Origin of the sequence: Kitasatospora sp. MAP5-34 (genome assembly GCF_029894335.1) — a bacterium.
Lineage (GTDB): Bacteria > Actinomycetota > Actinomycetes > Streptomycetales > Streptomycetaceae > Kitasatospora.
On sequence record NZ_JARXZC010000005.1, the window covers coordinates 1 to 230,686 of the forward strand.

Sequence of the window (230,686 nt, forward strand, 5' to 3'; positions counted from 1 at the left end):
CTGCGGCCGGAGCGGATCGGCGTGGTGCTGTCCGAGGAGTTCCAGCTGCACCCCGAGCAGTCCACCGACGCCATCGTCATCCACCACCCCGAAGCGAAGTACTTCAACGCCAGGTAACCGGAGCGCCGCGCCGCGTTCGTCTCATTCGGACGGACTGGGCGTATTCTGGATGATCCCTAACGGGCCGGTCCGCTGACCAGCGGGTCGGCCCGTGCCATCCCGGGGTGCGCTCGAACGGGAAGGACCCACCAGTATGACCACCATCTCGACTCCCTCCGGCAGCCTCGACCGTTCCGGGGGCGACGGCCTGCAGGCGGTGCTGCTCGACATGGACGGCACGCTGGTCGACACCGAGAACTTCTGGTGGCAGGCGGAGGTGACGCTCTTCGCCGAACTGGGCCACCAACTCACCGAGGCCGACCGCACCCATGTGGTCGGCGGCCCGATGAGCCGGGTCCTGGACTACCTGATCGCCACCACCGGGGTCACCCTCAGCCCGGCCGAGCTGACCGTCCTGATCAACCAGCGCTTCGTCGACCTACTGGCGGGCGGCGTGCCGCTGATGCCCGGTGCCGAGCGGCTGCTCAACACCCTCAACGCGCACGGCATCCCGGCGGCCCTGGTCTCGGCCTCGCACCGGCACATCATCGAGATCGTGCTGCAGAGCCTCGGCGCCCACCACTTCGCCTTCACGGTGGCCGGCGACGAGGTGCCCCGGACCAAGCCGCACCCGGACCCGTACCTGTACGCCGCCGCCCGGCTGGGCGCCGAGCCGGGCCGCTGCGTGGTGGTCGAGGACGCCCCGACCGGGGTGCTCGCCGCCGAGGCGGCCGGCTGCCCGGTCATCGTGGTGCCCTCCGTCGCCGCGATCGAGCCGGGCCCGGGACGCACCGTGCTGGCCTCGCTGGAGCAACTGGATCTCGACCTGCTGCACGCGGTGGTCGCCGCCCACGTGTGAGATTGGTCTCCTTCTCCCGGGTCGCCGAATCCGTACTGCGGCCTGACGACCACGGGTTGTGCATGGCATAGGGGAGAAATAGGGCATCGGCTGACAAGTCGTCGACCAGGTCGGCCCGACGGCTCGTCAGGCTCTCCCGACGGGTACGAATGGATGATTTTCGTCCGTGTCCGATGTGGCACGCTACATCCGATCAGTCCCCCACGGCTGCATTCGGCCCCTCGCACCGCCGCTCACCGCAGGGTGATTCCTCCGGTGCGCCCCGGCGATGCGGTCGTACGGACCCCGCAGGCGCCCGCCGTACCCCGGCGGCGTCTCGGCAGCCACCGGCCCCACCGCCGGCCCGCATGGAGAAGGAACGTATTCCGCATGACTTCAGCCAAGAGACTGGCCGTCCTCGGATGTGCCGCCATGGTCGCCAGCACGGCAGCGGGCTGCGCCTCCGCCACCAAGGCCGTCACCGGCGGTGGCTCCAGCAGCGCGATCACCATGGGAACGGTCAACGTGACCAGCGTGCTGGATCCGGCGGGCGCGTACGACGCGGGCTCCTGGCTGATCCTCAACAACACGTTCCAGTCGCTGCTGCAGATCCCCTCGGGGGCGACCGTGCCGCAGCCGGACGCCGCGCAGTCCTGCAGCTTCACCGGCGCCGACACGACCACGTACGACTGCACGCTGCGCAGCGGGCTGAAGTTCTCCAACGGGCACCCGCTCACCGCCGCCGACGTGGTGTTCTCGGTGCAGCGGATGCAGAAGATCAACGACCCCAGCGGCCCCGCCGCGCTGCTGTCGACCATCAAGTCGGTCGAGGCCAAGAGCGACCTCGAGGTGGTCTTCCACCTCAACACCCCGGACGCGGTGCTCCCGGCGAAGCTGGCCTCCGCCGCCGGCTCGATCGTGGACCACCAGGTCTTCCCGGCGGACAAGCTGCTCGCCAACGACAAGCTGGTCGGCTCGGGTCCGTACAAGATCGACTCGATCGACTACATGGCGGGCGGCGGCACGGCCCGCGTCCCCGGCAAGATCTCGCTCTCCGCCAACAGCCACTACCAGGGCGACGACAAGCTGCAGAACAGCAAGTACGTCGTGCGGTACTACAACACTCCCGCAGACGTGAAGGCCGCTCTGGACAAGGGCGACATCGACCTCGCGGACAACAACAGCCTGGATCCCGCCGTCACCACCCAGCTCAAGGACGACCAGATCGCGGGCAAGACCGACCTCAAGGTCTCCGAGGGTGAGAGCGCCGAGGTCAGCTTCGTCGTCTTCAACACCAACGACCCCGTCACCGGCAACCCGGCCGTCCGCAAGGCGGCGGCCGAGGTGGTGGACCGTCAGGTGCTCATCCGGAACGCGTTCGACCGCACCGTCCAGCCGCTCTACTCGGTCGTCCCGGCCGGGATCGCCGGTCACAACACCGCCTTCTTCGACAAGTACGGCGAGCCGGACGTCGCAAAGGCGAAGAAGACGCTGACCGACGCCAAGGTCTCCCTGCCGGTCAAGATGACGCTGACCTGGTCCCACGCGCGCGCCGGCGCGGCCGAGACGGCCGAGCTGAAGAAGCAGCTGGAGGCCAGCGGCCTGTTCCAGGTGACGGTCCAGGAGCAGACGGACAAGCAGGCCTTCCAGAAGGGCTGGGCGGACGGCATCTACCAGGCGTACGTGGCCCGCTGGATCCCGGACTACGTCGACGCCGACGACTACATCACCCCGCTGGTGGCCGGCGGCGGCGTCTACCACAACGGCTGGGACGACCCCCGGATCAGCCAGCAGCTGGTGCCTCAGAGCATCAAGGAGACCGACCGCACGGCCGGCGGCGCCTACGGGCAGATGCAGGACATAGTCGCGGACCAGGTGCCGCTGCTGCCGATCTACCAGAGCAAGGCGTTCTACGCCTCGCGCAGCAACATCACCGGCGTGGACTCCACCGTGGACAACTCCGGCGTCTTCCGCTTCTGGGAGATCGGCCGCCTCCAGAAGTGACCCGACGACGGACGGCCCGCGCTCTCCCCTCGCCGGGGAGGACGCGGGCCGTCCGTCGTTCGGTCATCCGTCGGGTTCTTGCCGGTCGGTCTTAGAGCGCCCCGGGGCGGACCAGGCCGCTCTCGTAGGCGTACACCGCGGCCTGGACGCGGTCGCGCAGCTGAAGTTTGGTCAGCACATGGCCGACGTGGGTCTTCACCGTCGTCTCGCTGACGAACAGTTCGCCGGCGATCTCCGCGTTGGAGAGGCCGCGGGCGACCAGCTTCAGCACCTCCAGCTCGCGTTCGGTCAGCGAGGCCAGCGCCGCCGGCGGTGTCTCGTCGCCCGAGGGGAGCTTGGTGGCGTACATGTCCAGCAGGCGGCGGGTGATGCTCGGGGCCAGCATCGCGGCGCCGTCCGCGACCACCCGGATCGCCTGCACCAGCTCCTCGGCCGGGACGTCCTTGAGCAGGAAGCCACTGGCCCCGGCCCGCAGCGCCTCGACCACGTACTCGTCCAGGTCGAAGGTGGTGAGCACCAGCACCTTGGCCGGGCCGTCCCGCCCGGGGCCGGCGATCCGGCGGGTGGCCTCGACGCCGTCCATCCGGGGCATCCGGATGTCCATCAGGACCACGTCCGGCTGCAGCGCCCGGACCTGCTCCAGCGCCTGTTGCCCGTCCCCGGCCTCGCCGACCACCACCAGGTCGTGCTCGGCCTCCAGGATCATCCGGAAACCGGTGCGCAGCAGTGGCTGGTCATCGACCAGCAGCACTCGGATCGTCACCTACGACTCCTCGTTCGTCAGCGTCAGCACGTTGTTCGTCAGCATCTCGACGTCTACCGGGCCGGACTGGACCGGCAACGGGTACGGCGGGGGAGTGCCGCCGAACTCCGGGCAGCTCGCCTGATGGTCGCACCAGTCGCAGAGCCGGTTCCGGGTGGCGGGGAAGTCCCCGGTGGCGACGGCCTCGGAGATCGTCTCCCAGAGGGCCCGAAGCTTACGCTCGGTGGCGAGCAGGTCGGCCTCGTCGGGGTCGTAGGCGACCACGTCGCCGCCCCCGCCGAGGTAGACCAGCTGGAGCCGCTTGGGGATCACGCCCTTCCAGCGCCACACCACCAGGGCGTAGAACTTCATCTGGAACATGGCCTTGCCCTCGAAGTCCCGCCTGGGCGCCCGGCCGGTCTTGTAGTCGACCAGCCGGACGTCGCCCGTCGGCGCGACGTCGACCCGGTCGATGTACCCGCGCAGCAGCAGGCCGGGTTCCACCACCGTCTCCACGTAGAGCTCGCGCTCCACGGGGTGCAGCCGGGTCGGGTCCTCCAGCCTGAACCACTGGTCGAGCAGCTTCTCCGCGTCCGCCAGCCAGCCGGCCAGCGCGCTGCCGTCGTCGTCGGCCGGGAAGAGCCCGCCGAGCTCGGGGCGCTCGCCGAGCAGCCGCTCCCACTGCGGGCGGAGCAGGCTCAGCGCGCGCTCGGGGGTGCGCTCGGCGGCCGGGCTGTCGAAGAGCCGCTCCAGCACGGCGTGGACCACCGTGCCGCGGGTCGCCGCCGCGCTGGGCGGCTCGGGCAGCCGGTCGATCACCCGCAGGCGGTAGAGCAACGGGCACGTCATGAAATCCCCCGCCCGCGAGGGGGACAGCCCCGTCGGCGCCGAGGCCGGCCGGGGCACGGCGATGGTCGGGCCGTTGTCGGTCTGGTGCATAGCCTGACCCTACTGGGTCAGGCTCGCTGTCCAGGGGCGTTGCGGGGGTGCGCGAGGTGGTACGGCGTAGGTGGGTGCCTGCCGGTTTTCGCGCAGTTCCCCGCGCCCCTTCAGAGCTGGTGCGGGCGTTGAGCGGGTATGAGACCAGGAGGGCCGCACGCGGATTTCAGCTGGAGATCACGTAGCGTGGGCGGCTCACGGGGACGGAACGAGCGAAGGGGCCACGGTGAGTGACACCAGGGGGCAGCAGACCTCCGAGCAACCACCTGCGGGCGGTGCGGCGACGCCCGGTGGTCCCGAGCGCCCGGAGCGGCCCGGCGGGATCCTGATGGGCCGCCCGTTCGGCGTGCCGATCTACGTCACCCCGTCCTGGTTCGTCATCGCGGCCTTGATCACCTGGATCTTCGGCGGCCAGCTCGCCGACGTCCTGCCCGAGCTGGGCGGCACCCGCTACCTGGTCTCGCTCTCGTTCGCGATCGCCTTCTACGGCTCCGTACTGGTCCACGAGCTCGCCCACACCCTGGTCGCGCTCCGCTACAAGCTCGGGGTGCGCCGGATCCAGCTGCAGTTCTTCGGCGGGGTCTCGGAGATCGACAAGGAGGCCGAGACCCCCGGCCGCGAGTTCTGGCTGGCCTTCGTCGGCCCGCTGCTCTCGCTGGTGCTCGGCGGGGTGTTCTACCTCGCCCTGCTCGCGGTCCGGCCCGACACCGTCCCGGGCGTGCTGCTGGCCGGGCTGATGATCTCCAACCTGGTGGTCGCCGCGTTCAACCTGCTGCCGGGCCTGCCGCTGGACGGCGGACGGATGCTGCGCGCCGTCGTCTGGGGCGTCACCGGCCGCCCGATGTCCGGCACCGTCGCCGCCGCCTGGGCGGGCAAGGCGCTGGCCATCGTGGTGCTCTTCGGCCTGCCGATGCTCTCGGCGGCCCGGGGCGGTGCGAGCCGCAGCAGCACCGACAGCCTGATCGACGGAGTGCTCTCGGCCGTCCTCGCGGTGATCATCTGGAACGGCGCGACCGGCAGCGTCCGCAACGCCCGGATGCGCGAGGCGCTGCCCATGCTGAACATCCGTGAGCTGTGCCGCCGCGCGGTGCAGGTCACCGCCGACACGCCCCTCGGCGAGGCGCTGCGGCGGGCCCGGGAGGCCGAGGCGGGGGCCATGGTGGTCGTCGACGGCCGGGGCGATCCCACCGGGCTGGTCAAGGAGGCGGCGGTCACCGCCGTGCCCGAGCACCGCCGCCCGTGGGTCGCGGTCGGCGCGCTCGCCCGCGATCTCGAACCGGGCCTGCGGCTGAGCCTCGACCTGACCGGCGAGGAGCTGCTCACCGCCCTGCGCCGCGCCCCCGCGACCGAGTACCTGGTGCAGCGGCCGGACGGGTCGGTGTACGGGGTGCTGGCCCTGATGGACATCGAGCGGCGACTCAGCACGGCCGTCAACGGGCGCTGACCACGGCCGGCAGAGCGGCGGAACGACCGGCAGCACGACCGGCGGAACGATCAACTGGTCGGCGGGACGTTCCGGTTCCCTTAGGATTGATCGCATGTCCGAACCGACCGGTGCCACCCGCCGACGCGGGCCCTTCCAGGTCGGGGACCAGGTCCAGCTGACCGACCCCAAGGGCCGCCACTACACGTTCACTCTCGAGGCCGGGAAGGCCTTTCACACCCACAAGGGTGCCTTCCCCCACGACGAGCTGATCGGCGCTCCTGAGGGCACTGTCGTGCGCACCACGGGTAACGTCCCGTATCTCGCGCTGCGCCCCCTGCTCCCCGACTACGTCCTGTCCATGCCGCGCGGTGCTGCCGTCATCTACCCCAAGGACGCGGGGCAGATCCTGGCGATGGCCGACATCTTCGCCGGCGCCCGCGTGGTCGAGGCCGGAGTCGGCTCCGGCGCCCTGAGCACGTACCTGCTGCGCGCTGTCGGTGACACCGGCATGCTCGCCTCGTACGAGCGCCGCCAGGACTTCGCCGATATCGCCCAGGGCAATGTCGAGCGCTACTTCGGCGGCCCGCACCCGGCCTGGAAGCTCACCGTCGGTGACCTCCAGGACAACCTGGTGGAGACCGACGTCGACCGCGTCATCCTCGACATGCTCGCCCCCTGGGAGTGCCTGGACATCGCCTCCAAGGCGCTCGTCCCCGGCGGCCTGATCTGCTGCTACGTGGCGACCACCACGCAGCTGTCGCGCACCGTGGAGGCCCTGCGCGAGCACGGCACCTTCACCGAGCCGCAGTCCTGGGAGACCATGGTCCGCACCTGGCACGTCGAGGGCCTCGCCGTCCGCCCGGACCACCGCATGATCGGCCACACCGGCTTCCTGCTCACCTCCCGCCGGCTCGCGGACGGCGTCGAGCCGCCGCTGCGGCGTCGCCGCCCGGCGAAGGGCTCGTACGGCGAGGACTACGAGAACTCGCCCGAGCGCAGCCTGGCGGAGCGTGCGGCGGCTCGCGCATCGGCGCGTGAGGACGCGCCGGAGCTCGACTAGGCACTCGGTCAGCCACCGAACAGGGGCGCGGGGGAGTGCGCGAAGCGGTAAGGCTTCGCGCAGTTCCCCGCGCCCCTCTCAGTGCTACCCCCGTGCTTCAGCACCCGTCGTGATGTGGGAAGATGCTGCCTCACACCACCCACCGTGGAGGGGACTGCCTGGTGGAAGCAGCGGTTGAGACGCCCGAGGGCGCGCGGCCTCCCGCACACGCCCGTCCCGCGCTCCGGCACTGGGCCCTGGTGGCCGCCGGATGTGGCACGGTGATCGCCGGCGCACTGGCCGCGAGCCCGGCAGCGGGCAGCACCGGCCCCGCCGGGCCGTCAGGGCCGGTCGTACGGGCCGTCGGTGACACCGATGCACCCGATCCGGCCAAGATCCGACTTCCGCTCGACTGCGGACCGTTCCCGGTCAAGCTCGCACTGCGCGTCAGCGCGAGCTTCGACGGCCGCCCGTTCACCGTGGCCGCCGCCCACTGCGCCGCCGACAACGGCACCCCGCCCGACGGCGCGTACCTGCTGGGCGCGGGCCCCGACGGCAGGCCGGTGATCCAGGGGGTGCTGGTCCGCCCCGAGGAGGGCCTCACCGTCACCGAGATACGGCTGCGCAGCGACGGCACGATAACCGGCCGCGCCAAGGGTTACTCCACCCCCGACATCCCGCACTGCTGCCCCGACCTGACGGTCACCCTGACCTGGACCCGACACGCCGGCCAGTGGACCCGCACCGAAACCAAAACCCCCACCGCCACCACCTGACGGGCAGCAACTCCCCAAGGTGACGGGGTTACCCCAGGGGCGCGAGGAACTGCGCGAAACCGGAAGGTACGGCGCCGCACCCTCGCACCCCGCGGAACACAAGAAGCCGACCGCAGGTCAGTCCGCGTCGGGCCCGAACACCTCGACCTGGTCGCGAACCCGCCGGACGTGGATGCAGTCGCCGGGGCACTCCTTCGCGGAGTCCACCACGTCCTGAAGCAGCGTCAGCGGTACCGGCGCGGTCTCGCCCGGCTGCTGGCGCAGCTCGTCCGAGCCGGACTCCTTCACGTACGCCAGCCCGTCGATGTCCAGCTCGAAGACCTCCGGCGCGTACTGCACACAGATGCCGTCGCCCGTGCAGAGGTCCTGGTCGATCCAGACTTCGAGCTCTTCGCCCGTCACGGTCTCGCCGGTTACCGACATGTCCCCTGCCGTTTCTGTCCCAGGATGCCCCGGATTGGGGGTATTCCTGCCATTCGTACAACGATCCGACCGGTATCCACGGTCACGATCAGGTATTTACCCGACCGACAATACAGCTGGTCCGCTTTGGGCGTTGTCCGGTGGGTATCTCCTTGGCAGAGGGGAAGCATGCGAGGGCGAAGATCGGACACGCCCGTTCCATCTTTCTGATCTAGGGGTTTACAGACCCCTGGGTCCAGGTAGGGTCTGGAAGCGTCCAGCTCCCCCCGGAGGAGGTGAGGACCGTGGCAGCCCACGATGACGACTACACCCGCAGCACCGGTAAGCCCGCTCGTGGTTCCGACGAGGCAGCACAGCTCTCGTACCTCGAGCAGGAGATCGCCGTCCTGCGCCGCAAGCTCGCCGACTCACCGCGCTCCTCGAGGGTTCTCGAGGAGCGAGTAGTCGAGCTCCAGACCAGTCTGGCCGGCGTGACGGCACAGAACGAACGGCTCGTCTCCACTCTTCGAGAGGCCCGCGACCAGATCGTGGCCCTCAAGGAGGAAGTGGACCGGCTCGCCCAGCCGCCGGCCGGATTCGGTACCTTCCTCAGCCAGAACGAGGACGGTACCGCCGACATCTTCACCGGTGGCCGCAAGCTCCGCGTCAACGTCAGCCCCGCCGTCGAACTCGACGAGCTGCGCCGCGGCCAGGAAGTGATGCTCAACGAGGCCCTCAACATCGTGGACGCGATGGCCTTCGAGAGCATCGGCGACATCGTCACCCTCAAGGAAGTCCTCGAGGACGGCGAACGCGCCCTGGTCACCGGGCACACCGACGAGGAGCGGGTGGTCCGGCTCGCCGAGCCTCTCCGCGACATCGCCCTTCGGGTCGGCGACGCGCTCCTGCTGGAGCCGCGTTCAGGCTACGTGTACGAGGTGGTGCCCAAGTCGGAGGTCGAGGACCTGGTCCTCGAGGAGGTACCGGACATCGACTACCGGCAGATCGGCGGTCTGGCGAACCAGATCGAGCAGATCCGCGACGCCGTCGAGCTCCCGTACCTGCACGCCGACCTGTTCAAGGAGTACGAGCTGCGCCCGCCCAAGGGCGTCCTGCTCTACGGCCCTCCCGGCTGCGGCAAGACGCTGATCGCCAAGGCGGTCGCCAACTCCCTGGCGAAGAAGGTGGCCGAGGTCACCGGGCGTCCGCAGGGGAAGAGCTACTTCCTGAACATCAAGGGCCCCGAGCTGCTCAACAAGTACGTCGGCGAGACCGAGCGGCAGATCCGCCTGGTCTTCCAGCGTGCGCGTGAGAAGGCCAGCGAGGGCACCCCCGTCATCGTCTTCTTCGACGAGATGGAGTCGCTCTTCCGCACCCGTGGTTCCGGTGTCAGCTCGGACGTGGAGAACACCATCGTCCCGCAGCTGCTCGCCGAGATCGACGGCGTGGAGGGGCTGGAGAACGTCATCGTCATCGGTGCCTCGAACCGTGAGGACATGATCGACCCGGCGATCCTGCGGCCCGGCCGCCTCGACGTGAAGATCAAGATCGAGCGCCCGGACGCCGAGGCGGCCAAGGACATCTTCTCCAAGTACCTGAAGAACTCGCTGCCCTTCCACCCGGACGACCTCAAGGAGCACGACGGCTCGGTGGACACCACCGTGGACGCCATGATCCAGGCGGTCGTCGAGCGGATGTACACCGAGACCGAGGAGAACCGCTTCCTGGAGGTCACCTACGCCAACGGTGACAAGGAGGTCCTGTACTTCAAGGACTTCAACTCCGGCGCGATGATCCAGAACATCGTCGACCGCGCGAAGAAGATGGCCATCAAGGACTTCCTCGACCACGGTCAGCGCGGTCTGCGCGTCTCCCACCTGCTCGCCGCCTGTGTGGACGAGTTCAAGGAGAACGAGGACCTGCCCAACACCACCAACCCGGACGACTGGGCCCGCATCTCCGGCAAGAAGGGCGAGCGGATCGTCTTCATCCGCACGCTCGTCACCGGCAAGCAGGGCGCCGAGTCCGGCCGCTCCATCGACACCGTCGCCAACACGGGGCAGTACCTGTAACCCAGTCCGTACGTAACCGTCCGGCTGCGGCGCCCACGGGCCCCGCAGCCGGACGGTGCGTCTCGGCTCCGGGGCGGCGCCCGGAGATCTAGGCTCGACCCGACGTCCGGCGGTACCGCCGCCCGGCGGCGGAGCTGTGAGCGGTACGTCAGTGCTCGGCCCGGTGGGGGCGGAGCGCAGGGCAAGGAGGGCCGCATGACCGTACGGCGCGTGATGGGGATCGAGACCGAGTACGGGATCTCCGTGCCAGGGCACCCGAACGCCAACGCCATGCTCACCTCGTCCCAGATCGTCAACGCCTACGCGGCGGCGATGCACCGGGCGCGGCGGGCTCGTTGGGACTTCGAGGAGGAGAACCCGCTGCGCGACGCCCGGGGCTTCGACCTCGCGCGGGACGTGGCGGACGCCAGCCAGCTCACCGACGAGGACATCGGCCTGGCCAACATCATCCTCACCAACGGCGCCCGCTTCTACGTGGACCACGCGCACCCCGAGTACAGCTCGCCCGAGGTCACCAACCCGCGCGACGCCGTGCTCTGGGACAAGGCCGGCGAGCGCGTCATGGCGGAGGCCGCCGCCCGCGCGTTCGAGCTGCCGAACGGGCAGAAGATCAACCTGTACAAGAACAACACGGACAACAAGGGCGCCTCCTACGGCACCCACGAGAACTACCTGATGAAGCGGGCGACACCGTTCGCCGACATCGTCCGCCACCTCACCCCGTTCTTCGTCTCCCGGCAGGTCGTCACCGGCGCGGGCCGGGTCGGGCTCGGCCAGGACGGTTCCGCCGACGGCTTCCAACTGAGCCAGCGCGCCGACTACTTCGAGGTCGAGGTCGGGCTCGAAACCACCCTCAAACGCCCGATCATCAACACCCGCGACGAACCGCACGCCGACGCCGAGAAGTACCGCCGGCTGCACGTGATCATCGGTGACGCCAACCTCTCCGAGATCTCCACCTACCTCAAGCTGGGCACCACCTCGCTGGTGCTGGCGATGATCGAGGAGTCCTTCATCGCGGTCGACCTGGCCGTCGACCAGCCCGTCCGCACCCTGCACCGGGTCTCCCACGACCCGTCGCTGCAACACCTGATCACGCTGCGCAGCGGCCGTAAACTCACCGCCGTCCAGTTGCAGATGGAGTACTGCGAGCTGGCCCGCAAGTACGTCGAGGACCGCTACGGGCAGGACGCCGACGAGCAGACGGTGGACATCCTGACCCGCTGGGAGGACGTCCTGGGCCGCCTGGAACGGGACCCGATGAGCCTGTCCAAGCAGCTCGACTGGGTCGCCAAGAAGGAGCTGCTGGAGGGCTACCGCCAGCGCGACGGCCTGGACTGGGACAACCCCCGGCTGCACCTGGTCGACCTCCAGTACAGCGACGTACGGCCCGACAAGGGGCTCTACAACCGGCTGGTGGCCCGTGGGCGCTTCGAGCGGCTGCTGACCGAGGACGAGGTCACCAGGGCCGTCCGCAAGCCCCCGGAGGACACCCGGGCGTACTTCCGGGGCCGCTGCCTGGAGCAGTACGCCGAGCATGTCGCGGCGGCCTCCTGGGACTCGGTGATCTTCGACCTCCCCGGCCGGGACTCGCTGCAGCGCGTCCCCACCCTGGAGCCGCTGCGGGGCACCCGGAAGCACGTCAAGGAGCTGCTGGACAGGTGTCGCACGGCAGAGGACCTCGTCCGGGTGCTGTCCGGACAGTGAGACCTCCGGTAACTTTTCGATCACTATGGGTGAACGCTCCCCGGATGGGAATCATTCGGGGGAGCGCGGAGCGTTGAAGTATCAGCGCCCGTACGAACCGGCGGCGAATTCCGCCTCCGGTGTATAGGGTCTGAGGAGCAGCGCAGACCGTACCGTGCCAGACGAGTCGAGCGGGGTGAGGAAAATGGCGAGCAAGGACACCGACGGCGGCCAGCAGCGGGCGAACCGCTCCTCCGAGAAGGCCGAGGAGGAGACTGCGGAAGCGCAGAACTCCGACGACCTCAAGGAGCGCCAGGAAAAGCTGAGCGATGACGTCGACGCGGTACTGGACGAAATCGACGACGTGCTGGAGTCGAATGCCGAGGACTTCGTGCGGCAGTTTGTCCAGAAGGGTGGACAGTAGCCTGAATGCCCGATAGGAAAATATATCGGGCAGCCAGCAGGTTTCGTTCGCGCGCAATGGGTCCTGGGGACTTGTTGCGCGCGAACGCGCAGTGATACGAACGCGCAGCGGTACGAACGTGCAGAGTACGAACGCGCAGAGTACGAACGCGCAGTGTTCGGGTCGCGGGTGAGCGGCTCGCGCGGAATCGGACGGGCCCGGCAGGTGGATCACGCCCTGGAACCGGGTAGGGTCCGGGCATCCTTGATGATCTACCTGGAAGGAATCGAGTGGAAGCCAACACTGGTGGCACCGGGCGTCTACCGGCCGCCTTCCTGACCCCCGGGTCCTCGTCGTTCATCGACTTCCTGGCCCAGCACTCGCCACAGCTGATCCCCGGCGGCCGAGCCCTCCCCGAGGGCCTGACGATCGAGGCGCCGCACGGCACCACCATCGTCTCGGCGGTCTTCGACGGCGGCGTGGTGATCGCCGGTGACCGCCGGGCGACCATGGGGAACGTGATCGCCCAGCGCGACATCGAGAAGGTCTTCCCGGCCGACGAGTACAGCGCGGTCGGCATCGCCGGCACGGCGGGCCTGGCGGTCGAGATGGTGCGCCTGTTCCAGCTGGAGCTGGAGCACTACGAGAAGATCGAGGGCACGGTGCTCTCCCTGGAGGGCAAGGCCAACCGCCTCACCACCATGATCCGGAACAACCTCGGCATGGCGATGCAGGGGCTGGCCGTGGTCCCGATGTTCGCCGGGTACGACCTGGACCTGAGCCGGGGCCGGATCTTCACCTACGACGTGACGGGCGGGCGCTCCGAGGAGCGCGGCTTCGCCGCCACCGGCTCGGGCTCGGTCTTCGCCCGGGGTTCGATGAAGAAGCTCTTCCGCGAGGGCCTGACGCCGGAGCAGGCCGCGATGCTGGTCGTCCAGGCGCTGTACGACGCCGCCGACGACGACTCGGCGACCGGTGGCCCGGACCTCGCCCGCAAGATCTTCCCGATCGTTTCGGTGATCACCGAGGACGGCTTCCGCAGGCTCACCGACGACGAGGTCTCCGAGATCGCCGTCTCCGTCACCGAAGCCCGCCGAGGCCACCCCAACGGTCCGCAGGCCCCGCTCATCTAATGGAGGGTCCGGCAGATGGTGGACGGCGTCGCGACGCCGGGGCACGCACCTCGCTATGTTGTCGTCAGTCACCGCAGCTCCGCTGCTGCTCCTTCCTCCGCCTGGCGATGCACGCACCCCAACGCCGCTCCTTCACCCGCCCACCATCTACCGGACCCTCCGTCCGCCGATACCTTCAGAAAAGGGGATGACCGCCGGTGTCCACACCCTTCTACGTCTCGCCTCAGCAGGCCATGGCGGACCGCGCGGAGTACGCCCGCAAGGGCATCGCGCGCGGCCGAAGCGTGGTCGTACTCACCTACGCCGACGGCATCGTCTTCGTCGCGGAGAACACCTCCCGCGCGCTGCACAAGGTCTCCGAGATCTACGACAAGATCGCCTTCGCGGCGGTCGGCCGCTACAACGAGTTCGAGAACCTGCGGATCGGCGGCGTGCGCTACGCCGACCTGCGCGGGTACTCCTACGACCGGGCCGACGTGACGGCCCGTGGCCTCGCCAACGTCTACGCCCAGACGCTCGGCACGATCTTCTCCTCGGTCGGCGAGAAGCCGTACGAGGTCGAGCTCGTGGTGGCCGAGGTCGGCAAGGCGCCCGAGGACGACCAGATCTACCGGCTGACGCCGGACGGTTCCGTGGTCGACGAGAAGAACTCCGTCGTGGTCGGCGGCAACGCCGACTCCATCGGCAACCACGTGGGCGAGCGCCACCGCGTGGGCCAGTCCCTCGCCGAGGCCCTCAAGGTCGCCGTGGACGCCCTCGCCAGGGACCCCAACGGCGGCACCCCGCGCACCCTCACCACCGAGCAGCTGGAAGTCGCCGTCCTGGACCGCAGGCGCCCGCAGAAGCGCAAGTTCAAGCGCATCCTGGGCACCGAGCTCGCCCGCCTGCTGGCGGGCGACGAGACGGCCGCCGACGAGCCTGCGGCCGTGGAGACGGCGGCTGCGGCTCCCGGCGACGCGAACGGCGCGACCGATGCGAACGGCGCGACCGACGACACCGACCCGGACGTCGGCGAGCTGCCCCCGCCCGCGGAGTAGCCCGCGCGCGTGAATCCCGTACGACGGCCACCGGCCGCCGTACGGGATTTCCGTGCGTCTGCGGGAGTTGGCGGCATAACGTGATGGGATCGGCATCTCGCAAAGGGGTTTCATCCGTCCCCGAAAAGAGAAAAGATGCCTCATGGACCGCCGAATTTTCGGGCTGGAGAACGAGTACGGTGTCACGTGTACGTTTCGGGGACAACGACGTCTGTCTCCTGACGAGGTGGCCAGGTACCTCTTCCGCCGCGTAGTTTCCTGGGGCCGGAGCAGCAACGTCTTCCTGAAGAACGGTGCCCGGCTGTACCTCGACGTCGGATCGCACCCCGAGTACGCCACGCCCGAGTGCGATGACGTCACGGAACTCGTGACGCACGACAAGGCGGGCGAACGCATCCTCGAGGGCCTCCTGGTGGACGCCGAACGGCGCCTGCACGAGGAGGGCATCGCCGGGGACGTCTACCTGTTCAAGAACAACACCGACTCGGCCGGCAACTCCTACGGCTGCCACGAGAACTATCTGGTGGCCCGGCACGGGGAGTTCTCCCGGCTCGCCGACGTGCTGATCCCCTTCCTGGTGACGCGTCAGCTGATCTGCGGCGCGGGCAAGGTGCTGCAGACCCCGCGCGGTGCGGTCTTCTGCGTCAGCCAGCGGGCCGAGCACATCTGGGAGGGCGTCAGCTCCGCGACCACCCGCTCCCGTCCGATCATCAACACCCGCGACGAGCCGCACGCCGACGCCGAGCGCTACCGCAGGCTGCACGTCATCGTCGGCGACTCCAACATGTCGGAGACCACCACCCTGCTCAAGGTCGGCGCCACCGACCTGGTGCTGCGCCTGATCGAGGCCGGCGTGGTGATGCGTGACCTCACCCTGGAGAACCCGATCCGGGCGATCCGCGAGGTCAGCCACGACCTGACCGGCACCCACCAGGTCCGCCTGGCCAACGGCCGGGAGGCCAGCGCGCTGGACATCCAGGAGGAGTACTACTCCAAGGCCCTGGAGTTCGCGGACCGCAAGGGCATCAATGAGGGCACCATCGGCCAGGTGCTCGACCTCTGGGGGCGCACCCTGGAGGCGGTCCGTACGGAGGACCTGGCCAAGGTCGACACCGAGATCGACTGGATCATGAAGTACCGGTTGATCGAGCGGTACCGCGCCAAGCACGAGATGAGCATGTCCAACCCCCGGGTGGCGCAGATCGACCTCGCGTACCACGACATCCACCGTCGGCGCGGGTTGTTCTACCTGCTGCAGAACAAGGGGCAGGCCAAGCGGGTCACCACCGACCTGAAGACCTTCGAGGCCAAGTCGGTGCCCCCGCAGACCACCCGGGCCCGGCTGCGCGGCGACTTCATCCGCCGGGCCCAGGAGCAGCGCCGGGACTTCACGGTCGACTGGGTGCACCTGAAGCTGAACGACCAGGCACAGCGGACGGTGCTCTGCAAGGACCCGTTCCGGTCGGTGGACGAGCGGGTGGAGAAGCTCATCGCAGGGATGTGACGCAGCTGGGTGTGACACCGCCGGGCAGGGAGGTGATCCTGCCGGACAGGGGTGGTGATCGGATGAATTGTCCGGTCACCACCCCTTTGCGTGTGGTTGTGCCTACCCGGCGGGGGACGAATCGGGTCATACGCTGACGGTCAAGACCGACCGACAGTTAGGAACGCCGTGCGTCGTCTCGCCGGGCTGCTCGTAGCGCTGCCTGTTGCCCTGCTCGCCGCGTGCAGCAGCGGGTCGCCCTCCTCGGCCGGGCCCTCGGCGTCCGCGCTGGCCTCGGCACCCGCCGTGCCGACGCCGGTCGCCTCGGCCTCGCCGATGCCGACGGTGGCGGGGGACTTCGGCACCAAGGCCACCATCACCATCCCCGCCGGGCAGAAGCCGGGCGGGCAGTTCGTGGTGCACACGGTGAGCGAGGGCGACGGCGCGACGGTCGCCAAGAACGACTGGGTGACGGTCAACTTCACCGCGAAGGACTGGACGAGCGGCAAGGATCTCTCCAGCTCGTACGACTCCGGGCAGAAGCCGCAGCTCTACCAGGCGGGCAGCGGCCAGCTGGTGCCCGCCTTCGACCAGGGTGTGGTGGGCAAGAAGGTCGGCAGCCGGCAGCTGGTGGTGGCGCCCCCGGCGGCGGCCTTCGGCAGCCAGGGCAACACCGCGCTGGGGGTCGGCGCGGCGGACACCGTGGTCTTCGTGCTGGACATCATGGAGGCCGTGCCGCAGGACTCCACCATCGCGGGCACGCTCACCCAGCCGCCGGCCGGTTCGCCGCAGGTCAAGGACAACGGCAAGGCCGCGCCGACGATCACCGTCCCGCCGGGTCCGCCCGCGCCGCCCACCGACCTGCAGAAGTTCGTGCTGGTCAAGGGGGACGGCAAGCAGGTCCAGTCGGGCCAGACCCTGGTGGTCCAGTACACCGGCGTGCTGTGGAGCAACGGTCAGCAGTTCGACTCCTCCTGGAGCCACGGCGGCGCGCAGGCGCTGCAGGTGGGGACGGGTTCGCTGATCAAGGGCTGGGACCAGGGGCTGGTCGGTCAGACCGTCGGCAGCCGGGTCGAGCTGGTGGTGCCGCCCGCGCTCGGGTACGGCGGTCAGGCGCAGGCCTCGGTGCCCGCGAACTCCACTCTGGTCTTTGTCATCGACATCCTGGAGGCTGTGTAGCCGCGTGCCGTGGCGCACCGGAAGCGTCCACCCTCATCATCACCTGACATACTGCTGCCCGTCCGCACTGTGGTATGCGTCGTCAGGCCCCCGGTGAGGGCCCGCACGGCTGGATGGATGGGGAGTCATGTCTGAGAAAGCGTCGAGCCCGGGCGAGGCCGGCACCGCGAACGGCGCCGCTGCCGGTGACCCGGCCGCCTCGCGGCCCGGCGGTCCGCTGCCGGGCGAGGGTGAGTCGATCGTCGTACCGCCGTCGATCCTGAAGCAGCAGGCGGGCTGGGGCCAGACCCCGGCGCAGCCGCGTACGGACACCGCGAAGGACGCCGAACCGCAGGTGTTCGCGTCCACCGTGCGCCGGAAGGACCTGTCCGAGGCGGGTTACAACGAGAACCCGCCCGGAGCGGGCAAGCTCGGCGTGATCCTCGGTACCGTGCTCGCCCTGCTGCTGGTCGGCAGTGGCATCACGCTGTACATGGTGAACCGGCCGGACTCCTCGAAGTCCAAGGCGGCGGACGCGGCGCCGACCACCGCCCCGCCCACGCCGACCGCCGACCCGGTGCCGCCGATCAAGGACAGCGCCAAGGTGCTGCCGACGGTGACCGGCGACTTCGGCAAGAAGCCGGTCATCGCGCTGCCCACGGAGAAGCCGGACGGCTCCTTCGTGGTCAAGCAGATCAGTGAGGGCGACGGCCCGAAGGTCGACAAGGGCAACTGGGTCACGGTCGACTTCGCGGCCAAGGACTGGGCGACCGGCAAGGACATCGCCGGTTCGTACGACAGCGGCAAGCCGCAGCTCTACCAGGCCGGTGCGGGCAAGCTCATCCCGGCCCTGGACGCGGCCGTGGCCGGGCACAAGGCGGGCAGCCGCCTCCTGGTGGTGGCTCCGCCGGCCGCCGGGTTCGGTGCGCAGGGCAACCCGCAGATGAGCGTCGGGGCGACCGACAACCTGGTCTTCGTGGTCGACATCAAGCAGGCCACCGCGCCGGACGCCACGCTCAGCGGCGACATGACCGCCCCGCCGGCCGGCATGCCGACGGTGAAGGACAACGGCAAGAAGGCCGCCGACATCACCCCCGTACCGGGCGTCGCGGACCCGACCGACCTGAAGTCGGCCGTGCTGATCCAGGGCAAGGGGCCCAAGGTCGAGTCGGGCGAGAAGGTCGTCGTCCAGTACACCGGCGTGCTGTACAAGGACGGCAAGAAGTTCGACTCCTCGCTGGACCACGGGCAGGCGTTCAGCTTCGTCACCGGTGGCGGCACCGTCATCCCGGGCTGGGACAAGGGCGTCGTCGGCCAGAACGTCGGCAGCCGGGTCGAACTGGTGATCCCGGCCTCGCTGGCCTACAAGGACCAGCCACCGTCCGCCGCGATCCCGCCGAATGCGACACTTGTGTTCGTGATCGACATTCTTGACGCGGGTGTCGGCGCACCGGACCAGTAGCCTTACCCAGACGTGCGGCGGACGCCCGTACCGTAGTGCTCGGACAGGCTGCGGGACGGGTGTCCGCCGCTCCGTCATGTACGTACCACCGAACGAGAAGAGTCTGTTGTGAGCATCGAGAAGCCTGAGATCGACTTCCCGGGCGGCGAGGCGCCGACCGAGCTCCAGATCCGTGACATCACCGTCGGCGACGGCGCCGAGGCCAAGTCCGGCGCGGTCGTCGAGGTCCACTACGTGGGCGTCGCGTTCAGCACCGGCGAGGAGTTCGACGCCTCCTGGAACCGTGGCCAGACCTTCCGCTTCCCGCTGGGCGGCGGCCGGGTCATCAAGGGCTGGGACCAGGGCGTCCAGGGCATGAAGGTCGGCGGCCGTCGTGAGCTGATCATCCCCGCGCGCCTCGCGTACGGGAACCAGTCGCCGACCCCGCTCATCAAGGCCGGCGAGACCCTGATCTTCGTCGTGGACCTGGTCAGCGTCTGACGACCGGTCGGTCGTTCCAAGTTCGGAGGGCCGTGCCCCGCTCAGGCGGGGTGCGGCCCTCGGCTTTCCCCCATGTGGCCCGTACCGGTACGGTCGGGTCGCCGGGTCCAGGATGCCCGGCGACGTACCTCGCGCGCGGCGCACCGTACCAGAAGGGTCAGCGATGGCGATCGCCAAGGCAGAGCGGCTGATGAACCTCGCCCTGTGCCTGATGAACACCAGACGTCCGCTCTCCAAGAAGGAGCTGCGGGAGTCCGTCGAGGCCTACCGGGAAGCCTGGCAGCAGGGCAGCGAGGACGCCTTCAACCGGATGTTCGAACGGGACAAGGACGACCTGCGCGAACTCGGCCTGGTCATCGACGTCGACGAGAACGCCCTGGACGGTGAGATCGGCTACCTCGCCCGCCGCGACCGCAACCGGCTGCCCGAGATCGCGCTCGACGCCGAGGAGGCGGCCGCGCTCACGCTGGCCGCCCGGGTCTGGCAGCAGGCGAAGATGTCCGGCGCGGCCAGCGGTGCGCTGCAGAAGCTCCGCGCGGCCGGTGTCCCGTTCAGCGAGGACGCCGAGCACAGCGCGCTGCAGCCCCGGATCCCGGCCCGCGAGGTCGCCTTCGAACCGCTGCTGGTCGCCGCCCGCGACCGACGGCCCGTCAGCTTCGAGTACCGCAAGGCCGGCGCCGCCGTCCCCGAGCAGCGCTCGGTCGAGCCCTGGGCGCTGGAGTGCTGGCGCGGCCACTGGTACCTGGCCGGCTGGGACCGCGACCGCGAGGCCGCCCGGGTCTTCCGGCTCGGCCGGATCACCGGCAAGGTCCGCTCCCGGGCCGGCCGGTTCACCGGCACGGTGCCCGAGCACGTCGACGTCCGCGCCGTGGTCGCCGCCTTCGCGGGCGAGGGAGCGACGGCGGTGGCGACCGTACGGGTCCGCCGGGACGCCGGATTCCCGCTGCGCACCAAGGCACTGAACACGCGTCGGGTGGACGAGGCCTGGGACGAGCTGGAGATCCCGTACGGCCACGGCCTCGGCGCCCAGCTCGCCGAGTTCGGGCCCGACCTGGTCGTCCTGGGACCGGACGACCTGCGGGCGGACGTCATCGACCGGCTGCGCGCGGTGGCCGGTCTCGCACCTGAGGGGCAGCCGGCATGAGCAACGCCATCGACCAGACCCGCCGGATGCTCTCCCTGGTCACGTACCTGAGGGAGCGCCCCGGGGCCGAGGTCGCCGAGGTGGCCCGCGCCTTCGGGATCACCGAGCGCGAGCTGATCAACGACCTGAACGTGCTGCCGATGTGCGGCACCAGCTTCCGTGGCGGCGACCTGCTGGACATCGACACCGACGGCGACCGGATCTGGTGGCACAACGTCGACGACGTCGCCGAGCCGCTGCGGCTGGCCGCCGACGAGGCGACGGCGCTGCTGGTCGCGGCCCGCGCGGTGGCCGGGCTGCCCGGCCTGCGCGAGCGGGACCGGCAGGCGCTCACCCGGGCCGTCACCAAGATCGAGGACGCGGCGGGCGAGAACGCCGAGGGCAGTGCCCGGGTCGGCGTCACCTTCGAGGCCGAGGGCCAGGTCTTCGCCGACATAGACCGCGCGCTCAGCGAGGGCCGGCTGATCTGGCTGCGCTACTACTCGCACGGGCGCGGCGGCATGACCGAGCGCGAGGTCGACCCGATCCGCCTGGTCACCGAGGGTCACACCTACCTGGAGGGGTGGTGCCGGGTCTCCGAGGACCGCCGGCTCTTCCGCCTCGACCGGGTTGCCGAGATCAAGGTGCTGGACGAGCCCGCCGACCCGCCCCGGCTGGAGCCGCGCGACCTCTCCGCCGGGCTGGTCAGCCCGGCCGCCGACGACCCCGAGGTGGTCGTCGAGGTCGGCCCCGGCGGGCGCTGGGTCGCCGAGTACTACACCCACGACTCGGCCGAGGAGCTGCCCGACGGGGGTCTGCGGATCACCCTGCGCAGCGCCGACCCGGCGGGTCTGCGCCCGCTGGCACTCCGGCTGGGCCGGGACGGGCGGATCGTCGCGCCCGCCGAGCTGGCCGACCAGGCCAGGGCGGCGGCGGTGGCCGCGCTCCAGGGCTACCAGCTCCAGGGTTACCAGGACGGGCGGGCCTGACGGTGGGGGACAGCACCAGATTCAAGGTCTACTGCTCCCAGTGCCGGGAGAAGGTCGAGCTGGCGGCGGCGGCGTTCCGGCTGGCGCTCGGCGCCACCCAGGAGCGCACCTTCTACAGCTTCACCTGCCCGTCGTGCGGTGCGGCGGTCCGCAAGCCGGCCGGTGAGAAGATCGTGGCGGCGCTGACCGGGGCCGGGGTCAGCACCATGCGCCTGCTGCCGGTCGAGGGGTGAGCGTCATGTCCTGGACCGTCATCGCCGCCGTACTGCTCTCCACCGCCGGGCTGCTGGTGCTCGGAGTACTGGCGAGCCGGCTGTGGCTGGACGTGCACCGGCTCGCCCGTGAGGTCGACTCGGCGTCCCGGGCGCTGGCCGAGGCGGCCGGCCAGCTCTACAAGTAGCCGGGGGTTTGTCCCGGCGACACCCCCACGGGCTACCATCGCGGGAGGTGGGGGAGCGCGTCCCCTGCGAGGAAGGACGTCGCACATGAGGTCTCCCACCGCGATCCTGGTGCTCGTGGTCTTCGCCATCGTGCTCTTCGGTGCCAAGAAGCTGCCCGAGCTGGCTCGCTCGCTGGGCAAGTCGGCGCGGATCCTCAGGAGTGAGGCCAAGGCGCTCCGTGAGGACGGCCAGGAGAGCGCCGGGCCGGTGGCCGAGGCGCCGAAGGCGGTCAAGGCCGCGCCCGGCGACCCCGCAGCGGCCGCCCGGCCGGTCCAGTAGCCCGAGAGCGGCCGGCGCGACCGAGCGCTCCGAACCGCAAGTAGCGGAGCCCGCCGCCCGGCGGGTTCCATCGCACGAGTTGAGGACCGGGGTTGAGCAAGTCTTCGAAACCGCCCAAGGACCCCGAGGGCCGGATGGCCCTCACCGAGCATCTCCGTGAGCTGCGGAGCCGCTTGGTCAAGTCGGTCCTGGCCATCGTGCTGATGATGATCGTGGCGGTGTTCTACCACCGGCAGATCGAGACGTTCCTGATGCAGCCGCTGCCGAAGTGCAACACCCCGGCCGAGATCGCCTCGTTCAAGGGCAAGTGCGCGCAGGTCTCGACGATCGGTCTGACCACCCCCTTCACCCTGACCCTGAAGGTCGCGCTCACGGCCGCCCTGGTCGCGACCGTGCCGGTCTGGCTGTACCAGCTGTGGGCGTTCATCACCCCCGGGCTGCACAAGCACGAGCGCCGGTACGCGCTCGGCTTCCTGACCGCCGGTGTGCCGCTCTTCCTCGCCGGTGTCGCCTGCGCCTACCTGCTGCTGCCGACGACCGTGCAGGTGCTGATCTCCTTCGCGCCGGACAACACGACCCCGATCCTGCCGCCGGAGAACTACATCAGCATCGCCACCCGGCTGGTGCTGCTCTTCGGCGCGGCCTTCGAGTTCCCGCTGCTGCTGGTGATGCTGAACTTCGGCGGGGTGCTCAGCGGCAAGCGGCTGCTCGGCTGGTGGCGCGGCATGATCATGGGGATCACCGTCTTCGCGGCGTTCGCCAGCCCGAGCGCCGACCCGGTCAGCATGCTCGCGCTCGCGGCGCCGATCTGGGTGCTGTACTTCGTCGCGGTCGGCATCTCGCTGCTGAACGACCGCCGCAGGGCGCGCCGCAACCCCGACGCCGGTCTCGACGACGAGGAGGCCTCGCACCTGGACCTCTCGGTCGAGCAGGTCGCCTCCGCCGAGCCGGTCGGTGCCTCGACGGCCCCCGCCGCTCCCGCTCCCGTACCGGCCGCCCGGCACGAGCAGATGGACGACATCACCTGAGCCGCCGCGCCTGCGCAGAGGCCCCGATCCGCCGTTCCCCGGCGGGTCGGGGCCTTTTCGCTGCTCGGCTCTTTGCATGCCCTTGGCAAGCTGACTGCAGTGTGACATATTACTGCCGTGTCCCAGAGATCTCCCCACGATGTCGTGGTGATCGGCGCCGGAGTCGTCGGCGCCGCCTGCGCCTACTACGCGAGCCTGGCCGGCCTCTCGGTCGCCGTCGTCGACCGAGGACCGGTCGCGGGCGGCACCACCGGCGCCGGTGAGGGCAACCTGCTGGTCTCCGACAAGGAGCCGGGCCCCGAGCTGGACCTCGCACTGCTCTCGGCCGGCCTCTGGCGCGAGCTGGCCGGGGAACTGGGCGAGCAGACGGAGTACGAACCCAAGGGCGGCCTGGTGGTCGCCTCCGACGAGGCCGGGCTGGACGCCCTGCGGGCCTTCGCCGCCCACCAGGGCACGGCGGGGGTGGAGTCGGTCGAGATCCCCGGCGCGCGGCTGCACGAGCTGGAGCCCCACCTCGCCCCCGGCCTGGCCGGCGGGTTCCACTACCCGCAGGACGCCCAGGTCCAACCCGCACTGGCCGCCGCCCACCTGCTGCGCGCGGCCCGCGTGGCCGGAGCCGAGGTGTACCTCGGTGAGGCCGTCACCGCCGTACGGACCGGGCCGGACGGCGCGATCCTCGGTGTCACCACCGACCGGCGCCGGATCGACACCCCGGCGGTGGTCAACGCCGCCGGTACCTGGGGCGGCGAGGTCGCCGGGCTGGCGGGCGTCCCGCTGCCGGTGCTGCCCAGGCGCGGCTTCGTGCTGGTCACCGAGCCGCTGCCGCGTATCGTCCGGCACAAGGTCTACGCCGCCGACTACGTCGCCGACGTGGCCAGCGGCTCGGCCGCCCTGCAGACCTCCGCTGTGGTCGAGGGCACGCCCGCCGGGCCGGTGCTGATCGGCGCCAGCCGGGAGCGGGTCGGCTTCGACCGCACCCTCTCGGTCGAAGTGCTGCGCCGCCTCGCCGCCCAGGCGGCCCAGCTCTTCCCGGTGCTTGCCGACGTCTCCGTCCAGCGCGCCTACCGGGGTTTCCGCCCGTACCTGCCGGACCACCTGCCCGCCATCGGCGCCGACCCCCGGGTGCCCGGGCTCTACCACGCCTGCGGCCACGAGGGGGCGGGCATCGGCCTGGCCCCGGCCACCGGGTTGCTGATCAGCCGACAGCTCACCGGCAAGCAGCCCGAGCTGGACCTGACCCCCTTCCGCGCCGACCGCTTCGCGGCGTCATGAGCAGCGACATCATGAACACGAGGAGGACCTCCGTGCGCCGCACTCCCGCGAGTCTGGTCGATGCGCAGCCCGGCCCCGCGCACACCATCGAGTTCGACGGCCGTGAGATCCCGGCCCTGTCCGGCCAGAGCATCGCCGCAGCCCTCTGGGCCGAAGGCGTCCTGGCCTGGCGCACCACCCGGGTCGAGGGCCGTCCGCGCGGCGCGTTCTGCGGGATCGGCGTCTGCTTCGACTGCCTCGCCACCGTCAACGGGCGGCCCAACCAGCGGACCTGTCTGCTGCCCGCCCGGCCCGGCGACACCGTCAGCACCCAGGAGGGACACGGCCGTGCCGACCTCGCCGTCTGAACCGTCCGATCCGTACGACCTCGCGGTCATCGGCGCCGGCCCCGCCGGGCTCGCTGCCGCCGTCACCGCCGCCGACCTCGGGCTGAGCTGCGCCCTGCTGGACGCCGGCCCCCGGCCGGGCGGCCAGTACTACCGCCACCCCGCTCCCGGCCTCGGCGCCGCCCACCCCGAGCGGCTGCATCACGGCTGGTCCGCGTTCGCCGCGCTCTCCCGCCGCCTCGATGCGCACACCCGCGCGGGCCGGATCCGCTATCTGACGGATCATCAGGTCTGGACGGCGGAGCGCGGCGAGGTCTGGACCCTGCACGCCACCCTCGGCCCGGCGGCGGACGACCGCGCGGTGGTCCGGGCGCGCGCCGTCCTGCTCGCCACCGGCGCGTACGAGCGGCAGCTGCCCTTCCCGGGGTGGACGCTGCCGGGGGTGGTCACGGCGGGTGGTGCGCAGGCGATGCTCAAGGCGGGCCTGGTGCTGCCGGGTCGCCGGATCGTGGTCGCGGGCAGTGGTCCGTTGCTGCTCGCCGCCGCGTCCTCGCTGGTCAGTGCCGGTGCCGAGGTCCCGGTGGTGGTCGAGGCGACCAGCTACCTCGGGTACGCCAAGGGCCTGGGCACGCTGGCCGCCAACCCGGCGAAGCTGGTCGAGGGCGCGCAGCACGGCGCGAAGCTGCTGCGGTACGGCGTGCGGCTGCGGCGCGGCAGCGCGGTCGTGGAGGCGCACGGCACCGACCGGGTTACCGGTGTGACGGTCGCCCGGCTGGACCGCGACTGGCGTCCCGTCCCGGGCACCGAGCGCCGGATCGCCTGCGATGCCGTCGCGATCGGCCACGGGCTGCTGCCGCAGATCGAGTTGGCCACCGAACTCGGCGCCGAGACCAGGGAGACCCCGGACGGCACGGTCGCGCTGCGGGTGGACGGCGGGCTGCGGACCAGCCTGCCCGGTCTCTGGGCGGCCGGCGAGACCTGTGGGGTCGGCGGCGCCGACCTGGCGATCGCGGAGGGCGAGCTGGCGGCCCGGACGATCGCCGGGAAGCCCGTGCCGGCCGCCCTGCGGGCTCGGCGCGACCGGCGCCGGGCCTTCGCCGAGCTGATGGCGGCGGCGCACCGGCCCGGCCCCGGCTGGACGGACTGGCTGCGGGCGGACACCGACGTGTGCCGCTGCGAGGAGGTCCCCGCCGGGCGGATCCGGGAGGCGGTGGAGGTTCTCGGCGCGGGTGACGCCCGTACCGTCAAGTTGCTCACCCGGGCCGGGATGGGGTGGTGCCAGGGCCGGATGTGCGGTCCGGCGGTGGCCTGTCTGGCCAAGGACGCCGTCCCCCGCGCCGACAGCCGGCCGCTGGCCTGTCCGGTCCCGCTCTCGCAGCTGGCGCGGGCGGACCTGACCGACTGACCGTCCCGTTCCGTTACTTGCGGGGTAGCCCTTGTGACTACCCTTTCCGTCTAATAAAATGTCACACCTCACAACTAGGGAGTTGTCCCCGTGTCTCTCGCTTCGCACGAGCCCACCCGCCCCTGGCGCGGCATCATGGTCGCCACCACTCTGCCGCTGCGCGCCGACCTCTCGGTGGACTACGACGCCTACGCCGAGCACGTCCGCTGGCTGATCGACTCCGGCTGCGACGGCGTGGTGCCCAACGGCTCGCTCGGCGAGTACCAGACGCTCACCGCCGAGGAGCGCGCCCGGGTCGTCACCACCGCCGTCGAGGCGGCCGGGGACGGCTCGCGGGTGATGCCCGGCGTCGCCGCGTACGGCAGCGCGGAGTCCCGCCGCTGGACGGAGCAGGCCGCCGAGGCCGGGGCCGGTTCGGTCCTGCTGCTCCCGCCGAACGCCTTCCGCGCCGACCACGAGTCGGTCCGGGCCCACTACGCCGAGGTGGCCAAGGCCGGGCTGCCGATCGTCGCCTACAACAACCCGTTCGACACCAGGACCGACCTCGTCCCCGGCCTGCTTGCCCAGCTGCACCGCGACGGCTCGATCGTGGCCGTCAAGGAGTTCAGCGGCGACGTCCGCCGGGCGTACGAGATCGCCGAACTGGCCCCCGGCCTGGACCTGCTGATCGGCGCCGACGACGTACTGCTGGAGCTGGCCCTGGCCGGCGCGGTCGGCTGGGTCGCCGGGTACCCGAACGCCCTGCCGGAGGCGACCGTCAGGCTCTACCGGGCCGCCGTCTCCGGCGACCTGGAGACCGCCCTGCCGCTCTACCGGGCCCTGCACTCGCTGCTGCGCTGGGACTCCAAGACCGAGTTCGTCCAGGCCATCAAGCTCTCGATGGACATCGCCGGACGCCCCGGCGGCCCGGTCCGCGCACCGCGCGGTCCGCTCTCGCCGGAGATCGAGGCGGCCGTCCGCGCCGCCACCGAGAAGGCGATTGCCGACGGGCTCGTCTGACGTTCCGTCCGAGGCCGGCTGCGGGGGCAGCCGGCCGGCCCCCGACAAGGAGAAGATATGCGCAGCCGTCACGTCTTCCATGCCGTCGACTCGCACACCGAGGGCATGCCCACCCGGGTGATCACCGGTGGGTTCGGCGTCATTCCCGGCGCCACCATGGCCGAGCGCCGGGTGCACTTCCAGCAGCACCTGGACCACTTCCGCACCCTGCTGATGTACGAGCCGCGCGGCCACGCCGCGATGAGCGGCGCGATCCTGCAGCCGCCCACCAGGCCGGACGCCGACTTCGGCGTGCTCTTCATCGAGGTCTCCGGGCTGCTGCCGATGTGCGGCCACGGCACCATCGGGGTCGCGACCGTGCTGGTCGAGACGGGCATGGTGGAGGTGGTCGAACCGGTCACCACCGTCCGCCTGGACACCCCGGCCGGGCTGGTGACCGCCGAGGTGCACGTCGAGGGCGGCGCCGCGAAGGCGGTGACGATCCGCAACGTGCCCTCGTACTCCGTCGCCCTGGACCGCAAGATCGACGTCCCCGGCCACGGCACGGTCACCTACGACCTGGCCTACGGTGGCAACTTCTACGCGATCCTCCCGCTGGCGGACCTCGGCCTCCCGTTCGAGCGCGAGCGCAAGCAGGAGATCCTGGAGGCCGGCCTGGCCCTGATGGACGCGATCAACGCTACTGACCGCCCGGTGCACCCGGAGGACCCGTCCTTCCACAGCTGCCACCACGTCCAGCTGCTCGCCCCCGGTTCGACCGCCGAGCACTCCCGGCACGCGATGGCGATCCACCCCGGCTGGTTCGACCGCTCCCCGTGCGGCACCGGCACCTCGGCCCGGATGGCCCAGCTGCACGCCCGGGGCGAACTGGCGATCGGTCAGGACTTCGTCAACGAGTCGTTCATCGGCACCAGCTTCACCGGACGCCTGGTCGAGGAGACCACCGTCGCGGGCCACCCGGCCGTCGTCCCGACCGTCACCGGCCGCGCCTGGATCACCGGCACCGCCCAGTACTTCCTCGACCCGACCGACCCGTTCCCGTCCGGTTTCCTGCTTTAGGCAACACAGCAGCCATGGCCCCTGCTGTGGTTGCTCCGAGCGCACACAGCTTCCCGGTGCCCCGCGTATTCGATCTCCCGGAGAGTCCCAGTGACCATCGCCTCGTACAACCCCGCCGACCCGTCCGACCTCGTGGTCTCCGTCGAGAGCCCGGGCGCGGCAGGCGTCACCGCCGCCGTCGAGCGGGCCCGCGCCGCCCAGGCGGGCTGGCAGGCGGCGGGTGCGGCCTTCCGTTCCGCCGCGCTCACCCGCGCCGCCGCCGCCGTGGAGGCCCATGCCGAGGAGCTCGCCGAGCTGGCGGTCCGTGAGGTGGGCAAGCCGCTCGCGGAGGCTCGCGGCGAGGTCGCCCGTACCGTCGCGATCTGGCGTTACTACGCGCAGGCGTCGTACGCGCCGGTGGGGGCCGTGCACGAGCCGGCCGCCGGCGAGGGTCTGCTGTTGACCAGGCGGCGCCCGTACGGGGTGGCCGGGTTGATCACCCCGTGGAACTTCCCGGTGGCGATCCCGACCTGGAAGGCCGCCCCGGCGCTGGCGGTCGGCAACACGGTGGTGCTCAAGCCCGCGCTGGAGGCCACCGCCTGTGCGCTGCGGCTGGCCGAGATCGTCGGTCTGCCCGAGGGCGTCCTCACCGTCCTGCCGGGTGGTGCGGAGGAGGGGAACGCGCTGGTCTCGGCGGCCGACGTGGTCTCCTTCACCGGCTCCACCGCCGTCGGCCAGGCCGTGATCGCCACCACCACCGCGCGCGGCATCCCGGTGCAGGCGGAGATGGGCGGCCTGAACGCGGCCATCGTCCTCCCCGACGCCGACCTCGCCCAGGCGGCCGCCCAGGTCGCCGCCGCCATCGCCGGGTTCGCCGGCCAGAAGTGCACCGCCACCGGCCAGGTGATCGCGGTCGGAGCCGCGTACGAGCCGTTCGCGGAGGCGCTCGCCAAGGCGCTGGCCGCCACCGACGACACCGTCTGCGGCCCGGTCATCAGCGAGGCGGCGCGCGAGCGGCTGACCGGCGCGATCGAGTCGGCGCGTGCCGCCGGGGCGACCGTCCTGACCGGTGGCGGCAGGCCCGCCCGCTCCGGCTGGTTCATCGAACCGACCCTGGTGGCGGACGTCCCCGCCGGGCACCCGCTGCTCTCCGAGGAGTTCTTCGGCCCGGTCGCCGTGCTGCTGCGCGCCGCGGACCTCGACGAGGCGGTGGCCCTCGCCAACAGCACCCGCCACACCCTCGCCGCCTCCGTGCACACCCGTGACCTGGACTCCGCGCTGGCCGCCGCCGACCGGCTCGACGCGGGCATGATCCGCGTCAACGCCCCGTCCAGCGGCGTCGACTTCCACCTGCCGTTCGGCGGCGCGAAGGCGGCCAGCCACGGCCCGCGCGAGCAGGGCCAGGCGGCGCTGGACTTCTACACCGCGAGCCGGACCGTCACCCTGCTGCCGGCGGGCCCCCGTTGATGGGCGCGGGCGTGGTGAAGGTGATCGAGACGGTCGACTACCACACGGCGGGCGAGCCCTTCCGGATCGTCACCGTCGGCCTGCCGCCCGTCCCGGGCGACACCGTCGCCGAGCGCCGGGCTGTCCTGCTGGGCCCGGGCGCCGGCGGCACGGCCACCGACCCGCGCCCGAGCGCCCTGGACGACGTCCGGCGGCTGCTCACCCGCGAGCCGCGCGGCCACGCCGGGATGTACGGTGGTTTCGTGGTGCCGCCGGACGACAGCGAGGCGCACCTCGGCGTGCTGTTCTGGCACAAGGACGGCTACTCGACCGCCTGCGGCCACGGCACCATCGCGCTCGGCGCCTGGGCCGTGGACTCCGGCCTCGTCCCGGCCCCCGAGGACGGCGTGGCGCGGGTGCGGATCGACGTGCCGTCCGGTCGGGTGACCGCCGCCGTGCACCGCAGCGCGGGCCGCACCACCGCCGTGACGTTCCGAAACGTCCCGACCCTGGTCAGCGCCCGCAAGCTGGCCGTCCGCACCTCGCGCGGCACGGTGGCCGTCGATCTCGCGCACTCGGGCGCCTGCTACGCCTCGGTGTCCGCCGCCTCGCTCGGCCTCACCGTCACTCCCGGGAACCTGCCCGAGCTGACGGCCGTCGGCCGCGAGATCCGTGCCGCGCTGGCCGACGAGCCCGCCACCCGGCACCCGTCGGACCCCCGGCTCTCGGGCGTCTACGGCGTGATCCTGTACGAGGAACTGCCCGACACCCCGTCAGGCCCGAGCCAGCGCAACGTCACCGTCTTCGCCGACGGCCAGCTCGACCGCTCGCCCTGCGGCTCCGGCACCTCCGCCCGCCTCGCCCTGCTGGCCGCCGACGGGCGGCTCGGCCCCGGTGACGAACTCCGCCACGAGTCGGTGATCGGTACGGTGTTCACCGGGCGGCTCGCCGGGCAGCACCGGGACGGCATCGTCACCGAGGTCACCGGCGCCGCCCACCGCACGGGCGAGCACCGCTTCGTGCTGGACCCGCACGACTCGCTCGGAACGGGATTTCTGCTCTGATGCACGATCAAATGCCTGCCCAGATCCTTGCCCAGTCCGCAATCGACCTCACCCCCGCCCAGGCGGTCGAGGCGCTGGAGCGCGTCCTGCTCGACGGGCTCGACCCCGAGGCGGGCCCGCCACGATCGAACCTGGCCGTGCCGGCGGGGGAGCTGCTGCTGATGCCGGCCGCCACGACGGCGTACGCGGGCGTGAAGATCGCCGGAGTCGCCCCGGCCAACCCGGCGCGCGGACTGCCCCGGATCACCGGCAGCTACCTGCTGCTGGACGGGCCGACGCTGCAGCCGCTCGCCCTGTTCGACGGCATCGCGCTGACCTCGCTGCGCACCCCGGCGGTGACCGCCGTCGCGCTGCGCCGGCTCGCGGTGCCCGAGGCCGCGCACCTGGTGCTGTTCGGTGCGGGTCCGCAGGCGTACGGGCACCTGGACGCGCTGCTCGCCGTCCGCCCGCTGACCCGGCTCACGGTGGTCGCCCGGCGCGCGGAGCCCGCTGCCGCGCTGGTCGAGTACGCCCGCAAGCTGGGCCTGGACGCGGTCGCCGGTACGCCCGAGGCCGTGGCCGGAGCGGACCTGGTGGTGTGCTGCACCACCGCCCGTACCCCGCTCTTCGACGGGCGGGCCGTGCCCGCGCACGCGGCGGTCGCGGCCGTGGGCTCGCACGAGCCGGCGGCCCGGGAGGTGGACAGCGCGCTGGTCGCCCGGTCGGCGCTCTACGTCGAGGCGCGGTCGGCGGCGCTGCGGGAGGCCGGTGATCTGCTGATCGCCCTTGCGGATGAAAGCATTGCCGAATCCACCCCGCTTGCTAACCTGTCAGAACTGGTCAACGGCAGGGTAGTTGTGCCGACGGACCGGCCGAGGTGCTTCAAGAGCGTCGGGATGGCCTGGCAGGATCTCGCGGTGGCGGCGGCTCAGTACGAGAGGTACGGGCATTCCGGGCCCTCCGGGCATTCCGAGCTTTACACAATGCAGTGAAATGTCTCATAATCAACGTAACGTGACATTGTACAATGGTGTCCTGTAGACCCACGGAGGAACACCATGGCCGACCTCAAGCCCCGCGCCCTCATCTCGGTACAGGAGCGGCTGCGCGACCAGGTCGCCCACGCGTTGCGAGCCGCGCTGATCTCCGGTGAGCTGCGGCCGGGTGTCGTCTACTCCGCCCCGGCGCTGGCCGCCGACTTCGGCGTCTCGGCCACCCCCGTCCGGGAGGCCATGCTCGACCTGGCCCGTGAGGGCCTGGTCGAGGCCGTCCGCAACAAGGGTTTCCGGGTCACCGAGCTGACCGAGCGCGACCTCGACGACTACACCGAGATCCGCGCCCTGATCGAGGTTCCGACCGTCGGCCGGGTCACCCGGATGGCCGTCCCGGAGCGGCTGGAGGCGCTCCGCCCGCAGGCGGAGGCCATCGTCGCGGCGGCCCGCAAGCACGACCTGATCGGCTACCTGGAGGCGGACCGCAAGTTCCACCTCGACCTGCTCAGCCTGGCCGGGAACTCCCGCCTGGTCGAGACCGTCGGCGACCTGCGCAAGCGTTCCCGCCTCTACGGCCTGAACCGCCTCGACCAGCGCGGCGAGCTGGCCTCCTCCGCGGAGGAGCACCTGCAGCTCCTCGACCTGATGATCTCCGGTGACGCGGAGGCCGCCGAGCAGTGCATGGCCGAACACCTCGGCCACGTCCGCTCCCTCTGGGCCGCCGGCGCGGACAGCGCGGCCGCGGAGCCCTCGGCCCTGCGCCTCGGGGCGCGCTGACCGGGTTCCCGTTCGGGTGAATCGTGGTAGCTGGACCACACCGGGGGCGCTCGTTCTACCATGACGGCCTCGACACAGGCAGCCAGGAGGAATTCCATGTCCGCCGCAGTAGTGGAGCAGCCTCACGAGCAGCCGACGCTGCTCGAAGCCGCTGACATCATCTCCAGTCAGCTGGTTGGTCACCGGGTCGAGATCATTGGGAGTCAGATCACAGTGACGCCACCTGCCAACGGCCCGCACAGCGAGTCGCTGACGGATGTCATGGTCGCGCTTCTCGCGGCCGGCCTCCATGGCAAGACGTCGAGGGTCCTCCAGGCGATCGGCCTCTGGTTGCCGACCGGACCGTCGGACTACGCGATCCCTGACCTGGTCCTGGTTGACGGGGATTACAAGGATCACCATGTCGAGTTCAACTGCTACGCCCCTTCGGCCTTCCGGCTGGTCCTGGAGGTCACCTCCTCCAACCACAGCGACGACGTGAAGCGGAAGCCCGCCGTCTATGCGAGCGCCGGTGTGCCGGTCTACGTGATCGTGGACCGGCGGAACCGCAAGATCATGGTGCTCACGGAGCCGAGCGACGGCGAGTACCGCGTTCACGCGATCCACCACCCCGGTCAGTCGTTCACCCTGCCCGAGTCGATCGGCGCGTCGGTGGCTCTCGACGTGGATACCGTCCTCGGCTCCGAGAAGTAAGGCCGAGTCAGGCCAGCCGCCCGTCGTGCATCTCCAGCACCCGGTCGACCCGGGTGAGGAGGTCGCGGTCGTGGGTGACCATGACGGTCGCGGTCCGGTGGGTGCGGGTGATGCCGGCCAGCAGGTCGACGATCTGGGTGCCGCGTTCGTGGTCGAGGGCCGAGGTCGGCTCGTCCACCAGCAGCACCGACGGGTTCCCGAAGAGTGCCCGGGCGATGTTCACCCGCTGGCGTTCGCCGCCGGAGAGCTGGTGCGGGCGGCGGCGCTGCTTGGAGCCGTCCAGGCCGACCGAGTCGAGCAGCTGCTCGGCGCGCTCCCGGGCCGCCCGTACCTTGCCGCCCCGGACGGACTCCAGGACCAGCAGCTGTTCGACCGCCGTGAGCGAGGCCAGCAGGTTGGACTGCTGGAAGACGATGCCGAGCCGGTCGCGCCGCAGTGCCGCCCGGGCCGCGTCGCCGAGGGTGCCCGCGTCCTGACCGTCTATCAGCACCTCACCGCTGTCCGGCCGCAGCAGCGTCGCGGCCACCGCCAGCAGGCTGGACTTGCCGGAGCCGGACGGCCCGGCGACGGCGGTGAACTCGCCCGGCGCGACCTCCAGCGTCACCCGGTCGAGGGCGGTGAGCCGGTGCTCGCCGTCCGGGTAGGTGAGGGTGACGTCCCGCAGGGTGAGTCCGGTCCGGGTCTGCAGGGTCTTCAGGGCGGTGGTCATCGGTTGCCTCCCAGGGCGGCCAGCGGGTCGACAGAGGTGATACGGCGGACGGCCAGCGCCGCCCCGACGAGGCCGAGCAGCACCATGGCCGTCACCGGGACGGCCACGCTGAGCACGCTCACGTCGAAGGGCACCGAGGAGGAGGCGATCAGCCCGCCGACCGCGCCGATCACACCGCCCAGCACCGCTCCGCCGAGCAGCACGGCGGCCGCCTGCGCGAGCGCGTCCCGGACCAGGTACGAGCTGCTCGCGCCGACCGCCTTGAGCACGGCGATGTCGGGCCTGCGCTGCACCGTCCAGACCGTGAAGAACGCCCCGACCACCAGCGCGCTCACCGCGAACAGGAAGCCCTGGATCATCTGCAGACTGCCCTGCTCGGCCGAGTAGCCGTTGATCCCGGCGAGCGCGTCGTCGAGCGTGACCGTCTCCGTGCCCTGGGCGCTGTCCAGCGCGCCGAGGTCTGCGCCGGAGCCGGTGGTGAGGGCCAGCGCGGTCGGCTGGTTCTGGCCGCTCAGCTGCTCCCAGGTGGGGATGGTGGTCCACACCGTGGGGGCGTGCGAGAGGGAGCGCTCGGCGGTGATGCCGGAGACGGTGAGCGTGCTCGGGCCGACCTTCACCCGGTCGCCCGCCGACAGGTGGTAGGTCGCGGCGGTGGCACTGCCCACGACGACCTGGCCGTCCGTCGGCGCGCTGCCGGAGCCCAGTGGTGGCAGCAGCCCGGCGGGCGAGCCGACCACGCTCACCGAGGCGGCGGCGTCGTCGGCGGTGAGCCGGGTCATCGAGATCCCCAGCGGCTGCGCGGACCGGACGCCGGGCGCGGCGGCGAAGGCGGCGGTCTGGGCGGGCGAGACGGAGCTGCTGCTGAACGAGACCGTCGGCGCGGCGCCCGCCGGGGCCCCGAAGACGATCCGGTCGGCCGGCAGACCGGCGACGGTGGACGAGGCGGCCGAGGCGAGGCCGCCCGTCAGGCCGTACAGGAACACGACCAGGGTGGTTATCAAGGTGACGACCGCGCCCATCAGGGCGAAGCGCCCCTTGGCGAAGCGGATGTCACGCAGTGCGACGAACACGGCGGCCTTCCTGGTGCAGGTTGCGGGATGCGGGATGCGAGATGCGAGCTATTGGGTACTCCCTCACTCTGTCGGCGCGGACCGCCCGTTCCATCAGGAGGAGGAACGGGAAGTGACCCGTGCGGGCGATGGACCCGAGAATCCATCGAACGGTTGATGCCGCACCGGACGGACGTGCCGCCCCGGGCCCGTACCCTCGGTAGGCGTGACCAGTACCGAACCCGAGCCACCCGCGCACGCCGCGAACACGCCCGCCCTGCGGCTGATGAACCTCGCCCTGCACGGGCTGTTCTTCGCGCTGCTGGCCGTCCTGGTGGCGCGCGGGCTGGCCGACGGCACGCTCGGCGCGGCCGGGCTGGTCACGGCCGGTGTGCTGGCCGGTGTGTACGCGGCGGGCGGGGTGGTGGAGCGGGTCCGGAGCACCCGGCTCCGGGCCGGGGTCTGGCTGGCCGCCGTGGTGCTGCTCTGGATCGGGCTGACGCTGTCCCACCCCGAGTACTGCTACCTGGCCTTCCCGCTGTACTTCGTCTGCCTGCACCTGATGCCCGTGCGCTGGGCCGTCCCGGCCGTCGTCGGGCTCACCGCCGTGGTGGTCGCCGCCCAGGCGGGCACCGACGGCGGGCTGACCACCCCCAAGGTGCTCGGCCCGGTCGTGGGCGCGGCCGTCGCGCTGCTCACCGCGTACGGGTACGCCGCGCTGTACCGGGAGAGCCGGGAGCGGCAGCGGCTGATCGACGACCTGGTCCGTACGCGGGACGCGCTCGCCGCCAGCCAGCGCGAGGCCGGGGTGCTCGCCGAGCGGCAGCGGCTGGCCCGGGAGATCCACGACACCCTGGCGCAGGGGCTGTCCAGCATCGTGCTGCTCGCCCGCTCGGCCGAATCCGCGCTGCCGGCCGATCCGGCGGCCGCGAGCGAGCGGATCCGCGAGGTCGGGCAGACCGCCTCGGCCAACCTGGCCGAGGCCCGCCGGTTCGTCCAGGCGCTCACCCCGCCGGCGCTGGACGACACCACGCTCACCGAGGCGCTGCGCCGCCTGGCGGCGGCCGCCGACGCCGTCTTCCTGCTCGACGGCGAGCCCTACCCGCTGCCGGTCGAGGCGGAGGTGGCGCTGCTGCGGCTGACCCAGGAGGCGTTGGCGAACGCCGTCCGGCACGCGCGGGCCCGGCGGATCGCGGTCAGCCTGACCTATCTCGACGACGAGGTGACCTTGGACGTGTTCGACGACGGCGTTGGTTTCGACCCGCTGTCCGCCCCCTCCGACAGTGATCGCCCGACCTTCGGACTGCACGGGATGCGCGAGCGGATCGCCGCGCTCGGGGGCAGCCTCACCGTCGAGTCGGCGCCCGGTGAGGGCACGGCGGTGGCGGTCTCGCTGCCGCTGCGGGTGCCGACCGGGGCCGGGGTCGGGGTCACAGTGGGAGCTGGAGCTGGAGCTGGAGCCGGGGCGGTGGCGCGGTGATCCGGGTGCTGCTGGTGGACGACCACCCGGTGGTCCGGCGCGGGCTGCGCGCGATGGTGGACGACCTGCCCGAGCTGGAGGCCGTCGGCGAGGCGGCGGACGGCGCCGAGGCGCTGCGGGTGCTGGCCGAACTGCCGGTGAAGCCCGACGTGGTGCTGATGGACCTTCAGATGGGCACCGGCATGCACGGTGTCGAGGCCACCCGGCGGATCACCGCCCTGCCCGACCCGCCCGCCGTGCTGATCCTCACCACCTACTCCACCGACGCGGACATCCTCGCGGCCGTGGAGGCCGGCGCGACCGGGTACCTGCTCAAGGACGCCCCGCCGGAGGAGGTCGCCGTCGCCGTCCGGGCCGCCTCGCGCGGTGAGACCGTACTCGCGCCGCCCGTCGCGGCCCGCCTGCTCGGGCGGGTCCGGGCCGGCCGCCCGACGCTCTCCCCGCGCGAGACGGAGATCCTCCAGTTGCTGGCGGAGGGCCTGGCGAACCGTCAGATCTCCAAGCGGCTCTTCATCAGCGAGGCCACCGTCAAGACCCACCTGGTCCACATCTACGACAAGCTCGGCGTCGACAGCCGTACCGCCGCGATCGCCTCCGGGCTGACCAGCGGGATGATCAGACCGGCGTGAGTGTGCAGTTGTTCCAGGGGGATGCCGGTCGGGCCCGGTCGGCTGCTGCCGGACCGGGCCCGCCGTACGGCTCAGGCGTTGATCAGCTTGGACGTTGATCAGTTCAGGCGTTGATCAGCCGTGGGTGACGCACTTGTTGGCGGCGTTGGACCACAGGCCCTGCAGGTCGAAGGTGCCGGTGGTCAGCTTGACGTAGGCGTCGAGCTGGACGCAGGCGTCGCCGATCTCGCCGCCGCCGCCGTTCCAGCCGATGCTGGGCCAGGTGTCGGTGACGGTCTCGGCGTACTCGTGGGTCTCGGTGGACTCGATGCCGGAGAGCATCCGTCCGTCGGTGAAGGTGGTGCAGGCGCCGGCGCCGCTGTCCGGGATGTACGGCAGGTTGGTGTAGGCGAGCTTGCCGTAGGAGGCGGACGCGGTGAAGTCGTGCCAGGCGCAGAAGCCCGAGTTGGGGAAGCCGTCCGGGTGGGTGCCGGTGGGCGAGACGACCACGTACTGGGAGTTCAGGTTCGACGTCTGGGTGGTGTTGCCGAAGTGCCCGGCGGCGTTGGTGGCCTCGGTCGCGATGTCGGCGGCGGCCGCGTTGGTCGGGGCGGCGGTGGAGTTGTCGAACCAGACACCGGCCAGGGGGGTGCTGGTCGGGTGCTTGACGTGGATGCCCTTGGTGCCGCAGGTGACGGTGCCCTTGGCGACGCCCTCGCAGTACTGGCTGAGGATGGTGCCCCAGGTGTCCGCAGTGCCGTAGAGGCCCTTGAACATGCTCTGCATGTCGGCGGCCACCCCGGCGGGATCGGACGACCACTGCGAACCCCAGAACACCAGGTAGACCTTGGGGGTGGGGGAGACCACGCCCTGGCTGGCGCTGGAGCCCACCCGGAGGGTGTTGGTGGAGGTCGCCGCAGGCTTCAACTGCCCGGCGTGGGCCATCGGCTTGGCACCGTAGTGGGCGGCGGCCGGTGCGGCCTGGGCCTGCGCGCCGGAGGCGAGCGAGGTGGTGGCGAACGCGGCCAGGGCCAGCGCCGTGAGGGTGTGGGCGGCGGCCTTGAGCGGGCGTATACGCACGATTTCCTCCCGAGTGAGGGTGTGGGGGTGAACTGCGTGCAGTGAAACGCGAGTTACCCAATCAGCTCGGGAGGGGGGCGTCTACGGTCCGGTCGTCGTGAATCGAAGATTTTGCTGTGTCTATGCCAAATCCGCGAAGAATCGGCGGTTTTGACCTCGTCTCGGGCTTCTGCTCGGGTCTCGCGGGGGCCCGCCGTTAGGCTGGGCGGGCCGTTCGGTGAAGTGAGTGGAAAGGGAGTGCGCATGACCGTCGATCTCGCCCAACTGGCAGTGCCGGTGGTGGCTGCACCGATGGCGGGTGGGTCCTCCACCCCGCAGCTGGCGGCGGCGGTGAACAGCGCGGGCGGGCTCGGGTTCCTGGCCGCCGGGTACCGCTCGGCCGCTGCGACGGCCGAACAGATCGCCGTGCTGCGCAGCCTGACGGACCGGCCGTTCGGGGTGAACCTCTTCGTCCCGGCCGCCCCCGCCGACCCGGCGGCGGTGTCCGCCTACCGGGCCCGGCTGCTCCCGGAGGCGGAGCGCCGGGGCGTCGAGCTGCCGGTCAGCGTCGCGCCGGACCGCGACGACTGGGACGCCAAGATCGCCGCCCTGCTGGCCGACCCCGTTCCGGTGGTCTCGTACACCTTCGGCCTGCCCTCGCCCGCCGAGGCCGCCGCGTTGCGCGCTGCGGGCAGCACCCAGATCGGTACGGTGACCAGCGCCGCCGAGGCGCTGGCGGCGGTCGCGGCCGGGATGGACGCGCTCTGCGTCCAGGGGCCGGAGGCGGGCGGTCACCGCGCCACCCACCGGGCCGACGCCACCCCCGGCAGTACGCCGCTGCTCGGCCTGCTCACCGAGATCCGCCGCGTCACGGACCTGCCGCTGATCGCCGCCGGCGGGCTCGGCGACGGCCCGGCCATCGCCGCCGCGCTGCGCGCGGGGGCCGTCGCCGTGCAGCTCGGCACCGCCTACCTGCGCTCCGACGAGTCCGGCGCCTCGCCCACCCACCAGGCCGCCCTGGTGGACGGCCGGTTCACCGAGACGGTGGTCACCAAGGTCTTCACCGGCCGCCCGGCGCGTGGCCTGCGCAACGCCTTCATCGACCGCTACCAGCCGTACGCCCCGACCGCCTACCCCGAGGTCCATCACCTCACCCAGCCGCTGCGCGCCGCCGCCGCCAAACGCGCCGACACCGACGCCATGCACCTCTGGGCCGGCACCGCCCACCCCCTCACCCGCACCGGCCCGGCAGCGGACATCACCCGCGCCCTCTGGCGGGAGGCCCGGGTCTGACCGAGGGCGCGCGAAGCCGCCGCTTCCGTCCCCCGTGGGAGTGGATACGGCGGGAACCAGCCGCTACGGTATAAGGGACAACTTAATGTGGCGGGCATGTGGGAGATCACACTGCTGGCGCCGGTGGAGGAGTGGTACTTGCGGATCTGCGAGGAGGATCCCAAGACCGCCAACGGCATTCTTGAAGCGTTGGACCTGCTCGCGGAGGAAGGTCCGACGTTGGGCCGTCCTACCGTCGACCGGATCCACCGAAGCCGACTGCACAACCTGAAGGAACTGCGACCAGGTTCCGGAGGGGGTACTGAGGTGCGGCTGCTTTTCGTCTTCGACGCGGAGCGTGAGGCGATCGTCCTGGTGGCCGGTGACAAGTCCGGGCGTTGGTCGCAGTGGTACGAGGAGTCCATCCCTCTGGCGGAGGCGCGTTTCGCGGACTACGTCGAGGAGCAGCGGAAGGGGCATGGCGCATGAAGGGACGGAGCTGGACCGAGGTGCGGGCGGAGGCGATGAGGCGCTTCCCGGCGCTGGCCACGCCCGAGGCCGAGGCTGACCGCGCTCGAATTCGCCAGGAGACCCTGGCCCGTATCCGGGGCCACGAGCTGGCCGAGCTGCGGCGGGTAGCCGGACTGACGCAGCGTGAGGTGGCCGAGCTGCTCGGGGTCAGCCAGGCGCGGGTGTCGCAGATCGAGCACGGTCAGGTGGACAGCCTCGACAATCTGCGGGCGTATGCCGCCGCGATCGGCGGCGAGGTCGATGTGACGGTCCGGCGCGGCGATCGGACGATCAAGGTCGCCTGAGGGTGGGCCCTGAGGGCCCACCCCCCAGGGACGGTTCAGCCGAGCAGGGTGCCCATCCACTCCTCGATCGCGGCGACGCTGCGCGGCAGGGCGCCGGACATCAGGCGGGCGCCGTCGGCGGTGATCACCAGGTCGTCCTCGACGCGGACGCCGAGGCCGCGCAGTTCGAGGGGCAGGGTCTCGTCGTCGGGCTGGAGGTAGAGGCCGGGTTCGACGGTGAGGACCTGGCCCTCCTCCAGGACGCCGTCCAGGTAGGTCTCGGCGCGGGCCTTCGCGCAGTCGTGGACGTCGAGGCCGAGCATGTGGCCGGTGCTGCAGAGGGTGTAGCGGCGGAACAGGCCGCTGTCCTGGTGCAGCGCCTCCTCGGCGGAGATCCTGAGCACGCCCCAGTCGGCCAGCCCCCCGGCGATCACCCGCATCGCGGCGCGGTGGAAGTCGCGGAAGCTGGCGCCTGGCCGCAGGGTGGCGATGCCCGCGTCCTGGGCGGCCAGCACCAGCTCGTACACCTGGCGCTGGACGGGGGAGAAGGTGCCGCCGAGCGGCAGGGTGCGGGTGATGTCGGCGGTGTAGAGGGTGTCGGTCTCGACGCCGGCGTCGAGCAGCAGCAGCTTGGACGGGTCGAGCGCGCCGTCGTTGCGGATCCAGTGCAGGACGCAGGCGTGCGCGCCGGAGGCGACGATGGTCTCGTAGCCGGTGCCGTTGCCCTCGGCGCGGGCGCGCTGGTTGAAGGTGCCCTCCAGCCAGCGTTCGCCGCGTGCGTGGCGCAGAGCGGTGGGCAGCGCGCGGACCACGTCGGCGAAGCCGGCCACGGTGAGGTCGACCGAGTGCTGCAACTGCTCGATCTCCCAGGCGTCCTTGACCAGGCGCAGTTCGGCGAGGACGGCGGCGAGCCGGGTGTCGCGGTCCGTGTCCTCGGCGCGGGGGCGTCCGGTGGCGGCGTCGAGGACGGGGTCGACGCCGGTCAGGACGCGGGTGGCGGGCTGATGGCCCGTCAGGAGCTTCTCCAGGTCGTCCAGGTGCTCGGTGCGCAGGCCCGTCAGCTGCGCGGCCTCGCCGAGGTCGGCCCGGCGGCCGACCCAGAACTCGCCGTAGCGGCGGTCGCGGTAGAACTCGGAGCCGTACGGACTGCCGCCGCCGCGCGGTGAACGCGGGCGGAGGTAGAGGACGGGCTCGCCGCTGGGCTCGACCACCAGGACGTGCCCCACCTGCTCCTCGCCGGTCAGCCCGGTGAGCCAGGCGTACGCGCTGTGCGGGCGGAAGCGGTAGTCGCAGTCGTTGCTGCGCACCTTCAACTGCCCTGCGGGGACTATCAGTCGCTCGCCGGGGAAGGCGGCGGCGAGCCTGGCGCGCCGGGCCGGCATCACCTCGTACCCCGCGACCCGGTCGTCCGCCGGGAGCGGGGTGGCGGCCCAGCGGGTGCCCATGAAGGCGTCGAGTGCGGGGGAGACCGGCAGGTCGTGACTGCCGATGTTGAGGGCGGGGATCTTGGGGGCGGTGGTCACTGCTGCGGCTCCTCTGCCGTCGTGGCGGGTGGGCGGAATGTCCAGCTCGGCCGGGCTGAGCTGCACCGATACTCCTTGCAGTGGAAGCGAGTTGACGTAGTGCCCGGACACAGCTCGGTAACGGACCGCCCCATCTCTTGCCAGTGCAATTTCACATTACTATGTTACGGGTCACACCCCAGCAGCGGCCAGACCCCATGTCGCCGCTCCCGAGGTGGACCCCGGATCAGCCCCGGGGTCCGAAACAAGGCCATAACTATGGCCCCCCACTGCGGAGTTGCACATGACCAGGCGTACCCACACCGCCCTCGCGGCGGCGATCGCGGCAGCACTCACCCTCGGCCTCGGGGCGTGTTCCAGCAACACGAGCAGCGACCCCGGTGCCGGCGACGGCAAGGGCATCACCACCGAGGGCAACGGGATCATCGGCGGTACGCCGGTCAAGGGCGGCACCCTCAACATCCTTTCCAACCAGGACTTCTCGCAGCTGGACCCGACCCGCAACTGGGTCGAGCCGGAGATGGACTTCGGCCTGCGGACCCTCTACCGCACGCTGACCACCTTCAAGGCCGCCCCTGGCGCCGAGGGCCTGCAGATCGTGCCGGACCTGGCCACCGACCTCGGCACCCCGAGCGACAACGCGAAGACCTGGACCTTCCACCTGAAGGACGGCCTCAAGTACGAGGACGGCTCGCCGATCGTCGCCGACGACATCAAGTACAACGTCGAGCGCTCCTTCTCGCCCGAGCTGCCGGGTGGCCCGGACTACGCCAAGCAGTACCTCAACGCCCCGAAGGGCTACGCCGGCCCGCTGAAGGGCGAGCGGCTGGGCAAGGAGGCCATCGAGGTCCCGGACGCCAAGACGATCATCTTCCATCTCAAGCGCCCGGTGGCCGAGTTCGGCTACACCGTCACCCTGCCGACCTTCGCGCCCGTCCCGATCGCGAAGGAGACCGGCGCCAACTACAGCAACCATCCGTTCTCCTCCGGCCCGTACAAGATCGAGTCGTACGACCGGGGCAAGCGCCTGGTGCTGGTCCGCAACACCAACTGGGACCCGAGCACGGACACCGTCCGCAAGGCGTACCCGGACAAGATCGTGGTGGACCAGACCCTCGACCGGGCGGGCATCGCCGACCGCCTGGTGGCCGACCAGACCGCTGACCAGAGTGCCATCGCCTACACCGAGTTGCTGCCGGCCAAGGTCTCCGACGTGATCACCAATCCATCGGTCAAGGCGCGCCTGGTGAGCCAGAGTGAGGGCTGCACCGCATTCCTGGAGATGAACACCAGCAAGGCGCCGTTCGACAACCCCAAGCTGCGTCTGGCGATGCAGTACGCAGTGGACAAGGAGCAGTTCCAGTCCGCCGTCGGTGGTCCGGCGCTCAGTGACATCGCCACCGACAACCTGCCCCCGGCGCTGACCGACGGCACCCCGGTCGACCACTTCAAGATCCCGGCCGCCGGTGATACGGACAAGGCCAAGCAGCTGATGGCCGAGGCAGGTTACCCGAACGGCTTCTCCACCGAGATCACCGTGGCCAGCGCCAACAGGCAGCAGGCGGAGGCGATCCAGGCGGGGCTGAAGCGGGTCAACGTCAACGTCGTGATCGACCCGATCGACGCCAGCGCGGTCAACTCCGTGCAGGGCGACAAGAACAAGCAGACCGGCCTGGGCATCGCGGGCTGGTGCCCCGACTACCCGTCGGCCGCCACCTTCCTGCCCATGATCTACGACGGCCGGACGGTCACCGACACCGGGAACCAGGGTGACAAGACCCGCTTCAACGACCCTGCCGTCAACGCGGAGTTCGACCGGATCGCGGGGCTGACGGACGTCAAGGCCGCCAACGACGCCTACCTCGCGCTGGACGGCAAGATCATGGACGAGTCGCCGGCCGTGCCGCTGAGCTGGCAGAAGAAGCCGCTGCTGGTCGGCTCCAACATCGCCGGGGCGTTCGCCAACTCGGTCTGGTCCGGTCAGCTCGACTACGCCGTCATCGGCCTCAAGTCCGTCAAGTAGAGCGGGAGTTCACACTATGACCGCCCCGCTCTCCACGGGCCTGCCCGGGGGAGCGGGGGCGGCGGCCAGCGATCCTGGCGACGCCGCTCCCGCCCCTGACCCGCAGGCCCCCGCCTCCCCCTGGCGGCTGACCTGGGACCGGCTGCGCCGTCGGCGGATCGCCCTGGTCGGCCTCGGCATCATCGCCTTCTTCGTGCTGACCGCCGCGCTCGCGCCCCTCATCACGGCCGTCAGCGGCCACGGCCCGACCGACACCGACAAGAAGGCCATCGACCCGTACCTCGGCGGCCTGCCACGCGGCACGCTCGGCGGGGTCAGCCCGAACCACTGGCTCGGCGTCGAGCCGATGCTCGGCCGGGACGTCTTCGCCCGGCTGCTCTACGGCGCCCAGATCAGCCTGCTGGTCGCGTTCAGCGCGGCCCTGATGATCACCGTGATCGGCGTGGTGCTGGGCATCACGGCCGGGTACTTCGGTGGCCGGGTCGACGCTGTGATCAGCCGGTTCATGGACGTCATGATGTCCTTCCCCAGCCTGATCTTCATGATGGCGCTGCTCTCGGTGGTCAAGGACGTCAACCGGGTCCTGCTGCTGATCGTCGTGATGAGCCTGTTCAGCTGGCCCTACATCGCCCGGGTGATCCGGGGTCAGACGATGTCGCTCAAGCACCGTGAGTACGTCGAGGCGGCCCGGGTCAGCGGCACCCCCAGCGTGCGGATCCTGCTCACCGAGATCCTGCCCAACCTGACCGGCACGATCATCGTCTACGTCACGCTGGCCATCCCCGGCCTGATCGGCACCGAAGCCGGCCTGACCTACCTGGGCGTCGGGGTCCGCCCGCCGACACCCAGTTGGGGCCAGATGATCGCCGACTCGGCGCTCTACTACAAGGTCGACCCGATGTTCTTCGTCCTCCCCAGCGCCTGCCTCTTCCTCGTGGTGCTGGGCTTCACCCTGCTCGGCGACGCGCTGCGAGACGCCCTGGACCCGAAGGGCAGCCGCGCATGACGGGCTTTCTGATCCGCCGCCTGCTCGGCATCGCGGCGACCCTGCTGGTGATCTGCGCCGTCACCTTCTGCATCTTCTACCTGCTGCCCAGCGACCCGGCCACCCAGTTCTGCGGCAAGGACTGCGCGCCGGACCAGATCGCCCTGGTCCGCAAGCAGATGGGTCTGGACGCGCCGCTGATCGTGCAGTTCGGCCACTACGTGCTCGCCATCTTCGCCGGCCGCACGATGGGCTCCGGCCAGTACGCCGTGCAGTGCAACTTCCCGTGCTTCGGGTACTCCTTCCAGAGCGGCCGCCCGGTCTGGGACCTGATGATGGACCGGTTCCCGACCAGCGCCTCGCTGGCCGTCGGCGCCGCCCTGCTCTGGGTGTTCTTCGGGCTCAGCGCCGGTGTGCTGTCCGCGCTGAAGAAGAACTCCTGGATCGACCGGACGGTCATGGTCGGTACGATCGGCGCCGCCGCGCTGCCGGTCTACTTCACCGCGATGATCCTGTTGTACGTGGTCGTCACCGTGCTCGGCCTGATCCCGTACCCGCGCTACATCGCCTTCTCCGAGGACCCGGTCGGCTGGCTGCGCAACCTGATCCTCCCGTGGATCACGCTGGCGCTCGCCTCCGCCGCCATCTACGCCCGGATGACCCGCAGTTCGGTGATCGAGACGCTCGCCGAACCGTACGTCCGGACCGCCCGCGCCAAGGGCCTGCCCGAGCGGCGGGTGGTCGCCAAGCACGGGCTGCGCCCGGCGCTCACCCCGGTCGTGACCATGCTCGGGATGGACCTGGGCAGCCTGCTGGCCGGCGCGATGATCACCGAGTCGCTGTTCGGACTCCCGGGCGTGGGCAAGCTGTTCGCCGACTCGCTCAGCAAGTCCGACCAGCCGGTGGTCATGGGCATCACGCTGCTGGCCTCCTTCTTCATCGTCAGTTCCAACCTGGTCGTGGACCTCGTCTACGCCTGGATCGACCCCAGGGCGAGGCTGTCATGACGCTGCTCGAAGTCAACGACCTCGCAGTCGAGTTCAATACCCCGGAGGGTTTCGTCCGGGCCGTCAAGGGCATCGGTTTCACCGTCGAACGCGGCCGGACGCTGGGGATCGTCGGGGAGTCCGGGTCGGGCAAGTCCGTCACCTCGCTGGCCGTGATGGGCCTGCACCGGGGCGCGGAGGTGACCGGTTCGGTCCGCTTCGAGGGGACGGAACTGCTCGGGGCGCCCGAGGAGACCGTACGCAAGCTGCGCGGCCGCCGGATGGCCATGATCTTCCAGGACGCGCTGACCTCGCTGCACCCGTACTTCACCATCGGCGACCAGATCGCCGAGGCGTACCGGGAGCACCACGGCGGCACCCGCAAGGCCGCTCTCGCTCGCGCGGTGGAGGTACTCGGCGACGTCGGCATCCCGGAGCCCGCCCGCCGGGCGCGGGAGCATCCGCACCAGTTCTCCGGCGGCATGCGCCAGCGTGCCATGATCGCGCTCGCGCTCTCCTGCGAGCCGGACCTGATCATCGCGGACGAGCCGACCACCGCGCTGGACGTCACCGTGCAGGCGCAGGTGCTGGAACTGCTGATGAAGATCCAGCAGGACCGGGGGCTCGGCATCATCATGATCACCCACGACCTGGGGGTGATCGCCCGGGTCGCCGACGACGTGCTGGTGATGTACGGCGGCTCGGCCGCCGAACAGGCCCCCGCCGACACGCTGTTCACCGCCCCACGGCACCCCTACACCCGCGGCCTGCTGGACTCGCTGCCCAGGCTCGACGCCGAGGACGGCGAGGCCCTGCGCTCGATCCCCGGCAGCCCGCCCTCCCTGCTGAACCCGCCGGCCGGCTGCGCCTTCCACCCGCGCTGCCCGGTCTACGCGGCCACGCCCTCCCCGCTCTGCACCGGCGAACGCCCGCTGCTGCGGCAGGTCGCGGCCGGACACCAGAGCGCCTGCCTGCTGGACGGGGTGACGGTATGACAGGAGGTGGCGTCATGAACGGAGTTGACCGTATGACAGTGGCTGACGGCGGGACTGCTGGGATTGCTGGGACGGCCCTGCTGACCGTCAGGGATCTCGGGATGACCTTCCCCGGTCCGCGCGGGACGCTGCGCCGCAAGGCCGGGATCAAGGCGGTGGACGGCGTCAGCTTCGACGTCCGGCCGGGGGAGACGCTCGGGTTGGTCGGCGAGTCCGGCTGCGGGAAGTCCACCACCGGGCGGATGCTGGTCCGGCTGCTCGACCCGACCGCCGGGCGGGTCGACTTCCGGGGCAAGGACATCACCCGGACCGGCCAGCGCGAACTGCGCCCGCTGCGCAGCAAGTTGCAGATGATCTTCCAGGACCCGTTCGCCTCGCTGAACCCCCGGCAGACCGTCCAGCAGATCATCGCCGCGCCGCTGCGCGCCCAGGGCGCCGCCCCCGCCGCGATCCGCCGCGAGGTGCGCGACCTGGTCGGGCTGGTCGGTCTCGCCCCCGAGCACCTGGAGCGCTACCCGCACCAGTTCTCCGGCGGCCAGGCCCAACGCATCGGCATCGCCCGCGCGTTGGCCACCCGGCCCGAACTGGTCGTCGCCGACGAACCGGTCTCCGCCCTCGACGTCTCCATCCAGGCCCAGATCGTCGGCCTGATGGAGCGGCTGCAACGCGAACTCGGCGTCGCGTACGTCTTCATCGCCCACGACCTGGCCGTGGTGAAGCACATCAGCCACCGCGTCGCCGTGATGTATCTCGGCCGGATCGTCGAGATCGGCGACAAGCACGAGGTGTACGGCAATCCCGCGCACCCGTACACCAAGGCCCTGCTCTCCGCCGTCCCGCTGCCGGACCCGGCCGCCGAACGCGTGCGGGAGCGGATCGTCCTGCTCGGCGACCCGCCGAGCCCGGCCAACCCGCCCGGCGGCTGCACCTTCCATCCCAGGTGCGCCAAGGCACAGGACATCTGCCGCACCGAACCACCGCTGCTGCAGATCACCACGGCGGGCGGTGGCCGGCAGGCCGCCTGCCACTTCCCGGAGGCCTGACCCGCGCTTCCCGGGCCCGCCCGCCGCCGTACCGCCGCGCTGTGACTCGCCCGCTCGCCTCCGGGCGCTCTGATCCGATCCCGACGCTCCTCCCTCCGGCACTTGCTCCGCTCGCTTATCGGTCGTCGCTCTCGGAATCGGCGCGCCCTTCGGCTCGGGGCGGGTTCCGCTCGGCGGTACGGCCCCGAGTGCGCCCGACCGGCGTGCCCGCGCACCGCACGGCACCACCTGGCACTGCCCCCACTCCTCCACCCCACCCGGAGCCAAAGTGTCAACTCCCCGCACCGCACGCAGAGTTCTCATGGCCACCGCACTGGCAGCCTCCCTCACACTGCCGGCCATCCAGAGCGCACAGGCGTTCGCGCCCGCCGCAGCCGTCACCTCCACGGTGACTCCCCGGGCGGCGACCCCCGCCCCGACCATCCCCGACCCGACCACCTACGACGACAGCGCCGACGTCGGCTCCGCCGCGATCACTCCGGGCGGTGTCGCCCCTGGCCCGGGCGGCGGGTCCAACAACAACGTCAACGGGATACCCGGCCTGATGCCCTCGCGCATCGGCGCCCCCGGCCCGATCGCCTCCGCAGCGGCCCCGAACGCCCCGGTCGCCGTCTCGGCCGCCGGCGTGCCCTGTACCGTCGACGCCCTCTCCGCACTCAACCCCCAGCAGCTGGTCACCTTCCTCGGCGACCCGGCGATCACCGTCGACGGCTGCCTGCGCAACGTCATCTGGAACTGGGACGCCCGGCTCGCCCCCGCCATGGACGCCGCGCACATCCAGGCCGTCGCGAACGCGATCGTCGCCCGCTCGGCGGCCGACGACGGCAGCGGCGGCCAGCACCTGTACGAGATGTGGACCTACCTCCAGGCCGTCGCCTACCTGGCCTGGGGCAATCCGGCGATCAGCGTGGACGCCCCGGCCACCCAGGCGGCCATCCAGCAGGCCGTCACCGCGTACGGCGGTAGCGCGCACGCCTTCGACCCGACCACGCTGGCGGGCAACACCATGCGTGAGCTGATGATCGCGGGCGGCATCACCGGTCTGCGGCAGAACCAGCTCCCGCTGATCAAGAAGGTCCTGGGCATGTTCGCCCCCGGCAGCGCCGTCACCGGCGACGCCGGCTGGGGCAACGCGGCCTTCGGCGCCCTGAACACCAACTACCTGGGCGTCAACAACAACGACCCCGCGTTCGAGGCCGCCGTCACGGCCGACCCCTCGTACGTCGCGGCCTTCCGGGCCTTCGCCGGTTACGGCCACCTCACGGGCACCAACAACGCTTGGATCGCCCGCGACACGATGGGCGAGTACGGCCGCTTCGCCCAGGTCCCCGCGCTCAAGAGCGCCGTAACGGCCGGCCTCGGCAACGTGTTCACCCAGGTCACCAGCGTCTTCGGCGCCTGGTCGGACCCGTGGGTCAAGCTGGCCGGCTGGCTCAACACGTACGGCCTCTGCCAGCAGTACAACGTCTGCACCTCGGACATCGAGGCCAAGCTCTTCCCGTACACCTACAAGTACGACAACGGCGCGGTCGAGGTGCACACCGCCCTCGACAAGGCCACCGTCGACCAGATGTACTACGCCAGCAAGCAGGTCAAGACCCAGTACTTCCGGGTGCTCGGCACCGATGTCCCGCTGACCGGTGACGTCAACACCACGCTGCACATCCACCTCTACGCCTCGCGCTCCGACTACGAGGTCTACCACCCGCTGCTCACCGGGATGAACACCAACAACGGTGGCATCTACATCGAGCGGGGCGCCACCTTCTACACCTACCAGCGCCGGGTGCCGCAGGACTCCACCCTGACGCTGGAGGAGCTGTTCCGCCACGAGTACACCCACTACCTCAACGGCCGCTGGGCGATCCCGGGTTACTTCGGCGACCCGCGCTGGTACGCCAACGACCTGGTGACCGCGATGGACGAGGGGACGGCCGAGTTCTTCGACGGCTCGAGCCGCGACCAGGGCATCCTGGTGCGCAAGTCGCTGGTCCAGAAGCTCGCCCAGGACGAGGCGAGCGGCCTGCCCCGGATGACCATCGGCGAGATCATGCACTCGCGGTACGCCGACACCCCCGCGTTCCACTTCTACAACTACGCCGGTACGTTCTTCGAGTTCCTGTGGCAGAGCCACCCCTCGATGATCCGCGAGATGTACGGCTACCAGCGCGCCGACGACCCGGCCGGCTTCGACGCCTGGCGTACCAGGGTCAGCAACGACGCGGGCCTGCAGGCCCAGTACTACGCCTTCCTGGACGCGCAGATCAAGAACGTCGCCAACCTGTATGTCCCGGACACCAGTTACACCGCCAACGCCGCGCTGCAGTACGCCTATCCGTCCGAGGTGCAGGCCGCCTTCGCCAAGGCGACCTACAACACGCCGAACTGCGTGGACAACGGCGACTGGAGCAACAAGCCGATGCGGTTCATCTGCACCGGCCAGATCACCGCGAACCTGTCCAACTCCGGTAGCACGGACCAGGTGTTCAAGGACATGTCGAGCACGGTCGACTACTTCATCCTGCAGCGGACGAAGGGCGTCGCCAACAACTTCGACGACATGAACTGCTACTTCGGCGCCGTCAACGTCTGGCCCAACGGCCAGGCCGGCTCCACCAACTACACCTGCGAGGGCCCCCTCCGCCGGTGATCCGACCCCCGGTCGGGCGTGGCGGGGAACCGTCATTCGCGGGCTGCGCCCGACCGGGCCCCACTTTTTCTCCTTCAGCCAGTTGCACTCTCCAGGGGCGCGGGGCTCTGTTTGATCAACTGCGTGCGCAAAAACCGGAAGGCACAGACCCGCAGCTTCCCCGTACCTCTTCAGTACCGCACCCGGCTCACTAAGAAAGGCTCAACCTCGTGCCCCAGACCCCCCTCAGTTGGGACGGCAGCGCCCCCTCGTCCGGCCGGACCGAGGCCACCCGCATCGTGGAGACCGGGCTCGACGTCCCCGGCCTGCGGGCCCGGGCCACGGCTGTCGGCGCCGACTCGGTCACCGTCACGGTGACTCCGCAGCGGGTGCCCGGGGTGGTGCTCGTGGAGGTCACCCCGGGCAGCCCGGACGACCAACTGCCCGTCCGGGCCCGGGTGGAGTGGCGGTTGCCGTGCACCGGGGCCACCGGTCTCTGGACCCCGAGCACCGACTCCCGCTGGCTGCCGCCGTCCTGGCGCGAACCCCGGACGGCCTCGCTGCCCAAGGGCGCGCCGGTCGGCAGCCTGGTCGGCAGCGGCGACGCGGCCCTGTGCACCTTCGCGGTGGGCGAGTTGGTGCTGCCCGTCAGCATCGGCGAGGGCGCGGTCGAGGAGACCGGCGAGTTCACCTGGTGGGTCGAGCACGAGGGCCCGTCGCTGCGCCTGCTGCTCGATCTGACGGGACGTCATTTCGCCGATACGGTGCGGGAGTGCGCCGGCTGGTGGGCCACCCTGTTGACGCCCGCGCCCGTGCCGCCCGCCGCCTTCGAGCCGGTCTTCTGCACCTGGTACGCGCTGCACCTGGCGATGACCTCCGCCGACGTGGAGCGGCTCGCCGCCCTCGCCGCGCCGCTCGGCTTCGGCGCGCTGATCGTCGACGACGGCTGGCAGACCGACGAGCGCTCCCGCTCCTACGCCACCACCGGGGACTGGCAGCCCGCACCGGTCGGCTTCCCGGACTTCGCCGCACACGTCGAGCGGGTGCAGAAGCTCGGCCTCAAGTACCTGCTCTGGCACGCCCTTCCGTTCGCCGGTGACCGCAGCGCCGCCGTCGCCGACCTCGCCGTGCACGCGCTGACCCGGCTGCCGCAGCTGGAGACGTACGTCCTGGACCCGCGCAGCGCCACCGTCCGCGCCCACCAGGTCGAGCGGCTGGCCGGTGCCGTCGAGAAGTACGGCGTGGACGGCCTGAAGATCGACTTCATCGACACCTTCGTCCGCGCCGAGGCCGCCACCGACGCCACCGCCTCGCCCGAGGCCGACTGCGCGACGGTCGCCGAGGGCGTCCGCAAGCTGCTCGCCGAGCTGGACGTACGGCTGCGCGCCGCCTGCCCCGAGCTGCTGGTCGAACACCGGCAGGACTACATGGGACCGGGCCTGTGGCCGTACGCGACCATGGTCCGCGCCACCGACTGCCCGCACAACGCCGCCGAGAACCGTACCCGGACGGCGGACCTGCGGCTCACCGCCGGGCCGCTCGCCGTCCACGCCGACCCGCTCACCTGGCACCCGTCGGAGAGCCCCGAGCAGATCGCGGTGCTGCTGCTGTCGGTGCTCTTCTCGACCCCGCAGGTCTCGGTCGACCTGGGCGTCCAACGTCCGGAGCAGCTGGCCGCGTTGCGGTTCTGGCTCACTGTCATGCGCGAGCACACCGCACTCCTGCAGCGCGGCGACCTCCGCCCGCACCGCCCCGAACTCGCCTACCCGCTGATCGAGGCCCGCCACGGGCGCAGCCTCGCCTTCGGCCGCTACGCCCCGCTGCCCGCGCCGGTCACCGGCGACTGGGACACCCTGCTGCTGGCCAACGCGGACCCGGACACCCTCGTCCGGCTCACCTTCGACGCCGCGCCCGGCCCGCTGACGGTCCTGGTGCAGGACTGCCTCGGCGCCACCGTCACGGAGGGAACGCCGACCGTGGACGGGCTGGAACTCGCGCTGCGGGTGCCGCTGGGTGGGTTGCTGACACTGCGCCGGTAGGAGGGGCGGCCGGAGCTCCGGCCGTCGGCGGCGATGAAGCAGGGTCAGGCGCCGCGGGCGGTGTACTGGAAGACGAAGCCGAAGACCGCTCCGGCCAGCAGGCCGAAGCCGATGAGTGCCAGCCATAGCCCGAACACCACGCCGAGTGCCAGCACGGTGAGGCCGAGCGCGGCGGTGGCCGGCCAGATGCTGCGTGGGGGGAAGAAGTCCAGGGGGCCGGCGGTGTCCGCGATCTCCGCCTCTCGCCGGTCCTGGGGGCGCAGGCCGCGCTTTCGGTACTGAACGTAGAAGAAGAACGCGACCAGTGAGGACATCAGGAAGCCGACCGCGAGCGCGGTGGTCCCGGCCGGTTCGGAGGAGAAGATCCAGTAGACCAGGCCGGTGACGCCGAAGTACAGCGCGATCCCGGCGAACAGCCTGCCTTCCACCTTCACGGAGTGTCCTCTCCGGCCGGGCGCGGCGCGGGGTTGGCGAAGGTGTCCTGTGCTTCGATCTCGGGGTGGTGCAGGTCGATCGCGGGAGACTCGGAGCGGATCCGGGGCAGCGCGAGGAAGTTGTGCCTCGGCGGCGGGCACGAGGTCGCCCACTCCAGCGACCGCCCGTACCCCCACGGATCGTCCTCGGTCACAAGTGGGGCGTTTCGCGCGGTCCACCACACGTTGTAGAGGAAGACCAGCGTCGAGGCACCCAGCACGAAGGCGCCGATCGAGGCGATGATGTTCAACGTGGTGAAGCCGTCGGAAGGGAGATAGTCGGCGATGCGGCGCGGCATGCCTTCCGCACCGAGCCAGTGCTGAACCAGGAAGGTGGTCTGGAAGCCGACGAAGAGCAGGCCGAAGTGAAGCCGGCCCAGTCGCTCGTCCAGCATCCGCCCGGTGATCTTGGGCCACCAGAAGTAGAAGCCGCCGAAGGTGGCGAAGACGACCGTACCGAACAGCACGTAGTGCATGTGGGCGACGACGAAGTAGCTGTCCGTCACATGGAAGTCGAGCGGCGGCGCGGCGAGCACGACACCCGTCAGGCCGCCGAACAGGAAGGTCACCAGGAATCCGGTCGCCCAGAGCATCGGGGTCTCGAAGGAGAGCGAGCCCCGCCACATGGTGCCGACCCAGTTGAACATCTTCACCCCGGTGGGCACGGCGATCAGGAACGACAGCAGCGAGAAGAACGGCAGCAGGACCTGGCCGGTGGCGAACATGTGGTGTGCCCAGACCGTCATCGACAGCGCGGTGATCGCGATGGTGGCGCCGATCAGACTGGCGTAGCCGAAGATCGGTTTGCGGCTGAAGACCGGGATGATCTCGCTGATGATGCCGAAGAACGGCAGCGCGACGATGTACACCTCCGGGTGGCCGAAGAACCAGAACAGGTGCTGCCACAGGATCGCGCCGCCGTTGGCCGCATCGAAGACGTGCGCGCCGAACTTCCGGTCCGCCTCCAGTGCGAGCAGCGCCGCCGTCAGGACCGGAAAGGCCATCAGCACCATGATCGAGGTGAAGAGCACGTTCCAGGTGAAGATGGGCATCCGGAACAGGGTCATCCCGGGGGCGCGCAGGCAGGTGATGGTGGTGATGAAGTTGACCGCGCCCAGGATCGTGCCCACGCCGGCCACCACCAGGCCCATCGTCCACAGGTCCCCGCCGGAGCCGGGGGAGAAGACCGGGCCGTTGAGCGGCGCGTAGGCGAACCAGCCGAAGGAGGCAGCGCCCTGCGGCGTGAGGAAGCTGCTCAGCACCATCAGGCCGCCGAGCAGGAAGAGCCAGTAGGTGAACGCGTTCAGCCGAGGGAAGGCCACGTCGGGTGAGCCGATCTGCAGCGGCATGACGGCGTTGGCGAAACCGACGAAGGTGGGGGTCGCGAAGAGCAGCAGCATGATCGTGCCGTGCATGGTGAACAGCTGGTTGTACTGCTCGTTGCTGACGAAGTGCAGGCCCGGGCGCATCAGCTCAGCCCGCATGATCATTGCCAGCGTGCCGCCCACCAGGAAGAACCCGAACGCGGTCGTCAGGTAGAGGTTTCCGATGACTTTGTGGTCGGTCGACGTCAGCCAGCGCAGGACGGTGCGGCCGTGTCCGATGCGCCTGTCGACAGCGCTCCGAGCGGTGTCCACGGCCGTCATGAGGGCTCCTCCCGGGGCTCGGTACCGGCGACCGTCAGCAGCTGGTCGTCACGCTGCTCCGAGTAGGCCGGGGGCGCGACGGCCCCGGTGATCCGGCGGCGCTGCGTGTCGGTGGCGGGCAGCTCCACCCGGTCCTGGTGGAACCACCTGCTGAGAGTGGCGCGCACCTGAGCCGCGCGCAGCAGCAATCTGGCGCCGCGCGAGCCGGCCTCCCCGGCGTCGAGCGGCGGCGGGGCCTCAAGCGGCTCCGGCACGTCCCGGATCAGCAGGACAGAGCGCTGATCAGCTGTCAGGGAGCCGTGGTCCTCCCCGTACCCGCCTTCGACCGACTGCACGAGATCTCCTGTCTCCTCACCTTCCAGCAGTCGCTCGCGGTCACGCGCCTGCAAGGCCAGGCAGACCCGTTTGGTCACCATGAAGCACAGGGGCGGCAGGAGGAACAGCGTGACGCGCAGCGTCCAGACGAGCGCGTTGACGGAGATGCGGAAGGAGTAGGCGATGACGTCATCGCCGCCGGCTACCAGCAGCACCGCGTAGAAGGCGACACCGGCCACGCCGAGCCCGGTGCGGGTGGGCTGGTTGCGCGGTCGGTCGCATAGGTGGTGCTCGCCCTTGCCCGGGGTGAGCCACCGCTCCAGGAACGGGTACAGGTAGAGGGCCGTGAAGATCGCGCCCGGCAGCAGCACCGCCGGCACGAGCACGTTCCAGGAGATGGTGTGGCCGAGGACCCGGGTCTCCACGGCGGGCATCAGGCGCAGTGTGCCCTCCAGGAAGCCGATGTACCAGTCGGGTTGGGAGCCCGTCGAGGCGTTGTCGGTTCGGTAGGGGCCGTAAGCCCAGATCGGGTTGATCTGTCCGAGGCCGGCGAGCAGCGCCAGCACGCCGAACAGGGCGAAGAGCAGGCCGAGGGTGCGGGTCAGGAACTGGGGGAACATCGGCATGCCGACGACGTTGCGGTTGGTCCTTCCCCGCCCGGCCCAGTGCGTGTGTTTGAGGGAGAACACGAGGGTGAGGTGGGCCCCGACGAGCGCCAGCAGCAGGCCGGGCACCAGCAGGATGTGCACCGAGTAGAGCCGGGGGATGATGTCGTGGCCCGGGTACTCGCCGCCGAAGGCGAAGAAGCTGATGTATGTCCCCACCAGTGGGATGGAGAGTATGACGCCTTCGGCGATCCGCAGGCCGGTGCCGGAGATCAGGTCGTCCGGGAGGGAGTATCCGCTGAAGCCCTCCAGCATGGCGAGCACGAAGAGGGTCACACCCAGCACCCAGTTCAGCTCCCGTGGCCGGCGGAATGCGCCGGTGAGGAAGACCCGGAGCATATGCACCGCGATCGCGGCGACGAACACCAGCGCTGCCCAGTGGTGGATCTGACGGATCAGCAGGCCGCCACGGACCTCGAAGCTGATGTGCAGGGCGGAGGCGTACGCCTCGGTCATGCGCTCCCCGTGCAGCGGCTGGTAGGCGCCCTGGTAGACGATCTCACCCATGCTCGGGTTGAAGAACATCGTGAGGTATACGCCCGTCAGGACCAGGACCACCAGGCTGTAGAGGGCCAACTCGCCCAGCAGGAACGACCAGTGGTCCGGGAACACCTTACGGACCAGCCCCTTGGCGCCGTCCAGCAGTGGCAGTCGCCCGTCGAGCGCGACTGCGGCCGCCTCCGCCCTCGGCGTCTCCCGTCCCCAGACGAGCTTTTTCGAGGTCACCGCCATGCACGCTCACCGTTCAGAATCGCCACGCAGCGCGCCTTCCGTCTCGGACCCGCCGCCCGATCCCTTCGGGTAGCCGACCAATCACTATCAGTCATGGACGATGGGCGTGTGAGGCACGCCGGAGGGCCGTGCTCGAAGGGGCTGATCCGGTGTCCGGAGGGTACCGGCGGATCAGCGCCCCAGCCCGGCCAGGTACGCGCGGACGGCCGCTGCGTCGTCCGCCCGGGCGGTCAGCGCGATGTGGTTGTCGGGGCGGACCAGGACGAGCGCAGCCCCGTCGACGCCGTACGCGCGGCGGGCGTGCCCGTCCACGTCGTCGAACGAGCCCGGGCCGGCGTCGATGGCGACGCTGCGGACCGCCGTTTCGAGCTCCGGCGCCGGGTGCCCGAACGAGAGCAGGGTGAAGTGCCCGCCCGCGTACAGGTCGAACAGCCGGGTGGGCGTGGCGTCCGGGCCGAGCAGCGGAGCGTCCGGCGCGCGGTCGCCGGCCCGGAGGGAGCCGCCGAGGCGGTCGTCGGAGAGTGAGCTGCGGCGGTAGCCGATGCCGAGCCCGGTCAGGTCGGGGGTGAACCCGGACTCGATGCCGACGCCGGGCGTCCGAATGCTCTCGTTCATGGTGCTGAGGGTGGCGCTCGTCAGGTTCAGCGTCCAGGCGGCGATCGGCAGCCGTTCCTCCTCGTAGGTGTCCAGCAGGCCGGGCTCGGCCTGCCCGGTGACCACATGCGCGAGCTTCCAGCCGAGGTTCCACGCGTCCTGGATGCCGGTGTTCATACCGAGCCCGCCCGCGATCGGGTGGACGTGCGCGGCGTCCCCCGCGATCAGTACCCGGCCGACCCGGTAGCGGTCCGCCATCCGGACGTTGACCCGCCAGGTGGAGAGCCAGGTCGCGTTACGCAGGCGGACGTCCGGCAGGCCCGCGCAGCGGTCGAAGATCCGCTGGAAGCTCTCCAGCGACGGTTCGACCTCGGCGCCCGAGGCCTCCCGCTCGGGGGACGCCTGGAACTGCCACTTTTCACTGCCCTCGAACGGGCAGAGCAGTACTGCGCCCTCGGGCCCGAACCACTGGTGCCACACCGTCCGGTCGAGCCCGTCGACCTCGACATCGCCGCAGACCATGGCCTGCTCCGGATCGCTCGACCCCTCGAAGCCGAGGCCGAGCCGCTTGCGGACGGGACTGCGCCCGCCGTCGCAGCCCACCAGGTAGTCGGCGGTGATCCGGCCGCCGTCCGCGAGGGTGACGGTGACGTGGTGCTCGTCCTGGCTGAAGTCGGCCAGTTCGACGCCGAGTTCGACCTTGACCCCGTAGGTGGCAAGCTGTTCGCGCAGCAGCTCCTCGACCCGGAACTGCGGCAGGAAGAGCCCGCCGGGGTACGGGGCGTCCGGGGTGGGCGCGGAGTCGAGGGAGAGGTCGGCGTCGGCGACGAACTCCCCGGCGAAGTACTTGCGGAAGGGCAGGCGAGTCCGCCCGGCGGCGAGCAGCCGGTCGCCGATGCCGAGGTCGGCGAGCACCTCCAGGCTGCGGGTGTTGAGCCCCTTGCCGCGTGAACTGGATTGGAACTCGGGGGACTTGTCGATGATCCGGACCTTCGCGCCCAGTCGGGCGAGGCCGCAGGCCAGCGTCAGCCCGGTCGGTCCGGCTCCCACGATCAGTACTGCAGCCATGGCGAGTCCCCTCGTCGTCGTTGGGTTCCATCGAACAGCAACTCGGTAAGTAGTGCAACCGAGTAACGAAAGTATCCGAGTTATGATTACCCTATGAATGAGCCCGAAGGTCTGCGGACCCTCAAGAAGGAGCGCACCCGCAAGGCCATCGCGGACGCGGCCATCGAACTCTTCCTGGCCGAGGGCTTCGACCGGGTGTCGGTGGCGGAGATCGCCGCCCGCGCGGAGGTGTCGAAGCCGACGCTCTTCCGGTACTTCGCCAGCAAGGAGGAGCTGGTGCTGCACCGGATCGCCGACCATCAGGGCGAGGCCGGGCGGGTGGTCCGCGACCGCCCGGCGGGCGTCTCGCCGCTGGCGGCGCTGCGGCAGCACTTCCTGGAGCGGTTGGCCGAGCACGACCCCGTGAGCGGGCTGAACGACCATCCGCAGGTGCTGGCCTTCTACCGGCTGGTCTTCGAGACGCCGAGCCTCTCCGCCCACCTGCTCGCCCACATCGGCGCCGACCTCGGCGCGCTGGCTGCAGCCCTCGACGGCTCGTCCGAGCTGACGGACCGGCTGCTGGCATCCCAGTTCATCGCCGTCCGGCAGGTCCTCACCCGCGACAACTGGGCCCGCCTCGCGGGCGGCCTGCCGATGCCCGACGCGCACCGGCAGGCCGTCGCCGACGCGGAGACGGCGTTCGCGCTGCTCGCCTCGGGGGCGGAGCAGTACGGCTACTGACTGTCCGTCATAATCTGACGAACAGTCAGGACAGCGCCGTCCGCAGGAAGGCGGACTCCGCCCGGGTGATCTGCTCGTTCACCCCGCCCGCCGTCAGGTGGCTGACGCCGGGCAGTGGCAGCACGCTGTGCGGGCGGCCGGCCCGGGTGAGGGCCTCGGAGAGCAGCAGTGTGTGCGAGGGGTGCACGTTGTCGTCCGCCAGGCCGTGGATCAGCAGCAACGGGCGGGTGAGCGCCGGAGCGTCGGGGATCAGGCAGTCCGCCTGATAGCCCTCGGGGTTGTCCTGCGGCAGGCCGAGGTAGCGCTCGGTGTACGCGGTGTCGTAGCGGCGGAAGTCGGTGGGCGCGGCGCCCGCGCAGGCCGCATGGAAGACGTCCGGTCGGCGCAGTACGGCCAGCGCCGCGAAGTAGCCGCCGTACGACCAGCCGCGTACGCCGACCCGGGACAGGTCGAGATCCGGGTCGGTGGCGGCGACCGCGTGCAGCGCGGCGACCTGGTCGTCCAGTGCGACCCGGGAGAACCGGCGGAAGATCGCCCGGGTGAACTCCGGTGACACGAAGGGCGTTCCCCGGTTGTCGGTGGTGACCACCGCGAAGCCCTGGTCGGCCCACCACTGGCGGAGCTGCCAGCGGCGCGGCTCGTTGGCGACGGCCTGGAAACCGGGCCCGCCGTACACGTCCAGCAGCACCGGCAGCCGGCGGCCGGCGACATGGCCGCGCGGGTACACCACGGCGGTGGGCAGGCCGAGTTCGGTCACCCGGGCGAGCTTCGGCCGCACCCGGTAGGGGAGCGGGACGCTGTGGTCAGGGAGGGTGAACTCACCGCCCTGGTGGTGCAGTCGGCGGCTGACGCCCTCGGGTGTGGCTGAGGTCAGCAGCAGGGTCTCGCCGCCCGCCAGCGCGGAGTGCACGCCGGGGCCCTCGCTCAGCCGCTGCGGCGCGCCGCCGTCCGGGTCCAGCAGGAAGACGTGCTGATCGGCCGGATCGCCCTCACCCGCCTCGACCAGCAGCCGGCCGCGCAGGCGGCCGACCACCCGGCGGACCTGGAGTCGCTCGTCGCTGAGGATCCGGCCGTCCAGGGCGATCCCGCGTGCCGAGCCGTCCGGGGTGTCGGCGGCGGTGAGCAGCCGTCCGTCCGGCAGTCGGGCCGGGGTGCCGGGCAGGTCGTCCACCCAGAACTTGTCGACGGTGCGGCTCAGTTCACGGGTCTCGCCGGTCGCCGGGTCGGCGCTGAGCAGCAGTACGGTCTGCTGCAGCCGGTCGGCGACGGTCAGCAGGATCTCCCCGTCGCCCTCCCAGCCGGCGGCGCAGAGGTACGGGAGGGCGACGGCGTCCCAGCGCAGCCGTACGCGCCGTCCGTCCAGGCCGAGCACCCAGAGCTGGACGTCGGCGTTGGGGCCGCCCGCCTGTGGGTAGGCGAAGCTCTCGGGTGCCCGCTCGGGGTGGGCCGGGTCGGCGAAGTGGCGTAGCGGGAGGGCGGATTCATCGATCCTGGTGGCGAGCAGCGCGGTGCCGTCCGGGGACCACCAGTGGCCCCGGGAGCGGCCGAGCTCCTCGGCGGCGGCGAACTCGGCGACACCCCAGACGGCGCCGTCGGGCGGGCTGAGCGGCCTGGCGGCTGCGCTGGCGGCTGGGCTGAGCGGCCCGTCGGCGGCGGTGACGTGCAGCGCGCCGTCCGCGACGTACCCGACGCGGCTGCCGTCCGGCGCCGGACGGGGGTCGAACGCGGGCCCGGCGACGGGGAGTTCGGCGGTCGTGCCGCTGGCGGTGTCGGCCTGGAAGAGCCGCCCGTCGAGTGCGAAGACGGCGGTGGCGCAGTCGGCGGTGGCCGCGTACGAGCCGATGCCGGGCGCCCACAGCCGGACCCGCTCGCGCAGGCGCCGCTCCAGCACGGGCAGCGCGGCCGGGTCACCGGTACGCCCCGGGACGAGCGCGGTGGGATCGGCGACCAGCTGCTCGCGGTGGGTGTCCAGGTCGAGCAGCCAGAGCCGTTCGACCGGGTCCTCGGGGCCGTTCGAGCGCAGGAACAGCAGTCGGGAGCCGTCGGCGGAGATGGTGACGGCGCGTGGGGAGCCGTAGCTGAAGCGGCCGGTCCGGGTGCTCAGCGCGAGGAAGGAGTCGGTGGAGGTCACGGCCCGATGGTTGCCGTGTGCGGGTGTTCTCGGCTAGAAGTATGCAGTGTGAAATGTCACACACCATCATGATTGAGGAGTCGGCATGCCAGTCGAATCGCCCCACCCGGTGCCGGGCGCCAACGGACTGTTCGCCCTGGACCCGAACGTGGCGCACCTCAACCACGGCTCGTACGGCGCCGTACCGCTGCCCGTCCAGCGCGTCCAGGCCCGGCTCCGCGCCGAGCAGGAGCAGGACCCGGACGGCTTCTTCGCCGACCTGCCCGACCGGATCGCGCAGGCCCGGGCCCGGATCGCCACCGCGCTCGGCGGACGGCCGGACCGGCTGGCGCTGCTCACCAACGTCACCGAGGGCATCGCGGTGGCCCTCGGCTCGATCCCGCTCGCCGAGGGCGACGAGATCCTGGTCACCGACCACGGCTACGGCGTGGTGAACCAGGCCGCCGAACGCCGGGCCGTGGAGTGCGGCGCCCGGGTGCGTACCGTCCGGCTGTCGCTGCACACCCCGGACCTGGACGCGGTACGCGAACAGGTGCTGGCCGCCGTCGGGGAGCGGACCAAGGTCGCGATCCTCGACCTGGTCACCTCGCCCACCGCCCGTGAGATCGCGGACGAGCGGCTGCTCGCCGACCTTACCGAGCGCGGTGTGACCACCGTGGTGGACGCCGCGCACGCCCCCGGCATGCTGCCGGTGGACCTCGGACAGGCGGCGGGCGGAGCCGACTTCTGGGTGGGCAACCTGCACAAGTGGGCCTTCGCCCCACGCGCGGGCGCGGTGCTCGCCGTCCGGGGCGCCTGGCGCTCGAGGGTCCGCCCGCTGACGCTCTCCTGGGAGCACGACCGGGGCTTCCCCGCCCGGGTCGAGTGGCGCGGCACCGCCGACTACACGCCCTGGCTCGCCGCCCCCGCCGGCTTCTCGCTGCTCGAACAGCTCGGCACCGAGCGCATCCGGGATCACAACGCGACGCTCGCCGCCTACGGCCAGCAGGAGTTGGTCGAGCGGACGGGCCTGCGGGCACTGCCCGCGATGCCGGGCCTGGCGATGCGCGCGGTCCGGCTGCCCCCGGGCGTCGCCGAGAGCGAGCACGCGGCGAAGGCGCTGATGGTGCAGGTCCGCCGGAAGCTGAACACCCGGATCGCCGTCCGGCCGTGGGCGGGCGGCGGGGCCCTGCGGATCAGCGCGCAGATCTACAACCGGGCGGAGGAGTACCAGAAGCTCGCGGCCGGCCTCGGCGAACTGCTCATGCGTTGACGTTGGCAACTGGGTAACCACAGCAGGGGCGCGGGGCTCGGTTGGATCAACTGCGTGCGCGATCAACCGTCAACGTACGTCGTGCCCTGGTCGCGTACGCAGTTGATCAAGCGGCGGCCCGCGCCCCTGAAGGACCCCAATCCCGTAGGGGTTACCCCGGCTCGCGGAGCTCCGCGAGAAGTGCCCCCTGGTCGGTGATCATCTCGGTCAGGATCCGGCGGGCCGCCCGGAGGAGGTCGGCGACGTCCCCGCCCGCGAGCGCGTACACCACCGTCGAGCCCTCCCGGGTGGCCGTCACCAGACCGTACCGCCGGAGCAGCGCGAGCTGCTGGGAGAGGCTGGACGGCTCCACGCCCAGCGCCACCACCAGCTCGCGGACCGGGGTCGGCCCGGCCTGCAGCAGTTCCAGCACCCTGATCCGGACCGGATGCCCGAGCATCCGGAAGAACTCCGCCTTCGCCTGGTACAGCTGTACCGGCACGCCCCCTGCCCCTTTCCGGTCGTCCGTCGGCGCCCGCCACGGGTCAGATCTCAAGCGTCGTCTCGATCCGCTTGAGCTGGTGCCTGGCCATCGCCAGGTTGGCGCGGCCGCGGGCCAGCGCCAGGTAGAGGAAGAGGCCCCGCCCGGTCTGCGTGGTCAGCGGCCTGATCAGGTGGTACTGGGTGGTGAGGCTGATCAGGATGTCCTCGATGTCGTTGTCGTGGAGGTTGAGCATCTCCATCGTGCGCATCTTGGCCCGGACCAGGTCGGTGTTGCCCGCCGCCGCCACGTTGAGGTCGATCTCGGCGCCGTCGCCCAGCGTTCCGAGGGCCATCCCGCTGCCGTAGTCGACCAGCGCGACGCCGATCGCGCCGTCGATGGCCATGGCTTCCTTGAGTGAGGTCTCCAGATTCGGCATCGCGATCCTCCTGTCGACGAGTCCACGCCAAGGTGGCGGGCTCGGTGGTCCGACTGTAGGGAGCGGGGTGTGCGGAGCGGCCGGATGACCGCAAGTGACCGACAGGGGCCGTAAGTTACGCCAATCATGGCTTTTTGCCGACCGTTTGAAGACATTTGCAACTGCGGATCTGATCCAGTCACCGATCACCGGCCGATCACCGGCCGAGCGCGGGGCCGGGGAGGCAGGTCGGCGCGGGGTAGGCCGGGAGCCCCGAAAAACGTTGCTATCGATGTCATCCCCGGCGGGTAACCTCAGGCTGAGATGCTCGATCACCACACGAAACACGTCCGCTGCGTCCCGGTCCCGGCCTTCGCCGCTCCGGCTCCGCAGCCGCAGGCGTCGCCGTCTGCAACCCCGTCCCGCCCGCACGGGCACCAGCCGTACGGGAAGCAACAGCCCCACGGGAAGAAGAGGTGACGCAGATGAACAGCGCCATGCCCGCCGAAGAACGCGATGCCGAACGCGACGCCGGACGCGACGCCGAGGAGCTCAGCCCTGCCGAGGCGTACGCGGCCTTCCGCCGCCGTGCCGCAGAACAGGCCACCGCGCTCTACGGCTTCCAGCAGCTGTACGACTTCCCGCTCGACGCCTTCCAGATCGAGGCCTGCCAGGCCCTGGAGGCCGGATCGGGAGTTCTGGTCGCCGCGCCGACCGGCTCGGGCAAGACCATCGTCGGCGAGTTCGCCGTGCACCTGGCCCTGCAGAGCGGCCGTAAGTGCTTCTACACCACGCCGATCAAGGCGCTGTCGAACCAGAAGTTCGGCGACTTCGTCAAGCGTTACGGCGCCGACAAGGTCGGCCTGCTGACGGGTGACAACACCGTCAACGGTGACGCGCCGATCGTGGTGATGACCACCGAGGTGCTGCGCAACATGCTCTACGCGGGCTCGCAGACTCTCGACGGCCTCGGGTACGTGGTGATGGACGAGGTGCACTACCTCGCCGACCGCTTCCGGGGCGCCGTCTGGGAAGAGGTGATCATCCACCTCCCCGAGTCCGTCACGCTGGCCTCGCTCTCCGCGACCGTCTCCAACGCCGAGGAGTTCGGCGACTGGCTGGACACCGTGCGCGGCGGCACCAAGGTGATCGTCTCCGAGCACCGCCCGGTGCCGCTCTGGCAGCACGTGATGGCCGGCAACCGGATGTACGACCTGTTCGCCAACCCGGACCGCGACGGCCGCCCCAAGGACGCGCCGCGCAACCCGGCCAAGGCCGTCAACCCCGAACTGGTCCGCCTCGCCCGCTCCGAGCAGGCCGCCAATCCGCGTGCGGGCAGCGACCGCTTCGGCAAGGGCCGGGGCCGCTCGATGCCCACCGGCCGCCCCAGCCGGATCTGGACCCCGGGCCGGGTCGATGTGATCGAGCGGCTGGACGCCGAGGGCCTGCTGCCCGCGATCACCTTCATCTTCAGCCGGGCCGGCTGCGAGGCCGCCGTGCAGCAGTGCCTCGGCTCCGGGCTGCGGCTCAACCGCGACAGCGACCGGGCGCTGGTCCGCTCGATCGTCGAGGAGCGCTGCGCCGACATCCCCGACGAGGACCTGCACGTCCTCGGCTACTTCGAGTGGCTGGACGGCCTGGAGCGTGGCATCGCCGCCCACCACGCCGGCATGCTGCCGAGGTTCAAGGAGGTCGTCGAGGAACTCTTCGTCAAGGGCCTGGTCAAGGCGGTCTTCGCCACCGAGACGCTGGCGCTGGGCATCAACATGCCCGCCCGCTCGGTGGTCATGGAGAAGCTGGTCAAGTGGAACGGCGAGGCCCACGCCGACGTCACCCCCGGCGAGTACACCCAGCTCACCGGCCGCGCCGGGCGGCGCGGCATCGACATCGAGGGCCACGCCGTCGTGCTCTGGCAGCGCGCCCTCGACCCGGAGGCGCTGGCCGGGCTGGCCGGCACCCGTACCTACCCGCTGAAGTCCTCGTTCCGCCCGTCCTACAACATGGCGGTCAACCTGGTCTCCCAGTTCGGGCGGCACCGCTCACGCGAACTCCTCGAGACCTCCTTCGCGCAGTTCCAGGCGGACCGTTCGGTGGTCGGGATCGCCAAGCAGGTCCAGCGCAACGAGGAGGGCCTCCAGGGCTACCGCGAGTCGATGACCTGTCACCTCGGCGACTTCCAGGAGTACATGACCCTGCGCCGGGACCTCAAGGACCGGGAGAACGACCTCGCCCGCGAGGGCAGCGGCCAGCGCCGGGCCGCCGCCGTCGAGGCGATCGAGCAGCTCAAGCCGGGGGACGTGATCCACGTGCCCACCGGCAAGTTCGCGGGCCTCGCCCTGGTCCTCGACCCGGGCCTGCCGCCGGTCAGCCGCTCCCCGCGCACCCACCGCCACCCGGACTACCAGGACGGCCCGCGCCCGGTGGTGCTCACCGCCGAGCGGCAGGTCAAGCGGCTCGCGATGATCGACTTCCCGCACCCGGTGACGGCCGTCGAGCGGGTGAAGATCCCCAAGTCCTTCAACCCGCGCAGCCCGCAGTCCCGCCGCGACCTCGCCTCCGCGCTCCGTACCAAGGCCGGCCACCTGGAGCCCGAGCGGTTCCACAAGGGCCGCGCGGCCGCCGCCGACGACCCGGAGATCACCCGGCTCCGCGCTGCGCTGCGCCAGCACCCGTGCCACGGCTGCGACGAGCGCGAGGACCACGCCCGCTGGTCCGAGCGCTACCACCGGCTCACCCGCGACACCGAGTTGCTCGAACGCAAGGTCAAGTCCCGTACCCACACCATCGCCCGCACCTTCGACCGGGTCTGCGGCCTGCTCACCGACCTCGGCTACCTCCAGGGTGACAACGTCACCCCGGACGGCAAGCGCCTCGGCCGGCTCTACGGCGAACTCGACCTGCTCGCCTCCGAGTGCATCCGCGAGGGCGTCTGGGACGGCCTCGCCGCCGCCGAACTCGCCGCCTGCGCCTCGGCGTTGGTGTACGAGGCCCGCCAGGCCGACGACGCGGCGGCCCCCCGGGTGCCGGAGGGCGGCGCCCAGGAGGCGCTCGCCAAGATGGTCCGGATCTGGGGCCACCTGGACGCCCTGGAGGAGCAGCACCGGATCAACACCGCCGAGGGCGTCGGCCAGCGCGAGCCGGACCTCGGCTTCGCCTGGATCGCGTACCGCTGGGCGCTCGGCCACAACCTGGACTCGGTCCTGCGCGACGCCGACATGCCGGCCGGCGACTTCGTCCGCTGGACCAAGCAGCTGATCGACGTACTCGGCCAGATCCAGGACGCGGCGGGCGACGACGTCAAGCTCCGCTCCACCGCGCGCAAGGCGGTGGACGCGCTGCGGCGCGGCATCATCGCGTACTCGTCGGTGGGGTAGTCCCCGAAAACGACGGAAACGGAAACGGGCAGGGGTGCGGATCTCCGCGTCCCTGCCCGTTCACCTGCTGCCTAGAACTGGAATGTGGCCTCGACCGGGTAGTGGTCGCTCGGGGCGTTGGTGTCGAGCTGCCCCTGGGTCCAACCGGCCTGCGGGTCGAAGTCGATGTTGACGGTCGGCAGGGCGAGCGGCACCGGGCGGCCCGGGGCGTTCAGGTAGCCGATGTAGTCGAGGTTGTCCCGGTAGTCGGTCGGGAAGGTCTCGATGCCCGCCATGTACTGGCACCAGGCGGAGACCGAGCAGTCCATGGTGGTGCGGGTCTCGTTCGGGTTGGTCGACGGGGTGCCCAGCACGCCGTTCACCGCCGCCTGGGAGTTGGCGTAGTCGCCGCGCGACTGGCCGTGGTAGTACTCGACGTTGAGGTCACCGCCGAGCAGTACGGGGGCGGAGGAGCCGACGATGCCGTTGACCCAGTTCTTGATCTCGCCGAGCTGGCCGAGGCGGGTGGCCTGGGTGGTGTCGGTCGACTTGTCGGACTCGTCGGCCTGCAGGTGGGTGCCGACCACCCAGGTGTTGACGCCGTTCTTGTTGACCTTGACCAGCGCGGCACCCTTGTCGGAGTGGTAGTCCCAGGTGCCGTAGGTGGAGTTGCTGAAGATGTGCGCGTACTGGGCGGCGATCGGGTACTTGGAGAGGATCATCGTGCCGCCGTTGATCACGAACGGGGAGCTGGAGCAGTTGCCGCTGATGCCGTTCCAGCCGCCGCCCGAGCAGGTCCCGCCGACCACCGGGGTGCGGTAGGGGTAGAGGTCGGCCAGGTTGCTGTTGATGTCGCTGATCGAGGAGTCGTTGAACAGCTCGTCCAGGACCACCACGTCGGCGCTGTGCTGGCGGACGATCGACTCGACCACCGGGGTGCGCTGCGCGGCCTGCTCGTTCTGCGACCAGTCGACCACCGAGGTGCCGAGGTCCACGTTGAAGGCGAAGACGGAGAGGGTCGAGGGGGCGGCGGCCTGGGCGGCGGTGGCCTGCACGGTGCCACCGAGCAGCATCGTGGTGGCGGCTATCGCGGTGAGGGCGGTGGCAGAGCGGCGAGCGAGCATGGCGTTCTCCTGATGGTGCGTCAGCCCTGTGGCCCGGCGCCGCTGGTCGCGGCCCCGGGCATGACAACGGAACAGTAGCTACTCGCCGGTACTTCGGGGAGAACTGCAACCGATCAAAATTGATCCATCTTGTGGCTGCAAGGTGTCTGTACAGGTTCGCCCGCGTTCACCTGCCGGCCGGCACGGACGGCAGCCGCTCCCGCGAGCTGGGTCACCCACGATGCCGGAGCACCGTTCCCGGGGTAGCAGTGATCAGGTAAGAAGCCCGTTCATGCATGATGATCGGATGAACCGTAGCGACCAGCGCTTCCACGTCATCGTGCTGTCGAACTTCGCGAAGGGATTCGACAAGTACGCGTTCGCTTACGGTAAGGAGGGGATTCCGGAGAGTACCTATCCCGACCGGTTCCACCTGCTGACCCGTGCGGAGTTGGGTATCGGCATCGGCAAGGCGCGACGCCTGCTGGACCGGCTGGCCATTCCGGGCGACCGGCTGTTGGTGCTGGAAACCACGGTGGACCCCGACAAGCTGGTGCCGAACGTGTCGACCGGCCTCGGCATGGAACTGCACGAGGCTCGCATCCGGTTGTCAGCCGTCCACGAGCTCGACCAGGTAGGCGACGAGTTCACGCTGCGCCCGACAACCGTCGAGGATGCGATGGCGGCTTCCCTGCACCTGCACCTGCACGGATCGGCACAGCGTCGCTACGCCGACCTGCGACCGCGCTCGGTTTCGCTTCTGCCGGTCGCCTCCGCCTGCCAGGCCCGGTGTTCGTTCTGCTTCTCCGCCGCTTCGATCTCCACCGACCAGGCGCCGGCCCGGGTCCCGTGGGACGCGGTCGCCCACTGGCTGGAGCGCGCCCGTGCGGCAGGTGCCGAGCGCGCGGTGATCACCGGTGGCGGGGAGCCCACGCTCATACCGTTCGACCAGCAGCTGCGGCTGGTGTCCGCCTGCTCGGCGGCCTTCCCGAAGGTCGTCCTGATCACCAACGCGCACACCCTGGCGAAGGGTCAGCACGCTGACCGGGCCGACCGACTGGCAGCCCTGAGCGCAGCAGGCCTGGGCGTGCTGGCGGTCTCCCGCCACCACCAGGACGACGCCGTCAGCGAGCGGCTGATGATGCTGCGCACGCCGGTGAGCTCTGTCGCCGACACCTGGCGCGTGGAACGTGACCGCTGGCCGGGGCTGCGGATGAGACTGATCTGCGTGCTCCAGCACGGCGGCGTGGCCGACGCGGCCGGCGTCGCCGACTACCTTTCGTGGGCTGCGGCTCTCGGTGTCGAGGAAGTCTGCTTCAAGGAGCTCTACGTCTCCACCAGTACCGAGTCGCTCTACTTCGACCGCACCGCCAACGTCTGGAGCCGGGAGCACCAGGTTTCGCTCTCCGTCGTCACCCGGTTCGCCGAGCAGCACGGCTTCGAACTCGCGAGCCGCCTGCCCTGGGGCGCGCCGGTCTACCACGGCACCTGGGACGGCCAGCCGATCCGGATCGCGGCTTACACCGAGCCCAGCCTGCTCTGGGAACGCACCAGCGGGATCGCCCGCAGCTGGAACGTCCTGGCCGACGGACGCTGCTACGCCTCCCTGGAGGACCGGGCCAGCGAGATCGTGCCGGAAGGTGCAGCGGCATGAGGTTCGACGAGTTCCAGGAATTCCGGCAGCGGCAACTCGGTGCTTCCTCGTCGCTTCTGGACGCCGCCGAGACCAACGTGTACCGGGCGCTCGCTCCGCTGCGGCCGGAACCGCCGGCCGATCTGAGCACGGTGCACCGGTGCGATCTCGCCCGTGCCTGGCTGCGGCGGTTCGAGCTGCCGGAAGAGTGGTCCGGGCGTGCCATGGTCTGTCGAGGGGTCCGTCACGGGCTCGGTGTGGTGTTCCACTGGCTGCACGCCGTGCAGGCGCGGCTGTGGTTGCCCAGCGACGTGTACCCGGTCTACTTCGAGCTGGCCCGCGCTGCCGGCCTGGCGCCGGCGTCCTACCCGACGCTGCCGGCACCGGCGCTGCCGAGCTCGCCGGCGGACGAGCGGCCCGAGTACCTGCTGCTCGCCAACCCCAGTAAGCCGCTCGGCCGGTACCTGTCCGATGCCGAGTGCGCTGCGGTGATTTCGTGGTTGCAGGAATCACCACGCCGCCACCTGCTGATCGACAGCGTCTACGACCTGGGCACCCCGTTCGCCGCCGGCACACGGCGGTTGCTGGACACCGGCCGTGCGGTCCTGCTGCATTCGGTCACCAAGGGCTGGCTGTGGCCACGCACGTTCGGCGTGGTCCTGCTGGGTCCGGCGCAAGCCGAACTGGCCGAGGCGTTCCGGGCGGATCCGCCGACGCCGGCTCAGCTGAGGCTCGCCGACCGTCTGCTGACCGAGCACAGCGACGTGCCCCAGCAGGTCGTCGGCGAACTGGCCGCACGGGCTGAGCGGTTGTTCGAACGGTTGCCGGACGAGGTACTCGGGGCGATTCCTACGGCGAGCCGGACTTGTCCCGGTAACTACTTCTTCCCGGTCGAGATCCCGGCGGAGACGCTCCAGCGCGAGTTCGGCCTGTTCGCCATGCCGGTCGGCGTGTTCGGGGAGAGCCGCTGGTCCGGCTCCATCCTGACCAGCCTCGCCGACGCTTTCGGCCCGACACCGGTGGTGGCGCGATGAAACTACTGGAGGACCTGGCCGGGTACGGCGATGCGGACTTCGATTGAACCGCTGCGGGCTTGGGTGGTGGTTCAGGTGAGGCGGCGGGTGATGGCGCGCAGGACGTAGTGGGTGCGGGCCCGCAGGAGTGGTGGTCCGGACGGGGGGACGTCGGCGAGTTGGGCGATGCGTTCGCGGTTCAGGGGAACCGGGGCAGGACGGGGGTGAAGCCTCAGGTGTTCGTTCCGTTCTGGGCGAGGGTGTCGAGGAGGCGGGTGAGGGAGGTGCCGAGGCCCCAGCGGGTGGCGAGGTCTTCGAGGGTCATCGGGTCGAGGGGTTCGCGGGGGAGGGTGGGGTCGAAGTCGGGGAGGGGGATGTCGGTGGCGACGCGCACGACGGTGGGGGCTACGTCGAGGTAGGGGGCGGCTTCGAGGATGTTCTTGCGACGGGCCGGGGTGAGTTTGGAGAAGGGGTCGGTGGCTGCGGCGCGGATGCCGGCGAGGTCGCCGTACTCGCGGATGAGTTGGGCGGCGGTCTTCTCGCCGATGCCCTTGACGCCGGGCAGGCCGTCGCTCGGGTCGCCGCGCAGGGCCGCCATGTCGGCGTACTCGGCGCCGGTGACGCCGTACTTCTCGCGCAGGGCGGCCTCGTTGATGATCTGGGCGGCGCCGACGCCCTTGATCGGGTAGATCACCTGGACACCGCGCACGTCGTCGACCAGCTGGAAGAGGTCTCTGTCGCCGGTGACGATCTGCACCGGGCCCTTGGCCCGGGCGGCGAGAGTCCCGATCACGTCGTCCGCCTCGTACTCCGGCACGCCGATCCGGGCGATGCCGAGGGCGTCGAGCACCTGCTCGATGACCGGCACCTGGGGGGAGAGGGTGTCCGGGATCTCCTCCTCGCCCTCGGTGGCGGCCTCGGCGACGCGGTGGGTCTTGTACGTCGGGATCAGGTCGACCCGCCACTGCGGGCGCCAGTCCGCGTCCATGCAGGCGACCAACTGGTCGGGGTGGTGGTCCTGGACGAGTCGGGAGATGAAGTCGAGCAGGCCGCGCACGGCGTTCACCGGCTGCCCGTCGGGGGACCTCACGGAGTCCGGCACGCCGAAGTAGGCCCGGAAGTAGAGGCTGGCGGAGTCGAGGAGCATCAGTCGCGGTGCGGTCACGCTCAGATCATGCCGTACGGGACGGACAGCGTCGTGGATCCCTGGCAGCTCGAACTCGCGCTCAGTGCTCGTGCGGCCCGCTGCGGTGGATCGGGCCGTGCGAGTCGGCGCAGTGGTCGGCGGTGGCTGCTCCGGCGGTGGGGGTGGTGATCTGCAGCAGTTCCTGCGGTTCGTCCTCGCCGAGGTGGTCGACCTGGAGGGTGGCGTGCGTGATCCGGTAGTCGTCACGCAGCTGCCGTTGCAGGTCGCGGCGGACGGCGTGGCAGTCGCCGCCGGGGGCGACCAGGATGTGCGCCGAGATGGCGGGTTGGCCCGAGGTGATCTCCCAGATGTGCAGGTCGTGGATCTCGACCACCTCGGGTGCGGAGACCAGCTGGTCGGCGACGGCGTCCGGGTCGATCCCGGCCGGTGCGGCCTCCAGGAAGATCCGCCCGGAGGCCCGGACCAGGCCGATCCCCGCTCGCAGCATCAGCGCCACCACGACCAGGGAGGCGATGGCGTCGGCACGCAGGAAGCCGGTGGCCAGCATGATCGCACCGGCGACGGCGGTCGCGATGAACGCGTAGAGGTCCGTCACCACGTGCTGGAAGGCGCCCTCGACGTTGAGCGACGTCCGGTTCGCCTTCGACATGCACCAGGCGGCGGCGAGGTTGACGACGATGCCGACCAGTGCGGTGATCAGCACCAGCGAGCCCCGTACGTCGGGCGGGCTGATCAGCCGCTGGATCGCCTCGTACGCGAGCCAGACCGAGAGGATCAGCAGGGTGACGCCGTTGGCCTGGGCGGAGAGGATCTCGGCCCGCTTGAGCCCGTAGGTGTAACCGCCCCGGGCCGGCCTGGCGGACAGCCGCATCGCGATCAGCGCCAGCACGATCGACGCCGCGTCGGTCAGCATGTGCGCGGCGTCCGAGATCAGGGCCAGCGACTGGGCGGCGTAGCCGACGATGACCTCGCCCGCCATGAAGACCACGATCAGCGTGAGCGCGCTGACCAGCCAGCGCCGGTCCGCGTCCGCCGCCACGCCGTGCGAGTGCCCGCCGTGCCCGCCGCCGTGGTTGTGGTTGTGGCTGTGGCCTGCGTGATCGTGATCGTGCTCGAAGTCGTGGCTGGACATCGCCGCCCTCTCATGGATGCTCGGAGGCCAGGGCTGGGCCGCCCCGCACCGGAAGTGAACCCCAGATCGTACGAAGATCCAAAGGCTGCACTGGTGACCGTTGTCGTTCCCGTCAGCGGCCCTCCCCATCACTCGGCCGACGGCTGATCGGCCGGTCGGCTGTCGGAGTGTCAGTGCCAGGACGTACCGTTCGCCGTAGTCGTTCTGTAGTCGTCCAGATGCGTTGAGTGATGGAGGAGGGCCAGCCTATGACGGAAGCTCAGGTCTGCCGGCGTCTGACCGGCCGGGTCGCGGTCGTGACCGGCGCCGGGAGCGGCATCGGTCTGGCCTCGGCCCGGCGGCTCGCCGCCGAGGGTGCCAAGGTGGTCTGCGCCGACCTGGACGAGGCCACCGGCCGGGCGGTCGCGCGCGAGGTCGGCGGGCTCTTCGTGCACACCGACGTCACCGATCCGTACATGGTCGAGGCGCTCTTCGACGAGGCGTACGAGACGTACGGCAGTGTCGACGTGGCGTTCAACAACGCGGGCATCTCGCCGCCGGAGGACGACTCCATCCTCACCACCGGGCTGGACACCTGGCGCCGGGTCCAGGAGGCCAACCTCACCTCGGTCTACCTCTGCTGCCGGTCGGCGCTGCCGTACATGCGGCGGCACGGGCGCGGCTCGATCATCAACACGGCGAGTTTCGTGGCGCGGATGGGCGCGGCGACCTCGCGGATCTCGTACACGGCGTCCAAAGGCGGCGTGCTGGCGATGTCGCGTGAACTGGGCGTCCAGTTCGCCAGGGAGGGCATTCGGGTCAACGCGCTCTGCCCGGGGCCGGTGGACACCGCGCTGCTCCGCGAGCTGTTCGCCGAGGACCCGGCTCGGGCAGCCCGCCGGCTGGTGCATATTCCGGTCGGCAGATTCGCCCGGCCGGAGGAGATCGCCGCCGCCGTGGCCTTCCTGGCCAGCGACGACTCCTCCTTCATCACGGCGAGCGAGTTCCTGGTGGACGGGGGGATCTCGGGGGCCTACGTGACGTCCCGGTAGCCTGGCGGACGCTTCTCACCTGAATCTCATCAGAAAAAGGGCAAATACACCGGCGCATTGATATCGCGCTTACCCGAATACGTTTACATTCAGTGCCGTGAGCGAGATTCCCGCCGGGTGGTACCCGGATCCGCAGGAGACCAACAGCGACCCCCGGCCGGAGCGCTGGTGGGACGGTACCGGCTGGACGGCCACCACCCGTCCCGCTCCCAGCGCCGCGCTGGAGGGTGAGGTCCTGGAGAACGGGCCGACCGTCCGCTACCCCGAGCTGCCCGAACTGGGCATGCCCGGCAGCGAGCAGCCCGTCACCAAGCGCCGCAGTCTCTCCCGCCCGGTGATCATCGCGGCGACGGTCGCGGCGCTGGCCGGTCTCGCGGTCGGCTCCGGGATCACCTACCTGGCGATGGACGGCAGGTCCACGGTCAAGGTCGTCCCGCGCGCGGCCGGTAAGCCCGGCTACCACTTCGGCGGCAGCGGCGGAAGCGGCAACGGCGCCGGCGGCGGTCTGGGCAACGGTGGTGGTCTGGGCAACGGCGGTGGCTTCGGCGGCCCGGGCGGTGGCCTCGGTAGCGGCGGAAGCGGTAGTGGCGGCAGCAGCGGTGGCTTGGGCGGTGGCTTGGGCGGCGGCCTGGGTGGCGGAGGTTCGCAGGGCGGCGGCAGCTCCACCGACGGCCAGGCTGTGGACGCCGTGAACGGGGTCAGCATCCCGATCCCGGCCGGTTGGACGGGCGGCACCACCGCCACCGGCTTCGCCTCGCTCGACACCGGCGACTACGCCTGCCCCGACGGCTCCAGCGGGTGCTCGCTCGGCGGTGTGGTGACGGCCGCCCTCAAGGGCACCGACCCGAAGGCAGCCGCCCAGCAGGACATCGCGGCGGCCGCCAAGGACTCGTACGGCGACATCAAGTCCCACACCGAGCTGAAGAACGAAGCGGTCACCGTGGACGGCCGCAACGGCTACCTCGTCCGCTGGAAGGTCGCCGCCTCGAAGGGCAACGACGGCTACGTGGAGACGGTGGTCTTCCCGAACGCCGACGGCTCCGCCCTGATCTCCGTGCACCTGGGCTTCGACGTCGCCCCGAAGGCGCCGGGCGTGGACCAGATGGACGCCATCGTGAAGAGCATCACGGACTTCAGCGGCCAGCCCGGCGGCGCCGCCTCCGCCGGCGGCTCGGGGGGCACGAAGACCTGACAGCGGAACGGCCTGACAGCGGAACGGCCTGACGCAGCATGACCTGACGTGCCGCGGGCTGACGCGCCGATATCCCGCTTCCCCCTCCCGGGTCATCGCCCGCCGGTAGGCTCGGCCGAGGGGGAGCAGGGGTCTTCTCCCGGCAGGTAGCGTGAGGAGACCTTGAGCCGATGCCCAGCGTGAGCGGCGGTAACTTCCACGGCACGGCCGTCCTTGCCGAGAGCATCGCCTCGCTGATGGTGCAGAGCCGCGAGACACCCCCGACCATCGTGCCGGGCACCCCGAAGCCACGTCTGCTGCCCGCCGTCGCCGCGCACTTCACCAACCGGGTCCGCGAGCTGGGCGCGCTCACCCGGGCGTGGGAGGAACGGGCGGACTCCCCGGCGCCCAAGGTGATCGCGCTGACCGGCATCGGCGGCATCGGCAAGACCTCCACCGTGCTGCGCTGGCTGGCCGACCTGGTCGGGCAGTTCCCGGACGGCCAGCTCTTCGTCTACCTGCGCGGTGGCTCAGCCGCTTCCGCGACCACGCCGGACGAGGCTCTGGCCGCCCTGCTCGGCCACCTCGGCGTCCACCCCGAGCACGTGCCGCCCACGCTGGAACGCAAGGCGGAGCTGTTCCGCACGCTGACCGCCGAGCGAAGGATCCTGCTGCTGCTGGACGACGCCCTCAACTACGCCCAGCTGCACCACCTGCTGCCCGCCTCGCCGCACTCGCTCACGGTGGTGACGGCCCGTCGGCTGCTGCCCGAGCTGGTCCGCGAGCGCGGTGCCGCCCACGTCCCGCTGGCTCCGCTGGACGAGGCGGCTTCGCTCGCCCTGCTCGCCCGCCTCGCCGGGCCGGAACGGGTGACCGGGCAGCGCGAGGACGCCGAAGTGGTGGCCGCGAGCTGCGGCGGCTCTCCGCTGGCACTGTGCACCGTCGGCTCCCGGCTCGCCGTCCGGAGCCATCTCACGTTGGCCGCCGTGGCTGCGGAGTTCGCGGCGGCGGATGCCACGGCGGACGCGGAGCAGCAGGGCGCGGAGGACCCGGTCCGGCAGAACCTGGACGCCGCCTACCGTGAGCTGAGTCCCGACGCCCAGCGCCTCCACCGCCTGCTGGCCCTGCACCCCGGCCCCGACTGTTCCGTCCCCGTCGCGGCCGCCGCCCTCGGTGAACACCCGGACGCGGCGGGGCTGCTGGCCGAACTCGCCGAGCTCCACCTGGTCGAGGAGACCGCCCTCGGCCGCTACCGCCAGCACGACCAGGTCCGCGCCCACGCCGCCCGGCTGGCCGCCGCCGAGGAGGGTCCGGCCCGCTCCGGCGCGGCCGTGCGGCGCATGATCAGCCGCTATCTCCGGCTGGCCGCAGCGGCCGATCTCGTGGTGATGCCGCTCCGCTGGCGCCTCGGCCCGGTCTACCGCTCGCTCGCCGCCGAGCCGCTGGTACAGGCTGCCGCGTCCGCCGAACAGGCGCTGGCCTTCCTCGAGCGCGAGCGGCCCAACCTGGCCGCCGCCGTCCGGGCCGCCGAGGAGTACGGCTTCAGCGAGTTGGTCTGGCAGCTCTGCGAGGCGCTCTGGAGCCTGTACTTCATGCGCGGCCACCACCAGGAGTGGGCCGAGACCCACCGCCTCGGCGCCCGCGCGGCCCTCGAGTGCGGGGAGGTGAGTGCGGAGGCCCGGATGCGCAACCAGCGCGGTTTCGCGCTGGTCGGCCTCGGCCTGTTCGGTGAGGCGGAGCAGGAGTACCGGGCCGCCGCCCGGCTGGACGCCGAGGCCGGCCACGTCCTCGGCCGGGCCAGCGCGATCGAGTCGCTGGGACTGATGATGCTGCGTCAGCAGCAGTACGACGAAGCCGCCGAGGCGTTCCGCGAGGCCGCCGAGGTACTCACCGGGTCCGGTGACCCGCGAGCCCTCGCGCTGCTGGCCCACCACCTGGGCCGGGCGATGGCGGGCCAGGGCCACTACCCGGCGGCGCTGGCCCAGCTGTCGGCCGCCCGGACCGCCCTCGCCGCCCTGCCGGACCCGTACAACGAGGCGCGGGCGCTGACCAGCATCGCGGAGGCGCACCTCGCGGCCGGCCGCCCGGCCGAGGCCCGGGAGCCGCTGACGGCCGCGCTGGCGATCATGACCGAGCGCGGTGCCAAGACCCAGGAGGCTTACGTGGCCGAGCTGTTGGCCGCCGTGGCGCGGGCCGAGGGCGACCGGACGGCGGAGGCCGACCGGCTGCGCCGGGCGCTCGCCGTCTACGCGGAGACCGGCGCCCCGGCGGCGGTCCTGATCACCGAGCGTCTGGCGGAGCTGGGCTGACGATCCGGGCCCGGTGCAGGGCGTGCCCGGTCCGGACGGTCAGTTCCGGTCCGGGTGGCTGCCCGTCGGCGAGCATCGCGTACAGGGCCGAGACGTACACCGCCGGGTCGGTCCGGTCGCGTCGGCCGTCCTCGCCGGGTAGCGGGGTCAGTTCGAGCGGCTTGCCGCCGTACGGCAGCGCGGTGACCCGGCCGTCCGGGTGGAGCAGGGCGGCCAGCCGGCAGCCCGGGTGGGCCGTGAGGGTCTCGGCGAGCAGTACGGCGGGCGGGTCCGGCTCGGGCTCGCGGTGCAGCAGTACGTCGGCGAGGTCGAGCTTCCCCAGATCCGGTTCGCGGACGTCCACCACCAGGTGGCCCGCCTCCCCGTCGGGGAAGGCCGCCGAGGCGGGCAGCCGGGTCACCGAGACCTCATCGGCGCCGACCCCGGTGGCCACCTGGACCGGGCCGGGCACTACCAGGGTGTCGACGTCGAACGGGCCGTGCGCCAGCGGCTCCAGCAGTGCTGGCTCCGGCGGTTCCGGTAGGCGCAGGTAGCGGTAGAACAGCGACCGCAGCAGGGCGGCCGAACGGCCGGGGTCGGAGGTCACCTCGGCCACCGCCGAGGCGTACGGGGGCGGGCCCGGGTCGGCGAGGGCGGCGGTCAGCTGCGGGCGCAGCGGTCGGGCCGGGTCGAGCCCGGGGGCGGCGGCGCAGAACCGGCCGACGGGGGAGCGCGGATCGAGGTCCGCAAGTGGGGCGGCAGCCAGCAGCACGGGCCGCCCGAGCGCCCCGGCGTAGTACGTCACCGAGCCGTGGTCGCCGATCACGCAGTCGGCGGCGACCACGGCCTGGCGCCAGCCGTCCAGCGGCGGCAGCACCAGCAGACCGGCCCGCCGGGCCCGGTTCAGCCAGCCGCGCACCTGGCCGGGGCCGTGGCCGTGCCAGACGTTCGGGTGGAGGGCGGCCGCGACCCGGTACTCGTCGATCGGGAGCTCCCGCAGCAGGGCGCTGAGCAGCTGGGGGAACAGGTCGTCCCGCTCGTCGCCCGCCAGCGAGCGCGGGCCCCAGGTGGAGGACAGCAGGACGAGGCGCTGACGCTCATTCAGGCCGAAGGCGCGCCGGTGGGCGGCCCGCCGCCGTTCCGCGTCGAGCACCCGGTCGTAGCACGGGTCACCCGCCAGGACGGCCGTCCCGGCGGCCGGCGGGCAGCCGTCGCGCAGGCGGTCGAGCTGCTCGGGGTGGGAGAGCACGGTGGCATCGGCGATCGGCCGGCCTTCGTGCAGCAGCCACTCCTCCGACAGCCCGAAGACCGGAGCCCCCGCCGGCGCAGCACCGCTGCCACTGCCGCCACGGTGTCCGGTGTCCGGTGTCCGGTGTCCGGTGTCCGGTGTCCGGTGTCCGGTGTCCGGTGTCCGGTGTTGCGAGCCTCTTATTGTATCCGGCCCCGTGCGACAACACCACCAACGGCGCCTCCAGCAGCGCGAGTTCACCGCCGTAGCTGGCCGAGACCGCCAGGTCGAAGTGCTCCGCCCGGGCCTGCGCCCAGGGCAGCACCGGCAGCCCCAGTGCGCCGAACAGTTCGGGTATCCCGCCGGCGAACGGTGACGAACCGGTCGAGCTGACGACCACCTGGACCCGGAAGTCGCCGGTCAGCAGCGGCAGTACGTCGAGCAGCCGGGTGGCGGAGGTGACGTTGTGCACCACCAGCAGCACCCGTCGGCAGCGCCCCCTGGTCGCCCAACGGCTCGCCTCCCGCCCGACCGGCACCCGCAGCCACCCCTCCGTCGGTGCGGCTGCGAGCGTCAGCCCGTCCGGCACCTCAGGAGCCCGGATTGATCGTCAGATCCCGGACGGACCCCGTCGCCACTACCGTCCCGTGGAAATTCCCGCCGTTGATGGTGACCGGGGACGAGCCCGGCGCTGTCGCCTTCGGCGCGAACTCCGCCAGCAGCGAACGCAGTTCGGCCGCCGTATCCGGGTCAGCCAGCAGTCGCCGCAGCCGGGGCGCCCACTCGGAGGCGGCCTCCTCCGGGGCGCCGCCCGCGAGCACCTCCCCGCGTACGATCTCCAGTTCCGCCGCCGTGTCCTCCGCCCGCGCGTGCCCGAACAGGGCGGCGAACCGGCCCCTGGCCTGCCCCCAGGCCTCCGTCACCATCAGCCCGACCAGCGTCGTCGCCCCAGATGTCGCCAGCTCCACCAGCTCCGCGTCCATGGCGTCCCCCTTCGTGTCCGACGTACCCAAGTGGCCGTCAGCCTAGGACAGCCGCCGACGCCGTGTCACAAGAACGTCTTCCCCTCACCCCGGTACGTCGGGACGGTCTGCACCACCTGGTCGCCCTCGATCAGGTGCAGCTCGGCGAAGCGTTCGCACAGCTCGCCCGCCTTGGCGTGCCGGAACCAGACCCGGTCGCCGATCAGCAGGTCGTCGGCGGCCGAGCCCAGCAGGGGGGTCTGTACCTCGCCCGCGCCCTCCTGCGGGTCGTACCTGAGCCCGGCCGGCAGGTACGGCACCGGCGAACGGTCCGCCCCCGCCGCGCCCGACGCCGGGTACCCGCCGCCGAGCACCGTGACCACCCCGACCCCCGGCCGGCGGACCACCGGCTGGGCGAACAGCGCGGCCGGACGGCCCTGGAACGAGCGGTAGTTGTCGAACAGGCGCGGGACGTACAGCCCGGACCCGGCCGCCACCTCCGTCACCGCGCGCTCGGCGACGGTCGACTCCACGCTGCCCGTCCCGCCGCCGTTGACGAACTCCAGGTCCGCCACCTGCCGCAGCCGCCGCACCACCGCGGCCCGGCGCTCGGCCAGTTCGGTACGCGCCCTGGCCTGCATCAGCTGGATCATGCGCGAGCGCACCGGACGGCCGGCGATCCGGTCCCCGACACCGGCGACATGCCCCTCGTACGCCATCAGCCCGACCACCCGGAAGCCCGGGCGGCACTGGACCAGCTCGGCGAACGCGCCGAGCGCCTCCGGCGTGCGCAGCGGCGAGCGGCGCGCGCCGACCCGTACGCGCCCGCCGAGCAGGTGCAGCGCGGTGTCCAGTTCCAGGCAGACCCGGACCTCCTCGTCGCCCTCCCGGGCCGCGTCGACCAGGTCCAGCTGCGCCGGGTCGTCGAGCAGCACGGTGACGGCCGCCGCCAGCTTCGGGTCGGCGGTCAGCTCGGCGAAGCCGGCGCGGTCGGCCGAGGGGTAGGCGAGCAGGATGTCGTCGAAGCCCGAGCGGGCCAACCAGATCGACTCGGCGAGAGTGAAACTCATCAGCCCTGAAAAGCCATCGACCGCCAGCACACGCTCCAGCAGCGCCCGGCAGCGCACCGACTTGCTCGCCACCCGGACCGGCTTGCCGGCCGCCCGGCGCACCAGATCGGCCGCGTTGGCGTCGAAGGCGGCCAGATCGACGACGGCCAGCGGCGCGTCGAGATGCGCGGTGGCCCGGTCGTAGCGGGCGCGGTCGGAGGCGGTACCGGGGGAGGCTACGAGGTTGGCCATGCGCGCACGATGCCACACCGCCGTACTCGTGGGTAGGGGTACGGCGCCGCCCGCTGTACGCCAGGTGGCATAGGCTCGCCAGGTGGACCGCAAGAACATCCCGAACCCCGGATTCGCCGCCGACGACGGCACCGCAGACCCGCGCCTGGCGCTGGCCCTGGACGCCTGGTCCAAGGACCGCACGGCCGAGCCCGAGCTACTCGCCGCCCTGACGCCCAGTCGGCTGATGGTCCCGATCGTCGCCCTGCTGGGCGAGGTGGAGACCGACGCGAAGGGGCTCAAGCACGAGAAGACCAGTGACATGGCGGTCCCCGTCATCGAGGCGCCCGACGGTCGCCGCGCGCTGCCCGCCTTCACGTCGCTCGAATCGCTGGCCCGCTGGCGCGCCGACGCCCGCCCCGCCCCGGTCGCCGCCCCGCAGGCGGTGCTGGCCGCCTACGCCGAGCAGGCCGGCTCGCTGCTGATCGACCCGGCGGGCCCGGTCACGTACGAGCTGACGGGCGCCCGGATGCGGGCCGTCGGCGAGAACCGCCCGTACCTCCCGCCGGCCGAGGACCCCGAGGTCCAGGCCGCGGTGGGCGCGCTGCTGGCCGCCGAACCGGCCGTACTCCGCGCCGAGTTCCGCCCGTCCGCCGAGACCGACGGCGTCCTGGCCCTCACCCTGACGGACGGCCTCCCGGAGGACACCGTCCGAGCCCTCGCCCAACGCCTCGCCACCGCCCTGGCGACCGACCCACTCCTCCGGATCCGCCTCACCAACGGCCTCGACCTGGCCTTGATGAAGGGGTGACCCGAGGCTGAAGGCGAAACCCAAGAGGGGCGCGGGGTGGACCCCCGCGCCCCTCTTGGTCGGTCGTCAGCTGTAGACGGGCCCGGTGAACTTCTCGCCCGGCCCGGAGCCGACCGCGTCCGGGATGAGGGAGGCCTCGCGGAAGGCGAGCTGCAGCGACTTCAGGCCGTCCCGCAGGGGCGCCGCGTGGAAGTTGCTGATCTCGGGAGCCCCGGCGGTGACCAGGCCGGCCAGGGCGGTGATCAGCTTGCGGGCCTCATCGAGGTCCTTGTCGGCATCGCCGCCCTCGGCGAGGCCGCACTTGACGGCGGCCGCGCTCATCAGGTGCACCGCGACGGTGGTGATCACCTCGACGGCCGGGACCTCCGCGATGTCACGGGTGAAGTCGTCGAAGCCGAGCTGGCCGTCGTCGCTGGGGTCGGTGGGCTGGGTGCTCAAGATGGCTCACTCCGTCGTGCCGGTGTACGTACACAGGGAGCGTACAAGGGGCCCGGAGTGAGCTGTCCGGCCTCCTGCCGGGAGACCGGCTGTCCACTGTCCTGTCTCCCCGCTTGTCTCCTGCCGGGAGACGAGCTGTCCACTGTCGGATGACAAGACTGGTATGCTTCAGAACTGACCGGCCAGGTACTCGTACGAGTCCCCGGCCAGCAAGTGGAGGCTCCACTCATGGAGGCCCGAGAGGGCAACCGCGAAAGTCTCCCACCCGATCGTGCCTCACGGTCGACGGGTCCCGGTCCGCGAGAGCAGCTCAGGCTGCCGATCGCCAGCAGCGCCCCTCGCAGGGTGCCGCCCCCGGTTGTGTGGAGCCCCGCTTGTACCGAGCGGGGCTTTTTTCGTGTCGCGGTGCAGGTAGCCGAGGCAGCGCAGCACGAATGAAGCCCCGCCCAGTGGTCGCGTCCAGTACCCACGGCCGCCGAACGGCCGTGGCGCAGAAGGTGCAACCAAGGAGGCCCCATCAGCACCGAGCCCCGCATCAACGACCGGATTCGCGTCCCCGAGGTGCGACTCGTCGGTCCCAGCGGCGAGCAGGTCGGCATTGTGCCGCTTGCCAAGGCGCTGGAGCTTGCGCAGGAGTACGACCTCGACCTGGTCGAGGTCGCGGCGACCGCCCGGCCGCCGGTGTGCAAGCTCATGGACTACGGCAAGTTCAAGTACGAGTCGGCCATGAAGGCCCGTGAGGCGCGCAAGAACCAGGCGCACACGGTCATCAAGGAGATGAAGCTCCGGCCGAAGATCGACCCGCACGACTATGACACCAAGAAGGGTCACGTCGTCCGGTTCCTCAAGCAGGGTGACAAGGTCAAGATCACGATCATGTTCCGTGGTCGCGAGCAGTCCCGCCCCGAGCTGGGTTTCCGACTGCTGCAGCGGCTCGCGAACGACGTCCAGGACCTGGGCTTCGTGGAGAGCTCGGCCAAGCAGGACGGCCGTAACATGATCATGGTGCTTGGCCCGCACAAGAAGAAGACCGAGGCCATGGCCGAGGCCCGTGCGATCGCCGACGCCCGCAAGGCCGAGCGTCAGGGCCGTAACGTCGGTCCGGACGACGCTCTGGACGCGGACGACGACGCCGCGCTCGAGGCCGAGAACGCCGCTGCCGAGGCAGAGGCCGACGCCGACGAGACCGATGAGGTCGACGAGGCGGACGAGGTCGAGGCCGCCGAGGTCGAGACCCCTGCCGCCGAGGCCGCCGCCGAGGTCGAGAAGCCGGCCGAGGCCACTCAGGACGCCTGAGCCCGCAAGGCTCGCGCAGTCCGAGTGGATCGGCCACCACGGTGCCGGGGCGTCCTGCCCCGGACACCGGAGATCCATTCCAGCTCCCGCCCACGCGGCAACGCGCGGGCAGGAGCGGACCGACGAGGAGATACGGCGATATGCCGAAGCAGAAGACTCACAGCGGCGCCAGCAAGCGCTTCAAGATCAGCGGTTCCGGCAAGGTGCTGCGCGAGCGGGCCGGCCGTCGCCACCTGCTCGAGCACAAGCCCTCGACGCTGACCCGCAAGCTTGCCGGCACCGTCGTGGTGGCCCCGGCTGACGCGAAGCGGATCAAGAAGCTTCTCGGCAAGTGATCGCCCTCCCGCCGCCCACGGCGGCGGGACAGTTGATCCTTCCCGACCCATTCGAATGACGGACCACGTGAAGTAGTCCGTGGTCCAATCCAAGGAGTAATGAAGTGGCACGCGTCAAGCGGGCAGTAAACGCCCACAAGAAGCGCCGGGTCATCCTCGAGCGAGCGAAGGGTTACCGCGGCCAGCGGTCGCGCCTGTACCGCAAGGCCAAGGAGCAGGTCACCCACTCGCTCGTTTACAACTACAACGACCGCAAGAAGCGCAAGGGCGACTTCCGTCAGCTCTGGATCCAGCGCATCAACGCTGCGGCCCGTGCCAACGGCATCACGTACAACCGCTTCGTGCAGGGCCTGAAGATCGCGAACGTCGAGATCGACCGCAAGATGCTGGCCGACCTCGCCGTCAACGACCCGGGCGTCTTCGCGTCGCTCGTCGAGGTTGCCCAGAAGGCGCTGCCGGCCGACGTCAACGCGCCGAAGGCCGCCGTCGCCGCCTGATTCTCCCTGGAGAACAGGTGCCCAGGCACCCGTAGTTGAGCTGTACTCGGACCCGCAGGCACTCGCGTCTGCGGGTCCGAGTGTTTTCCGGGGCCACCTCCAGCGGAGCCACCTCCACAGCCGAGCCACCTCCACAGCCGTTTCCCACAGAGAACGAGAGCATGCAGAGCACCGACACCCCCCTGCTCACCTCCCTGCGCTCGCCCCGCGTCATCGCCGCCCGCAAGCTGGCCCGGCGTAATCAGCGCAGCAAGGACCGCCGCTTCCTGGCCGAGGGTCCGCAGGCGGTCCGGGAGGCCGTCGCGTACGGGCGGCCTACGGGGTCGGACGAGCATGTGGTGGTCGAGATCTACCTGACCGTCGAGGCCGCCGAGCGGCACGCGGACCTTGTCGACGCGGCGTACGCGGCCGGGCTGCCGGTGCTCACCGCCACCGACGAGGTGATCGCCGAGATCTGCGACACCGTCACCCCGCAGGGCATCGTCGCGCTCTGCCGCTTCCTGGACACCCCGTTCGAGGAGATCCTGGCCGCCCGCCCGCAGCTGGTCGCCGTGCTGGCGGCCGTCCGCGACCCCGGCAACGCCGGGACGGTGCTGCGTACGGCCGACGCGGCCGGTGCCGACGCGGTGATCCTCACCGACGCCTCGGTGGACCCGTACAACCCGAAGGCCGTCCGGGCCTCCGTCGGCAGCCTGTTCCACCTGCCGTTCGCGGTCGGCGTCCCGGTCGAGGAGGCCGTCGGACGGCTCCGCGAGGCCGGCGTACGGGTGCTGGCGGCCGACGGCGCGGGGGAGCGGGATCTGGACCAGGAGCTGGACGAGGGCACCCTGGGCGCGCCCGGGGCCTGGGTCTTCGGCAACGAGGCGTGGGGGCTGCCGGAGGAGACCCGCGCACTCGCCGACGAGGTGGTGCGGGTGCCCATCCACGGCCACGCCGAGAGCCTCAACCTCGCCACGGCCGCCGCCGTCTGCCTCTACGCCTCCGCCCGCGCCCAGCGGTCGCCCGGAGGGTGTCGCGTACAGGGGTAGGGGCGCTAGGGTCGGACGGTGGGGGTACGTGCACGGTGGGTAGCCGGTCAGACGGTGGGTAACAGGGGAGGACGCCCATGCTCGGCAGCGGGTCCGGCAGTGGGTCCGGTGATGGGTCCGGCAGCGGGTCTGACAGCGGGTCCGGCGGTGACGGGGGTGCGGAGCCCGGGTTGAATCCGGACGACCTCCCGGACGGTCTGGTGATCGCCGACCAGTCCGGCCAGGTGGTCTGCTTCAACACGGCCGCCTGCCGGCTCACCGGCATCCGCTCCGGCACGGCGCTCGGCAGCCGGCTGGAGCACGCGCTACCGCTGGAGGACCTGGACGGGCGGCGCTGGTGGCAGCTGACCGACCCGTACGGCGGCCTCGCGACCAGGACCGGCCAACCCGAGCGGAACCTGCTGCTGCCGGGGGGGCGTGAGGTGCTGGTCTCCGCCAAGTACGTGCGTGCGCACGCGCAGGGCCCGGTGAGCCGGGTGGTGATCGCCCTGCGCGGCACCGAGGCCCGGCGCCGCACCGAGCGCAGCCACGCCGAACTGATCGCCACCGTCGCGCACGAGCTGCGCTCGCCGCTCACCAGCGTCAAGGGCTTCACCGCGACCCTGCTGGCCAAGTGGGAGCGGTTCACCGACGGCCAGAAGCGCTGGATGCTGGAGAGCGTCGACGCCGACGCGGACCGCGTCACCCGGCTGATCGCCGAGCTGCTGGACATCTCCCGGATCGACGCCGGCCGGCTGGAGATCCGCAGGCAGGTTGTTGACCTGGCCGCCGCCGTACGTCGGCACGTGGACGGCAAGGTCGCGGCGGGCATCCCCGCCGAGCGCTTCGACATCCGGGTCTCCGAGCCGCTCACCCAGCTCTGGGGCGATCCGGACAAGATCGACCAGGTGCTTGCCAACCTGCTGGAAAACGCGGTGCGGCACGGTGAGGGAACTGTCACCATCGAGGTGGCACCCGCCAAGGAGGTCGTCGAACCGGCCCCCTGGGAGCACACCCACACCCCGCCCCGAGTCCTGGAAGGCACCGCGGTCACCGTGAGCGACGAAGGCACCGGCATCCCCGAGGAGTCGATGCCGCGCGTCTTCACCCGCTTCTGGCGCGGCTCCAAGCGCGGCGGCACGGGCCTGGGCCTCTACATCGTCAAGGGCATCGTCGAGGCCCACGGCGGCACCATCAGGATCAGCCGCGCCCAGAGCGGCGGCGCGAGGTTCCGATTTATCCTGCCTGCGGGCGTCCCTGACTTCATGCTGTGAAACGGGCATGAACGACAAGCACAGCATGCTCTGAGTCCACGAGCACGGGCGTTCTGCAGGCTGCGACTACACTCGACCTTTGGCGTTGTGCGACGCCCTGCGCGGCGATGCCGCGGACGCCCTTCCTCCAGGTACGGAGATCGGTGGTCCGTGCCCTCGCCACGCAGTGCGTAACGCAGAGGCGAGCGAACCCCTTACCTGAGTCACACGAGCAGGAGCACGGGAAAGATAGAGATGTCGGCACCTAATAAGTCTTACGACCCGGTGGAGGTCGAGGCATTGAAGCCCGAAGAGGTCGAGCGAGCCCGGGACGAGGCCGTCGCGGCCTTCGCCGCCGCCGGCACGCTGGACGAGCTCAAGCAGGCCAAGGTTGCCCACACCGGCGACCGCTCGGCACTGTCGCTGGCCAACCGCGAGATCGGCGCGCTGCCCCCGCAGGCCAAGGCGGCGGCGGGCAAGCTGATCGGGCAGGCCCGTGGAGCCGTCAACAAGGCGCTGGCCAAGCGCCAGGTGGAGTTGGAGGCGGAGCGCGACGCCCGCGTGCTGGTCGAGGAGGCGGTGGACGTCACGCTGCCGTACGACCGCACCCCGCGCGGCGCCCGGCACCCGCTGACCACGCTCGCCGAGCGGATCGAGGACACCTTCGTGGCCATGGGCTACGAGGTCGCCGAGGGGCCCGAGGTCGAGGCGGAGTGGCTGAACTTCGACGCCCTCAACCTGGGCGAGGACCACCCGGCCCGCTCGATGCAGGACACCTTCTTCGTGCAGGCCCCGGACGGCTCGGCCGACTCCGGCGTGGTGCTGCGCACCCAGACCTCCCCGGTCCAGGCCCGTACGCTGCTCGACCGCGAGCCCCCCGTGTACGTGGTCTGCCCCGGCCGGGTCTACCGCACCGACGAGCTGGACGCGACGCACACCCCGGTCTTCCGGCAGGTCGAGGGCCTGGCGGTGGACGAGGGCATCACCTTCGCCGACCTCAAGGGCACCATCGAGCTGCTGGTCTCGAAGCTGATCGGTGACGGCTTGGAGCTGCGCTGGCGGCCCTCGTACTTCCCGTTCACCGAGCCGAGCGCCGAGATCGACCTGCAGTGCTTCGTCTGCCGTGGCGAGAGCGTCGGCAACCCGGACCGCCCCTGCCGCACCTGCTCCTCCGAGGGCTGGATCGAGCTCGGTGGCTGCGGCGTGGTCAACCCGCGCGTGCTGGTCGCCTGCGGCGTCGACCCGAGCCGCTACAGCGGGTTCGCCTTCGGCCTGGGCCTGGAGCGAATTCTGATGAACCGCCACAACGTCGCCGACATGCGCGACATGGTCGAGGGTGACGTCCGCTTCACCCTCCCGTTCGGGATGGAGATCTGATGCGCGTCCCGCTTTCCTGGCTGCGTGAGTACGTCGACCTGCCGGCCGGCGAGACCGGTCGCGACGTGGCGGCCCGGCTGGTCCGCGCCGGTCTCGAGGTCGAGACCGTCGAGCAGCTGAACGCCGACCTCAAGGGCCCGCTGGTCGTCGGCCAGGTGCTGTCGATCGAGGAGCTGTCCGGCTTCAAGAAGCCGATCCGGCACTGCTTCGTCAACGTCGGCGACGCCAACGGCACCGGCGAGCCGCAGGAGATCGTCTGCGGCGCGACCAACTTCGCCGTCGGTGACAAGGTCGTCGTGGTCCTCCCGGGCGCCGTCCTGCCCGGCCCGTTCCCGATCGCCGCGCGGCAGACCTACGGCCAGACCTCGGCCGGCATGATCTGCTCCGCCCGCGAACTGGGCATGGGCGACGATCACAACGGCATCATCGTGCTGGAGTCGCACCACGAGCCCGGCACCGACGCGATCGAGCTGCTCCAGCTGGTCGACGAGGTGCTCGACATCGCGGTCACCCCCGACCGTGGTTACTGCCTCTCGATGCGCGGCGTCGCGCGTGAGGCCGCCGCCGCGTACGGGCTGCCGCTGGCCGACCCGGCGCTGCTGGACGTGCCCCCGGCCAACTCGTACGGCTACCCGGTCAAGGTCGCCGATCCGGTCGGTTGCGACCGCTTCGTCGCCCGTACGGTCACCGGTGTGAACCCGGCCGCGCAGTCGCCGATCTGGCTGCAGCGCCGGCTGCAGAAGTCGGGCATCCGCCCGATCTCGCTGACCGTCGACATCACCAACTACGTGATGCTCGAGGTCGGCCAGCCGCTGCACGCGTACGACCGGAACCGGGTCGACGGCCCGATCCAGGTCCGCCGCGCGCAGGACGGCGAGACCATCACCACCCTGGACGGCGTGCAGCGCAAGCTGGCCGCCGAGGACCTGGTGATCTGCGACAACACCGGCCCGATCGGCATCGCCGGTGTGATGGGCGGTGCCTCGACCGAGATCCTCGACGCGGCGGCCGGTCCCGGCACCACCGAGGTGATCATCGAGGCCGCGCACTTCGAAGCCGTCACCGTCGCCCGCGCCGCCAAGCGCCACAAGCTGCCCTCCGAGGCGTCCAAGCGCTTCGAGCGCGGCGTCGACCCGGAGGCGGCCCGCGCCGCCGCCCAGCGCGCGGTGGACCTGCTGGTCCTCATCGCGGGCGGCACCGCCGAGGCCGGGGTCACCGACATCGCGGCCCCGCACCCGCTGCGGACCATCGCGATCGACGCGGACCTCCCCGACCGCGTCGCGGGCACCGAGTACGGCCGCGAGACCGTCACCCGGCGCCTGCAGGAGGTCGGCTGCACCGTCGCGGGCGCCGACATCGCCGGCGCGGACATCCTCCAGGTCACCCCGCCGACCTGGCGGCCCGACCTCACCGACCCGTACGACCTCGCGGAGGAGGTCATCCGCCTGGAGGGGTACGACAACGTCCCCGCCCGGATGCCCACCGTGCCGCCGGGCCGTGGCCTGACGGAGGCCCAGCGCTTCCACCGCCGGACGGGCGTCGCGCTGGCCGGTGCCGGCTACGTCGAGGTGAACAACTACCCGTTCGTCGGCGAGGCCGCGCTCGACGCGCTCGGCTTCGAGAAGGACGACGAGCGCCGCCGCACGGTCAAGCTCGTCAACCCGCTGAGCGACGAGGAGCCCGCGCTGCGCACCACGCTGCTGCCGGGCCTGCTCGGCGCGCTGCGGCGCAACATCGGCCGGGGCAACACCGACCTGGCGATCTTCGAGACCGGCACGGTCTTCCTCCCCAAGGAGGAGCTGAAGGTCGCCCCGCGCCTGCCCGTCGACCGCCGTCCGACGGCGGAGCAGCTGGCTTCGCTGGACGCCGCGCTGCCGGACCAGCCGCGTCGTGTGGCCGTCGCCCTGGCGGGCGAGCGGCTGCCGTCCGGCTGGTGGGGCAAGGGCGCGGGCGCGGGTTGGGCGGACGCCGTCGAGGCGGCCCGTACGGTCGCCCGCGCGGCGGGCGTCGAGCTGACGGTCCGTCAGGTCCAGCGTGCCCCTTGGCACCCGGGCCGCTGCGCCGAACTGCTGGTCGGCGAGCGGGTCGTCGGGTACGCCGGTGAGCTGCACCCGCGCGTCATCAAGGCGCTGCACCTGCCGGAGCGCACCAGCGCGATGGAGCTCGACCTCGACCTGCTGGTCGCCGACGGTACGCAGCGGGTCAGCGGCCCGGCCGTGTCCTCCTACCCGGTGGCCACCCAGGACGTCGCGCTGATCGTCGACTCCGCCGTCCCGGCCGCCGAGGTGGAGGCCGCGCTGCGTGACGGCGCGGGCGAACTCCTGGAGGCCATCCGGCTGTTCGACGTCTTCACCGGCGAGCAGGCGGGCGAGGGCAAGAAGTCGCTGGCGTACACCCTGCGCTTCCGCGCGACGGACCGCACGCTGACGGCCGACGAGGCCTCGGCCGCCCGCGAGACGGCGGTGGCCGCCGCCACTGCCCGTACGGGCGCGGTGCTGCGCGGCGCCTGAGGCGCGCTGTTCTGCTGAAGTACCTGTCTGTGGGGCCCTGTTCCGGATTCGTCCGGGGCGGGGCCCTTCGGCTTCGGTAGACAGCTCCGAGTATTGGACCAGTCTCCCCCTGGGCGGTCACCCAGGTGTTTCGTCGGAGCTGGTTTCGTCGGAACGGGTTTCGCCGAGCTGGTTGCGCCGGGCGATCAGGTAGGCGTGTTCTGTCCGGTTGTCGGTGAGCCGGGCTGCGGCGTCGAAGGCTTGCTGGGCCTCGCCGGTTCGCCCGAGGCGGGCGAGGAGGTCGCCGCGGATTGCGTGGAAGAGGTGGAAGGTTCCGAGGTCCAGGTCGTCCACCAGCCGAAGTGCCGCTGCGGGGCCATCGATCTCGGCGACGGCGACCGCGCGGTTGAGTGTGACCATCGGGCTGGGGTCGAGTCGCGCGAGTTGGTCGTAGAGCGCGAGGATCTGCGTCCAGTCGGTGACCGGGTCGGTGTGCACGGCGTTTATCGCGGCGAGCAACTGGTAGCGGCCGGGCTGGTTTCGGCGCAGGCAGGTGCGGACGATCGCTCTCCCCTGGGCGATCAAGTCGGCGTCCCACCGGGAGCGGTCCTGGTCGGCGAGCCGCACCAGAGCGCCGTCGGCGTCGGTGCGCGCGGGGCGGCGCGCCTCGGTCAGCAGCATCAGCCCGAGCAGTCCCGCCGCCTCCGGCTCGTCGGGCATCAGCTCGACCAGCAGGCGGGCCAGTCGGATCGCTTCGATGCACAGTTCGCCCCGGACGAGTTCTGCGCCGAAGGTGGCGACGTAGCCCTCGTTGAAGATCAGGTAGAGCACCGCGAGGACCGCGTCGAGGCGTTCGGGCAGCTCGGCCTCGTACGGCACCCGGTAGGGGATGCGTGCGTCGCGGATCTTCGCCTTCGCCCGCACGAGCCGCTGGGCCATCGTGGCTTCGGGCACGAGGAAGGCGTGGGCGATCTCGGGTGTGGTGAGCCCGCCGAGCAGGCGCAGGGTGAGCGCCACTTGAGCGGGGCGGGCCAAGGCCGGGTGGCAGCAGGTGAACACGAGCCGCAGACGGTCGTCCGGCACGGCACCCTCGTCGACGGATTCGGCCGGTGTGCTGATGAGTGCGGCCTCGGCGTGCTTGTGCGCGCGGACGGCTTCGCGGCGCAGGTGGTCGATGGCGCGGTTGCGGGCAGCGGTGATGATCCAGCCGGCCGGGCTGGGCGGGGGGCCGTCGACCGGCCACTTGACCAGCGCGGTCGCGAAGGCGTCGGCGACCGCGTCTTCGGCCAGGTCGATGTCGCCGAGCCCGCGCACGAGTACGGCGACGGCTCTGCCGTACTCGGCGCGGAAGACGGCTGCGATCTCCTGCGGCGTCATCGGGGTGGGTCTCAAAAGGGTTCGACGTCCTGGAACGGGCGGACCTCGATCGGCAGCGTCGTGGCGGCTGCCGCCTTGCGGCCCCAGGAGAGCGCCGCGTCCAGGTCGGGCGCGGTGATCACCCAGATACCGCCGATGCACTCCTTGCCCTCGACGTACGGACCGTCGGTGATCAGGCCGTCGGCCCGTACCACGGTGGCGGTGCCGGGCGCGTGCAGGCCGCCGGTGAATACCCACGAGCCGCTCTCGCGCAGTTCCTCGTTCAGCCGGTGCAGGTCGGCCGTGATCCGGGCCAGGGTCTCGGTGTCGGGCGGCGTGCCGTCCGGCTGGTAGATCGAGAGCAGGTACTGCGGCACGGGTCTCTCCCTCATCGGCGGGTGTAGCTCATCGGCGGGTGTAGCGGGCGATGATCACGCCCTTGGGGGTGGTGACGGAGTCGGTGAGCTCGAACTCGGTCAGCGGCGCGGGACCCTCGAAGAGGCGCGTGCCGCTGCCCAGGGTCAGCGGGTGGATCAGCAGCTGGTAGTGGTCGATCAGGCCGGCGGCGTGCAGGGCATGGATCAGCGAGGCACTGCCGATGATCGACAGGTCGTTGCCGGGGGTGCCCTTGAGGTCGGCCACCGTCTCGGCGGCCTCCCCACTCAGCAGGATCGAGTTCTGCCAGGCGTCGGTGTCCTTGAGGGTCCTGGACACGACGTACTTCGTGGCCGCGTTCATGTGCGTGGTGAACGGGTTGCCGTCGGTCGCTCCCGCCCACGCGCCGATGAAGTCCTGCCAGGTCCGGTGGCCGAAGAGCATGTCGCTGGGCTTGGACATGCTCTTGCCCATCTCCTGGCCCATGACCTGGTCGTTGTACTGCCCGCCCCAGCCTCCATGGGTGAATCCACCTCGGGTGTCCTCGTCCGGGCGGCCGAGGCCCTGGACAACTCCATCGAGGGTGACCGACATCGTCGCCGTGATCGACCGCATGATCTGCTCCTTGCCTGTGCGGACCGCTCTTCCGCGGCCCGGCTCACCCTCTACACGAACAGCGCCCGGCGAAATCGACAATTGCCATGGAACCAATGTCCCACCCAAGCCGCCTGGGGTTCGCCCGGCCTCCCTCGGTGATCGACGGGGCAGGGCCTGGTGAACAATCCGATCGACGTGGCATGGCAGCGGTGGGATGCTCGCCCGATGCTGCTAGAGACCGCCCGACTCCGCTTGCGCCGCTTCCAGCCGGAGGACGCGCCCGTTCTTGCCGCATACCGCTCGGATCCGGCGGTCGCCCGCTACCAGGGCTGGACGGCGCCGGTGCCGCCGGAGTCCGCCGCCGCTCTCGTCCGGGAGTTCGCCGATGGTGATCCAGGGCAGCCCGGGTGGTTCCAGTACGCGATCGAGCTGAAGGCCGACGGCTGCCTGGTGGGTGATCTGGGCGTGAATCTCGATGAGAACCGGATGCAGGCCGAGTTGGGGTTCACGCTGGCTGCGGGGCGGCAGGGGTGCGGGTATGCCACCGAGGCGGCGCGCGCCGTGCTGCGGGACCTGTTCGAGCTGCGCGGCCTGCACCGGGTGTCCGCCGAGTGCGACGCCCGCAACGTGGACTCCGTACGGCTCCTGAAGCGGGTGGGTTTCCAGCAGGAGGGGCACCGGCCAGCGAACACCTGGATCAAGGGCGAGTGGACCGATGATCTACTGTTCGGCCTGCTCGCCGAGCGGTGGGGCCAACTCGCTACCCCGTAAGGCTCGCTCGTAACGCTCAACATGCACGGGTCAAGGCTCTTGCGGCGGGAGGGCATGGGCGCTTCAATCAGTTAGGAAGGTTTCCTAACTCCTTTCAAGGGCACCCCCCGTGCCCATGACGGCAGATGGAGCGCCATATGTACTCGCAGACCCGTACCGCACGCCTCGCTCTCGCAGTCGTGCTCGCCGCGATTCCCGCCTCCCTCGCGACGGCCGGTATCGGCCACGCCGCGACCCCCATCGCCGCCGGCATCCGGGCGGGCGTCGGACTCGACGACGCCCACAAGAAGGAGATCGCGATGGAGCTCGTCTCCAGCGCCGAGAACTCCTCGCTCGACTGGAAGGCGCAGTACAAGTACATCGAGGACATCGGTGACGGCCGGGGCTACACCGCCGGCATCATCGGCTTCTGCTCCGGCACCGGCGACATGCTCGACCTCGTCCAGCACTACACGGACCTCAAGCCCGGCAACATCCTCGCCAAGTACCTGCCGGCGCTGCAGAAGGTCAACGGCAGCGCCTCGCACGCCGGCCTCGGCACCCCGTTCGTCAAGGACTGGGCGACCGCCGCCAAGGACACCGTCTTCCAGGCGGCGCAGAACGACGAGCGCGACCGCGTCTACTTCAACCCGTCCGTCAACCAGGCCAAGGCCGACGGCCTGCGCACGCTCGGCCAGTTCATCTACTACGACGCCATCGTGATGCACGGCCCGGGCAACGACCCGACCAGCTTCGGCGGCATCCGCAAGACGGCGATGAAGCACGCCAAGACCCCCGCCCAGGGCGGCAACGAGACCACCTACCTGAACGCCTTCCTGGACGCTCGCAAGGCTGCCATGCTCACCGAGGCCGCCCATGACGACACCAGCCGCGTCGACACCGAGCAGCGCCTCTTCGTGAAGGCCGGGAACCTCGACCTCAACCCGCCGCTCAAGTGGAAGACCTACGGCGACAGTTACAGCATCAACAGCTGAGTCGTCGTCATGATCTGCCGACGGGGTCCCCGGCTCGCCGGGGGCCCCGTCGGGCTTGGCGCCGCTGTTGCCGGTGGCCGGCTGGTGGGGGATCTCGGTCCAGACCGACTCGCTCCTGTAGGTCTTCCGATGTCCGTACCGGTCGCCATGGTTGAGCACGTTCAGGATCGCGATGGTGAGTGCGCTGTCGTTCACGGGCCCGATCGCGACCGTCACCCGGTGACCGTGGCCGGCTGCACGTGTGATCAGGGCCTGGTTCCCGGTCAGCCACTCCAGTGCGGTGGCGATCCGCCGGACCTTGGCCGGTGGCCGCCTCATCCGCGCGACGCCTGCCAGTCGTGGAGCCCGCCCGGAGCGTCGTCCGGCGGAATCAGCTCGCCGACCCGCAGGGCCTGCTCCCGCCCGCCGCGAAGCGGCCGGACGTACACATGACCCTCGCGAAAGTCCATCACCGTGACGGGGTCCCCGGTGGACCGCAGGTACGCGGTCTGCCCCGGCCGGGGCTCCCACCCGCCGCTCACCGAGGAATCTCCACCCGGACAGCGTGCGACCGTCCCGCCATCGCGAACGACAGCACCAGGCACCTGTCCCGCTCCAGGAACGTCCTCACCCGTTCCTCGGCACCGGCCGTGTCGAAGAAGTACCGGTACGCCTCGAACTGCGTCCACCCGAGCGGCAGCACCCGCAGCGACTCCCACAGGGCCGCGACGGCGTCCCCCAGATTCCTGAACTCCGCCGGGGCCATGACGCCTTCGATCTCCACGACGACTCCGCTGGTCATGCCGACACCCCCTCGGCGAGCGCAGCGGCCAAGGCCGCCGGGTACGGGGTGCTCCAGAGCCCGCCAAGGTGCGATGGTGGCTCCTTCGGCCCGCAGCACCAGCAGGCCCGGGCGTGGACCTGTTCCTTCGTCAGCTTCCTGTACTCCACTACACGGCCTCCGCCTCGCACGATCGCCCTTCAGGGGCTTGGAACGGCGTTCGGACTTGGCGGTTTGACCGCCACTCCACGAGATTTCGCTGGTCGGAGACACCACGAAGGGGAGCCCTCCATCTCTGCGACCTTCCGCCGCTTTCGGTAGCCATGAAGCTACTCGCAGTGTTTCTGCGGGTCAAGAAGTTCTGCTAGTCGCAGCTTTTCAGCGAGTCGTGCGACACTGGGTCCCAGCCTGGTAGAGGAGCTTTCTCATGGGATTTGGCCTTGTAGTGCGCTTCACTGCTCACGACGTGGCGTCGGCGCGCGCCTTCGACGAGCTCGCGGAGGAGGTATTGGAGGGCATCCGGGCGCTGGAGCCCGGAACCCTCTTGTACGTCAACCACGCGGTGGTTGATGAGCCGACCGTCCGGGTCTTCTACGAGCTCTATGCAGACCGTGACGCCTTCGAGGTGCACGAGCAGCAGGCGCACGTGCGCCGCTTCCTGGCGGAGCGCGCGCAGTACCTCGAGTCGTTCGAGGTCACCTTCCTCAACGAGCTGGCAGGTAAAGGCACTTCCGCTGACGAAGGGTCCCGATGACCTCGGAGGAGCGGCGTGCCTTCGGAGCCCGGGTCGCACAGCTCCGGAAGCAGCGCGGGATGAAGCAGGACGAGCTGGCCGTAGCCATCAACCGTACGGCGAGCTGGGTCTCGCAGGTGGAGCGCGGTGTTCAACCTGTCGTGCGGCTCGACGTACTCCAGCTCCTGGCTGACGGACTCGGCGTCTCGGTACAAGTACTCCATCCCGACGCTCCGCAGCCCGCGCCGCCTGCCCCTCCGGCAGCGGAAGAACCGAACGATCTGGACGGAACTCGGCTGCTGATCTCGGGGCATCCGGCCTTGGACGTGCTGCTCATTGAGCAATCGGCATCCGAGGCGCCTTCTTTGGCAGAGTTCAGCATCGCCGTTGATGAAGTCTGGGCGCTGACGCACGCTGCTCGGTTCTCCGAGCTCAACACTGCTCTCGGCCGTCTCCTGCCCCGACTTGAGCGGGCAGCACGGACCGCAGCCCTAGGCAGCCGGCCGGCGGTTCAGGTCCTGCTCAGCCAGACCTACCAGGCGCTGGCCGCTGCGTTCGTACGCCAGGACGAAGCCGATGCAGCGTGGGTCGCAGCCGACCGGGCCATCCGGGCTGCCGAACAGTCCGCCCGACCGCTGCTCGTCTTCGCAGGCATCTACCGCCTGGCGCAGGCGTTCCTGCGCCTCAAGCATCTCGACCAGGCCGACCACGTTGCCAGCAGCGCCGTAGCCGTCCTGAAGAAGTACACCTCCACGGGGGAACCTGAGCCGGAAGCAATCTCGGTTCTCGGCTCGCTGCACCTCATACTGGCGTTCGTTGCGGCTCGCGGCGGACAACGGGACCGGGCGCGGGACGAACTGAGCAAGGCGCGCACGGTGGCGGCACAGCTCGGCACGGACCGAAATGACTTCAACCTGGAGTTTGGGCCGACCAACGTTGAGATTCAGGCAGTCTCAACTGCGGTTGATCTGGGCGACGCCGGTGAGGCGCTGGACCTTGGCCAACGCATCGACGCCGGGCGACTCTCGCCGGAGCGCAGGTCACGACTGCTGATGGACCTGGGCAGGGCCCACGCTCAGCGTCGGCATCCGGGGGAAGCTCTGGAGTTCCTGCTGAGAGCAGAAGAGTTGGCACCCGAGACGGTCCGTACTCACGTGGCGGCCCGAGCGGTCATCCGCGAGCTCGCACTCCTTGCCGGCCGCAGTGCGTCACCCGAGCTGCTGGGGCTGGCAGAGCGCGTCGGCGCCCTGGAGTAGTCGCCTCCGGGCTCCAATGGGCGACCCGCTCGAAGAAGCCGACAGCTGGGTTGGCGACACCCACTCCGGAGACGTGGCGATACCCGGTAGATCCAGCAACTCGGCGAGAAGGTCGATCCGAAACGTCGCCAACTCGTGGGCGGCCGGGTCGTGCTGCTGAATCCACCCCCACTGGCCAGAGCGGATCAGCGCGGTGAGCAGTGGAAGACATACGGCGACGGCTACAGCATCAACAGTTGAGGTGCGCTGAACCAGGGCCTGCGGGTCAAGGCGCGCCACCCGCAGGCCCTCGCGTCCTCAGTGCCGTCGGCGACGCCGGTGACGAGAGCGGAGCCGACCGGAACGGAGTTCACCTCGTCAAGGCCCGCAGGGTGTCGGCGGTTGGCCCGGCTTCAATGGACCCCGCCCGGAGGTGTGCGGGGGAGTCGCGGGCCAACTCCGGGTGGGCTGAGGTCGGTTCAGTTCCAGGGGTTGGCCGGCTGGTCGTTGATCGCCACCCAGAATCGTGTGCCGAACGGGATCGCGCCGTTGGCCCAGAACGACCAGCCGCCGGAGTAGGCCAGGCCTGGGCCGTACCAGCCGTCGTGGTGCTCTCCCATTCGCCAGCCGGTGCCGAAGCTCCTCGCGCACAGTGCGTCCGCCGCCGCGCGGCTGGTCAGTGAAGTGCCGCTGACCGACGGGGTCAGCCCCACCCAGCCTTTCGACCAGCCGGCGTAGAAGCCGGGGGTGATGTCGGAGGGTGCCGCACTGCCCGTGATGTCCAGGCACAGGACGGGCAAGGAGGCGGTGGCGGGTGTGTCGCCCTGGTAGCCGTTGGTCTGACTGTCGTAGCTGACGTGGACCTCGCCGTTGGGGCGCTGCTCGGCAGTGCTCCACGTCATCCCGGCGTGGGTGGCTGCGGCGGCGCGCGGGGCGCCTGTGGAGTGGGCGGCGGACGGCTGGGCGTCGGCTGCGGGGATCGTGAAGGGGGTGGCTGTCGCGAGGATGGCGAGGCAGCTGAGGACGATTGACCGGCGTAGCTTCATGATGCTCTCCGTTCGACCCTGTTCGGGTGGCTCAGGGGTGCAGCGCGCGGTCTGCGGCTGTTGATGAGCGAGAGTTCGTTCGGTGCGCCTGCATCGTGCTGTCCCAGTTTGTGTGACCATGAGCGTCGCGGCTAAGGGAGAAAGTGGCCATGCTCTGTCAACTATCGTGGCTTATAAGGGTGTTGACGAACTTTTGGAGTAGTCGCGGGGCGGCGGGCGAATGGCAGCGGCCCGGCCCAGACCTCGCGGTCTGGATCCGGGCCCGCTCCCATTCTGACGTGGCGTCAGATTGCGAGCTGAGACCTGCGCTGCGCTGCTCAGGCGCTCGCGGTGTAGTCGTAGAAGCCACGGCCGGACTTGCGGCCGAGCAGGCCCGCGTCGACCATCCGGGAGAGCAGCGGGGGAGCGGCGAAGAGCGGCTCCTTGTATTCGTCGTACATCGACTCGGCGATCGAGACGATGGTGTCCAGGCCGATCAGGTCGCACAGGCGCAGCGGGCCCATCGGGTGGGCGCAGCCCGCCTCCATGCCCTTGTCGATGTCGGCGGCGGTGGCGACGCCCGACTCGAACATCCGGACCGCCGAGAGCAGGTACGGCACCAGCAGGGCGTTGACCACGAAGCCGGCCCGGTCGCGGGCCCGGATGGGCTCCTTGCCGAGTACCTGGACGGCGAAGGTCTCGGTGCGGGCGGTGGTCTCGGCGGAGGTGGTCAGGGTCGGAACGACCTCGACCAGCTTCTGGACCGGCGCCGGGTTGAAGAAGTGCAGGCCGATGATCTGCTCCGGGCGCGAGGTGGCGGCGGCCAGCTTCACGATCGGGATGGAGGAGGTGTTGGAGGCGAGGATGGCGTCCCGGCGCTTGACCACCTGGTCGAGCGTCTGGAAGATCTTGATCTTGATGTCCTCGCGCTCGGCCACCGCCTCGACCACCAGGTCACGGTCGGCGAAGTCGGCGAGGTCGGTGGTGAACGAGATCCGGCCGAGCGCCTCGTCGCGCTGCTCCTCCGTCAGCTTGCCCCGCCTGACCGCCGTCTCAAGGGAGTTGGTCAGCCTGGTCCGGCCGAGCTCCAGGGCTTCGCCGCTGGCCTCGGAGACCAGGACGTCCAGCCCGGAGCGGGCGAAGACCTCGGCGATGCCCGAACCCATGAGGCCGCAGCCGACTACTCCGACGCGCTCGATGTCAATCACTCGGTTGCCCTTCACGGTGGTGCTGGGCGGTGACCCAGCAGGGTGCTCTGCGGCGGGCGGAAGGCACCGGTCGTGCCTGTGCGTGCCGCCTGCACGACCGTACTACTCCGAGGCGAACGCTGGTTCACTCGGACCACGGATAGGCCGATCGGATGAGATGAGTCACGTCCGCTCCGTGCGGTCCCGGAGAGCCCGCGCCGGAACGCGGACAATCCGGAACGCGGGCAACGCCGTCAACGCGGGCAGCGCGGAAAGCGCGGACAAGGCCGTCAACGCGGAGCAGTCGAGACCGGGAGCAGCCGAGACCGGCAGTCAGGACAGGGAGCGCGGATGCCGACGGAGTCGCTGGTAGGACAGGTCGGGCTGATCACCGGCGCCGGGCGGGGGATCGGCCGGGAGATCGCCATCGGTTTGGCCGCCGAGGGCATGGCGGTCGGCCTGCTCGGCCGCAACCACGGCACCCTCACCGAGACCCTCCGGGAGTGCGCCCGGCGCGGCGCCAGGGGAGTGGCGGTGACCGCCGACGTCACCCGTCCTGGTGCCGTCCGGGAGGCGGTCCGCGCGGTGGAGCGCGACCTCGGACCGGTGGACTTCCTGGTCAACAACGCCGGCCAGGTCGACCAGACGGAGGCCCCGATCTGGGAGGCGGACGCCAACCAGTGGTGGCAGGTGGTGGAGACCAACCTCCGGGGGCCGTTCAACCTGATGCGCAGCGTGCTGCCGGGCATGGTGCAGCGCCGTCGCGGCCGGGTCCTCAACCTGAACTCGGGCTTCGCGTTCCGCCCGGACGGAAACTACACCGCGTACGCGACCTCCAAGGGCGCGCTGCTCCAGCTCTCCGACAACGTCGCCGACTCGCTCGCCGCCCACCACGTGGTGGTGCTCGACATCAGCCCGGGCGCGGTCGCCACCGACATGACCGCCGGGATGCCGATGTTCGCCGGGATGAAGGAGTGGGGCAGCATCCCGTACATGGTCGCCGTCACCGTGGACGCCGCGCGCGGCCGGTTCGACTGCCTGCACGGGCGTTTCATCCACGCCGGCCGGGACAACCTGGAGCAGCTGGTGTCCCAGGCCGACGCGATCCGCGACGCCGACGCGAGGACGCTGCGCCTTCGGCCGTACGGGCCGGACGACCCGCTGACCTGACCGCCCGAGGTCCGATCAGAGCGCCAGCAGCGTGTCCAGCTCCGCGTCCGACAGGCTCCCCGCCGCCCGTCCCGTCCGGGCGAACTCGTTGGCGAGCCGTTGCAGGGCCTCGTTGAGCGGCGTCGGTACACCGTGCAGCCGGCCCAGCAGGACGGCCTCGCCGTTCAGGTAGTCGGCCTCGATCGTGCCCGTGCCCCGGCTGAGGCTCTGCCAGGACGAGCCGCCGGCCCGTTCCTCGCCCTCCAGCGGCTGGACGGTGATGAGGTCGCCACGTACCGCGTGCTGCTCCTCGACGCCGGGGTAGGCGATGCCCGCCGCCGCCAGCACCGCGACGTACTCCGCCGTCACCCGGTGGTACAGCGCCATCCGTGGCTCGCCCTCGACCGGGCCGCCGACGGCCTCCAGCGCGTTGGCGACGTTGCCCAGCAGCTTGCCGTACTTCCAGGCCATCACGTCGGGCCGGACGGGTGCCAGGAACTTCGACTTCTCCAGGTCGGCGGAGATCTGCCGGACGGTCCCGTCGACGCCGTCCGGGTACCGACCCACGTGCAGGAAGCCGGTCAGCGGAGCGCCGTGGGCACTCACCCGGCCGGGCTCCGGATTGCTCGAGGGCAGCCAGACGCACATCCCGTAGACCCGGCGGAAGCGGCGCAGCGCCAGCCGCTCGCTCTCCACCCCGTTCTGCGCGCAGACCATCGGCAGCAGCTCGCCCGCCGTGCCCAGCGACACCCCGCCGTCATCCGCCCCGCCAGCACCCGCCCCGCCAGCACCCGTCCCGCCAGCACCCGTCCCGACCGGCCGGGCGGCCCACTCGGTGAGCAGGGCTTCGGCGTGCTGCGTCTTGACCGCGAGGATCAGTACGTCGTCGGTGCGCAGTTCCAGCGCCTGCGGCCCGTCCACCGCCGGGATCGGCAGCGTCCGGGTGCCGTCGGGGGTGCTGAGCCGCAGGCCGTCCGACCGCAGGGCCGCGAGGTGCGCCCCGCGTGCGACGAGGACCACCTCGTGCCCACTCTCGAACAGCCGACCGCCGATCGAGCCGCCGACCGCCCCCGCGCCGATGATGATGTATCGCATGGCCCGAGCATCGCATGTGGCGGCGCTGGGGCGGCAAGCCCTTACGCGCAGAGCTGACTGGCTGTCACCGCGCTGAGCCCGAGCTTCGCCAGCCCGTCCAGGATGCCGGGCAGCGCCTCAACGGTGCCCCGGTGCCCCATGTGCAGGGCCACCACCGAGCCGCCGCTGACGGCCTTGAGCAGTCGGCGCTGGAGGACGTCCGCCCCCGGGTCGGTGTAGTCGCGCGGGTCGACGTCGTAGGACAGGCAGTGCTGGTAGCCGACCAGCTTGGCCTGCTCACGCACCATCGGGGTGGCGTACTGGGCGGCGGACGGGCGGAACCAGCGTCCGATCGAGCCGGTGAGCTTCTGCAGCCGTTCGGCGCACTGGGTGATCTCGGCCTGCGCCTGGGCGGCGGTCATCGTGGAGATGTCCAGGTGGTTCTGGGTGTGGTTGCCGAGTTCGTGGCCGCCGTCCAGGATCCGCCGGGCCATCTGCGGCTGCTGGTCGAGCCAGCTGCCGACGGCCAGTACCGTCAGCCGGGCGCCGTGCTTTTCGGCGGCCGCGAGTAAGGCGGTGGCCAGCGCGGGATCACCCTGGCCGTGGAAGGTGAGGGCGACCTCGCGCCGGTCGCGCGGCCCGTTCACCACCTCGTCCGGGGTGTTGACGGCGAGCGGCGGCGCGGCGGTCGCACCGGCCGTCGCGGGCGCGGTCGGCGTCCTGGACGGCGCGGCGGGCAGCCCGGTGGCCGCCGGGCCCGCTGTGTTCAGGTGCGGGGGCTGCCCGGGGGCGGCGTACGAGGCCGGCCCGTGGGAGGTCTCGGAGGCGGAGTCGTCACAGGCGGCGATCAGCGCCCCGGTGGCGGTGAGTGCGGCCAGGCGGGCGGTGGATCGCAGCACGGTACGTCGGTCGACGGTCATCGTTGGACAGCCTAGACACTGCGGTATGCCTGTGCGATTCGGGAATCCCGGGGTCCGGTGGCCCGGGGAAGTTATGCTGCCCTGAAGATCGAATGAGGGGGCGGCGGAGTGACAGAGCACCGGAACACGGGTCACCGGCACGTAGGTCACAGGCACGGAGGTCACCGGGATGCAGATCACCGGAAGACCGAGCCCGGGCAGATCATCTTCCTGAACGGTACGTCGAGTTCGGGCAAGTCGAGTCTGGCCGCCGAGCTGCTCCGTACTCTCGACTCGAACTACTTCCACCTCTCCGTGGACGCGTTCAACGCGATGGGCGCCCGCCGCGCCGACCTGTTCCGCACCCCCGACGAGCTGGCCACGGCCCTCACCCGGATGCGGCAGGGGTTCCACCGCGCGATCGCCGGGATGGCGGCGGGCGGCAACAACGTCGTGGTCGACCACGTCTTCAGCGAGCGCTGGCGGCTGCTCGACTGCCTGGACGTGCTGGCCGGGTACGACGTGGTGCTGGTCGGCGTGCGCTGCTCCCTCGACGAGCTGCGCCGCCGTGAACTCGCCCGGGGCGACCGCTCGCCCGGCACGGCCGAGTACCAGTACGACCGGGTGCACTCGCACGGCGTCTACGACGTCGAGTGCGACACCGGCACCACCAGCACCGAGGACTGCGCCCGACTGGTCAGGGACTTCCTCGCCCGCCGGGACCGGACCGTGCCGACCGCCTTCGACCGGCTCCGTGAGCTGGACCTCGGCGTCCTCCTGGCGGAGAGCACACCCGCCTGACGGATCGTCAGGTCAGCTCGTCGGCCAGCAGATCCATCAGCAGGCCGTCGTGCCAACTGCCGTCGCTGCCACGCTCGTACGCCCGCATGACGCCGACCGGCCGGAAGCCGACCTTGGCGTAGCAGCGGATCGCGGCGGCGTTGTCGGCGGCGGGATCGATCACCAGCCGGTGGAACCCGTACTCGGTGATCAGCTGCCGGGCGAGGGTGCGGACGGCGTCCGTGCCGAGCCCCCGGCCGTGCACCGCCGGGTCGAGGAAGATGTCCAGGCCCGCGTGGCGGTAGTCCGGTGTGTTCTCGGCGTGCCACTGGATCGCGCCGACCACCCGTCCGCCGTACTCGATCGCCAGGACGGGCGTATCGGTGTCGGCGAGGTCCTCGGCGACCTCCGCCGCCAGGTCCGCACCGCCGCGCCAGCGCGCGTAAACCTCGGGCGTGGCCCGGATCGCCGCCAGCACCGGGACGTCGGCGGCGGTCGCCGGGCGCAGCGCGACACTCCTGCCGCACAGCGGGGTCTGCATGGCCGGACGCTATCAGCGCGACGTCGCGCCCGAGCGGAAGCGTTGCCGACATCTCGGCCGGATAGGGTGCCCCGATTGCCCGAAACCGATGTACGAGGAGCGAGTGATGAGTACCCCCGCCGCGCGGCCGACGGACAGCCCGGGCCCGGGGCTCGAGCGGCGGTTGGGTGTCCTCGACGCCGTGGTGATCGGCCTGGGCTCGATGGTGGGGGCGGGGATCTTCGCCGCGCTCGCGCCCGCCGCCGGTACCGCCGGATCCGGGCTGTTGATCGGGCTGGGGCTGGCGGCGGTGGTGGCGTACTGCAACGCGACCTCCTCGGCCCGGCTCGCCGCCCGCTACCCGGCCTCCGGCGGCACGTACGTGTACGGCCGCGAGCGGCTCGGTGAGTTCTGGGGCTACCTCGCGGGCTGGGGTTTCGTGGTCGGGAAGACCGCTTCGTGCGCGGCGATGGCGCTGACGGTCGGGTTCTACGTCTGGCCGCACCACGCCCGGCCGGTCGCGGTCGCCGCCGTGGTGGCGCTGACGGCGGTGAACTACGCGGGCGTGCAGAAGGCGGCCTGGCTGACCAGGTCGATCGTCGCGGGCGTGCTGGCGGTGCTGGCGGCCGTGGTCACCGCCTGCCTGACCGGCGGCACCGCCGAGACCGCCCGGCTCGGCATCGGTGCCGACGCCGGGCCGGGCGGGGTGCTGCAGGCCGCCGGGCTGCTGTTCTTCGCGTTCGCCGGGTACGCCCGGATCGCCACCCTCGGCGAGGAGGTCAAGGACCCCGAGCGCACCATCCCCAGGGCGATCCCGCTCGCCCTGGGGATCACGCTGGCCGTCTACGCGGCCGTCGCCGTCGCGGTCCTGGCCGTACTCGGCCCGGACCGGCTCGCCCACGCCTCCGCCCCGCTGGCGGACGCCGTACGCGCCGCCGGCGCCCCCGCCCTGGCCCCGCTGGTACGGGTCGGCGCGGCCGCCGCCGCGCTCGGCTCGCTGCTCGCGCTGATCCTCGGCGTCTCCCGGACCACCCTCGCGATGGCCCGCGACCGCCACCTGCCGCCCGCCCTGGCCGCCGTCCACCCGCGCTTCCACACACCGCACCACGCCGAACTCGCCGTCGGCGCGGTCGTCGCGCTGCTCGCCGCCACCACCGACCTGCGGGGGGCGATCGGCTTCTCCTCCTTCGGCGTCCTCGCCTACTACGCGGTCGCCAACGCCGCCGCCCTCACCCTCACCGCCGCCGAGCGCCGCCCGCCCCGCGTGGTGCCGGTCGCGGGCCTGGCCGGCTGCGCCGTCCTGGCCTTCGCCCTGCCGCTCGGCTCGGTGTTCTCCGGCGCGGCCGTCCTCGCGGTCGGCGCCGCCGTGTACGGGGTGCGTCGGGGCGGTCGTTAAAAGCGTCAGCTCAGCGGGACGCCCTGCGGGAAGCGGAACAGTCCCGTCGGGTCGTAGGTCCGCTTCACCGTCCGGAGCCGGGCCGCGTTCGCGCCGTAGTACGCCTGCTCCCAGCCGCTCAGCGTCGGGTCGAGGTAGTTCTGGTACGCCTGGCCGCTCGCCCAGGGGCGCATGGCGTCCCAGACCGAGTTCAGCCAGGTCCAGGAGCGGTCCGCGCCCGTGCCGCCGACCACGCCTGACGGGTAGTTGGCGGTGTACTGGGCCGTGAACAGGCCGTCGCGGTGGACGAAGGCCGTGTCGGCCGCCCCGACGCGGTTGATCGCGCCGCCGAGCGCGTCGAAGGCCACCCCCGCGCTGCCACCCTGCGGGCCCGTACGCGGGTAGCGTTCCACCGCCGCGACCAGGGCCGCGATCCCGGCATCGGTCAGCGGGCGGGTGAAGATGTCCGAGCGCGCGCCGTACGACTCGCGGGTGACCCGGCCGTCCGGGGTCCGGCCGGGCAGGCTGCCCGGCAGATGGGCCGCCGACTGCGCCCAGCCCGAGACGCCGCCCATCACCTGCATCGTCTCCAGGTACGAGCGGCTGTGCAGCGAGGTCGAGGCCGGGGCGGCGCCCAACCGGTCGATGAGATTGCCGAGTTCACCCTGCGGGCCGAGGTAGTTGACGGTGCTGCCGAGCTGCAGCCGGCCGTCCGCCCAGGTCAGCAGGTGCAGGTCGGCCCACATGCCGTCCGGGGCACCGGGCGCCCAGGCCTGCCAGGCCCGCACCACCTCGGCCGCGCGGGACCACGGCCAGGACAGGAAGGCGTAAGAGCAGTCGGCCGCCGGGTGGGTCCGGAAGGAGAGCGAGGTGACGACGCCGAAGTTGCCGCCGCCACCGCCGCGCAGCGCCCAGAACAGGTCGTCGTCGCTGCCGGGACCGACCTGGCGGATCTTCCCGTCGGCGGTGACGATCTCCGCCCCGGTGAGACTGTCGCAGGTCAGCCCGTACGCCCGCCCGGTGACGCCGATGCCGCCGCCGAGCGCGAGCCCGGTCACCCCCACGGTCGGGCACGACCCGGCCGGGATGGTGGCGCCCCGTCCGGCGAGCCCCGCGTACACGTCGATCAGCCGCGCGCCCGCGCCCACCACGGCCCCGCCCGAGTCGCCCGTCACCGAGTCGAGCTTCCCCACGTCCAGCACCAGCCCGCCGCCCGAGGACCAGCCCGCGTAGCTGTGCCCCCCGCTGCGGGCGGTCACGGGCACGCCGTACCGCTGGGCGAAGGCCAGACAGGTGGCCACGTCGTCGGCGCCGCCGACATAGGCCACCGCGCTGGGCCGGAGCGAGTCGAACTGCGGCTGGAACAGCTGGCTCGCGGTGTCGTACCGGCTGTCGCCGGGCCGGATCAGCAGCCCGCCGAGGTCCTTCGCGAGCGCCGCCCAGTCGGCGGGCCCAGCGGTGGCGGTGGGGGAGGCGGACGTGCCGGTGGCGCCCGGCGTGGCGGCGGACGTCGCGGGTGCCGCGCCCGTCGGCGAGGCACCGGAGGCCGGCGGCTGCCCGGGCCTCCGGTCGTCGGAGCACGCGGCGACGCCCCCCGCCGTGATCGCCGCCAGCGCGGCCGCTCGCAGGACGGTCCGCCGGGAAGGGCTCGCTTCGGTCATCCGGTCAGTCTCCTCGCACTCTCGACCGGCACAGCACCGGCACACACCACGGACCGCCCGCCACCCGCCGCCCACCACCCGCCACCCGCCGCCTGTCACTCGTCACCCGGAAGAATCCTCCGTCGCCGCTCGGCCCACCAGGTCCACCAAGGCGGCGGAGGTCCGTGGCGCTCCCCGGACTCGGCTAGCCTGAGGGGACGATGAACAGTTTGACGACGTCATGGGGCGAGTTCGCGCTCACCCGCTTCCCCGAAGACCCCCGCGACCTGCTCCGCGCCTGGGACGCCGCCGACGAGTACCTGCTGCGCCACCTCGCGGGCACCGACGGCGACCCGGCGGTCGACCTGTCGGGCACCGTCGCCGTGGTCGGCGACCGCTGGGGCGCCCTCGCCACGGCCCTCGCGAGCCACCGGCCCGTGCAGATCACCGACTCCTTCCTGGCCCAGGAGGCGACCCGGGCCAACCTGCGGCGCAGCGGGGCCGCGCCGGACGCGGTACGACTGCTCTCCACCCTCGACACCCCGCCGGACCGGATCGACGTCCTGCTGATCCGGGTACCCAAGAGCCTCGCGCTCCTGGAGGACCAGCTGCACCGGCTCGCGCCGCGCCTGCACGCGGGCACCGTCGTGGTCGGCACGGGCATGGTCACCGAGATCCACACCTCCACGCTCAAGCTGTTCGAGCGGATCGTCGGACCGACCCGGACCTCGCTCGCGGCGAAGAAGGCCCGGCTGATCTTCTGCACGCCGGACCCGAAGCTCGCCCGCACGGGCAGCCCGTGGCCGCGCAGCTACGAACTGCCGACCGGCAGCGGCGCGGGCACCGGCCTGAGCGTCACCAACCACGCCGGGATCTTCTGCGCCGAGCGGCTTGACATCGGCACCAGGTTCCTGCTGCGCAACCTCCCGCACAGCCGTGGCCCCGAGCGCATCGTGGACCTGGGCTGCGGAAACGGCGTGCTCGGCACGGCCGTGGCCGTGGGCAACCCCGAGGCCGAGGTGCTCTTCGTCGACGAGTCCCACCAGGCGGTGGCCTCGGCCGAAGCCACCTTCCGGTCGAACGCGGGCCCCGACGCCCGGGCCCGGTTCCTGGTGGGCGACGGTCTCTCCGCCGTACCGGCCCAGACGGTGGACCTGGTCCTGAACAACCCGCCCTTCCACACCCACCAGGCGACCACCGACGCGACCGCCTGGCGCATGTTCGCGGGCGCGTGCGACGCGCTGCGCCCCGGCGGCGAGCTCTGGGTCATCGGCAACCGGCACCTCGGGTACCACGTCAAGCTGCGCCGGCTCTTCGGCAACTGCGAAGTGGTCACGAGCGACCCGAAGTTCGTCATCCTGCGGGCCGTGAAGAACTGACCTGCTGCGGGCGGGAGCGGCCGCCTGGACGGCCGCTCCCGCCGGGTGGTCCCGTCATCGCTCGGGCCCGTTACCGCTCGGGTCTGGTGCCGATCACCACGGTGGCGTCCAGCTCGTCGCAGGTCACCAGCCGGGGCATCAGCCCGTGGCGGGTGAACACCCCGACCGTCAGCGGTGCCTGCCGCTCGCTCGTCTCGACCAGCAGGTGACCCCCGGGGGCCAGCCACTCCGCCGCCTCGGCGGCCACCCGCCGCTGGATGTCCAGCCCGTCCGCCCCGCCGTCGAGCGCCACCCGGGCCTCGTACATCCGGGCCTCCGGAGGCAGCAGCCCGATCGCCTCGGTGGGGACGTACGGAGCGTTGGCGAGCAGGATGTCGACGCGGCCGCGCAGCGTGGCGGGCAACGGTTCGTAGAGGTCGCCCTCGTACACCTCGCCGCCGGCGGTGCCGAGGTTGCGCCGGGCGCAGCTCACCGCAGCGGGGTCGATGTCGGCGGCGTGCAGCTCCACCCGGCCGATGGTCGCCGCCAGCGCCGCGCCCAACGCGCCCGAGCCGCAGCACAGATCGACGACTACGGTCCGCGACCGCCGCTCGGCGCCGAGCGCCCGGGCGAGCGCGGCGGCCTGGCCGACGAGGAACTCGGTACGGATCCGGGGTACGAACACCAGGTGGTCCACGGCGACCCGCAGACCGCAGAACTCGGCCCAGCCGAGGACGTGTTCGAGTGGCAGGCCGACGACCCGCCGCTCGACCATGGCGTCGAGTTCAGCCGGATCGGGAGCGGCGGAGATGAGCAACTGCGCCTCGTCCTCGGCGAATACACAGCCGGCGGCGCGCAGCCTGGTGACGATGGCGGACTCGGAGACAGCTGACGGGGAAGTGGACACGAGAGCCTTTCGGAATGCCGAAGGGCGCTCTCCCGGTCACCTAGGTGTGGCGGACCGCAGGGCCGTGAGATGAGAGCACCCAGCCTGATACAGCGGTAATGGGTCCCACCTCCTCGGTTGGTCACGCACTGAAGACGGGCGTCACTTTACCCGATTCCGGGCCGGCGGCGTACCGGGATCCCACCTCGGGGTGAAGCACAGGCCCACCTGAACACCGCCGTCGCCACGGGCGCGCGGTACGTCTCCACGGGCTACGGCGCACCCGAGGACAAGTCCCAACTCGCCTACGACGGCAAGTAGTACGACCACCCGGGCGTCGTGATCACCGCCGCTGCCGGCGACGATGGCTACGGCACCTCGTACCCGGCGGCCTCGCCGTACGTGACGGCGGTCGGCGGCACCACGCTCACCAGGAACAGCGCCGACCCGGCACGCGGCTGGTCCGAGGCCGCATGGGGTGACGCCACCGGCCAGAACCCGGGCACCGGTTCGGGCTGCTCCACGCTGGAGCCCAAGCCCTCCTGGCAGACCGACACGCTGGGGCAGCTGGACGACGACCGTCGTCGCCCAGGATCTCGTCGCGGACACCTACGCCGGGATGTCGTTCTTCTGGCGGGTGACCACCCCGGGCGGCTGCTACCCGGGCCAGCTCCTCGGCAACCCCGGCTTCGAGACCGGCACGGCTGGCCCGTGGACGGCGACAGGGCTGACAGGACTGACAGGGCTGACGAACGGCGAGAGCAGGCGGGAGCCGTAGTCGAGCACGACGGTTGACCAGCTGGGCTGACCTGTGACAGCCCTCTCGCCATCCCTGAAAATTCGTCGAATTCGTAGCGGGGCCATGCCTACCCTGGTGGCATGGCCCACGCGAAGACCTCGTACGTCTGCCTGCCCTGCCGGGCCTCGTACAAGCAGCCCTACGACAGGGAACGACAGCGGATCTGCCCGCGCTGCTCCGAGCCGTTGACCCACGTGGGGTCGGCTTTCGCCGCGCCCCGGCGACGGGACACTGCGGCCTGGCGGACTCTCTCGGTCCTGTTGAACGCAGGCGTGGGTTTCCACAAGAGCTGCTGTGGCGGCCCGGGGTGCCGGCCCCGCACTCTGCGCGAGGTGCGCGAGCGGATGACGTACGCCCGACGTACTGGCGAGCCCGTGGGCAAAGCCCTTGTGCGGTAAGCGTCCTGACTGGTTGACACAGCCTGACCTGCCTCGTTACGCCGTCGGCCAGGCCCGGTCGGTAGCAGCTGGGCCTTCCCCTGACCGGCAGACATGGCCACGCGGGGGCCGCCCTATGGGACGCGGGAGTGCGGGAGGTCGCGCTGCGTGCCGTGACGCTCTCCCCGGAGGGGCTGGGCACGATCAGCGACATGATCGAGGCGATCGCCCGGCGCGAGCGCGGGGCGGGAACCCGGCGCCCGTCCTGATCCCCCGGAGTGTCGGCTGCCTTCTCTACGATGGGTCGGTGGCGGGCCGATCGACGGCTCGGCGGTGGGTGGGAGCAGCGATGGTGGACGTGAACTGGCGTCGTCGGGCGTTATGGCGGCGATGTCGGCGGATCGCGGGTTCGGTGCTGCTGCCGGAGCCGTTCGACCTGACGACGCTGGCGGTGACGCTGTCGCGGCGGGTGGGGCGCCCGGTCGAGTTCGTGCCGCTGCGGCGCGGGGAGTTCGGCCCCTGCGGGCTGCTGGTGACCACCGACCGTGCGGAGTACATCGGGTACCCGGGTGACACCACGCCGCTCCACCAGCGGCACATCGTGCTGCACGAGGTCGGCCATCTGCTGTGCGGGCACCGTGGTGAGAGTTCTCTCGGCCCGGGTACGGCGAAGGCCCTGCTGCCGAATCTGCCGGGGGAGCTGGTCCGCCGGGTGCTGGGCCGTGATGTCTACAGCGAGGTGGAGGAGCGGGAGGCCGAGCTGTTCGCCTCGCTGGTGCTGCACCGCGCCGCCCGCGAGAGGGCGGCAGCACCGAGCGCCGCCGAGCAGGCGGGGGCGGCGGAGACGGTGGCCCGGCTGGGCTCGATGTTCGATGTGCCGTCGCGGGAGTGCGGCACGGAACAGGCCGGCGCGTGATCGACGCCGCCGGGTTGCTGACCTGTGCCGTCGCGGTGGCGGGAGCGCTCTGCCGCCTGTGGCTCGGCCGGGGCGTCCGGACTGGCAGGGGCGCCGAGTTCCTGGTGGGCTTCGCCGTCTGCATCGGCGCGTCGGCGGTGTTTCTGGCGCCCGTCTCCGCCAGTGCCGGCGAGCCGTGGATACCGTTGTGGCGGGTTTTTCCGCTGCTCGGCATGGAGTGCAGGCTCGCCGCCGAGTGCTTCCTCGCGCTCATGGCGTATGCGGTGCAGGCCGCTGACAACGCCTCGGCGCGGATGCGCCGCCAGACGGTCTGGTCGGTGCTGGTGATGGCCGTCGACGTGGCGCTGTACTTCGCCATGACGGTGAGTCCGACGGGAGATGTGCTGGCGGTCGGGGTCGGTGGGCGGGTGGCGCTCGCGGTGTTCGACACCGTCTTCGTCGCGCACAGCTTCTGGTGTGTGGGCCTGTTCACCGTGGTGATCCACCGCTCGGTCCGGCACGTGGGAGCCGGACTGCTACGGGTGGGCCTGCGGCTGGTGGTGGCCGGCGGGGTGGCCGGTCTCGTCTGGACGGCGCTGAGCTTCGTCCCGATCGGGGAGGGTCTGGCGACGGGCCGTCAGTACAGCGCGGAGGACGTCTTCTCGGCGCCGGCGGCCGTGCTGACCATGACGTTGGGGATCGGCGGTGCAACGCTGACGGCGTGGGGACGGTACGCGACGGCGCCCGTCCGCTGGCTGCGCGCCTGGCGCAGCTACCGGCGCATCGGCCCGCTGTGGTCCGCCCTGTACGCCGTGCGCCCCGAGATCGCCCTGCAGTCCTCGGCGGCCTGGTGGGGCCTGGGCGGGGTGGGGCGGAACGCGGAGTTCGCGCTCTACCGACGCGTGATCGAGATCCGGGACGGACAGCTCGCCCTGCGCCCGTACGTCCATCCCCGGGCAGCGGAGTGGGCCGGTGCGAGCTGCGGCGACTCCGACGGGCGCCAGTGCTCGGCGGCCGCCGAGGCTGCGGCTATCGCTGCTGCGCTGGAGGCGGCCGTGGTTGACCACCGGTTCTCCGGCAACGAGCACCGGGTGCCCGAGGTAGGGGCCGATCTCGAGGCGGAGGCCGGCTGGCTGGTCCTCGTGACCGAGGCTTTCACCGGGTCGGCGGCAGTGGCGGACGTACGGCGGCGGGTGCGGGCGGAGTTGGGCCTGTGACCTGGTGGAGGTGAGCCGACGTCGTTGACGGTGACGCGCCCCCGTGCGAACGCGCGACCGGCCCCGCCGCTCACGCGACGGGGCCGGCACTCAGGAACTCCACCTCAGGTCTGCTGACCCCGATTGCCGGTCGGTCTTTAGAACCCGGGGTTGTAGTTGGACCACCACAGGGGCCGGTTGGTGGAGTAGATCGTCATGTCGGCGTCTTCCTGGATGGCGAGGTAGGCGCCGGGGTGGCCGTCCGTGCCGCTCCACCACAGGGGTACGTAGTTCCAGCTGTACGCCACCAGGTTGCCGTCGCCCTGCATGATGAGGTGGAGGGCATTCGGGATGGTTCCGGTCGCCCAGATCGCCACGCCGTCGTGGTAGAGCACGACGTTGCCGTCGTTCTGCATCCACAGAGCGGTCCGGCCGCTGGGCGAGCGCCAGGCGTGGCCGACCTCGAGGACGCTGTTCGGGCCGATCACCGTCGCTGGGCCGCCGAGCGCAGCGGCGGCGGACACCCGGGCAGACTCAGGTGCGGCCTGCGCCGTGCCCGCCGCGACACCGCCCAGACCCATCGCGACGACTACGGCGATCGCTGCAACGCGCTTGCGGAAGCTGATCATGAGCACCTCATTCCTGTCGGGTGCGGGGCTCTGTCCCACACCGTTCACTTGACCGTGCGTGAGCAACATTCGCAGGCATCCAGGACGTTAGCCAGAATGAATTTAGCCAATTAGACACAGGCTGAAATGAATCACGTTGACATTGGGAGCTCCCTCCACAGGGCCCGCCCGAACTGGATGCCCGGGATGGCGCACGCCCAACTCGTCGTCATCGCCCACTGGTCCGGCCGCGTCCGTGCTGCCCCGCTCTCGTGCCGACCGCTCGGCAGCTCTCCGCCGGGCCCCGGAAGCTGAGCAGTTATGACGGTCCGTCAATGGGCTCGTGCGGAGCAGCGATGCACGGCCGCGCCCTCGACGACGCTCGAGTCGCCTTGCTGAAGAGAGTGCAGAACTTCGTTCCGCGGCTGCATCCGCAGGCCCAGGGGAGGTCCACGAGGGCCGTCGGCATCGCCGTACGCGCCGCGTCACCGCTACGGGAGGCGCCGGTCCGTCCACAGCGGACGACAAAAGACAAAGGCAAGGAGGTCACCCACTCCTTGCCACTCTCAATATATAGCGCACCGGGGGCCTTGCGGCAAGGCCCGGGTAGTACCCCAGAATGGTCGGCCGAGGCCAGAACCTGCCGAAAAGACGGATTCACGAAGATCGTGCGCTTTTATCGATGTATGGGTTTGCACGTGAACGTCGAACCGCCGGGGGGACTCGCGGTGCGGTTGCGAGGACTCGGCGCGGAGGTGCGATGTGCGGGTGCGCGGGTGCGCGGGTGTGCGTGCCGCCGGGCTGCGCAGAGCGGCTGGCCACCAATTTCCTTGAATAGGCCAATCTCGTTGAATGGGCGTTCTGATGATTGACGTGATCGTGGTCGGCGGCGGACCGACCGGCTTGATGCTGGCGAGCGAGTTGCGGCTGGCCGGCGTGCACGTGGTCGTGCTGGAGAAGCTGACCGAGCCGACCGAGGAGTCCCGGGGGCGCGGCATGCACGCGCGCAGCGTCGAGCTGCTGGACCAGCGCGGCCTGCTCGACCGGTTCCTCGCGGTCAGTGAGAAGTTCCAGGTCGGCGGTTTCTTCGGTGGCATCCACAAGGCGTGGCCGGACAAGTTGGATACGGCGCACCCGTACGGCCTCTCAATTCTGCAGCCGGTCACCGAGCGGCTGCTGGGCGAGCGGGCCCTCGAGCTCGGTACCGAGATCCGGCGCGGCTGCGAGGTGGTCGGGCTGAGCCAGGACGAGGACGGGGTGGCCGTCGAGCTGGCGGACGGCACGCAGCTGCGTTCGCGCTACCTCGTCGGGTGCGACGGCGGCCGCAGCATGGTGCGCAAGGGGCTCGGCGTCGGTTTCCCCGGCGAGCCCGCCAAGTCCGAGACGCTGCTGGGCGATATGGAGATGACCGAGGATCCGGCGACGGTCGCCGCCGTCGTCGCGGAGGTCCGCAAGACCCAACTGCGGTTCGGCACCATCCCCAACGGGGACGGGACGTACCGCGTCGTCGTGCCCGCCGACGGCGTGGCCGAGGACCGTACGACCCCGCCGACCCTCGAGGAGTTCAAGCAGCAGCTGCGGGCGACCGCGGGCACCGACTTCGGCGTGCACTCAGCGCGCTGGCTGTCCCGGTTCGGCGACGCCACCCGGCAGGCCGAGCGCTACCGGGTCGGGCGGGTGCTGCTGGCCGGCGACGCGGCGCACATCCACCCGCCGACCGGCGGGCAGGGGCTCAACCTCGGCGTGCAGGACGCGTTCAACCTCGGCTGGAAGCTGGCCGCCGCAGTCAACGGCTGGGCACCGGACGGGCTGCTGGACAGCTACCACGTCGAACGGCACCCGGTGGGCGCCCACGTGCTGGACAACAGCCGCGCGCAGATCACGCTGCTGGGGACCGACCCGGGTGCGACCGCGCTGCGGGAGCTGTTCTCGAAGTTGATGGACTTCGAGGAGGTGAACCGGTACGTGACCGGGATGATCACCGCCGTCGGGGTCCGCTACGACTTCGGCGAGGGCCACGAACTGCTCGGTCGGCGGATGCGGGACGTGGGGCTGAAGCAGGGGCGCCTCTACGAGCTGATGCACGGCGGCCGGGGGCTGCTGCTCGACCAGACCGGCCGACTCTCCGTCGCCGGGTGGGCCGACCGGGTCGACCACGTCGTCGACGTCACCGAGGAACTGGACGTGCCCGCCGTGCTGTTGCGGCCGGACGGCCACGTGGCGTGGGTCGGTGACGATCAGCAGGAACTGCTCAGCCGGCTGCCCAGGTGGTTCGGCGCTGCCGCCGGCTGAGCGGGTGCCGTTGCGGTTGACCGGTCGTCCTAGGACGGTCGGATGCTCCCGCCGACGAAGGTGTAGAGCTCGACGATGACGCCGTCCTTGCAGTGGGCGATGTCCATTCCGGTCGCGACCGGCGGCTGACCGGCCGGGCCGAACCGGAAGCCGAGGTGGCCGAGGTCGTCGTTGACGGAGACGGGGCCGTCGGGCTCGAACACCCAGTCCGGGGTCTGCGCACGCAGCTCTGTGGCGCGCTGGACGAGCGCCTCGCGGCCTCGGACGACGCGGTCGGGTTCGTGCCACACGACATCCTGGGCGTAGGTCTGCGCGATGGCCGCGTTGCGGCGCCCGGGGTCCGGCTCGTTGAAGACGTCGAGGAGGTTGCGGCGCATCAGGTCGGCGACGGCGCTGTTCATGGGTGGTCCTTCGGGCTGGCCGGCAGGGGGAGTTGTGGCCCCGGCCAGGCAGTCTCGCGCGGCCTGTGCCCCAGCCGCCTCCTGACCTGGACCGTGATCAACAGGCCCAGCGTGACGGCCGAACAGCCCAACGCACCCGATTACGCCGGAAGCGGCATGTCACACACCATCACACCAATGCGTGTGACTGAGCGCTTCGGTTGGCGAGCTGCGCCAACCGAAGCGCTCAGCGCCGCCCGGCTACCTGCCCGAGGTCGCTCCGCTCAGAACGGTTCGAAACCTGGCCGGCCGGGGGCGATCTCCTTATACAGGGGCGGCGCGGCGCGGCGCGGGGCGTGTCCGTCACCGTCACCGTCTCGGTCCTGCTGTCGCGTACAGGACGGTACCGGTCGCCAGCAGGGCCCACGCGGTCCCGGTGGACGCCGCCGTGCCGGGGGGAAAGATCATCCAGCTGGCCACCTCTCCCACGATGCCGCCCGGAGGCGGGACGAGGAGGGTGAACGCGAGCCAGCCGGTCGGCAGGGTCCATCCGAACGGTGCCCCGCACAGCACCGCCCCGAGCGCGGCCAGGCCGACCAGGCCCGCGCTGTCCCGGACGACGAGCGCGGCCGGGGCGAGGCTCGGCCCCGCCGCCTGGACCGCCAACAGCACCGCCCCGGCGACCGCGCCGATCAGCAGCACGTGCGCTGCCCGGCGGGGCATCCACCGGATCGCGGCCGTCCTCTCCAGCGCGTCATCCCGCCCGCCGAGTCCGATGGAGGCGGCAGCCACGTTCGTGGTGAGGACCAGGACCGCGATCTCCAGGTCGCCCGGGCCCCGGCCGGCGCCCTGGTCGAGGGCCCACACCGCCAGCGCGATCAGCGTGATCGCGGTGGCCGAGGTGGGCACCTGGCGTGAACGCGCGTACAGCATCAGCCATCTCATGGGGATGTCTCCCCCGTCAGCGCCGCGAGCTCGTTCTTGCAGGAGAGCGCGGCGGTGCGCACCTGAGCGATCCGCGAGCGCTGCTCGCCCGGCGACAGCTCCGTCAGCTTCTCCCAGGCGGCTTCGGCTTTCGCCCAAGTACGCTGCGAGTACACGTCGGTGTCGGGCTTCTGCAGCGGTTCGAGTCGGTGATCGCCGAGGGCCCAGCTCGCGGCGATGCTCTGTGCGGGGATGTCGACCGTTCCCCCGCCCTCCCGAGTGGTGTGCGGCTCGCAGTTCGGCGTCAGGCCCTGGGCGACCAGCAGGCGGGTCAGTTCCGCCCCCGCCGCATGGGCGATCAGCGGGTCGTCGAGGTCGATCAGCACCACGGCGCCGGAGAGTTGGCGTTCGTCGGCGATCGCGCGCAGCGCGGTCTCCTCGCGCACCCAGGTCGGCGCCTGGTCGCCCAAGGTGTCGTGCAGCAGGCGCAGCGCCTCCTTCCCGCGCGGCGCTAGTTCGGGCAGGTGTGAACGGTTCGCCTGCGTCACGCACACCGGGCCGTCGCAGACCAGGGCGGCGGCGGCCCGGTCGACGACGTAGGTGTCGCGCGCAGCGGCCGGGAGGATCAGCAGGGCCAGGGCCGTGCCGGCCAGGACGGGGGCCACCGCGAGCAGCCGGGCCCGGCGGGTCGCAGCCACCAGCAGTGCGAAGCCGGTGGCGAGCAGGCCGAGCAGCCAGAGCGTCTGGCCGAGGTGCACGGCACCGGACAGGGTCAGCAGCATCTCGCGCGGCATCTCGGTCACGGGGGACAGCAGGGCGAGCCGGTTCGGCGCGAAGCCCGACGGCAGTACCCCGTCCGTGGTCTGCCGCAGCAGGACGTTCAGCATCAGGAAGACCACCACCAGGAGCGGCGGGGTGAGCACGGAGGGCAGGGCCCGTGCGACGCCCATGCCGAATACGGCCCCCGCGACCAGGGCCAGCGCCGCCACCAGCGAGATCGGCAGCCAACCGAGGGGCAGGTAGGTGGCGCTACCGAGCGCCACCTGGACCGCGCCCCAGACGACGAGCAGGCCGAAGGCCGCCGCCAACGAGATCGCCGTCGCCCCGGCCGGCAGCGCCGCCCGACGCCAGGCCGGCCGTGGCGTGGTCGTCAGCAGTTCGGTCATCCGCGAGCGGGAGTCGCGCAGCCCGTGCAGCGCCCCGAGGCCCACCGCGATCGGCCAGCCGAAGGCCAGCATGCAACGGGTGGTCAGCGCCATCGACGTCCACTGGGCCGTCCACGCCGCAGTGCCGTACCACCACAGTCCGTTGATCAGATAGAGGAACGCCAGGCTGCCGCCCAGGATCACGAGGCCGGCCCACGGGGCGGCGGAGCGCTTCAGCTCGATCCCCAACACGCGCCCGTTCACCAGGTACCACCCTGCGACTCGGAGGTGTGGAGCAGCGCCGAGTAGCCGCGCTCCAGGGGGCTGTCGCCCGGGTACTCGGGGCCGCCGGACGCGGCCAGGTCCTCCGGTGTGCCCTGGAAGACGAGGCGGCCGTCGGCGAAGAGCACCACGTCGGAGCAGGCGGCCGCGACGTCCTCGACCAGGTGGGTGGAGACGACCACGCAGGCGTCGCGGCCCAGTTCCTGCAGCAGCTCCCGGAAGCGCAGTCGCTGCGCCGGGTCCAGGCCGGCGGTCGGTTCGTCCAGCAGCAGCAGGGTGGGATCGTTCACGATGGCCTGGGCGATGCCGGCGCGTCGCACCATGCCTCCGGACAGGGTTTTCATCCGGTGGTCGGCGCGGTCGGCCAGGCCCACCCGTTCCACGGCGCGTTGGACGGCCGCCGGGATGTCCGCTCTGGGAACCTCCTTCAGCCAGGCCATGTACTCGACGAACTCGCGTACCGTGAACCGCTTGTAGTAGCCGAACTCCTGCGGCAGGTAGCCGATCCGGCGGCGCAGGGCCCGCAGGTCGCCCAGCCCGCTCATGGAGGTGCCGCACAGCCGCAGTTCGCCCTCGGCGGGGCGCAGCACGGTGGCCAGGGACCGGATCAGGGTGGTCTTTCCCGCTCCGTTCGGCCCCAGGAGGCCGTGGGTGCCGGTGCCCAGGGACAGATCGAGCCCGTCGACGGCCATCTTCTTGCGTCCGGCCCGTACTTTCAGGCCGGTGGCCTGGATCTCCCAGGCGTAGGTCTTCGGCGCGGTGTCGGCCGCGCTCATCGCGGGTGTCATGCAGTGGCCCTTTCCAAGGGTCGAGGATGGTTTCACAACACTGAGTAGGCGCGCCTGCGGGCGATCACGGCGCCGATGCCGAGCGCGAAGAGAGCTGCCCACACGGGTAGTTGGTCCGGCCGCAGGACGACGGGGACGCGGCCGGTGCCCCAGGCGGGTGCCGCGATGACGGCGCCCCAGGCGATCGCCAGTGCGGCGGCGGCACGGGTCACGCCGACCACGCTGCCCAGCGCCAGGGCCATGGAGGTGAAGGCCAGCGAGGGCAGCAACCACTGCGCGGCCGTCATGGCGCCGGTCAGCCAGCCCTCCACCAGCAGCGCGGGCAGCACCACGGCGAGTACCGAGGTGCTGCGTCGCAGCAGCAGGGGCAGACCGGCCCGGGCGGTCGAGGCCGTCAGTTCGTGCGCCGGGTCCAGGCCGCGCGACCACGATGCCGCGACAGCGCACAGCGGCAGCACGGGCGCGATCAGCACCATGGGCGAGGCGGTGCCGAAGACCACCGGCGGCCCGGCCGCGTCCAGCAGCAGCGCCAGCAGGGTGACAGCGACGGTCATGACCAGCCACGGGGCCATGACCGGAGTCAGCCAGGCCGATACCCACCTCGGGCGGTACCGCCGCGAGGGCATCGTGACGGCCGCGTCCAACTGCGGTTCCAGACCGGCCCGGACGGTGTCGACGAGCGCGGCGAGGCCGGGCGCCTCGGTGGCCACGGAGGTTGCCAGACGGCTCCGGCACAGCGCGCACGTCTCCAGATGGGCCTCCAGCGCCCATACCGTGTCAGCGGCCATCGCCGCCTCACCACGTGCATAGTCGTCGATCAACCGCATCGACGCATGTGACGAATGTGACGCATGTTCCGCGCTCATGCCAGCGCCTCCCGCATCGCGATCCGGGCCCGGCGGGCGCGGGTCTTGACCGTGCCTTCGGGCAGTCTGAGCAGGACGGCGGTCTCCCGGACGGAGAGTCCGTCCAGCACCATGGCCTGCAGTACCTGGCGGAGTTCCGGCGCCAGCTGCCGCAGCGCGTCGCCGACGTCGCCGCCGACGGCCTTGGCGAGTGCCTCTTCCTCCGCTGCGGGCACCACCGCCCGCTCGGCGGCGGCGACCGGCGGTTCGGCGTGGTGGGCCCGGCGCCGGAACGCGTCGATGAGGCGCCGCGCCGCGATCGTCCACAGCCACCCGACGGCCGTCCCGCCGACCGCGCTGCCGGCGAACGCACCGGCCGCGCGCCACACCGCCAGATACGTCTCCTGCATGACCTCGGCGACGATCTGCTCGTCGGCACAGCGCCGGCGCAACCGCACCGCCAACCACGGCGACGTACGCCGGTACAACTCGTCGAACGCCCCCCGGTCACCCTTGGCCACCAGCCGGAGGAGGCGTTCCTCGTCCAGCTCGTCCGGTGCTCTCCTGCGTGATCTCACACCAGCCAGACGGCTGCGGCGGCCCGCAGGTTCTGCATCGGCCGTGAGCTGCGTCACAGCGTCCCGTGCGGACCGTGCGCCGCCCGGTCGCACCTCGACCTCCTTGCATGAATGTTCCGTGATGCGTATATTCATGCCAAGTCGTAGGAGAGGGAAACGCCATGGCATTGCGAGTCGCCGTCGCCGGCGCCAGTGGGTATGCGGGTGGTGAGGTCCTGCGCCTGCTGCTCGGTCATCCGGGGGTCGAGATCGGGGCGCTGACCGGGGGGTCGAATGCCGGGGCGCGGTTCGGGGGGTTGCAGCCGCATCTGCTGCCGTTGGCGGACCGGGTGCTGGAGGCGACCACTCCGGAGGTGCTGGCCGGGCACGACATCGTATTTCTGGGGCTGCCGCACGGCCAGTCCGCCGCCGTCGCCGAGGCGCTCGGCGAGGACGTGCTGGTGGTGGACTGCGGCGCGGACTTCCGGCTGAAGGACGCCGGGACGTGGGAGAGGTTCTACGGCTCGCCGCACGCCGGGACCTGGCCGTACGGGCTGCCCGAGCTGCCCGGTCACCGGGCCGCGCTGAAGGGCGCCAAGCGGATCGCCGTGCCCGGCTGCTACCCGACGGCCGTCTCGCTCGCGCTCTTCCCGGCGTACGCGGCGAAGCTGGTCGACCCCGAGGCGGTGGTCGTCGCGGCCTCCGGTACCTCCGGCGCGGGCAAGGCCGTCAAGGCGCACCTGCTCGGCAGCGAGGTGATGGGCTCGATGAGCCCGTACGGCGTCGGCGGCGGACACCGGCACACCCCCGAGATGGCGCAGAACCTGGGCCCGGTCGCGGGCGAGCCGGTGACCGTCTCGTTCACGCCGACGCTCGCGCCGATGCCGCGCGGGATCCTCGCCACCTGCAGCGCGAAGGCGAAGCCGGGCGTGACGTACGCGGCCGTCCGCGAGGCGTACGAGGCGGCCTTCGCGGGCGAGACCTTCGTCCGGCTGCTGCCCGAGGGGCAGTGGCCGCAGACCAGTTCGGTCTACGGCTCGAACGCCGCGCTGGTCCAGGTCGCCCTGGACGAGCACGCCGGGCGGGTGATCGCGATCAGCGCGATCGACAACCTGGTGAAGGGCACCGCCGGCGGCGCGGTGCAGAGCATGAACATCGCCCTCGGCCTGCCCGAAGAGCTCGGCCTCCCCCTGAACGGAGTCGCACCGTGACCACGCAGCACCCCAACATCGGCGTCACGGCGGCCAAGGGCTTCCGGGCCTCCGGCATCACCGCCGGCATCAAGGCGTCCGGTACGCCGGACCTCGCCCTGGTCGTCAACGACGGTCCGTCGCTCGCCGCCGCCGGTGTCTTCACCTCGAACCGGGTGAAGGCGGCCCCCGTGCTCTGGTCCGAGCAGGTCGTCAAGGGCGGGCAGATCTCGGCGGTCGTGCTCAACTCCGGTGGCGCCAACGCCTGTACGGGCGCGGGGGGCTTCCAGGACACCCACGCGACGGCCGAGAGGGCCGCCGGGGAGCTGGGCCTGAACGCCGGTGAGGTCGCGGTCGCGTCCACCGGTCTGATCGGTGTCCGGCTGCCGATGGACCTCCTGCTGCCCGGCGTCGAGCAGGCCGCGAAGGCGCTCAGCGCGGACGGCGGCGAGGCCGCCGCGATCGCGATCAAGACCACCGACACCGTGCACAAGACCGCCCAGGTCACCAGCCCGGCGGGTTGGACGGTCGGCGGCATGGCGAAGGGCGCGGGCATGCTGGCGCCCGGCCTGGCCACCATGCTGGTCGTGCTCACCACCGACGCCGACACCGACAGCGCGAGCCTGGACGCCGCGCTGCGCGCCGCGACCCGGACCACCTTCGACCGGGTCGACTCCGACGGCTGCATGTCGACCAACGACACCGTGCTGCTGCTCGCCTCCGGCGCCTCCCAAGTCGCGCCCGACCAGGGCGAGTTCGCCGAGGCCGTCGGTGCGGTCTGTGCCGATCTGGCCCGTCAGCTGGTCGGCGACGCCGAGGGCGCGAGCAAGGACATCCGGATCGACGTGACCGGCGCCGCGACCGAGGACGAGGCGGTGGACGTCGCCCGGACGATCGCCCGCAACAACCTGCTCAAGTGCGCCCTGCACGGCGAGGACCCGAACTGGGGCCGGGTGCTGGCCGCCATCGGCACCACCGAGGCGGCCTTCGACCCGGACCAGCTGGACGTCGCCATCAACGGCGTCTGGGTCTGCCGGAACGGCTCCGTCGGCGAGGACCGCGACCTGGTCGACATGACGGGCCGCGACATCGTCATCACCGCCGACCTCAAGGCCGGGCAGGCGAGCGCCTCGGTGTGGACCAACGACCTCACCGCCGACTACGTGCACGAGAACAGCGCCTACTCCAGCTGATCCCCGGGGGACAGAGCAGTGCAGATCGCACCCAAGGGCGAACAGGCCCGCAACAACACCGCGTTGCCCAAGGCCCTCACCCTGATCGAGGCGCTCCCGTGGCTGGAGCGCTTCCACGGCAAGACCGTCGTGATCAAGTTCGGCGGCAACGCCATGGTGGACGAGTCGCTGAAGGCGGCGTTCGCCCAGGACGTGGTGTTCCTGCGCTACGCGGGCCTGCACCCGGTCGTGGTGCACGGCGGCGGCCCGCAGATCAGCGCGCAGCTGGCCAAGCTCGGCCTGGAGTCCTCCTTCACCAACGGCCTGCGGGTGACGACCCCGGAGACCATGGACGTGGTCCGGATGGTGCTGGCGGGCCAGGTCCAGCGTGAGCTGGTCGGTCTGCTGAACGAGCACGGGCCGTTCGCGGTCGGCATGACGGGCGAGGACGCGCACACCATGACGGCCGTGAAGCGGTACGCGGTGGTGGACGGCGAGCAGGTGGACATCGGGCTGGTCGGCGACATCGTCAACATCGAGGCCGGCGCGGTGAAGGCGCTGATCGCGGACGGCCGGATCCCGGTCATCTCCAGCATCGCGCGCTCCACCGACGGGCACGTCTACAACATCAACGCGGACACCGCCGCCGCCGCCCTCGCGGTGGCGCTCGGCGCGGAGATGCTGGTGGTGCTGACCGACGTCGAGGGGCTCTACGCCGACTGGCCGAAGTCCGACGACGTGATCAGCCAGCTCGGCGCGAGCGAGCTGGAGGAGCTGCTGCCGACGCTCGCGTCCGGGATGCTCCCCAAGATGGAGGGCTGCCTGAACGCCGTCCGCTCGGGGGTGGGCACCGCCCGCGTGCTGGACGGGCGGGTGCAGCACTCGCTGCTGCTGGAGATCTTCACCGACGAGGGCATCGGCACGATGGTCGTGCCGGACGACGAGACGACCGTGATCGGGGGGCTGGCATGACCAGCGGGAACAAGGAACTCACCCAGCGGTGGCAGCACGCGCTGATGAACAACTACGGCACGCCCCGGATCCCGCTGGTGCGCGGCGCCGGAGCGAGGCTCTGGGACGCCGACGGCAAGGAGTACGTCGACTTCGTCGGCGGCATCGCTGTCAACGCGCTCGGCACCGCCCACCCGGCGGTGGTCGAGGCGGTCACCCGGCAGATCGGGCAGCTGGGCCACATCTCCAACCTGTTCCTGGCCGAGCCGACCGTCCGGCTGGCCGAGCGGCTGATCGAGATCTCCGGCCCCGAGGGCCGCGACGGCCAGGTGTTCTTCTGCAACTCCGGCACCGAGGCCAACGAGGCCGCGTTCAAGATCAGCCGGCTGACCGGCCGTACCCACCTGGTCTCGCTGCAGGGCGCCTTCCACGGCCGGACGATGGGCGCGCTCTCGCTCACCGCCCAGCCGGCCAAGCAGGACCCGTTCCGCCCGCTGCCCGGCGACGTCACGCACGTGCCGTTCGGCGACCTCGAGGCGCTGCGCGCCGCCGTCACCACCGACACGGCCGCCGTCTTCCTGGAGCCGATCCAGGGTGAGAACGGCGCGATCCCGCTGCCCGACGGCTATCTGAAGGCGGCCCGCGAGATCACCCGGGCGACCGGCACGCTGCTGGTCCTGGACGAGGTGCAGACCGGGATCGGCCGGACCGGACACTGGTTCGCCCACCAGGCGTACGAGGGCGTCGAGCCGGACGTGATCACGCTCGCCAAGGGCCTCGGCGGCGGGCTGCCGATCGGTGCGGTGGTCGCGTACGGCGAGGCCGCGAAGCTGCTCCAGCCGGGCCAGCACGGCACCACCTTCGGTGGGAACCCGGTGGTCGCGGCGGCCGCGCTGGCGGTGCTCGACACCATCGAGTCCGAGGGCCTGCTCGACCACGTCCGGAAGACCGGCGAGCGGCTGCGCAGCGGCATCGAGGCGATCGGCGACCCGCTGGTCTCGCACGTCCGGGGTGCGGGTCTGCTGCTGGGCATCGTGCTGACGGAGCCCGTGTCGGCGCGGATCCAGGCGGTGGCGCAGGAGGCCGGCTTCCTGTTGAACGCGGCCGTTCCGGGCGCCGTCCGGCTGGTGCCGCCGCTGGTGATCACCGAACAGGAGGTCGACCGGCTGCTCGCCGCGCTGCCGGGCATCCTGCGCGAGGTGCGCGAGACCGCCCCCGACGCGAAGCCCCGAGCGTAGTCCGGGAGAATTGACAATATGACCGCATCCCACCCCGACCAGCCCGCCGCCGGGCCGACCTCGCAGGTCCCGCAGACCCGCACCGCGCGCCACCGCCGGATCGTGGATCTGCTGACCCGTCAGCCCGTCCGTTCGCAGAGCCAGCTGGCCAAGCTGCTCGTCGAGGACGGACTGGTGGTCACCCAGGCCACCCTTTCGCGGGACCTGGACGAGCTGGGAGCGGTGAAGATCCGCAACCGGGACGGCGCGCTCATCTACGCCGTCCCGGCCGAGGGCGGCGACCGTACGCCGCGCGCGCCGATGGGGGAGTCCGCCAGCGAGGGCCGGATGGCCCGGCTGGCGGGCGAGCTGATGGTGTCGGCGACGGCCTCCGGCAACCTCGTCGTGCTCCGTACGCCGCCTGGTGCGGCCCAGTTCCTGGCGTCGGCGATCGACCAGGCGGAGGTGTTCGAGATCATCGGCACCATCGCGGGCGACGACACCGTCCTGCTGATCAGCCGGGACCCGTCCGGCGGCCAGGCGCTGGCCGACCACCTGATGCAACTGGCCCAGGCGAAGGCCCAGTAGACCGCCGGTGAATCCGTACGCACAGTCGTTTTGAGTTTCATGCGGTCTGGTGCATACTTATGCCTAACGCCGTATGGGACTGCAGTCGCAAGTCCCGTTCGAAGCCCTGTTGAAGCCCTGCTGTGAAGGAGAAAGCCGTGACCGAGCGCGTCGTACTCGCCTACTCGGGCGGTCTGGACACGTCCGTCTGCATCGGCTGGATCGCCGAGGAGACCGGCGCCGAGGTCATCGCCGTCGCGGTCGACGTCGGCCAGGGCGGCGAGGACCTGGACGCGATCCGCCAGCGTGCGCTCGACTGCGGAGCGGTCGAGGCCGAGGTCGCGGACGCCCGCGCCGAGTTCGCCGACGAGTACTGCCTCCCGGCGCTCAAGGCCAACGCCCTCTACCAGGGCCAGTACCCGCTGGTCTCGGCGCTCTCCCGCCCGGCGATCGTCAAGCACTTGGTCGCCGCCGCGAAGAAGCACGGCGCGACCACCGTCGCCCACGGCTGCACCGGCAAGGGCAACGACCAGGTCCGCTTCGAGGTCGGCATCCAGTCGCTGGCCCCCGAGCTGAAGTGCATCGCCCCGGTCCGCGACTACGCGATGACCCGGGACAAGGCGATCGCCTTCGCCGAGGCGAAGAACCTCCCGATCGTCACCACCAAGAAGAACCCGTACTCGATCGACCAGAACGTCTTCGGGCGGGCCGTCGAGACCGGCTTCCTGGAGGACATCTGGAACGCCCCGATCGAGGACGTCTACGAGTACACCCAGAACCCGGCCACCCCGCGCGAGGCCGACACCGTCGTCATCACCTTCGAGGCCGGCGTCCCGGTCGCCGTCGACGGCAGGAAGGTGACGGTCCTCCAGGCCATCGAGGAGCTGAACAAGCGGGCCGGCGCCCAGGGCATCGGCCGCCTGGACATGGTCGAGGACCGGCTCGTCGGCATCAAGTCCCGCGAGATCTACGAGGCCCCCGGCGCGATCGCCCTGATCACCGCCCACCAGGCCCTGGAGAACGTCACGGTCGAGCGCGAGCTGGCCCGCTACAAGCGGCAGGTCGAGCAGCGCTGGGCCGAGCTGGTCTACGACGGCCTCTGGTTCTCGCCGCTCAAGCGCGCCCTGGACGGCTTCATCAACGAGGCCAACCAGTCGGTCTCCGGCGAGATCCGGATGGTCCTGCACGGCGGCCGGGCCGTCGTCGACGGCCGTAAGTCGGACCAGTCGCTGTACGACTTCAACCTGGCGACCTACGACACCGGCGACACCTTCGACCAGTCGATGTCCAAGGGCTTCATCGAGATCTTCGGCCTCTCCTCGAAGATCGCCGCCCGCCGAGACCTGGCCTGAGCCACCCCTCACAGAGCCCCGGCCGTACCCCCTGACGGCCGGGGCTCGCCCCCACCCACCTCGTGAAGGAGCCCACGCGATGCCCGCCGACCAGAACACCGACGTCCGTCTCTGGGGCGCGCGCTTCGCCGACGGCCCCTCAGAGGCGCTGGCCAAGCTCTCCGCCTCGGTGCACTTCGACTGGCGCCTCGCGCCGTACGACATCGCCGGCTCCAAGGCGCACGCCCGCGTGCTGCACAAGGCCGGGCTGCTGACGGACGACGAGCTCGCGGGCATGCTCGGCGGCCTGGACCGGCTGCTCGCCGACGTCCGGTCCGGGGCCTTCACCGGTACCGTCGCCGACGAGGACGTGCACACCGCCCTGGAGCGCGGGCTGCTGGAGCGGCTCGGCGCGGACCTGGGCGGCAAGCTGCGGGCCGGCCGGTCGCGCAACGACCAGATCGCCACCCTCTTCCGGATGTACCTGCGGGACCACGGGAAGATCATCGGCGGACTGCTCCTCGACCTCCAGCACGCCCTGGTCGGCCTCGCCGAGGCACACCCCGACACCGCGATGCCGGGCCGCACCCATCTCCAGCACGCGCAGCCCGTCCTCTTCGCCCACCACGTCCTCGCGCACGTCCAGGCCCTCGGCCGGGACGCCGAGCGGCTGCGCCAGTGGGACACCCGTACGGCCGTCTCCCCGTACGGCTCCGGCGCGCTCGCCGGCTCCTCGCTCGGGCTGGACCCGGAGGCGGTCGCCGCCGAGCTGGGGTTCGAACGGGGCTCGGTCGGCAACTCGATCGACGGCACGGCCTCGCGCGACTTCGTCGCAGAGTTCGCCTTCGTCACCGCGATGATCGGGATCAACCTCTCCCGGATCGCCGAAGAGGTGATCATCTGGAACACCAAGGAGTTCGGCTTCATCACGCTGCACGACGCCTTCTCCACGGGCTCCTCGATCATGCCGCAGAAGAAGAACCCGGACATCGCGGAGCTGGCGCGTGGTAAGTCCGGACGGCTCATCGGCAACCTCACCGGGCTGCTCGCCACCCTCAAGGCGCTGCCGCTCGCGTACAACCGCGACCTCCAGGAGGACAAGGAGCCGGTCTTCGACTCCTGCGACACCCTCGAGGTCCTGCTGCCCGCCTTCACCGGCATGATGGCCACCCTCACCGTGCACCGCGAGCGGCTCGAGGAGCTGGCCCCGGCCGGGTTCTCGCTGGCCACCGACATCGCCGAGTGGCTGGTCCGGCAGAACGTCCCGTTCCGGGTCGCACACGAGGTCGCGGGCGCCTGCGTCAAGGTCTGCGAGAGCCAGGGCATCGAGCTGTCCGACCTGACGGACCAGCAGTTCGCCGACATCTCCGAACACCTCACCCCCGAGGTCCGCACGGTCCTCACCGTCCACGGCTCGATCGCCTCGCGCAACGGCCGCGGCGGCACCGCGGCGTCGGCCGTCGCCGTCCAGCTGGCGGAGCTGAAGGCCGACCTCGCGGTCCAGCAGGACTGGGTCCAGGGCTGACGGCCCACAGCAACCACAACGGGACGCGCACGTAACAGCTCAGAGCAACCACAACAGGGGCGCGGGGAACTGCGCGATCAACCATGCACTTCGTCGTGCCCTGATCGCACAGTTCCCCGCGCCTCCTTGGGTACGCAGTTGCCTACGTCAAGCCTTGCTCGTTCGTAGCCATATGAACCACCGCCTCACCGAGCTGCGCCCCGCCTTCGCCCCGCTCGCAGCGGCCCTCGCTCGCCGGCACCGGCTGGACCCGCAGGACCTGGAGCAGGACGTCTGGCTCCGGGTGTTCGAACACGCGCGGGCCGAGGGCGGGCTGCCGCGCGATCTGACCTCCTGGCTTCGCGCGCTCACCCTGCAGGAGTGCCGGCCCGTCACCCGTACGGCCCTGGAGCCGCCCGCGATCGTCCCGTCGGCCGAGGAGGAGGCGCTCGCCGCCGAGCGCCGACGTGCCGTACGGCTCGCGCTGGCCCGGCTGCCGGGCCGCTGTCCGGAGCTGCTGACCGCTCTCGCGGCCCGTCCCGACCTGACATACCGCCAGATCGCCCGGCTGCTCGGCATGCCGCAGGGCAGCATCGGGCCGACGCGTTCGCGCTGCCTGGCCTGCCTGCGCGCCCTCCTGAGTGGCCACCGGGACTGAAGTGATCCCGAGTGACGCTCACCACCTAAGACGGCCGGAAGGTTGAGAGCAGGGGGCGTCGGGGTAGAGCGGTGGCTAACGTCCCCTTGACGGTGGCTCGACCGGCCGGATACTGAGCGTGAGCACAGGTCCGACCTCGGCGACCGCCGGGGGCGCGTGGCTGTGTCACTCCCGGTCAGGGCAGATCCCCGCCCGGGCACACCTTCGGCAGGGCACCCGGTGCGGACCCTCGAATTCGCGCACCGGGCACTAAACGATGGGGAGGCCCCGCATGGGCATGAGCGTGATCATCTCGGTGGCGAACGAGCAGGACGCGGAGCAGATCCTCAAGCTCCAGTACCTCGGCTACCAGACCGAGGCCGAACTCTACGGCGACTGGGCGATCGAACCGCTCACCCAGACCCTGGAGAGCCTGCAAGCAGAGCTGGCCGAACGGCACGTCCTGGTGGCCAGGCTGGGCGACGAGGTGGTCGGCACCGTCCGTGGCCACGTCGACGAGGACGGCACCGCCCGGCTGTCCCGCCTGGTCGTCCACCCCCGGATGCAGCGCCACGGCCTGGGTGGCCGCCTGCTGGACGCGGTGGAGCGCCTGTTGCAGGAGGAGTACTCCGTCGGCGCCTTCGAGCTGTTCACCGGGCACCGCAGCCTCGGCAACCTGCGCCTGTACGCCCGCCACGGCTACCGCCAGGCGGCGGTCCGCGAGGTCAGCCGCCGGCTGAGCATGGTCACCCTGGAGAAGCCCGTCCACGCCCCGCTGGCCGCCACGGCCTGACCCGGCCGCGCAGCGCCCGACCCGTCCGGGTCGGGCGCTGTTCCGCTTTGTTGACCCTTACCAACCGTTGGTACGCCTACGTCGCGTCCGTATTTCGGACGCTGAGTCCTGATAACTGGGACCGAGCCGGTACGTCTGATTTACTTGCAGGCATGACTGCGACGACGACCTGCACCCCGACCGGCACCACGCCGGCAGGTGGGCTCTGCATGGGTTGTTGTCGAATGTGTCACTGCTGAGGGCCCTCGTCCCCTCCTCGCGCCCCGAAGCGAGCATTCCTGCCGCCTGACGCGCCGTTCCCATCGCTGACTCGTCGGAGTCACGCCCCCGCGCGCCCTGGCTGTGCAGCACCCAAGATCAACTTTTAAGGCACCCCTTCTCCGGCGTGCCTCCGCACGCCGCTGACCGCTTGCCGGTGCGGCGGCCGCACCACCCCCCAGCCCCCGAGCAACGGAAGCAGCTGTGATCACCACCAAGGACCTGACCAAGGTCTATCGCTCCCGAGGCCGCGAGGTCACCGCCCTCGCCGGAGTCGACCTGCACGTCCGCGAGGGCGAGGTCTACGGAGTCGTCGGCACCAGCGGCGCCGGTAAGAGCACCCTCATCCGCTGCGTGAACATGCTGGAGCGCCCGAGCTCCGGCAGCGTCACCGTGGACGGGATCGAACTCACCGCCCTCTCCGGCCAGGAGCACCGGGCCGGCCGCGACCTGCGGGCCGCCCGCCGCCGGATCGGCATGGTGTTCCAGCACTTCAACCTGCTCTCCTCGCGCACCGTCCAGGAGAACGTCGAACTCCCGCTGGAGATCATCGGGCTGGACCGCACCCAGCGCCGCCGCAAGGCCGCCGAACTGCTCGACCTGGTCGGCCTCGCCGACAAGGCCCGTAGCTACCCGAGCCAGCTCTCGGGCGGCCAGAAGCAGCGCGTCGGCATCGCCCGCGCGCTGGCCGGCGATCCCAAGGTGCTGCTCTCCGACGAGGCGACCTCCGCCCTCGACCCGGAGACCACCCGCTCGATCCTCGGCCTGCTGCGCGACCTCAACCGGCAGCTCGGTCTCACCGTCCTGCTGATCACCCATGAGATGGACGTCATCAAGAGCGTCTGCGATTCCGCCGCCCTGATGCGCGGCGGCAAGGTGGTCGAGGCCGGTGCGCTGACCGACCTGCTGGCCCGCCCGGACTCGGTGCTCGCCCGCGAGCTGTTCCCGCTCGGCGAGTTCGGCGCCGGACACCCCGGGCACACCGTCCTGGAGATCACCTTCCAGGGCGACACCTCCGCCCAGCCGTTCGTCTCCCAGCTGGCCCGTACTTACCAGATCGACATCAACATCCTGGGCGCGGCGGTCGAGACCATCGCCGGCCGGCTGGTCGGCCGGATGCGGGTCGAACTGCCCGGCTCCCACCAGGACAACGTGGTGCCGATCGGTTTCCTGCGCGAGCAGGGCCTGCAGGTCGACGTACTGAACGAGGCGGGTCTGAAGCACGCGGGCCTGAACGAGCCGAACGGAGTCGTGGCATGACCTGGGACGACATGCAGCAGCTGATGCAGCCCGCCACCCTGGAGACGCTCCAGATGGTCGGGGTCGCCACCGTCGTCACCGTGCTGATCGGGCTGCCGCTGGGACTGCTGCTGGTGCTGACCGACAAGGGCGGCGCGCTGCAGAACGTGGTGGTCAACCGGGTGCTCGGGGTGATCGTGAACGTCGGCCGCTCGCTGCCGTTCATCATCCTGATGGTCGCTCTGCAGACCTTCACCCGGGGCGTGGTGGGCACCACCCTCGGCTGGCAGGCCGCCACCGTGCCGCTCGCCATCGGCGCCATCCCGTTCTTCGCGCGGCTGGTCGAGACCTCCGTCCGCGAGGTGGACGGCGGGCTGCTGGAGGCCGTCCACGCGATGGGCGGCTCCACCTGGACCACCGTCCGCAAGGTGCTGCTGCCCGAGTCGCTGCCCGCGCTGGTCTCCTCCGTCACCACCACCGTGATCGCCCTGATCGGCTTCTCCGCGATGGCCGGCACGGTCGGCGGCGGCGGACTCGGCACCCTCGCCGTCAACTACGGCTACCAGCGCTTCGAGACCGGCTTCATGTGGGTCATCATCGCGGAGCTGGTGGTGATCGTGATGATCATCCAGGCGATCGGTGACTTCTTCGTCCGCCGACTGAACAACCGAGGTCACTCCGGCGGCACCGTCCGCCTGCGCCGCCGCCGCTCGGCCGTGAGCACCCCCGAGGCCGTGAGCACCCCCGCCGAGGAACTCACCCCGGCCTCCTGACCGACCCCCGGCCCCCGGCCCCCGGTCTCCTGACCCCGACCCCCGGCCTCCTGACCGCCCGACCACGCTGCCGCCCGACCGGGGCGGGCAGCGAGAACTGGCCGGCGGGCGCCAGCAACCGCCCGCTCCATGAAGAAAGGCACTTTTCGTGCGTAACGTCCTGAAGTTCACCAGCGTCCTCGCCACCGCAGGTCTCGCCCTGTCCGTCGCCGCCTGCTCCAGCTCCGGATCCTCGTCCGGCTCCAGCACCGACCAGGCGCTCACCGTCATCGCGAGCCCGACCCCGCACGCCCAGATCCTGGAGTACATCCAGAAGAACCTGGCCGCCAAGGCGGGCCTGAAGCTCGACGTGAAGGTCGTCACCGACTACGTGACCCCCAACACGGCCGTCCAGGACGGCTCGGCGGACGCCAACTACTTCCAGCACGTTCCGTACCTCGACGACTTCAACAAGAAGCACGGCACCGACATCGTCTCGGTCGAGGCCGTCCACCTCGAGCCGCTCGGCCTGTACTCGAAGAAGGTCAAGGCCGTCACCGAGCTCGCGGACGGCGCCACCGTCGGCCTGCCCAACGACGCCACCAACGAGGGCCGTGCGCTCAAGCTGCTCGCCGACAACAACGTCATCACCCTGAAGCCCGGCGCCGGCACCTCCGCCACCCCGGCCGATGTGGCGAGCAACCCGAAGCACCTCAAGTGGAAGGAACTGGACGCCGCCCAGCTGCCGCGTTCCGTCGCCGACCTCGACGCCGCCGTCATCAACGGCAACTACGCGCTCGACTCCGGTCTGCACCCGGCCACCGACGCGATCCTGCTGGAGAAGGCGGCCGGCAACCCGTACGCCAACATCCTCGCCGTCAAGAAGGGCAAGGAGAACGACCCGCGCGTCCAGAAGCTCGCCCAGCTGCTGCACTCCGACGAGGTCAAGAAGTACATCGACGACACCTTCAAGGGCTCGGTCATCGCGGCCTACTGAGGCCGGCCGCTCTGAACCCGTATCCGGGCCCCGCCGTGCCACGGCGGGGCCCGGTAGCGCCATGTCCGGGTGTGCGCGGCACGGCGGACGGACATCTGACGTGCCGTCGTACTCTTTGCCGGTACCCTGACACGTCCGAGAACGGGTGGGGCGTACGGTGTGTCCACGACCCGGCGAGGAGAGACGGCATGCCAGCGAGCTTCCCCGAGACCGCCATCAGCACCGAGAGACTGCTGCTGCGACCCCTTGAGGACGACGACGCCCCCAGTCTGGTCGCCATGATGGCCGACGAGCTGGTGCACACCTGGACGGCGATCCCGCAGCCCTTCACCGAGGCGCACGCCCTCGAATGGGCCCGGGCCCTCGCCCCCGCCCGCCGGGCGCAGGGGCGCGGAATCGTTTTCGCCGTCACCGAGCACCTCACGCAGCGGGTGGTCGGCGTGGTCGAGCTGCGCGGCACCGACTGGCGGCTGCTCTCCACCGAGGTCAGCTTCATCACCGCCCCCTGGGCCCGCGGCGAGGGCTACGCGCCCGAGGCCGTCCTCGGCGTCGCCCAGTGGCTGTTCGAGGACCGGGGCTTCCTCCGGCTGGAGATGCGCACGGCCGCCGGCAACACCGCCGGCCAGCAGGTCGCTCAGAAGGTCGGCTCGATCAGCGAGGGCGTGCTGCGCAGCGCCTGGATAGTGCGCGGTGGCGAGTGGGGCCCGGCGGAGCTGGAGAGCCGCAGCGACCTGCTGCTCTGGAGCCTGCTCCCCGAGGACCTCGAAATCCCGCAGGACGACGGCTGGGCCGAGCAGCACTACGTCCTGCACGACTGAGTGCGCCCTCCGACCGGGGTGCGACGGGCGGCCGACCGCACCGGGTAGCCTCTGCTCCTGGACGGGCCGAGGAATGGTCCGGACCTGTCGTGGGGTTCCGTGGGGTGCAGAGCCGAGGGAGAACAGCCGCAGATGGCTGACCGGATCACGGTTATCGGGTGGGACGGTACGCCGTTGACCGAGGCGGCCAGCTCAGCGCTGGCAGGAGCCACCCTGGTGGCGGGAGCGCCGTACCAACTGGCGGCCCTGCCCGTCCCGCCGGGCGCCGAGCGGATCGCGCTGGGCAACATCCAGCTGGCGGCCCGTCGGATCGCCGAGCAGCGCGGCGCGGCCGTCGTGGTGGCCGAGGGGGACCCGGGGTTCTTCGGCGTCGTCCGGACGCTGCGCCGGCCCGAGTACGGGCTCGAACTCGAAGTGCTGCCCGCCGTCTCCTCGGTGGCCGCCGCCTTCGCCCGGGCCGGGATGCCCTGGGAGGACGCCCAGGTGGTCAGCACGCACGGCGGCCGGCTGCGCCGCGCCGCCAACGTCTGCCGCGCCTACCCGAAGGTCGCCGTGCTCACCAGCGCCGACGCCGGCCCGAGCGAGCTGGCGCTGATGCTGCGCGGAGTCCACCGCACCTTCGTGGTCTGCGAGGCGCTCGGCACCCCGGAGGAGGACGTCACCGTCCTGACCTCCGAGCGGGTGCCGGACCGGGTCTGGCGGGACCCGGCGGTCGTCCTGGTGATCGGCGGCGGCAGTTCGAGCCATGTCGCGGGCGAGGCGGCGGGCTGGCTGGCCGGACGGCCCATCGGTTTCCCCGGCACCGACCGGGGGTGGGCGCTGCCGGACGAGGCGTACGCGGGCGCGGAGCGCGGCGCGCCGACGGCGGAGAGCGCTCCGCACGCGCTGCCCGCGCACGTCCGTGCGCTGGCGGTGGCCCGGCTCGGGCCGGTGCCCGGGGACCTGGTCTGGGCGGTCGGCGCGGGCACCGGCGCGCTGGCGGTCGAGACGGCCAGGTTCGGCGCGGCCGTGGTCGCGGTCGAGGCGGACCGCTCGGCCTGCGCGCAGATCGCGGTGAACGCCCGCCGGTACGGCGTCGAGGTGGAGCCCGTCCACGGCGTCGGCCCCGAGGTGCTGGGTGGCCTGCCCGAACCTGACGCGGTCGTGGTGGAGTCCGGCGGCGCCGAGGTGGTGCGCGCCGTCCTGGCCCGCCGCCCCGAGCGGCTGGTCGCCGTGGCCCACACCCTCGCCGAGGCGGAGGAGATCCGCGAGGCCATCGCCGGAGCCGGCTACCGGGTGGACGGCACGCTGCTCCAGTCGACACCGCTGATGTCCGGCGCCGGGCTCTCGTTCGGACCGGGGGAGCAGACCCTCGTGCTCTGGGGCGAGCAGGGCTCCTGACGGTTCGTACCCAATCCGAGGGGTGGGCGTCTCGCCGGCCTCCGGTGATCCCCGTCCCATCCGGACACCGATTCGAGAGGGTGTCGGTGCTGGCCGGTAGGGTGGCGTCCTGGTTGCGCTCGGCGAGCTGTGGACCGTGCCCCATCCGGTACGTTTACCACCTTTTGACGTGGCGCAACCCACACCGATTCGGAGTGCGGGCATTCGACGCGACCCGGGTCGGCCCGGAAGAATGCCGTAGGGTCCGGTGCGGTCGTGCCGGTTGCCCCGGGTGGTCGTTGTTTCTGATGGTGTGCCACCCCGGTGGGTGGCACCGGCCGGGGTGGCGCAGTGCGCCGGTGGGGATGGCTGCCGCGCGTGCGCGCGGCGGACGCCAGTAGGTGGACGGACGGGCCGGAGCACGGTCCGCCCCGAGCGGAGTTGGGCGCTGCGGTCGGTGATCGCGTCGCCAAGGGCGCGTAAGCGGCCTGGAAGGAGCTTTGACATGACCGATGGCGGCCACGTCCCCAGCGAGGGACTGCCGGAGCACCTGCTCGGCGGGTCCGGCCCGCTCGGCCGACCGGAGGGCGTCTCCGTACCCGGTGCTTCCGTACCCGGTACCGGTATGCCCGGTGTCGCGCTGCCCGAGGCTTCGGTGACTCCGGCACCCGGGACGGCGTTGCCGGACTCGGCGCTGTACGGCGTACCCGCTGCCGGGCCGGGCGCACCGCTGCCCGCGCAGGGTGCCGAGGGCTGGCCGACCGAGTCGCGTCCGGCCTTCACCTTCCTCGACCAGCCGGACCAGCTCGACGACGAGGACGACCTTCTCCTGATGCCCGGTCCGCAGACTTCGTGGGGCGAGCCGCTCGGGCCGGTCGAGACGGTCATGGTCACCGAACTGCCCGTCGTCACCCACCCGCAGGTGGCGGACACCATGACGCTGCGTACGGTCGAGGACCCGTCGGCGCCGGTCGCCGGCGTCGCTGACACTGCCGGGACGGTCGAAATGGTCGAGTCCACCGAGCCCGCCAATTCCGTGGAGTCCGCCGAGGGCACGCCGGTCGAGCCGTCCTGGCCGCCGCTGGCCCCGCCGCTGGTCGCGGCCGAGCCGGTCGCCGAGGCCGTTCCGGCGCCCGCCGCCGCGCCGGTGCCTCCGATGCCGCCGTCGCCCTCGGTTGCCACGCCCGTCGCGGCCCAGCCGCCGGTGACGGCCCCTCAGCCGCCGCGCCGTCCGCTGCACGCGGGCCCGCCCATTCCGGACCCTTCGCTGATGACCGGTCAGGTCCCCGTACGCTCGCTCGCCGACCGTGGCCCGTCCGCTCAGGTGGACCCGCAGGCGTTCGCAGCGCGGGCGGTCCAGCCGCAGGCACCCGTCCAGGTGCCGGTACCGGATCCCGTACCGGTGCCGCCGCCGGTCGAGGCGCCGCCCGTGGCGGTCGAGGCGCCGGTCGAGGTACCGGTGGAGCCGGTGGCCGCCCAGCCGACGCCCGAGCCCGCACCGGAGCCGGTGGCAGTCGAGCCCGCCCCCGTGGAGGTGCCGGAGGCTTCGGCCGTCGCCGCACCCGTAGCCGTCGACCTCCCCGAGGCAGTGGCAGCACCGGAGGTCGAGGCCGTGGCCGTGCCGGTGGCTGCTCCTCAGGAGGTCGAGCAGGCCGCCCAGGTCGAGCAGGCTGTCGAAGCCCCGCACGCGGCCATCCCGGCCCAGGCGACCGCGCAGACCGCACAGACCGTGCCGGCCGCGCAGACCGCATCGAGCCCGCCGCGCCGGATCTCCGCCTTCCTGGCCGCGCCCGCCCCACACGACCTCCCGCCCGTCGGTGCCGAGCCGCTCGCGGGCGCCGTCGCGCTCGCCGAGCCGCAGACGGCGGCGGGCAGCGGCGACATGGCCATGCCCGAGCAGCCGTCGCAGGCCGTCCCGGTCGAGCCCGCGCCGCAGCCGGTCGAGGCGGAGGCCGCACCCGAGGCCCCCGAGCCCCCGGCCGCCGTGGTCGTCGCGGAGCCCGAGGTCGCGCCCGAGCCCGAGGTCGCAGCCGACCCCGAGCCGGAGCCCGCCGCCGAGACTGTCGCCGTGCCCGAGGTCGAGGCCCAGCCCGAGACCGCTCCCGCTACCGAGGCCGAGGCCGCTCCCGAGCCGCAGCCGGTCGAGGCGGAGACCGAGCGCCCGCCCGCCGCCCCCGGTTACGACGAGGCCGGCCGCGACGCCGTCCACCAGGTGATCCGCGAGCGCCGCGACATCCGCAACGGCTTCCGCCCGGACCCGATCCCGCACGAGGTGCTGATCCGCGTCCTGGAGGCGGCCCACACCGCGCCCAGCGTGGGCTACTCCCAGCCCTGGGACTTCGTGGTCATCCGCTCGGCCAAGACCCGCCGCAAGATGCACGAGCTGGCAGAGCGTCAGCGCGACGCGTACGCGGACTCGCTGCCCAAGGGCCGGGCGAAGCAGTTCAAGGAAATCAAGATCGAGGCCATCCTCGAGACCCCGGTGAACATCGTGGTCACCGCTGACCGCACCCGTGGCGGCCGGCACACCCTGGGCCGCCACACCCAGCCGCAGATGGCGCCGTACTCGGCCGCCCTCGCGGTCGAGAACCTCTGGCTGGCCGCCCGCGCCGAGGGCCTGGGCGTCGGCTGGGTGAGCTTCTTCGACGAGGAGGAGATGGTCCGCGAGCTGGGCCTGCCCGAGCACCTCGACGTGGTGGCGTACCTCTGCGTCGGGTACGTGGACTCCTTCCCCGACGAGCCCGAGCTGCAGCAGCAGGGCTGGGCCAAGAAGCGCCCGCTCTCCTGGGTCGTCCACGAGGAGCAGTACGGCAACCGCGCGCTGCCCGGCGAGGAGCCGCACGACCTGCTCTCGGAGACCCTGCGCGGCATCCGCCCGCTGGACGCCAAGGCGCTCGGCCACGCGTGGGACCGGCAGAAGCGGATGACCAAGCCGGCCGGTTCGCTCGGCATGCTGGAGATCATCGCGGCCCAGCTCAGCGGCCTCAGCCGCAAGTGCCCGCCGCCGATCCCCGAGCCCGCCTGCGTGGCGATCTTCGCGGGCGACCACGGCGTGCACGCCCAGGGCGTCACCCCGTGGCCGCAGGAGGTCACCGCGCAGATGGTGGCCAACTTCCTGGCCGGGGGAGCGGTGGTCAACGCCTTCGCCGCCCAGGTCGGCGCCGAGGTCTGCGTGGTGGACGTGGGCGTCAAGAGCGAGCTGCCGGACGCCATCCAGCAGGGCCGCACCACCGGCCTGCTGCCCCGCAAGGTCAAGCCGGGCACCGACGACATGACCCAGGGCCCGGCGATGAGCCGGGAGGAGGTGCTCAAGGCGATCGGCGTCGGCATCGAGACCGCCCGCGACCTGGTCGCGGCGGGCAACAAGATCCTGATCACCGGCGACATGGGCATCGCCAACACCACCGCCTCCGCCGCCCTGATCTCGGTCTTCGCGGGCGTCGACCCGGCCGAGGTGACCGGACGCGGTACCGGCATCGACGACGAGACGCACGCCCGCAAGGTCGAGGTCGTCCGCCGCGCCCTGGCCCTGCACCAGCCCGATCCGGCCGACCCGATCGGCGTACTGTCCGCCGTCGGCGGCCTGGAGCACGCGGCCATCGCCGGCTTCCTGCTCGGCGCGGCCTCGCTGCGCACGCCGGTCATCCTGGACGGCGTGATCGCCGGCTCGGCCGCACTGGCCGCCAAGGCCATCGCGCCCGAGGTCCTCGCCGCCTGCATCGCCGGCCACCGCTCGGCGGAGCCCGGCCACCAGGCGGCGCTGGCCAAGCTCGGCCTGCGTCCGCTGATCGACCTCGACCTGCGCCTCGGCGAGGGCACCGGCGCGCTGCTGGCGCTCCCGCTGGTGCAGAGTGCGGCCCGCGCGATGCACGATGTAGCCACCTTCGACTCCGCCGGGGTCACCGAGAAGGCCTGAGTCCCGTCCGCAGTCCCCCGCACCGGCCCGAGGGCGCGCCGGTGCGGGGGAGTGTTTCGCTGTACCCGTAGAACCCTCCGTCCCCCAGGAGCCCCGACCATGAACGCGCCCCACCCCCACCCCAGCACCGAGGGCCTCACCCCGTACCCCGTCGGTCTGCTGCTGGCCGGCCGACGCGTGGTCGTGGTCGGCGGCGGCCAGGTCGCCCAGCGACGGCTGCCCGCGCTGATCGCGGCCGGTGCGGACGTCCACCTGATATCCCCGGGCACCACCCCCGCCGTCCAGGCGATGGCCGACGCCGGTGAGATCCACTGGCACCAGCGCGGCTACGCCCCCGGCGACCTCGCCGACACCTGGTACGCCCTGGTCGCCACCGACGACCCCGCCGTGAACATCGAGGTCAGCGCCGAGGCCGAGAGCCTGCGGGTGTTCTGCGCACGCAGCGACGACGCCTCCGCCGCCACCGCCTGGACCCCGGCCAGCGGCCACGACGGCGGCGCGACCGTCGCCGTCCTCACCGGCGACCCGCGCCACTCCGCCGCCCTGCGCAACGCCATCGTCGACGGCCTGCGCGACGGCTCGCTGGCCGCCCGTCAGTACCGGGCACACGGCGGCGGCGTCGCCCTGGTCGGCGGCGGCCCCGGCGACCCGGACCTGATCACCGTGCGCGGCCGCCGCCTGCTCGCGGACGCCGACGTGGTGGTCGCCGACCGCCTCGCCCCGCGCGAGCTGCTCGCCGAACTGCCGCCGCACGTCGAGGTGATCGACGCCTCCAAGATCCCGTACGGGCGCTTCATGGCCCAGGAGGCGATCAACCGGACGCTGATCGACCACGCCAAGGCGGGCAAGTTCGTGGTCCGCCTCAAGGGCGGCGACCCGTACGTCTTCGGCCGTGGCGGCGAGGAGCTGCTCGCCTGCGCCGAGGCCGGGATCCCGGTCACCGTCGTCCCGGGCATCTCCAGCTCGATCAGCGTCCCGGCGGCCGTCGGCATCCCCGTCACCCACCGGGGCATGACCCACGAGTTCACCGTCATCTCCGGCCACGTCGGCCCCGGCGACGACCGCTCGCTGACCAACTGGGACGCCGCCGCACGGATGAGCGGCACCCTGGTCCTGCTGATGGCCGTCGACAAGATCGGCGCGATCGCCGCCAAGCTCATCGAGTGCGGCCGCTCCGCCGACACCCCGGTCGCGGTCGTCCAGGAGGGCACCACCGCCGCCCAGCGCCGCATCGACGCCACCCTCGCCACCGTGGCCGCCACGGTGACCGCCGAGCAGATCAAGCCCCCGGCCGTCATCGTCATCGGCGACGTGGTCAACGTACTGGCGCGTTAACGCCAGGGGGCTCTGTCGAAGCAACCCGACAGAGCCCCGCAGAATCTCCCGCCCCTAAGATCGAGGGCGTGTCCGAACCAAGCACCGTCATCGACCCCGCCGACCCCCGGCTCGCCGACTACACCGACCTGACCGACGTCGAGCTGCGCCGCCGTCGTGAGCCCGCCGAGGGCCTGTTCATCGCCGAGGGCGAGAAGGTCATCCGCCGCGCGGTGGCCGCCGGCTACCGGATGCGCTCGATGCTGCTCACCGCGAAGTGGCTGGACGTCATGGCGGACGTCATCGCCGAGACCGACGCCCCCGTCCACGTGGTCGAACCCGCCCTCGCCGAGGCCGTCACCGGCTACCACGTCCACCGGGGCGCGCTCGCCTCGATGGAACGCCAACCCCTCCCCGCCGTGGCCGACATCCTCCCCGGCGCAGGCAGCCCGGACAGCGCCCCGAGCCGCGTGGTGGTGCTCGAAGGCATCGTCGACCATGCGAACCTCGGCGCGGTCTACCGCAGCGCCGCGGCCCTCGGGATGGATGCCGTACTGCTCTCCCCGGACTGCGCCGACCCGCTCTACCGGCGGGCCGTCAAGGTCTCGATGGGCGCGGTGTTCACCGTCCCGTACGCCCGCCTCGAACCCTGGCCGGGATCGCTCGCCGCCCTCCGCGAGGCCGGCTACACGATCCTGGCGCTCACCCCGGCGCCGGACGCCGTACCGCTCGACGAGGTGCCGGCCGCGACGCTCCGGCGCTGCGCCGTCATGCTCGGGTCGGAGGGGAACGGTCTCACCGCGAAGGCGCTCGAGGCCGCCGACCTCAAGGTACGGATCCCGATGTCGCACGACATCGACTCACTGAACATCGCGGCAGCGGCGGCGATCAGTTTTTACGCGGTGGCTCACCACAGCTGACCGATCTGGCGGCGGCCCGTTGCCGGGTCGCGCCGGGGGCGGCTCAGCCGCCGGTCGTACTCCCGGTGCCCCCGGTGCTGCTGCCCGTGCTGCCCGTGCTGCCCGTGCTGCCCGTGCCGCCCGAGACGGCCGCGCCGGGCCAGGACTCGTCCAGGCTGCCGTCACCTCGCACGGTGTAGCGGGTGGAGGAGCCCGCGCCGGTCTGGGAGACGCGCTCGTCGCGGATCAGGGCACCGCTGTCGATCCGCCAGGTCGCCACCGCCTGGGCGTCGGCGGCGGAGGCCCGGGCGGCCAGCAGGACGGGCGTGTCGCCGCTGAAACCGAAGAGCTCCACCAGATCCACCGGCACCGCGCCCTCCGCCCGCCGCAACACCACCAGCGCGGCCGGGGCGTCCCGGTAGCGGGCCGGCAGTACGGTGCTGAGCGCGATCTGCGCGCCGTCGGCCGTGGAGTGCCCGTCCCGCAGCCGGATCGCCGCCCCGCCCGCCGGGTCGGAGTAGCTGCGGTTCGGCCAGTCGACGTTCGGGGACGCGACCACGGCGGGTCCGAGCGCCGGGTCGCCGGTGCCGCGCGCGGCGGCGGCGAACTGGGCGCCGGGCGACTGCACGCCGTCGATGGAGAGCCCGGCCGACGGCGGTGACGCAGCCGCAGCCGACCCCGCCGCCGACGCCGGAGCCGACACCGACGGGACGGACGACCTGCCCGGCCCGGGGGACATCCCCTGCTTGCTGCGGTTCTCGCACCCCTGGGCTGCGGCGATCGCGAGCGCGACACCGACGGTGACGGTGACGAAGACGACGGCCCGCTGCCGCGCCAGCCGCTGCCGCGAACCGGTCGGCCGCCCGGGGGAGGGCCGTCCGGGCGTCGGCGTGTGCTGACGGTCCCGCACTCCGGCCGACCCGGCCGGCCGGTCACGTACCGACTCGCGCGGCTGGTCGCCGAGCTCCGGGCGGGGCATCGGCGCCGTCGCCGACTGCCCGTGCGGCCGTCGTGGGGGCGGCGGCGGCACGGCCGGCCTCGAAGGCACGGGCGGCGGCACGGCCGCACCCCGCGCGCGAGTGCCGCCGAGCGCCGCACCACGCGCGGCCAGCTCGCTCAGCCGCTCGTGCAGCGCCGCCGCTCCGGGCCGCTCGGTCGGCTCCTTCGCGAGGCAGGCCCGTACCAGCGGGGCCAGCGGCGGAGGTACGGCCGACAGGTCGGGCTCCTCGTGGACCACCCGGTAGAGCATCACCTCGGAGGAGGCCCCCGAGCCGAACGGCGAGTCGCCGGTCAGCGCGTACGCGAGCGTCGCACCGAAGGCGAAGACGTCCGTGGCGGGGGTGACGGCCGCGCCCCGGACCTGCTCGGGTGCGAGGAAGCCCGGCGAGCCGACCGCCGTGCCGACGTGCGTGAGGGTGCTGGCACCGCGCGACCAGGCGATGCCGAAGTCGATGATCCGGGGGCCCTTGGGGGAGAGCAGGATGTTGGAGGGCTTGAGGTCGCGGTGGACGACCCCGGCTTCGTGCACCTTGACCAGCCCGTCCGCGAGCGCCGCCCCGATCCGGGCGGTCTCCGTCCATGGCAGCGGGCCCTCCTCCCCGACCCGCTTGTAGAGCGAGGGGCCCGGGACGTAGGCGGTGGCGAGCCACGGCCGTTCGGTCTCGATGTCCGAGCCGACCACGCGCGCGGTGCAGCCGCCGCGGATCTTCGAGGCGGCTGCGATCTCGCGGGCGAACCGGGTACGGAACTCCGAGTCCTCGGCCAGCTCGGCCCGGATCAGCTTGAGCGCGACGCGCTGGCCCCGCCGGTCCGAGCCGAGGTAGACCACGCCCATCCCGCCGGCGCCGAGCCGCCGGTGCAGCCGGTACGGGCCGACGATGCGGGGGTCCTCACGCCTCAGCCGCATCATCGCCATGTCCGCTTCCCGTCAGCCCGTGGGGTGAGGCCCCGTCGGATGGGGCATCGTCAGAATCCTGTCCGGGACAGCTTACGGACTGCGCGCTGCGGTGTGCTGATACGCAACACCTGCCGCACCGGTGGGATTGTCGGATTCCCATTCGTGGCCCCTCCGACCAGGCACGGAGCACCCTCTCGGGGTCGGTCTCAGGGTTCCCTCGGGGATCTGCGCGATACCGCCTCCCCCTGGGGTAGTACACCGGGGGGCCCGGCGTCATCCCAGGGATGGCCCAGAGAACGGTACGCGGGCATGACGACCGGGGAGAGACGGACCCGTAGCGTTGATTCCAGCGGTGGGCGGCTCAACTCGTCCCCCGAGGTAACCCGTCCACCGCTCCAAAGACCCGAAAACCCGAAAACCGAAGAACCGTCAGCAACACCGTCAGCAGCAGCACCGGCAGGAGACGACCATGGCCACGCAGCTCACCGGAGCCGCACGACGCCGTCGCCCCCACTGGCTCGCCTCCCGGCAGCCCTTCGGGGCGCCGGCGGGCACCAGGCACCCAGTGATCGCACTGGCGATGGTGCTGCCGTGCGCGGTCCTGCTGCTCGCGCTCTTCGGCGGCTGGGACCAACTGGCGACGCAGACGAAGGCGGTCGCCGATCTGATCGGGCGCTGACCCTTGGGGAAGGGTCGGCGCCGGCCGAGCGTCCCGCACACCGCCAGGGACGGCCCGCCACCGTGGACGGACGTGGACGGGCGAGCGCGGTGTGCACCGTGCGCTTCGGCAGACCGAAGGTGCCGGGTACGGAGAGCCGGTGAGGGCCTCCGCACCCGGCACCTTCGCGTCCGCATGCGGCCCGCCCGCGCCCGGTAACACTCCTGACACGCCGAAGGCCGCGACCCTGATCGGATCGCGGCCTTCGTTCCTGCGGTGCGCGATACTGGGATTGAACCAGTGACCCCTACCGTGTCAAGGTAGTGCTCTCCCGCTGAGCTAATCGCGCCGGGACATGCTGAAATGCAAACGGACCCTGGAGGGACCGAGTGCGCGATACTGGGATTGAACCAGTGACCCCTACCGTGTCAAGGTAGTGCTCTCCCGCTGAGCTAATCGCGCCGGGACCTACTGAACTGCATCTACTGACCTGCACTGAGCGAGCTGCAGACGGATCCTGAGGGGATCGAGTGCGCGATACTGGGATTGAACCAGTGACCCCTACCGTGTCAAGGTAGTGCTCTCCCGCTGAGCTAATCGCGCCGGGACCTACTGATGGACCCTGAGAGGGTCGAGTGCGCGATACTGGGATTGAACCAGTGACCCCTACCGTGTCAAGGTAGTGCTCTCCCGCTGAGCTAATCGCGCGGGGAGGGTCCCTGGCGAACCAGGGACACCTCTTGGAGGTGGAGACGGGATTTGAACCCGTGTACACGGCTTTGCAGGCCGTTGCCTCGCCTCTCGGCCACTCCACCAGGCAACTTCGAAGAACGATCTTACACGTTCTCCATCGAGCGGACGACGAGATTCGAACTCGCGACCCTCACCTTGGCAAGGTGATGCTCTACCAACTGAGCCACGTCCGCCTGTCTCCCGGTCACTTCACCGCTTGTTTGCGGCTCCGTTTCCCGGCGACGTGTTGAACTCTAGCGGATTCCTGGACCAGCTCAAATTCCGTTCCCGCAGCGTGGCGCGGGGAGGGTTCACCGGAGGGGTCGGCGGAGCGAGCTGCGGAGATCCCCGTGCAGCTCGCGGCAGCCCGCCGCTCCGCACCGCCGACCGTCCCCGACCTACACTTCAGCCACCGCAGTGATCCCCGCTGTGATCCTTCGGCGATCCCGTCGTGATCCCTCGAGGATCCCCCTTCCCGCGCCGCTGTCCGCGTGGGGCAGCACCGAATCCGTGCAGGAGAACCGTGTCCGGCCGTAGACCCGCCCTCACCCCCACCGCTCCGATGGCCCGCTTCGGCGGCCGCCTGGCGACCGGGCTCCGCGAGGTCACCTCGGATCCGGCCGCGCTCGACTCGGCCGGCTTCTGGGCCGTGGCGTACGACTTCGAGGGGCGCCTCACCTGCGCCCGATTCGACGAGGTCCGCCCCGACCCGGCGCCGCCGCGCACCGAGGGCTGGCTCGGCCCGTACCCGGGCAGCTGGCACAGCTCGCTCGACCGGGACGCCTACACGGCCGGGGTCCGCCGCATCCGCGACCACATCGCGACCGGCGAGGTCTACCAGGCCAACCTCTGCCGGGTGCTCTCCGCGCCGCTCCCCGACCGGGACCGCACCGACATCGACGCCCTCACCGGCCTGCTCGCGCACGGCAACCCCGCTCCGTACGCGGGGACGATCCGGCTGCCCGAGCACGGTGTCGAGATCGCCACCGCCTCCCCGGAGCTCTACCTCCGCCGTGACGGCCGGGTCGTCTCGTCCGGTCCGATCAAGGGCACCGGCCGTACCGAGCACGACCTGCTGGAGAAGGACCACGCCGAGAACGTGATGATCGTGGACCTGGTCCGCAACGACCTGGGCCGGGTCTGCGCGACCGGCACCGTCACTGTCCCGGACCTCTGCGCGGTCGAGAAGCACCCCGGCCTGGTCCACCTCGTCTCCACCGTCCAGGGCACCCTGCGCGACGGAGCCGGCTGGCCCGAACTCCTCGAAGCGACCTTCCCGCCCGGGTCCGTCACCGGAGCGCCCAAGTCGAGCGCCCTGCGGATCATCGAGGCGCTGGAGACCGCCCCCCGAGGCCCGTACTGCGGCGCGATCGGCTGGGTCGACGCGGACCGGGGTGAGGCCGAACTCGCCGTCGGCATCCGCACGTTCTGGATCGACCGGAGCGGTGCCGATCACGGCGGCGGGCAGCCCGTCCTCCGGTTCGGCACCGGCGCCGGGATCACCTGGGGCTCCGACCCCGAGCGCGAGTGGGACGAGACCGAACTCAAGGCCGCCCGCCTGGTCGCGATAGCGTCGGGTTCCGCCCTCCACGCTCACTGAGCACGGACACCCGAGGACAGCCATGATCTGGGTCAACGACTCCCTGGTGGACAGCACGGCTGCCACCGTCTCGGTGCTCGACCACGGACTCACCGTCGGCGACGGTGTTTTCGAGACCGTCAAGGCGGTGGACGGCCGCACCTTCGCGCTCACCCGCCACCTGGACCGCCTCACCCGCTCCGCACGCGGCCTCGGCCTCGCCGACCCCGACCACGACCAGGTGCGCGAGGGCGTGGAGCAGGTCCTGCGCGCCAACCCGTTGCCGCTCGGCCGGATCCGGGTCACCTACACCGGCGGCGTCTCCCCGCTCGGCTCCGAACGCGGCACCGACCCCACCACCCTGGTCGTCGCGATCGGCACCGCTACCCGGCGCCCCGACACCACCGCCGTCCGGACGGTGCCCTGGCGGCGCAACGAACACAGCGCGGTGGTGGGCCTGAAGACCACCTCCTACGCCGAGAACGTGGTCGCCCTGGCCGCCGCCAACCGGGCGGGCGCCTCGGAGGCCCTGTTCGCCAACACCGCCGGACAGCTCTGCGAGGGCACCGGCTCCAACGTCTTCGTCGTCCTGGACGGAGCCCTGCTCACCCCGAGGCTCAGCTCCGGCTGCCTGGCCGGCATCACCCGCCAACTCGTCATCGACTGGAGCGGGGCCGAGGAGGCCGACCTGCCCTTCGACGTACTGGACCGGGCTGACGAGATCTTCCTCACGTCCACCCTGCGCGACGTCCAGGCCGTCGCCCGGGTCGACGACCGTGAGCTGACGACGGCACCCGGGCCCGTCACCCTCAAGGCGATGGCCCAGTTCGCCGAGCGCAGCGCCGACGACCTGGACCCGTGACCGTGAGAGGGTGACCCGGACCTGTGACCGTGACGCGGGGCCCGGGCCCGTGACTGGGTAGAAGCCCCGCGCGGAGGGAAGGGAGCCCCCATGACCACCACCCTGCGCCCCGAGTACCCAGAGGCCCCCTTCCCCGGCGGGGGCCGCAGCCGCCGCTGGCAGATCTGCGTCAACGGCCGCCCGGTCGGCGGCCTGCGGACGACGGCCTTCCCGCGCGGGTCGCAGAGCTGGGGCGAGATCTCCGAACTGGGGGTCACCGCCGGCCGCAGACGCGGCCGCGCCACGGTGGGCGTACTGGCGGCCGAGGAGGTGCTGCGCAGCTGGGGCTGCTCCCGGGTGGACGTCAACATCCCCGCCGAGGCCACCGCCGCCCTGGGCCTGGCCGAAGCCCTCGGCTACACCGAGCGGATGCGGAACCTGGCCAAGCACCTCACCCAACCACCCGAGCTGCCAGCGGAACTGACGGTCCGTCCGATTGGTGCGGAGGAGTACCCGGAATGGCTGGAGGCGGCCCAGCAGGCGTACCTGCGCGACCTGCTGGCCTCCGGGCTGAGCGAGCCGCAGGCCCGCGCGAAGGCCGAGGCCGACCACCGTCAGCAGCTCCCGCAGGGCCCCGGCACCCGGGGCGTCGCGCTGCGCGCCCTGTACGGCCCGCGCGGCACCCCGCTCGGGAGTCTCTGGGTCAACCTGCACCAGGACATCCGCCCGAGCGGGGAGCGGCTCGCGTGGGTGATGACGGTCGAGGTCGAACCGGCGCAGCGCGGGCACGGCTACGGCCGCGCCCTGATGCTGCTCGCCGAACGCGAGTGCCTCGCCGCCGGCGTCCGGGAACTGGGCCTGAACGTCTTCAGCGGCAACGCGGTGGCCATCGGTCTCTACGACTCGCTCGGCTACCGCGTCACCAACCGCATCCTCGGCAAATCACTGCTCTGACCTGCCGCCGACCACGGGTCACCGCGCCGAGCTGTGCTGCTCCAGAATCTCGATGATCTGCTCGCGCAGCCCGTCCTGGCTCTTGCCACCGTCGAGGCGCTTCCCGGCGATCACGTACGTCGGCGTGCCGCTGACCCCGATCGCCGAGCCCTCGGCCTGGTCCGCGTCCACGATGAGCATGTGGCGGCCGTCGACCAGCGCGAGTTCGACCTCCTCGGCGTCCAACCCGATCTCCCCGGCCACCTCGATGAGCAGCTTGTGCCCGCCACGATCCAGCTCGTCCACCCGGGCGAGCAGCGCCTCCACGTACTCCCAGCCCTTGCCCTGGGCGAATGCCTCCTCGGCCGCCTCGGCGGCCGCGTAGGCGTGCTTGTGCTTCTCCAGCGGGAAGTGCCGCAGCTCGATGGGCAGCGCGTCGCCGTACCGCGCGCGCAGCGCCCGTACGTCGTCCAGGGCGGTGCGGCAGTCCGGGCACTGGAGTTCGCACCAGAACTCGAGTCGGGGGAGAGAACCTTCGATCATGCGGCCAGTCTCGCACCTGCCGGCCGCGCGCACGGTCAGCCCGCCGGTACGGCACCCACGGCCTTGACCACGGCCTCGACGACGGCCTCCGCCGAGCGCTGCCGGGCCCGGTACGCGGCCACGTGCAGCCGGTTCCCGCAGGTGCGGCTGTCGCAGTAGCGGCGGGAGCGGTTGCGGGACAGGTCGACGAAGACCCGGGCGCAGTCCGGCGCGTCGCAGCGGCGCAGCCGCTCGCGCTCCCCGGCCATCACGATGAAGGCCAGCGACATGCCGAGTTCCGCCGCCAGGTGGTCGCCCAGCGCGGCGTGCGGCGCGAAGTAGTGGATGTGCCAGCCGTGCTGGTCGTGGTTGGTCAGCCGGGGCGTGGTGCCCGCCGCCGCGACCACGGAGTTCACCAGCTCGGCGGCCTGCGGGGTGGACTCGGCCGAGAAGATGTCCCGCAACTGGGTGCGGAGCGCGTGCACGGCCGCCAGGTCGGCGGGCGTGAGTGAGCCGACCTCGCTGATCTCCTGCCGGACGACGAACGACCCGAGCGCGGCGACATCGGGGAGCTGTTCGCTGCCGCACGCCTCGGGCGCGGTGTTGAGCAGCTCGACCAGAATGCTCAGCGCGCACTCGGCGTCATGGGTGATCAGCACGTGAGGGCTCCTCGCGCGGTGGGGGACTCGGCCTCCCGGATCCGTCATCACCGGTGACTCTACCGGGAACGGCGGCCGTAGCCGGGAGCCCGGCGCGGGAAAGGCGAAGGCGCCCGATGTCGGGCCCCGGCTGCTGGCCGGGAGCCCGACATCGGGCGCCTTCGCCCTGGTGCCTTTGAGGCGATGCCCGGCTCAGGCGGACCACCCGGGTGGCCGGGCTGCCGGTGCTGATCGGGCTGCCTGTGAGGTTGGCCGACGGCTCCGGTGGGAGTCGCCGGGACAGCGCCCCGAGGCCGCGTGGTGCGCGGCTGGGAGTGCGACCGTGCCCCCGAGTAGGACGGACGCGGTTCGAGAATCGGCCCCACCGCCGGTGTGGTCAGTTTTCGGCGAGGATGTGCGACAGCTCCCGGTCGAGGTCGAAGTGACGGTGTTCGGTGCCGGGCGGCACCGCGGCGTCGGTGCGCTTGAGAAATGACTCGAGCGCTCGGGCCGGGGCCTCCAGCAGGGCTTCTCCTTCCGGAGAACTCAGGGCGATGCAGACCACCCCCTGTCCGTGGCTGCGCGAGGGCCACACCCGGACGTCGCCGGTACCGGTGGGTCGGTGCAGCCCCTCCGCGAGGAGGTCGCGGGCGAACACCCACTCCACGGTCTCGTCGGCACCGGTGTGGAACGTCGCATGCACGGCATAGGGGTCGGCGGTGTCGTAGCGCAGGCCCGCGGGGACGGGCAGTGACGACTCGCTGGACACGATGAGGCGCAGGTGCAGCTCGCAGCTGACCGTGGTGTTCATAAGCGCCAGGGCCTTTCGCTCAGTGTGCGCTCGGGGAATCGCACGTCGGCGAACGGACCATCCCACCTGAAAGCCCGGTGTAAACCCGTCTGTCCCGATTCAGGCGCGAGTCGTACCCCTTCCGGCGCATTGCGGAATGGACCCGGCGGCCTCCGGGGCCCTGGTCGAGCCAGCAACTCAGCGCCTTTCGCCGGATGACCGTGGATGAACTGCGCAGGACTGTACGAAGCGACAAACCTTCGCCCCGGAGGGTCGCGCCGGACGGCCCGGCGAGCCCGGCCCCCAGGGTGACCATGGCCGGACTGTCAGTGATCGCAGGTGATGGGTGCGGCCCGCCGGAGGCGGCTGACCGGGTGTTCGGAGCACCCACCCGGATGCGGTAATGTTTTCTCTGCACCCGGGCGATTAGCTCAGCGGGAGAGCACTTCGTTCACACCGAAGGGGTCACTGGTTCGATCCCAGTATCGCCCACCGGAATGCATTGTGATATGTCGGGCCCCGGCCATTACTGGCCGGGGCCCGATGTGTTTTCCGAGTCGTCCCGTGACTCCGTCCGGCCGCGAGCCGAGAAGCTGATTCGCAATCACCGGCCGTGCTCCGTAACGGATCCCGTCCCGCCGTCGGCCGGGGGCGGGAGCAGGGAAGTTGCGGACCACCCGCCAAGTAGTGCTAATGTTCATCTCGTTGCCCAGGGCGATTAGCTCAGCGGGAGAGCACTTCGTTCACACCGAAGGGGTCACTGGTTCGATCCCAGTATCGCCCACCTGGAAGCAACGTTCTGGCCCTGACCGGTAGTTCGGTCAGGGCCAGAACGTTTTCAGGCTCCACGCGTCCAGGCTCCGGGCATGTCCGGGCAGCGGACGGATTCAGGCCGCCGCCTCGCAGCGGTGCTCCGCCGACAGCCGCCGACCGCACTCGCAGCGGGCCGGGCGCAGCGGCCAGGAGAAGTCCACCCGCTCCGGGGTGCCCGAGCGGTCGAACCAGTTCTGCAGGCCACGTGCCTGCGCCGCGTGCCAGATGGTCTGCCGCAGCTGGAGCTCGGTGGGCGTCAGCCGCCCCAGCGGGCCGGGGTGCCGGGCGCCGAGGGTACGGACCAGCTCCATCGCGGCGAGCGCGTCTGCAGCGGCGTCGTGGGCGCCCGTCAGCAGTACGCCGTAGTGTGCGCAGAGGTCGGTGAGCGTGCGGCGGCCCTTGCGGTAGCGGTCCACGTGCTTGTCCAGCACCCGGGGGTCGAGCACCAGCAGTTCCGTGCCGTCCAGGAAGTCCGCGAGCGACTGCTCGCGGTGCCGGCGCAGCTCGCGGTCGAGCAGCGTCAGGTCGTACGGGGCGTTCATCACCACCAGCGGGATGCCCGCGCGGGCCTGCTCGCCCAGCGCGCGGGCGATCTCGGCGACCACGGTACGGGGCGGGCGGCCGTGCGCGCGGGCCTGCTCGTCGGTGATCCCGTGCACCGCGCGGGCGCCGTCCGGGATCGGGACGCCCGGGTCGGCCAGCCAGGTCGCGGCCTGGGCGGTGGCCCCGGGGGCGGGCTGGAGGACCAGCGCGGCCGAGACGATGCGGTCGGTCTCGACGTCCACGCCGGTGGTCTCGGTGTCGAAAGAGGCGAGCGGGCCTTCGTACCAGTGCCGGGAATCGTGCATGACTGTCCCTCAGTCCCTGAACCCACTGGGCGGCGGCAGTGCGCGGCGTACCACCGAGGACCAGCGGTGCGCCGCGTACGGCGGCGTTCTGCCTTGGTGATACCGCAGTTGACGCTCCCTCAATCCATCACGGGCGGGCTCCCGAAGGGAATATCGCCCAGGGTGACCGAGTGATCACCCGACCCCTTGGAGGGTCCGGCGGCGGCGGTGCGCGGCCGGGGCGCTGGTCTCGGTACCATCGTCAGCGCAGCGCTGTGCTGCATCACACTGATCCACACGTCAGGAGAGACCGGTGACGGACGTCCGGGTAATCATCAACCGCGAACCCGATCGGGAAGAGCGCGTGGTGACGACGGGCACCACGGCCGCCGATCTGTTCGCGGACGACCGCTCGATCATCGCCGCGCGGGTCGCGGGCGCGCTCAAGGACCTCGCGTACCAGGTGCAGGAGGGCGACGAGGTCGAGCCGGTCGGGATCAGCAGCAAGGACGGCCTCGACATCCTGCGGCACTCGACCGCGCACGTGATGGCGCAGGCCGTGCAGGAGCTCTTCCCCGAGGCGAAGCTCGGCATCGGCCCGCCGATCAAGGACGGCTTCTACTACGACTTCGACGTCGAGAAGCCGTTCCACCCCGACGACCTCAAGGCCGTCGAGAAGAAGATGCAGGAGATCATCAAGAAGGGCCAGAAGTTCGCCCGCCGGGTGGTCACCGACGAGGCCGCCCGCGAGGAGCTGGCCGGTGAGCCGTACAAGCTGGAGCTGATCGGCCTCAAGGGCTCGGCCGCCACCGCCGGCGAGGGCGCCGACGTCGAGGTGGGCGGCGCCGAGCTGACCATCTACGACAACGTGGACGCCAAGACCGGCGAGCTGTGCTGGGGCGACCTCTGCCGTGGCCCGCACCTGCCGAGCACCCGGATGATCCCGGCGTTCAAGATCATGCGCTCGGCCGCCGCGTACTGGCGTGGCAGCGAGAAGAACCCGCAGCTGCAGCGCCTCTACGGCACCGCGTGGCCGACCAAGGACGAGCTGAAGGCCCACCTCGACTTCCTGGTCGAGGCCGCGAAGCGCGACCACCGCAAGCTCGGCAGCGAGCTGGACCTCTTCTCCATCCCGGAGGAGATCGGCTCCGGCCTCGCCGTCTTCCATCCCAAGGGCGGCGTCATGCGCCGCGCGATGGAGGACTACTCGCGCAAGCGGCACGAGGAGGCGGGCTACGAGTTCGTCTACACCCCGCACGCCACCAAGGGCACCCTGTTCGAGCTCTCCGGTCACCTCGACTGGTACGCCGACGGGATGTACCCGCCCATGCAGCTCGACGGCGAGAACGACTACTACCTCAAGCCGATGAACTGCCCGATGCACAACCTGATCTACCGCTCGCGCGGTCGGTCCTACCGCGAACTCCCGCTGCGGCTCTTCGAGTTCGGCACGGTCTACCGCTACGAGAAGTCCGGCGTGGTGCACGGCCTGACCCGCGCGCGCGGCTTCACCCAGGACGACGCGCACATCTACTGCACCAAGGACCAGATGGCGGGCGAGCTCGACTCGCTGCTCACCTTCGTGCTGGAGCTGCTGCGCGACTACGGCCTGAACGACTTCTACCTGGAGCTCTCCACCCGCGACCCCAACAAGTCGGTGGGCTCGGACGAGGACTGGGAGGAGGCCACCCGCACGCTGGCCGACGCGGCCGAGAAGCAGGGCCTGGAGCTCGTTCTCGACCCCGAGGGCGCGGCCTTCTACGGCCCGAAGATCTCGGTGCAGGCGCGGGACGCGATCGGCCGCACCTGGCAGATGTCGACCATCCAGGTCGACTTCCAGCTGCCGCAGCGTTTCGAGCTGGAGTTCCAGGGCGCGGACGGCAACCGCCAGCGTCCGGTCATGATCCACCGTGCGCTGTTCGGCTCGATCGAGCGGTTCTTCGCGGTGCTGCTGGAGCACTACGCCGGCGCCATGCCGCCGTGGCTCGCCCCCGTCACCGTGGTCGGCATCCCGATCACCGACGAGCACGTGCCGTACCTCCAGGAGGTCGCGGCCGAGCTGAAGAAGCGTGGCATCCGGGTCGAGGTCGATGCTTCGGACGACCGGATGCAGAAAAAGATCAGGAACGCTCAGAAGAGCAAGGTTCCGTTCATGCTGATCGCGGGTGCGGAGGATATCGCGGCGAACGCCGTGTCGTTCCGCTACCGCAGTGGTGAGCAGAAGAACGGAGTCGCGCTGGAAGACGCGATCGCGGAGATCGTCGACGCTGTGGAGCGCCGGATCCAGGTCTGATGATGTGAGGCGGTGCGGGGCGGGCTCGTGATGAGTCTGCCCCGCACTGCTTTGCAACCGGCCTTCGGCGAATATGCTGATCAGCATGACGAGTGAGCCGGAAGTGCAGCAGGGCGTGGGGGAGCCGGATGGCTTCAGGCGTCTGTGGACCCCCCATCGGATGGCGTACATCCAGGGCGAGAACAAGCCCACCGGACCGGCTCCGGACGACGGTTGCCCGTTCTGCTCGATCCCCTCGCTCAGCGACGAGGACGGGCTGATCGTGGCCCGGGGCAGCGCCGTCTTCGCGGTGCTCAACCTGTACCCGTACAACGGCGGCCACTTGATGGTCGTCCCGTACCGGCACGTGGCCGACTACACCGATCTGGACGACGTCGAGACGGCCGAACTCGCGGTCTACACCAAGAACGCGATGACGGCGCTGCGCGCCGCCTCCGGTGCGCACGGCTTCAACATCGGGATGAACCAGGGCGCGGCGGCGGGTGCCGGCATCGCCGCCCACCTGCACCAGCACGTGGTGCCGCGCTGGGGCGGTGACACCAACTTCATGCCGGTGGTCGGCCACACCAAGGTGCTGCCGCAGCTGCTCGCCGACACCCGGAAGATGCTCGCCGAGGCCTGGCCGCAGCGAGGTTGAGACCGCACAGTACGCAGGGCCCGTGCCACCCCCGGCACGGGCCCTGCGTACGTACTGACGGTGTGGCAGGTGTCAGCCCGCGTCGTAGTTGTCGGCGCGGAAGGCCCGGACGCCCTGCATCTCGGCCTTGAGGATGCTGCCCCGGGTGGTGAAGCGCTCGACGTTGACGTCGTGCTCCTCCAGGAACTCGACGGTGGCGGCGAGCACCGCGTTCACCACGGGCGTCGCACCGTAGATGACGTCGTCCGCCTTGAACCGGCTCTTCCAGGTCGGCACGGCCCAGGACGCCCGGAGCGAGAACGGCTCCGGGAGCTTGATCGAACCGCCGAGCCAGGTCAGCAGGGTGGGCAGTCCCATGAAGGGAGCGCGGACGGCCTGGCGGACCACCTCGTCGTTGTCGACCAGGGGCAGCTGGATCGTCCGTTCCTCCCAGAACTTGCCCGTCTTGGGGATGTTCTTCTCCTTGGGCTTGGGTTTGGCCCCGAAGAACGCGTTCAGCGGTCCGAGGGCGTACCCGGCGACGGAGACCCGGAGGGTGTTGCTGAGCACGGTCACACTGATCAGCAGGGTGGAGACCAACTGCCCGTTGTGCAGTACCAGTTGGGTCGCCAGCCGGTGGCGGGTGTCGGTGCCGAGGGACTGCCGGTTGGCGATCTGCTGGATGCCGAAGTCGCGCATCCGGTAGCCGTCCATCTCCGCGCCGCCGGGGCGGCCGATCTCGTCCGCGCCCTCCGGGATGTCCACCACGACCCACTGCTGGACGGAGACGTGCGGCATGCCGGATCCGGCCACCTCGCTCTGCCCGAGGCCGCCGAGCCGGGAGGTGATCTTCCGGGCCAGGTCCCAGGGGTGGAAGGCCCGGAAGTCCGGGTGCCCCTCGGCGGGCCGCAGATCCTCGGCGACCTCCCAGACACCCCAGCGCATACCGGCCCCGAGGATGCCCTTCGAGCCGGCGTAGTGCTGGATGTTGGTCTCCTGCTCGGACGTCAACCGGTCGAGCTGGGCCTTCAGTTCGCCGGCCTTCTTGTCCATGTCGTCACGCGGCACGGCCTTCGGCACCGTCGCCGCCAGCGCGCTGCCCTCCACCAGCGCGCCCCAGCGGCCCCGGAGGCCCTCGACGCTGCGCAGGCAGATCCGCTTGGCGACGAACCAGCCGACCACCGGCGCGAGCATCGTCACGCGGCAGTAGTCCGCGAGCAGCCCGGTGAACGGCGGCCGCAGGGCGAGCAGCACGGCCAGTCCGCCGACCACCAGCAGTGCCAGGGCGTCGTAGAACCCCTCGCGGGAGGAGCCGGTCCGCTTGAAGTAGGCGCGCGCCTGGAAGAGGACGAGCCAGATCAGTGTCCCGGGCAGGAAGAGCAGCCCGCTGAGCAGGGTCACGAGAGTGAGCCGCCGGTCCCGCAGGCGGCGCAGTTCCTCGGCGGCGAGGCAGTGTTCGACCACCATGCGGGTGTCCGTCCCGAAGGACGGCACCAGCGCGTTGCGCCCGGGGCGCAGGGTCCGGTCGATCACCGCACGGCTGAACGCCTCGCCGACGCTCGGCCGGAAAAGGCTGTAGAACCTGCCTTTTTTGATGGTGATCTCGCTGACCCCGGCGAGGTCCTCCACCGGGATGTCGCGGTACGCGACGGAGGAGAGCAGCTGCGTCACCGCGGTCTGTGGCCCGACATCCGTGCGGGGTATCTGCGCACCCGGGGTCATGTCCAACTTGGTCACGGTGGTCTCCCCTCCTCCCCTTGTCAGCGGCAGGCTACCGTGAGGCCGCCCTGCCGCGCGGACCATCGGCTGAACATCGGTCACATCCGGCCGGGTATCGGCCTTTTCTCCAGGGTGCCCACTTCGGGGCCGGTTTGATCCTCGGGGGCTGCCCGGATCACGCTGCGGTCGGTGGGAGGATCGGGGTATGGCTGAAGACATCACGCGCGATCCGGTCCTGATCTTCGACGGGGACTGCGGCTTCTGTACGACCAGCGTCATCACCGCGGAGCGCTACCTGCGGGCGAGCCTGGCGTCCGGCGGGTGGGAGGCCGTCCCGTTCCAGTTCGCCGACCTGGCGGCGCTGGACGCCCGGGCCGGCGGCCGGGGCCTGGTGACGTGGGAGCGTGCCGAGCAGCAGATCCTCTGGGTGACGCCGGACGGCAAGGTGTACGAGGGCGCCCAGGCGGCGGCCCGGGTGCTGATGCGGGCGGGCGGCGCGTGGGCCTACCTCGGCGCGCTGCTGACCCTGCCGCCGGTCCGGCCGCTCGCGGCGGCGTGCTACCGCCTCGTCGCCCGGAACCGGCACCGCCTGCCGGGCGGGACCCCGGCCTGCGCCTTGCCCCGCTAGAGCAACCGGGGCAGGGGCGCGGGAACTGCGCGCGCAACCGTGCACCTACGTCGTGGCTGGTCGCGCGCGCAGTCAATCAAAGGGGCCCCGCGCCCCTGCTGTGGTTGCCCGGCTGCCGAACGGCTCAGGACGCGTGGGCGTACTCCGCCGCGAGTGCTGCGGGCATCAGCTCGTGCCGTACGTAGCTGCGGGTGAAGTGGCCGGTGCCGTGCGAGAGGGAGCGGAGTTCGACCGGGTAGCGGGTGAGTTCGAGTTCGGGTACCTCGGCGCGGACCAGGCTGAGGCCGGGGCCGCCGGGTTCGGTGCCGAGGACGTGGCCGCGCCGGGCGGAGAGGTCGCTGAGGATCGCGCCCTGGTACTCGTCGGGCAGCAGTACCCGGACCTCGTCGACGGGCTCCAGCAGCCGGATGGAGCCGTGGGCGGCGGCTTCCCGCAGGGCGAGCGACCCGGCGGTCTGGAAGGCGGCGTCGGAGGAGTCGACCGAGTGCGCCTTGCCGTCGGTCAGGGTCACCCGGACGTCGACCAGCGGGTAGCCCGCGAGGACGCCGTGGGCGAGTTGGGCGCGGACGCCCTTCTCGACGGAGGGCACGAAGTTGCGCGGTACGGCGCCGCCGACGACCTTGTCGACGAACTCGAAACCGCCGCCGGGCAGCGGTTCGACGGTGAGGTCGCAGATGGCGAACTGCCCGTGGCCGCCGGACTGTTTGACGTGCCGTCCGTGCCCGCTGGCGGTACCGGCGAAGGTCTCGCGCAGCGCGACCTGGTACGGCACGGTGTCGACGTGGACGCCGAAGCGGGTCACCAGCCGGTCCAGGACGACGGCCTGGTGGGCCTCTCCGGTGCACCAGAGGACGAGTTGGTGGGTGTCGGGGTTCTGCTCGACCCGCAGGGCCGGGTCCTGGGCGGTCAGCTTGGCGAGGCTCTGGGCGAGCCGGTCCTCGTCGGCCTTGCTGTGCGCCTCGACGGCGGTGGGCAGCAGTGCTTCGGGCTGTGGCCAGGGTTCGATCGCCGCGTCCGCGTACCCGTCCGCGTAGAGGGCGTCGCCGGTGCGGGCGGCGCCGAGTCTGGCGAGGCAGACCAGGTCGCCGGGCAGGCCCAGCGGGACGGGGTGCTGCTGCTTGCCGAACGGGGTGCCGAGGGTGGTGACGCGCTCGTCGGGGTGTCCGGCCAGCTGGAGGGCGGTGTCGGGGCGCAGCGTGCCGGAGAAGACCCGGACCAGGCTCAGCCGGCCGACGTACGGGTCCTCGCCGGTGTGGACGACCTGGACGGCGGCCGGGGCCTCGGGGTCGCAGGGCGGGAGCTCGTCGGCGCGTTCGAGGGGGGTCGGGAAGGTCTCGGTGATCAGGTCGAGGAGTTCGGCGGCGCCCGCCGGGCCCCCGGCCGGGTCGGACGGGGGAGCGGTGGTGAGGACGGGGTGCAGGGTGCCCTGCAGGAACTCGCGGCGGAGGGCTTCGGCCAGCGAGCCGGGGTCGAGCTCCTCGCCCGCGACATAGCGTTCCAGCAGGGTGTCGTCCTCGCCCGCGATGGCCTCGACCAGGTGCCCCCGGGCCTGCTCGGCGCCGGGCGGGTCGCCGGGTTCCCCGTACCGGCGGCCGGTGAGGAGTTCCAGCGAGCCGACCGGGCGGCCGTCCCGCAGGACGGGGAGGTGCAGCGGGAGCACGGTGTCGGGGTGGCCCTCGCCGAAGGCGTCCTGGCAGGCCGCGAGGGTGTCGTCCAGGCGGACGTGGGCGGCGTTCAGGTGGGTGAGGGCGATGGCGGTGGGGAGCCCGGCGGCCCGGCACGCGCGCCAGAGGGCGATGGTGGGCAGGCCGATCGGGTCGGCGGCGGAGACCACCAGGACGGCCGCCTCGGCGGCGCGCAGACCGGCCGCCAGCTCGCCCGCGAAGTCGGCGTAGCCGGGGGTGTCCAGCAGGTTGATCCTGGTGCCGCGCCAGTGGACGGGGATCACCGCGAGCTGGACGGAGCGCTGCTGGTGGTGCTCGATCTCCTCGTAGTCGGAGACGGTGGTGCCGTCCGGCACGTTGCCGGCCCGGGTGAGTGCCCCGGCGGCCAGTGCGAGGGACTCGACGAGGGTGGTCTTGCCCGCGCCGCCGGCGCCGACGAGTACGACGTTGCGCAACTGCGCGGAGTCCCCGATGACGGGCTCCGGTGCGCGTGCTGTTCCCCGATCCGCCATGGCTGTCTCCTGCCGTCACGTCCGGTGGTTGCCCAAGTGCTTTCGGTGATGGCCGGTTGGGCCCGAATGCGCGCTCGCTGGCGTGGGGCGGCAGAGCGCACGAGCGGCGTGGATACCATTGTCCAGCCGGGCGGGCCGATCCGCTCGGTCGCCTGTCGCCCGCTGGGGCCGAGGGCGGACGCCGGCAAGATCGGGGCGGTCCGGAAGGCCATGCTCAACAAGTACGCACGTGCCTTCTTCACACGTGTCCTGACTCCCTTCGCCGCTCTGCTGCTGCGTTGGGGCGTCAGTCCGGATGCGGTCACTCTGGTCGGGACGGCCGGATCGGTCGCCGGCGCGCTGGTGTTCTTCCCTCGCGGGGAGTTCTTCTGGGGCACCATCACGATCACCCTGTTCATCTTCTCCGACCTGGTCGACGGCAACATGGCCCGCCAGGCCGGGACGTCCAGCAAGTGGGGTGCCTTCCTGGACTCCACGCTGGACCGGGTCGCCGACTCGGCGATCTTCGGCGGTCTGGCCATGTGGTACGCCGGGAAGGACGCCAACGACCTGCTCTGCGCGGTCGCGCTGTTCTGCCTGGCGAGCGGCCAGGTGGTCTCGTACACCAAGGCGCGGGCGGAGAGCCTGGGCCTGCCCTGCAAGGTCAACGGGCTGGTGGAGCGGGCCGAGCGGCTGGTGATCACGCTGGTCGCGGCCGGGGTCGCGGGGCTGCACACCTTCGGGGTGCAGTACGTCGAGTGGCTGCTGCCGGTGGCACTGTGGGTGGTGGCGGCGGGCAGTCTGGTGACGGTGCTGCAGCGGATGCTGACGGTGCGCCGCGAGGCTTTCGAGGCGCAGGCCGCCGAGGCGGGGGAGGTGGCGGCGTGAAGGAACGACTGGTGGACGCGGCGTACGCACTGGGCTGGGCTGCGCTGAAGCACCTGCCCGAGCCCGTGGCGGCGGGCCTGTTCGACAGGATCGCGGACTCCGCCTGGCGCAAGCGCGGCAAGCGGGTGCTCCAGCTGGAGAAGAACCTCCGGCGGGTCTTCCCGGAGGCGGACGAGGCCCGGCTGCGCGAGCTGTCGCGGGCCGGGATGCGCTCCTACCTGCGGTACTGGAAGGAGTCGTTCCGGCTGCAGACCTGGACCACCGAGCAGCTCGCCGCCGCCGTCGACATCAAGGGCATCGAGGAGCTGACGGCGATCCTGGAGTCCGGCCGGGGTGTGGTGGCCGCGCTTCCGCACATGGCCAACTGGGACCTGGCCGGGGCCTGGGTCGCGGCCGTCATAGGGCACCCGTTCACCACCGTCGCCGAGCGGCTGAAGCCGGAGTCGCTGTTCGACCGGTTCGTGGCGTACCGCGAGAGCCTGGGCATGGAGGTGCTGCCGCTGACGGGTTCGGACGTGTCGGTGACCGGCACGCTGGCCCGGCGGTTGCGGGCCGGCCGGCTGATCTGCCTGGTGGGCGACCGCGACCTGTCGGAGGCCGGGCTGCCGGTGGACTTCTTCGGCGAGCAGACCCGGATGCCCGCCGGACCCGCCGCCCTCGCGCTGCGCACCGGCGCGGCGCTGCTTCCGGCCACGCTCTGGTACGACGGCCCGGTGATGCGCGGGGTCATCCACCCCGAGGTGCTGCCGCCCGAGGAGGGCGACCAGCGCCAGAAGACCGCCGCGATGACGCAGGCGATGGCGGACGTGTGGGCCGACGGGATCCGGGAACACCCCGAGGACTGGCACATGCTCCAGAAGCTCTGGCTGTCCGACCTCCCGGTCCGTGACGGCACCACGACCGTGCAGGGCTGAGGGGGAGCACGTGAAGATCGGCATCGTCTGTCCGTACGACTGGGACGTTCCCGGTGGCGTGCAGTTCCACATCCGGGACCTGGCCGAGCACCTGATCAAGCTCGGGCACGAGGTCTCGGTGCTGGCGCCCGCCGAGGACGAGTCGGCGCTGCCGGCGTACGTGGTCTCGGCCGGGCGGGCGGTGGCGGTGCCGTACAACGGCTCGGTGGCGCGGTTGAGCTTCGGCATCCTGTCGGCGGCCCGGGTGCGGCGCTGGCTGAACGACGGGCGCTTCGACATCCTGCACGTCCACGAGCCGGCCTCGCCGAGCCTGTCGATGCTGGCGGCCTGGGCGGCGTCCGGCCCGATGGTCGGGACGTTCCACACGTCCAACCCGCGCTCGCGGGCGATGATCGCCGCCTCGCCGATCCTCCAGCCGAGCCTGGAGAAGATGAGCGCCCGGATCGCGGTCAGCGAGTACGCGCGGCGCACCCTGGTCGAGCACCTGGGCGGGGATGCCGTGGTGATCCCGAACGGGGTGGACGTCGGCTTCTTCGCCGCCGCCGAGCCCGAACCGCGCTGGCAGGGCGCCGCGTTGGACGGCCGGCCCGGCACGATCGGCTTCATCGGCCGGATCAACGAACCGCGCAAGGGCCTGCCGACGCTGCTCGCCGCGATGCCCAGGATCCTCGCGGAACGCCCCGGCGTCCGGCTGCTGGTCGCGGGCAAGGGCGACGAGGAGGAGGCGGTGGCCGGCCTGTCGCCCGAGGTCCGGGGCCAGATCGAGTTCCTCGGCATGGTCAGCGACCAGGAGAAGGCCCGGCTGCTGCGCAGCGTGGACCTGTACGTGGCGCCGAACACCGGCGGTGAGAGCTTCGGCATCATCCTGGTCGAGGCGATGTCGGCGGGCGCCCCGGTGCTGGCGAGCGACCTGGACGCCTTCAAGCAGGTGCTGGACGGCGGCGCGGCCGGAGAGCTGTTCCCGGTGGAGGACGCGGCGGCGCTGGCCGACGCGGCCGTCCGCCTGCTGGCCGACCCGGACCGGCTGGTCAAGCTCCGCGAGGCCGCGTCGCGGCACGTCCGCCGGTTCGACTGGGAGACCGTCGGGGCGGAGATCCTCTCGGTGTACGAGACCGTCACGGACGGCATGCCGCCGGTCGCCGAGGACGAGCGGGTGGGCTGGCGCGAGCGGCTCGGACTCCGCCAGTAGGTTCCCCTGTCCATGGTTCAGCGCTTGCCGACGAGCATGATGGTCATAGGATCTGACGGTTGCCCCGCCTACTCGGTCCTACTCGCCGGAGGTTCCCGTGCCGCAGATCACCGTCGACCGCTCCCCGACCCTGCGCCTCGACCGGCGGCCCTTCGCCGCCGAGCTGCACCCGCTGATCGCCTCGGTGATCGACAGCCCGGTGGCGGACTGCAAGACCCGGTTCCGCCGGATCGAGGAGTCCTTCATCGGTGACGGCGCGCCCGAGCGGGCCATGGTCCTGCTCGAGATCCGGCTGCTGTCGGGCCGCAGCCCCGAGCTGAAGACCGAACTCGCGGAGCGCGTCCTGACGCTGCTTCAGAAGCACGTCGTCCCGGAGCCCGGCGACGAGCTGCACCTCGCCGTCGAGGTGGTGGACATCGACCGCGCGGCTTACCGCAAGAGCGTGTCCGCGTAGCGAAGTGCAGGCCCGGGGCGCGGTAGCGTAGCGGCTCGTGACTACCTGGATCTGGGCCGCGATCGCGGTCGTGCTGTGCGCCGTGTACCTGAGCTGGACGGCGGGGCGGCTCGACAGACTGCACGCCCGGATCGACACGGCGAAGGCCTCGCTGGACGCGCAACTCGTCCGGCGGGCCTCCGTCGCGCTCGAACTGGCCACCTCCTCGACGCTGGACCCGGCCGCCTCGATCCTGCTGTACGAGGCCTCGCACGCCGCCCGGCAGGCCGAGGACGAGCACCGCGAGGTGGCCGAGAGCGAGTTGAGCCTCGCGCTGCGGGCGGTGTTCGCCGAGCCCGAGCAGGTGGCCGCGCTGATCGCCGCACCGGGCGGTGAGGCGGCCGTGAAGGAACTCACGGCGGCGGTCCGGCGGGTGCCGATGGCGCGGCGGTTCCACAACGACGCGGTGCGGGGGGCCCGGGCCGTGCGCGAGCACCGGTTGGTGCGTTACCTGCGCCTCGCCGGGCGGGCGCCGTTCCCCTTGGCGTTCGAGATGGATGACGAGCCGCCACCTGCCCTGACCCCGCACGGTGCCTCGGCGTAGGGTTCTTCCAGCCTGTTTGTCGTATCCAGAACGCCGGTCTGGACCGGGTGGCGCATGGGTGAAGAGTGTTTCGGGCCTACGATAGGGCGATAGCACTGGTTCATCAGCTCTGGTTCATCAGCTGGTTCATCTTCGAGTGAGGTCTCACGTGTCCACCACCCCCATCACCGCAGACCAGCCGCAGATCGGCACCGCCCGGGTCAAGCGCGGCATGGCCGAGCAGCTCAAGGGCGGTGTGATCATGGATGTGGTCAACGCCGAGCAGGCGAAGATCGCTGAGGACGCCGGTGCGGTCGCCGTCATGGCGCTGGAGCGGGTCCCGGCCGACATCCGCAAGGACGGCGGCGTCGCGCGGATGTCCGACCCCGACATGATCGACGGCATCATCAACGCCGTCTCCATCCCGGTGATGGCCAAGTCCCGCATCGGCCACTTCGTCGAGGCCCAGGTCCTCCAGGCGCTCGGCGTCGACTACATCGACGAGTCCGAGGTGCTGACCCCGGCCGACGAGGTCAACCACTCCGACAAGTGGGCGTTCACCACCCCCTTCGTCTGTGGCGCCACCAACCTCGGTGAGGCCCTGCGCCGCATCGCCGAGGGCGCGGCCATGATCCGCTCCAAGGGTGAGGCCGGCACCGGCAACGTGGTCGAGGCCGTCCGCCACATGCGGCAGATCCGCGCCGACATCAAGCGCCTGACGACGCTCGACGAGACCGAGCTGTTCGTCGCCGCGAAGAACCTGCAGGCGCCGTACGAGCTGGTCAAGGAGGTCGCGCAGCTGGGCAAGCTCCCGGTCGTGCTGTTCTCCGCCGGTGGCGTGGCCACCCCGGCCGACGCGGCCCTGATGATGCAGCTCGGCGCCGAGGGCGTCTTCGTCGGCTCCGGCATCTTCAAGTCCGGCGACCCGGCCAAGCGCGCCGCCGCCGTCGTGAAGGCCACCACCTTCTTCGACGACCCGAAGATCATCGCGGACGTCTCGCGCGGTCTCGGCGAGGCCATGGTCGGCATCAACTGCGACACCCTGCCGGAGTCCGAGCGCTACGCCAACCGCGGCTGGTAGTCACTGCGCTTGCCCGGCCCGCCGCGCAGTCCATTCCGGGCGCGGCGGGCCGTCGCACGTACCCGTCCCGACTTGAAGAGGTAAGAAGCGTGTCCAGCAGCACCCCCGTCATCGGCGTCCTGGCCCTCCAGGGCGATGTCCGTGAGCACCTGGTCGCGCTGGCCGAGGCCGACGCGCTGGCCCGTCCGGTGCGGCGCGCCGAGGAGCTGGCCGAGGTCGACGGGCTGGTGATCCCCGGCGGGGAGTCCACCACCATCTCCAAGCTGGCGCTGGCCTTCGGGCTGATGGAGCCGCTGCGCGAGCGGGTCGCCGCCGGGATGCCGGCCTACGGGTCCTGTGCGGGCATGATCATGCTGGCGGACAAGATCCTGGACGGCCGGTCCGACCAGGAGACCATCGGCGGCATAGACATGACCGTCCGGCGGAACGCCTTCGGGCGGCAGAACGAGTCCTTCGAGTCCGCGATCGGCTTCAAGGGCCTGGCGGGCGACCCCGTGCACGGCGTCTTCATCCGCGCCCCCTGGGTCGAGGCGGTCGGCGCGGGCGTCGAGGTGCTGGCCGAGCTGCCGGCGGCGGACGGTCCGGAGAGCCGGATCGTGGCGGTCCGTCAGGGCAACCTGCTGGCGACCTCCTTCCACCCCGAGCTGACCGGCGACCACCGGGTGCACGCGTACTTCGTGTCGATGGTCGAGAACGCCGCGCGCTGATGCGGTACTCGGTCCCCTGTGCCGCACCGGTAAGATCTCTCCTGTTCATTTCCCTTTTGGCGACGTAAAGGAGCTGGTGATGTCCGGCCACTCTAAGTGGGCTACCACCAAGCACAAGAAAGCCGTGATCGACGCCAAGCGCGGCAAGCTCTTCGCCAAGATGATCAAGAACATCGAGGTGGCCGCGCGTACCGGCGGTGCCGACATGGCGGGCAACCCGACGCTCCTCGACGCCGTTCAGAAGGCCAAGAAGAGCTCGGTTCCCAACAAGAACATCGACAGCGCGGTCAAGCGTGGTGCGGGCCTGGAGGCCGGCGGCGCCGACTACCAGACGATCATGTACGAGGGCTACGGCCCGAACGGTGTCGCGGTGCTCATCGAGTGCCTCACCGACAACCGCAACCGCGCCGCCTCCGACGTCCGGGTCGCGATGACCCGCAACGGCGGCAACATGGCGGACCCGAACTCGGTGTCGTACCTGTTCAACCGCAAGGGCGTCATCATCGTCCCGAAGGCCGACGGGGTCGACGAGGACAAGGTGTTCGAGGTCGTCCTGGAGGCCGGCGCCGAGGAGGTCAACGACCTCGGTGACAGCTTCGAGGTGATCAGCGAGGCCACCGACATGGTCGCCGTCCGCACCGCGCTGGTCGACGGCGGGATCGACTACGACTCCGCCGACGTCAACTTCGTGGCCGACCTGCAGATCCCGCTGGACGTCGACGGGGCCCGCAAGATCTTCAAGCTGATCGACGCGCTCGAGGACAGCGACGACGTGCAGAACGTCTTCGCCAACTTCGACATCAGCGACGAGGTCGGTGCGGAGCTCGAGGCCGAGTAACCGGCTCCGCCAGCCAGTTGCACCCTCCAGGGGTGCGGGGAACTGTGCGACCAGGGCTCTACGGAGTCGCATGGTTGCGCGCGCAGTCCCCGCGCCCCTGTTGTGGTTTCTGCCCGTTGTCAGAGCAGGCGGGTAGCCTTCGCTGGTCGGACGAGAAGGGTGGGGCTTTCGAGGTGCGGGTACTAGGTGTGGACCCTGGGCTGACCAGGTGCGGCGTCGGCGTGGTCGACGGCGCGCCGGGGCGTCCGCTGCGGATGGCCGGGGTCGGCGTGGTGCGCACCCCGGCGGAGGCGGAGATCGGGCAGCGGCTGCTGCTGATCGAGCAGGGCCTCGAACTGTGGCTGGACGAGCACAAGCCGGACCTGGTCGCCGTCGAGCGGGTCTTCGCCCAGCACAACGTCCGTACCGTGATGGGCACCGCGCAGGCCAGCGCCGTCGCGATGCTCTGCGCGACCAGGCGCGGCATCCCCGTCACCCTGCACACCCCCAGCGAGGTCAAGGCCGCCGTCACCGGCTCCGGCCGGGCCGACAAGGCCCAGGTCACGGCGATGGTCACCCGGCTGCTCCGGCTCGACGCCCCGCCCAAACCGGCCGACGCGGCCGACGCGCTGGCGCTGGCGATCTGTCACATCTGGCGCGGCTCGGCGGCCGGCAAGATCGCCGCGGCGCTCGCCAACGCCAACACCCCCCGTCCCACGGTCCGTCAGGAGTACCGCCGATGATCGCGTTCGTCCAGGGCCCGGTGGCCGCCGTCACCCAGGGCAGCGCCGTGATCGAGGTCGGCGGTGTCGGCATGCTGGTGAAGTGCACCCCGAGGACGCTCGCCGAGCTGCGGATCGGTCAGCCCGCCAGGCTCACCACCGCCCTGATCGTCAAGGAGGACTCGCTCACCCTGTACGGCTTCGCCGACGAGGACGAGCGCGCCACCTTCGACGTGCTGCTCTCCGCCAGCGGTGTCGCCGCGACCATGGCCCTCGGCATGCTCGGTGTCTTCACCCCGGACGAGCTGCGCCGGATCGTCGCCCAGGGGGACGCCAAGTCCCTGACGGCCGTGCCCCGGATCGGTCCGAAGCTCGCTCAGAAGCTGCTGCTGGAGTACAAGGACAAGCTCGGCGCGCCGCACGGCAGTGTCCCCGCCCAGAAGCCGATCGCGGCCGGCCCGGCGCCGTGGAGCGAACAGCTGCACGCGGCCCTGGTCGGTCTCGGCTACGCCCCGCGTGAGGCGGACGAGGCCGTCGTCGCCGTCACCCCGGACGCCGAGGCGCAGTCCGTCACCGACGTCGGCGCGCTGCTCAAGTCCGCGCTGCGCACGCTCGCCCGCGCCCGGTAGCCCCGCACGTCCGACAGTTCCCGCGCCCGACAAATCGACAACTCGACCAGACTTCCATCCGACGTTCAGGAGCCGGCCCCGATGAGCCCGTACGACCCCGACCCCGCCGACCGGCTTGTCACGGCGGCCGCCGACGGCGAGGACCAGGCGGTCGACGCGGCGCTGCGCCCGAAGCTGCTGGACGAGTTCATCGGGCAGGAGCGCGTCCGCGAGCAGCTCTCGCTGGTGCTGCAGGCCGCCCGCAAGCGCGGCAGCACGCCGGACCACGTGCTGCTCAGCGGCCCGCCCGGACTGGGCAAGACCACCCTGTCCATGATCATCGCAGCCGAGCTGAACGCCCCGATCCGGATCACCTCCGGCCCGGCGATCCAGCACGCCGGCGACCTCGCGGCGATTCTCTCCTCGCTCACCGAGGGGGAGGTGCTCTTCCTGGACGAGATCCACCGGATGTCGCGTCCCGCCGAGGAGATGCTCTACATGGCGATGGAGGACTTCCGGGTCGACGTGATCGTCGGCAAGGGCCCCGGCGCCACCGCCATCCCGCTGGAGCTGCCCCCGTTCACCCTGGTCGGCGCCACCACCCGGGCCGGCCTGCTGCCGCCGCCGCTGCGCGACCGCTTCGGCTTCACCGGCCACATGGAGTTCTACGCCCCCGCCGAGCTGGAGCGCGTGGTGCACCGCTCGGCCTCGCTGTTGGACGTCGAGATCGACCCGGTCGGCGCCGCCGAGATCGCCGGGCGCTCGCGCGGCACGCCCCGGATCGCCAACCGGCTGCTGCGCCGGGTCCGGGACTACGCCCAGGTCAAGCACGACGGCGTGATCACCAGGGAGATCGCCGCCCAGGCCCTGCGGGTGTACGAGGTTGACGAGCGTGGTCTGGACCGATTGGACCGCGCGGTGCTGACGGCGCTGCTGAAGCTGTTCGGCGGCGGCCCGGTAGGCCTGTCCACGCTGGCCGTCGCGGTGGGGGAGGAGTCCGAGACGGTCGAGGAGGTCGCCGAGCCGTTCCTCGTCCGCGAAGGACTGCTGGCCCGGACCCCGCGCGGGCGGATCGCCACCGCCGCCGCCTGGCAGCACCTCGGGCTGACCCCGCCCCAGCAGCCCGCCGCCCGGGGCACGGTGCCCGCGCAGTCCGAGCTGTTCGGCAAAGGGCTGCTCGGCGAAGGGCCGTCCGGCAATGGGTCGTTCGGCAGAGGCGCGGACACCTGAGGAAACGGTGCGGACGGAGGGTCGCCACTTTTGGCAGCAGGATGACATGCTTGGCGTTGTCCGATCAGTGCGGGTCGCCTAGACTCCGCCGGACCGCCCGTCTCACCTGGATGGGCCGACGACCACCACAGGACGCCCCGCTGGGCGGCCCGTAAAGGACTCTGGCTGCTGTGTTTAACCTCCTTCTTCCCGTCATTATGATCGCCGCGCTCTTCATGCTGTTCCGGTCGAACAAGAAGCGGCAGGACCAGGCCAAGGAGATGCGCTCGGCGATGGAGCCCGGCTCCGGGGTGCGCACCATCGGCGGCATGTACGCGATGGTGAAGGCCGTCAACGAGGAGACCGTCGAGCTCGAGCTCGCGCCGGGCGTGGTCGCGCACTACACCAAGAGCGCCATCGCGGCGGTCCTCGACCCGCAGGAGTACGACGCGATCATCAACGGCCGGCCCGAGGACGAGGAGCTGACCGAGCTGGACGAGTCCGAGGACGAGATCGCCGACGAGACGCCGCTGAGCCTCGACAAGAGCGTTTCCGACAAGAAGGACGTCTCGGGCAGCGACGGCACTGACGGCGAGGCTCCGGCCGCCAAGTAGTACGGTCGGGCGCAGACCCCGGCCCTGCGGCACCCCAGCCGCGAGCCCCACAGGACCTCAGGGCCGCCGCGCCCTTCCCCCTGTCCAGCCACGAGCCGGGCAGGGGTCCGGCCGCGGCGGCATGGACAGGGAGAAACGAGCAAGGTGGCAACACCCAAGTCGCGCCCGCGCGACGGTCACCCGGGACGGGCGCTTGCCCTCGTCCTGGCGGTGACCGTCGGCCTGGTCGCCCTCATGTTCGGGACGGGCCACACCACGCCGCGTCTCGGGATCGACCTCGCCGGTGGTACCAGCGTCACGCTGACCGCCAAGTCGGACGACCCGTCAGCGATCAACCAGTCCAACATGGACATCGCGGTCGGGATCATCCAGAAGCGCGTCAACGGTATGGGCGTCTCCGAAGCGGAGGTGCAGACCCAGGGCAGCAACACGATCATCGCCAGCATCCCCAACGGCGGCGACCGCGAGAACGCGATCCAGCAGGTCGGTACCACCGCCAAGCTGTACTTCCGTCCGGTGATGGCTCTCGCGCCGACCGGTGTGACGATCCCCGCTCCGTCGGCCAGCCCGAGCGCTGCCACCTCCAAGAGCCCGGGCGCCGCGCCGTCCACGAGCGCCTCCGCCGGTGGGTCCTCCGCGAGCCCCTCCGGCGGTGCGGCCTCCACGCCGTCCCCGAGCGGCACCAAGCAGGGCCGCGCCGTCTCGAACGCCCTCGAGGCCGACCCGACGACCTCGGCTTCGACCTCGGCGAGTGCCCCAGCCGCGTCCCCGAGCGCCCCGGCCGCCCCCGCCTCGGCGGCTCCGAGCATGCCGACCAACCCGGCCGACATCTCGGCGGCGCTGACCCAGGGCACCGTCCCGCCGGAGCTCCAGGCGCAGTACACCGCGCTCGACTGCTCCAAGCAGGAGCAGCGCAAGGACTATCAGACCACTCCGGACAAGAACACCGTGGCGTGCAGCTACGACGCCGAGAGCAAGGTCTGGTACAAGTTCGCGCTCGGTCCGGTCGCCGTGAACGGCGCTGACGTGTCCAAGGCGCAGGCCGGCTTCGACACCCAGCACGCCAGCGGCTGGCAGGTGGACCTGTCGTTCAACGACGCGGGTTCCAAGGCGTTCGCCTCCACCACCGGCAAGCTCGCCACCCAGCAGTCGCCCGCCAACCAGTTCGCCATCGTGCTGGACGGCCAGGTCGTCTCCCACCCGTACGTAAGCCAGTCGATCACCGGCGGTTCCGCCACGATCTCCGGCAGCTTCGGCCAGACCGAGGCGAAGAACCTCGCCAACGTGCTGAGCTACGGCGCCCTGCCGCTGACCTTCGACAAGAGCGACGTCACCACGGTCTCCGCGCAGCTCGGTGGTGACCAGCTGCACGCCGGCCTGATCGCCGGTGCGATCGGCCTCCTGCTGGTGGTGCTCTACTCGCTGGTCTACTACCGGGGCCTCGGTCTGGTCTCGATCGCCGGTCTGGTCGTCTCGGCGGTCCTCACCTACGCCATCATGTGCCTGCTCGGTGCGGGCATCGGCTTCGCGCTGAGCCTGCCGGCCCTCTGCGGCGCCATCGTGGCGATCGGTATCACCGCGGACTCGTTCATCGTGTACTTCGAGCGTATCCGCGACGAGGTCCGCGAGGGCGCTCTGCTGCGCCCGGCCGTCCAGCGCGCCTGGCCCCGGGCCCGACGGACCATCCTGGTCTCGGACTTCGTGTCCTTCCTCTGTGCCGCCGTGCTGTACCTGGTCTCGGTCGGCAAGGTGCAGGGCTTCGCCTTCACCCTCGGCCTGACCACCCTGCTCGACGTCGTGGTGATCTTCCTCTTCACCAAGCCGCTGATCACCCTGCTGGCCCGCCGGAAGTTCTTCGCCGACGGTCACCCGTGGTCCGGTCTCGACCCGAAGCGCCTGGGCGCCCGGGTGCCGGTGCGCGGCCGTCGTCGCACCTCCGCCACTGCTTCCGCCGCGAAGGAGGTCTGACGCCATGTCACGCTTCAGTAATCTCGGCCACCGTCTCTACCAGGGCGAGGTCAGCTTCGACTTCGTCGGTCGGCGCAAGGTCTGGTACAGCATCTCCGGCGTCATCGTGCTGGTCGCGGCGATCGGCCTGGCGATGGGCCTGCACCTGGGCATCGAGTTCAAGGGCGGCTCCGTCTACACGGTCACCAAGCCGGGTCTGACGGTGACTCAGGCGGAAGACGTCGCGAGCAAGATCACCGGTAACACCAACAGCCTGGTGCAGTCGACCGACAAGGCGATCAAGATCCAGGTCAGCTCGGACGTGAAGGTCGACTCGGTCACCTTCATCAAGGAGCTCTCGACCGACCTCGGCGTGACGAGCGACAAGATCAACGCGCAGGTGGTCGGCCCGAGCTGGGGTCACGAGATCTCACAGAAGGCCCTCACCGGCCTGATCATCTTCATGGTCCTGGTGACGATCTACCTGGCCATCGCGTTCGAGTGGCGGATGGCGGTCGCCGCCCTGGTGGCGCTGATCCACGACCTCCTGATCACCATCGGCGTCTACGCCCTGGTCGGCTTCGAGGTCACCCCCGGTACGGTGATCGGCTTCCTGACCATCCTCGGGTACTCGCTCTACGACACGGTCGTCGTCTTCGACACCGTGAAGGAGAACGCCAAGGGGATCACCAAGCAGAACAGGATCACCTTCAGTGAGGCGGCCAACGCCGGTCTCAACCAGACCCTGGTGCGTTCCATCAACACCACCGTGGTCGCGCTGCTCCCGGTCGCCGCTCTGCTGTTCATCGGTGGCGGTCTGCTGGGTGCCGGCACCCTGAACGACATCTCGCTCGCGCTCTTCATCGGCCTCGCGGCCGGTGCGTACTCCTCGATCTGCGTGGCCACCCCGCTGTACGCGCAGCTCAAGGAGACCTCGCCGGAGATGCGTGCGCTGGCCAAGAAGGTCGCCCAGCGCCGCGCCGCCGACGCCAAGGCCGCTGCCGAGGCGCCCGAGGGCACGTCCGCCGAGGACGACACCGAGGGCGACGAGGTCGAGGCGGGTATGGTCGGACAGCGCAAGCAGCCGGTCAGCCGGTCGCGTTCCAAGGGCCGTCCGTCCGGCAAGCACTGATCCCCAGCTGGTAAGGACCCCCCCGTTCCCCTCGTTTAAGGAAAATCGTGGCCCCTTCCGACCCCGTCCTGGCCGAGCTGCTCAACAGCCGGATCCGGGACGTACCGGACTACCCGAAGCCGGGCGTGCTGTTCAAGGACATCGCCCCGCTGCTCGCCGACGCCGAGGCCTTCGCGGCCCTCACCCAGGCGCTGGCGGACCGTGCGAAGGCGCTCGGGGCGACCAAGGTGGTCGGGCTGGAGGCACGGGGGTTCGTGCTGGCGGCCCCGGCGGCGTTCGCCGCCGGGCTCGGCTTCGTGCCGATCCGCAAGGCCGGCAAGCTGCCCGGTGCGGTGTTCGCGCAGTCGTACGACCTCGAGTACGGCTCCGCCACGCTCGAGGTCCAGTGCGACGCTTTCACTCCGGGTGAGCGCGTCCTCGTCGTCGACGACGTGCTGGCCACCGGCGGCACCATCACCGCCTCGGTGGACCTGGTCCGCCGGGCCGGCGCGGAGCTGGCGGGTGTGGTCGTCCTGATGGAGCTGAGCTTCCTGCCCGGTCGCGAGCGGCTGACCGGGCACCTCGACGGCGCCCCGCTGGAGACGCTCGTCCTGGTCTGATCCGTCCGGTGCGAAGGGCGGCGGTCACCTGGTGACCGCCGCCCTTCGCGTTCCCCGGGGCGGGTGGCCGAACGGGCGGGCTCCGGGCTCGGTACCATGAAGGTTCATCCCTTCCCAGTTGTGCGAGGGGAAGGCACCGTGCCCCGAGGAGTGTCCTTGCCCGACGAGGTTGTGCCCACGGCGGAGGCCGCCACCCCCGACAACCGGCCCGCGCCCTCGGGGGCGGCCCCGGTACGTCCTGGCTCGCCGGCCTCCGCGCCTCGCCCCTCCTCCTCCGGCGGTATGCGCGCCAGGCTGGCCCGGCTCGGCGGCCAGCGCAGTTCGCTGCTCAACCCGGTGCTGGAGCCACTCTTCCGGACCATCCGCGCACAGGACCCGAAGGCCGACCCGGCGTTGCTGCGCGACATCGAGCGTGCGTACGCCGTCGCCGAGAAGTGGCACCGGGGCCAGAAGCGCAAGAGCGGCGACCCGTACATCACCCACCCGCTGGCCGTCGCGACGATCCTGGCCGAGCTGGGCATGGACGCCGCGACGCTGATGGCGGGCCTGCTGCACGACACCGTCGAGGACACCGACTACGGCCTGGAGACGCTGCGCCGCGACTTCGGCGACTCGGTCGCCCTGCTGGTCGACGGCGTCACCAAGCTGGACCGGGTGAAGTTCGGCGAGGCCGCGCAGGCGGAGACCGTCCGCAAGATGGTCGTGGCGATGGCCAAGGACCCGCGCGTCCTGGTGATCAAGCTCGCCGACCGGCTGCACAACATGCGGACGATGCGCTACCTCAAGCGGGAGAAGCAGGAGAAGAAGGCCCGCGAGACGCTGGAGATCTACGCCCCGCTGGCGCACCGCCTCGGTATGAACACCATCAAGTGGGAGCTGGAGGATCTCGCCTTCGCGATCCTCTACCCCAAGATGTACGACGAGATCGTGCGTCTGGTGGCCGAGCGCGCGCCGAAGCGGGACGAGTACCTGGCGACCGTGATCGACCAGGTCCAGGGCGACCTGCGCGGTGCGCGGATCACCGCCTCGGTGACCGGGCGGCCGAAGCACTACTACTCGGTCTACCAGAAGATGATCGTGCGAGGCCGCGACTTCGCCGAAATCTACGACCTGGTGGGCATCCGGGTCCTGGTCGACACCGTCCGCGACTGCTACGCGGCGCTGGGCACGATCCACGCGCGCTGGAACCCCGTACCCGGGCGTTTCAAGGACTACATCGCGATGCCCAAGTTCAACATGTACCAGTCGCTGCACACCACGGTGATCGGCCCCGGCGGCAAGCCGGTCGAGCTGCAGATCCGTACCTTCGACATGCACCGCCGCGCCGAGTACGGCATCGCCGCGCACTGGAAGTACAAGCAGCGCGCGGTGGCCGGTGCCTCCAAGGTCCGCTCCGACACGCCCTCGCAGGTGCGCAAGGAGGACAAGGCCGGCGCGGTCAACGAGATGGCCTGGCTGCGGCAGCTGCTGGACTGGCAGAAGGAGACCGAGGACCCGAGCGAGTTCCTGGAGTCGCTGCGCTTCGACCTCTCGACCAACGAGGTCTTCGTCTTCACGCCGAAGGGCGACGTGATAGCGCTCCCGGCGGGCGCCACGCCGGTCGACTTCGCGTTCGCCGTCCACACCGAGGTCGGGTACCGCTGCATAGGAGCCCGGGTCAACGGGCGTTTGGTGCCGCTCGAGTCGACGCTCGAGAACGGTGACGCCGTCGAGGTGTTCACCTCCAAGGCGGAGAACGCGGGCCCGTCCAGAGACTGGCTGGGCTTCGTCAAGTCACCCAGAGCCCGGAACAAGATCAAGGCGTGGTTCTCCAAGGAGCGCCGCGAGGAGGCGATCGAGCAGGGCAAGGAGTCCATCGCGCGGGCGATGCGCAAGCAGGGCCTGCCGATCCAGCGCATCCTCACCGGCGACTCGCTGGTCACCCTGGCGCACGAGATGCGCTACCCCGACATCTCGTCCCTGTACGCGGCGATCGGCGAGGGCCATGTCGCCGCGCAGAACATCGTCCAGAAGCTGGTTCAGGCGCTCGGCGGCGAGGAGGGCGCGACCGACGACCTCGCCGAGACGGCCACCCCGACGCACGACGGCCGGGCGGCCCGCCGCCGGGCCAAGGGCGATCCGGGTGTGATCGTCAAGGGTGTCGAGGACGTCTGGGTCAAGCTCTCACGCTGCTGCACCCCGGTGCCGGGTGACCCGATCGTCGGCTTCGTGACCAGGGGCAACGGCGTCTCGGTGCACCGCTCGGACTGCGTCAACGTGGAGTCGCTGACCCAGCAGCCCGAGCGCATGATCGAGGTCGAGTGGGCGGCCACCCAGTCCTCGGTCTTCCTGGTCGCCATCCAGGTCGAGGCGCTGGACCGCTCGCGGCTGCTCTCGGACGTCACCCGGGTGCTCTCGGACCAGCACGTCAACATCCTCTCGGCGGCGGTGCAGACCTCGCGCGACCGGGTGGCGATGAGCCGCTTCACCTTCGAGATGGGCGACCCGAAGCACCTCGGGCACGTGCTCAAGGCCGTGCGCGGCGTGGAGGGCGTGTACGACGTCTACCGGGTGACTTCGGCCCGGAAGTAGCGCCGGAACGGCCGCCCAGGGCGCCCCGGTTCTCCTCGGAGAGCCGGGGCGCCCTGCTGTTCGCCTGCCGGGCCACCCACCTGCTCGCCTGTTCGGCGGGGCGGTGGCCGTTCGAAAAAGTGCGGTCGATCTTGAAACATCGAGGTTGATCGACCGGGCGGTTTTCCGCCACCTTGATCACCTGCGGTCAGGTCTGCTGGGCGCTAAGCGGAGGGCTTATGTCCGATTCTGGCCCGACTCCGACCGGCCGGGCGGGCGCGCTACCCGCATAATCGGCCGGTTCGGGATTGGCGGATTAGCTTCGAACTTCTGTTCAGCTTTCTCCAAAAATCGCTGGCGTTCATCTGATCTCGGTATTAATTGGTGCCGAGCGACAGGGCGGATCGATGCCCTGCCCGAGTCGGCAATGGGAGAGTGCGAATGACGGTCGAAGCGGATACCGGACCCGCCCAGGAAAAGAGCCAGTTCAGCCTGAGTACCGCAGCCGCGCGGAACCTGGCGACGACCACGAAGTCCGCTCCGCAGATGCGCGGAATCAGCTCGCGCTGGCTGCTTCGCCGGCTTCCGTGGGTAGAGGTTTCCGGTGGTACCTACCGGGTCAACCGGCGGCTCTCGCTGGCGGTCGGCCGGGGGCGGGTCGGCTTTGTCCAGTCCGGGGCCGACAATGTGAGAATCATCCCCGAGACGCTGCGCGAGATCCCGGTCCTGCGGGGTTTCGACGACGATGACCTGCTGACGGAGCTGGCCGGACGGTTCACCCTCCGCGAGTTCCGGAGCGGTGACGTCCTCGTCGAGGAAGGCCATCCCATCGAGGAGGTCTTCATTGTCGCGCACGGCCGAATAGAGCGACTGGCCACCGGGAAATACGGTGTCCAGGAAACCCTCGGCGTGCTGTCCGACGGTGACCACCTCGGCGACGAAGCCCTTCTGCAGAGCGATCCGCTCTGGATGGCGACGGTCCGGGCCACCACTGCCGGAACCATCCTGGCGCTTCCCTGGGATTCTTTCCTCGAGCTGTTCCACCGCTCCGAAAAGCTGCGGCAGCACATCAGTGCATTCCTCGCCAATGCGTCCAGGAAGGTGAATTCCAAGGGTGAGGTGGAAGTCGCCGTCTCGGCGGGCCACGAGGGCGAGGCCGATATTCCGGGCTCGTTCGTGGACTACGACCTTGCGCCCCGCGAGTACGAGCTCTCGATCACCCAGACGATCCTGCGGGTGCACTCCCGGGTCGCCGACCTCTACAACGACCCGATGAACCAGGTCGAGGAGCAGCTCAAGCTGACGGTCGAGGAGATCCGGGAGCGGCAGGAGTGGGAGCTGCTGAACAACCGGGACTTCGGCCTGCTCCACAACGTCGACTACGACCAGCGGATCAACACCTGGTCGGGGCCGCCGACCCCGGACGACCTGGACGACCTGCTGGCGATGCGCCGGGGTACCGACATGTTCCTGGCCCACCCGAAGGCGATCGCGGCCTTCTTCCGTGAGTGCAACCGGCGTGGCATCTACCCCGACAGCACCGAGGTCGACGGCCACCGGATCCCCGCCTGGCGGAACGTGCCGATCTTCCCGTGCAGCAAGATCCCGGTCACCGACGGGCAGATGTCCTCGATCCTCGCGATGCGGACCGGCGAGGACCGGCAGGGCGTCATCGGCCTGCGGCAGACCGGCATCCCGGACGAGTACGAGCCGAGCCTGAACGTCCGCTTCATGGGCATCGACGACCAGGCGCTCATCAAGTACCTGGTGACGGCCTACGCCTCGGTGGCGATCCTCGTCGGGGACGCCGTCGGCATCCTGGAGAACGTCCACGTGGCCGCCCCCCGGTCCTGATCCGTCCCCACAGGAGGACCGATGGCACCCGTGCAGACCGCCGCCGGCGCCACGCGCCCGATCCCGACCAGCCCGACCGGACTCGGTACGTCAGCCGCCCGGCTCACCGAGCTGCTGCGACCGCGCACCCCCTCGTCCGTCCCGGCGTCCGTCCCGCCGCGCGCCGCAGCGCCCGCCCAGGCGGCGCGCGGCCGTACGCTGCCCGACCTGTACTGCCCGCCGCACCTGCGCGACGATCCCGCCCTCGGCGAGGAGGTCAACGAGCGGCTGGTCCGCTGGGCCGGGCAGGTCGGTATCTACGCCGGGCAGGCCGAGAAGTTCCGGGCGGCCAACTACGGGCGGCTGCTGATGCTGACCCACCCCGACACCGACGACCCGGACCGGCTGCTGGCCGCAGCCCGGTGCATGGCGGCGGAGTTCGCCGTCGACGACTACTTCTGCGACGAGGCCGCCGCCGGCCAGCACCCCGAGCGCCTCGGGCCGCAGCTGATGCTCGCCCAGTCGGCGATCGATCCGGCGCAGCTGCCGAGCGGCGCCCGCGAGTCCTACGAGCGGGCGATGCGCGAGCAGCCGGTGCTGAACGCGCTCCGGCGCTCGGTGGAGGACCTGGGCCGGTACGCCTCCGGGTCGCAGGTCAACCGGCTCAGGCAGGAGATCGCCGGGCTCTTCCTCGGCATGGACTGCGAGGCGGGCTGGCGGATCGGCGGCAGCCCGCCGCCCGTCTGGGAGTACCTGGCGAACCGTCAGATGAACAGCTTCCTGCCGTGCCTGGCCCTGGTCGACGCCATCGGCGGGTACGAGCTGCCCGCCAACGTCTACGGACGCCCTGACGTCCGCCGGGCGACCCTGCAGGCCGCCCTCGCGTCCGTCCTGCTCAACGACGTGTACTCGATGCACAAGGAGGGCGGCGCCGACGGCGTCGAGTACAACCTGCCGACCGTGATCGCGGCGGAGCAGGGCTGCTCCCTCGACGACGCGGTCCGGCGCTCCGCCGACCTGCACAACGAACTCATGCACTCCTTCGAGGCCGCCGCAGCCGCGCTCACCCTCACCGGCGACCCGCTCCTCACCCGCTACCTGGGCGGCCTCTGGGCCTGGCTCGGTGGCAACAAGGAGTGGCACGCCAGCAGCCCCCGCTACAACCAGTAGACAGGAACACCACGATGACCATGCTCGACACCACCACCGAAGTGCTGTCCACCCGGTACCAGAAGTCCGTGGCCGACTACTGGAACAAGGAGCAGGACCCCGTCAACCTGCGGCTCGGCGAGGTCTCCGGCACCTTCCACCACCACTACGGCATCGGCGACGTGGACTGGTCCGTGCTCGAAGGCCCCGAGGGCACCCGCGAGGAGCGGACCATCCGGGAGATGCACCGGCTGGAGGGCGCCCAGGCCGACTTCCTGCTCGACCAGCTCGGCGACCTCGGCCCGGCGGACCGGATCCTCGACGCCGGCTCCGGCCGGGGCGGCACCAGCTTCCTGGCCAACCTCCGGTTCGGCTGCCAGGTCGACGGCATCTCCATATCGGAGAAGCAGGTCGGCTTCGCCAACGAGCAGGTCCGGCAGCGTGGCGTGGCCGACAAGGTGGCCTTCCACTTCCGGAACATGCTCGACAACGGCTTCCCGGACGCGACCTTCCGGTCCATCTGGAACAACGAGAGCACCATGTACGTCGACCTGCACAAGCTGTTCGCCGAGCACGCCCGCGTTCTGACGCCCGGTGGCCGGTACGTCACCATCACCGGCTGCTACAACGACGTCCACGGCCGTCAGCCGTCCCGGGCGGTCAGCCAGATCGACGCGCACTACATCTGTGACATCCACCCGCGCAGCGAGTACTTCGCCGCCATGGCGGCGAACAACCTGCTCCCGATCAGCGTGGTCGACCTGACCGCCGCGACCATCCCGTACTGGGAGCTGCGCGCCCAGTCGTCCGTGGCGACCGGTATCGAGGAGGCCTTCCTGACCGCCTACAAGGAGGGCAGCTTCCAGTACCTGATGATCGCCGCCGACAAGGTGTAACGCACCGGGGTAACCAGGAGGGGCGCGGGGAACTGCGCGAATTCGGAAGGCAGCGGTCTGAAGCCTTACCCATCGCGTTCAGCCCTCGCGCCCCTGTTACCCGATCCCGATCGGGCACCTGCGGGCAAGGCAGCGGCCCCGAGCCCGAGAGCCCGGGGCCGCCGCCCTTGAGGCAACTCAGCCGCTGAACTCCTCCAGGCTCTTCAGAGCCTGGTCGAGCAGGGCCTGACGGCCCGCCAGCTCGGTCTCCAGCTTGGCGACCTTGCTCGCGTTGCCCGCCGCGCGGGCTTTGTCCAGGTCCGCCTGGAGCTTGTCGATGGCGGACTGCAACAGCCCGGTCATGCCGGCCGCGCGGGCCTTGGCCTCCGGGTTGGAGCGCTTCCACTCGGCGTCCTCCGCCTCACGGATGGCCCGCTCGACGGTGTTCAGCCGGGCGTCCAGGCGCGGCCGGGCGTCGCGCGGGACGTGGCCGATGGCCTCCCAGCGCTCGCTGACCTCGCGCAGCGCGGCCTTGGCGGCCTTGAGGTCGGTGATCGGCAGGATGGCCTCCGCCTCGATCAGCAGGGCCTCCTTGAGCTTCTGGTTCTCACCCTGCTCGGCGTCGCGCTCGCTGAAGACGGCGGAGCGGGCCTGGAAGAAGACGTCCTGCGCGCCCCGGAACCGGGCCCACAGCTCTTCCTCGGCGTCCCGCTGGGCGCGCCCGGCGGACTTCCACTGCGTCATCAGGTCGCGGTAGCGGGCGGCGGTGTCGCCCCACTCGGTGGAGCTGGAGAGCGCCTCGGCCTCGGCGACCAGCTTCTCCTTCTCGGAGCGGGCCTCGTCGCGCTCGGCGTCCAGGGTCGCGAAGTGCGCCTTGCGGTGCTTGGAGAACACCGAGCGGGCGTGCGAGAACCGGTGCCACAGCTCGTCGTCGCTCTTACGGTCCAGCCGGGGCAGGGCCTTCCAGATGTCCACCAGTGCGCGCAGCCGGTCTCCGGCCTCCCGCCACTGGGTGGACTCGGCGAGCTGCTCGGCCTCGACGACCAGCTTCTCCTTGGCCACCCGGGTCTCGTCCTGCGCCTTGGCCTTGGCGGCCTTGCGCTCGACCTGCTTGGACTCGATCTCGGAGGTCAGGGTGTCCAGGCGCTTGGCGAGGGCCGCCAGGTCGCCGACCGCGTGCGCCTCGACGACCTGCGCGCGCAGGTGCTCCAGGGCGGCCAGGGCCTCCTTGGCGGCGAGGTCGGTCTTGCGTACGCGGTGTTCCAGCAGGCCGATCTCGGCTGCCAGCCCCTCGAACTTGCGCTCGAAGTAGGCGAGGGCCTCCTCGGGGGATCCTGCCTGCCAGGAGCCGACGGCACGTTCGCCCTCGGCCGTCCTGACGTAGACGGTCCCCTGCTCGTCGACACGGCCCCACGGATCGCTGGTCACAGCGCCTCCTCCACATGACGTCGCGCCCACGGACCCGTGGTGCGCGTACGTCGTCCACAGTTGATGTGCGGCGGACCGATGGAGTCCGCCGTCCGAGCCGTCGAGTCTCTACTGCCGAGGGTGACGGCCGACGGTCAGGGCACCCTATACAACAGCAACATAGGGGACCAGCGCCGGTGCTGTCCGCATCCGGGCCGGTCGACTTCACGCGGCGGGGTGGGCCGGGCCCGTGGTACGGGCCCGGCCCACCCCGCCGTGCGGGATCAACTCTTGACGGTCGAGACCGAGTTGAGGACGACGTTGGCGTTCGGCGCACCGTCGCCGGTGCCGCCCTGGACGCCGCCGGCGGCGATGTTCTGGAGCACGTCCAGGCCACCGGTGATCTTGCCGAACGGGGTGTAGCTCGCGGGCAGCTGGGTGTCCTTGTAGACCAGGAAGAACTGGCTGCCGTTGGTGCCCGGGCCCGCGTTCGCCATCGCGACGGTGCCCGCCGGGTAGGTCGCGCCGGTCAGGTTCTCGTCCGCGAACTGGTAGCCCGGGCCGCCCGAACCGGTGCCCGTCGGGTCACCGCACTGCAGGACGTAGATGCTCTGCGTGGTGAGGCGGTGGCACTTCACGTGGTCGAAGTACTGCTGGCCCGAGAGGAAGGCGAAGGAGTTGACGGTGTGCGGCGCCTTGGCGGCGTCCAGCGTGAGCGTCACCTTGCCGCAGCTGGTGTCCAGCGTCGAGGTGTAGGTCGCGCTGGTGTCCACCGTCATGGCGGGCTCGGTCTTCCACTGCTTGCCGTTCGGCTGGCCGGCGGCGGGCGGGTTGCAGCCCTTCACCGAGACCGGGGCCGCCGGAGCGGACGGGCTCACGGCGGGCGCCGACGGGGTCGGCGCAGCCTGCGGCGTGGTGGCCTTGGCCTTGGAGTCGAAGACCCCGCCGGCCCAGGCGCCGCCCGCGGCGACGATCACCACGGCCAGGGAGCCGCCGATGATGGCGTTACGGCGCTTCGCGCGCTGCTGGGCCTCGGCCCGGCGCTCCATCTGCCGCTCGTACTTCTCGCGGGCGAGCTGCCGCCGCCGCTGTTCGCTGGTGACCACAGGGCCGTGTCTCCTACATATCTGCCGGACGTCTGAGGATGGTGCTTCGGAAGATCCTGCCTTCGCGAGCTGCCGCTTCCGGTGGATCTTGTTGCGGATCATCGCACCCACTGGCGGCCAAGTGTAGGGACCTCGTGTGTAAGCACGAGATCAGCGGTGAAAGTCGTAGGTCACAATTTCACCGGACCGGGCTACCGGGGATCACCCGTATCTGGTTCGTCAGCGGTGCCGTACCGCCGGTAGGCTGCCCTGAGATCAGCATTACGCCCGCCCGCACCTGCCCGCCCGACCCGATTGAGGACTCGCGTGTTCATCGCCGGATTTCCCGCCGGAGCCTGGGGCACCAACTGCTACCTGGTCGCGCCGGCCGCCGGCGAGGAGTGCGTGATCGTCGACCCGGGCCACGAGGCGACCCAGGGCGTCGAGGACCTGATCCGCGAGCACCGGCTCAAGCCCGTCGCGGTGGTCCTCACCCACGGCCACATCGACCACGTCGCCTCGGTGATGCCGATCTGCGGCGCGCGCGGCGTCCCGGCCTGGATCCACCCCGAGGACCGCTACATGCTGGCCGACCCGGAGAAGGCGCTCGGCCGCTCGCTCGGACAGCAGCTGATGGGCAGCCTCACGGTCGGCGAGCCGGACGACGTCCGGGAGTTGACCGACGGCAGCGTCCTGGAGCTGGCCGGCCTGCAGCTCACCGTGGACCACGCGCCCGGCCATACGAAGGGGTCGGTGACCTTCAGGACGCCCGCCGCGAACGACATCCCACCGGTGTTCTTCTCGGGCGACCTGCTCTTCGCCGGCTCCATCGGGCGCACGGACCTCCCGGGCGGCGACAGCGACGCGATCATGGCCTCGCTGGCCCGGGTCTGCCTGCCCCTCGACGACGCCACCGTGGTCCTCTCCGGACACGGCGGCCAGACCACCATCGGCCGTGAGCGCGCCACCAACCCCTACCTCCAGCAGGCGGCGGGAGCGCTCGGCGCCCCGGCTTTCCCGCGACGAGGAATGTGACGGAAGAGAAGTTGAGCACCTTCAACGCCCCCAAGGGCACCTACGACCTGCTGCCGCCGAGCTCCGCCACCTTCCTGGCGATCCGCGAGCGGCTCAGCGCCCCGCTGCGCCGCTCCGGCTACGGCTACATCGAGACGCCGGTCTTCGAGGACGTCAAGCTCTTCTCGCGCGGTGTCGGTGAGTCCACCGACATCGTCAGCAAGGAGATGTACAACCTCACCACCAAGGGCGGCGACGAGCTCGCGCTGCGCCCCGAGGGCACCGCCTCGGTCGTCCGGGCGACGCTGCAGGCCAACCTGCACAAGCTCGGCAACCTGCCGGTCAAGCTCTGGTACTCGGGCTCCTTCTACCGCTACGAGCGCGCCCAGAAGGGCCGTTACCGCCAGTTCGCCCAGATCGGCGCCGAGGCGATCGGCGCGGAGGACCCGGCGCTGGACGCCGAGCTGATCATCCTGGCCGACGACGCCTTCCGCTCGCTCGGCCTGCGCGACTACCGCCTGCTGATCAACAGCCTCGGCGACAAGCAGTGCCGCCCGGTCTACCGCGCCGCGCTGGTCGAGTTCCTGGCCGGTCTCGACCTGGACGAGGACACCCGCCGCCGCGCCGAGATCAACCCGCTGCGCGTGCTGGACGACAAGCGCGAGTCCGTGCAGGCCCAGCTGACCGACGCCCCGCGCCTGCGCGACTACCTGTGCGAGGAGTGCAAGGCGTACGACGAGCAGGTCCGCGAGCTGCTCACGGCCGCCGGGATCGCCTTCGTCGACGACCCCAAGCTGGTGCGCGGGCTGGACTACTACACCCGCACCACCTTCGAGTTCGTGCACAACGGCCTCGGCGCGCAGTCCGCGATCGGCGGCGGCGGGCGCTACGACGGCCTCTCCGAGATGCTCGGCGGCCCCGCGCTGCCGTCCGTCGGCTGGGGCCTCGGCGTGGACCGCACCTACCTCGCGATGGAGGCCGAGGGCATCGTCCTCGACCTGCCCGCCACCACCTCGGTCTACGCCGTCGCGCTCGGCGAGGAGGCCAAGAACGTCCTGTTCGCCAAGGTCGTCGAGCTGCGCCGGGCCGGCGTCGCCACCGACCTCGCCTTCGGCGTCAAGGGCATCAAGAACGCCATGAAGTCCGCCGACCGGTCCGGCGCCCGCTTCGCCCTCGTCGCCGGGGACCGAGATCTCGCCGCCGGTGTCGTCCAGCTCAAGGACCTGACCACCGGCGAGCAGACCCCCGTCGCACTCGAAGCACTTGTCACCACCCTGAAGGAGAAGCAGCTGTGATCCGCACGCACGACGCGGGCACGCTCCGCGCGGAGCACGCCGGCACCACCGTCACCCTGGCCGGCTGGGTCGCCCGCCGCCGCGACCACGGCGGCGTGGCCTTCATCGACCTGCGCGACGCCTCCGGCACCGTGCAGATCGTGGCCCGCGACCTGGAGGCGATCGGGGACCTGCGCTCCGAGTACTGCGTCAAGGTCACCGGCGAGGTCCGGGTCCGCCCCGAGGGCAACGAGAACCCCGACATCGCCACCGGCGCCGTCGAGCTCGTCGTCGCCGAGCTGGAGGTGCTCTCCGAGGCCGCCGCGCTGCCGTTCCAGGTCGCCGAGTACGAGCCCGGCACGGTCAACGAGGAGGTCCGGCTGCGCTACCGCTACCTGGACCTCCGCCGCGAGGGCCCGGCCCGCGCGCTGCGCCTGCGCTCCAAGGTCAACCACATCATCCGCACGGTGATGGAGGAGAACGACTACCTCGACATCGAGACGCCGTACCTCACCCGCTCCACCCCCGAGGGCGCCCGCGACTTCCTCGTCCCGGTCCGCCTGCAGCCCGGCCACTGGTACGCCCTGCCGCAGTCGCCGCAGCTGTTCAAGCAGCTGCTGATGGTCGCGGGCATGGAGCGGTACTACCAGATCGCCCGCTGCTTCCGCGACGAGGACTTCCGCGCCGACCGCCAGCCGGAGTTCACCCAGCTGGACATCGAGGCCTCGTTCGTCGACCAGGAGGACATCCTCGCCCTCGGCGAGAAGGTCGTCTCCCGGATCTGGTCCGAGGTGCACGGCTACGAGCTGCCCAGCCCGCTGCCGCGCATGACGTACGCGGACGCGATGAACCGCTACGGCTCCGACAAGCCGGACGTCCGCTTCGGCCAGGAGTTGACGGACCTCACCGAGTACTTCAAGGGCACCGAGTTCCGGGTGTTCCAGGCGCCGTACGTCGGCGCGGTCGTGATGCCCGGCGGCGCCTCGCAGCCGCGCAAGCAGCTCGACGCCTGGCAGGACTGGGCCAAGGCGCGCGGCGCCCGTGGCCTGGCGTACGTCGTCATCGACGCCGAGACCGGCGAGCTGCGCGGCCCGGTCGCCAAGAACCTGAACGCCGAGCACCTGGCGGGCCTCGCGGCCGCCGCCGGCGCCAAGAACGGTGACGCGATCTTCTTCGCGGCGGGCAAGAAGACCGCCTCGCAGGAGCTGCTCGGCGCCGCCCGACTGGAGATCGGCAAGCGCTGCGAGCTGATCGACGAGTCGGCCTGGGCCTTCCTGTGGGTCGTGGACTTCCCGATGTTCGAGCCGATCGAGGACGACAAGGGCGAGTTCCAGGGCTGGCACGCGGTGCACCACCCCTTCACCGCGCCGACCGCCGAGTCGCTGGCCACCTTCGACACCGACCCGGGCAGCGCGCTCTCCAACGCGTACGACCTGGTGCTCAACGGCTCGGAGCTGGGCGGCGGTTCGATCCGTATCCACCAGCGCGAGGTGCAGAAGCGGGCGTTCGACGCGATCGGCCTCAGCGAGGAGGAGGCGCAGTCGCAGTTCGGCTTCCTGCTGGACGCCTTCAACTACGGCCCGCCGCCGCACGGCGGGGTCGCCTTCGGCCTGGACCGGATCGTCACCCTGCTGGGCGGGTACGACACCATCCGGGACGTGATCGCCTTCCCGAAGACGTCCACCGGTGGCGACCCGCTGACCGGCGCCCCGACCCCGATCACCCCCGCGCAGCGTCGCGAGGCGGGCGTGGACGCGCAGCCCAAGATTCGCGAAGAGGCCAAGGCGCGGGAAGAGGCCAAGTCGGAGTCCGCCGACCAGGCCTGACGCCTGCTCAACAGCATCACCTTCGTGGCTCCGGCCCGGTGCGAGTCCGCACCGGGCCGGAGCCCGTCCGCAACCGCTCCTGTCCGCAACGGAGTCTGTCCGAAGCAGAGTCTGTCCGAAACGGAGCCTCTCCACCACGGAGCCTGTCCCACAACGGCGTGCGACACAGAAGGACCAACCATGAACGTCTCCACCAGAGCCGAACTCCCCTCGGACGCACCGGCGACCAGACGCGTACACATGGCGGCCTTCCCGGGCCCCGACGAGGCCGACCTGGTGGACGCGCTGCGCCGCGACCCGTCCTGGCTGGCGGGACTCTCCGTGGTCGCCGTGGACGAGCGGCAACTCGTCGTCGGTCACGCGCTGCTGACCCGGCTCCGGGTCGGCGAGGGGCAGGCACTGGCGCTGGCCCCGGTGGCGGTCGCGCCCGAGTGGCAGCGCAAGGGCGTGGGCCGACAGCTGGTACGCGCCGCACTGGCCGCCGCCGAGGACGCGGGGGAGCGGCTGGTGGTGGTGTTCGGAGACCCGGGTTACTACGGCCGTTTCGGCTTCACCCCAGCCTGGGAACACGGCGTCAGCGGGCCCTTCCCCGTCCCGGCCGAGTACTTCCAGGCCCTCCCGCTCCCGGCGTACGACGGCGGCCCGCAGGGGCTCTGCCGCTACCCGGAACCCTTCGGCGCGCTCTGAGGTAGTTGCACAGGGCGCGCGGACCTGCGCGCGGGGCGGATCGGCCTTAGCGTGAGTGGTCATCAGCATCCGGTGGGCGGAGGGCACAGTGGCGGGTCCGGGACGGGTCCCGAAGAAGGCGTACGAGAAGGAGCTGCTCCAGCTGCAGAGTGAGCTGGTCAAGCTGCAGGAGTGGGTGCGCGCCGAGGGCGTGCGGCTGGTGGTGGTCTTCGAGGGCCGGGACGCGGCGGGCAAGGGCGGCGCCATCAAGCGGGTGACGGAGTACCTGAACCCGCGCGTCGCCAGGATCGCCGCGCTCCCCGCGCCGACCGAGCGCCAGCGCGGGCAGTGGTACTTCCAGCGGTACGTGGAGCAGCTGCCCGCCGCCGGGGAGATCGTGCTCTTCGACCGCAGCTGGTACAACCGGGCCGGGGTCGAGAAGGTGATGGGCTTCTGCACCCAGGAGGAGTACTGGCAGTTCCTGCACCAGTGCCCGACCTTCGAACGGATGCTGATCGAGGCCGGCATCGAGCTGCGCAAGTACTGGTTCTCGGTGAGCCTGGACGAGCAGGAGCGGCGCTTCCGCTCCCGGCAGGAGGACCCGATGCGGCGGTGGAAGCTCTCGCCGATGGACGCGGAGTCGCTCAGCCGCTGGGAGGACTACTCCCGTGCCAAGGACGAGATGTTCGTCCACACCGACATTCCCGAGGCGCCGTGGAACGTGGTGGAGAGCGACGACAAGCGCCGTGCCCGGATCAACATGATCGCCCACCTGCTCTCCACCGTCCCCTACCGGGAGATCGACAAGCCGCCGGTCGAACTCCCGGCCCGCCCACCGTCCAAGGGCTATCAGCGACCGCCCCGGGACCTCCAGAAGTACGTGCCGGACCACGCGGCGGGTCTGCGGAGCTAGAGGCCCCGCGTCGGCACGGCCTGGAAACGTGCCGTCGGTGACGGTCACGTTGCCGGCCGGCGTCCGGTTGTTGCCCTCCACCCAGGTGATGGTGGCTTGGGCGCAGAAGGAGAATCCGCTGCCCGTGGCATTCACACCGGTCCCGGCGGGGCCGTCGTGGTTGTCGAGCGTGAGACTCGGCCGCCCTGGGCACCGGCGGCGGGCGTGATGACGGCGAACGCCACCGAGAGCAGGAGCCCGAGGAGCAGTGCCAGGAACGGTTCGGCCCGCCCGGTCGACGTCCTGCTCCGGCCGACCATCTCAGCGCCCCCTTCGTCGGGTCGGGGGTCCAGGCTCTTACCCGCCATGCTCCAGCACCGGTCGGCCGGCCGACAGGGGCAGGTGTCCCATCTTCTGCTCGACAGGGGTACCAGGGGCGAGCGGAGCCGTTACGTCGCCGAGCCGGCCGCCGCGCCCGTGGCCAGGTCCGGGCCCCAGCGCTCGATGGACTCGGCGAGGTCGAGGGGGCCGGGCCGGGCGTCGGAGTCGGCGGCGGGCCAGTCCTCGCGGGGGACGCGCCACATCAGCTCGAACTCGTTGCCGTCGGGGTCCTTGGCGTAGAAGGACTTGGAGACCACGTGGTTGGTGGAGCCGACCAGGGCGCCGAGTCCGGTGAGCTTGCGGCCGAGTTCGGCCAGTTCGCCGAGGGTGCCGACCTCCCAGGCCAGGTGGTAGAGGCCGACCCGGCCCTGCTCGGGACCGGGGGCGTCGGCGCCGATCGCGAACAGGCCGAGGTCGTGGTCGTTGTTGCTGCCGGGTGCGCTCAGGAAGGCGGCGCGGCCGGGGATCAGGTGGTCGACCTGGAAACCGAAGACGTCGGTGTAGAAGGCGACCGAGCGGTCGACGTCGCGGATCCAGAGCACGGCGTGGTTCAGACGGCGGACAGACATGGGCGAGCGCTCCCGGTGGTTCGTCGAGTGGGCGGGTACCAGCGTACGACAGAACAGTTCGAATTTGAACAACTGGCCTGAGGTGGACTGCCTGAGGTGAGACTGCCCGAGGGTGGGACTGCCTGAGGTTGGGACTGCCTGGGCGGGGTTGTCGGTGCGCTCGCATACGCTTCAACCGTGGAACCCGACCTCTTCACCGCCGCAGCCGAGGAACGCCAGGCCAGGGAGCCCGGGCGGGCCCCGCTGGCCGTCCGGATGCGTCCGCGCACCCTGGACGAGGTCGCGGGGCAGCGGCAGCTGCTCAAGGACGGGTCGCCGCTGCGCCGCCTGGTGGCCGGTTCGAGCGGGCCCGCCGCGACCAGCTCGGTGATCCTCTGGGGGCCGCCCGGCACCGGGAAGACCACGCTCGCGCACGTGATCAGCCAGGCCGTCGAGGGCCGGTTCGTCGAGCTCTCCGCGATCACCGCCGGGGTCAAGGAGGTCCGGGCCGTCATCGACGGCGCGCGCCGCGCCGTCGGGATGAGCGGCCGGGAGACCGTGCTCTTCCTGGACGAGATCCACCGCTTCTCCAAGGCCCAGCAGGACTCGCTGCTGCCCGCCGTGGAGAACCGCTGGGTCACGCTGATCGCCGCCACCACCGAGAACCCGTACTTCTCGGTGATCTCCCCGCTGCTCTCCCGCTCGCTGCTGCTCACCCTGGAGTCGCTGACCGACGAGGACGTCCGTACCCTGCTGCGCCGCGCGGTCGCCGACGAGCGCGGTCTCGGGGGCGCGCTGGAGCTCTCGCCGGAGGCCGAGGACCACCTCGTCCGGCTGGCCGGCGGGGATGCCCGCCGGTCGCTGACCACGCTGGAGGCGGCGGCCGGGGCGGCGCTGGAGAAGGGTGAGAGCGTCATCACGCTCGCCACCACCGAGACGGCCGTCAACCAGGCCGCCGTCCGCTACGACAAGGACGGCGACCAGCACTACGACGTCGCCAGTGCCTTGATCAAGTCGATCCGGGGCAGCGATGTGGACGCCACGCTGCACTACCTGGCCCGGATGATCGAGGCGGGCGAGGACCCGCGCTTCATCGCCCGTCGCCTGATGATCTCCGCCAGCGAGGACATCGGCCTCGCCGACCCGACAGCGCTCTCCACCGCCGTCGCGGCGGCCCAGGCGGTGGCGCTGATCGGCTTCCCGGAGGCGCGGATCATCCTGTCGCAGGCCGCCATCGCGCTGGCCCTGGCCCCGAAGTCCAACGCCGCGTACCTCGCGATCGACGCCGCCCTCGCCGATGTCCGGCAGGGCCTGGCGGGCGCCGTCCCGCCGCACCTGCGGGACGGGCACTACGGCGGCGCGGCCAAGCTCGGCCACGGCAAGGGGTACCAGTACCCGCACGACCTGCCGGGCGGCATCGCCGCGCAGCAGTACGCGCCCGACGAGGTGCACGGCAAGGAGTACTACCAGCCGACCAGGCACGGCGGTGAGGCCCGGTACGCCGACATCGTCGACTGGACGAGGGGTCGGCTGAGGGGCCGGGGCGAGGGCGACTGAGCGGCGGGTATACTCGGTCGGAGTGCCCTGTCCCGGGCACGGCAGCGGGTGCGAACCCACTGACCGTCCGCACCAGCGGGACACCGGCCCGAAGTTCCCTCGTGAGTCAGGGAGCTTCCAGGAGCGTTGCGCACCGTTTTCGGTGTCGCGGGCAGTCCACCACCTTCGCGGGCAGTGGGCCGCGCGTGTGCAAGCACATCCGTGCCCGGCTCGGAGAGCGGCTGATCACCCCCTGGGGTGGTTTTTCTCCGGGTCGCGAGGAGCGACCTCCGTCAACACCTGGTGAAGCCGTATTCACACGCAAGAGAGGTTTGGTTCATGGCGAACCAGAAGCGCCCAAAGGTCAAGATTGCCCGTGCCCTGGGCATTCCGCTGACCCCGAAGTCCGTCAAGTACTTCGAGGCGCGCCCGTACCCGCCCGGCCAGCACGGCCGTGGCCGCAAGCAGAACTCTGACTACAAGGTCCGTCTGACCGAGAAGCAGCGTCTGCGCGCCCAGTACGACCTGTCCGAGAAGCAGATGGCTCGCGCCTTCGACCGTGCCAAGAAGGTCGAGGGCAAGACGGGTGAGGCACTCATCGCCGAGCTCGAGACCCGTCTGGACTCCCTGGTTCTGCGTTCGGGCATCGCCCGCACCATCTACCAGGCTCGTCAGATGGTCGTTCACGGCCACATCGAGGTCAACGGTGGCAAGGTCAACAAGCCGTCGTTCCAGCTGAAGCCCGGCTTCGTCGTCACCGTGCGTGAGCGCAGCAAGGCCAAGGTCCCGTTCGAGGTCGCCCGCGAGGGTGGCTACGCCGGCGAGGGCGCGACCCCGAAGTACCTCGAGGTCAACCTCAAGGCCCTGGCGTTCCGCCTGGACCGCACCCCGCTGCGTCGCGAGATCCCCGTGATCTGCGACGAGCAGCTGGTCGTCGAGTACTACTCGCGCTGACCCGCAGCCCAGCACTCCACTGGGCAACCGTTCGAGCCCTCGCAGCCCTCGTGGCTGCGGGGGCTCGTCCCGTTTTCCGCCGAACCGGCGCTCGCCGTCGCTGCCCGCCGTCGGACCGAAGGCCCCGGGCGGTATACCGGTCGGGAAAGCCGACGAGGTCACGGTAGGGTTCCCCTCTGAGGACGTGCTGGGAAGTGGCAAGGCGAGGGAGCGCGCAAGGTGTCCGTGGGAGAGCTGGCCGGCCTGCTGGTGGCCGTGTTCTGGGCGGTCCTGGTCACCCTGCTCGCCGTGGTGCTGGTGCGCCTGTCGCGGGTGCTGAAGGAGGCGACCGTCCTGGTCTCCGCCGTCACCGAGCAGGCTGTGCCGTTGTTGGTGGATGCGGGCGCCGCTGTCCGCAGCGCCAACGAGCAGTTGGAGCGGGTGGACGAGATCACCGCCAACGTGCAGGACGCCGCCGCCAACGCCAACGCGCTCTCCTCCACCGTCGCCGCCACGATCGGCGGCCCGCTGGTCAAGGTCGCGGCCTTCAGCTACGGCGTCCGCAAGGCCGTCAGCAGGCAGCAGGCCGGTCTGACGCTCCCGCAGCAGCCGGGCGAGCGTGAGGAGCTGGCGCGGCTGATCCGGGCCGAGGTCCGGGCGGCCACCGCGCCGCGCGGCGGTCTGGTCGGCCGCGTACGCCGAGCCGTGAGGGGCTGACCATGGTGCGACGCATCTTCTGGATGGCGGTCGGCGCCGGCGCCACCGTCTGGGCCATGAACAAGGCCAACGAGGCCGTCCACCGGCTCACCCCCGACAGCCTGTCCGGTACCGCCGCGCGCGGCGCCCTGCAACTCGGCGACACGGCCAAGCGGTTCGCCGCCGACGTACGCGCCGGGATGGCCGAGCGCGAGGAGCAGCTCCGCGCCGACCTCGGGCTCGACGGGACGGCCGTCGTCGACCCGCAGCCGCGACGAGCGCTGCGCCGCGACGCCGGGTACCGAGCTATCTCGGCGGCACCCGCCCCCTTGGAAATTCAAGTGGGCCCGGCTGTCGCCCTGCCCCCGACGCGTAAAGCTCTTGAACCCACGCCCCGTCAGCTCGACGAGCTGCCCGGCGGCATCCCCAACCGGAAGGACCTGTGATGGAGTCGGCAGAGATTCGCCGCCGCTGGCTGCGCTTCTTCGAGGAGCGCGGGCACACCGTCGTCCCGTCGGCGTCCGTGGTCGCCGACGACCCCACCCTGCTGCTGGTCAACGCGGGCATGGTGCCGTTCAAGCCGTACTTCCTCGGTGAGGTCAAGCCCACCTTCAGCCGCGCGGTGAGCGTGCAGAAGTGCGTGCGGACGCCGGACATCGAAGAGGTCGGCAAGACCACCCGGCACGGCACGTTCTTCCAGATGTGCGGCAACTTCTCCTTCGGGGACTACTTCAAGGAAGGGGCCATCTCCTACGCGTGGGAGCTGCTGACCTCCTCCGTCGAGGCGGGCGGCTACGGCCTCGACCCCGAGAAGCTGTGGATCACCGTCTACCAGGACGACGACGAGGCCGAGAAGATCTGGCGGGACAAGATCGGCGTCCCGGCCGAGCGCATCCAGCGCCTGGGCAAGGCCGACAACTTCTGGTCGATGGGCGTCCCCGGCCCGTGCGGCCCGTGTTCGGAGATCAACTACGACCGCGGCCCCGCCTACGGCGAGGAGGGCGGGCCGGCCGTCAACGGCGAGCGCTACCTGGAGATCTGGAACCTGGTCTTCATGCAGTACGAGCGCGGCGCCGGCGAGGGCAAGGACGACTTCCCGATCCTGGGAGACCTGCCGAACCAGAACATCGACACCGGCCTCGGCCTGGAGCGTCTCGCCTCGATCCTGCAGGGCGTCGACAACCTCTTCGAGATCGACACCACCCGGATGATCCTGGGCCGCGCCGCCGAGCTGACCGGTCACCGCTACGGCGCCGGCCAGAAGTCCGACGTCTCGCTGCGCGTGGTCTCCGACCACATCCGCACCTCGGTGATGCTGGTCGCCGACGGCGTGACCCCGGGCAACGAGGGCCGCGGCTACGTGCTGCGCCGCATCCTGCGCCGCGCCATCCGCAACATGCGCCTGCTCGGCGCCACCGAGCCGGTCGCCCAGTCGCTCACCGACGTGACGATCGAGGCGATGGGCCCGCAGTACCCGGAGCTCTTCGAGGAGCGCAAGCGGATCGAGACCGTCATCGTCGCGGAGGAGGCCTCCTTCCTCCAGACGCTGCGCAGCGGCACCACGATCCTGGACACGGCCGTCGCCGAGACCAAGTCGTCCGGCTCCGCCGTGCTGGCCGGTGACAAGGCCTTCCAGCTGCACGACACCTTCGGGTTCCCGATCGACCTGACCCTGGAGATGGCCGCCGAGCAGGGCCTCTCGGTGGACGAGGACGGCTTCCGCCGCCTCATGAAGGAGCAGCGCGACCGCGCCAAGGCCGACGCCAAGGCCAAGAAGCACGGCCACGCCGACGTCTCCGCCTACCGCGCCGTCGCCGACTCCGCCGGTGCCACCGTCTTCACCGGCTACGCGGACACCTCGGGCGAGGCCACGGTCGTCGGCCTGTTGGTGGACGGTGTGCCGACCCCGGCCGCACACGAGGGCGACGACGTCGAACTGGTGCTGGACCGCACCCCGTTCTACGCCGAGGGCGGTGGCCAGCTGGCCGACCACGGCCGGATCAAGCTCGACACGGGTGCCGTCGTGGAGATCCGCGACGTGCAGCAGCCGGTGCCCGGCGTGATCGTGCACAAGGGCTCGGTGCTGGTCGGCGAGGTCACGGTCGGCTCGGCCGCGTACTCGCAGCTGGACCTGGAGCGCCGCCGCGCGGTCTCCCGCGCCCACAGCGCCACCCACCTGACCCACCAGGCGCTGCGCGACGCCCTCGGCCCCACCGCCGCCCAGGCCGGGTCCGAGAACGCCCCCGGCCGCTTCCGCTTCGACTTCGGCTCCCCGACGGCCGTCCCGGGCTCCGTCCTGGTCGACGTCGAGCAGAAGATCAACGAGGTGCTGGCCCGCGAGCTGGACGTCACCGCCGAGGTGATGACGATGGACCAGGCCCGCAAGGCCGGGGCCATCGCGATGTTCGGCGAGAAGTACGGCGACGCCGTGCGCGTCGTCACCATCGGCGACTTCTCCAAGGAGCTGTGCGGCGGCACGCACGTCGGCAACACCGCCCAGCTGGGCCTGGTGAAGCTGCTCGGCGAGTCCTCGATCGGCGCCGGGGTGCGCCGTGTCGAGGCCCTGGTCGGTGTGGACGCGTACAAGTTCCTGGCCAAGGAGCACACGGTCGTCGCCCAGCTCACCGAGCTGGTCAAGGGCCGTCCGGAGGAGCTGCCGGAGAAGATCTCGGGCATGCTCGCCAAGCTCAAGGACGCCGAGAAGGAGATCGAGCGCTTCCGTGCGGAGAAGGTGCTCGCCGCCGCCGCCGGTCTGGTCTCGGGCGCCGAGGACGTGCACGGTGTCGCCGTGGTCGCCGCCCGCGTGCCGGACGGCACCGGCGCCGACGACCTGCGCAAGCTGGTCCTGGACGTCCGGGCCCGCCTGGGCAGCCGCCCGGCCGTGGTCGCGGTGTTCACCGTGGCGAACGACCGTCCGCTGACGGTGATCGCCACCAACGAGGACGCCCGCGCCCGTGGCATCAAGGCCGGTGAGCTGGTCCGCGTCGCCGCCAAGACCCTCGGCGGCGGCGGTGGCGGCAAGGACGACCTCGCGCAGGGCGGTGGCAGCAACCCCGCCGCCGTGGACGAGGCCGTGGCCGCCGTCCGCGCCCTGGTCGCGGAGCGTTCCGCCTGATGGACGAGCCCGAGGAGAAGGTCTTCCGCCGGGGCCGCCGGATCGCCGTCGACGTCGGTGACGCCCGGATCGGGGTCGCGTCCTGCGACCCCGACGGGATGCTCGCCACGCCGGTGGAGACGGTCCCGGCGGGGGGCCGCTCCCAGGCGCGGATCAAGGCGATCGCGGAGGAGTACGACGCGATCGAGATCGTGGTCGGCCTGCCGCGCTCGATGAGCGGCAAGGAGGGCCCGGCGGCCGTCAAGGTCCGCGAGTACGCGGGCCGGCTGGCCGCGCTGGTCGCGCCGGTGACGGTGCGGCTGGTGGACGAGCGGATGACCACCGTCACGGCGGCCCAGGGGCTGCGCGCCTCCGGCCGCAGCTCGAAGAAGGGCAGGTCGGTGATCGACCAGGCCGCCGCGATCGTGATCCTGCAGAGCGCCCTTGAGACTGAACGGGTGAGTGGCCGCGCGCCCGGCGAGTGCGTCGAGCCGACCGGCTGACCGGTCTGGTCTAGCTTCCCGGTTGGGGGCCCGTGCGGACGCGTCCGCACGGGCCCCCGATCCGTTCCCGCCGGGAGGGCCGCCGTGACCGACCCGTACAGCACGCCGGGACTGACCCCCGGTCACCTCGGCGCACCGGTGGCCGAGCCGGAGGGGCTGCCGCCCGGGGCGCCGTACCGGATCGAGCCGCCCGACCCGCGCAAGCTGCGCACCGGGCTGGCCTGCTGCCTGAGCGTGGTGGCGCTGCTGGCGGTGCTCGGTGGGGCCGCGCTGACGGTGTATCTGCGCTGGCCCGCCGACAAGCAGCCGACCGCCGACTACCCCGGCCCCGGCACGGGCGACGTCCAGGTCTCGGTGGTCCGGGGTGCCACGCTCACCGAGATCGGCCGGGTCCTGCTGAAGGACGGCGTGGTGGCCAGTACCAAGTCGTTCACCGAGGCGGCGGCCACGAGCCCGCTGAGCACGAAGATCCAGCCCGGCACGTACACGCTGCGCCTGCGGATGGCCGCCGCCTCGGCGCTCAACGTGCTGCTCGACCCGGCCAACGCCAACGCGCTCACCATTCCCGAGGGCTGGCGGGCCACGCAGATCTACGCGGCGGTCGACCAGAAGCTGAAGCTGGCGCCGGGCACCACCCGCAACACAGCGCAGCAGCACCAGAGCGAGCTGGGCCTGCCCGACTACACCAACGGCGACGTGGAGGGCTTCCTCTTCCCCGCCACCTACCCGGTCACCGGCGAGACCTCGGCGCTCGGTCTGCTCCAGCAGATGGTCCAGCAATCCGGCAAGGTCTACGGCTCCGAAGGGGTGGACGCGGCGGCGACCGGCTCCGGGCAGAGTCCTTACGGTCTGATCACCATCGCCAGCCTACTGGAGGGTGAGGCGGACAACCAGGACGACATGGCGAAGGTGGCGAGGGTGGTCTACAACCGGCTGGCGAAGGGCATGCCGCTGCAGTTCGACTCCTCGATCAACTACGCGCTCGGGCGCTCCACGCTGACCACGACCACCACCGACACCAAGCTCGACTCCCCGTTCAACACCTACCTGCACGCCGGTCTGCCACCGACCCCGATCGCCAATCCGGGACGGGACGCGATCCGGGCCACGGCCCACCCGGCGGACGGGGACTGGCTGTACTTCGTAACCGTACGACCGGGGGACACCCGCTTCACCGACAGCCTCGACCAGCAGCAGAAGAACGTCGCGGAGTTCAACGCCTACCAGGCTCAGCAGCGGTCCTCACCCAGCGCCAGCACCCATTGACGCCGAGTGGGCTAGGCCGGCGGCCTGGCTGCGGTACGGTAACGTCTCCCTCCGGGCGTTGCGATAGCACGCCGGTTCGAGACGTTTTTCGGGACGCGGTCCCGGACGGCCGGTCAGACCTCACGGCCGTCTCCCGTCGGCTTAAGGGGATCGATGACTGATCTGGGTGGGGGCTACGGCCCCCAGGGCTCACGGCCATGGACCCCAGGCGACCCCGGGTACGCCGGCGCGCCGGACGAGGCCGCGCAGCAACCGGATCCCTGGCAGCAGCAGAACCAGCAACACCCGCAGCAGGGCCAGTACGTGCAGAATCCGTACGCCCAGCAGCAGCAACAGCAGGCCGCCTGGCCGCAGCAGCAGGGTTTCCCCCAGCAGCAGCAGGGCCAGCAACACCCGCAGCAGGGCCAGTACGTGCAGAACCCGTACGCCCAGCAGCAGCAACAGCAGCAGGCCGCTTGGCCTCAGCAGCAGCAGAACCAGCAGCAGCAGGGTTTCCCCCAGCAGCAGATTCCGCAGCAACAGCAGCCGCAGCAGCAGGGCCAGTACGTGCAGAACCCGTACGCCCAGCAGCAGCAACAGCAGCAGGCCGCCTGGCCTCAGCAGCAGCAGAACCAGCAGCAGCAGGGCTTTCCCCAGCAGCAGATTCCGCAGCAACAGCAGCCGCAGGCCCCCCGCAACCCCGGCATGCCGATGCGTCCGCAGCCGGCCGCCCAGCAGGCACCGCCACCCGCGCCCGCGCGCCCTGCGGGTCCGGGACCGGACGGGATCGACTGGGAGGCCGAGGCCGCCGCGCTGGACAGCCCCCGGGTCGAGCCCGAGCCCGAGGCCTGGGCGGAGGCGGAGCACGCCGAGCAGCACGTCGACGGCTACCCGGAGGAGTACACCGAGGCCGACGAGTACGCGGAGGGCGAGCCCGAGCGAGAGTCGTTCTTCGGCGCGGACGAGCAGGACACCTCGCGCGAGGCCGAGCGCAAGCGCAAGGAGAAGGGCAAGGCGTCGGGCCGCCGCAACCGTGGCGCGTGCCTGGGTGTCGCCCTGCTTCTGATGGGTGGTGTGACGGGGGCCGGCTATTGGGGTTACGGCTTCTACCAGCAGCACTTCGGGCCGCCGCCGGACTACAAGGGCGACGGCACCGGGTCGGTGTCGGTCGAGATCAAGGCCGGTCCGGGCGAGCAGATGGGCGCCACGCTCCAGGCCTCGGACGTGGTCAAGAGCGTCAAGGCTTTCGTGGACGCGTTCAGCAACAACCCGAAGGCCAACTCCATCCAGCCCGGTTCCTACACCTTGCACCACCAGATGTCGGCCGTTGCCGCCGTCCAGGAGCTGGTCGACTCCAACGGCGGCAACGCCCTGGTGATCCCCGAGGGCAAGAAGGCCGTCGACATCTACACGATGATCGACAACAAGCTGAAGCTCCAGAAGGGCGCCACGGCCGCCGCCGCCGCGTCCCAGCTCGGCACCCTCGGCCTCCCCGACTACGCCCAGGGCAACCTGGAGGGCTTCCTCTTCCCCGCGCGCTACTCGGTCACCGACGGCATGAAGCCCGAGGCCATGCTCAAGCAGATGGTCGCGATGGCCGTGCAGCACTACCAGCAGCTGAACCTGGACGGCGGCGCGAAGAGCATCGGGCTGGCCAACGGCTACCAGGTCATCATCGAGGCCAGCATCCTGCAGGCCGAGGGCAACAACGACACTGACTTCGGCAAGATCGCCCGGGTCCTCTCCAACCGCCTGAACACCCAGGCGACCCAGGGCAAGCTGCAGTTGGACACCACGCTCCAGTACAAGCTGGGCCGCACCAACTTCACCAAGGCGGAGAAGGACGGTGACAAGAGCCCGTACAACACGTACTACAGCAAGGGCCTGCCGCCGACCCCGATCTCCAACCCGGGTGACGCGGCGATCCAGGCCGTGCTGAACCCGACGCCGGGTGACTGGGTCTACTTCGTGGCCGTCTCGCCGACGGACACCCGCTTCGAGAAGACCTTCGACGATTTCAAGAACGACGTGAAGGCCTACTGCACCGCGCACAACCAGGGCTTCGACCCGTCCGGCATGTGCAAGTAGTCACCACGGAGGGGATCACCGTGACATCGCAGTACCGGGCCGCCGTTCTCGGCTCGCCGATCGCGCACTCGCTCTCCCCGGCCCTGCACCGGGCCGGGTACGCGGCGCTCGGTATGGCGGGCGAGTGGCGGTACGACCGCTTCGAGGTGGATGAGGCGGCGCTGCCCGGCTTCGTCGAGGGGCTCGACCCGGCCGAGTGGGCCGGGCTGTCGCTGACCATGCCGTTGAAGCGGGCGATCCTGCCGCTGCTGGACGAGGTCAGCGCGACGGCGCTCTCGGTGGACGCGGTCAACACCGTGGTGATCGGCCCGGACGGCAGCCGCCGGGGCGACAACACGGACATCCCCGGCCTGGTCAACGCGCTGCACGAGCGCGGTATCGAACGGGTCGACTCGGCTGCCGTGCTGGGGGCGGGCGCCACCGCCTCCTCCGCGCTGGCGGCGCTCGCCCAGGTCTGCACCGGCGAGGTGACGGCGTACGTACGCAGCCCCGAGCGGGCCGCCGAGATGCGGGCGCTCGGCGAGCGCCTGGGGCTGACGGTCCGTACGGCGGCCTGGGAGCGGGCGGCGGAGGCGCTGGCGACGCCGCTGACCATCTCCACCACCCCGGCCGGCGCCACCGACGGCTTCGCCGCCGCCGTGCCGGCCGCGCCCGGCGCGCTGTTCGACGTGCTGTACCACCCGTGGCCGACCAAGCTGGTCGCAGCCTGCGCGGAGCGCGGGGCGACCGTGCTCGGGGGGCTGGACCTGTTGGTCCATCAGGCGGTGCTCCAGTTCGAGCAGTTCACCGGCGTACGGCCGGGGCCGCTGGCGGCGATGCGGGCGGCAGGCGAGGCCGCGCTCGCCGACGGCTGACCGGGGCAGGCCCTGAGTAGCCGTAGTTGCAGGAGCCCCGTCACCCCAAGGTGGCGGGGCTCCTGCATGTCCGGATCCAGCGCAGTACCAGTGACTTAAGGCAGTTTGGTGTTCTCGGTGGGCAGGTTGCGTGGGGTCGTCTGGTGGTGCGGTGCGATGGCGACTCGCACCACGCCGTCGACCGACCCAGGAGGGCGCTACTCGTACCGCAGGCTGTCCGGGCGCATGATCCTGAGCAGCACCGGCAGGCTGAGCAGGGTCACCAGCAGCACCGCGAGCCCGCCCAGTCCGGCCATGGCCGCGATGCCGCCCAGGTCGAAGCCGATCGGCAGTGCGCTCAGATGCAGCAGGATCCCGCCGAGGGCCAGCCCGGTGCCGACCGCCAGCAGCAGGCCCAGGGCCACCGGCAGCGCGCTCTGCCACAGCACGGACAGGAGGAGGGTACGCCTGCGTGCTCCGACGGCGTACAGCACGGCCAGGGCCTGCTTGCGCTCCCGCAGTTGCTCCAGCTGACCGATCAGCAGGCTCAGGCCGATGATCAGCAGGGTCACCGCCGCTCCGGCGACCAGCGCGTGCGTCACCGAGACGAAGACGTGGTCGTACTGCGTCCGGTCGCTGAACACCGTCTGCGCGGTGAGTGAAACCTGCCCGACGTCGGTGAGCAGTTGGTCGTCGGCGTCCGCCGTGCCCGGAGCCATGGCGACGAAGAGCACGGCGTCCTGGACCCGCAGCACCGGGGGCGGGACGGCTCCGGGGGTGGCGAGCAGCATGCCGGCGCCCATCGTCAGCGGGTCGGTCCCACCGCTCAGGTGGACCGTGGCGGTCGGGACGGGCAGCCGCCAGGTCGGCGCGGGGGCACCGTAGCCGCCGAGTCCGGCGGTGACGGTCGTGCCGCCCTTGAGCAGCGCGATGGCGTTGTAGGTTGCGCCGAGCGCGAGAAAGGAGTCACCGTCGGTGCAGCTGGGCAGCGTCGCGAAGGTCCGCAGGGTGGCGCAGTCGGCGACGCGCACGGAGGAGACCTGGTCCTGGTCGCTGGTGCTGGTGACGTAGAAGTCACTGAACCCGGCCACCGTTCGCACCCCCGGGCTGCTGCGGACCGCCGCCGCGTACTGGGTGGCTCGGTCCGCCGCGCCCGCGAACCTGACGGACTGGAACTGCGGCGCCGTCCGGGGCGCCCCCGGGCTCCCGGGCGCGGCGGCTGCCGCCCGGGGCGCCGGGTCGTAGCTCGCGGCGACCCCGGCGAACAGGGTCTGCAGGGCGATGGCCCCGGCGACGGCCACCACGATGCCGCTGACCGCACCTGCGGCCGATCCGGTGCCGAGCTGCAGGCGGCGGACGGCCAGTTGCCAGGACAGGCCGCCGCCGGGTGCACGCCGGGTGGCGGCCTCGACCAGCCAGGGCAGCAGCACCGCGACTCCGGCGAGCAGCAGCACAACGCCGACCACGGTCAGGGCCATGCCCTGGGAGTACTGGATGCCGGAGGTGGTCCGCAGCGCCGTGGCCAGGACGGCCGCGCCGATCAGCGGCAGCAGCAGCCGCCACCACAGCCGGCGACGGCGAGCACCGCCGCGGCGCACCACGCCGAGCGGGTCGATCGCGACCCGGCGCATCGCCAGCAGGGTCGCGGCCACCGACAGCAGCGGGATGACGACCACGATCAGAGCCGCGATGGCCGGCTGCGGATTGACGTCCTGGGCGTAGAAACTGAGGCCCTCGATGCTGACGTACTCCATCAGCTGACGCCCGATCAGGAAGAAGACCAGCCCCAGCAGCAGGCCCAGGGAGCCGCCCGCCAGGGACTCCCCGGCGGCGATCCGCGCGGTCATCCGCCGGTCCGCCCCGGCCAGCCGCAGCGCGGCCAGCCGCCGGTCGCGCTGCTCGCCGCCGAAGCGGGCGGCCGCGCCGAGGAAGACCCCGACCGGCGCGAGCATCACCACGAAACCGACCAGGCTGAGCAGGAACAGCAGCGGGTTCATCGGTTTGCCCGGGAAGTACTCGCCGTAGTAGTCGATCCTGTCGGCGCCGGTGGCCAGGGACAGCTGGTCGCTGCCGAGCACGAAGGACAACTGCGCGGGGCCGAGCAGCCCGGACGGGGCGATGGTGCCCGAGACCGGGTAGGGCAGGCGCTCGCGCAGCAGCGCGCCGTCCGGCTGCTTCAGCAGCTCCGCGAGCGCCGGGGAGACGGCCATCTGTCCCGGCGCGGGATAGCGGGAGACTCCCGGCGGCAGTGGGGCGTCCGGGCCGTCCGGCTGCACAACCCGGCCGCGCATCTGCTCGCCTTTGAAGGTGCTGGAGGCGTCCGCGATGAGCACGCTGCGGCTGCTCGGTCGCATCGTGGCCGAGCCGTGGAAGATGTCGTTCTGCACGTAGGTGCGGGCGTTGCGGTGCTGTTCCATGCCCGGAACGGACGCGGTGAGCAGCAGCATGGCCACGCCGATGCCGACGGCGACGGCGCTGAGCAGCAGCCGGATCCGGGTGTCCCGGCCGCCGGTGACGGCCAGGCGGGCACCGAAGGCGTACTGGGCGAGCTTCATATCGCCGCCGTCAGATCGCGGGTGCGCCCGTCGCGGACGACGACCTCGCGGTCGGCGTAGGCGGCGACCCGGGACTCGTGGGTGACCAGCACCACGGCAGTGCCGCTGTCGCGGGCCGCGCCGGCGAGCAGTCGCATCACCCGCTCGCCGTTCAGGGAGTCCAGTGCGCCGGTGGGTTCGTCCGCGAAGACCACCTTGGGCTGGGTGACCAGCGCGCGGGCCACGCCGACGCGTTGGCCCTGGCCGCCGGAGATCTCGCCGGGGCGCTTGGCCGCGAGGTCGGCGACATCGGTGCGCTCCAGCCACTCGGCGGCCCGTTCCTCGGCCGGCCTGCGCCGCATTCCGTTGAGTCGCAGCGGCAGGGCGACGTTCTCCAGGCAGCTGAGCTCCGGCACCAGTTGGCCGAACTGGAACAGGAAGCCGAAGTCGCTCCGGCGCAGCGCGCTGAGCCGGCTGTCGGCGGAGGTGGTGAGCTCCAGCCCCTGGTAGTCGATGCTGCCCTGCTCGGGGCGCAGGATCCCGGCCAGGCAGTGCAGCAGCGTGGACTTGCCGGAGCCGGAAGGGCCCATCACGGCGACCAGTTCACCGGCCGTGATCGAGAGCGATGCCCCGGACAGGGCCGGGGTCGACCCGAAGGACTTGTGGATCCCCTCGGCCTTGAGCAGGGTGTCGGCGGTCATCGGCGCACCGCCACGGCGAGCTCGTCGAGGCGGGCGGAGGTGAGCTCCAGCCACCGCAGGTCGGCTTCGAGGTGGAACAGGGCGTGGTCGCAGACGAGCTGGTCGGCCAGGTCCCCGTCGAGCTTGCGCCGGGTCAGCTCGCGCATCAGGCGCAGGTGTTCGCCGCGCTGGGTGTCCAGGATGTCGGCGGCGGCCCGGCCGGTGAGCAGCGCGAGCACGACCTTGGTGTACAGGGTGCTCTGCAGGTAGGGCTCGGGGCTCTCGGGGCGGGCCAGCCACGCGCCGACATCGGTGACGCCCGCCTCGGTGATGGAGTAGCGCTTGCGCTCGGGGCCGTCCCCGGCCTCGACGGCGTCCACCTCGACCAGGCCGTTCTTCAGCAGCCGGGAGAGCGTGGCGTAGACCTGCCCGTAGTGCAGGGGGCGGTCGTGACCGAAGCGCTCGTCGTAGACGCGTTTGATGTCGTAGCCGTGGCTGGGGTGGTCCTCCAGCAGGCCGAGCAAGGTGTGACCGAGTGACATGACAGTGACTATACACGGCATGTATACGTGACATGTATAGCCGCCCGGTCCGACGCCGCCCTCCATGTGCCGGTCGGCCCTGGTCCGATCCAGCCGAACGGGATCGTCTCCGTCGTGCCGCGCTTTGCCAACGCCGGCCCGTACATCGCGCCGCCCGCCAGCTCCCGGTAGTTCAGGATCGGATCGCCGAGCTCGACGAGCACCATCGCGCAGTCCAGACACCAGGGCCGGGCCTGTGGCGCGGTCAGCGCCGTCGGGTTCGGAGTCGGAGCAGGGGGCCCAGCGCCAGGATGAGGGCGAGGGCCTGGACCGGTGGATCGGTGGATGCTCGGGTCCGGTCGATCGAGGAGATCGCCGGAGTTGACAGAGACGGGCATCAGGCAGATCACCCGGATATCGGGCCGGGCGGTGGTGCGACAGGCCGACGGATCCGTCGAATGCCGTAGTGGGCTGCGCCGACCGGGTGGAGCGCGGCCGTGAACAGTCGTTGTCCGCGACCCGGACCGTGCGACCGGCCGGGCGCCGGGCATGAAAAGATCGGGGCAGAGCGTGGGACCCGGGCAGCCGGGGCCCGTCGCACGAACGCTTGGGTACGACACGCCTGGCCGGCTCGCAGCCGCGCGCCGGGCCGCTGACGAAGGAGCTCCGTTGGGTACGTTGCGCTGGCTGACGGCGGGGGAGTCGCACGGCCCCGCACTGGTCGCGACGCTGGAGGGCCTGCCGGCCGGTGTGCCGGTGACCACCGCGATGGTCGCCGACGCGCTCGCCCGTCGGCGGCTCGGTTACGGCCGTGGCGCCCGGATGAAGTTCGAGCAGGACGAGGTCACCTTCCTGGGTGGCGTCCGGCACGGCCTCACCATGGGCAGCCCGGTCGCCGTGATGGTCGGCAACACCGAGTGGCCCAAGTGGGAGCAGGTCATGTCGGCCGATCCGGTCGACCCGGAGATCCTGGCGAGCCTGGCCCGGAACGAGCCGCTCACCCGCCCGCGCCCCGGCCACGCCGACCTCGCGGGCATGCAGAAGTACTCGATCGACGAGGCCCGCCCGATCCTGGAGCGCGCCAGCGCCCGCGAGACGGCCGCCCGCGTCGCGCTCGGCGCCGTCGCCCGCTCGTACCTGAAGGAGACCTGCGGCATCGAGCTGGTCTCGCACGTGGTCGAGCTGGCCGCCGCCAAGGCCCCGGCCGGCGTGCTGCCGTTGCCCTCGGACGAGGCCCGCCTCGACGAGGACCCGGTGCGCTGCCTGGACGCCGACGCCTCCAAGCGGATGGTCGCCGAGATCGACCAGGCCCACAAGGACGGCGACACCCTCGGCGGCGTCGTCGAGGTGCTCGCGTACGGGCTGCCGCCGGGCCTCGGCTCGCACGTGCACTGGGACCGCCGCCTGGACGCCCGGCTCGCCGCCGCGCTGATGGGCATTCAGGCGATCAAGGGCGTCGAGGTCGGCGACGGCTTCGACCTGGCCCGGATCCCCGGCTCGCAGGCGCACGACGAGATCATCCCGACCCCCGAGGGCGTCAAGCGCACCTCCGGCCGCTCCGGCGGCACCGAGGGCGGTCTCTCGACCGGCGAGCTGCTGCGCGTCCGGGCCGCCATGAAGCCGATCGCGACCGTCCCGCGCGCCCTCCAGACCCTGGACGTGCGTACGGGTGAGCCCGCCAAGGCGCACCACCAGCGCTCCGACGTCTGCGCCGTCCCGGCGGCCGGGATCGTCGCCGAGGCGATGGTCGCGCTGGTGCTGGCCGACGCGGTGAACGAGAAGTTCGGCGGCGACAACGTCTCCGAGACCCGCCGCAACGTGCAGGGGTACCTCGACAACCTGATCGTCCGGTGACCGCGCCCGTCCTGGTGCTGGTCGGCCCGCCCGGGGCCGGCAAGTCCACCGTCGGGCGGCTGCTCGCCGAGCGGCTCGGGGTCGGCTTCCGCGACACCGACGCCGACATCGAGCTGCTCGCGGGCAAGCCGATCCCCGAGATCTTCATCGACGAGGGCGAGCCGCACTTCCGCGAACTGGAGAAGCGTGCCGTCCGCGAGGCCGCCGGGACACACGACGGCGTCCTGGCGCTCGGGGGCGGGGCCGTGCTGGCCCAGGACACCCGTACGCTGTTGGCGGGCCTCAAGGTGGTCTACCTGGAGGTCGCGCTCGGCGACGCCGTGAAGCGGGTCGGCCTGGACGCGCCGCGCCCGCTGCTCGCGGTCAACCCGCGCGCCGCCTGGCGGGAGCTGATGGAGGCCCGGCGCCCCCTCTACCTGGAGGTGGCCACGGCCGTGATCGACACCGAGGGGCGGACGCCGGAGCAGGTCGCCGACGCCGCACTCGAAGCACTGGAGCTGAAGACCCATGACTGACACCACCGTCACCATCCACGTCGGTGGCAGTGCCGGCCACGACCCGTACGACGTGCTGATCGGCCGTCAACTGCTCGGCGAGCTGGGCAAGTTGATCGGCAACCAGGCCCGCCGGGTCGCGATCATCCACCCGGAGGCCCTGGAGGCCACCGGCGAGGCGATCCGCGAGGACCTGGCCGCCGAGGGCTACGAGGCGATCCTGCTGCAGGTGCCGAACGCCGAGGAGGCCAAGAGCGCCGAGGTCGCCGCGTACTGCTGGTCGGTGCTCGGGCAGACCGGCTTCACCCGCAGCGACGTGATCGTGGGCCTGGGCGGCGGCGCGACCACCGACCTGGCCGGCTTCGTCGCGGCCACCTGGCTGCGCGGGGTGCGCTGGGTCTCGATGCCCACCACGCTGCTCGGCATGGTCGACGCGGCGGTCGGCGGCAAGACCGGCATCAACATCGCCGAGGGCAAGAACATGGTCGGCGCGTTCCACCCGCCGGTCGGCGTGCTCGCCGACCTGGCGACGCTGGACACCGTGCCCAAGCACGACTATGTCTCCGGCCTCGCCGAGGTCATCAAGTGCGGCTTCATCGCCGACCCGGTGATCCTCGACCTGATCGAGGCCGACCCGGAGGGCGCCAAGACCCCCGCCGGGCAGCACACCGTCGAGCTGATCCGGCGCGCGATCCAGGTCAAGGCCGACGTGGTCTCCGGCGACCTCAAGGAGGCCGGGCGCCGCGAGATCCTCAACTACGGCCACACCCTGGCGCACGCCATCGAGCGCAACGAGCGCTACAAGTGGCGGCACGGCGCGGCGGTCTCGGTCGGCATGGTCTTCGCCGCTGAACTCGGCCGCCTGGCCGGGCGGTTGGACGACGAGACGGCCGACCGCCACCGCACTGTGCTGGCCTCGGTCGGCCTGCCGCTGAGCTACCGCGCGGACGCCTGGCCGAAGCTGCTGGACGCCATGAAGATCGACAAGAAGTCGCGCGGCGACCTGCTGCGCTTCATCGTCCTGGACGGTCTCGGCAAGACCTCCGTCCTGGAGGGCCCGGACCCGTCGCTGCTGGCCGGCGCGTACGCGGAGGTCTCGTCATGACCCGGGTGGTCGTGCTGAACGGCCCGAACCTCGGCCGCCTCGGCAGCCGGGAGCCGGACGTCTACGGCGCGACCTCGTACGCCGGGCTGGTCGAACGCTGCACCACGCTCGGCAAGGAGTTCGGCTTCGAGGTCGAGGTCCGGGAGACCAACTCCGAGCAGGAGATGGTCGAATGGCTGCACCAGGCGGCCGACGACCGGACACCCGTGGTGATCAACCCGGGCGCGTTCACGCACTACTCGTACGCGATGCGCGACGCGGCGGCGCAGCGGACCGCTCCGCTGATCGAGGTGCACATCTCCAACCCGTACGCCCGCGAGGAGTTCCGGCACAACTCGGTCATCGCGGCCGTCGCCTCGGGCACCATCGCGGGCTTCGGTCTCGGCTCGTACGAGCTGGCGCTGCGGGCCATCGCGGAGCAGCTCACGACCCGTTGACGCTTGATCAAGCCTGATCAGAGGCCCGGTGGCGGACTGTCCCCGCCACCGGGCCGACGTGTAATGTCCCGGTCGGGGCTCGTCCGGACCCGTCGGGAGGTGCAGTGACGCAGTACGCAGGGGGAGGGCAGGTGCCGCCGCGACCGCTCGGGCCACCTCCGGGACACCCCGGTCGGCTCACCGGCGCGCACCAGGTGTACCCGCCGCCGCCCGGCGTACGCCCCGCCGCCCCGCCCATCGCCACCGGGCACTTCCCACTGCCGACCGGCGTGCCGGTGCAGCTGCCCGCGCACCCGGCCACGACCGTCCCCCTCGCCGTGCTGCTGATCGGCCCGGCGGGCGCGGGCAAGACCACCGTCGCCCGGCACTGGGCCGAGCGCCGCCCGACGGCGACGGCGCACATCAGCCTGGACGACGTCCGCGAGTGGGTGCAGGCCGGTTTCGCCAACCCGCAGTCGGGCTGGAACAACGCCTCCGAGGCCCAGTACCGGCTGGCCCGCCGCACCTGCGGCTTCGCCTGCCGCAACTACCTGGCCAACGGGATCTCCTGCATCATCGACGACGCGGTCTTCCCCGACCGCCCGGCGGTCGGCCTCGGCGGCTGGAAGCGGCACATCGGCCCGGGCATGATCCCCGTCATCCTGCTGCCCGGCCTCGACTCCGTGCTGGCCCGCAACGCCAGACGCGGCGGGAACCGTCGCCTCGCGGACGAGGAGGTCGCCCGCATCCACGGCCGGATGGCCGGCTGGTACAACTCCGGCCTGCCGATCATCGACAACTCCCAGCTGGACGTCCCCGCGACGGCCGCCGCCCTCGACCAGGTGATCACCGCCAGGCTGGCCGGTCGTCCCGTGCACTGAGTGGTTCAGTCTCAGGCGCAGGGCTGTCAGGGCCGGCTGCGATGATGGACGGGTCGCATCGAACTCTCCCGGGGAGCTGCCGCCCGTGCCCGAAGGTCACATCATCCACCGCCTGGCCGCCGAGAACCACCGGTCCTTCGGCGAGCGGCCCGCGCGGGTCTCCAGCCCGCAGGGGCGGTTCGCCGAAGGTGCGGCGCTGATCGACGGGCAGGTGCTCGCCGACGCGGAGGCGCACGGCAAGCACCTCTTCCTCGGCTTCGAGGACGAGTCCTGGCTGCACATCCACCTCGGCCTCTACGGCGGCTTCACCTTCGGCAGCGGCCCGGCGCCCGCGCCGGTCGGCATGGTCCGGCTGCGTCTGGAGAACGACGACGCCTACGCCGACCTGCGCGGGCCCACCACCTGCGAGCTGCTCACCCCGGCGGAGAAGGCGGCGGTGCACGCCCGGCTCGGCCCGGACCCGCTGCGCCCCGACGCCGACCCGGCCGCCGCCTGGCAGCGGATATCGCGCAGTGGCAGCACCATCGCCGCGCTGCTGATGGACCAGAAGGTGCTGGCGGGCGTCGGCAACGTCTACCGCGCGGAGGTGCTGTTCCGCCTCGGGATCGCCCCGCACCGGGCCGGGCGCGACGTGACCCGGGCGGAGTGGGACGCGATCTGGGCCGACCTGGTCGCCCTGATGCGAGACGGCGTCGGCGCGGGCCGGATCGACACCGTCCGCCCCGAGCACACCCCCGAGGCGATGGGCCGCCCACCCCGGGTGGACGACCACGGCGGCGAGGTCTACGTCTACCGCCGCGCCGCCATGCCCTGCCTGGTCTGCGGCGCCGACGTGCGCACCGAGACGCACGTCGCCCGCAACCTCTTCTGGTGCCCGGGCTGCCAGCAGCGCTGACGCCGCTGGTGACGGCCCGTCAGCTGTGCTTCCAGGTCACCGAGAAGGCGTTGCCGCCGGTGAGGGCGGAGGTGGTGGCCAGCGTGGTGCCATGGGAGAGCATGGTGATGTTCTCGGGGGAGAAGTGGCCGATCGGCCGGCCGTTGGCAGTGGCGTCGGTGAACGAGACCGTGTCGAAGTCGGCCAGCGGCAACGGCCCGAGGAAGTCGGACGGCGCCTCGGCGATCACCTCCGCCGAGGCGAGCTTCGCGCCGCGCAGGGTCCTGCTGACGGAGTGGGTCCAGCCCTGCGTGATGTCCGAGAGCTTGAGGGTGAACGAGCCGCTGCCGTTGGTGGTGACGCTCGCCGTGAAGTGGTCACCGGCCCGGACCGGCTCGCGGTAGCTGACCGGGTAGGCCGGGTACATCTCGTACCAGGAGTAGTAGACGGGTGAGCCACTTGAGCAGTCGGCCTCGCTGCCGGTCTGCTCCACCGAGCGGCTGCCGTCGCCGTCGAGCCCGACCCAGAAGCTCGACCACCGGTCGGTGGACGTGCAGATGACGGTCGGTTGGATCCAGCTGGCGCTGACGGCGGTGAACTTCGCACCGGTCGCGGCGTAGCCCGACCAGTTGCTGCTGGTGCCGTGCATCACCCCGCCGTGCGGGCCGGCGGGAGCCGAGTGCGGGGCGTCCGTTTCGGGCTCGGAGGGAGCGATGGGTGCCCGGGTGAGGGCCGGGGCCGGAGCGGGGGCCGGGTCGGCGAGCGCGGGGGTCGCACTGCCGAGGAGCGCGGCCAGGGCGGCAGAGGCGACGAGGGTGCGGTGACGTGCTGGGGACATGGCTGCTCTCGGGCTGGAAGGGGGTGCGGCCCGCCGAGTTGTTGGCGTGCCGACAATGTGGGCAACAGGGCATACCCGAACCGTGTGACGAATAGTCAAATGGTCGGGTAATCACCCGAATGTCCTGGATCTTCCTGGCTGCCCGGGGTTCAGCTGAGCGCGGCAACGCCTGAGCCGAGGCTCAGCTCGGCTCGCGGTACCCCAGCACCCCGTGGGCCAGCACCTCGGCGATCGACGGGTCGACCAGGCGGTAGCGGACCACCCGGCCGTCGCGGTCACCGGCGACCAGGGAGGCGGCCCGGAGCAGCCGCAGGGCCTGGGAGACGGCGGGGTCGCGCATGCCGGTGGCCACCGCGAGGTCCGAGACGGCGAGCGGGCCGGCCTCGTGCAGGGCGAGCAGGATGGCGAGCCGGCCGGGGTCGGCGAGCAGGGCGAAGCGTTCGGCCCAGGCGCGGACGTGTTCGGGGTCACCGATGGCCGCGATCGCCTCGCAGACCCGGTGCCCGTCGATGGTCCGGTGGTCTGCGCGGTCGGCGGGGACGAGATGCATACCCGGCATTGTGGCAGCCGGCGCCGACCCGGTCGGTCTTACCCGCCGCATCCCGGCCCGCCGGGCGCGCCACCAACGGACCGGCTCGACGGGCGGGCCGCCGGGGCCGTCCGTAGGCTCGGGACATGGCTGATGCGTACGCGGTCCGGCGTGAGCGCCTGAGGGAACACTGCAGTGCGTCGGGGGCCGATGCGGCGCTGATCACCCGCGCCGCGAACGTCCGCTATCTCACCGGCTGCGCCCCCTGCGGGGCGACGTTGCTGCTGACCCGTGAGCGCGCCCTGCTGGCGCTGCCGGACGACCTGCCGCCGGACGACACCGGTGAGCACCTGCTCGGCGAGGATCTCACGCAGCTCCTCGTACCGGGCGAGGCCGACACCGCGCCCGCCGCCGCCGAGGCCGCCGCCCGGCTGCGGGTACGGGACCTGGCGGTCGAGGAGCACGATCTGACCGTCGCCCGCCACCGCGTGGTCGCCGGACTGGCCGAGGGCATCCGGCTGCGCGACCTCGGGCAGACGGTCGAACAGTTGCGGGTGGTCAAGGACGAGCACGAGATCGCCGACCTGCGGATAGCGGCCGAGATCGCCGACCAGGCGCTCGGCGAGCTGCTGGAATCCATCCTGGTGGGCCGGACCGAACGGCATCTGGCGATGGAGCTGGAGCGGCGGATGATCGACCACGGCGCCGACCGCGCGGCCTTCCCGGTCTCCGTCGGCACCGGCACCCACTCCGGCCAGGAGGCTCACCAGCCGACCGATCGCCGGGTCGAGGAGGGCGATTTTCTGACCGTCGTACTCGGCGCCCGTTATCGGGGTTACGGGGTCTCCACCGCGCGTACGTTCGTGATCGGAGCGGCCCCGGCCCCCTGGCAGGTCGAGCTGCACCGGCTGGTTTTCCGGGCCCAGCGGGCCGCCCGGGAGGCGCTCGGGCCCGGTGTGGTGCAGCAGGTGCCCGACCAGGCGGCCCGCGAGATCCTGCAGGCGGCGGGGTACTCCGAGACCTCTCCGCACCCCGTCGGGCACGGCATTGGGCTGGAGATCCGGGAGGCGCCGCGTCTCGGGCCCTCGGACATGGGTAAACTGGACAATCGCGTGCCGGTCACCGTCGGCCCAGGGGTACACATCCCGGGCAAGGGCGGGGTCCGGATCGAGGACACGCTCGTGGTACGTCCCCTCGAAGAGGGCGGGCCCGAGCTGCTCACCATCACGACCAAGGAGCTCCTCGCCCTGTAGCCCCGCTGACGCGGGGTCAGGCCGCACCCCTTGGTTCCTTGACAGCTATATCAGGAGTAAGTGCGCCCGTGGCTTCCACGAACGATCTCAAGAACGGCATGGTCCTCAAGCTCGACGGTGGCAAGCTGTGGTCCGTCGTCGAGTTCCAGCACGTCAAGCCCGGCAAGGGCCCGGCCTTCGTGCGTACGAAGCTCAAGGAGGTCCTGACCGGTAAGGTCGTCGACAAGACCTTCAACGCCGGTACCAAGGTCGAGACCGCCTCCGTCGACAAGCGTGGGATGCAGTTCTCCTACAAGGACGGCGAGCAGTTCGTGTTCATGGACACGGACACCTACGACCAGATCATGGTCGGCCCCGAGGTCGTCGGCGACGCCGCCAAGTACCTGCTGGAGGGCTTCGAGGCCCTGGTCGCGATGTACGAGGGCGCCGCCATCTACATCGAGCTCCCCGCCTCCGTCGAGCTGGTCATCTCGCACACCGAGCCCGGTGTCCAGGGCGACCGCTCCACCGGCGGTTCCAAGCCGGCCACCCTGGAGACCGGCGCCGAGATCGGCGTGCCGCTCTTCATCGTCACCGGTGAGAAGATCAAGGTCGACACCCGCGACGGCAGCTACCTCGGGCGGGTTAAGTAAAAGTGTCGGCTGCACGTAGCAAGGCCCGTACGCGGGCCTTCCAAATCCTCTTCGAGGCCGACCATCGCGGTGTCGACCCGCAGCGTGTGCTCGCTGACTGGGTGGGCCGCGCGCGCGACCCGAAGCCGGACGAGGGTACGCCGCAGGTCGGCGAGTACACCATGCAGCTGATCGAGGGGTACGTCCAGTACGCCCGTCGCATCGACGAGCTGATCTCCACGTACGCCGTGGGCTGGACGCTCGACCGGATGCCGATCGTGGACCGCAACGTCCTGCGGCTCGGCGCCTACGAGCTGCTCTGGGAGGACGGCGTCCCGGACGCGGTCGTCCTGGACGAGGCCGTCGAGATCGCCAAGGAGTACTCCACGGACGACTCCCCGGCGTTCGTCAACGGTCTGCTCGCGCGGTTCCTGGAGCTCAAGCCCTCCATCCGCCGGGCCGAGTAGTAGCGTCGCTTTTCGTTTCATCGCAGTCGTCGTATTCGCGAAGGCCGCCGGACCTCCTGGTCCGGCGGCCTTCGCGTGCTCAGAAGTGCTGGCGTATCTTGGCTACCGATCGGTAACCTTGGAGCAGAGGGGCGCCACAGCCATGACCACCGCGATCCGCAGCGAGTTCGACCGGGGCATCGCCCTGACCCCCGCCCCGGCGGAACCGGGCCGCTACCACGGCGAGCTGGACCCCGGCTGGCAGATCGGCGGCGGCATCAACGGCGGACTGCTGCTCGCCGTCGCCGGCCACGCGCTCTCGCTGAGACTCGGCGAGGACGGCGGGCACGTCGACCCGGTCTCGATCAGCGGCTACTACCTGTCGGCCGCCCGCCCCGGCCCGGTCGAGGTCGGCACCGAGCTGGTCCGCCGTGGCCGCAGCCTCTCCACCGGCACCGCCTCGATGTTCCAGGACGGGCAGGAGCGGCTGCGCGTGCTCGCCACGTACGGGGACCTCGGCGCGGGCAACGGCGAGGTGCGGACCTCCGCCCGGCCGCCGCAGCTGCCGCCGCCCGAGCAGTGCGTCGGCATGGAGCACGCCCCGAAGTCGATGATCGACCAGGCCGCGCTGCTGGAGCGGTTCGACCTGCGGCTCGACCCGTCCACCGTCGGCTGGGCCCTTGGCAAACCCTCCGGGGAGGGCCGCATCCAGGGGTGGTTCAAGCTCGCCGACGGCCGCGAGCCGGACCCGCTGCTGCTGCTCCTGGTCGCCGACGCACTCCCGCCGGCCACCTTCGACCTCGGCATGCCGGGGTGGGCGCCGACCATCGAACTGACCGTCCACCTGCGGGCCAGGCCCGTCCCCGGCTGGCTGCGGGTCAGCCACGCCACCCGCAACCTCGCCGACGGGTACTTCGAGGAGGACGCCGAGGTCTGGGACGAGTCCGGCCGCCTGGTCGCGCAGTCCCGCCAGCTCGCCCGGGCACCGCGAGCGCAGTAGACCTGCCGTCGGCCGGTGGTGGTCGAGCTGAGTAGATCGATCAGATGTTCACTGTCAGTTACAGCTCTGTGACATGCGGTGTGTGTGCGCTCGGCCGGGGAGGGGAGGAAGAGGGTCAGCGGCACTGCCGCCGCTCTCGTCCCCCACCCCCAGGAGCCCCGATGTCGCGGAACGGCCGCAACCCTCGCACTGCCCGCTGCGCCGCTGCCACCCCGGGCCGGGGGCAGGACCGGCGTGAGGAGCAGGTGTTCCTGACGGGGATCCTGACCAGCCGCGCGGACTTCGAGGCGGCCAAGCCGTGGCGCCTCACCGATGCCGCCGACTTCGACAGCTACCTGCTGGACACGGCCGTCCTGCTCGCCGACGCCCGGTGTGCGTTCGGGGTCGTCCAGGCCCGGATGTTCCACCCCGGGGACTTCACCGACTTCTGCCTGCTGCACCGCCTGGACCCGGCGGAGCCGTCCGCGCGGGACCGCTACCTGGTCAACCCGCCGCTGCAGACCCAGCTGCTCCCGTACAAGGGTGAGGAGCTCTCGGGCGACTTCATCCCGAGGCTGGTCCGGGCCCGGGAGAGTGGTCTGACGATGCGCCATGTCGACCTGCTGCTGGACGGCGGGCTGTTCGGGCCGGAGGAGGAGGTCGGGCCGAGGGTCCGTCAGGCGTACCAGCAGGGGGCCGAGTTGTTCCGGCGGATGCTGGTCGGGGCGGGGTGCGGGATGTTCCGGTTCCGCTGCACCGTGGAGGCCCCGGGCGGGTTGCTGGAGGCGGAGGCGCGGATCCTGCACTGGGAGGACGGCGTCGTCCGGCTCAACGACGAGGATCTCGACCTGGTCTGCGCCGTACTCTGCGCGGGGCTGGCCCTGGAGCTGCCGGGCGCGGCGCTGCTCGCCGGGTCGCAGGGGTCGGCGGGTGCCTGCGGCGAGTACCGGCAGGTGGCCTGGGCCTGGCAGAGCACGGGCTGCGGGTACGCCCCCGCCGCCGTGCACCTGGGGGACATCGAGGCGCGGCCGGGCTTCGGTCTCGGCACGGTCTGCTGAAGGCTCCGCCGGTACGCCAAAGGGGCGCGGGGACTGCGCGAAAGCGGTAGGGCACACGCTGGTGCCTTCCGATCTCGCGCAGTTCCCCGCGCCCCTACAAGCTCACCGGTTGCCCGCAGAGTGACGTTTCTGCATTGAACCGAGCGGTCAGCTCGCGTCCTCGTCGCGCACCGCACGGCGCGCGTCCGGGTTCAGCACGCCCCAGCTGATCAGCTGCTCGGTGAGGATCGACGGCGACTGGTCGTAGATCACGGCCAGCGTGCGCAGGTCGTCCTGGCGGATCGACAGCACCTTGCCGTTGTAGTCGCCGCGCTGGCTCTGGATCGTGGCCGCGTAGCGCTGGAGCGGGCCGGCCTTCTCGGACGGCACCTGGGTCAGTCTCTCCAGGTCGAGCACCAGGCGCGGCGGCGGCTCGGCCGCGCCGCCCGGGGTGCCGCCGGGCAGCAGCTCCTGGACCGGCACGCCGTAGAACTCCGCGAGCTCGGCCAGGCGCTGCACCGTCACCGCACGGTCGCCGCGCTCGTAGGAGCCGACGACGACAGCCTTCCAGCGCCCCTGGGACTTCTCCTCGACGCCGTGCAGGGAGAGCCCCTGCTGAGTGCGGATCGCTCGGAGCTTGCCCCCGAGTTGCTTCGCGTAGTCGCTGGACATTGGTCTCCCCGGACGAGATTGCTTCGCGTTGAGTGTGGTCACGAGTGACGGAGGTGCCTGACCGCCGATCCGCCGGGTGCTACCGGTGGGTTCGTCGGGCGTCTCGTAACTCACTGTGAGGTTACGTAGAGTGAGGTATTCGAGTCAAGCCGAATGGGGCAGTCGTGCGAATAGCCCGCGTCCGGAGCATTAACCGCCGCTGGTCGGCCGGGTGGACCTGAGGTGTCGCGAACCGGAACGTCCGTACGCCGCTCCCCGGACCGCCCACGTGCCGCCTGACCGGCCAAGGCCCGGGCGCTGTTACGATGGGTCCGGCTTCCGGCGCGACCGGTGCGGCCACTCCCAAGACATCCTTTAAGGCCCGTCCAGTGAGGCGGGGAAGGAGGTCGGCTTCGGCATGACCACACGTAGCACGAATTCCGACGGTTTGCGTCCCCCGCACCAGGTGCTGGACGCCACCGACGTCGCCCGGGTCATCACCCGGATCGCCCACGAGATCGTGGAGCGCGGCAAGGGCGCCGAGGACGTCGTACTCCTCGGTATCCACACCCGAGGGGTCCACCTCGCCCGCCGCCTGCACGACAAGCTCGCGCAGATCACCGGCCGCGACATCCCGCTCGGCACCCTGGACATCACGATGTACCGGGACGACCTGCGCCTCAAGCCCGCCCGCGCCCCGGAGCACACCGAGATCCCGCCCGGCGGCGTCGAGGGCAAGCTGGTCGTCCTGGTCGACGACGTGCTCTTCTCCGGACGCACCATCCGCGCCGCGCTCGACGCGCTGAGCGACATCGGCCGGCCGCGCGCCGTCCAGCTCGCCGTCCTGGTCGACCGGGGCCACCGCGAGCTGCCGATCCGCGCCGACTACGTGGGCAAGAACCTGCCCACCTCGCTGCGCGAGGCCGTTCAGGTCCAGCTCTCCGACGTCGACGGACGGGACGCCGTCCTGGTCGGCGACCGCGACTACGCCGCCCGCTCCTCCCAGGCGCTCGCCGCCGATCGGCGGCCCGATCGGCAGTCCGATCAGCGCGCCGAGCCGCGTCCGGGGGAGTAGCCGGGTGAAGCTCGACACCGAAGACGACCACAGCCGTACCGACCACCCGGAGACCTCCCTGTGACCAGCTACCTGATCCGCAACGCCCAGATCCTCGGTGGCGCCCCGCAGGACATCCTGATCGCCGACGGCGTCATCCAGCAGATCGGCACCGGGCTGACCGCCGAGTCGGACGTCGACATCGACGCGCACGGGCTGATCGTGCTGCCCGGCCTGGTCGACCTGCACACCCACCTGCGCGAGCCCGGCAAGGAGGACGCCGAGACCGTCCTGACCGGCACCCGGGCCGCCGCGATGGGCGGCTTCACCGCCGTCCACGCGATGGCCAACACCACCCCGGTGGCCGACAACGCCGCCGTGGTCGAGCAGGTGTGGCAGCTCGGCAAGGACTCCGGCTACTGCGACGTGCACCCCGTCGGTGCCGTCACCGTCGGCCTGGAGGGCAAGCAGCTCGCCGAGCTCGACGCGATGCACAGCTCGGCCGCCGGCGTCCGGGTCTTCTCCGACGACGGCAAGTGCGTCGACGACGCGGTGCTGATGCGCCGGGCGCTGGAGTACGTCAGGACGATCGACGGCGTGGTCGCCCAGCACGCCCAGGAGCCCCGGCTCACCGAGGGCGCCCAGATGAACGAGGGCGCGGTCTCCGCCGAACTCGGCCTGGAGGGCTGGCCGGCGGTCGCCGAGGAGGCGATCATCGCCCGCGACGTCCTGCTCGCCTCGCACATCGGCGCCCGGCTGCACGTCTGCCACCTGTCCACCGTCGGCTCGGTCCGGATCGTCCGCTGGGCGAAGTCGCAGGGCTGGGACGTCACCGCCGAGGTGACCCCGCACCACCTGCTGCTCACCGACGAGATGGTCCGCTCCGGCGATCCGGTCTTCAAGGTCAACCCGCCGCTGCGCACCGAGACCGACGTGCTGGCGCTGCGCGAGGCGCTCGCGGACGGCACCATCGACGCCGTCGCCACCGACCACGCGCCGCACCCCGACGCGGACAAGGACTGCGCCTGGGCCGTCGCCGCGATGGGCATGGTCGGCCTGGAGACCGCGCTGTCGGTCGTCCAGCAGACCATGGTCGACACCGGCCTGATGAACTGGGAGGGCGTCGCGGACCGGATGTCGCACCGCCCCGCCCGGATCGGTCGGCTGGCCGGCCAGGGCCGCCCGGTCTCGGTCGGCGAGCCTGCCAACCTGGTGCTCTTCGATCCCGGCTACCGTGGGACGGTGAACGCCGACACCTTCGCGACCCGCAGCCGGAACACCCCTTTCCGAGGCCTCGAGCTGCCAGGACGGGTGCACGCGACCTTCCTGCGTGGCGTGCCGACCGTGCTGGCCGGCGAGCTGGTCGAGCCGGGTGATCTCGCGTGATGACCGAGCTGGCGAAGGAACAGGCCAAGGTCACCAACTGGCCCGGGTACATCGGCTGGGCCGTCGGCCTGCTGATCGTGATCGGCCTGGTCTACTGGCTGATGCGCCAGGGCTGGAACTGGCGCCGCACCCTGCAGTCCGACCTCCCCGAGCTGCCCGCCGTCCCGGCCGACCCCGGTACGGCGCTGCTGGAGACCAGCGGTCGCTACCACGGCTCCACCACCGCCGGGAACTGGCTGGACCGGGTCGTCGCGCACGGCCTGGGCACCCGCAGCCTGGCCGAACTGACCCTCACCGAGCGCGGCCTGCTGGTCCGCCGCCCGGGTGATGTCGACCTCTGGATCCCCGCCGAGGCGCTGACCGGGGCCCGGCAGGACTCCGGGATCGCGGGCAAGGTCGTCCCGGCCGGCCTGCTGGTCGTCACCTGGACACACCACTCGATGGCGCTGGATTCCGGCTTCCGGGCCGACCACCCTGATGAGCACGCCGCCTGGGTCGAGGCGGTCGACGCACTTGTCGTACGTACGAAGAAGACGGAAGAGGCCGCCAAATGACCGCACCTGCCCCCACCACACAGCGCCTCAGGCGGGAGCGTGTGCCTGCCGTGCTCGTCCTGGAGGACGGCCGGACGTTCCGCGGCCAGGCGTACGGCGCCGTCGGCGAGACCTTCGGCGAGGCCGTCTTCAACACCGGCATGTCCGGCTACCAGGAGACGCTGACCGACCCCTCGTACCACCGCCAGGTGGTCGTGATGACCTTCCCGCAGATCGGCAACACCGGCGTCAACGACGAGGACCCGGAGTCGAAGCAGATCTGGGTCGCCGGGTACGTCGTCCGGGACCCGTCCCGGGTCTCCTCCAACTGGCGCTCGCAGCGCTCGCTGGAGGACGAGCTGACGGCCCAGGGCATCGTCGGCATCAGCGGCATCGACACCCGCGCGCTCACCCGCCACCTGCGCGAGCGCGGCGCGATGCGGGTCGGCATCTTCTCCGGTCCGGCGCTCGCCGACCAGGCGGCGCTGCTCGCCCGGGTCAACGAGGCCCCCGAGATGAAGGGTGCGGACCTCTGCGCCGAGGTCGCCACCACCGAGCCGTACATCGTGCCGGCCGTCGGAGCGAAGCGCTTCACCGTCGCCGCCATCGACCTCGGCATCAAGGCGATGACCCCGCAGCGGATGGCCGAGCGCGGCATCGAGGTGCACGTGCTGCCCGCCAACTCCACCGTCGAGGACATCTACGCGGTCAACCCCGACGGCGTGTTCTTCTCCAACGGCCCGGGTGACCCGGCCACCGCCGACCACCAGGTCGCGGTGATGCAGGGTGTGCTGGAGCGGAAGACGCCGCTGTTCGGCATCTGCTTCGGCAACCAGATCCTCGGCCGCGCGCTGGGCTTCGGCACGTACAAGCTCAAGTACGGCCACCGGGGCATCAACCAGCCCGTCCAGGACCGCACCACCAGCAAGGTGGAGGTCACCGCGCACAACCACGGCTTCGCCGTGAACGCGCCGCTGGACAAGGTCAGCGACACCCCGTACGGGCGCGCCGAGGTCTCCCACGTCTGCCTCAACGACGACGTGGTCGAGGGCCTCCAGTGCCTGGACACGCCCGCCTTCAGCGTGCAGTACCACCCGGAAGCGGCAGCAGGCCCGCACGACGCGGCCTACCTGTTCGATCGTTTCGTCGACCTGATGGCCGGCGCCCCGGCCCGCACCACCGCAGGGAGCTGACCGTGCCGAAGCGCACCGACATCAAGTCCGTCCTGGTCATCGGGTCCGGCCCGATCGTGATCGGCCAGGCGGCGGAGTTCGACTACTCGGGCACCCAGGCCTGCCGCGTGCTGCGTGCCGAGGGCCTGAGGGTGATCCTGGTGAACTCCAACCCCGCCACGATCATGACCGACCCGGAGATCGCCGACGCCACCTACGTCGAGCCGATCACCCCGGAGTTCGTCGAGAAGATCATCGCCAAGGAGCGCCCCGACGTGCTCCTGCCGACCCTCGGCGGGCAGACCGCGCTCAACACCGCGATCTCGCTGCACGAGAACGGCACCCTCGCCAAGTACGACGTGGAGCTGATCGGCGCCAACGTCGAGGCGATCCACAAGGGCGAGGACCGCCAGCTCTTCAAGGGCGTGGTCGAGGCCGTGCACGCCAAGATCGGCCACGGCGAGTCCGCCCGCTCGGTGATCTGCCACACCATGGACGAGATCATGGCGGGCGTCGAGACCCTCGGCGGCTACCCCGTCGTCGTCCGGCCCTCCTTCACCATGGGCGGCGCCGGCTCCGGCTTCGCCCACGACGAGGAGGACCTGCGCCGGATCGCCGGCCAGGGTCTGGCGCTCTCGCCGACCACCGAGGTGCTCCTGGAGGAGTCCATCCTCGGCTGGAAGGAGTACGAGCTGGAGCTGATGCGCGACCGCAACGACAACGTCGTGGTCGTCTGCTCCATCGAGAACTTCGACCCGATGGGCGTGCACACCGGCGACTCCATCACCGTCGCGCCCTCGCTGACCCTGACGGACCGTGAGTACCAGACGCTCCGTGACATCGGCATCGCGATCATCCGCGAGGTCGGCGTCGACACCGGCGGCTGCAACATCCAGTTCGCGATCAACCCGGTCGACGGCCGGATCATCGTGATCGAGATGAACCCGCGCGTCTCCCGCTCCTCGGCGCTGGCGTCGAAGGCCACCGGCTTCCCGATCGCCAAGATCGCCGCGAAGCTGGCCGTCGGCTACACGCTGGACGAGATCCCCAACGACATCACCGAGAAGACCCCGGCCTCCTTCGAGCCCTCGCTCGACTACGTGGTCGTCAAGGTCCCGCGCTTCGCGTTCGAGAAGTTCCCTTCGGCCGATGCGACGCTGACCACGACCATGAAGTCGGTCGGCGAGGCGATGGCGATGGGCCGCAACTTCCCCGAGGCGCTGAACAAGGCGCTGCGCTCGCTGGAGAAGAAGGGCTCGCAGTTCACCTGGGTCGGCGAGCCCGGCGACAAGGACGAGCTGCTGACGAAGGCCCAGGTCCCGACCGACGGCCGGATCAACACCGTCATGCAGGCCATCCGGGCCGGCGCCACCCAGGAGGAGGTGTTCGAGTCCACGAAGATCGACCCGTGGTTCGTCGACCAGCTCTTCCTGATCGACGAGATCGCCGCCGAGATCGCCGAGGCCGACAAGCTCGACCCCGAGCTGCTGCGCCACGCCAAGCGGCACGGCTTCTCCGACCAGCAGATCGGCGAGATCCGGGGCCTGAAGCCGGACGTCGTCCGTGAGGTCCGGCACGCGCTCGGCATCCGCCCGGTCTTCAAGACGGTCGACACCTGTGCCGCCGAGTTCGCCGCCAAGACCCCGTACTTCTACTCGTCCTACGACGAGGAGAGCGAGGTCGCGCCGCGCACCAAGCCCGCCGTGATCATCCTCGGCTCGGGCCCGAACCGGATCGGCCAGGGCATCGAGTTCGACTACTCCTGCGTGCACGCCTCCTTCGCGCTCGCCGAGGCCGGGTACGAGACCGTCATGGTCAACTGCAACCCGGAGACCGTCTCCACCGACTACGACACCTCCGACCGGCTCTACTTCGAGCCGCTCACGCTCGAGGACGTGCTGGAGATCGTGCACGCCGAGCAGGAGGCGGGCCCGCTCGCGGGCGTCATCGTCCAGCTCGGCGGCCAGACCCCGCTGGGCCTGGCGCAGGCGCTCAAGGACAACGGCGTGCCGATCGTCGGCACCCAGCCCGAGGCGATCGACCTCGCCGAGGAGCGCGGCGCCTTCGGCCGGGTGCTGCGCGACGCGGGCCTGCCGGCCCCCAAGCACGGCACGGCGTTCTCCTTCGAGGAGGCCAAGGCGATCGCGGACGAGATCGGCTACCCGGTACTGGCCCGCCCGAGCTACGTGCTCGGCGGACGCGGCATGGAGATCGTCTACGACGAGCCCTCGCTCGCCTCCTACCTGGAGCGGCACGCCGGTCTGATCTCCGAGCACCCGGTGCTGATCGACCGCTTCCTGGACGACGCGGTCGAGATCGACGTGGACGCGCTCTTCGACGGCACCGAGCTCTACCTCGGCGGCGTGATGGAGCACATCGAGGAGGCCGGTATCCACTCCGGCGACTCGGCCTGCGCGCTGCCCCCGATCACCCTCGGCGGCTACGACATCAAGCGGCTGCGGACCTCCACCGAGGCCATCGCGCGCGGCGTCGGGGTGCTCGGCCTGATCAACATCCAGTTCGCGCTGTCCGGCGACATCCTGTACGTCCTGGAGGCCAACCCGCGCGCCTCGCGGACGGTGCCGTTCACCTCCAAGGCGACGGCCGTCCCGCTGGCCAAGGCCGCCGCCCGGATTTCGCTCGGCGCGACCATCGCCGAGCTGCGCGCCGAGGGCATGCTCCCGGCCGAGGGCGACGGCGGCACGCTGCCGGCCGACTGCCCGATCTCCGTCAAGGAGGCCGTGATGCCGTGGAGCCGCTTCCGCGACATCTACGGGCGCGGCGTCGACACCGTGCTCGGCCCGGAGATGCGCTCGACCGGTGAGGTCATGGGCATCGACACCGTCTTCGGCACCGCGTACGCCAAGGCGCAGTCCGGGGCGTACGGCGCGCTGCCGACCAAGGGCAAGGTCTTCGTCTCGGTCGCCAACCGCGACAAGCGCAACCTGGTCTTCCCGGCCCGTGCGCTGGTCGAGCTGGGCTTCGAGGTGCTCGCCACCTCCGGCACCGCCGAGGTGCTGCAGCGCGGCGGCATCCCGTCCACCGTGGTGCGCAAGCACAGCGAGGGCGAGGGCCCGAACGGCGAGCGGACGATCGTCCAGCTGATCCACGACGGCGACGTCGACCTGATCATCAACACCCCGTACGGCACGGGCGGCCGCCTCGACGGCTACGAGATCCGTACCGCCGCCGTCTCGCGCGGCGTGCCGTGCCTGACCACCGTCCAGGCGATGGGCGCGGCCGTCCAGGGCATCGACGCGCTGCTGCGCGGCGAGGTCGGGGTGATGTCGCTCCAGGAGCACGCGGCGCTGATCAACGCCGGCCGCAAGTAGCACAACTCCAGTGGGGGGCACCTGAGTTACGGTGCCCCCCACACCCATGCTCGTTGCTCGTCGCTCGTTGAGGAAGGCCACCGCCCTTGTACAAGCTCCTGTTCAACCTCGTCTTCAAGAAGATGGACCCCGAGAAGGCCCACCACCTCGGCTTCTTCTGGATCCGGCTGGCCGCCTCCGTGCCCGGGCTGAAGCAGCTCGTACGACTGGTGCTCGCGCCGCAGGACCGCGCGCTGCGCACCACCGCCCTCGGCCTCGACCTGCCCGGCCCGTTCGGGCTCGGGGCGGGCTTCGACAAGAACGGCATCGGGATCGACGGGCTGTCGATGCTCGGCTTCGACTTCGTCGAGATCGGCACCATCACCGGTGAGCCGCAGCCGGGCAACCCGACGCCGCGCCTGTTCCGGCTGGTCGAGGACCGCGCGCTGATCAACCGGATGGGCTTCAACAACCAGGGCTCCGAGCGGGTCGCCGCCCGGCTGGCCGCCCGCCGGCCCAGCACCTCGGCCCCGGTGGTCGGCGTCAACATCGGCAAGACGAAGGTGGTCGAGGAGGCGGACGCCACCGCCGACTACGTCAAGAGCACCGAGCGGCTCGCCGCGCACGCCGACTACCTGGTCGTCAACGTCAGCTCCCCGAACACCCCCGGGCTGCGCAACCTCCAGGCCGTCTCCACCCTCGGTCCGCTGCTCTGGGACGTCCGCAAGGCCGCCGACGCGGCCGCGCCGCACCACGTCCCGCTGCTGGTGAAGATCGCCCCCGACCTGGCCGACGAGGACATCGACGAGATCGCCGACATGGCCCTGCACCTCGGCCTGGACGGCATCATCGCAACCAACACCACGATCGGCCGCGAGGGCCTGCGGGAGTCCTCGGCGCGGATCGAGGAGATCGGCATGGGCGGGCTCTCCGGTGCCCCGCTCAAGGCGCGGTCGCTGGAGGTCCTGCAGCGGCTGCGGGCGCGCACCGAGGGGCGGCTGACGCTGATCGCCGTCGGTGGCATCGAGACGGCCGACGACGCCTGGGAGCGGATCCTGGCCGGCGCCGACCTCGTGCAGGGCTACAGCGCCTTCATCTACGAGGGGCCGTTCTGGATGCGGCGGATGCACAAGGGCCTCTCGGCCCACCTGCGGGCGAGCGGCTTCAAGACCATCGCCGAGGCGGTGGGCACGGCGAAGTAGGGGGCGGTGCAACTGGCTGTCCGATCATCGGTGCGGGCTCGGAGCCTTCCGATTTCGCGCAGTTCCCCGCGCCCCCTGGGGGAACCCCGTCCTCTTGAGGGGTAGGGCGAAGTGACAGGGGATGGTCGGATTTGTCAGAGTGCTCGGAATCAAGCGCGTAGGGCTGCCGAAAGGTGAACAAGATGGCCCACCCAGTCCAGAGCGAGGCCGAGGTGCTCTCCCGCAGCACCGAGGGCGGCTACCACCGGCTGGTGCTGCGCGCCCCGGAGGCGGCTCCCCGGGTCCGGCCGGGGCACTTCGCGACCCTGGCGGTCGGCGGGCCGAACTCCGCGCTGCTGCTGCGGCGGGCCTTCTCGATCCACCGGGCCGATGTCGAGGCCGGGACGGTCGAGCTGGTGATCGCCGAGCGCGGGGAGGGGACGAGGGAACTCGCCCGGGCCAGGCCCGGCGACCGGCTCGACCTGATCGCTCCGCTCGGTACGCCGTTCCCGCTGCCCGACGGGCCCGTCAGCGCGCTGCTGGTGGCCGACGGGTACGGCGGCGCGCCGCTGTTCGGGCTCGGCGAGGAGATCCGGCGGCGTGGCGGCCAGGTCGGGTTCATCCTGGGCGCGGCCACGGCCGACCGCCTCTTCGGGGTCGAGCAGGCCCGGGCGCTCACCCAGGACGTCCTGGTGGTCACCGAGGACGGCTCGGCCGGGCTGCAGGGCCGGGTCACCGACCCGCTCGCCCAGGCCGTCAAGGCGATCGACGCGACCGTGGTGCACGCGTGTGGTCCGATGCCGATGCTGCGCGAGGTCTCCGCCATCGCGCTGGGCCTCGGCGCCCGCTGCCACACCTCGGTGGAGGAGGCGATGGCCTGCGGCGTCGGCATCTGTATGACCTGCGTGCTGCCGGTGGTCGGCGAGGACGGCGTGAGCCGCTTCGTCCGCTCCTGCACCGACGGCCCGGTCTTCGACGGCGCCCGGGTCCGCTGGGACGACATCGGCACCGTGCCCCCCGATCTGGAAGGCGCCGCCGCGATGGGAGTCCGGAGCTGATGGACCCTCAGGAGATCGACCTCACCGTCCCGTTCGGCCCGCTGACGCTGCCGAACCCGCTCACCACCGCCTCCGGCTGCGCCGGGTACGGGCGTGAGCTGGCCAAGTTCGTCCCGCTGGACGAGCTGGGTTCCGTCACCACCAAGACGATCATGCCGTACGCCCGCTCCGGCCTGGCCACGCCCCGGATGGCCGAGACGCCGTCCGGGATGCTCAATGCGATCGGACTGCAGGGCCCCGGCGTCGCCGCCTTCGTCCGGCACGAGCTGCCCTGGCTCGCCGAGCGCGGCGCCCGGGTGCTGGTCTCGGTCGCGGGGGAGCGGCTGGAGGAGTACGCGGAGGTCGCCGAGCAGCTGAACGGGCAGCCCGGCGTGATCGGCCTCGAACTCAACATCTCCTGCCCCAACGTCGCCGACCGGGGTCAGGTCTTCGCCTGCAACCCGGCCACCTCGTACGACGTGGTCCGCGCCGTCCGGGAGGTCACCGACGCCGCCCTGCCGGTGTACGCCAAGCTCTCGCCCGACGTGACCTCGATCACCGAGATCGCCGCCGCCTGCGTCTCGGCCGGGGCCGACGGGCTGTCGATGATCAACACCTCGCTCGGGATGGCCATCGACCTGGACACCCTGCGCCCCGCGCTCGCGGGCGGCACCGGCGGGCTCTCCGGGCCCGCCGTCCGGCCGATCGCCGTGCGCTGCGTTCACCAGGTGTACGCGGCGATGGCCGCCGGGCGCATCCCCGAGGTGCCGATCATCGGGATGGGCGGCATCCGCACCGGCCGGGACGCCCTGGAGTTCGCGCTCGCCGGCGCCGGCGGTCTCGCCGTCGGCACCACCCTGTTCAACGACCCCGCCGCCCCGCTGCGCATCCTCGACGAGCTGCGCAGCGAGCTGGCGGCCCGGGGCTTCGCCAAGTTCACCGACGTGGTGGGGCTCGCCCACCGCACCCCCTCCCGCTGAAAGGCCGTCATGACCCTCGCTCCCTTCGGTGCCCGTCTGCGCCACGCCCTCGACACCCGTGGTCAGCTGTGCGTCGGCATCGACCCGCACGCCTCCCTGCTGGCCGCCTGGGGCCTGAGCGACGACGTGGCCGGGCTGGAGAAGTTCAGCCGCACCGTGGTCGAGGCGCTGGCGGGCGAGGTCGCCGTGCTCAAGCCGCAGGCCGCCTTCTTCGAGCGCTTCGGCAGCCGGGGCATCGCCGTCCTGGAGCAGACCGTCGCCGAGGCCCGCGAGGCGGGCGCGCTGGTGCTGATGGACGCCAAGCGCGGCGACATCGGCTCCACCATGGCCGCCTACGCCGAGACCTTCCTCTCACCGGGCAGCCCGCTCTTCTCGGACGCCGTCACCGTCAGCCCGTACCTGGGCTTCGGGTCGCTGCGGCCCGCGCTCGACCTGGCCCGGGCCAACGGCTGCGGCGTGTTCGCGCTGGCGCTGACCTCCAACCCCGAGGGTGCCGAGGTGCAGCGCGCGGTGGCCGCGAACGGCGAGAGCGTCGCCCAGGGTGTGCTGCGCAGCCTGGCGGCCGAGAACGCGGGCGCCGAGCCGCTCGGCTCGTTCGGCGCGGTGGTCGGCGCGACGCTGGCCGAGGCCGGCGTGGACCTGGCGATCAACGGCCCGCTGCTCGCCCCCGGCGTCGGCGCGCAGGGCGCGACGGCGGCGGACCTGCCCCGGGTCTTCGGCGACGCGGTGCGCGACGTGGTGCCCAGCGTGAGCCGCGACATCCTCAAGCACGGGCCCTCGGTGGCGGCACTTCGGGCGGCTTCGGCGCGCTTCGTGGACGAGATCGGTGCCGTGCTGGGAAGGTGAGCGGCGTCACATTTGGTGGATCAACCCCGCTCGCCCAGGGTTGATTTGCCCTGATAGGTCCTGGTCGGCCTCGGCTGACCAGGACTTTTCGTGTTCTTTTCCTGACGCGGGGGCTCAAGTTGGGTAGTGTCCGGCGGTAGGTCATCGAAGGGCGGCGGACATCGTCGCTCTCGCAGGTCAGAGCCGTTTTGGTTCCCCTGTTTTCGGTGTCCCAGGCAGTACCCAGTCATAGCTCATCCCTTCCTTCCACACCCTGAGGTGAACGGCGTGGCTCTTCCGCCCCTTACCCCTGAACAGCGCACCGCGGCGCTCGCCAAGGCTGCCGATGCTCGCCGGAAGCGCGCCGACATCAAGGACAAGCTGAAGCACTCCGGTGCCTCGCTCCATGACGTCATCAAGGCGGGCAAGTCCGACGACGAGGTCATCGGCAAGATGAAGGTGTCCGCCCTGCTGGAGAGCCTTCCGGGCGTCGGCAAGGTGCGCGCCAAGCAGATCATGGAGCGTCTGGGTATCAGCGAGAGCCGCCGGGTTCGCGGCCTCGGTACCAACCAGATCGCCTCGCTGGAGCGGGAGTTCGGGAGCACCGCCTCCTGAGCCGACGCCGGACCGGCCCCCGTGGTGCCCGGATCGTCCGCGATCCGGGATAATCGGTGCATGAGTGAACGTCCGCGGCTGACCGTGCTCTCCGGCCCTTCGGGGGTCGGCAAGAGCACGGTCGTCGTTCATATGAGGCAGCAGCACCCCGAGGCATGGCTCTCCGTGTCGGCCACCACCCGCCGCCCGCGGCCGGGCGAGCAGCACGGGGTCCACTACTACTTCGTCGACAACGACGAGTTCGACAAGCTGATCGCCAACGGCGAACTGCTGGAGTGGGCCGTGTTCGCCGGCAACCGGTACGGCACGCCGCGTGCGGCCGTGCTGGAGAAGCTGGAGAACGGCGTCCCGGTGCTGCTGGAGATCGATCTGCAGGGCGCCCGTCAGGTGCGCGAGTCGATGCCCGAGGCGCTGCTGGTCTTCCTGGCTCCGCCGAGCTGGGACGAGCTGGTCCGCCGGCTCACCGGCCGGGGTACCGAGCCGCAGGACGTGATCGAGAAGCGGCTGGAGGCGGCGAAGGTCGAGCTGGCTGCCGAGGCCGAATTCGACGTGACCCTTGTCAACAGCTCGGTCGAGCAGGTAGTGGACGAGCTGCTGGCCCTGTTGGGTGTAGTCTGACCAGATCATGTTGTGCTGACTACGGTCGAACTTCATGTGCTGATCTGATCAGCATCCTTTCTTTGCCACCTTTTCGGAAGGTTTTCGCGTGTCCTCTTCCATGACCGCGCCCGAGGGCATCATCAACCCGCCGATCGATGAGCTGCTCGAGGCCACCGACTCGAAGTACAGCCTGGTGATCTACGCCGCCAAGCGCGCGCGTCAGATCAACGCGTACTACTCGCAGCTCGGCGAGGGCCTCCTGGAGTACGTCGGCCCGCTGGTCGACACCCACGTGCACGAGAAGCCGCTGTCGATCGCACTCCGCGAGATCAACGCCGGCATGCTCACCGCGGAGCCCACCGAGGCCGCCTGAGTCTGTCCCGGAAAGGCCCGTCAGAATCCTTCTGGCGGGCCTTTCCGCTGTGTTGCCGCTGTGCTGTTGGCCACAGTGCGACTGCTGTCTGATGCGCCGTAGGGTTGCGGTGAACCGACCCGAGCAGAAGGACCCAGCATGAGTACGGACCGGCCCGGCGCCTCACCTGTCGTCCCCGACGCCCCGCGCGTCGTCCTCGGCGTCAGCGGCGGAATCGCCGCGTACAAGGCGTGCGAGCTGCTGCGGCGGTTCACCGAGTCCGGGCATCAGGTGACCGTCGTCCCGACGGCCGCCGCGCTGCACTTCGTCGGCGAGGCGACCTGGGCCGCGCTCTCCGGCCGTCCGGCCGCCACCGAGACCTGGGAGCGGGTGCACGAGGTCCCGCACGTGCGGATCGGACAGCAGGCGGACCTGGTCGTGGTCGCCCCCGCCACCGCCGACCTGATGGCCAAGGCCGCCCACGGCATGGCCGACGACCTGCTCACCAACACCCTGCTGACCGCGCGCTGTCCGGTGGTCTTCGCCCCCGCGATGCACACCGAGATGTGGGAGAACGCGGCCACCCAGGAGAACGTGGCGACGCTGCGTCGCCGGGGCGCGATCGTGCTGGAGCCCGCCGTCGGGCGGCTCACCGGCGTGGACACCGGCAAGGGGCGGCTCCCCGAGCCGTCCGCGATCTTCGAGTCCTGCCGCCGGGTGCTCGCCCGGGGCGGGCTGACCGCCGACCTGGCCGGCCGGCACGTGGTGATCTCGGCCGGCGGCACCCGGGAGCCGCTGGACCCGGTGCGCTACCTCGGCAACAACTCCTCCGGCAAGCAGGGTTATGCGCTCGCCGGCACGGCCGCCGCCCGGGGCGCCAGGGTCACCCTGCTGTCCGCCAACGCCACCCTGCCGGACCCGGCGGGCGTGGACGTGGTGCACGTCTCGACCGCGCTGGAGCTGCGCGAAGCGGTGCTGAAGGCGGCGCCGGAGGCCGACGTGGTGGTGATGGCCGCCGCCGTCGCGGACTTCCGCCCCGCCGAGTACGTCACCGGCAAGATCAAGAAGGTGGACGGCGTCGACCCGGCGCCCGTCGCGCTGGTCCGCAATCCGGACATCCTCGCCGAGATCTCCGCACACCGGGCCCGGCCCGGGCAGCTGGTGGTCGGCTTCGCGGCCGAGACGGACGACGTGCTGGCCAACGGCCGCGCCAAACTGGCCCGCAAGGGCTGCGATCTGCTGGTCGTCAACGAAGTGGGCGGCGGTAAGGCGTTCGGGCAGGACACCAACGCTGCGGTGCTGCTCAGCAGCACCGGCCCGGAGGTCGAGATTCCCGACGGGCCAAAGGAATCACTGGCCGACGCGGTCTGGGACGCGGTGGCCGGCCGACTGGCCTGAGGGCCCGGACCAGGGTGTTCCGTCTCACGAGTTGATCGAAGCAGTGCCATAAGAAGGTAGCCGACCGTTACACTCCAGGCATCAAGTCTTTCCGGATGCCCCGGGACCTCCGGGGTGTTCAGTCAGCAGCCGCTGCAACCATCAGGGAGCGCTGTGTCTCGCCGCCTGTTTACTTCGGAGTCCGTGACCGAGGGTCACCCCGACAAGATCGCTGACCAGATCAGCGACACCATCCTGGACGCTCTGCTGACGCAGGACCCGACTTCCCGGGTCGCCGTCGAGACGCTGATCACCACCGGCCAGGTGCACATCGCCGGTGAGGTGACGACGAAGGCGTACGCGCCGATCGCGCAGCTGGTCCGGGACAAGATCCTCGAAATCGGCTACGACTCGTCCAAGAAGGGCTTCGACGGCGCCTCCTGCGGCGTTTCGGTGTCCATCGGGGCGCAGTCGCCCGACATCGCGCAGGGTGTCGACACCGCGTACGAGGCCCGGGTCGAGGGCGATGAGGACGACCTCGACAAGCAGGGCGCGGGCGACCAGGGCCTGATGTTCGGCTACGCCAGCGACGAGACCCCCGAGCTGATGCCGCTGCCGATCACGCTGGCGCACCGGCTGGCCAAGCGTCTCTCCGAGGTCCGCAAGAACGGGACCATCCCGTACCTGCGCCCGGACGGCAAGACCCAGGTCACCATCGAGTACGACGGTGACAAGGCCGTCCGCCTCGACACCGTGGTGGTCTCCTCGCAGCACGCCAGCGACATCGACCTGGACTCGCTGCTGACCCCGGACATCCGCGAGTTCGTCGTGGAGCCGGAGCTCAAGCGCCTGGCCGACGACGGCATCAAGCTGGTCACCGAGGGCTACCGCCTGCTGGTGAACCCCACCGGTCGTTTCGAGATCGGCGGCCCGATGGGCGACGCCGGGCTGACCGGCCGCAAGATCATCATCGACACGTACGGCGGCATGGCCCGCCACGGCGGCGGCGCGTTCTCCGGCAAGGACCCGTCCAAGGTCGACCGCTCCGCCGCGTACGCGATGCGCTGGGTCGCCAAGAACATCGTCGCGGCCGGCCTGGCCCGCCGCGCCGAGGTCCAGGTCGCCTACGCCATCGGCAAGGCCGAGCCCGTCGGCCTGTTCGTCGAGACCTTCGGCACCGAGACCGTCCCCGTCCTGGACATCCAGAAGGCCGTCACCGACGTCTTCGACCTCCGCCCCGCCGCGATCATCCGCGACCTCGACCTGCTGCGCCCGATCTACGCGAAGACCGCCGCGTACGGGCACTTCGGTCGCGAGGACGCGGACTTCACCTGGGAGCGCACCGACCGCGCCGAGCAGCTGAAGAAGGCCGCGGGGGCCTGATCCCCGGCCGAGGGCGGCGGGGCACCCCTCCCGGGGGGTGACCGCCGCCTTCGGCGTTTCTTCGCAGATCAGTCGCAGACAGGGGCGCGGGGAGCTGCGGTGGAGCGGGAGGGTGCGGACCGTTGCCTTCCGGTTTCGCGCAGTTCCCCGCGCCCCTTGCCATGGCTGGCCGGGTGCCTGTGTGTCGGTGGGATCTGGTACGACTAGGGGCGATGAGCAGCGCAGACGACACCGGGGAGCAGCTGGCCTTCATCCGGGAGACGGTCCGTAAGGCCAAACCCCGGACGTGGCGCGGCGCGCTGCCTGCCGAGCATCTGCCGGTGGCCCGGGTGGTGGTCGACAAGGGGCTGCTCCACCTCGACCAGTTCTTCGACTACGCCGTCCCCGCCACCATGGCGGAGGAGGCTCTGCCCGGTGTGCGGGTCCGGGTCCGCTTCGGGGCCAGGGTGGTCGCGTCCGGGCGGCGTGAGGGCGGGGAGCTGCACGACGGGTTCATCGTCGAGCGCCGTGCGGACAGTGACTACAAGGGCCCGCTCGCCCCGCTCGCCCAGGTGCTCTCGCCGGAGCCGGTGCTGACCCCGGCGCTGCTGCGCCTGTGCCGTACGGTCGCGGACCGGTACGCGGGCTCGCTCGCTGACGTGCTGCAGCTCGCGGTGCCGCCCCGGCACGCCAAGGCGGAGGCGGAGCCGTCCCCCGCGCCGCTGCCGCCGCCGGCCGTCCCCGAGCCGGGCAGTTGGAGTCGTTACCCGCAGGGGCCCGACTACCTGGCGGCGCTCGCCGCCGGTCGCGCGCCGCGCGCGGTCTGGACCGCGCTGCCCGGCCCGACCTGGCCGGACGAGATCGCGCGTGCGGTCGCCGCCACGCTGGCGGGCGGGCGCGGTGCTCTGGTGGTGCTCCCCGACGGCAAGGCCGCCGGCCGGGTCGACGAGGCGCTCACCGCGCTGCTCGGCCCCGGCCGGCATGCCGCGTTGACGGCGGATCTCGGGCCCAAGGAGCGCTACCGGCACTGGCTCGCCGTCAGCCGGGGTTCGGTGCGGGCTGCGGTCGGCACCCGGGCGGCGATGTTCGCGCCCGTACGTGACCTGGGGCTGGTGGTGGTCTGGTCGGACGGCGACGGCAACCACAGCGACCCGCGCGCCCCGCACCCGCACGTACGCGAGGTCGCGCTGCTGCGCGCCGCCGAGGAGGGCGCGGGCGTGCTGCTCGGCGGGCTGTCCGTCACGGTGGAGGCGGCGCAGCTGCTGCGGACGGGCTGGGCCCGGCCGCTGGCCGCCGAGCGGGAGACGGTGCGCGCGGTCGCGCCGAGGGTCCGTACCGTGACCGATCTGGACCAGGCCCGGGACGCAGCCGCGCAGTCCGCCCGGCTGCCCGGCCCGGCCTGGGAGGCCGCGCGTGAGGCGCTGACCAAGGGGCCGGTGCTGGTCCAGG

General features: G+C 71.3%; 210 protein-coding genes, 8 tRNA genes and 2 pseudogenes (1 of these 220 cut by a window edge). 155 read left to right on the forward strand and 65 right to left on the reverse strand.

The features are described from left to right. Positions 1-253: 253 nt before the first annotated feature. Together P3T29_RS06720 and P3T29_RS06725 are read left to right on the forward strand one after the other, a co-directional pair. A complete protein-coding gene (locus P3T29_RS06720; protein WP_280715379.1) occupies positions 254-958 on the forward strand; it encodes an HAD family phosphatase in 705 nt (234 codons plus the stop codon). 369 nt (positions 959-1,327) lie between these two features. Further along, entirely contained in the window at positions 1,328-2,941 is a 1,614-nt protein-coding gene (locus tag P3T29_RS06725; protein WP_280715380.1) for an ABC transporter substrate-binding protein, read from the forward strand. A gap of 91 nt (positions 2,942-3,032) precedes the next feature. Here P3T29_RS06725 and P3T29_RS06730 read toward each other — a convergent pair whose 3' ends face one another. Next, positions 3,033-3,704 (reverse strand): response regulator transcription factor, encoded by a 672-nt coding sequence (locus P3T29_RS06730; protein ID WP_280715381.1) that lies wholly within the window; start codon positions 3,702-3,704, stop codon positions 3,033-3,035. Next, the gene (locus tag P3T29_RS06735) at positions 3,705-4,622 is read right to left on the reverse strand and encodes a RecB family exonuclease (protein WP_280715382.1); all 918 of its coding nucleotides are present in this window, start codon (positions 4,620-4,622) and stop codon (positions 3,705-3,707) included. 226 nt (positions 4,623-4,848) lie between these two features. Here P3T29_RS06735 and P3T29_RS06740 point away from each other — a divergent pair, with 226 nt between their 5' ends. The 3 genes from P3T29_RS06740 (at position 4,849) to P3T29_RS06750 (ending at position 7,863) form a co-directional block, all read left to right on the forward strand. Further along, positions 4,849-6,066 carry a site-2 protease family protein gene (locus P3T29_RS06740; RefSeq protein ID WP_280715383.1) on the forward strand — a complete coding sequence of 406 codons (1,218 nt, stop codon included), beginning with the start codon at positions 4,849-4,851 and terminating at the stop codon, positions 6,064-6,066. Positions 6,067-6,160: 94 nt separating this feature from the next. Then, positions 6,161-7,108 (forward strand): tRNA (adenine-N1)-methyltransferase, encoded by a 948-nt coding sequence (locus tag P3T29_RS06745; RefSeq protein ID WP_280715384.1) that lies wholly within the window; start codon positions 6,161-6,163, stop codon positions 7,106-7,108. Between the two features lie 161 nt (positions 7,109-7,269). Beyond that, complete coding sequence (locus P3T29_RS06750) at positions 7,270-7,863, forward strand: hypothetical protein (RefSeq protein ID WP_280715385.1); 594 nt, start codon at positions 7,270-7,272, stop codon at positions 7,861-7,863. Positions 7,864-7,980: 117 nt separating this feature from the next. Here P3T29_RS06750 and P3T29_RS06755 read toward each other — a convergent pair whose 3' ends face one another. Then, the gene (locus P3T29_RS06755; RefSeq protein WP_280715386.1) at positions 7,981-8,286 is read right to left on the reverse strand and encodes a ferredoxin; all 306 of its coding nucleotides are present in this window, start codon (positions 8,284-8,286) and stop codon (positions 7,981-7,983) included. Positions 8,287-8,570: 284 nt separating this feature from the next. Between P3T29_RS06755 and arc the strand changes: the two genes are divergently transcribed. The 25 genes from arc to P3T29_RS06880 all read left to right on the forward strand — a co-directional run bounded on the left by arc (position 8,571) and on the right by P3T29_RS06880 (position 33,029). After that, positions 8,571-10,337, forward strand: coding sequence for a proteasome ATPase (gene arc / locus P3T29_RS06760; RefSeq protein ID WP_280715387.1), 1,767 nt, complete (start codon positions 8,571-8,573; stop codon positions 10,335-10,337). 195 nt (positions 10,338-10,532) lie between these two features. Then, positions 10,533-12,044 carry a depupylase/deamidase Dop gene (gene dop / locus P3T29_RS06765; RefSeq protein WP_280715388.1) on the forward strand — a complete coding sequence of 504 codons (1,512 nt, stop codon included), beginning with the start codon at positions 10,533-10,535 and terminating at the stop codon, positions 12,042-12,044. Between the two features lie 184 nt (positions 12,045-12,228). After that, positions 12,229-12,447 (forward strand): ubiquitin-like protein Pup, encoded by a 219-nt coding sequence (locus tag P3T29_RS06770; RefSeq protein WP_280715389.1) that lies wholly within the window; start codon positions 12,229-12,231, stop codon positions 12,445-12,447. Between the two features lie 269 nt (positions 12,448-12,716). Beyond that, positions 12,717-13,559, forward strand: coding sequence for a proteasome subunit beta (gene prcB / locus P3T29_RS06775; RefSeq protein WP_280715390.1), 843 nt, complete (start codon positions 12,717-12,719; stop codon positions 13,557-13,559). A gap of 197 nt (positions 13,560-13,756) precedes the next feature. After that, entirely contained in the window at positions 13,757-14,596 is an 840-nt protein-coding gene (gene prcA, locus P3T29_RS06780) for a proteasome subunit alpha (RefSeq protein ID WP_280715391.1), read from the forward strand. 142 nt (positions 14,597-14,738) lie between these two features. Continuing rightward, the gene (pafA, locus tag P3T29_RS06785; RefSeq protein WP_280715392.1) at positions 14,739-16,100 is read left to right on the forward strand and encodes a Pup--protein ligase; all 1,362 of its coding nucleotides are present in this window, start codon (positions 14,739-14,741) and stop codon (positions 16,098-16,100) included. A 168-nt stretch (positions 16,101-16,268) separates the two neighbouring features. Next, positions 16,269-17,258, forward strand: a complete 990-nt coding sequence (locus P3T29_RS06790) for an FKBP-type peptidyl-prolyl cis-trans isomerase (RefSeq protein WP_280715393.1) — start codon at positions 16,269-16,271, stop codon at positions 17,256-17,258. A gap of 127 nt (positions 17,259-17,385) precedes the next feature. Then, a complete protein-coding gene (locus P3T29_RS06795) occupies positions 17,386-18,699 on the forward strand; it encodes an FKBP-type peptidyl-prolyl cis-trans isomerase (protein ID WP_280715394.1) in 1,314 nt (437 codons plus the stop codon). 108 nt (positions 18,700-18,807) lie between these two features. Next, complete coding sequence (locus P3T29_RS06800; RefSeq protein ID WP_280715395.1) at positions 18,808-19,179, forward strand: FKBP-type peptidyl-prolyl cis-trans isomerase; 372 nt, start codon at positions 18,808-18,810, stop codon at positions 19,177-19,179. A gap of 163 nt (positions 19,180-19,342) precedes the next feature. Then, positions 19,343-20,323: a WYL domain-containing protein gene (locus P3T29_RS06805; RefSeq protein ID WP_280715396.1), complete on the forward strand. Its 981-nt coding sequence runs from the start codon at positions 19,343-19,345 to the stop codon at positions 20,321-20,323. Then, the gene (locus tag P3T29_RS06810) at positions 20,320-21,291 is read left to right on the forward strand and encodes a WYL domain-containing protein (protein ID WP_280715397.1); all 972 of its coding nucleotides are present in this window, start codon (positions 20,320-20,322) and stop codon (positions 21,289-21,291) included. Before P3T29_RS06805 ends, P3T29_RS06810 begins: the two co-directional genes overlap by 4 nt. 2 nt (positions 21,292-21,293) lie before the next feature. Then, a complete protein-coding gene (locus P3T29_RS06815) occupies positions 21,294-21,524 on the forward strand; it encodes a hypothetical protein (RefSeq protein ID WP_280715398.1) in 231 nt (76 codons plus the stop codon). Positions 21,525-21,529: 5 nt separating this feature from the next. Next, a complete protein-coding gene (locus tag P3T29_RS06820; protein WP_280715399.1) occupies positions 21,530-21,691 on the forward strand; it encodes a hypothetical protein in 162 nt (53 codons plus the stop codon). 85 nt (positions 21,692-21,776) lie between these two features. After that, the gene (tatA, locus tag P3T29_RS06825) at positions 21,777-22,010 is read left to right on the forward strand and encodes a Sec-independent protein translocase subunit TatA (RefSeq protein ID WP_280715400.1); all 234 of its coding nucleotides are present in this window, start codon (positions 21,777-21,779) and stop codon (positions 22,008-22,010) included. Positions 22,011-22,102: 92 nt separating this feature from the next. Further along, on the forward strand, positions 22,103-23,038 hold the full coding sequence (tatC, locus tag P3T29_RS06830; protein ID WP_280715401.1) for a twin-arginine translocase subunit TatC: 936 nt from the start codon (positions 22,103-22,105) through the stop codon (positions 23,036-23,038). Positions 23,039-23,155: 117 nt separating this feature from the next. Further along, a complete protein-coding gene (locus P3T29_RS06835) occupies positions 23,156-24,310 on the forward strand; it encodes an FAD-dependent oxidoreductase (protein ID WP_280715402.1) in 1,155 nt (384 codons plus the stop codon). Between the two features lie 32 nt (positions 24,311-24,342). Then, positions 24,343-24,657, forward strand: coding sequence for a (2Fe-2S)-binding protein (locus P3T29_RS06840; RefSeq protein WP_280715403.1), 315 nt, complete (start codon positions 24,343-24,345; stop codon positions 24,655-24,657). Further along, on the forward strand, positions 24,638-26,041 hold the full coding sequence (locus P3T29_RS06845; protein ID WP_280715404.1) for an FAD-dependent oxidoreductase: 1,404 nt from the start codon (positions 24,638-24,640) through the stop codon (positions 26,039-26,041). Before P3T29_RS06840 ends, P3T29_RS06845 begins: the two co-directional genes overlap by 20 nt. A gap of 135 nt (positions 26,042-26,176) precedes the next feature. Further along, on the forward strand, positions 26,177-27,040 hold the full coding sequence (locus P3T29_RS06850) for a dihydrodipicolinate synthase family protein (protein ID WP_280715627.1): 864 nt from the start codon (positions 26,177-26,179) through the stop codon (positions 27,038-27,040). 57 nt (positions 27,041-27,097) lie between these two features. After that, the gene (locus tag P3T29_RS06855) at positions 27,098-28,099 is read left to right on the forward strand and encodes a proline racemase family protein (RefSeq protein WP_280715405.1); all 1,002 of its coding nucleotides are present in this window, start codon (positions 27,098-27,100) and stop codon (positions 28,097-28,099) included. 90 nt (positions 28,100-28,189) lie between these two features. Continuing rightward, positions 28,190-29,545 carry an aldehyde dehydrogenase family protein gene (locus P3T29_RS06860; RefSeq protein WP_280715406.1) on the forward strand — a complete coding sequence of 452 codons (1,356 nt, stop codon included), beginning with the start codon at positions 28,190-28,192 and terminating at the stop codon, positions 29,543-29,545. After that, positions 29,545-30,588 (forward strand): proline racemase family protein, encoded by a 1,044-nt coding sequence (locus P3T29_RS06865; RefSeq protein ID WP_280715407.1) that lies wholly within the window; start codon positions 29,545-29,547, stop codon positions 30,586-30,588. The genes P3T29_RS06860 and P3T29_RS06865 overlap by 1 nt, the downstream gene beginning before the upstream one ends. Before the next feature lie 11 nt (positions 30,589-30,599). After that, positions 30,600-31,559, forward strand: coding sequence for an ornithine cyclodeaminase family protein (locus P3T29_RS06870; RefSeq protein ID WP_280715408.1), 960 nt, complete (start codon positions 30,600-30,602; stop codon positions 31,557-31,559). A 66-nt stretch (positions 31,560-31,625) separates the two neighbouring features. Next, positions 31,626-32,336: a GntR family transcriptional regulator gene (locus P3T29_RS06875; protein ID WP_280715409.1), complete on the forward strand. Its 711-nt coding sequence runs from the start codon at positions 31,626-31,628 to the stop codon at positions 32,334-32,336. A 96-nt stretch (positions 32,337-32,432) separates the two neighbouring features. Beyond that, positions 32,433-33,029, forward strand: coding sequence for a Uma2 family endonuclease (locus tag P3T29_RS06880; RefSeq protein ID WP_280715410.1), 597 nt, complete (start codon positions 32,433-32,435; stop codon positions 33,027-33,029). Positions 33,030-33,036: 7 nt separating this feature from the next. Here P3T29_RS06880 and P3T29_RS06885 read toward each other — a convergent pair whose 3' ends face one another. Further along, complete coding sequence (locus tag P3T29_RS06885) at positions 33,037-33,738, reverse strand: ABC transporter ATP-binding protein (RefSeq protein WP_280715411.1); 702 nt, start codon at positions 33,736-33,738, stop codon at positions 33,037-33,039. Then, positions 33,735-34,808, reverse strand: a complete 1,074-nt coding sequence (locus P3T29_RS06890) for an ABC transporter permease (protein WP_280715412.1) — start codon at positions 34,806-34,808, stop codon at positions 33,735-33,737. Before P3T29_RS06890 ends, P3T29_RS06885 begins: the two co-directional genes overlap by 4 nt. A 205-nt stretch (positions 34,809-35,013) precedes the next feature. Here P3T29_RS06890 and P3T29_RS06895 point away from each other — a divergent pair, with 205 nt between their 5' ends. Both P3T29_RS06895 and P3T29_RS06900 read left to right on the forward strand, forming a co-directional pair. Continuing rightward, positions 35,014-36,267, forward strand: coding sequence for a sensor histidine kinase (locus P3T29_RS06895; RefSeq protein WP_280715413.1), 1,254 nt, complete (start codon positions 35,014-35,016; stop codon positions 36,265-36,267). Next, entirely contained in the window at positions 36,264-36,896 is a 633-nt protein-coding gene (locus tag P3T29_RS06900; protein WP_280715414.1) for a response regulator transcription factor, read from the forward strand. Before P3T29_RS06895 ends, P3T29_RS06900 begins: the two co-directional genes overlap by 4 nt. Positions 36,897-37,010: 114 nt before the next feature. Here P3T29_RS06900 and P3T29_RS06905 read toward each other — a convergent pair whose 3' ends face one another. After that, a complete protein-coding gene (locus tag P3T29_RS06905; protein WP_280715415.1) occupies positions 37,011-37,955 on the reverse strand; it encodes a hypothetical protein in 945 nt (314 codons plus the stop codon). Positions 37,956-38,198: 243 nt separating this feature from the next. On the opposite strand from P3T29_RS06905, the gene P3T29_RS06910 reads away from it, so the two are divergent. The 3 genes from P3T29_RS06910 (at position 38,199) to P3T29_RS06920 (ending at position 40,021) form a co-directional block, all read left to right on the forward strand. After that, entirely contained in the window at positions 38,199-39,227 is a 1,029-nt protein-coding gene (locus P3T29_RS06910) for a nitronate monooxygenase (RefSeq protein WP_280715416.1), read from the forward strand. Between the two features lie 96 nt (positions 39,228-39,323). Continuing rightward, entirely contained in the window at positions 39,324-39,695 is a 372-nt protein-coding gene (locus P3T29_RS06915; protein ID WP_280715417.1) for a type II toxin-antitoxin system RelE/ParE family toxin, read from the forward strand. After that, entirely contained in the window at positions 39,692-40,021 is a 330-nt protein-coding gene (locus P3T29_RS06920) for an XRE family transcriptional regulator (RefSeq protein WP_280715418.1), read from the forward strand. The genes P3T29_RS06915 and P3T29_RS06920 overlap by 4 nt, the downstream gene beginning before the upstream one ends. A 35-nt stretch (positions 40,022-40,056) precedes the next feature. On the opposite strand, the gene P3T29_RS06925 is transcribed toward P3T29_RS06920, so the two are convergent. Further along, positions 40,057-41,523: an aminopeptidase P family protein gene (locus tag P3T29_RS06925; protein ID WP_280715628.1), complete on the reverse strand. Its 1,467-nt coding sequence runs from the start codon at positions 41,521-41,523 to the stop codon at positions 40,057-40,059. A gap of 283 nt (positions 41,524-41,806) precedes the next feature. On the opposite strand from P3T29_RS06925, the gene P3T29_RS06930 reads away from it, so the two are divergent. The 7 genes from P3T29_RS06930 to P3T29_RS06960 all read left to right on the forward strand — a co-directional run bounded on the left by P3T29_RS06930 (position 41,807) and on the right by P3T29_RS06960 (position 52,223). Beyond that, a complete protein-coding gene (locus P3T29_RS06930) occupies positions 41,807-43,546 on the forward strand; it encodes an ABC transporter substrate-binding protein (protein ID WP_280715419.1) in 1,740 nt (579 codons plus the stop codon). Between the two features lie 16 nt (positions 43,547-43,562). Continuing rightward, positions 43,563-44,552, forward strand: coding sequence for an ABC transporter permease (locus P3T29_RS06935; protein ID WP_280715420.1), 990 nt, complete (start codon positions 43,563-43,565; stop codon positions 44,550-44,552). Further along, on the forward strand, positions 44,549-45,538 hold the full coding sequence (locus P3T29_RS06940) for an ABC transporter permease (RefSeq protein ID WP_280715421.1): 990 nt from the start codon (positions 44,549-44,551) through the stop codon (positions 45,536-45,538). Before P3T29_RS06935 ends, P3T29_RS06940 begins: the two co-directional genes overlap by 4 nt. Next, positions 45,535-46,512, forward strand: coding sequence for an ABC transporter ATP-binding protein (locus tag P3T29_RS06945; RefSeq protein WP_280715422.1), 978 nt, complete (start codon positions 45,535-45,537; stop codon positions 46,510-46,512). The genes P3T29_RS06940 and P3T29_RS06945 overlap by 4 nt, the downstream gene beginning before the upstream one ends. Before the next feature lie 32 nt (positions 46,513-46,544). Next, the gene (locus P3T29_RS06950) at positions 46,545-47,555 is read left to right on the forward strand and encodes an oligopeptide/dipeptide ABC transporter ATP-binding protein (protein ID WP_280715423.1); all 1,011 of its coding nucleotides are present in this window, start codon (positions 46,545-46,547) and stop codon (positions 47,553-47,555) included. A 301-nt stretch (positions 47,556-47,856) separates the two neighbouring features. Continuing rightward, a complete protein-coding gene (locus P3T29_RS06955; protein WP_280715424.1) occupies positions 47,857-50,205 on the forward strand; it encodes a collagenase in 2,349 nt (782 codons plus the stop codon). 209 nt (positions 50,206-50,414) lie between these two features. Then, positions 50,415-52,223 carry an alpha-galactosidase gene (locus P3T29_RS06960; protein WP_280715425.1) on the forward strand — a complete coding sequence of 603 codons (1,809 nt, stop codon included), beginning with the start codon at positions 50,415-50,417 and terminating at the stop codon, positions 52,221-52,223. 44 nt (positions 52,224-52,267) lie between these two features. On the opposite strand, the gene P3T29_RS06965 is transcribed toward P3T29_RS06960, so the two are convergent. The 4 genes from P3T29_RS06965 to P3T29_RS06980 form a co-directional block, all read right to left on the reverse strand. Next, a complete protein-coding gene (locus P3T29_RS06965) occupies positions 52,268-52,657 on the reverse strand; it encodes a cytochrome c oxidase subunit 4 (protein WP_280715426.1) in 390 nt (129 codons plus the stop codon). Beyond that, positions 52,654-54,342 carry a cytochrome c oxidase subunit I gene (gene ctaD, locus P3T29_RS06970; protein WP_280715427.1) on the reverse strand — a complete coding sequence of 563 codons (1,689 nt, stop codon included), beginning with the start codon at positions 54,340-54,342 and terminating at the stop codon, positions 52,654-52,656. The genes P3T29_RS06965 and ctaD overlap by 4 nt, the downstream gene beginning before the upstream one ends. Continuing rightward, positions 54,339-56,048, reverse strand: a complete 1,710-nt coding sequence (locus P3T29_RS06975) for a cytochrome bc complex cytochrome b subunit (RefSeq protein ID WP_280715428.1) — start codon at positions 56,046-56,048, stop codon at positions 54,339-54,341. Before P3T29_RS06975 ends, ctaD begins: the two co-directional genes overlap by 4 nt. A 177-nt stretch (positions 56,049-56,225) precedes the next feature. Then, positions 56,226-57,716 (reverse strand): FAD-dependent monooxygenase, encoded by a 1,491-nt coding sequence (locus P3T29_RS06980; protein WP_280715429.1) that lies wholly within the window; start codon positions 57,714-57,716, stop codon positions 56,226-56,228. A gap of 93 nt (positions 57,717-57,809) precedes the next feature. On the opposite strand from P3T29_RS06980, the gene P3T29_RS06985 reads away from it, so the two are divergent. Beyond that, positions 57,810-58,436, forward strand: coding sequence for a TetR family transcriptional regulator (locus P3T29_RS06985; RefSeq protein WP_280715430.1), 627 nt, complete (start codon positions 57,810-57,812; stop codon positions 58,434-58,436). Between the two features lie 25 nt (positions 58,437-58,461). On the opposite strand, the gene P3T29_RS06990 is transcribed toward P3T29_RS06985, so the two are convergent. Then, positions 58,462-60,567: a prolyl oligopeptidase family serine peptidase gene (locus P3T29_RS06990; protein ID WP_280715431.1), complete on the reverse strand. Its 2,106-nt coding sequence runs from the start codon at positions 60,565-60,567 to the stop codon at positions 58,462-58,464. Positions 60,568-60,652: 85 nt separating this feature from the next. Between P3T29_RS06990 and P3T29_RS06995 the strand changes: the two genes are divergently transcribed. Further along, positions 60,653-61,819 (forward strand): aminotransferase class V-fold PLP-dependent enzyme, encoded by a 1,167-nt coding sequence (locus P3T29_RS06995; protein ID WP_280715432.1) that lies wholly within the window; start codon positions 60,653-60,655, stop codon positions 61,817-61,819. Between the two features lie 151 nt (positions 61,820-61,970). Here the strand turns inward: P3T29_RS06995 and P3T29_RS07000 are convergent, their stop codons facing one another. Further along, a complete protein-coding gene (locus P3T29_RS07000) occupies positions 61,971-62,300 on the reverse strand; it encodes a metalloregulator ArsR/SmtB family transcription factor (protein ID WP_280715433.1) in 330 nt (109 codons plus the stop codon). 43 nt (positions 62,301-62,343) lie between these two features. Beyond that, on the reverse strand, positions 62,344-62,718 hold the full coding sequence (locus P3T29_RS07005; RefSeq protein ID WP_280715434.1) for a hypothetical protein: 375 nt from the start codon (positions 62,716-62,718) through the stop codon (positions 62,344-62,346). 464 nt (positions 62,719-63,182) lie between these two features. Here P3T29_RS07005 and P3T29_RS07010 point away from each other — a divergent pair, with 464 nt between their 5' ends. Then, positions 63,183-66,071, forward strand: a complete 2,889-nt coding sequence (locus tag P3T29_RS07010) for a DEAD/DEAH box helicase (RefSeq protein ID WP_280715435.1) — start codon at positions 63,183-63,185, stop codon at positions 66,069-66,071. 71 nt (positions 66,072-66,142) lie between these two features. On the opposite strand, the gene P3T29_RS07015 is transcribed toward P3T29_RS07010, so the two are convergent. After that, positions 66,143-67,174, reverse strand: a complete 1,032-nt coding sequence (locus tag P3T29_RS07015; RefSeq protein ID WP_280715436.1) for a sphingomyelin phosphodiesterase — start codon at positions 67,172-67,174, stop codon at positions 66,143-66,145. A gap of 286 nt (positions 67,175-67,460) precedes the next feature. Between P3T29_RS07015 and P3T29_RS07020 the strand changes: the two genes are divergently transcribed. Further along, positions 67,461-68,807, forward strand: a complete 1,347-nt coding sequence (locus P3T29_RS07020) for a radical SAM protein (RefSeq protein WP_280715437.1) — start codon at positions 67,461-67,463, stop codon at positions 68,805-68,807. Beyond that, complete coding sequence (locus tag P3T29_RS07025; RefSeq protein WP_280715438.1) at positions 68,804-69,820, forward strand: aminotransferase class I/II-fold pyridoxal phosphate-dependent enzyme; 1,017 nt, start codon at positions 68,804-68,806, stop codon at positions 69,818-69,820. Before P3T29_RS07020 ends, P3T29_RS07025 begins: the two co-directional genes overlap by 4 nt. Positions 69,821-70,031: 211 nt before the next feature. On the opposite strand, the gene P3T29_RS07030 is transcribed toward P3T29_RS07025, so the two are convergent. Next, positions 70,032-70,946, reverse strand: coding sequence for a 5'-3' exonuclease (locus P3T29_RS07030; RefSeq protein ID WP_280715629.1), 915 nt, complete (start codon positions 70,944-70,946; stop codon positions 70,032-70,034). Between the two features lie 79 nt (positions 70,947-71,025). Further along, the gene (locus P3T29_RS07035) at positions 71,026-72,078 is read right to left on the reverse strand and encodes a cation diffusion facilitator family transporter (protein ID WP_280715439.1); all 1,053 of its coding nucleotides are present in this window, start codon (positions 72,076-72,078) and stop codon (positions 71,026-71,028) included. 248 nt (positions 72,079-72,326) lie between these two features. Between P3T29_RS07035 and P3T29_RS07040 the strand changes: the two genes are divergently transcribed. The 3 genes from P3T29_RS07040 to P3T29_RS07050 all read left to right on the forward strand — a co-directional run bounded on the left by P3T29_RS07040 (position 72,327) and on the right by P3T29_RS07050 (position 76,589). Beyond that, positions 72,327-73,109 (forward strand): 3-oxoacyl-ACP reductase, encoded by a 783-nt coding sequence (locus tag P3T29_RS07040; RefSeq protein ID WP_280715440.1) that lies wholly within the window; start codon positions 72,327-72,329, stop codon positions 73,107-73,109. Between the two features lie 97 nt (positions 73,110-73,206). Then, positions 73,207-74,301 carry a DUF2510 domain-containing protein gene (locus tag P3T29_RS07045; RefSeq protein WP_280715441.1) on the forward strand — a complete coding sequence of 365 codons (1,095 nt, stop codon included), beginning with the start codon at positions 73,207-73,209 and terminating at the stop codon, positions 74,299-74,301. Positions 74,302-74,471: 170 nt separating this feature from the next. Then, the gene (locus tag P3T29_RS07050) at positions 74,472-76,589 is read left to right on the forward strand and encodes an NB-ARC domain-containing protein (protein ID WP_280715442.1); all 2,118 of its coding nucleotides are present in this window, start codon (positions 74,472-74,474) and stop codon (positions 76,587-76,589) included. Here P3T29_RS07050 and P3T29_RS07055 read toward each other — a convergent pair. From P3T29_RS07055 to P3T29_RS07070, 4 genes are all read right to left on the reverse strand, one after another. Further along, entirely contained in the window at positions 76,561-77,817 is a 1,257-nt protein-coding gene (locus P3T29_RS07055) for a hypothetical protein (RefSeq protein WP_280715443.1), read from the reverse strand. The two genes, P3T29_RS07050 and P3T29_RS07055, sit on opposite strands and share 29 nt — an antisense overlap. Continuing rightward, complete coding sequence (locus tag P3T29_RS07060) at positions 77,738-78,385, reverse strand: hypothetical protein (protein ID WP_280715444.1); 648 nt, start codon at positions 78,383-78,385, stop codon at positions 77,738-77,740. Before P3T29_RS07060 ends, P3T29_RS07055 begins: the two co-directional genes overlap by 80 nt. Before the next feature lies 1 nt (position 78,386). Continuing rightward, positions 78,387-78,779, reverse strand: coding sequence for a hypothetical protein (locus P3T29_RS07065; protein WP_280715445.1), 393 nt, complete (start codon positions 78,777-78,779; stop codon positions 78,387-78,389). A gap of 65 nt (positions 78,780-78,844) precedes the next feature. Then, complete coding sequence (locus tag P3T29_RS07070; RefSeq protein WP_280715446.1) at positions 78,845-80,059, reverse strand: amino acid deaminase/aldolase; 1,215 nt, start codon at positions 80,057-80,059, stop codon at positions 78,845-78,847. 82 nt (positions 80,060-80,141) lie between these two features. On the opposite strand from P3T29_RS07070, the gene P3T29_RS07075 reads away from it, so the two are divergent. Next, positions 80,142-80,849: an SseB family protein gene (locus P3T29_RS07075; RefSeq protein WP_280715447.1), complete on the forward strand. Its 708-nt coding sequence runs from the start codon at positions 80,142-80,144 to the stop codon at positions 80,847-80,849. 66 nt (positions 80,850-80,915) lie between these two features. On the opposite strand, the gene P3T29_RS07080 is transcribed toward P3T29_RS07075, so the two are convergent. Then, the gene (locus tag P3T29_RS07080) at positions 80,916-81,287 is read right to left on the reverse strand and encodes a DUF1844 domain-containing protein (RefSeq protein WP_280715448.1); all 372 of its coding nucleotides are present in this window, start codon (positions 81,285-81,287) and stop codon (positions 80,916-80,918) included. A 516-nt stretch (positions 81,288-81,803) separates the two neighbouring features. Here P3T29_RS07080 and infC point away from each other — a divergent pair. The 7 genes and pseudogenes from infC to pheT form a co-directional block, all read left to right on the forward strand. Beyond that, a pseudogene (gene infC, locus P3T29_RS07085) lies at positions 81,804-82,340 on the forward strand (translation initiation factor IF-3); the annotation flags it as partial. Positions 82,341-82,723: 383 nt separating this feature from the next. Continuing rightward, the gene (gene rpmI, locus P3T29_RS07090) at positions 82,724-82,918 is read left to right on the forward strand and encodes a 50S ribosomal protein L35 (RefSeq protein ID WP_280715449.1); all 195 of its coding nucleotides are present in this window, start codon (positions 82,724-82,726) and stop codon (positions 82,916-82,918) included. Positions 82,919-83,022: 104 nt separating this feature from the next. Further along, entirely contained in the window at positions 83,023-83,415 is a 393-nt protein-coding gene (gene rplT, locus P3T29_RS07095) for a 50S ribosomal protein L20 (protein ID WP_280715450.1), read from the forward strand. A 161-nt stretch (positions 83,416-83,576) separates the two neighbouring features. Next, the gene (locus P3T29_RS07100) at positions 83,577-84,443 is read left to right on the forward strand and encodes an RNA methyltransferase (protein WP_280715451.1); all 867 of its coding nucleotides are present in this window, start codon (positions 83,577-83,579) and stop codon (positions 84,441-84,443) included. A 77-nt stretch (positions 84,444-84,520) separates the two neighbouring features. Next, the gene (locus P3T29_RS07105) at positions 84,521-85,696 is read left to right on the forward strand and encodes an ATP-binding protein (RefSeq protein ID WP_280715452.1); all 1,176 of its coding nucleotides are present in this window, start codon (positions 84,521-84,523) and stop codon (positions 85,694-85,696) included. Between the two features lie 234 nt (positions 85,697-85,930). Then, on the forward strand, positions 85,931-87,052 hold the full coding sequence (gene pheS, locus P3T29_RS07110; protein WP_280715453.1) for a phenylalanine--tRNA ligase subunit alpha: 1,122 nt from the start codon (positions 85,931-85,933) through the stop codon (positions 87,050-87,052). Further along, positions 87,052-89,562, forward strand: coding sequence for a phenylalanine--tRNA ligase subunit beta (gene pheT, locus P3T29_RS07115; RefSeq protein WP_280715454.1), 2,511 nt, complete (start codon positions 87,052-87,054; stop codon positions 89,560-89,562). The genes pheS and pheT overlap by 1 nt, the downstream gene beginning before the upstream one ends. Before the next feature lie 117 nt (positions 89,563-89,679). Here the strand turns inward: pheT and P3T29_RS07120 are convergent, their stop codons facing one another. Genes P3T29_RS07120 through P3T29_RS07130 form a run of 3 tightly spaced genes read right to left on the reverse strand, consistent with a single transcriptional unit; the run spans position 89,680 to position 91,887 of the window. Then, positions 89,680-90,918: a sigma-70 family RNA polymerase sigma factor gene (locus tag P3T29_RS07120; RefSeq protein ID WP_280715455.1), complete on the reverse strand. Its 1,239-nt coding sequence runs from the start codon at positions 90,916-90,918 to the stop codon at positions 89,680-89,682. Between the two features lie 11 nt (positions 90,919-90,929). After that, positions 90,930-91,274, reverse strand: a complete 345-nt coding sequence (locus P3T29_RS07125) for a YciI family protein (protein ID WP_280715456.1) — start codon at positions 91,272-91,274, stop codon at positions 90,930-90,932. Between the two features lie 28 nt (positions 91,275-91,302). Further along, entirely contained in the window at positions 91,303-91,887 is a 585-nt protein-coding gene (locus P3T29_RS07130; RefSeq protein WP_280715457.1) for a dihydrofolate reductase family protein, read from the reverse strand. Between the two features lie 207 nt (positions 91,888-92,094). Between P3T29_RS07130 and P3T29_RS07135 the strand changes: the two genes are divergently transcribed. Together P3T29_RS07135 and P3T29_RS07140 are read left to right on the forward strand one after the other, a co-directional pair. Further along, positions 92,095-92,640: a GNAT family protein gene (locus tag P3T29_RS07135; RefSeq protein WP_280715458.1), complete on the forward strand. Its 546-nt coding sequence runs from the start codon at positions 92,095-92,097 to the stop codon at positions 92,638-92,640. Between the two features lie 137 nt (positions 92,641-92,777). After that, positions 92,778-93,614 carry a chitosanase gene (locus tag P3T29_RS07140; RefSeq protein WP_280715459.1) on the forward strand — a complete coding sequence of 279 codons (837 nt, stop codon included), beginning with the start codon at positions 92,778-92,780 and terminating at the stop codon, positions 93,612-93,614. Positions 93,615-93,928: 314 nt separating this feature from the next. Here P3T29_RS07140 and P3T29_RS07145 read toward each other — a convergent pair whose 3' ends face one another. Then, positions 93,929-94,135, reverse strand: a complete 207-nt coding sequence (locus P3T29_RS07145; protein WP_280715460.1) for a hypothetical protein — start codon at positions 94,133-94,135, stop codon at positions 93,929-93,931. Next, positions 94,132-94,395: a hypothetical protein gene (locus tag P3T29_RS07150; RefSeq protein WP_280715461.1), complete on the reverse strand. Its 264-nt coding sequence runs from the start codon at positions 94,393-94,395 to the stop codon at positions 94,132-94,134. Before P3T29_RS07150 ends, P3T29_RS07145 begins: the two co-directional genes overlap by 4 nt. A 406-nt stretch (positions 94,396-94,801) precedes the next feature. Here P3T29_RS07150 and P3T29_RS07155 point away from each other — a divergent pair, with 406 nt between their 5' ends. Together P3T29_RS07155 and P3T29_RS07160 are read left to right on the forward strand one after the other, a co-directional pair. Continuing rightward, on the forward strand, positions 94,802-95,128 hold the full coding sequence (locus tag P3T29_RS07155; protein WP_280715462.1) for an antibiotic biosynthesis monooxygenase: 327 nt from the start codon (positions 94,802-94,804) through the stop codon (positions 95,126-95,128). Next, positions 95,125-96,363 (forward strand): helix-turn-helix transcriptional regulator, encoded by a 1,239-nt coding sequence (locus P3T29_RS07160; RefSeq protein WP_280715463.1) that lies wholly within the window; start codon positions 95,125-95,127, stop codon positions 96,361-96,363. Before P3T29_RS07155 ends, P3T29_RS07160 begins: the two co-directional genes overlap by 4 nt. Positions 96,364-96,821: 458 nt before the next feature. Here the strand turns inward: P3T29_RS07160 and P3T29_RS07165 are convergent, their stop codons facing one another. Next, entirely contained in the window at positions 96,822-97,388 is a 567-nt protein-coding gene (locus P3T29_RS07165) for a hypothetical protein (protein ID WP_280715464.1), read from the reverse strand. A 317-nt stretch (positions 97,389-97,705) separates the two neighbouring features. After that, positions 97,706-98,575, reverse strand: a complete 870-nt coding sequence (locus P3T29_RS07170; RefSeq protein ID WP_280715465.1) for a 3-hydroxybutyryl-CoA dehydrogenase — start codon at positions 98,573-98,575, stop codon at positions 97,706-97,708. 330 nt (positions 98,576-98,905) lie between these two features. On the opposite strand from P3T29_RS07170, the gene P3T29_RS07175 reads away from it, so the two are divergent. After that, positions 98,906-99,724, forward strand: coding sequence for an SDR family oxidoreductase (locus P3T29_RS07175; RefSeq protein WP_280715466.1), 819 nt, complete (start codon positions 98,906-98,908; stop codon positions 99,722-99,724). Between the two features lie 15 nt (positions 99,725-99,739). On the opposite strand, the gene P3T29_RS07180 is transcribed toward P3T29_RS07175, so the two are convergent. Then, entirely contained in the window at positions 99,740-100,798 is a 1,059-nt protein-coding gene (locus P3T29_RS07180) for a 2-dehydropantoate 2-reductase N-terminal domain-containing protein (RefSeq protein ID WP_280715467.1), read from the reverse strand. A gap of 41 nt (positions 100,799-100,839) precedes the next feature. Continuing rightward, positions 100,840-101,697: a polysaccharide deacetylase family protein gene (locus tag P3T29_RS07185; RefSeq protein ID WP_280715468.1), complete on the reverse strand. Its 858-nt coding sequence runs from the start codon at positions 101,695-101,697 to the stop codon at positions 100,840-100,842. Positions 101,698-101,898: 201 nt separating this feature from the next. On the opposite strand from P3T29_RS07185, the gene P3T29_RS07190 reads away from it, so the two are divergent. Continuing rightward, entirely contained in the window at positions 101,899-102,477 is a 579-nt protein-coding gene (locus tag P3T29_RS07190; protein WP_280715630.1) for an AAA family ATPase, read from the forward strand. 7 nt (positions 102,478-102,484) lie between these two features. Here P3T29_RS07190 and P3T29_RS07195 read toward each other — a convergent pair whose 3' ends face one another. Beyond that, positions 102,485-102,997 (reverse strand): GNAT family protein, encoded by a 513-nt coding sequence (locus P3T29_RS07195; protein WP_280715469.1) that lies wholly within the window; start codon positions 102,995-102,997, stop codon positions 102,485-102,487. A 106-nt stretch (positions 102,998-103,103) separates the two neighbouring features. Here P3T29_RS07195 and P3T29_RS07200 point away from each other — a divergent pair, with 106 nt between their 5' ends. After that, a complete protein-coding gene (locus tag P3T29_RS07200) occupies positions 103,104-104,372 on the forward strand; it encodes an APC family permease (RefSeq protein ID WP_280715470.1) in 1,269 nt (422 codons plus the stop codon). A 5-nt stretch (positions 104,373-104,377) separates the two neighbouring features. Here P3T29_RS07200 and P3T29_RS07205 read toward each other — a convergent pair whose 3' ends face one another. Next, entirely contained in the window at positions 104,378-106,012 is a 1,635-nt protein-coding gene (locus tag P3T29_RS07205; RefSeq protein ID WP_280715471.1) for an FAD-binding oxidoreductase, read from the reverse strand. 200 nt (positions 106,013-106,212) lie between these two features. Between P3T29_RS07205 and P3T29_RS07210 the strand changes: the two genes are divergently transcribed. Further along, entirely contained in the window at positions 106,213-107,370 is a 1,158-nt protein-coding gene (locus tag P3T29_RS07210) for a methyltransferase (RefSeq protein WP_280715472.1), read from the forward strand. A gap of 70 nt (positions 107,371-107,440) precedes the next feature. Here P3T29_RS07210 and P3T29_RS07215 read toward each other — a convergent pair whose 3' ends face one another. Next, positions 107,441-108,256, reverse strand: coding sequence for a putative protein N(5)-glutamine methyltransferase (locus P3T29_RS07215; RefSeq protein WP_280715473.1), 816 nt, complete (start codon positions 108,254-108,256; stop codon positions 107,441-107,443). A gap of 347 nt (positions 108,257-108,603) precedes the next feature. Then, the gene (locus P3T29_RS07220; protein WP_280715474.1) at positions 108,604-108,771 is read right to left on the reverse strand and encodes a hypothetical protein; all 168 of its coding nucleotides are present in this window, start codon (positions 108,769-108,771) and stop codon (positions 108,604-108,606) included. Between the two features lie 343 nt (positions 108,772-109,114). Between P3T29_RS07220 and P3T29_RS07225 the strand changes: the two genes are divergently transcribed. From P3T29_RS07225 to P3T29_RS07235, 3 genes are all read left to right on the forward strand, one after another. Continuing rightward, positions 109,115-109,432, forward strand: a complete 318-nt coding sequence (locus P3T29_RS07225) for a deoxyxylulose-5-phosphate synthase (protein ID WP_280715475.1) — start codon at positions 109,115-109,117, stop codon at positions 109,430-109,432. Between the two features lie 328 nt (positions 109,433-109,760). Next, entirely contained in the window at positions 109,761-110,327 is a 567-nt protein-coding gene (locus P3T29_RS07230; protein ID WP_280715476.1) for an ImmA/IrrE family metallo-endopeptidase, read from the forward strand. Continuing rightward, positions 110,324-111,523: an MAB_1171c family putative transporter gene (locus P3T29_RS07235; protein WP_280715477.1), complete on the forward strand. Its 1,200-nt coding sequence runs from the start codon at positions 110,324-110,326 to the stop codon at positions 111,521-111,523. Before P3T29_RS07230 ends, P3T29_RS07235 begins: the two co-directional genes overlap by 4 nt. A 137-nt stretch (positions 111,524-111,660) precedes the next feature. On the opposite strand, the gene P3T29_RS07240 is transcribed toward P3T29_RS07235, so the two are convergent. Then, positions 111,661-112,131: a hypothetical protein gene (locus P3T29_RS07240; RefSeq protein ID WP_280715478.1), complete on the reverse strand. Its 471-nt coding sequence runs from the start codon at positions 112,129-112,131 to the stop codon at positions 111,661-111,663. 843 nt (positions 112,132-112,974) lie between these two features. On the opposite strand from P3T29_RS07240, the gene rox reads away from it, so the two are divergent. Next, the gene (gene rox, locus P3T29_RS07245; protein ID WP_280715631.1) at positions 112,975-114,402 is read left to right on the forward strand and encodes a rifampin monooxygenase; all 1,428 of its coding nucleotides are present in this window, start codon (positions 112,975-112,977) and stop codon (positions 114,400-114,402) included. Between the two features lie 29 nt (positions 114,403-114,431). On the opposite strand, the gene P3T29_RS07250 is transcribed toward rox, so the two are convergent. The 6 genes from P3T29_RS07250 to P3T29_RS07275 form a co-directional block, all read right to left on the reverse strand. Continuing rightward, positions 114,432-114,803 carry a nuclear transport factor 2 family protein gene (locus P3T29_RS07250; RefSeq protein WP_280715479.1) on the reverse strand — a complete coding sequence of 124 codons (372 nt, stop codon included), beginning with the start codon at positions 114,801-114,803 and terminating at the stop codon, positions 114,432-114,434. A 348-nt stretch (positions 114,804-115,151) separates the two neighbouring features. Further along, a complete protein-coding gene (locus P3T29_RS07255) occupies positions 115,152-115,727 on the reverse strand; it encodes a hypothetical protein (protein WP_280715480.1) in 576 nt (191 codons plus the stop codon). Continuing rightward, a complete protein-coding gene (locus tag P3T29_RS07260) occupies positions 115,724-117,115 on the reverse strand; it encodes a hypothetical protein (RefSeq protein ID WP_280715481.1) in 1,392 nt (463 codons plus the stop codon). The genes P3T29_RS07255 and P3T29_RS07260 overlap by 4 nt, the downstream gene beginning before the upstream one ends. Then, positions 117,112-117,921, reverse strand: coding sequence for an ABC transporter ATP-binding protein (locus P3T29_RS07265; protein WP_280715482.1), 810 nt, complete (start codon positions 117,919-117,921; stop codon positions 117,112-117,114). Before P3T29_RS07265 ends, P3T29_RS07260 begins: the two co-directional genes overlap by 4 nt. Before the next feature lie 32 nt (positions 117,922-117,953). Further along, complete coding sequence (locus P3T29_RS07270; protein WP_280715483.1) at positions 117,954-118,748, reverse strand: zf-HC2 domain-containing protein; 795 nt, start codon at positions 118,746-118,748, stop codon at positions 117,954-117,956. Between the two features lie 35 nt (positions 118,749-118,783). Next, positions 118,784-119,344, reverse strand: a complete 561-nt coding sequence (locus P3T29_RS07275) for an RNA polymerase sigma factor (protein ID WP_280715484.1) — start codon at positions 119,342-119,344, stop codon at positions 118,784-118,786. A gap of 161 nt (positions 119,345-119,505) precedes the next feature. On the opposite strand from P3T29_RS07275, the gene argC reads away from it, so the two are divergent. The 17 genes from argC (at position 119,506) to P3T29_RS07360 (ending at position 140,258) form a co-directional block, all read left to right on the forward strand. Next, on the forward strand, positions 119,506-120,534 hold the full coding sequence (gene argC, locus P3T29_RS07280) for an N-acetyl-gamma-glutamyl-phosphate reductase (protein WP_280715485.1): 1,029 nt from the start codon (positions 119,506-119,508) through the stop codon (positions 120,532-120,534). A gap of 17 nt (positions 120,535-120,551) precedes the next feature. Further along, positions 120,552-121,706, forward strand: coding sequence for a bifunctional glutamate N-acetyltransferase/amino-acid acetyltransferase ArgJ (argJ, locus tag P3T29_RS07285; RefSeq protein WP_280715632.1), 1,155 nt, complete (start codon positions 120,552-120,554; stop codon positions 121,704-121,706). A gap of 18 nt (positions 121,707-121,724) precedes the next feature. After that, complete coding sequence (argB, locus tag P3T29_RS07290) at positions 121,725-122,657, forward strand: acetylglutamate kinase (protein ID WP_280715486.1); 933 nt, start codon at positions 121,725-121,727, stop codon at positions 122,655-122,657. After that, on the forward strand, positions 122,654-123,874 hold the full coding sequence (locus tag P3T29_RS07295) for an acetylornithine transaminase (RefSeq protein WP_280715487.1): 1,221 nt from the start codon (positions 122,654-122,656) through the stop codon (positions 123,872-123,874). Before argB ends, P3T29_RS07295 begins: the two co-directional genes overlap by 4 nt. 18 nt (positions 123,875-123,892) lie before the next feature. Then, on the forward strand, positions 123,893-124,441 hold the full coding sequence (locus P3T29_RS07300) for an arginine repressor (RefSeq protein ID WP_280715488.1): 549 nt from the start codon (positions 123,893-123,895) through the stop codon (positions 124,439-124,441). Between the two features lie 137 nt (positions 124,442-124,578). Continuing rightward, a complete protein-coding gene (locus tag P3T29_RS07305) occupies positions 124,579-125,772 on the forward strand; it encodes an argininosuccinate synthase (RefSeq protein WP_280715489.1) in 1,194 nt (397 codons plus the stop codon). Between the two features lie 79 nt (positions 125,773-125,851). Next, complete coding sequence (gene argH, locus P3T29_RS07310) at positions 125,852-127,276, forward strand: argininosuccinate lyase (protein ID WP_280715490.1); 1,425 nt, start codon at positions 125,852-125,854, stop codon at positions 127,274-127,276. A 172-nt stretch (positions 127,277-127,448) separates the two neighbouring features. Beyond that, positions 127,449-127,913 (forward strand): sigma-70 family RNA polymerase sigma factor, encoded by a 465-nt coding sequence (locus P3T29_RS07315; RefSeq protein ID WP_280715491.1) that lies wholly within the window; start codon positions 127,449-127,451, stop codon positions 127,911-127,913. Between the two features lie 271 nt (positions 127,914-128,184). Further along, positions 128,185-128,685 carry a GNAT family N-acetyltransferase gene (locus P3T29_RS07320; protein WP_280715492.1) on the forward strand — a complete coding sequence of 167 codons (501 nt, stop codon included), beginning with the start codon at positions 128,185-128,187 and terminating at the stop codon, positions 128,683-128,685. 462 nt (positions 128,686-129,147) lie between these two features. Continuing rightward, a complete protein-coding gene (locus tag P3T29_RS07325) occupies positions 129,148-130,203 on the forward strand; it encodes an ATP-binding cassette domain-containing protein (RefSeq protein ID WP_280715493.1) in 1,056 nt (351 codons plus the stop codon). After that, positions 130,200-130,955 (forward strand): methionine ABC transporter permease, encoded by a 756-nt coding sequence (locus tag P3T29_RS07330; protein ID WP_280715494.1) that lies wholly within the window; start codon positions 130,200-130,202, stop codon positions 130,953-130,955. The genes P3T29_RS07325 and P3T29_RS07330 overlap by 4 nt, the downstream gene beginning before the upstream one ends. A 148-nt stretch (positions 130,956-131,103) precedes the next feature. Next, a complete protein-coding gene (locus P3T29_RS07335) occupies positions 131,104-131,931 on the forward strand; it encodes a MetQ/NlpA family ABC transporter substrate-binding protein (RefSeq protein ID WP_280715495.1) in 828 nt (275 codons plus the stop codon). Between the two features lie 188 nt (positions 131,932-132,119). Further along, entirely contained in the window at positions 132,120-132,749 is a 630-nt protein-coding gene (locus P3T29_RS07340) for a GNAT family N-acetyltransferase (protein ID WP_280715496.1), read from the forward strand. Positions 132,750-132,881: 132 nt separating this feature from the next. Continuing rightward, positions 132,882-134,129 carry a precorrin-6y C5,15-methyltransferase (decarboxylating) subunit CbiE gene (gene cbiE / locus P3T29_RS07345; protein ID WP_280715497.1) on the forward strand — a complete coding sequence of 416 codons (1,248 nt, stop codon included), beginning with the start codon at positions 132,882-132,884 and terminating at the stop codon, positions 134,127-134,129. 484 nt (positions 134,130-134,613) lie between these two features. Next, positions 134,614-138,024: a nicotinate-nucleotide--dimethylbenzimidazole phosphoribosyltransferase gene (gene cobT / locus P3T29_RS07350; RefSeq protein WP_280715498.1), complete on the forward strand. Its 3,411-nt coding sequence runs from the start codon at positions 134,614-134,616 to the stop codon at positions 138,022-138,024. Between the two features lie 99 nt (positions 138,025-138,123). After that, on the forward strand, positions 138,124-139,359 hold the full coding sequence (gene cobA / locus P3T29_RS07355) for a uroporphyrinogen-III C-methyltransferase (protein ID WP_280715499.1): 1,236 nt from the start codon (positions 138,124-138,126) through the stop codon (positions 139,357-139,359). Positions 139,360-139,427: 68 nt separating this feature from the next. Next, positions 139,428-140,258, forward strand: a complete 831-nt coding sequence (locus P3T29_RS07360; RefSeq protein WP_280715500.1) for an RNA methyltransferase — start codon at positions 139,428-139,430, stop codon at positions 140,256-140,258. 736 nt (positions 140,259-140,994) lie between these two features. Here the strand turns inward: P3T29_RS07360 and P3T29_RS07365 are convergent. Next, a pseudogene (locus P3T29_RS07365) lies at positions 140,995-142,152 on the reverse strand (serine/threonine-protein kinase); the annotation flags it as partial. 451 nt (positions 142,153-142,603) lie between these two features. Here P3T29_RS07365 and P3T29_RS07370 point away from each other — a divergent pair. Then, positions 142,604-142,813 carry a hypothetical protein gene (locus tag P3T29_RS07370; protein WP_280715501.1) on the forward strand — a complete coding sequence of 70 codons (210 nt, stop codon included), beginning with the start codon at positions 142,604-142,606 and terminating at the stop codon, positions 142,811-142,813. A gap of 256 nt (positions 142,814-143,069) precedes the next feature. Here the strand turns inward: P3T29_RS07370 and P3T29_RS07375 are convergent. From P3T29_RS07375 to P3T29_RS07400, 6 genes are all read right to left on the reverse strand, one after another. Beyond that, a tRNA-Val gene (locus P3T29_RS07375) sits at positions 143,070-143,141 on the reverse strand. 41 nt (positions 143,142-143,182) lie between these two features. Further along, positions 143,183-143,254 (reverse strand) — tRNA-Val (locus P3T29_RS07380). A 69-nt stretch (positions 143,255-143,323) separates the two neighbouring features. Next, a tRNA-Val gene (locus P3T29_RS07385) sits at positions 143,324-143,395 on the reverse strand. Between the two features lie 33 nt (positions 143,396-143,428). After that, positions 143,429-143,500, reverse strand: a tRNA-Val gene (locus P3T29_RS07390). 33 nt (positions 143,501-143,533) lie between these two features. Next, positions 143,534-143,607: transfer RNA gene (locus tag P3T29_RS07395), tRNA-Cys, on the reverse strand. A gap of 38 nt (positions 143,608-143,645) precedes the next feature. After that, positions 143,646-143,718 (reverse strand) — tRNA-Gly (locus P3T29_RS07400). Positions 143,719-144,086: 368 nt separating this feature from the next. Between P3T29_RS07400 and P3T29_RS07405 the strand changes: the two genes are divergently transcribed. The 3 genes from P3T29_RS07405 to P3T29_RS07415 all read left to right on the forward strand — a co-directional run bounded on the left by P3T29_RS07405 (position 144,087) and on the right by P3T29_RS07415 (position 146,898). After that, the gene (locus tag P3T29_RS07405; protein ID WP_280715633.1) at positions 144,087-145,124 is read left to right on the forward strand and encodes a chorismate-binding protein; all 1,038 of its coding nucleotides are present in this window, start codon (positions 144,087-144,089) and stop codon (positions 145,122-145,124) included. Positions 145,125-145,146: 22 nt separating this feature from the next. After that, positions 145,147-145,965 (forward strand): aminodeoxychorismate lyase, encoded by an 819-nt coding sequence (locus P3T29_RS07410; RefSeq protein WP_280715502.1) that lies wholly within the window; start codon positions 145,147-145,149, stop codon positions 145,963-145,965. Positions 145,966-146,055: 90 nt separating this feature from the next. Next, positions 146,056-146,898, forward strand: a complete 843-nt coding sequence (locus tag P3T29_RS07415) for a GNAT family N-acetyltransferase (RefSeq protein WP_280715503.1) — start codon at positions 146,056-146,058, stop codon at positions 146,896-146,898. Between the two features lie 18 nt (positions 146,899-146,916). On the opposite strand, the gene P3T29_RS07420 is transcribed toward P3T29_RS07415, so the two are convergent. The 3 genes from P3T29_RS07420 to P3T29_RS07430 form a co-directional block, all read right to left on the reverse strand. Then, a complete protein-coding gene (locus tag P3T29_RS07420) occupies positions 146,917-147,420 on the reverse strand; it encodes a DsbA family protein (protein ID WP_280715504.1) in 504 nt (167 codons plus the stop codon). A gap of 35 nt (positions 147,421-147,455) precedes the next feature. Continuing rightward, positions 147,456-148,058 carry a CGNR zinc finger domain-containing protein gene (locus P3T29_RS07425; RefSeq protein ID WP_280715505.1) on the reverse strand — a complete coding sequence of 201 codons (603 nt, stop codon included), beginning with the start codon at positions 148,056-148,058 and terminating at the stop codon, positions 147,456-147,458. A 376-nt stretch (positions 148,059-148,434) separates the two neighbouring features. Then, on the reverse strand, positions 148,435-148,848 hold the full coding sequence (locus P3T29_RS07430) for an SsgA family sporulation/cell division regulator (RefSeq protein ID WP_030459107.1): 414 nt from the start codon (positions 148,846-148,848) through the stop codon (positions 148,435-148,437). A 399-nt stretch (positions 148,849-149,247) separates the two neighbouring features. On the opposite strand from P3T29_RS07430, the gene P3T29_RS07435 reads away from it, so the two are divergent. Continuing rightward, a tRNA-Val gene (locus P3T29_RS07435) sits at positions 149,248-149,319 on the forward strand. A 220-nt stretch (positions 149,320-149,539) separates the two neighbouring features. Next, positions 149,540-149,611: transfer RNA gene (locus tag P3T29_RS07440), tRNA-Val, on the forward strand. 103 nt (positions 149,612-149,714) lie between these two features. Here the strand turns inward: P3T29_RS07440 and P3T29_RS07445 are convergent. Beyond that, a complete protein-coding gene (locus P3T29_RS07445) occupies positions 149,715-150,488 on the reverse strand; it encodes a 3'-5' exonuclease (protein ID WP_280715506.1) in 774 nt (257 codons plus the stop codon). A 292-nt stretch (positions 150,489-150,780) separates the two neighbouring features. On the opposite strand from P3T29_RS07445, the gene thrS reads away from it, so the two are divergent. Beyond that, the gene (gene thrS, locus P3T29_RS07450) at positions 150,781-152,760 is read left to right on the forward strand and encodes a threonine--tRNA ligase (protein ID WP_280715507.1); all 1,980 of its coding nucleotides are present in this window, start codon (positions 150,781-150,783) and stop codon (positions 152,758-152,760) included. A 73-nt stretch (positions 152,761-152,833) separates the two neighbouring features. After that, positions 152,834-153,397 (forward strand): HIT domain-containing protein, encoded by a 564-nt coding sequence (locus P3T29_RS07455; protein ID WP_280715508.1) that lies wholly within the window; start codon positions 152,834-152,836, stop codon positions 153,395-153,397. Between the two features lie 72 nt (positions 153,398-153,469). Here the strand turns inward: P3T29_RS07455 and P3T29_RS07460 are convergent, their stop codons facing one another. Beyond that, entirely contained in the window at positions 153,470-155,113 is a 1,644-nt protein-coding gene (locus P3T29_RS07460) for a hypothetical protein (protein ID WP_280715509.1), read from the reverse strand. 187 nt (positions 155,114-155,300) lie between these two features. On the opposite strand from P3T29_RS07460, the gene P3T29_RS07465 reads away from it, so the two are divergent. After that, entirely contained in the window at positions 155,301-155,723 is a 423-nt protein-coding gene (locus P3T29_RS07465) for a DUF393 domain-containing protein (protein ID WP_280715510.1), read from the forward strand. Positions 155,724-155,847: 124 nt separating this feature from the next. On the opposite strand, the gene P3T29_RS07470 is transcribed toward P3T29_RS07465, so the two are convergent. After that, positions 155,848-157,899 (reverse strand): elongation factor G, encoded by a 2,052-nt coding sequence (locus tag P3T29_RS07470; protein WP_280715511.1) that lies wholly within the window; start codon positions 157,897-157,899, stop codon positions 155,848-155,850. Positions 157,900-158,109: 210 nt separating this feature from the next. Between P3T29_RS07470 and pgsA the strand changes: the two genes are divergently transcribed. From pgsA to P3T29_RS07565, 19 genes are all read left to right on the forward strand, one after another. Then, the gene (gene pgsA / locus P3T29_RS07475; protein ID WP_280715634.1) at positions 158,110-158,766 is read left to right on the forward strand and encodes a phosphatidylinositol phosphate synthase; all 657 of its coding nucleotides are present in this window, start codon (positions 158,110-158,112) and stop codon (positions 158,764-158,766) included. Next, positions 158,763-159,680, forward strand: coding sequence for a phosphatidylinositol mannoside acyltransferase (locus P3T29_RS07480; RefSeq protein ID WP_280715512.1), 918 nt, complete (start codon positions 158,763-158,765; stop codon positions 159,678-159,680). Before pgsA ends, P3T29_RS07480 begins: the two co-directional genes overlap by 4 nt. A 10-nt stretch (positions 159,681-159,690) precedes the next feature. Further along, a complete protein-coding gene (locus P3T29_RS07485) occupies positions 159,691-160,869 on the forward strand; it encodes a glycosyltransferase family 4 protein (protein WP_280715513.1) in 1,179 nt (392 codons plus the stop codon). A gap of 97 nt (positions 160,870-160,966) precedes the next feature. After that, positions 160,967-161,323, forward strand: a complete 357-nt coding sequence (locus tag P3T29_RS07490) for an isomerase (protein ID WP_280715514.1) — start codon at positions 160,967-160,969, stop codon at positions 161,321-161,323. A gap of 37 nt (positions 161,324-161,360) precedes the next feature. Then, on the forward strand, positions 161,361-161,906 hold the full coding sequence (locus P3T29_RS07495) for a hypothetical protein (RefSeq protein WP_280715515.1): 546 nt from the start codon (positions 161,361-161,363) through the stop codon (positions 161,904-161,906). 148 nt (positions 161,907-162,054) lie between these two features. Next, positions 162,055-162,966, forward strand: coding sequence for a pyridoxal 5'-phosphate synthase lyase subunit PdxS (gene pdxS, locus P3T29_RS07500; protein WP_280715516.1), 912 nt, complete (start codon positions 162,055-162,057; stop codon positions 162,964-162,966). An 89-nt stretch (positions 162,967-163,055) separates the two neighbouring features. After that, positions 163,056-163,673 carry a pyridoxal 5'-phosphate synthase glutaminase subunit PdxT gene (gene pdxT / locus P3T29_RS07505; RefSeq protein WP_280715517.1) on the forward strand — a complete coding sequence of 206 codons (618 nt, stop codon included), beginning with the start codon at positions 163,056-163,058 and terminating at the stop codon, positions 163,671-163,673. Between the two features lie 79 nt (positions 163,674-163,752). Continuing rightward, positions 163,753-164,511 (forward strand): YebC/PmpR family DNA-binding transcriptional regulator, encoded by a 759-nt coding sequence (locus P3T29_RS07510; RefSeq protein WP_280715518.1) that lies wholly within the window; start codon positions 163,753-163,755, stop codon positions 164,509-164,511. Between the two features lie 173 nt (positions 164,512-164,684). Next, a complete protein-coding gene (gene ruvC, locus P3T29_RS07515) occupies positions 164,685-165,233 on the forward strand; it encodes a crossover junction endodeoxyribonuclease RuvC (protein WP_280715519.1) in 549 nt (182 codons plus the stop codon). Then, positions 165,230-165,841, forward strand: a complete 612-nt coding sequence (ruvA, locus tag P3T29_RS07520) for a Holliday junction branch migration protein RuvA (RefSeq protein ID WP_280715520.1) — start codon at positions 165,230-165,232, stop codon at positions 165,839-165,841. The genes ruvC and ruvA overlap by 4 nt, the downstream gene beginning before the upstream one ends. An 81-nt stretch (positions 165,842-165,922) precedes the next feature. Then, positions 165,923-167,050 (forward strand): Holliday junction branch migration DNA helicase RuvB, encoded by a 1,128-nt coding sequence (gene ruvB, locus P3T29_RS07525; protein WP_280715521.1) that lies wholly within the window; start codon positions 165,923-165,925, stop codon positions 167,048-167,050. 170 nt (positions 167,051-167,220) lie between these two features. Next, positions 167,221-167,643 (forward strand): preprotein translocase subunit YajC, encoded by a 423-nt coding sequence (gene yajC, locus P3T29_RS07530; protein ID WP_280715522.1) that lies wholly within the window; start codon positions 167,221-167,223, stop codon positions 167,641-167,643. A gap of 234 nt (positions 167,644-167,877) precedes the next feature. Next, positions 167,878-169,611, forward strand: coding sequence for a protein translocase subunit SecD (secD, locus tag P3T29_RS07535; RefSeq protein ID WP_280715635.1), 1,734 nt, complete (start codon positions 167,878-167,880; stop codon positions 169,609-169,611). A gap of 4 nt (positions 169,612-169,615) precedes the next feature. Then, positions 169,616-170,722, forward strand: coding sequence for a protein translocase subunit SecF (gene secF / locus P3T29_RS07540; RefSeq protein ID WP_280715523.1), 1,107 nt, complete (start codon positions 169,616-169,618; stop codon positions 170,720-170,722). Between the two features lie 44 nt (positions 170,723-170,766). Then, positions 170,767-171,321 carry an adenine phosphoribosyltransferase gene (locus P3T29_RS07545; RefSeq protein WP_280715636.1) on the forward strand — a complete coding sequence of 185 codons (555 nt, stop codon included), beginning with the start codon at positions 170,767-170,769 and terminating at the stop codon, positions 171,319-171,321. A gap of 156 nt (positions 171,322-171,477) precedes the next feature. Then, entirely contained in the window at positions 171,478-173,892 is a 2,415-nt protein-coding gene (locus tag P3T29_RS07550; RefSeq protein WP_280715524.1) for a bifunctional (p)ppGpp synthetase/guanosine-3',5'-bis(diphosphate) 3'-pyrophosphohydrolase, read from the forward strand. Between the two features lie 420 nt (positions 173,893-174,312). After that, on the forward strand, positions 174,313-175,725 hold the full coding sequence (locus P3T29_RS07555) for a family 2B encapsulin nanocompartment shell protein (protein WP_280715525.1): 1,413 nt from the start codon (positions 174,313-174,315) through the stop codon (positions 175,723-175,725). A 21-nt stretch (positions 175,726-175,746) separates the two neighbouring features. Beyond that, the gene (locus P3T29_RS07560) at positions 175,747-176,874 is read left to right on the forward strand and encodes a family 2 encapsulin nanocompartment cargo protein terpene cyclase (RefSeq protein ID WP_280715526.1); all 1,128 of its coding nucleotides are present in this window, start codon (positions 175,747-175,749) and stop codon (positions 176,872-176,874) included. Between the two features lie 14 nt (positions 176,875-176,888). Beyond that, a complete protein-coding gene (locus P3T29_RS07565) occupies positions 176,889-177,749 on the forward strand; it encodes a geranyl diphosphate 2-C-methyltransferase (protein ID WP_280715527.1) in 861 nt (286 codons plus the stop codon). Between the two features lie 177 nt (positions 177,750-177,926). Here P3T29_RS07565 and P3T29_RS07570 read toward each other — a convergent pair whose 3' ends face one another. Beyond that, positions 177,927-179,156: a DUF349 domain-containing protein gene (locus P3T29_RS07570; RefSeq protein ID WP_280715528.1), complete on the reverse strand. Its 1,230-nt coding sequence runs from the start codon at positions 179,154-179,156 to the stop codon at positions 177,927-177,929. Positions 179,157-179,419: 263 nt separating this feature from the next. Further along, the gene (locus P3T29_RS07575) at positions 179,420-180,241 is read right to left on the reverse strand and encodes a peptidylprolyl isomerase (protein WP_280715529.1); all 822 of its coding nucleotides are present in this window, start codon (positions 180,239-180,241) and stop codon (positions 179,420-179,422) included. A gap of 306 nt (positions 180,242-180,547) precedes the next feature. Between P3T29_RS07575 and P3T29_RS07580 the strand changes: the two genes are divergently transcribed. The 5 genes from P3T29_RS07580 to ppk2 all read left to right on the forward strand — a co-directional run bounded on the left by P3T29_RS07580 (position 180,548) and on the right by ppk2 (position 185,913). Continuing rightward, entirely contained in the window at positions 180,548-181,255 is a 708-nt protein-coding gene (locus P3T29_RS07580; protein WP_280715530.1) for an MBL fold metallo-hydrolase, read from the forward strand. Positions 181,256-181,266: 11 nt separating this feature from the next. Further along, positions 181,267-182,529 (forward strand): histidine--tRNA ligase, encoded by a 1,263-nt coding sequence (hisS, locus tag P3T29_RS07585; RefSeq protein WP_280715531.1) that lies wholly within the window; start codon positions 181,267-181,269, stop codon positions 182,527-182,529. After that, positions 182,526-184,334, forward strand: coding sequence for an aspartate--tRNA ligase (gene aspS / locus P3T29_RS07590; protein ID WP_280715532.1), 1,809 nt, complete (start codon positions 182,526-182,528; stop codon positions 184,332-184,334). The genes hisS and aspS overlap by 4 nt, the downstream gene beginning before the upstream one ends. Before the next feature lie 180 nt (positions 184,335-184,514). After that, entirely contained in the window at positions 184,515-185,021 is a 507-nt protein-coding gene (locus P3T29_RS07595; protein WP_280715533.1) for an N-acetyltransferase, read from the forward strand. Positions 185,022-185,109: 88 nt separating this feature from the next. Beyond that, on the forward strand, positions 185,110-185,913 hold the full coding sequence (gene ppk2, locus P3T29_RS07600; protein WP_280715534.1) for a polyphosphate kinase 2: 804 nt from the start codon (positions 185,110-185,112) through the stop codon (positions 185,911-185,913). Positions 185,914-186,044: 131 nt separating this feature from the next. Here ppk2 and P3T29_RS07605 read toward each other — a convergent pair whose 3' ends face one another. Then, the gene (locus P3T29_RS07605) at positions 186,045-186,260 is read right to left on the reverse strand and encodes a hypothetical protein (RefSeq protein WP_280715535.1); all 216 of its coding nucleotides are present in this window, start codon (positions 186,258-186,260) and stop codon (positions 186,045-186,047) included. An 81-nt stretch (positions 186,261-186,341) separates the two neighbouring features. Continuing rightward, positions 186,342-186,842 carry a VOC family protein gene (locus P3T29_RS07610; protein ID WP_280715536.1) on the reverse strand — a complete coding sequence of 167 codons (501 nt, stop codon included), beginning with the start codon at positions 186,840-186,842 and terminating at the stop codon, positions 186,342-186,344. Positions 186,843-187,019: 177 nt separating this feature from the next. Between P3T29_RS07610 and P3T29_RS07615 the strand changes: the two genes are divergently transcribed. The 9 genes from P3T29_RS07615 (at position 187,020) to P3T29_RS07655 (ending at position 197,770) form a co-directional block, all read left to right on the forward strand. Then, entirely contained in the window at positions 187,020-188,378 is a 1,359-nt protein-coding gene (locus P3T29_RS07615; protein ID WP_280715537.1) for a replication-associated recombination protein A, read from the forward strand. A 318-nt stretch (positions 188,379-188,696) separates the two neighbouring features. Next, the gene (rpsD, locus tag P3T29_RS07620; RefSeq protein ID WP_280715538.1) at positions 188,697-189,311 is read left to right on the forward strand and encodes a 30S ribosomal protein S4; all 615 of its coding nucleotides are present in this window, start codon (positions 188,697-188,699) and stop codon (positions 189,309-189,311) included. Positions 189,312-189,530: 219 nt separating this feature from the next. Beyond that, positions 189,531-190,007: a DUF948 domain-containing protein gene (locus tag P3T29_RS07625; RefSeq protein ID WP_280715539.1), complete on the forward strand. Its 477-nt coding sequence runs from the start codon at positions 189,531-189,533 to the stop codon at positions 190,005-190,007. 2 nt (positions 190,008-190,009) lie between these two features. After that, the gene (locus P3T29_RS07630; RefSeq protein WP_280715540.1) at positions 190,010-190,432 is read left to right on the forward strand and encodes a DUF6167 family protein; all 423 of its coding nucleotides are present in this window, start codon (positions 190,010-190,012) and stop codon (positions 190,430-190,432) included. Continuing rightward, positions 190,432-193,101, forward strand: a complete 2,670-nt coding sequence (alaS, locus tag P3T29_RS07635; RefSeq protein ID WP_280715541.1) for an alanine--tRNA ligase — start codon at positions 190,432-190,434, stop codon at positions 193,099-193,101. Before P3T29_RS07630 ends, alaS begins: the two co-directional genes overlap by 1 nt. Further along, positions 193,101-193,583 carry a Holliday junction resolvase RuvX gene (gene ruvX, locus P3T29_RS07640; protein ID WP_280715542.1) on the forward strand — a complete coding sequence of 161 codons (483 nt, stop codon included), beginning with the start codon at positions 193,101-193,103 and terminating at the stop codon, positions 193,581-193,583. The genes alaS and ruvX overlap by 1 nt, the downstream gene beginning before the upstream one ends. Positions 193,584-193,667: 84 nt before the next feature. Next, positions 193,668-194,849 (forward strand): endolytic transglycosylase MltG, encoded by a 1,182-nt coding sequence (gene mltG / locus P3T29_RS07645; protein WP_280715543.1) that lies wholly within the window; start codon positions 193,668-193,670, stop codon positions 194,847-194,849. Positions 194,850-195,002: 153 nt separating this feature from the next. Then, positions 195,003-196,916, forward strand: coding sequence for an endolytic transglycosylase MltG (gene mltG / locus P3T29_RS07650; RefSeq protein WP_280715544.1), 1,914 nt, complete (start codon positions 195,003-195,005; stop codon positions 196,914-196,916). 20 nt (positions 196,917-196,936) lie between these two features. Continuing rightward, positions 196,937-197,770: a shikimate dehydrogenase gene (locus P3T29_RS07655; protein ID WP_280715545.1), complete on the forward strand. Its 834-nt coding sequence runs from the start codon at positions 196,937-196,939 to the stop codon at positions 197,768-197,770. Between the two features lie 197 nt (positions 197,771-197,967). On the opposite strand, the gene P3T29_RS07660 is transcribed toward P3T29_RS07655, so the two are convergent. From P3T29_RS07660 to P3T29_RS07670, 3 genes are read right to left on the reverse strand one after another with little or no spacing between them, the layout of a single operon-like run. Next, complete coding sequence (locus tag P3T29_RS07660; RefSeq protein WP_280715546.1) at positions 197,968-200,304, reverse strand: ABC transporter permease; 2,337 nt, start codon at positions 200,302-200,304, stop codon at positions 197,968-197,970. Next, on the reverse strand, positions 200,301-200,984 hold the full coding sequence (locus P3T29_RS07665) for an ABC transporter ATP-binding protein (RefSeq protein WP_280715547.1): 684 nt from the start codon (positions 200,982-200,984) through the stop codon (positions 200,301-200,303). Before P3T29_RS07665 ends, P3T29_RS07660 begins: the two co-directional genes overlap by 4 nt. After that, positions 200,981-201,505 carry a PadR family transcriptional regulator gene (locus tag P3T29_RS07670; RefSeq protein ID WP_280715548.1) on the reverse strand — a complete coding sequence of 175 codons (525 nt, stop codon included), beginning with the start codon at positions 201,503-201,505 and terminating at the stop codon, positions 200,981-200,983. The genes P3T29_RS07665 and P3T29_RS07670 overlap by 4 nt, the downstream gene beginning before the upstream one ends. A 648-nt stretch (positions 201,506-202,153) precedes the next feature. Here P3T29_RS07670 and aroC point away from each other — a divergent pair. The 6 genes from aroC to P3T29_RS07700 all read left to right on the forward strand — a co-directional run bounded on the left by aroC (position 202,154) and on the right by P3T29_RS07700 (position 207,129). Next, the gene (gene aroC, locus P3T29_RS07675) at positions 202,154-203,338 is read left to right on the forward strand and encodes a chorismate synthase (protein ID WP_280715549.1); all 1,185 of its coding nucleotides are present in this window, start codon (positions 202,154-202,156) and stop codon (positions 203,336-203,338) included. Beyond that, positions 203,335-203,853 carry a shikimate kinase gene (locus tag P3T29_RS07680; RefSeq protein WP_280715550.1) on the forward strand — a complete coding sequence of 173 codons (519 nt, stop codon included), beginning with the start codon at positions 203,335-203,337 and terminating at the stop codon, positions 203,851-203,853. Before aroC ends, P3T29_RS07680 begins: the two co-directional genes overlap by 4 nt. Next, positions 203,846-204,937: a 3-dehydroquinate synthase gene (gene aroB, locus P3T29_RS07685; protein WP_280715551.1), complete on the forward strand. Its 1,092-nt coding sequence runs from the start codon at positions 203,846-203,848 to the stop codon at positions 204,935-204,937. Before P3T29_RS07680 ends, aroB begins: the two co-directional genes overlap by 8 nt. Further along, a complete protein-coding gene (gene aroQ, locus P3T29_RS07690; RefSeq protein WP_280715552.1) occupies positions 204,934-205,374 on the forward strand; it encodes a type II 3-dehydroquinate dehydratase in 441 nt (146 codons plus the stop codon). The genes aroB and aroQ overlap by 4 nt, the downstream gene beginning before the upstream one ends. Positions 205,375-205,478: 104 nt before the next feature. Then, a complete protein-coding gene (locus tag P3T29_RS07695; protein WP_348532799.1) occupies positions 205,479-206,234 on the forward strand; it encodes an AAA family ATPase in 756 nt (251 codons plus the stop codon). A gap of 85 nt (positions 206,235-206,319) precedes the next feature. Then, a complete protein-coding gene (locus P3T29_RS07700) occupies positions 206,320-207,129 on the forward strand; it encodes a DNA-formamidopyrimidine glycosylase family protein (RefSeq protein WP_280715553.1) in 810 nt (269 codons plus the stop codon). A 19-nt stretch (positions 207,130-207,148) separates the two neighbouring features. Here the strand turns inward: P3T29_RS07700 and P3T29_RS07705 are convergent, their stop codons facing one another. After that, positions 207,149-207,946, reverse strand: a complete 798-nt coding sequence (locus P3T29_RS07705; RefSeq protein WP_280715555.1) for a G1 family glutamic endopeptidase — start codon at positions 207,944-207,946, stop codon at positions 207,149-207,151. A gap of 181 nt (positions 207,947-208,127) precedes the next feature. Continuing rightward, a complete protein-coding gene (locus P3T29_RS07710) occupies positions 208,128-208,496 on the reverse strand; it encodes a metalloregulator ArsR/SmtB family transcription factor (protein ID WP_280715556.1) in 369 nt (122 codons plus the stop codon). A 125-nt stretch (positions 208,497-208,621) separates the two neighbouring features. On the opposite strand from P3T29_RS07710, the gene P3T29_RS07715 reads away from it, so the two are divergent. From P3T29_RS07715 to P3T29_RS07735, 5 genes are all read left to right on the forward strand, one after another. After that, a complete protein-coding gene (locus P3T29_RS07715) occupies positions 208,622-209,728 on the forward strand; it encodes an aminopeptidase P family protein (RefSeq protein ID WP_280715557.1) in 1,107 nt (368 codons plus the stop codon). A gap of 68 nt (positions 209,729-209,796) precedes the next feature. After that, positions 209,797-210,360, forward strand: coding sequence for an elongation factor P (gene efp / locus P3T29_RS07720; protein WP_280715558.1), 564 nt, complete (start codon positions 209,797-209,799; stop codon positions 210,358-210,360). 2 nt (positions 210,361-210,362) lie between these two features. Beyond that, the gene (gene nusB, locus P3T29_RS07725) at positions 210,363-210,806 is read left to right on the forward strand and encodes a transcription antitermination factor NusB (RefSeq protein WP_280715559.1); all 444 of its coding nucleotides are present in this window, start codon (positions 210,363-210,365) and stop codon (positions 210,804-210,806) included. Positions 210,807-210,948: 142 nt separating this feature from the next. Continuing rightward, a complete protein-coding gene (locus P3T29_RS07730) occupies positions 210,949-211,785 on the forward strand; it encodes a thioesterase family protein (RefSeq protein ID WP_280715560.1) in 837 nt (278 codons plus the stop codon). Between the two features lie 161 nt (positions 211,786-211,946). After that, the gene (locus tag P3T29_RS07735) at positions 211,947-212,822 is read left to right on the forward strand and encodes a hypothetical protein (protein WP_280715561.1); all 876 of its coding nucleotides are present in this window, start codon (positions 211,947-211,949) and stop codon (positions 212,820-212,822) included. Positions 212,823-212,969: 147 nt separating this feature from the next. On the opposite strand, the gene P3T29_RS07740 is transcribed toward P3T29_RS07735, so the two are convergent. Then, positions 212,970-213,473, reverse strand: a complete 504-nt coding sequence (locus P3T29_RS07740; RefSeq protein ID WP_280715562.1) for a transcriptional regulator — start codon at positions 213,471-213,473, stop codon at positions 212,970-212,972. A 397-nt stretch (positions 213,474-213,870) separates the two neighbouring features. Between P3T29_RS07740 and pyrR the strand changes: the two genes are divergently transcribed. From pyrR to P3T29_RS07815, 15 genes are all read left to right on the forward strand, one after another. Beyond that, complete coding sequence (gene pyrR / locus P3T29_RS07745) at positions 213,871-214,527, forward strand: bifunctional pyr operon transcriptional regulator/uracil phosphoribosyltransferase PyrR (protein ID WP_280715563.1); 657 nt, start codon at positions 213,871-213,873, stop codon at positions 214,525-214,527. 60 nt (positions 214,528-214,587) lie between these two features. Then, positions 214,588-215,892, forward strand: coding sequence for a dihydroorotase (locus tag P3T29_RS07750; protein WP_280715564.1), 1,305 nt, complete (start codon positions 214,588-214,590; stop codon positions 215,890-215,892). Beyond that, positions 215,892-216,446: a hypothetical protein gene (locus P3T29_RS07755; protein ID WP_280715565.1), complete on the forward strand. Its 555-nt coding sequence runs from the start codon at positions 215,892-215,894 to the stop codon at positions 216,444-216,446. The genes P3T29_RS07750 and P3T29_RS07755 overlap by 1 nt, the downstream gene beginning before the upstream one ends. Beyond that, complete coding sequence (carA, locus tag P3T29_RS07760; protein ID WP_280715566.1) at positions 216,443-217,618, forward strand: glutamine-hydrolyzing carbamoyl-phosphate synthase small subunit; 1,176 nt, start codon at positions 216,443-216,445, stop codon at positions 217,616-217,618. Before P3T29_RS07755 ends, carA begins: the two co-directional genes overlap by 4 nt. 2 nt (positions 217,619-217,620) lie before the next feature. After that, entirely contained in the window at positions 217,621-220,929 is a 3,309-nt protein-coding gene (gene carB, locus P3T29_RS07765; RefSeq protein ID WP_280715567.1) for a carbamoyl-phosphate synthase large subunit, read from the forward strand. 86 nt (positions 220,930-221,015) lie between these two features. Beyond that, the gene (locus P3T29_RS07770; protein WP_280715568.1) at positions 221,016-222,110 is read left to right on the forward strand and encodes a quinone-dependent dihydroorotate dehydrogenase; all 1,095 of its coding nucleotides are present in this window, start codon (positions 221,016-221,018) and stop codon (positions 222,108-222,110) included. Between the two features lie 182 nt (positions 222,111-222,292). Then, a complete protein-coding gene (locus P3T29_RS07775) occupies positions 222,293-223,147 on the forward strand; it encodes a dihydroorotate dehydrogenase electron transfer subunit (RefSeq protein ID WP_280715569.1) in 855 nt (284 codons plus the stop codon). After that, positions 223,147-224,106, forward strand: a complete 960-nt coding sequence (locus P3T29_RS07780; protein ID WP_280715570.1) for a dihydroorotate dehydrogenase — start codon at positions 223,147-223,149, stop codon at positions 224,104-224,106. The genes P3T29_RS07775 and P3T29_RS07780 overlap by 1 nt, the downstream gene beginning before the upstream one ends. A gap of 9 nt (positions 224,107-224,115) precedes the next feature. Then, entirely contained in the window at positions 224,116-224,952 is an 837-nt protein-coding gene (gene pyrF, locus P3T29_RS07785) for an orotidine-5'-phosphate decarboxylase (protein WP_280715571.1), read from the forward strand. A 267-nt stretch (positions 224,953-225,219) separates the two neighbouring features. Beyond that, positions 225,220-225,546, forward strand: a complete 327-nt coding sequence (gene mihF, locus P3T29_RS07790; RefSeq protein WP_280715572.1) for an integration host factor, actinobacterial type — start codon at positions 225,220-225,222, stop codon at positions 225,544-225,546. Between the two features lie 60 nt (positions 225,547-225,606). After that, on the forward strand, positions 225,607-226,164 hold the full coding sequence (gene gmk / locus P3T29_RS07795) for a guanylate kinase (RefSeq protein WP_280715573.1): 558 nt from the start codon (positions 225,607-225,609) through the stop codon (positions 226,162-226,164). Positions 226,165-226,252: 88 nt separating this feature from the next. Beyond that, positions 226,253-226,519, forward strand: a complete 267-nt coding sequence (rpoZ, locus tag P3T29_RS07800) for a DNA-directed RNA polymerase subunit omega (protein ID WP_280715574.1) — start codon at positions 226,253-226,255, stop codon at positions 226,517-226,519. A 138-nt stretch (positions 226,520-226,657) separates the two neighbouring features. Then, on the forward strand, positions 226,658-227,896 hold the full coding sequence (gene coaBC, locus P3T29_RS07805) for a bifunctional phosphopantothenoylcysteine decarboxylase/phosphopantothenate--cysteine ligase CoaBC (RefSeq protein WP_280715575.1): 1,239 nt from the start codon (positions 226,658-226,660) through the stop codon (positions 227,894-227,896). A 153-nt stretch (positions 227,897-228,049) separates the two neighbouring features. Continuing rightward, positions 228,050-229,258 (forward strand): methionine adenosyltransferase, encoded by a 1,209-nt coding sequence (gene metK / locus P3T29_RS07810; protein ID WP_280715576.1) that lies wholly within the window; start codon positions 228,050-228,052, stop codon positions 229,256-229,258. Positions 229,259-229,470: 212 nt separating this feature from the next. Then, positions 229,471-230,686 carry the 5' portion of a primosomal protein N' gene (locus P3T29_RS07815; protein WP_280715577.1) on the forward strand. Its footprint extends 851 nt past the window's final position, so only the first 1,216 of its 2,067 coding nucleotides appear in the window; the start codon lies at positions 229,471-229,473; its stop codon lies beyond the right edge, outside the window.

Coding starts and splice junctions, on each gene's coding strand:
- P3T29_RS06720 (WP_280715379.1), top strand. CDS start 254: ATGACCACCATCTCGACTCCCTCCGGCAGCCTCGACCGTTCCGGGGGC.
- P3T29_RS06725 (WP_280715380.1), top strand. CDS start 1,328: ATGACTTCAGCCAAGAGACTGGCCGTCCTCGGATGTGCCGCCATGGTC.
- P3T29_RS06735 (WP_280715382.1), bottom strand. CDS start 4,622: ATGCACCAGACCGACAACGGCCCGACCATCGCCGTGCCCCGGCCGGCC.
- P3T29_RS06745 (WP_280715384.1), top strand. CDS start 6,161: ATGTCCGAACCGACCGGTGCCACCCGCCGACGCGGGCCCTTCCAGGTC.
- P3T29_RS06755 (WP_280715386.1), bottom strand. CDS start 8,286: ATGTCGGTAACCGGCGAGACCGTGACGGGCGAAGAGCTCGAAGTCTGG.
- dop (WP_280715388.1), top strand. CDS start 10,533: ATGACCGTACGGCGCGTGATGGGGATCGAGACCGAGTACGGGATCTCC.
- P3T29_RS06770 (WP_280715389.1), top strand. CDS start 12,229: ATGGCGAGCAAGGACACCGACGGCGGCCAGCAGCGGGCGAACCGCTCC.
- pafA (WP_280715392.1), top strand. CDS start 14,739: ATGGACCGCCGAATTTTCGGGCTGGAGAACGAGTACGGTGTCACGTGT.
- P3T29_RS06795 (WP_280715394.1), top strand. CDS start 17,386: ATGTCTGAGAAAGCGTCGAGCCCGGGCGAGGCCGGCACCGCGAACGGC.
- P3T29_RS06805 (WP_280715396.1), top strand. CDS start 19,343: ATGGCGATCGCCAAGGCAGAGCGGCTGATGAACCTCGCCCTGTGCCTG.
- P3T29_RS06810 (WP_280715397.1), top strand. CDS start 20,320: ATGAGCAACGCCATCGACCAGACCCGCCGGATGCTCTCCCTGGTCACG.
- P3T29_RS06820 (WP_280715399.1), top strand. CDS start 21,530: ATGTCCTGGACCGTCATCGCCGCCGTACTGCTCTCCACCGCCGGGCTG.
- tatA (WP_280715400.1), top strand. CDS start 21,777: ATGAGGTCTCCCACCGCGATCCTGGTGCTCGTGGTCTTCGCCATCGTG.
- P3T29_RS06850 (WP_280715627.1), top strand. CDS start 26,177: ATGGTCGCCACCACTCTGCCGCTGCGCGCCGACCTCTCGGTGGACTAC.
- P3T29_RS06855 (WP_280715405.1), top strand. CDS start 27,098: ATGCGCAGCCGTCACGTCTTCCATGCCGTCGACTCGCACACCGAGGGC.
- P3T29_RS06865 (WP_280715407.1), top strand. CDS start 29,545: ATGGGCGCGGGCGTGGTGAAGGTGATCGAGACGGTCGACTACCACACG.
- P3T29_RS06870 (WP_280715408.1), top strand. CDS start 30,600: ATGCCTGCCCAGATCCTTGCCCAGTCCGCAATCGACCTCACCCCCGCC.
- P3T29_RS06875 (WP_280715409.1), top strand. CDS start 31,626: ATGGCCGACCTCAAGCCCCGCGCCCTCATCTCGGTACAGGAGCGGCTG.
- P3T29_RS06880 (WP_280715410.1), top strand. CDS start 32,433: ATGTCCGCCGCAGTAGTGGAGCAGCCTCACGAGCAGCCGACGCTGCTC.
- P3T29_RS06885 (WP_280715411.1), bottom strand. CDS start 33,738: ATGACCACCGCCCTGAAGACCCTGCAGACCCGGACCGGACTCACCCTG.
- P3T29_RS06910 (WP_280715416.1), top strand. CDS start 38,199: ATGACCGTCGATCTCGCCCAACTGGCAGTGCCGGTGGTGGCTGCACCG.
- P3T29_RS06915 (WP_280715417.1), top strand. CDS start 39,324: ATGTGGGAGATCACACTGCTGGCGCCGGTGGAGGAGTGGTACTTGCGG.
- P3T29_RS06920 (WP_280715418.1), top strand. CDS start 39,692: ATGAAGGGACGGAGCTGGACCGAGGTGCGGGCGGAGGCGATGAGGCGC.
- P3T29_RS06930 (WP_280715419.1), top strand. CDS start 41,807: ATGACCAGGCGTACCCACACCGCCCTCGCGGCGGCGATCGCGGCAGCA.
- P3T29_RS06935 (WP_280715420.1), top strand. CDS start 43,563: ATGACCGCCCCGCTCTCCACGGGCCTGCCCGGGGGAGCGGGGGCGGCG.
- P3T29_RS06940 (WP_280715421.1), top strand. CDS start 44,549: ATGACGGGCTTTCTGATCCGCCGCCTGCTCGGCATCGCGGCGACCCTG.
- P3T29_RS06945 (WP_280715422.1), top strand. CDS start 45,535: ATGACGCTGCTCGAAGTCAACGACCTCGCAGTCGAGTTCAATACCCCG.
- P3T29_RS06950 (WP_280715423.1), top strand. CDS start 46,545: ATGACAGTGGCTGACGGCGGGACTGCTGGGATTGCTGGGACGGCCCTG.
- P3T29_RS06955 (WP_280715424.1), top strand. CDS start 47,857: ATGGCCACCGCACTGGCAGCCTCCCTCACACTGCCGGCCATCCAGAGC.
- ctaD (WP_280715427.1), bottom strand. CDS start 54,342: ATGACGGCCGTGGACACCGCTCGGAGCGCTGTCGACAGGCGCATCGGA.
- P3T29_RS06980 (WP_280715429.1), bottom strand. CDS start 57,716: ATGGCTGCAGTACTGATCGTGGGAGCCGGACCGACCGGGCTGACGCTG.
- P3T29_RS06985 (WP_280715430.1), top strand. CDS start 57,810: ATGAATGAGCCCGAAGGTCTGCGGACCCTCAAGAAGGAGCGCACCCGC.
- P3T29_RS06995 (WP_280715432.1), top strand. CDS start 60,653: ATGCCAGTCGAATCGCCCCACCCGGTGCCGGGCGCCAACGGACTGTTC.
- P3T29_RS07005 (WP_280715434.1), bottom strand. CDS start 62,718: ATGCCGAATCTGGAGACCTCACTCAAGGAAGCCATGGCCATCGACGGC.
- P3T29_RS07010 (WP_280715435.1), top strand. CDS start 63,183: ATGAACAGCGCCATGCCCGCCGAAGAACGCGATGCCGAACGCGACGCC.
- P3T29_RS07015 (WP_280715436.1), bottom strand. CDS start 67,174: ATGCTCGCTCGCCGCTCTGCCACCGCCCTCACCGCGATAGCCGCCACC.
- P3T29_RS07020 (WP_280715437.1), top strand. CDS start 67,461: ATGAACCGTAGCGACCAGCGCTTCCACGTCATCGTGCTGTCGAACTTC.
- P3T29_RS07025 (WP_280715438.1), top strand. CDS start 68,804: ATGAGGTTCGACGAGTTCCAGGAATTCCGGCAGCGGCAACTCGGTGCT.
- P3T29_RS07030 (WP_280715629.1), bottom strand. CDS start 70,946: ATGCTCCTCGACTCCGCCAGCCTCTACTTCCGGGCCTACTTCGGCGTG.
- P3T29_RS07035 (WP_280715439.1), bottom strand. CDS start 72,078: ATGTCCAGCCACGACTTCGAGCACGATCACGATCACGCAGGCCACAGC.
- P3T29_RS07040 (WP_280715440.1), top strand. CDS start 72,327: ATGACGGAAGCTCAGGTCTGCCGGCGTCTGACCGGCCGGGTCGCGGTC.
- P3T29_RS07050 (WP_280715442.1), top strand. CDS start 74,472: ATGCCCAGCGTGAGCGGCGGTAACTTCCACGGCACGGCCGTCCTTGCC.
- P3T29_RS07065 (WP_280715445.1), bottom strand. CDS start 78,779: ATGGACGCGGAGCTGGTGGAGCTGGCGACATCTGGGGCGACGACGCTG.
- P3T29_RS07070 (WP_280715446.1), bottom strand. CDS start 80,059: ATGGCCAACCTCGTAGCCTCCCCCGGTACCGCCTCCGACCGCGCCCGC.
- rpmI (WP_280715449.1), top strand. CDS start 82,724: ATGCCGAAGCAGAAGACTCACAGCGGCGCCAGCAAGCGCTTCAAGATC.
- P3T29_RS07100 (WP_280715451.1), top strand. CDS start 83,577: ATGCAGAGCACCGACACCCCCCTGCTCACCTCCCTGCGCTCGCCCCGC.
- P3T29_RS07105 (WP_280715452.1), top strand. CDS start 84,521: ATGCTCGGCAGCGGGTCCGGCAGTGGGTCCGGTGATGGGTCCGGCAGC.
- pheS (WP_280715453.1), top strand. CDS start 85,931: ATGTCGGCACCTAATAAGTCTTACGACCCGGTGGAGGTCGAGGCATTG.
- pheT (WP_280715454.1), top strand. CDS start 87,052: ATGCGCGTCCCGCTTTCCTGGCTGCGTGAGTACGTCGACCTGCCGGCC.
- P3T29_RS07120 (WP_280715455.1), bottom strand. CDS start 90,918: ATGACGCCGCAGGAGATCGCAGCCGTCTTCCGCGCCGAGTACGGCAGA.
- P3T29_RS07130 (WP_280715457.1), bottom strand. CDS start 91,887: ATGCGGTCGATCACGGCGACGATGTCGGTCACCCTCGATGGAGTTGTC.
- P3T29_RS07135 (WP_280715458.1), top strand. CDS start 92,095: ATGCTGCTAGAGACCGCCCGACTCCGCTTGCGCCGCTTCCAGCCGGAG.
- P3T29_RS07140 (WP_280715459.1), top strand. CDS start 92,778: ATGTACTCGCAGACCCGTACCGCACGCCTCGCTCTCGCAGTCGTGCTC.
- P3T29_RS07150 (WP_280715461.1), bottom strand. CDS start 94,395: ATGACCAGCGGAGTCGTCGTGGAGATCGAAGGCGTCATGGCCCCGGCG.
- P3T29_RS07155 (WP_280715462.1), top strand. CDS start 94,802: ATGGGATTTGGCCTTGTAGTGCGCTTCACTGCTCACGACGTGGCGTCG.
- P3T29_RS07160 (WP_280715463.1), top strand. CDS start 95,125: ATGACCTCGGAGGAGCGGCGTGCCTTCGGAGCCCGGGTCGCACAGCTC.
- P3T29_RS07165 (WP_280715464.1), bottom strand. CDS start 97,388: ATGAAGCTACGCCGGTCAATCGTCCTCAGCTGCCTCGCCATCCTCGCG.
- P3T29_RS07175 (WP_280715466.1), top strand. CDS start 98,906: ATGCCGACGGAGTCGCTGGTAGGACAGGTCGGGCTGATCACCGGCGCC.
- P3T29_RS07180 (WP_280715467.1), bottom strand. CDS start 100,798: ATGCGATACATCATCATCGGCGCGGGGGCGGTCGGCGGCTCGATCGGC.
- P3T29_RS07185 (WP_280715468.1), bottom strand. CDS start 101,697: ATGACCGTCGACCGACGTACCGTGCTGCGATCCACCGCCCGCCTGGCC.
- P3T29_RS07195 (WP_280715469.1), bottom strand. CDS start 102,997: ATGCAGACCCCGCTGTGCGGCAGGAGTGTCGCGCTGCGCCCGGCGACC.
- P3T29_RS07200 (WP_280715470.1), top strand. CDS start 103,104: ATGAGTACCCCCGCCGCGCGGCCGACGGACAGCCCGGGCCCGGGGCTC.
- P3T29_RS07205 (WP_280715471.1), bottom strand. CDS start 106,012: ATGACCGAAGCGAGCCCTTCCCGGCGGACCGTCCTGCGAGCGGCCGCG.
- P3T29_RS07210 (WP_280715472.1), top strand. CDS start 106,213: ATGAACAGTTTGACGACGTCATGGGGCGAGTTCGCGCTCACCCGCTTC.
- P3T29_RS07225 (WP_280715475.1), top strand. CDS start 109,115: ATGGCCCACGCGAAGACCTCGTACGTCTGCCTGCCCTGCCGGGCCTCG.
- P3T29_RS07230 (WP_280715476.1), top strand. CDS start 109,761: ATGGTGGACGTGAACTGGCGTCGTCGGGCGTTATGGCGGCGATGTCGG.
- P3T29_RS07240 (WP_280715478.1), bottom strand. CDS start 112,131: ATGATCAGCTTCCGCAAGCGCGTTGCAGCGATCGCCGTAGTCGTCGCG.
- rox (WP_280715631.1), top strand. CDS start 112,975: ATGATTGACGTGATCGTGGTCGGCGGCGGACCGACCGGCTTGATGCTG.
- P3T29_RS07250 (WP_280715479.1), bottom strand. CDS start 114,803: ATGAACAGCGCCGTCGCCGACCTGATGCGCCGCAACCTCCTCGACGTC.
- P3T29_RS07255 (WP_280715480.1), bottom strand. CDS start 115,727: ATGAGATGGCTGATGCTGTACGCGCGTTCACGCCAGGTGCCCACCTCG.
- P3T29_RS07265 (WP_280715482.1), bottom strand. CDS start 117,921: ATGACACCCGCGATGAGCGCGGCCGACACCGCGCCGAAGACCTACGCC.
- P3T29_RS07270 (WP_280715483.1), bottom strand. CDS start 118,748: ATGCGGTTGATCGACGACTATGCACGTGGTGAGGCGGCGATGGCCGCT.
- argC (WP_280715485.1), top strand. CDS start 119,506: ATGGCATTGCGAGTCGCCGTCGCCGGCGCCAGTGGGTATGCGGGTGGT.
- P3T29_RS07295 (WP_280715487.1), top strand. CDS start 122,654: ATGACCAGCGGGAACAAGGAACTCACCCAGCGGTGGCAGCACGCGCTG.
- P3T29_RS07300 (WP_280715488.1), top strand. CDS start 123,893: ATGACCGCATCCCACCCCGACCAGCCCGCCGCCGGGCCGACCTCGCAG.
- argH (WP_280715490.1), top strand. CDS start 125,852: ATGCCCGCCGACCAGAACACCGACGTCCGTCTCTGGGGCGCGCGCTTC.
- P3T29_RS07315 (WP_280715491.1), top strand. CDS start 127,449: ATGAACCACCGCCTCACCGAGCTGCGCCCCGCCTTCGCCCCGCTCGCA.
- P3T29_RS07320 (WP_280715492.1), top strand. CDS start 128,185: ATGGGCATGAGCGTGATCATCTCGGTGGCGAACGAGCAGGACGCGGAG.
- P3T29_RS07330 (WP_280715494.1), top strand. CDS start 130,200: ATGACCTGGGACGACATGCAGCAGCTGATGCAGCCCGCCACCCTGGAG.
- P3T29_RS07340 (WP_280715496.1), top strand. CDS start 132,120: ATGCCAGCGAGCTTCCCCGAGACCGCCATCAGCACCGAGAGACTGCTG.
- cbiE (WP_280715497.1), top strand. CDS start 132,882: ATGGCTGACCGGATCACGGTTATCGGGTGGGACGGTACGCCGTTGACC.
- cobT (WP_280715498.1), top strand. CDS start 134,614: ATGACCGATGGCGGCCACGTCCCCAGCGAGGGACTGCCGGAGCACCTG.
- cobA (WP_280715499.1), top strand. CDS start 138,124: ATGAACGCGCCCCACCCCCACCCCAGCACCGAGGGCCTCACCCCGTAC.
- P3T29_RS07370 (WP_280715501.1), top strand. CDS start 142,604: ATGGCCACGCAGCTCACCGGAGCCGCACGACGCCGTCGCCCCCACTGG.
- P3T29_RS07405 (WP_280715633.1), top strand. CDS start 144,087: ATGGCCCGCTTCGGCGGCCGCCTGGCGACCGGGCTCCGCGAGGTCACC.
- P3T29_RS07410 (WP_280715502.1), top strand. CDS start 145,147: ATGATCTGGGTCAACGACTCCCTGGTGGACAGCACGGCTGCCACCGTC.
- P3T29_RS07415 (WP_280715503.1), top strand. CDS start 146,056: ATGACCACCACCCTGCGCCCCGAGTACCCAGAGGCCCCCTTCCCCGGC.
- P3T29_RS07420 (WP_280715504.1), bottom strand. CDS start 147,420: ATGATCGAAGGTTCTCTCCCCCGACTCGAGTTCTGGTGCGAACTCCAG.
- P3T29_RS07430 (WP_030459107.1), bottom strand. CDS start 148,848: ATGAACACCACGGTCAGCTGCGAGCTGCACCTGCGCCTCATCGTGTCC.
- P3T29_RS07445 (WP_280715506.1), bottom strand. CDS start 150,488: ATGCACGATTCCCGGCACTGGTACGAAGGCCCGCTCGCCTCTTTCGAC.
- P3T29_RS07455 (WP_280715508.1), top strand. CDS start 152,834: ATGCTGATCAGCATGACGAGTGAGCCGGAAGTGCAGCAGGGCGTGGGG.
- P3T29_RS07465 (WP_280715510.1), top strand. CDS start 155,301: ATGGCTGAAGACATCACGCGCGATCCGGTCCTGATCTTCGACGGGGAC.
- P3T29_RS07470 (WP_280715511.1), bottom strand. CDS start 157,899: ATGGCGGATCGGGGAACAGCACGCGCACCGGAGCCCGTCATCGGGGAC.
- pgsA (WP_280715634.1), top strand. CDS start 158,110: ATGCTCAACAAGTACGCACGTGCCTTCTTCACACGTGTCCTGACTCCC.
- P3T29_RS07510 (WP_280715518.1), top strand. CDS start 163,753: ATGTCCGGCCACTCTAAGTGGGCTACCACCAAGCACAAGAAAGCCGTG.
- ruvA (WP_280715520.1), top strand. CDS start 165,230: ATGATCGCGTTCGTCCAGGGCCCGGTGGCCGCCGTCACCCAGGGCAGC.
- ruvB (WP_280715521.1), top strand. CDS start 165,923: ATGAGCCCGTACGACCCCGACCCCGCCGACCGGCTTGTCACGGCGGCC.
- secD (WP_280715635.1), top strand. CDS start 167,878: ATGTTCGGGACGGGCCACACCACGCCGCGTCTCGGGATCGACCTCGCC.
- secF (WP_280715523.1), top strand. CDS start 169,616: ATGTCACGCTTCAGTAATCTCGGCCACCGTCTCTACCAGGGCGAGGTC.
- P3T29_RS07555 (WP_280715525.1), top strand. CDS start 174,313: ATGACGGTCGAAGCGGATACCGGACCCGCCCAGGAAAAGAGCCAGTTC.
- P3T29_RS07560 (WP_280715526.1), top strand. CDS start 175,747: ATGGCACCCGTGCAGACCGCCGCCGGCGCCACGCGCCCGATCCCGACC.
- P3T29_RS07565 (WP_280715527.1), top strand. CDS start 176,889: ATGACCATGCTCGACACCACCACCGAAGTGCTGTCCACCCGGTACCAG.
- P3T29_RS07595 (WP_280715533.1), top strand. CDS start 184,515: ATGAACGTCTCCACCAGAGCCGAACTCCCCTCGGACGCACCGGCGACC.
- P3T29_RS07605 (WP_280715535.1), bottom strand. CDS start 186,260: ATGGCGGGTAAGAGCCTGGACCCCCGACCCGACGAAGGGGGCGCTGAG.
- P3T29_RS07610 (WP_280715536.1), bottom strand. CDS start 186,842: ATGTCTGTCCGCCGTCTGAACCACGCCGTGCTCTGGATCCGCGACGTC.
- rpsD (WP_280715538.1), top strand. CDS start 188,697: ATGGCGAACCAGAAGCGCCCAAAGGTCAAGATTGCCCGTGCCCTGGGC.
- P3T29_RS07630 (WP_280715540.1), top strand. CDS start 190,010: ATGGTGCGACGCATCTTCTGGATGGCGGTCGGCGCCGGCGCCACCGTC.
- alaS (WP_280715541.1), top strand. CDS start 190,432: ATGGAGTCGGCAGAGATTCGCCGCCGCTGGCTGCGCTTCTTCGAGGAG.
- ruvX (WP_280715542.1), top strand. CDS start 193,101: ATGGACGAGCCCGAGGAGAAGGTCTTCCGCCGGGGCCGCCGGATCGCC.
- mltG (WP_280715544.1), top strand. CDS start 195,003: ATGACTGATCTGGGTGGGGGCTACGGCCCCCAGGGCTCACGGCCATGG.
- P3T29_RS07660 (WP_280715546.1), bottom strand. CDS start 200,304: ATGAAGCTCGCCCAGTACGCCTTCGGTGCCCGCCTGGCCGTCACCGGC.
- P3T29_RS07665 (WP_280715547.1), bottom strand. CDS start 200,984: ATGACCGCCGACACCCTGCTCAAGGCCGAGGGGATCCACAAGTCCTTC.
- P3T29_RS07670 (WP_280715548.1), bottom strand. CDS start 201,505: ATGTCACTCGGTCACACCTTGCTCGGCCTGCTGGAGGACCACCCCAGC.
- aroB (WP_280715551.1), top strand. CDS start 203,846: ATGACTGACACCACCGTCACCATCCACGTCGGTGGCAGTGCCGGCCAC.
- aroQ (WP_280715552.1), top strand. CDS start 204,934: ATGACCCGGGTGGTCGTGCTGAACGGCCCGAACCTCGGCCGCCTCGGC.
- P3T29_RS07705 (WP_280715555.1), bottom strand. CDS start 207,946: ATGTCCCCAGCACGTCACCGCACCCTCGTCGCCTCTGCCGCCCTGGCC.
- P3T29_RS07710 (WP_280715556.1), bottom strand. CDS start 208,496: ATGCATCTCGTCCCCGCCGACCGCGCAGACCACCGGACCATCGACGGG.
- P3T29_RS07715 (WP_280715557.1), top strand. CDS start 208,622: ATGGCTGATGCGTACGCGGTCCGGCGTGAGCGCCTGAGGGAACACTGC.
- P3T29_RS07730 (WP_280715560.1), top strand. CDS start 210,949: ATGACCACCGCGATCCGCAGCGAGTTCGACCGGGGCATCGCCCTGACC.
- P3T29_RS07735 (WP_280715561.1), top strand. CDS start 211,947: ATGTCGCGGAACGGCCGCAACCCTCGCACTGCCCGCTGCGCCGCTGCC.
- P3T29_RS07740 (WP_280715562.1), bottom strand. CDS start 213,473: ATGTCCAGCGACTACGCGAAGCAACTCGGGGGCAAGCTCCGAGCGATC.
- pyrR (WP_280715563.1), top strand. CDS start 213,871: ATGACCACACGTAGCACGAATTCCGACGGTTTGCGTCCCCCGCACCAG.
- P3T29_RS07755 (WP_280715565.1), top strand. CDS start 215,892: ATGACCGAGCTGGCGAAGGAACAGGCCAAGGTCACCAACTGGCCCGGG.
- carA (WP_280715566.1), top strand. CDS start 216,443: ATGACCGCACCTGCCCCCACCACACAGCGCCTCAGGCGGGAGCGTGTG.
- P3T29_RS07775 (WP_280715569.1), top strand. CDS start 222,293: ATGGCCCACCCAGTCCAGAGCGAGGCCGAGGTGCTCTCCCGCAGCACC.
- P3T29_RS07780 (WP_280715570.1), top strand. CDS start 223,147: ATGGACCCTCAGGAGATCGACCTCACCGTCCCGTTCGGCCCGCTGACG.
- pyrF (WP_280715571.1), top strand. CDS start 224,116: ATGACCCTCGCTCCCTTCGGTGCCCGTCTGCGCCACGCCCTCGACACC.
- gmk (WP_280715573.1), top strand. CDS start 225,607: ATGAGTGAACGTCCGCGGCTGACCGTGCTCTCCGGCCCTTCGGGGGTC.
- coaBC (WP_280715575.1), top strand. CDS start 226,658: ATGAGTACGGACCGGCCCGGCGCCTCACCTGTCGTCCCCGACGCCCCG.